We start from the raw sequence: 224,523 nt of genomic DNA, 5'->3' as shown, positions 1-224,523 counted from the left end.
AGAGCGAGCGCGGTTACCACGTCGAATTGTGGGAGCCTTCGGTGATGCCGCGCCATCCTCTGATGATCGCGTCCGGCAAGTTCGTCATGACGCCGATGGACGGCCGCCTGAGGCTTGCGGGCATCGTCGAGTTCGGCGGGCTGGACGCGCCGCCCTCGCGCGCTCCGTTCGATCTCCTGATGAAGAACGCACAGGCAGCGCTGCCTGGCCTGCGCTGGAAGGAAAAGACCGAGTGGATGGGCCACCGGCCGGCGCCGGCCGACTCCATTCCCGTCATCGGCGAGGTGCCGGGCACGAAGGGGATGTTCCTCGGTTTCGGCCACCACCACGTCGGCCTCACCGGCGGCCCGAAGACCGGGCGCATCGTCGCGCAGCTGGTTTCCGGCCGCACGCCGAATTTAGACCTTGCGCCCTACGCCCCTTCGCGTTTCCAATAGGAAAAAGAAACCACAAGACGACCGGGAACTTCACTTCAGCCACCACAATGATGGGAGAACGACAATGACCAGGACACTCAAGACGCTTCTCGCCGCCACGGCGATGACCGGAATGACCGCCAGTGCTGCGCTCGCCGAGAAGTGGGACATGCCGATGGCCTATCCGGCGACCAACTTCCACTCGGAAAACGCGGCCGAGTTCGCCAAGTGCGTCAGCGAGGGGACCGGCGGCGATCTGGAGATCGTCACCCACCCCAACGGCGCCCTGTTCGCCGGCAACGACATCAAGCGCGCGGTGCAGACCGGCCAGGCGCCGATCGGCGAGCGGCTCCTGTCCGCCCACGCCAACGAGAACCCGCTCTACGGGGTCGATTCCATCCCGTTCCTCGCAACTTCCTTCGCCGACTCCGAAAAGCTCTGGGAGGCGGCGAAGCCGAAGCTCGAAGAGGTGATGGACAGCCAGAACCTCGTCTACATCTACGCCGCGCCGTGGCCGCCGCAGGGCTTCTACTTCAAGAAGCCGGTCGAATCCGTCGCCGATATGAAGGGCATCAAGTTCCGCGCGTATAATGCCGCGACTGCCCGCATCGCCGAACTCGCCGGCATGGCGCCTGTGCAGATCGAGGCCGCCGAACTCAGCCAGGCGCTGGCGACCGGCGTGGCCGAGAGCTTCATCTCCTCGGGCTCCACGGGCGTGGACTCGAAAGTCTGGGAGAGCCTGACGCATTTCTACGACGTGCAGGCCTGGCTGCCGCGCAACGCCGTCTTCGCCAACAAGGACGCCTTCAACGCACTGAGCGACGAAGCCAAGAAGGTGGTCATGGACTGCGGCGCCGAGGCCGGCAAGCGCGGCGCGGCGAAGTCGGAGGAACTGACCGCCGGCTACCTGAAGACGCTGGCCGACAACGGCATGACCGTCGGCGCGCCGAGCGACCAGCTGAAGAGCGACCTCGCCAAGTTCGGCGAGACGATGACGCAGGAGTGGATGGACGCCGCGGGTCCCGCCGGCAAGGAAATCGTCGATTCCTACAAGGCGATGTGATCTGCGACGATCCTCGCGAAGCGGTCCGGCTCCGGCCGGACCGCCCCTCCATCGCCTTGCCGGGGACATTCGATGACATCGACCATCAGGCGCGTCCTCGACGCGATCTATGATTTTGCGGCCGTACTTGCCGCGATCTGCCTCGTGCTCATCCTGATCGTGATCGTGCTGCAGATGGCGTCGCGCTGGACCGGCATCTCCTTCCCCGGCTCCACCGCCTATGCCGGCTACCTGATGGCGGCCTCGTCATTCCTCGCCTTCGCCCACGCACTGAACCGCGGCGCGCATATCCGCGTCAGCCTGCTCCTCACGGCGCTCGGCGGACACCGCTTGTGGGGCGAACTCTGGGGCCTTCTGATCGGCACGGCCGCGAGCACCTATCTCGCCTGGTACGCGGTCAAGTCCGTCTACTGGTCCTACGCCTTCAACGACATCAGCCAGGGGCAGGACGCGACGCCGATCTGGATACCGCAGGTCCCCGCGGCGGCCGGCGCCGTGCTGCTTGCCGTCTGTTTCGCCGACAATCTCGCGACGCTCCTCCTCACGCGCAGGGACAACATCCGCTCCTCCGCCATCGACCAGCCGGCGGAATAGAAGATGGAACAGCTGCTCCCGATCGGGATCTTTCTCTTCGTCCTGTTCCTGCTGCTCGGCACCGGCGTGTGGATCGGTCTGGCGCTGCTCGGCGTCGCCTGGGTCGGCATGGAACTCTTCACCATGCGGCCCGCCGGCGACGCCATGATGACCGTCATCTGGCGCTCCGCCTCGTCGTGGACCCTGACGGCGCTGCCGCTGTTCATCTGGATGGGCGAGATCCTCTATCGCACGCGCCTGTCGGAGGACATGTTCAAGGGTCTGTCCCCATGGATGGCGCGGCTGCCGGGCGGGCTCCTGCATACCAACGTCGTTGGCTGTACCGTTTTCGCCGCCGTCTCCGGCTCGTCCGCCGCCACGCTGACGACCGTCGGCAAGATGTCCATCCCCGAGCTCAGGAAGCGCAACTACCCCGAAAACCTGGTGATTGGCACGCTGGCCGGCGCGGCGACGCTCGGCTTGATGATCCCGCCGTCGCTGACCTTGATCGTCTACGGCGTGACGATCAACGAATCCATCACGAAGCTCTTCATCGCGGGCATCGTGCCGGGTCTCGTGCTGGCGGCGATGTTCATGCTCTACGTCGTTGCGATCTCGCGCTTTTCCCCGAACTACCGTCCCGACCCCGAGCCGCCGATGTCGTTTTCCGAACGGGTTTCCAACTCGCGCTTCCTCATTCCCGTCCTGCTCCTGATCCTCGTCGTCATCGGTTCCATGTATCTCGGCTACGCCACCGCGACCGAGGCCGCGGCCATCGGCGTCATCGGCGCGCTGGTGCTTGCCGCCACGCAAGGGTCGCTCACCTGGGCGACGTTCACCGAAAGCCTGCTCGGCGCGACCCGCACCTCGGCGATGATCGCGCTGATCCTGTCGGGCGCCGCCTTCCTGTCGCTCTCCATGGGCTTCACAGGACTGCCGCGCGGACTGGCGGAGTGGATAGGTTCGATGGAACTCTCCCGGTTCGAACTCCTGATGATGCTGCTGGTCTTCTACATCGTCATCGGGTGCTTCCTCGACGGCATCTCTTCGGTCGTGCTCACCATCGCGGTCGTGGAACCGATGATCCGGCAGGCCGGCATCGACATCATCTGGTTCGGCATCTTCATCGTCGTTGTGGTCGAGATGGCGCAGATCACGCCGCCGATCGGGTTCAACCTCTTCGTGCTCCAGGGCATGACGAATCACGAGATGAACTACATCGCGCGCGCTGCGTTTCCGATGTTCCTCATCATGGTCGTGATGGTGTTCGTGCTGATCGCCTTTCCCGACCTCGCGACATGGCTGCCGGAAAACATGCGCCAGACCGCGGCGCACTGAGAGCACGGAGCAGGTGGACCTCGCGGCCTTCACCGGGCTTGACACGCCCTGGCTGATCCTCGTCGGCGCCATCGTGGTCGCCGCTGCTATCGTTCAGTTCGGGCTCGGGATGGGCTTCGGCCTGACCGCAGCGCCGCTGCTTGCCCTGATCGATCCCGAACTCGTGCCGGCTCCCACGCTCTTTCTCGGCATGCTTACGTCGTCATGGGGCGCCTGGGGCGAGCGGAAGGCGATCCGGTGGGAGGAGGTCGGTCTGGGTACGATCGGCCGCATCGCGGGCGTCCTTGCCGCAGCAGGGCTCCTCGCCGCGCTGGCCGACCAGCAAAGCTTCATGCTGGCTTTCGGCCTCATGATCGGGCTTGCCGTGTTTCTCTCGGCATTCGGCCGGCGCATCGCTTTCAGTAGAGCGTGGCTTTTGGCAATGTCCACGCTGTCGGGGATCATGGGGACGATCACCTCCGTCGGCGCGCCGCCGCTCGCCCTCATCTACCAGGACCGGCCCGCCGCCTCCGCGCGGCCGACGCTCGCGGCATTCTTCGCCATCGGATGCCTCGTCTCGCTCGCCGGTCTCTACGCCAGCGGTTATGCCGGCGTACGAGACGCCGTCCTCGCGGCCCTCATGCTGCCGCCGATGGTTCTCGGCCTCGCGATCGCGCGCGGCCTTCGCGGACGATTCGACCGGCGCTACCGGCCGGCCCTGCTCGTCGTCGCCGGCATGGCGGCGGCGATGCTTATCCTGCGGGGGCTTTCGTGACGGCGCTCGCGCGCATCGCGGCGCTTCCGGCGCGCTACGGCCGCTCCGTCCTCGTCGCGGGGCTGGTCGCGGGCGTCGCGCTTCCGGACCTCGCCTTGGCGATGAAGGGCTGGATCGCCGAGCTGATCGCCTGCCTGCTCTTCATCGCCGCCTTTCGCGTCGGCCCGCGCCAAGCCTTCGGGGCGCTCGCCGACATTCGAGCCTCCTTCGGCCTCACGCTGCTCTACCAGGTCGGCTTCCCGGTCGCCGCGATCCTCGCCTTCACCCTCCTCGGCTGGAGCGGTCCGCTCGCCACGGGTCTCGTGCTGATGATGGCCGCCTCCTCCATCTCCGGCAGTCCCAACCTGACCATACTCACCGGAAACGACCCGGCTCCGGCGCTTCGCCTGCTCGTCCTCGGCACGGCGCTGCTACCTCTCACCGTCATCCCCGTGTTCTGGCTGGCACCCGATCTCGGCGACGCCGGCGCGGTGATCGGTTCGGCCGCCCGGCTGCTCGTCATCATCGGTGCGGCGGCCGGGCTGGCCTTCCTCATACGAGGCTTCGTCCTGAAGCATCCCTCGCCCGCTGCGATCGGCGTCATCGACGGCCTGTCCGCGGTCGTCATGGCCATCGTCGTGGTGGGTCTGATGTCGGCCGTCGGACCGGCCCTGAGGGACGAGCCCGCGCGTTTTTTCACAGCGTTGGCCGCTGCTTTCGCCGGCAATTTCGGGCTGCAGCTCCTGATGGTTTTCGTGCTGCGGCGGAAGGTACCGGAAACGATCGTCGCGCCGCTGGCGATCGTGGCCGGCAACCGCAACATCGCCCTCTTCCTGACCGCCCTGCCCGTTTCCGTCACCGATCCGCTGCTGCTCTTCATCGGCTGCTACCAGGTTCCGATGTACCTGACGCCGATCCTGCTCGGCCGGTTCTACCGGCCGCGGCCCGTGCCCGTCGCGCGGTCCGACGGCCGTCCCTGACGCGGAAAGATCCCGCGAAAGCCATAAAAAACGGACGGTTGGTGGCAAGTTGGTCGGGAGTCCATCGGAAGTTAATGCTTTCCATGCCAGACCACCGGTACTAGACTTTGGGGTTCTCTCTGGGATGGAGCGGCGGATGGATCAGCTGCTGGGATCGGGAACGGAGGTCGGCGGGAAGCGCGCCGACGAACTCGCCGTACTCTATCGCCTGACCGACCGTCTCTACCGCGCACGCACGCAGGCAGACGTCTTCGACGCCGCGCTGGATGCCATCACCGATGCGCTCGGCTGCAGGCGCGCCTCGATCCTCCTGTTCGATGGCGACGGCGTCATGCGGTTTCAGGCATGGCGCGGCCTTTCGGAAGGCTATCGAAAGGCCGTCGACGGCCACACGCCGTGGCGTCCCGGAGACCGGGATCCGGATCCGATCTTCGTACCCGACATTCTTGCGACGGACGAGCCCGACTGGCTCAAGAAGACCATCGAGCAAGAAGGCATAAGGGGGCTGGGCTTCATCCCGCTGGTCTGTCAGGGCGAGGTCATCGGCAAGTTCATGACCTACTACGCTAGGCCACATGTTTTCGGCCACCGGGAAAGCGAGCTCGCCGTGACGATCGCCAGGCAGATCGGCTTCAGCCTGGAGCGCGCGCGGGCGGAGGAGGCGCGTCGCGCGGCCGAGGACGAGCGGAGGGTTTCGGAGGAACGCTTCCGCCTGATGTCGGAAGACGCGCCGGTGATGATCTGGACCAGCGGTCCGGACGGCCACTGCCAGGCCCTGAACCGGATGCTTCGCCATCAATGGAACGTCCGCGAGGAAGACATCGCCGGTTTCGACTGGTCGACAAAGATCCATCCGGAAGACGTCGCACGCATCGGCGCGGAGATGGGCCAGGCCATCGCGGAACGCAGGACGGTCTCCACCAAGGGACGCTATCGTTCCGCGAACGGCGAGTACCAGATCTGGACGACCGAGGCGCGGCCGCACTTCTCCGCCCGCGGCGAGTTCCTCGGTATGATCGGCGTCAATGTCGACGTGACCGAACGCGAGCGCGCCGAGCAGAAGCTGCGCGAGAGCGAGCAGCGCTTCCGCGATCTCGCCGACATCATGCCGCAGCTCGTGTGGACCTCGGACGCCGACGGCCACGTCGAATACTGGAACTCGCGCATCGCGCAGTATACGGCGTCGCACGTCGCACCGGACGGTCGGTATCGCTGGGAGCTGCTGGTCCATCCGGAGGACTACCCCCTCACCGGCAAGGAATGGGAAACGGCCTCGAAGCTGCGCCAGCCCTACCAGATCACCCATCGCCTGAAGATGCGCGACGGCAGCTATCGCTGGCATCTCAGCCGCGCCACCCCGTTGCGCGATGCCAACGGCAACGTCGAGCGCTGGATCGGGACCGCCACCGACGTGCATGACCTGTGGATCGCGGAGGACAGGCTGCGCGAGAGCGAGGAGCGGCGGCGGATCGCCACCGATGCGGCTGGCCTCGGCGTGTTCGAATGGAACGTCGAGGAAGACGTTTCGGTGTGGGCGAACAAACGCATGTTCGAGATATTCGGCCTTCCGGGTGACGGCGCCAATCCCGAGCGGAGCGGCTTCGTCGGACAGTTCCTCGATGCGGAGGACCGGCAGTCGTTCGAGAATGCCGTCGAGGAAGCGGCCTCCCCCGAGGGCGGTTTCAATCTCGTCTGCCAGATCCACCGCGCGGACGATGGGGAGAGGCGCTGGCTCGAGGTCGCAGGTCGGATGGAGTTCAACGCCTCCGGAAAGCCCTCGCGCCTGGTCGGCGTCATCGCCGACATCACCGATCGCAAGCGGGCCGAGAGGCATCGCAAGCTCCTGATCCACGAACTCAATCACCGCGTGAAGAATTCGCTCGCGGTTGTCCAGTCGCTCGCCAAGCAGACTTTCCGGCCGACGGATGGCGAGGACCCGCGCACCGCGATCTTCGACGGGCGGCTATCGGCACTGGCGCAGGCGCACAACCTGCTGACCATCGAGAATTGGGAGAAGGCCGACCTCGTCGATCTCGTGCGCCATTCGCTCGGTGCGCTGGTCGCCGAAGGACGGGCGGTCTGGAGCGGTCCGTCTGTAAAGCTCATGCCCAAGCAGACCGTGACGATGGCCATGGCGCTGCACGAACTCTACACGAACGCGCTGAAATACGGCGCGCTTTCCACCGGCGACGGGAAACTCGACATTACGTGGAGTGCGGATGCTAGCCATCTCAGCTTCACCTGGCAGGAGCGCAATGGACCGCCCGTCGCTCCGCCAACTCGGCGGGGATTCGGTTCGGTGATGATCGACCGGGCTCTGCGGTCCGAACTGGACGCCGAGGTTGCCATGGATTTCCGGCCGGACGGTCTCGTCTGCACCATCGAGGCACCCTTGCCGGTAGCGGAGGAAACCGATTGAGCCACGATCTCGCCGGGAAGCGGATCTTCGTCCTGGAGGACGAAGTCCTCATCGCCATGGAGGCGACGGAAGCGCTCGAGCGTCTCGGCGCGGTGGTGGTCGGTCCCGTCCATCGCCTGGAGAAGGGTCTCGAGATCGCCCGGACGGAGGCGATGGACGCGGCGGTCCTCGACGTCAATCTCGGCGGCAGCTACAGCTACCCGGTCGCCGAAATCCTGCGGCAGCGCGGGATACCGCTCGTCTTCGCGACCGGATACGGCGGCGCGCTCGAAGAGGTCGCCGATGCGTTGGTCATCGACAAGCCATACTCGCGCGAGCAACTGGGCGGCGCACTGGCGAAAGTCCTTTCCGGTGAGGGACCGGCGGAACCGCCAGCAGCGATGGAACCTCCCGGCGACATTTCGGTCTGAACGGCGCTCATCCGCCGTCCGCCCAAGCTCAACCGCTGACGATCTCGTGGAGAAACGGGATGAGGCCATGCCCGCCCACCTCCAGCGTCGCCACTGTCACCGGCAGCCGGAAACGCCGCCGTCCGGCGCTCCCCGGATTGAGATAGAGGACCCCGTCGACCGTCTCGACGCCCGGCTTGTGCGAGTGTCCGGAGATTACGGCGGCGATCCCCTCTTGCGCGGGATCGAGATCCAGCGCCTTTCGGTCGTGCCGGACGAAGATCGAATGCCCCTCGAACGTGATGCGTGCCGTCTCCGGCAACTCCGCCGCCCAGGCCTGCGTGTCGACGTTGCCCCTGATCGCGGTGACCGGAGCGATCCTTTCCAGTTCCGGGAGGATTGCGGGCGAACCGACATCGCCGGCGTGGAGGATGTGATCCACGCCCGCCAGTAGTTCCAGCGCTTGCGGACGCAACAGCCCATGCGTGTCGGAAATGATGCCGATCCTCATCCCTGGCTTCGGCGTCGGTCCGGATCAGTGCCCGGCGACCTTCCGGACGACGGGGAGTTCGCTGCCGTCGATCGTCCTGGCGATCTCCTTCGTCCACGCGCTCGCGGCCGGGATGCGGCTGCGGTCGATGCGGTAGGCAAACTTCTTCGCCACGTCGACGACCTCCGACAGGAGCCCGTCTTCCAGCGTGATCGGATCGAGGCCTAGCGCAAGGAATTTCTCGTTGCGCACGACCAGATCGTTCTCCGCTGCCTCCTTGCGCGGGTTGGGGAGGTTGGCCACCTCGGCGCCGGTGATCCTAGCGACCAGCGCCGCGAGGTCGCGCACGCGGTGCGTCTCGGTCATCTGGTTGAAGATCTCGACCCGGTCTCCCCGCTTCGGCGGATTGGCAAGCGCCAGCTCGATGCAGCGCACCGAATCCTGGATGTGGATGAAGGCGCGCGTCTGTCCGCCGGTGCCGTGGACCGTCAGCGGATAGCCGATCGCCGCCTGGATCAGGAAGCGGTTCAGCACCGTGCCGTAGTCGCCGTCATAGTCGAACCGGTTGACCAGTTGCGGATGCAGCCTCGTCTGGTCGGTGTGCGTGCCCCAGACGATGCCCTGGTGCAGGTCGGTGATCCGCACCCCGTCGTTCTTGGCGTAGAACTGGAACAGCAGCTGATCCAGGCACTTGGTCATGTGGTAGATCGAGCCCGGATTGGCGGGGTAGAGGATCTCCTGGCTGACCTGTTCGCCCGCCGTCGTCTCGATGCCGACCGGCAGGTAGCCCTCGGGAATGGCCGCGCCGACCGTCGAATAGCCGTAGACGCCCATCGTGCCGAGATGGACGAGATGCGCGTCGAGGCCGATCTCGACCATGGCGTTCAGGAGGTTGTGGGTGGCGTTGACGTTGTTGTTGACCGTGTAGTTCTTGTGCCGGTCGCTCTTCATCGAGTAGGGCGCGGCGCGCTGCTCGGCGAAATGCACGATAGCATCCGGCCTGTTGTCCGCCAGCCAGCGCTTCAGTACCTCGTAGTCGCGCGCCAGGTCGATCAGGTGGAAGTGGATGCGCCGCCCGGTCTCCTGCCGCCAGATGCGGGTACGCTCCTGGATGGAGTCCATCGGCGTCAGCGACTGCACGCCGAGTTCGGTGTCGATCCAGCGCCGGCTGAGATTGTCGAGGATATGGACGTCGTATCCCTTGCTCGACAGATGCAGGCAGGTCGGCCATCCGACGAAGCCATCCCCTCCGAGTACCGCTACCGTCGTCATGCGCTGGCTCCTTTCGCCGAAGGTTCTTCGCCCGTCCGCCTCGTCCGGTCGACGCGAATCGAAGATCCGCTCGTCCGCTGCTCCCTTCTACCGGAGAAATGCGACGGAATGGTCACATCGGTTCGCCGGCTTATGGCAGAGCATCGCAACAGCCGTCAGGCCGCGTCAACCTCGACTTCGAGGCCCGTGTCGCCGCGGCTTTCCATGTCGCGGAGCCAGGCAAGCCTTGCACTCGCCGGCCCGCTGCAACAAATAGGGTGACAGATACGCCACGCTCTCGATACGAGGGCCAGAGGAGTTCCGCCATGTCCAGCCAGATTTCCTCGGTGCTGGCCGAACCGGATTCCAGCGACAATCCCATGCCGACGCTGGAGTTCACCTATGCCGGCCTGCCCGAGCGCTTCTACGAGCGCACGCGGCCGACCCCGGTCGCGAAGCCGCGGCTGATCAAGCTTAACCTGGCGCTGGCGGAAAGGCTCGGGCTCAACGCGGATCGCCTGCGCGGCCCCGAAGGCCTGGACGTTCTATCCGGCAGCCGTATCCCCGACGACATGCAAGCGGTCGCGCAGGCCTATGCCGGGCACCAGTTCGGCAATTTCGTGCCGCAGCTCGGCGACGGCCGCGCGCTGCTGCTCGGCGAGGCAGTCGATGCGGACGGCGTGCGCCGCGACCTGCAGCTCAAGGGGTCGGGCCCGACCCGTTTTTCGCGCGGCGGAGACGGGCGAGCCGCTGTCGGCCCGGTGCTGCGCGAATACATCGTCAGCGAGGCCATGCATGCGCTCGGCATTCCCACCACCCGCAGCCTCGCGGCGGTTGCGACCGGCGAGCCGGTCTACCGCGAGCACCGCCTGCCGGGCGCCGTGCTGACGCGCGTCGCGGCGAGCCACATCCGCATCGGCACCTTCCAGTATTTCGCCGCGCGCGGCGACACCGACGGCATCCGCACGCTGGCCGACTATGCCATCAACCGCCATTATCCCGAAGCCGCCGGCGACCAGCCCTATCTGCGCCTGCTCGAATCCGTCATCGCCGCGCAGGCGCGACTGGTGGCTAGATGGATGCTGGTCGGCTTCATCCACGGCGTCATGAACACCGACAACATGACGATCTCGGGCGAGACCATCGACTACGGCCCCTGCGCGTTCATGGACGCGTTCGATCCGAACCAGGTCTTCAGCTCAATTGATCAGAAGGGCCGCTACGCCTTCGCCAACCAACCCAACATCGCGGTGTGGAACCTCGCCCGCTTCGCCGAGACGCTGCTGCCGCTGCTTCACGAGGACCTGGACGAGGCAGTGAAGATCGCGGAAGGCGCGCTGAAGACGTTCAGGCAGCACTACGAACCCATCTTCCACGGTGGTCTGCGCGAAAAACTTGGCCTGGCGACGGAGGAGGATGAGGACGTCCAGCTGATCAGCGACCTCTTCGCGCTGATGGCCAGCCAGAAGACCGACTTCACCCTCACCTTCCGCGGCCTCGGCGGCGAACTGGACGGAAGAGGCGACGGCGCGCGGGCACTGTTTTCCGATCCGGCCGCGTTCGACCAGTGGGCGGAGCGCTGGCATGCGCGCATCGCCCGCGAGCCGCAGCACGATGCCGGACGGCTGGAGCGGATGCGCGCTGCGAACCCCAAATACATCCCGCGCAACCACCGCATCGAGGAGGCGATCCGCGCGGCCGAGGACAGGGGCGATTTCGCGCCCTTCGAGGATCTGGTGGCCGTGCTCGCGAAACCCTTCGACGAGCAGCCGGACATGGCGCGCTACGCCGCGCCGCCGGAAGCGCACGAACAAGTGCTGCGCACCTTCTGCGGCACCTGAGGCGCCGGCTGGCGCCGATTGCCGCTTTGCGCGATGCTGCATCGGCTGTAGGTGTGGCTGCATGGCAGATCCGCGCACTGAACCCGCCGCCAGGCGCAGTTTCCTGATCGGCGGGCATGAAATTCCGGCCCGGCCGCTGGAGCCGGCGCTCTACATCGTCTCGACGCCGATCGGGAACCTCTCCGACATCACCGTGCGCGCGCTGGAGACGCTCGCGGCGGCCGACGTGATCGCCTGCGAGGACACCCGCGTCACCCGCGTGCTGCTCGATCGCTACGGCATCCGCCGCAAGCTCGCAGCCTATCACGAGCACAACGCGGCGAGCGCGGGGCCGCGCCTGCTCGCCGATCTCGCGGAGGGCAAAGCGGTCGCGCTGGTCTCCGATGCAGGCACGCCGCTCGTCTCCGATCCCGGCTACAGGCTGGTCGGGGAGGCCGTGGCCGCCGGCATCCGCGTCGTGCCCATCCCCGGCGCTTCGGCCGTGCTCGCGGCGCTGACGGCCAGCACCTTGCCATCGGACGCCTTCCTCTTCGCCGGCTTCCTGCCGGTGAAGGAAGGCCAGCGCCGCACCCGGCTGGAGGCGCTGAAGACGATGCCGGCCACGCTCGTCTTCTACGAATCCCCGCATCGCCTGCCCGAAAGCCTGGCCGCGATGCGCGATGCCCTCGGCGGGGACCGCGAGGCGGCCATCGCGCGCGAACTGACGAAGACCTTCGAGGAGTTCCGGCGCGGCAGCCTCTCCGAACTCGCGGCGCACTACGCCGAAGCGGGTTCGCCCAAGGGCGAGGTCGTGGTCTGCGTGGCGCCGCCCGGCGAGGAGGAAGCGGCCACGCCGGAAGACCTCGACCGCCTGCTCCTCTCGCTTGCTGCCGAACTGCCCGCCTCCAAGGCCGCGGGAGAGGCGGCGCGGATGACCGGCTCTCCCAAGCAGGACCTTTACCGCAGGCTGCTCGAACTCAAGGACCGCGGCGGTGACGGCTGACGCGCGCGCCAGGCGCTTCCTCGCCTACCGGAAAGGCCACTGGAGCGAGCGCGCCGCGGCCGTCGCCCTGATGGTGAAAGGCTACCGCATCGTCGCGCGCCGCCACCGCACGAAGCTCGGCGAGATCGACCTCATCGCCCGCAAGGGAGACCTCGTCGCCATCGTCGAGGTGAAGGCGCGGCGTACGTTGACGGAAGCGATGGAGGCGATCGGCAGTCAGTCCGAGCGCCGGATCGAGGCGGCGGCCGATCTGTGGCTCGCCCGCCAGCCCGACTACGCCCGTCTCTCCGTCCGCTTCGACATGGTGGCGGTGCTTCCCTGGCGCTGGCCGGTGCATGTCGAGAATGCCTTCCAAGGCCGCTGGTGAGGCTTGCCACCCGGCCTTTGCCGGCTCATTCTGTCGCCTGATGCGGCGAGGCAATTACCAGCGGAGTCATCGAAATGTGCCATCATTGCGTGATCGAAGGCGTCAAGAAGGACATGCTGTCGCGACGGGCCTTCTTCAGGGGAACGGTCGCCGCTGCGGGAGCCGCGGCACTCGGGGCCGCCGCCGCGCCGCAACCGCTCTTTGCCCAGCAGTCGATGCCGACGAAGGCCGAGGATCTGACCCACGAACTCTACGACAAGTTCCCGACCTATTTCGGTGCGCAGCAGCTCTTCTACGACCAGAAGTTCAACCATGCCCAACACACGTTCAACCTCTTCGAGCTCAGGCTGAACGAGCACACCGGAACACATATCGACGCGCCGCTCCACTTCACCGCCGACGGGAAGTCGGTCGCCGAACTGCCGGTCGAGGACCTAGTCGCGCCGCTGGTGGTCGTCGACATCCGCTCGAAGGCCTCCGAGAACGCCGACGCGCAACTGACGCCGGACGACCTGAAGGCATGGACCGACGCGAACGGCGACATCCCTGAAGGCGCGATCGTCGCCATGCTGTCGGGCTGGGGCGATCACGTCGCCACCGACAAGTTCCGCAACGTCGGCGACGACGGCAAGACCATGCATTTCCCCGGCTTCCACGTCGAGGCCGCGCAGGCCCTGATGGAGCAGTCGTCCGTCAAGGCGATCGCCGTCGATACGCTTTCGCTCGACTTCGGCATGTCGCCCGACTTTATCGTCCACAACACCTGGCTGCCGAGCGGCCGCTACGGCATAGAGGGGATCGCCAATCTCGACACGCTGCCGGCGTCCGGTGCGACGATCGTCGTCGGCGCGCCGAAAATCCGCGGCGGCACCGGCGGTCCCGCGCGCATCTTCGCGATGGTCTGAGGCGTTGCAGGTCTGGACAAGGGCCGCGATTTGACGCTTCCATCCTTCCGTTCGCGGTCGGGCCGCGTTCGGGAGGAGACCATGACGTTCGATTACGTGATCGCCGGCGGCGGGTCCGCCGGCGCGACTTTGGCGTCCCGGCTGTCGGAAGACCCCTCGGTCAGCGTCTGCCTGCTGGAAGCCGGGGGGGATGGCCGCGAGCTCCTCATCCGCGTTCCGGTCGGCATTGCCGCCATGCTGCCGGGACGGCCAAGAATCAACAACTGGGCCTTCCAGACCGAGCCGCAGCCGGGGCTTAACGGCCGCCGCGGCTACCAGCCGCGCGGACGTACGCTCGGCGGATCGAGCGCGATCAATGCGATGCTCTACGTCCGGGGACACCCTACCGATTATGACGACTGGGCCCAAGGCGGCTGCGCTGGCTGGTCGTGGAACGACGTGCTTCCCTATTTCCGCAAGGCGGAGGGCAATCAACGCGGCGGAGACCCCCTGCACGGCGCCGACGGTCCGTTGCAAGTCCGCGACCAGGCGAACCCGCGACCCCTGGCGCACGCCTTCATCGAGGCCTGCGCCCAGCACCAGATCCGCCGCAACGACGACTTCAACGGGCCGGAGCAGGAAGGCGCCGGCCTTTATCAGGTCACGCAGTTCCACGACTCCCGCCGCCGCGGAGAACGCTGTTCGGCGGCCGCGGCCTACCTGCACCCGGCCATGCAACGCAAGAACCTGACCGTGGTGACCGGCGCGCATGCGACTCGGATTTCCTTCGACGGCAGGCGTGCCACCGGCGTCCATTATCGCCGCGGCAGAACGGAGCATCTGGCCGAGGCAAGGCGCGAGGTGATCGTCTCGGCGGGCGCCTTCGGCTCGCCGCAACTTCTCATGCTCTCGGGGATAGGAGAGCCGGAGGAACTGCGCGCCCACGGCATCGACGTGCGTCATGCGCTTCCCGGCGTGGGCCGCAACCTCCAGGACCATCTCGATTTCATCCTGTCGTGGAAGACGAAGCACACCGACTGCTTCGGCATCGGCCCCCGGGGCGCGTGGAACCTTGTACGTCATGCCCTGCAATGGCGGCGCGACGGCACGGGAATGCTGTCGTCGCCGATCGCGGAGGCCGGCGCCTTCGTCAGGTCGTCGCCGCAAGCGGAGCGCCCCGACCTGCAGATGCACTTCTGCATCGGCATCGTCGACGACCACACCCGCAAGATCCATCTCGGCTTCGGCTATTCCTGCCACGTCTGCGTCCTGAGGCCGCATTCGCGCGGCACGGTCGGGCTGTCGAGCGCCGATCCGCAAGCGGCGCCGCGCATCGATCCCGCCTTCCTGTCTGACGAGCGCGACGCGGACCTGCTGCTTCGGGGCGCCCGGCTGATGCGCGACATCCTCGCCGCGCCGGCCTTCGCGGCGTACCGGCACAAGGAGATCTATACCGCCGGCATAGAGACCGATGCGGAACTCATGCAGCACATCCGAGCACGCGCCGATACGATCTACCACCCCGTCGGGACCTGCCGGATGGGCAGCGACGAGGGTGCGGTCGTCGATCCGGAACTGCGCGTGCGCGGGTTCGAAGGCCTGCGCGTCGTGGACGCCTCGATCATGCCGACGCTGATCGGCGGCAACACGAACGCGCCGACCATCATGATCGCCGAGAAGGCGGCCGACCTGATCCGCGCGGCCACTTGAGCGGCTTCGCGCTCAGCGTGCGGCTGCAAGTCTGGGATCGGCTGCGAACACTGCGATCGGCAGATCCATGCGCACGGCAGGCCAGTCGCAGAGCGCCTTCGCGCCATGAGCCGAGAGCGCCAGCCGCCAGGTGCTCTTCCGCAAGGGCTCGGGTCGCGCGAAGGCCCTGCAGGTGAGGATCGCGAGATTCGGCCGGCCATCGGGGTCGCGGACCGATGCATAGCGGATGATCTCCACGCCGGCCTCCCGCGCACGATCTGCCAGTGCCAGGCACGCGGAATAGTCGGTCAGGCGCGTCCATGCATCCGCATGTGTTAGGAAGGGCGAGCTCAGGAGATCGATGGATCGGGCGGTCGAGTGCGTTGCCTCGAACGCGGTAAACTCCAGGGGGTTCGCCGGCCAAGGCGTGGCGGGGCTCTCGGCGAAGAAGAGCAAGCGGTAAAAGGCGGTTTCCGCGACCGCCGTCTCGATCTGCTCCGCGGCGTAGTAGACGCCGGGTGAAAAGCCTTCGCGCCGGAAGCGTGAGTTTCCGGGATAACGTCCGTACCTGAAGGGCGTCGAAAGAAGGTAATGAAGCCCCGCACATTCAGGCGGGACCGGTGGCTTGGTGCGTTCGAGTTCGGTCTCGAGCACGGCCTGCTCGTCCAACGTGTCGGTGAGTTTCATGGTCGAGACGCGATGCTGGGCTTCCACCAGCCGCCAACAGGTCCCCTCCAGCGGGACGGCTTCAGAGAGGAGCGCGCCGGGCGTCCAGGTAGCCGAGGACATGCGTCAGCCCGTCTATGGTGCGGATGCGCTCGAGCGGAACGCCACCCAGCGCGTCGTTGCGATTGCGCATCCACGCGCGCGACACCCCGTCGTCGCCGCCGACGATCGCATCCAGAGACCGGTACAGCCGGACGAAGAGCAGCGCGAGTTCGTACGGCTTCCCGGCCAGCCGCGCAGTGCCCGCGTCCTGTTTCAGCCGCGACAGGGTGGCCTCGGAAACACCGATGATCGAGGCAAGATCGCGCCCGCTGACGCCAAGCTTCTCTGCCGCGCGCAAGGTCGCCTTCGCTACCACCGCTTCACGGTGAGGCGCTTCCCTTCTAGGATCTTCCAGAACCATCGATTTCTCCTGAAAGGAAATGTAGTACTGCTTTCAGCAGAAATCAACGCCTGTCGCTGCCTTGCTCTGACGATAGAAGAAGCGGCGCAGGGCGGTCGACACCGCTTTCCTCTCCCCGTCGAGCGAGGGAGAGGTGGCCGCGCGGCGGACGGAGTGGGGGGCGATCTATCTGACCGTCAATCCGATTTCCTGGCCCGCGGCGTCACCCGCATCGGCAGCCCGCCCTCCGGCTGCGTCGTGAGCTTCTGCACCGGCCAGGGCTTGGTTTCCGCCACCGTGTCGAAGCGGAAACGCGACAGGAGGACGCCGAGCGCGATCACCGCCTCCTGCATCGCGAAGCTGGCGCCGATGCAGATGCGCGGACCCGCGCCAAAGGGCAGGTACTGGAAGCGGTCGATCCTGTCGCGGTTTTCCGGCAGGAAGCGCTCCGGCATGAAGGCTTCCGGATTGTCCCACAGCTTGCGGTGCCGGTGCACGGTCCACGGCATCACCTGGATCTGCGCGCCCTTGCGGATGTGCAGGTCCTCGTAGGTCTCGTCCTCGATCGCCTCGCGGCTGATCGAAGCCGCCGGCGGATAGAGCCGCATCGCCTCCTCGAAGGCGGCGCGGGTCACAGGCATGGCGTCCAGCCACTTCACCGGGTCGGGCTCGCGCGCTAGGACCGCGTCGATCTCGGCCTCCACCCTGTCGCGCTCCCACGGAGCTTCGGCCAGGCAATAGAGCGTCCAGCCCAGCGCGCGCGCCGTTGTCTCGTGGCCGGCGCCGATGAAGGTGATGATGTTGTCGGCGATCTCCTCGCGCGACAGGCCCTGCGGGCCTTCGGCCTTGAGCAGCAGGGTCAGGAAATCGTTGGGCGTGCCCTCGGGATCGCGCTCCAGCTTCTCCTTGCGCATCCGCGCCGTGTCGGCCACGAGGCGACGGAAGAAGGCCATGGTGCGGGCGCCGCGGATTCGCGTGAAGCGCGGCAGCCAGTCCGGCGCTCCGAGGAGGTCGAGCGGGTCGACGCGGCCCATGGTCTCGAAGAGATGGTCGACTTGCTTGGCGAAGCTGCCCGGCTCGCCCGCGATCTCGCCGGAAAACAGCGTCTCGGCCAGGATGTCGTAGGTCAGCATCGTCATGTCGCGGGCAACGTCCACCGTGTCGGTCTCGCCCTCGTAGCGCTCTGCAAAGGCTTCCGTCCGGCGCAGCATGGGCGCGGCGAAGCCGTTGATGTGGCGCGGCGTGAAGACCGGCGCCATCGCCTTGCGCGACCGCTTCCACACGTCGCCTTCCGCCGTCAACAGCCCGTCGCGCAGAATCGGCCGCAGGATCTTCTGGCGCACGCGCGCCATCTTGTAGTTCTTCGCGTTGTCCACCAGCACGTGCCGGATCAGGCCCGGATCGTTGGCGATCACCAGTGGCCCGCCAACGCCGGTCGATATCGAGATCCATTTTTCGTTGTAGGAAGGCTCGCCCCACAGTTCGAGCGGGTTGCGGTAGACGATGCGCAGCATCTGCAGCAGCGACGGCGGCTTGGTGCGCGGCTTCGGCGCGGGCGGGACGAAGGGGGCTGGAACGGCGTCCATATGGCGGATCTCCTTGCCTGCGAATATAGGCGCGCGACCGGGGCGCACAAAGCCACGACCGTGCCAATTCGGCGAGGCTGTCCGGCATCTTCGAGAAAGCGCCACAAAGCCGGTGAAAGAAGGGCCGAAACGCCCGCGAAAATTGGAAAAACGACGCGGAAGTCCCTATATCTCATCCATGTTGGGGCGTTGATTCGCAGCCCCTTTCCCGCGCTGCCGCAGCGATCTCAAGACGACAGGTTTTCATGAGCGAAACGACCGTAGAACTTCCCGGCGCACAGGCCGAATACGGCGCGGATTCCATCAAGGTTCTCAAAGGCCTGGACGCCGTGCGCAAACGGCCGGGCATGTATATCGGCGACACCGACGACGGCTCGGGCCTGCACCACATGGTCTACGAGGTGGTCGACAACGCCATCGACGAGGCGCTGGCCGGCCATGCGACCAGGGTGACGGTGACGCTCAACGCGGACGGTTCCTGCACCGTGACCGACAACGGGCGCGGCATCCCGACCGACATGCACACCGAAGGCGTCTCGGCCGCCGAAGTCATCATGACGCAGCTCCACGCCGGCGGAAAGTTCGATCAGAATTCCTACAAGGTTTCCGGCGGCCTGCACGGCGTCGGCGTCTCGGTGGTCAACGCGCTGTCGGTGTGGCTGAAGATGAAGATCCGCCGCAAGGGCAAGATCCACGAGATGTCCTTCACCCACGGCGTCGCCGACGGGCCGCTGGCGGTGACCGGCGAAGCGGGCAGCGAGACCGGCACCGAGATCACATTCATGCCGTCCACGGACACGTTCACGATGGTGGAGTTCGACTTCGGCACGCTGGAACACCGCCTGCGCGAACTCGCCTTCCTGAACTCGGGCGTGAACATCGTCCTGACCGACAGGCGCCACGCCGACCACAAGGAGGTGCCCCTGTTCTACGAGGGCGGGCTTGAGGAGTTCGTCAAGTATCTCGACCGGGCGAAGAAGCCGCTCATTGCCGATCCGATCGCGATCCGCTCAGAGCGCGACGGCATCACGGTCGAGGTCGCCATGTGGTGGAACGACAGCTACCACGAGAACGTGCTGGCCTTCACCAACAACATCCCGCAGCGCGATGGCGGCACGCATCTGGCCGGCTTCCGCGGCGCGCTGACGCGCCAGGTCACCAGCTATGCAGAGCACTCCGGTGCGATCAAGAAGGAAAAGGTATCGCTCACCGGCGACGATTGCCGCGAAGGGCTGACGGCGGTCCTGTCGGTCAAGGTGCCGGACCCGAAATTCTCCTCCCAGACCAAGGACAAGCTTGTCTCGTCCGAGGTGCGGCCGGTCGTCGAGGGCCTCGTCAACGAGGCGCTTGGCACCTGGTTCGAGGAACATCCCGCCGAGGCGAAGGTGCTGATCGGCAAGGTGATCGAGGCGGCCGCGGCGCGCGAGGCGGCGCGCAAGGCGCGCGAGCTCACCCGCCGCAAGGGAGTGCTCGACATCACCTCGCTGCCCGGCAAGCTCGCCGACTGCCAGGAGCGCGATCCTGCCAAGTCCGAGATCTTCATCGTCGAGGGCGATTCGGCCGGCGGCTCGGCCAAGGGTGGGCGCTCGCGCCAGAACCAGGCGATCCTGCCGCTGCGCGGCAAGATCCTCAACGTCGAGCGCGCCCGCTTCGACCGCATGCTGGGCTCCGACATGATCGGCACGCTGATCACCGCGCTCGGCACCTCGATCGGCAAGGACGAATTCAACGCCGACAAGCTGCGCTACCACAAGATCATCATCATGACGGACGCCGACGTCGACGGCGCCCACATCCGCACCCTGCTCCTGACCTTCTTCTTCCGCCAGATGCCGGAGCTGATCGAGCGCGGGCACCTCTATATAGCCCAGCCGCCCCTCTACAAGGTCTCGCGCGGCAAGAGCTCGCAGTACATCAAAGACGAGCCGGCCTTCGAGGAATACCTGATCAATTCGGGCCTGGATGAAGCCTCGCTGGAGCTCGCCTCGGGGGAGGTCCGCGCCGGCCAGGACCTGCGCGCCTTGATCGACGACGCGCTCGCGGTGCGCTCGCTCGTCAATGGACTGCACACGCGCTACAGCCGCGAGGTCGTCGGGCAGGCGGCGATCGCCGGCGCACTGGACCCCGCGATCTTCCTCGACCTCGGACGCGCCAACGAAATGGCCGAGCGGATCGCCGCGCGGCTCGACGCCATCGCGGAGGAGACCGAGCGCGGCTGGACCGGCCGTACCTCCACCTCGAACGAGGGACAGGGCGGCTACGTGCTGGAACGCACCGTGCGCGGCGTGAAGGAGGCAGTCGTGCTCGACATGGGGCTGATCTCGTCAGCCGACGCGCGCGCGCTGCAGCGCTACGCGCCGCGTCTCGGCGAAATCTACGGCGAGTTGCCGACGCTGCGCCGCAGGGACAAGTCGGAGCTGATCACCGGGCCGCTGCACCTGCTCGAAGGCGTCTTCGCCACCGGCCGCAAGGGCCTGTCGATGCAGCGCTACAAGGGGCTCGGCGAAATGAACGCCGAGCAGCTCTGGGAGACGACGCTCGACCCGAACGTCCGCTCCCTGCTCCAGGTCAGAGTGGCGGACGCCACCGACGCCGACTCGCTCTTCTCGCGCCTGATGGGCGACGAAGTCGAGCCGCGCCGCGAGTTCATCCAGGAGAACGCGCTGAGCGTGGCGAACCTGGACATCTGATCCAGTTCGCCCGCTATTCCCCATCGAGGCGGGCGCGTTCCTCGTCCTTGCGCTGCGTCTGGATCGCGTCCGAGAAGGCGGCGGCCAGGATGCCGGTCGGCATCGCGATCAGGCCGATCCCCGTGATGGCAGTGAGGCCCGCCAGGATCCGCCCCAGGGGCGTGACCGGATAGACGTCTCCATATCCGACGGTGGTCAGCGTTGCGACCGACCACCACATGGCGCGCGGAATGCTGCCGAACTGCTCCGGCTGGGCGCTGCCCTCGATCAGGAAGAGCAGGGTCGAGGAGATCAACAGCAGGATACCGGCGATCGTCAGGCTCATCAGCAGTTCGTACTGCCGCGATTTCACCGCGTCGGTGATCGCGTGGATCGCCATCGAGAAGCGGCCGAGCCGCGCTAGCCGCAGGATGCGCAGCAGCCGGAACAGCCGCACCACGAAGGCCTCGCTGCCGATGAAGACGAAGAGGCCGGGCAACAGCGCGACGAGGTCGATCAGCGCCGGGACGGAGATCATGTAGCGCAGCCGCCCGAAGCGTCCCGCGTAGTCTGGCTTCTCCGACGCGACCCAGACCCGCAGGACGTATTCTACGAGGAAGACGAGCGTGAAGAAGGCCTCTATCGTCGCGATGGCGGTATTGCGGCGCTCGACCACCACCGGTTCGGTCTCCACCACCGCGAAGAAGACCGCGAGCAGGATCAGCCCCGCCAGCACCCTGTTGGCCGGCGAAAGCCCTTTGTGCGGCCATGCGGCGGGCTCGAGGTGCATGTAGACGCGGGCGCGCATGGAGGTCATCGAGAAGTTCCCCACCACTGCCGATGCCGCGACGGTCTCATCCATCGAGCGTCTTTCGGCGGCGACCATCGTGGCCGTTTATCCGTAGCGCGCGGCCGGCCGGCGGACAATCGCGCTCGCGGCCGGCCCCGGCTTTGGCATGCGTCGGTCAGGTCGCGAACCATACGGAACACGGGCGCCGATTACCCGTTGTTGGCCTGCAGCGAGGTCGGATGATGATCGCCACCATGTCCGTCATGATCCTGGGCGAAGAGGGCGTCGGCCTCGCCCTGCTGATCGCGGCGTCGCTCGCCGCGCCTTACTTCGGCCGCGTCTACGGACAGGAAAACTGACGCGCCTCAGTTTCGGTAGGCCGGCTCCTGCTCGTCGAGGATCGCCTTCAGTTCCGACAGGTGCCGAGACGCCGAGGCGACCGGATACTCGTCCATCTGCCGTGCCACCGTGCGGGCGACCTCGTCCGGCAGTACCCGCAGCGGCTTTCCGGTCCACAGCGCCTTGATGTAGGTCTCGCAGGAGCGCTCGAAGTAGTAGAGCCGGTCGAAGGTCTCGGCCACCGTCGCGCCGATCACCAGCACGCCGTGATTGCCCATCACCATCACCTTAACCTTCGGATCGGAAAACAGGCTGGCGCAGCGTTCGCCCTCTTCCTCGAAGGCCAGCCCGCCATAGTCCCCATCCACGACGATGCGCTCGAAGAACATCGCGGAGTTCTGATCGATCGGCGGCAGCGTCGAATCCGCCAGCGAGGCGAGCACGGTCGCATGCACGGAGTGGACGTGGATCGCGCAGCGCGCATGCGGCACGCGCCGGTGCACGGCGCCATGTAGGCCCCAGGCCGTCGGGTCTGGCGCGTCGGGACGGTCCATGGTTGCGGGATCGTTGGCGTCGATCAAGAGGAGGTCGCTCGCCTTGATGCGCGAGAAGTGCATCATGTTGGGGTTGATCAGGAACTTCGAGCCGTCCTCGTTCACCGCCAGCGAGAAATGGTTCGCCACGCCCTCATGCATGTTCAGCCGCGCGGTCCAGCGGAAGGCGGCGGCTAGGTCGACCCGCTCCTCGTAATGCGGCAGGTTCGGGCGGCGCTCGGCAAGGGCTGTGACTGACATGGCATCCTCCGTGGTCGGCCCATCCTGATGCGACGCGGCCGCTTGTGCAAGACGTCACTATGCGACGCTGTCCCGGCGTCCTGCCGGAAGGCGTCAGTCGGCGGGAAACCTCATGCCAGCGCCTCGGCCGCGCGCGACAGCGCGCCGGCGCCGTGCGGGATGCCGAGCGCGGTCATGCCGGCCTCGATCGCCCCCAGCGCGCCCAGTACCATGTGCGTGTTCACGTGCCCCATGTGGGCGATGCGCATGAAGCCGTCGGCGGCCGGATCGCCTTCCGGCGCCATGCCGAGCCCGATGCCCAGCGTCACGCCGGCGTTGGCCTTGGTCCATTCGCGCAGTTGCGTGGCGCGCGGAGACGCCATCTTCACGGTGGTGACGGCGTGCGAGCGGAAGGCCGGATCGGCGATGTTAAGCCCGATGCCGGCGGACGCGCCGTCGCCATCGCCCCAAGCCTCGAAGGCCGACCAGACGGCGCGGGCCAGGCGCTCGTGCCGGCGCCAGGCCGCCTCGATCCCCTCCTCGCGCACGAGCATGTCCAGCGCGGCGCGCAGGCCGTAGAGGTGATGCGTCGGGGCCGTGCCACCGAAGCGCTGGTAGAACTGCTTCGCCTCGATCCGCGGCGTCCAGTCCCAGTAAGGAGTGCGCCAGCGCGCGCCAGTGCTTGCCTGCCGCGCCTTTTCGTTCAGCCACACGAAACCGAGACCGGGCGGGGTCATCATCCCCTTCTGGCTGGCGGACACCATGACGTCGACTCCCCACGCGTCCATCTCGAACACGTCGCAGCCGAGCGAGGCGATGCAGTCGACGGCGAGCAGAGCGGGATGGCCGGCGCGGTCGATCGCCGCGCGCACCGCGGCGACGTCGTTTCGGACCGAAGTGGCGGTGTCGGCGTGGGTCATCAGCACGACCCTGATCCGCTCGTCCCGATCCTCGCCGAGTGCCCGCGCCACCTCGTCCGGATCGACGGGGCTCCGGCGCCCGAAATCCAGACGCCGCACGGTGACGCCGAGCGCCTCGGCCGATTGTGCCCACCCCTCGCCGAACCTGCCGGTCACCAGGGCGAGCGCATGGTCGCCGGTGCTGAACAGATTAGTGTTGGCCGCTTCCCACGCGCCATGCCCGTTGGCGATGTAGATGGCGACATGATGCTTCGTGCGCGCCAGCCGCTTCAGGTCCTCCTGGATGCCGGGAACCATATCGTGCAGTTCCCCGGTGTAGATGTCGGGCGACGCGCGGTGCATCGCGTTTAGCACCCGGTCCGGCACCACTGACGGCCCGGGAATGGCGAGATACTGGCGGCCTGTGAGGATCATTCTGCTTGTTTCCGGGTGGGTGGCATTGCGGAGCGGTACCGTCGCCGGAGGTACCGGGTCAAGCGCGCGGGAGTCGGCACGGAGACGCGGTGTCCCTGGAGGACCTATGCCGCGTCCTCGATCCATCCGTTGCGACGGCAATAGAGTATTTCCGCCCGTCCGCTAACAGGACTGTTCTTGAAGCCGGGAACATCGACGAGTCTCGACCCCACTTCGGCGAGATAGCCCTCGTAGGACGAGTTACGAAGCAAACTGATATAGAAGACGTATCTGGGGTCGGTCCTTCTCCCCGCCTTTCTTTCCAGATGGGTCTGATTGAGGATGCGATACGATCCCGTCAGCATCGTACGTGTCATGGCAGGTCCTCAGGCGGCCGACCTCCCCGCCTCCAGCCCGCCCATCTCGACGATGAACTCCACCACCGCGTCCAGCCCGCGCCCGCGCGACAGGTCGGTGAAGCCGAAGGGACGCGCACCGCGCATCCTTGCCGCGTCGCGTTCCATCACGTCGAGGTCGACGTTCACGTAGGGCGCGAGGTCGCTCTTGTTGATGACGAGGAAATCGGACCGTGTGATGCCCGGTCCGCCCTTCCTCGGGATCTCCTCGCCCTGGCAGACCGAGATGACGTAGAGCGTGATGTCGGCGAGGTCGGGCGAGAAGGTCGCCGCGAGATTGTCGCCGCCGGACTCGATGAAGACGATGTCGAGGTCGGGAAACTTCCGGTTCATCTCGGCGATCGCCTGGAGGTTGATCGAAGCATCCTCGCGGATGGCCGTGTGCGGGCAGCCGCCGGTCTCCACCCCCATGATACGCTCCTCCGGCAGCGCCTGGAGCCGCGCCAGCATCATGGCGTCCTCCTTGGTGTAGATGTCGTTGGTGACGACGGCGATGGAGAAATCCCCGCGCATCGCCTTGCAGAGCTTTTCCGTCAGAGTCGTCTTGCCGGAGCCGACGGGGCCGCCGATGCCGATGCGGAGGGGACCAGTGCCTTTGGTCATGATCTGAACAGCCTCGAATATTGCGTTTCATGTTTCATGGCGGCGATCTCGGCCATGAAAGTGCAGGAGCCGAGATCGTCGAGCGTTGATATCGCCGCGCGTGCCGCGGTCGCGACGAGGAGTGGCTCGAATCCGGCGAGCAACCGCGCCGCGTCGCTCTGCCCGATGATGCCGAGGCGGATCGCCGCCTGCAACTGGTTCGACGCGAAGGCCTGGAGGTAGGCCGCAAGCGCATTCTCCAGCGGCACCCCATGGCGGCCCGCCGTGGTGCCCACCGCGATAGGATAGGGGCAGTTTTCGGGCAGGGGCGTCGGCGACCGGCCGTCCGTATCGATGCCTTCATCGCGTCTCCCCGAGAGGGACAATGATTCCGGAGCGTCCCCACCCCCCTCCCTCCGTTGAGGAAGGTTCGAGCGTGGGGGTACCGCTGCGGGCGCAGTCCCCCATGCTTGCGCAGCCTGCGCGAAGGCGCCGCCCTGCAGCGTCGTTTCCATGTGGCGCTCGCGCGTCCCTGCCAGCGCCTGCGCGAGCGATGCGATGTCGCCGACATCCCCGCCGGCTCCGGCGCGGCGCCAGCTTTCGGCGAACAGCACGGCATCGTTCCAGGCCGAGCCGTGCGTCACCAGCGCCTCGATCCACGCCCCCAGCCCATCGGAACCCGCGACCTGACCGTCCTGCACCGCCCATTCCAGACCGTGGCTGTAGCTGAAGCAGCCGACCGGGAAGGCCGGCGACAGCCATGCCATCAGGCGAAGCAGCGCGTCGGCCATCAGCCCTTGCCCTCCTCGAGGTCCTCGTAGTCGCCCTCGGCCAGCATGTGGAACTCGCGCACGATCCGCAGCGTCGGCTTCAGGGCGAAGAAGATCGAACCGATCAGGAAGCACCACGTCGCGGGAATGGAGAGCGACTGCCAGAAGAACAGGATCGATCCGACGATGAAGAGCAGCGCCGCGATCACGTCGACGGAGGTATAGGCGATCTCGTAGGCCGCGTAGAGCTTGCGGTTGCGGTGGCTCCGGCTTCGGGTGCGGGGATCGAAGAAGCTCATTCCGGGCGGGTGTGCCTGGTTTCCTGGGGGTCTCGACGTCCGCGCGGCGGCGCGTCAGGCATGGTTGTGGCCGTAGTGCGGATCGCCCGGCAAGCGTCCGTGGCTGTCGCGCTCGCCATGGTCGTGGTCGTGATGGCCGTGCTCATGAGCGTGCCCGTGCGAATGGCCGGAATAGGCGCCGCGCACCGGCTGGAACGGCTCCAGGATATCCGTCACCGTCGCGCCAAGTCCTTCCAGCATCGCCCTGATGACGTGGTCGCGCAGGATGAGGATGCGGTCCGCCTCGATCTGCGCGGCAAGATGCCGGTTGCCGATGTGCCAGGCGAGTTCGGCGAGATGCACCGGGTTCTTGGCGCGGATCTCGTAGACCTCCTCCTCCGCCGCGATTATCTCGGCGCGCCGCCCGTCGTCGAGAACGAGCTGGTCGCCATTGTCGAGCGAGACGGGCTCGGCCAGGTCTACCAGCAGCTTGTCTCCATGCGCCAGTGGGATCACGCGGCGCCGCAGATGCCGCTCGTCATGGGCGAGCACGGCCACGTCGAAGGGCACGGGACGTTCCGCCTGCGCCTCAAGATCGGCAAGGCGCACCACCTGGCCGGCGCGCGGCAGTTTGGTGAAGTCGGCGTTAAGCGAGAGTTTCATGCGGCGGCGGTTTCCTTTTCCCGTTCGCGGGCGCGGGCCAGCGCCGGCCGGCCGAGCACCCGCTCGAAATATGCGTTCACCGCGTCGGACTCCACCGCAAACTTGCCGCCGCGCGCCCACTGGCCGCAATGGCCCAGGATGACGTCGGCGGCCGAGAATCGGTCACCCAGCGCGTAGGTCCGCCCGCCGAGCTTGGCCTCCAGCGCCTTCACCTCGTTGGCGAAGTCGTGCGCGGTGGCGGCACCCACGTCGGCGCGGCAGGGTTCCGGCAGGATGAACTTGTGGCGCAGCTTGTTCCACAGCGGCGCCTCGAATTCCGACTGCGCGAACTGCATCCATGCCTCCATCTCGGCCTCGCCCCGCAGGCCCGGCTCCGGGCCGAATCCCTTGTCGGCATGCTTCTTCGAAAGATAAGTGCAGATCGCGGCCGAATCCGTCAGCACGAAATCGCCGTCGACGAGGGCCGGCATCTTGCCGCTCGGATTGTAGCGCCGCATCGTCTCGGAATGCTGCTTGGCCTTGATGATCTCGTAAGGCTCGCCGAGTTCCTCCAGCATCCAAAGGACGCGGGTCAGGCGCGACCCCGGTGCTCCGACGGCTTGGTACATTCCGTGTCCTCCGCTCATAATGTCAATGGTTCTCCACCCTGTCGGCGTGGACGATCTCGATCGCGCGCGAGACCAGGTGCGGCGCGCTGGCATCGCGCCAGACCGCCAGGTGCGTCTGCTTCGAATGCGCCGTCAAATCCTCGCGCGTCTCCCACTTTTCCACAAAGACGAGCTTCTCCGGATCGGCAAGGCTCTGGTGCAGTTCGTAGGCGATGCAGCCCTTCTCCTTCAGCGTCTCGGCGATGCAGGCGACGGCTGGCGCGCGCAGCGCCTCCAGCGAGCCGGGCTTGATGGTGAGCGTGGCGACGACGTAGATCATGGGCTGTCCGATTTGCCTTGGCTGGAGAATAAGGGGTAGCGCCGCTCAGGGCGCATCCGGCAGGAAGCCGGGATCGAGGATCTGTTCGACCGTAAAGGGACAGGCGGCCGGAAAGGCGTCTTCGGACAGGCCGGTCTCGTCGGCTGCCTGCGGCACCGCGAAGGAGTATTCGTCTGCCAGTATTTCCTCGGGATAGCCACGCAAGCTGGGGCTGTCCCCGATGCGCCGAGCGATCCGCGCGCGCTGCTCGCGGATCGTCCCTTTCCAGCCGTTCGACTGTGCTTGCGGCTGGTAGCGCCATTTCAGGAGATGCACGAGCAAGACCTTAAGCCTGCTTTCGATCTCGTACCGCTCGCTCCGTCCCAAGCTCTCGATCTCCTCGGCAAGGTTCTCCCGGTCGAGCCCGTCGAACCGGCCGTCGCGCAAGAGCGCGGCCTGCTCTGCGCTCCACAGCGCGAAGTCCTCCTCATAGGCAGAGAGCCGCCCGATCCGTGTGATCCTGTTCATGCGGGGCATATTGCGCCGAAAGTGGGCGCGAGCCAATGGGCTCGCGGCTTCCGGGCGTAGAGTGTCAGAACAAAAAATACCTCTGCGCCATCGGCAGCACCGTCGCCGGCTCACAGGTCAGCAGCTCACCGTCCGCGCGCACCTCGTAGGTCTCGGGATCGACTTCGACGTGCGGCGTGGCGTCGTTGTGAATCATCGAGCGCTTGCCGATACCGCCGCGGGTATTTTCCACCGCCACCATCGCTTTTTCCACCCCGAGCTTTTCGCGCAAGCCAGCATCGAGCGCCGCCTTCGAGACGAAGGTGACGGAGGAATTCGTCACCGCCTTGCCGAAGGCGCCGAACATGGGGCGCATGTGGACGGGCTGCGGAGTCGGGATCGAGGCGTTCGGATCGCCCATGGGCGCGGCAGCGATTGTGCCGGCGATCAGCACCATGTCGGGCTTCACGCCGAAGAAGGCCGGGTTCCACAAAACCAGATCGGCGCGTTTTCCCACTTCGATCGAGCCGATCTCCTTCGAGATGCCGTGCGTGATGGCCGGGTTGATCGTGTATTTGGCGATGTAGCGCCGCACGCGGAAATTGTCGTTGTCGCCGCTCTCCTCCTTCAGCCGGCCGCGCTGGCGCTTCATCTTGTCGGCGGTCTGCCAGGTGCGGATGATCACCTCGCCGATACGACCCATCGCCTGGCTGTCCGACGAGATGATCGAGAAGGCGCCCATGTCATGCAGGATGTCCTCGGCCGCGATCGTCTCCTTGCGGATACGACTCTCGGCAAAGGCGATGTCCTCGGGGATCGACGGCGAAAGATGGTGGCACACCATCAGCATGTCGAGATGCTCGGCGATGGTGTTGACCGTGTAGGGCCGCGTCGGGTTGGTCGAGGATGGGATGACGTTCGGCAGCCCGCAGACCTTGATGATGTCGGGCGCATGCCCGCCGCCGGCGCCTTCCGTGTGGAAGGCGTGGATCGTGCGGTCCTTGAAGGCGGCGACGGTGTTTTCCACGAAGCCGCTCTCGTTGAGCGTATCGGTGTGGATCATCACCTGCACGTCGTATGCGTCGGCCACCGACAGGCAGCAGTCGATCGCCGCAGGCGTCGTGCCCCAATCCTCGTGCAGCTTGAGCGCGCAGGCGCCGCCGAGCACCATCTCCTCGAGCGCTGCGGGCAGCGAGGCGTTGCCCTTTGCCGACAGGCCGATGTTCATTGGGAATGCGTCGAAGGACTGGATCATGCGCCCGATGTGCCAGGGACCCGGCGTGCAGGTGGTGGCGAGCGTACCGTGCGCCGGCCCCGTGCCGCCGCCGAGCATGGTGGTCAGGCCCGACATCAAGGCCTCGTCGATCTGCTGCGGGCAGATGAAGTGGATGTGCGCGTCGAACCCGCCGGCCGTCAGGATCCTGCCTTCGCCGGCGATCGCTTCCGTGCCGGGGCCTACGATGATGGTCACGCCGGGTTGCGTGTCGGGGTTGCCCGCCTTGCCGATGGCCGCGATGCGGCCATCCTTCAGGCCGATGTCGGCCTTGTAGATGCCGGTATAGTCGACCACCAGCGCGTTGGTGATCACCGTGTCGACAGCCCCTTGCGCCCGCGTGTGCTGCGACTGGCCCATGCCGTCGCGGATCACCTTGCCGCCGCCGAACTTCACCTCCTCGCCGTAGACGGTGAAATCCTTCTCGACCTCGATGAAGAGTTCGGTATCCGCCAGACGCACCCTGTCGCCGACGGTCGGGCCGAACATCTGCGCGTAGGAGGAACGGGAAATCCGTGCTGGCATTGATCAGGCTCCGGCAGTTCTTATGTTGAAAGTTCCGCCGCATCCGCAAAAGGTCCCCGCCTTGCGAGGAACATTGCCTTCGATGCGGACGTTGAAGACGTTGCAAACCGACAGGAAACCGGAAGCGAAGCGGAGCACGGCATGCTGGACATCATGAATCGCGGGAACGCACTCGTTCACCTCGGGTTTGCGACGGCGCTGGTGGTCCTTGCCGCCTCCGACATGCGCGTGCAGGCGCAGGGCCTTGATGCGCCGGATGCGATCGAAAAGATCGTCGGCTCCGACGTGCACGAGGAGGAGCAGCAGGCGACGGCCGATGCCGACCGCGTCATCGCGGCGATCGAGAAGTCGGCCGAAAACACCGGCACAGTCCGCAAGGTCACCAACCTCGACCGCCTCGACATCGTCTTCCTGCCGGACGCGGCTGCGCTCGAAGGCGGCCCTCCGCCCGCCATCGACGAGAAACTGCAGGAATACGGCGACGAAGTCGCGGCGCTTCGCCAGGAGATGAGCGGCAACGCCATGCTGTTCCACGCGCTCGACTCCCGCAACATACTCCTCCAGGATGTGCTGGCGATCGAGTTCGACGACGCCAAGGGCGCCGTCATATTCGCGGCCGCCAAACCCACCGAGTAGACGGGAAGTGTCGGGACCTGCGATGCGGAGCATCTCCATTCAGAGCGGTCCCATGACCTTCTGCTGGAAGCCGTAGACCATCCGGTCTCCGCCCAGCGGTACCAGTTGCACATCGCGCTCCTGCCCGGGTTCGAAGCGCACCGCGGTGCCAGCCGCGATGTCGAGGCGCATGCCGAGCGCCTTGTCGCGGTCGAAGGCAAGGCCTTCGTTGGTCTCGAAGAAATGGTAGTGGCTGCCGACCTGGATTGGCCGGTCGCCGGTGTTGGCGACCTTCAGGGTGATCGCGGTCGCTCCGCGGTTCAGCTCGATGTCGCCGTCGGCGGTGATCAGTTCGCCCGGTATCATCCGTTTCCTCCCTCAGCCGAAAGCGAGCCAGGCGCCGGCGAGCACCGTCGCCGCCCCGCCGAAGCGCATCGCAAACCGGCCGGCATCGCCGCCGAACGCGCGGCCTACTCTGAACCCCGCCGCTATTCCCGCTCCGTGCAGCAGCGCGGTGGCCACCGCAAAACCGACGGCAAAGCTCGCCGCGCCGGCCGAGCCGAGTTCACCGCCATGCGCGGCGCCGTGGAAGAAGGCGAAGAAGCCGACCATCGCCATCGCGGCCATGGTCGGAACACGCAGCGCCATCGCTGCCAGCAGACCGATCGCGACCACCGATGCGAGGATCACCGGCTCCAACAAAGGCACCGAAAGCCCGCCGACCGCCGCGCCGAAGCCGGCCGCCATCGTGGCCACGAAGGCCGTCGGCACCAGCCAGAGCGCCCGCCCGCCGAGAAGTGCCGCCCACAGCCCGACCGCCAGCATCGCCAGGACGTGATCGGCGCCGGAGAGCGGATGCGAGAACCCGGCTGCGAACGAGCCGTGCCCGGCCGGTTCGAGATGCGCGAAGGCGGGCAGCGTACTTGCCGCAAGAAGGACGGCGGCGGCGGTATTTCTGATCATATCTTCCCTCTCACTTGTCCCGGTCCCGGTCCTACGCGGCCTTGCGGCCCGGCGGCGAACAGCCCTCCGCCTTCAGGACGCGCTTCGCCGAGGCCGGATATCGTTCGAGCATCTTCGCCGGCCGGATCGGCCGTGCCACGAGATTGCCGCCGCAGTTCGGGCAGGTGCCGCCGAGAACGTCCGCCGCGCAAGCCGCGCAGAACGTGCACTCGAAGGTGCAGATCATCGCATCGGCCGCGTCGGGCGGCAGGTCCCTGTCGCAGCATTCGCAGTTCGGTCTCAGTTCGAGCATGGCCAGTCTCCTACCTGATCGGCTCGTGCACGGTGACGAGCTTCGTCCCGTCCGGGAAGGTCGCCTCCACCTGCACGTCGTGGATCATCTCGGCGATGCCTTCCATCACCTGTTCTCGCGTGACCACGTGGGCGCCGGCCTCCATCAGGTCCGCCACCGAGCGGCCGTCGCGCGCGCCTTCCACGACGAAATCGGTGATGAGCGCGATCGCTTCGGGATGGTTCAGCTTCACCCCACGCTCCAGCCGCTTGCGGGCGACGATCGCGGCCATTGCGATCAGCAGCTTGTCCTTTTCCCTCGGCGTGAGGTTCATGCTCTCTTCCCTAGATTGACCATGTTTTGGGCAGCCCTGCCGTCCCGTTGAGCAGCCCGATCAATGGAACCAGCCGCTTTCTCAGATCGTATCCGTCGCGCGCGGAAAGCCTCGCAAGAAGCTTGCCAGAATCGCCGACCGACCAGAAGCTCGCGCCGCCATCGCCACCGACCACGTCTCGCGCCCCGGCGAGGAACCTTTCGGCGTCGTCGCCGAGATAGAGAACCGTGGCGATCGCCTTCCTACCGCCGGTGACGGCGGCTTTCTCAAGCGCGGCTGCCACCTCCGGCCCGATCGCGAGTTCTTCCGCATGCACCAGCCTTCCATCGCGCCGGATGCGCCAGCTGTCGCGGTAGAGCCCGCGACGCAATACCTCACCCATCCGCAGGCGCCCGAACAGCACCGCCTCCACGAACAGAGCGGAAGCGCCGACCGCGAGATCGGCGGAGATCGTGCGCGAAAAGGCCGATCCGTCGAAGAGGATGGTCTCCTGCGGCAGCCAGGAGAGCCGCGCGTCCGCGCCCGCCGTGAGAGAGACCGTCGCCTGGGCGGACCCGCCCGACGAGCGGTAGACCCTTTCGCAGGCCTGCGTCGTCACCACGGCCGCCGCGCCGTCGGCGACCTCCACGCTCCAGGAAATGCGGTCGCCGCCCGTCAACCCGCCGGCGGTGTTGATGAGGACAGCCTCGAGCGGATCGGCGGAAATCCGCGGCAACCTTATCTTCGCCGCACCTTCCTGGAAGAGACGGTCGATCCGCGACCGGCCCATCCGCCGCCGCACGGATAGCATCGCGCGGGCGTCGACCCGCTGTTGCCGCTGCGGAAGTATCTGGATCGTTTCGGTCATGCGCCCGCACAGTACCGGGATGCGACGGCTTGTCGAGCGGTGGACGGGCAGCACATTTCGACCCCGGCCGGGCAGCGATCGCTTGTGCCTACTTTCGCGGCATGCAGAGTAGGCGCAACGTGTCCAACGAATTTTGCCGTGTGGAGGGAAACATGAGCGATCAGCTCGAAGCCGAGATCATAGACAAGATCGCCAGTTATGCCGAACAGGGGAAGGGTTCCGTCACGCGCGCGACGAGGCTCGCGGACCTCGGTATCCATTCCCTGGAACTCACCGAGATCATCTTCGATTTCGAGGACAAGTACGGTATCGAGGTCGATATCAACACCTCGGACGCCTGGGAGACCATGGAGACGGTCGGGGACATCGCGGATGCGGTCCGCGCGCTCGTCCAGGCAAGAGGCTGATACCAGGGAATGTCCCAGAAAAAGATCGTCATCACGGGCATCGGCGGACTGTGCTCGCTTGGCACCGACGCGCCTTCCATCTGGAAATCCATGGTGGCCGGCGTGGTCGGCGTCGGCGAGATCCTCAACGCGCCTCTCCATGACGTGAAGACACGCATTGGCAGCGAGATACCCGTCCTTCCGCCGCACGACATCGATCCGAAGCGGCTGGTGACGATGGATCGCTTCAGCCTGCTCGCCGCCATTGCGGCGGCGGAAGCGGTTCGGGGCGCCCGGCTCGAGATATCGCCTGACAACGCCTCCCGCATCGGCGCCGTCATCGGCACCGGCATCTGCGGCTGGGAGGCCATCGAGGAAAACTATCGCGGCATCCTGCTCGAAGGCAAGCCACGCGCAGGGGTCTTCACCGTCCCGCGCGTCATGCCCGGCGCGCCCGCTGGACAGGTCTCGATGACGCTGGGGGCGCGCGGACCGGTCTACGGCGTCACGTCCGCCTGCTCCTCCTCCAACCACGCATTCGCGTCGGCCATGGACCAGCTCCGCCTCGGCCGTGCCGACGTCATGCTTGCAGGCGGAACCGAAGCTCCTCTGGTCTACGGCATCATCAAGGGATGGGAGGCATTGCGGGTCCTGGCAAAGGATCGGTGCCGTCCCTTCTCCCTCGACCGGAGCGGGCTGCTCCTTGGAGAAGGCGCGGGCGTCGTTGTTCTGGAGACGCTGGAGCATGCGACGGCGCGGGGCGCGCCCATCCTCGCCGAACTCGCCGGCGCCGGCATGTCGGCCGATGCGACCGACATCGTCGCCCCTACCGTCGAGGGGCCGACCGCCGCGATCCGCGCCTGCTTGGCGGACGCCGGTCTCTCCCCCGGCGACATCGACTATGTCAACGCGCACGGTACGGGCACCAAGGCCAACGACATCATCGAGACGAAAGCCCTGCAGGCCGTCTTCGGCGAACGCCTGCCCGGGGTGTCGGTCTCCTCGACCAAGTCCATGCATTCGCACTGCCTCGGCGCGTCGGGCGCGCTGGAGATGATCGCCTGCGTGATGGCGGTGCGCGAAGGCATCGTCCCGCCGACAATGGGCTTCAACGAGCCGGATCCGAACTGCGCCCTCGACGCTACCCCGAACGTCGCGCGCCACAGGCCGGTGCGGGCGGCGATCAGCAACGGCTTCGCCTTCGGCGGAACCAACGCCGTGATCGCCGTCAGGCCGTTCCACGGCTGAACGCGGCGCCACACTTCCGGTTCGGCTCTGATCGGCCGGATCGGCCCAGGAACCGGTCACCGCTCGAGATGTCCCTGCGCGACCCGACCCCGTTCGCGATCTTCCGCCGGGTGCGCTCGGTGCGGAACTTCTACGAGGCGGGCGCGATCGTCGGTCTCGACAAGCCGCCCAAGCCGCTGGACTGAATCGCCCGCTGCGCCAACTGCGCGTGAAAGGCCTAGGCTTCCCCCACGGCCGTAGGTTTCCTACCGCTCGAAGAGCTTGCGCAACGCGCTCTCCAGGCGCGAGCGCTCGCCGGCATCGATGGTGGCCGGCACGATGAAGCGGTTCATGAAAATCCGCGCGTCGTCGATGGTCGAGATGCTGCCGTGCCGCAGGAAGGAGAGCGTCGACAACAGGGCGTCGCTGTCGCAGCCTTCGGGCGCGTACTGCCAGTAGCTGCCGTTCTCTCCCTCGACCTGCGTCATGCCGCAGCGCTTCTCGGGCGGCGCATCCCGCCAGAACAGCGACAGGATGTCGGTCAACGCTGACGGATTGTTGGCGTAGTAGCTGTGCTTGAGCATGTCCTCGCCGATGGCGGTCATGTCGATGCTGTCCAGGCTGGCGACATTGAGGATCTGGCGACCGCCCTGTCCGGCTCGCGGTGAATCGCCATGCAGTTGCCGCGAGACCGCCAGCGCCCAGTCCTTGTTCGAGGCATACAGCGTGATGCGCTCGGCCGTCGTGCGGATCGTCTTCATCATCTCGGCGAAGAGGCCGGCATCGAGGTCCGGCGCCGTGAACAGCACCTGGTCGAACGCCGGAGCTTCGCCGTCGTGGCGTAGCGCGAAGAGTTCCAGTGCGTCGGTAAGCGCACGGTTACCCATCGAATGCGCGATCAGGTGGATCCGCTTCGCTCCCGATTTAGCGACGAGATCTTCGAGAAAGAGGCTCAGCCTCCGGCCGCTCAGGTTCACCACCGCCGTGTCGGCGATGTAGCTTACAACCGAGGCCCGCGACGGCCATGAGTAGAGGATCGGCAGCCCGTCGAAGTTCATGTCGTAGGCCATCTGCGCTGTCCGTTTCGCCGCCTCGTGGAAGGGGACGTTGAACCCGTGCACGAAGACGAATGCTTCCGCCACGCCCGTCTCGCGGACCTGGGCCTGCATATCGGCGAACACGGCCGAATCCGCCTTCGGCGTGACGGAGGAAAGCACCACGTGGCGCTCGGGGTCCTCGCGGAAGTCGAACGTCCATATCGACGGCGCCTCGATCTGGCCGGGCCGATGATGCTGGGGGATGCTCACCTCGGCCGTTCCCATCTCCAGCGTTCCCCTTCCGCCGCCGTAGAAGTCGTTGGGAAGCTCGCTGCCGGAGCGGGCGCGATCCGTCGCATAAAAGATCCTGACGGTCGAAAAGCCCTTTTCGGGATCGACGTCGAAGGCGCGGCTGGTCTCTTCCTCCAGCCGGCGGACCGTCTCGACATGCTCGGCTGCGACCTCTCGCGCACGCGCCGCCACCGCCGGGTCGCCGGAGCGGGCGGCCAGATCGTCCAGCTCGCCAAGCAGAGGCTCCACGCCGTCGGCCAGCCCGGCTGCGCGCGAGATGCGCAGTGCCTCCTCAAGCGTCCCGACCGCCATCGCGAACTCGCCCGCCGCCGCGAGATCGCCCGAAAGCCTCGTCAGGACCGGCACGCGTTCGGGAGAGAATTCCCCTTCGCTCGCGGCGATGGCGTCGGATAGCCGTCTTTCCGTGGCGGCAGCCCGCGCGTGGAGGCCCGCGTCGCGCTCGATCGCCGCCTTCTGTTCGAGGAGATCGACGACGATACGCGGATCGCTTTCGCCATCCAGCGCATCGGCGATGAGCCCGATGGCCTTCTCTTCGTCGCCCGCCGCGACGGCCTGTGCGATCGCGACGCCGAGCAGCGGATCGACGGCGGCGGCGGGACCGCTCCAGAACAGCGGAAATGCCAGCAGTGCCAGCAAGACCGCCGCGAACCTCGTTCGCGACATTCCGAAACGAACCCGATCAATCATGACAACCATCCCGCCGCGCCCGAAGCCACTCTTTGAGAAACCGTGACGCCGGTCATCATCATGGTCAAGCGCGACCTCCCTGTGACGGGCCGGTTGGACCATCCCGGCAAACCCCGCGGACGACTTTGTACGGGAATGTGGACCGGAATAGGGTGGCGGCCGCGCAGTGCCGCGCGGGGAGCATTCGCTTGGCCGCCCGAAGGGCTACCCGATCTCGGCTCCGAGCCCCGCCATCATGTCCAGGAACTCCGGGAAGCTCGTCGCGATCATGCTGCGGTCGTCGATCGAGACCGGCTTCTCGGCCGCCAGCCCCAGGATCAGGAAGCTCATGGCGATGCGGTGGTCGAGATGGGTCTCCACCATGCCGCCGCCGAGCCCCCTGCCGCCGGGCCGGCCGCGCACCAGCAGCGTGTCCCTGCCTTCCTCGCACTCTACGCCGTTCGCCTCGAGCCCGCGCGCCACCGCCGCCAGCCGGTCGCTTTCCTTGACGCGCAGTTCCTCCACGCCCTCCATCCGCGTCTCGCCCTCGGCGAACGACGCGGCGACCGCCAGAACGGGATACTCGTCAATCATGAAGGGCGCGCGTTCGGCCGGTACCGTGACGCCTCTCAGCTCGGACGACCGCACGCGCAGGTCAGCCACCTCCTCGCCGCCGGCATCGCGCCGGTCGAGAAGCTCGATCGAGGCGCCCATCTCCAGGAGCGTGTCGATCAGGCCCGTCCGGGTGCGGTTCATCAGCACGTTCTCGATCGTCACGTCGGAGCCCGGCACGATCAGCGCCGCCACCAGCGGGAAGGCAGCCGAGGACGGGTCGCCGGGCACCTGGATCGTCCGGCCCGACAGTGTCCCCTGCCCCTGCAGGCGGATGTGGCGCACGCCGCCGGCATCCGTCTCCACCTCGATCTCGGCTCCGAAGCCCTTCAGCATCCGCTCGGTGTGGTCGCGCGTCATCACAGGCTCGATCACCGTCGTCACGCCCGGCGTGTTCAGGCCGGCGAGCAGGACGGCCGACTTCACCTGCGCCGACGCCATCGGTACCCTGTAGCTTATCGGCGCTGCGATGCGCGGGCCTTCCAGCGTCAGCGGCATGCGGTCGCCGGGCGCGGCATCCAGCACCTGGACACCCATCAGGCGCAGCGGATCGAGCACACGGCCCATCGGACGCTTCGAAAGCGACGCGTCGCCGGTGAACGTCGTCTTCATGTGATAGGTCCCGACCAGCCCCATGGTGAGGCGCGAGCCGGTGCCGGCATTGCCGAAGTCGAGCGGACCTGGCGCTTCCAGGAGGCAGCCATTGCCGACGCCCTGGACGATCCACTCGTCGCCGGCCTTGTCCACCCGCGCCCCCATGGCCCGCATGGCGTCGCCCGTCCTCATGACGTCCTCGCCCTCGAGCAGGCCGGTGACCCTGGTCTCCCCTGCGGCAAGGGCGCCAAGCAGGATGGAGCGGTGCGAGATCGACTTGTCGCCCGGCACGCGCGCCGTCCCCGAAAGCGGTCGCCCGCGCCTCGCCGTCGCCGGCCGTGGAGTGGAATGTCGGCTCATTTCTTCTTGGCCTTCAGAACGCGCATGCAGCGACATCGAGGGAATTCCGGGAGCACCGGCGGCCGCCTGACTAGCATGGCTGGAAGGCACGGTCATCCCCGCCGTCCGGCCGCGCCGCGCAACACTTCGGAAGCCCGCAAACACGCACCCTGGAAAGCCCCGCAATTGGTCTTTGACAGATCAGCCATTCATGTTTAAGGGGACCGATCTTTTTTCAGACGGAACTCTCTGCAGCGCGCGGTCCATCTCGGACCGCCGACCCGGAAGCTTCCACTTCACACGAGGCAACGCCGTGGCGAAAACCGAACTTGGCACCAAGCGCATTTGTCCGGAAACGGGCCGCAAATTCTACGACCTGAACAAGGACCCGATCGTGTCGCCCTACACGGGCGTCAGCTATCCGCGCACCTATTTCGAGGCAGGTCCCGCGCCCGTCGAGGAAGAGGAGGAGCCGGAGACCCCCGAGGTCGACGCCGAGGAGGAAGGCGCCGAGGTCGTCTCCCTTGAGGAAGCCGACGAGGAGACCAAGAGCGGCAGCACCGACGTGCCCGACCTCGACGACGACGAGGATGACGTCGATCTCGGCGACGACGACGACGACACGTTCCTCGCCGACGACGAGGAAGAGGATGACGACGTCGCCGACATCATTGGGGTCGGCGGCGAGGACGACGACGAGGTCTGACCATTTATTCGGCGTTCGGCGGAAAACGGCCGAATGCGGACTTGATATTGCGTTCCGGCGGATATAGAAGCCGCCAGCATGCCGAGCGCCGGTCCCAACCGGCGCTGAACATCCCGCCGGCAACGGCGGTTCCGGCCAGAGGCCGGTGTGTGGGGCCATAGCTCAGTTGGGAGAGCGCTTGAATGGCATTCAAGAGGTCGTCGGTTCGATTCCGATTGGCTCCACCAGTTTTCTCCAAGCCGTTGATTTGGCTGGAAGGCCAATGATTTCATAGCCTTGGCGCTCGATACCGGTACACGGAAGTGGCACACGAGGGCTTATCCACCGTGCGCTTCAACGACGCCTGCGTCCGGCGGCTTGGAGAGATTTGGCCGCCTGACGAGCGGCTTATCCCGGGACCGACGCGCTCGTAGCGAGGTAGGTAGCGGGTGATGCTCGAAACGCTTCCCTGCAACGGTCAGAGCAGAACCATGGGCCTGCGTCCGTTCTGGAGAAAGCCGCGTAGGGCGCGAGCATCTTGCAAACCGGGTCAACCCACACCGGGTCAACTTCCTCGGAGAGGTCGAGCGTATGAAGGGTCACGGGCTCTGCCACCGACCTGAGCCCGACCGCTCCGAGTTTCCGAGATGAAATTCCAAGCGCTCCTGCGATCTCGGCGACCGGTTGGCTGGCGAGGACCTGTCCCGCAGCTGCCATTGCGGCAATCCGGGACGCGATATTCACGGTGGAACCGAAGATGTCTCCGTTCCTTTGCATCACGGAGCCGAGATGGATCCCAGTTCGCGTAAGGGGAATTTCAGGGACTGCCCGGCACGACGGAATAAGCCTCCCCAGCGCCACCAGGGCCTTGGTTGCATCCGGAAAGCTCAGCATCGCCTCATCGCCGATCCACTTGACGACTTCACCTTGTCCCTCGATGGCGGACCGGACAAGGTCAGCGAATTGATCGATGATTTTCAATGCTGCGGCATCGCCGAAGAGATCGGCAATAGCACTCGATCCGGCGAGGTCAACGAATGCGACCGCTGCGGACGATGACCCTTCAGTAGCGACCAGTTGCAAACGAGTTCTTCCCATTGTCAGCACGCAGAGCCACAGAGGCTTGCACAGGGGGATATTAGCGCAGAGCAGCCGAAGGCGTCATCAGGCTGGATAGGATGTCTGGATGCCCACGGCACACGACCATGCATAGTGACCGATGACGGGAAGGTATTTTCTCAATCGCCCGGCGTGCGCCGCGGTCATCCGATCGGCATGCTCGGCAAGGAGCGGGAAGCCGGCCGTGATGGCCGGCCGGAGATCGGTGTTGCGACAGGATATCATGCAGCTACGGAAACAAGGGCCCCGGCGCCGGGCGCCGGGGCCCTTCAGCCAGCTACTTCTGGATTTCGGTCCAGATCTTCGTATAGATTTCCTGCACTTCCGGGGCGCAGCGCAGCATGAACTTGCCCTGGCCGGCAAACTCCTCCGGCGTCACGATCTCGGGCGCCGTCTTCATCTCCTCCGGCATGAACTCCTCCGAGCCCATGATGCCGTTGGCGTACTTGGCGAAACCTGAGATCAGGGCGGCGTTCTCCGGCGCCATGATGAAGTTCAGGAACAGCTTCGCATTCTCGACGTTTTTGGCGTCCGCCAGGATCGCGGCATTGTCCATCCACAGCGGGTAGCCTTCCTTGGGATAGCCGTAGTGGATCGTATCCTTCTCCAGGCGCATGCGCATGGAGGCGCCGTTCCAGTTGACGGTCGCGGCGTAGTCGCCCTTGGCCATGGCTTCGATGTTGCCGTAGTTCATCGATATCCACTTGCCCTTGGCCTCGACCAGCTTGTCGCGAACCTTCTTGAGCACCTCCAAGTCGCCCGTGCAGGGCTCGCCGCCCATGTAGCGGATCGTCAGATGCATCACGTCGGCCATCTCCGGCACGACGTTGATCTTGCCTGCGAGTTCCGGCGGCGGATCGAGGAAGATCGCCGACGTGTTGATGTCGCCGCCATAAACGGCCGTATCGACCGACACGCCCGTCGAGCCCCACTGCCACGGAACGGTGTACTTGCGGCCCGGATCGAACTCGACGTCGACCCAGCGCGGATCGACGTTCTTGAAGTTCTCCATCTGGTTCGGATTGCTCTCGAGCAGCAGCCCTTCCTCCACCCAGATCTGCACGTAGGAGGCGGACGGGACGACGATGTCGTAGCCGTGGCCGCCCTGCCGGATCTTTCCCAGCGCCGTGTCGTTGGAATCGTAGTCCGTGACGGTGACCTTGACCTGGTAGGTGTCCTCGAACTTCTTGATCAGTTCGGGGGCGGTGTAGTTGCCCCAGTTGAAGATGTTGAGTTCGCCCTCGGCGCGCGCGAGCCCCGTGGTTGCCATGAGCGCGGCGGTGATCGCCGCTATCGTCAGTCTGTGTTTCATCTCAGCTTCCTTACCCTTCTGGATGTTATGTGCTTCGCCTGCTGATGAAGAAGAACACCGTCACGATCAGGATCGAGATCAGCAGGAAGACCGTGGAGATGGCATTCATCTCCGGGGTAACCAGCCGCCTCAACTGCCCGAGCATGTACGTCGGCAGCGTATCCTGTCCGCCGGATTTGACAAACTCCGTGATGACGACGTCGTCGAGGGAGATGACGAAGGCCAGCATGAGGCCGGCGATGATGCCGGGCCACAAGAGCGGCAGGGTGACGCGGGTGAACACCTTCCAGGGGGTCGCGTAGAGGTCGGCGGCCGCCGTCTCCAGCGTCAGGTCCATGCTCTCCAGCCGCGCGCGGATGGGGAGGTAGGCGAAGGGAATGCAGAAGGCAGTATGCGCCACGATGAGGTAGCCGAGGCCCGAATAGCCCGTCGCCACCTTGATCCGCGCGAAGACGATCAGCAGTGCGACGGCCGTCACGATCTCGGGGATCATCAGCGGCTGGTTGATGAACGCATACTTGAAGGTCAGGCCGCGATAAGGTCTCGTCCGGGTCGTGGCGAGCGCGGCCATGGTTGCGGCGATGGTGGCGACGACCGCCGCGACTGACGCGATCTGTACTGAACGGATCGACGCCTCGATGACGCGCTCGTTGTTCCATGCCGCCTCGAACCAGCGCAGCGAGAAGCCTTCCCATATGGCCACGGAGCGCCCGGCATTGAACGCGAAGACGACGAGCGTCACGATCGGCAGATAAAGCAGTGCGAAGCAGAGCACGGCCACCGTGGTGAAACCCGGCTGGTGCCTGATGGAAAAGTTGGACCGCCCGCTAGCCATGCCGCCGCTCCGACTGCGCTGCGTAGCGTACGTAGAACAGGAGCGCGACCATGACGATGACGGTGAGCGTCAGCGCCAGCGCGGCGCCCAGCGGCCAGTTGCGCCCGGCGCCGAACTGCAGTTCGATCAGGTTGCCCAGCATCATCTGCTTGCCTCCCCCCAACACGCGGGGCGTGACGTATGCGCCGAGCGAGGGGATGAAGACCAGGATGGAGCCGGCCACGATGCCGGGCTTGACCAGCGGCACGATGATGCGCGTGAGCACCCTGAAGCGGGTCGCGTAGAGGTCGTAGCCCGCTTCGACCAGCCGGAAATCGAGCTTCTCCATCGAGGCGTAGAGCGGCAGGACCATCAGCGGCAGGTAGACGTAGATCATGCCGATGGCGATCGCCCAGTCGGTATAGAGGATCTGGATTGGCGCCGAGATGATGCCGAGCCCGACGAGGGCCGTGTTGAGGATGCCTTCGTTGCGGATGACCTCCTGCACGGCGAAAGTGCGGATCAGGAGGTTGGTCCAGAACGGTATCGTGATGACGAACAGCCACAGCGCCTGCGTCCTCTGGGGCCGTGTGGCTATGAAATAGGCCGTCGGGAAGCCGAACGCGAGCGTGGCGATGGTCGTGAAGAGGGAAAGCCGCACCGAGCGCAGGAATATCTGCAGGTGCGCGTCGGCAATGCCGAGCGTTCCCTCGAAGATGTCGCGCTGCAGGAAGACGCTGATCCAGGCGTCGGTCGAGAACGCCCATTTCACGTCGCCATAGGGGCCCGGGGTCAGGAAGGAATAGACAACCACGACGAGCAGCGGCCCGATGCTCGCCATGAAGATGATCGCCAGCGCGGGCGCGGAGAGCAGCCAGCGCTTGCGAACGTCGTCATGTTCGGCCTTCCGGGCTGTCTCGGCGGCTTGCGACATCGGCTAGTCCCTCAGGACCTGGGCGGCGCCCGCCCCGATGACGATCGACACCGGATCGCCGATCCTGGCAGTCCCGCGGTCGTCCCTGGCGTTCTGCCGCCGCACGATGAACTCGCCGCCGCCGTCGAGTTCGACGTGGAAATGCGTGTCCGTGCCGAAATAGACGATGTTGGAGAGCCGCCCCGCCAGTTGCCCGCCTTCGACCGAAAGCCTGGCATGTTCCGGGCGCACCACGACGGTCACCCGTCCGGACGGCTGGAAGCCCTCGGCGACCGAGGCGTCGATCACCGCGCCGGAGGAGATCCTGACTCGCGCCCCGCCCGCGGCGCGTTCCTCGATCGATCCTTCGAGGAAGTTCGTCTCGCCGATGAAGTCGGCGACGAAACGCACCGCCGGGCGGTCGTAGATCTCTTCCGGGGAGCCGATCTGCAGGATGTTGCCGGCCGACATCACCGCGATGCGGTCCGACATGGTCAGCGCCTCCTCCTGGTCGTGGGTGACGAAGATGAATGTGATACCCGTCTCGTGCTGCAGGCGCTTCAGTTCGATCTGCATCTCCTTGCGCAGCTTGTAGTCGAGCGCCGACAGCGGCTCGTCGAGCAGCAGCACCTTGGGCTGCGGCGCGAGCGCGCGGGCGAGCGCGACGCGCTGCTGCTGCCCGCCCGAGATCTGCGCCGTCGAGCGGTTCCTCAGTTCCTCCATGCGCACAAGCTTCAGCATTTCGTCGACGCGGGCGTCGACCTCGTCCTTGGGCCGTCCGAGCATCTCAAGGCCGAAGGAGATGTTCTTCGCCACGGTCAGGTGGGGAAAGAGCGCGTAGCTCTGGAAGACGGTGTTGACGGGCCGCTTGTGCGGCGGCAGCGGCGCGATGTCCTGGCCGTGCAGCAGGATCTCGCCATCGGTGGGGAAGTCAAAGCCGGCGATCAGCCTCAGAAGCGTCGTCTTGCCGCAGCCCGACGGGCCCAGGAGCGTGAAAAACTCGTTCTCGCGGATCGCCACGTGGACGTCGTCGAGCGCGATCACCTTGTCCGGTCCGAAGCCGAAGACCTTGTTGACGCCCCTGACCTCGATGGCATTGCGTTCCGGTGTCTCCGGCAAGATCCAGCCCCGCTCCTGTCGTGCCCCGCATCTTCGCGCCGGGTTTTTTTGTTCCCGCTCGATGTCAGCACAAGGCGTCTGCCTTGGCAACCTGCTTGTTGAACGACCATTCAAAACCGGCAACGGGAAAGCAAGCAACCCGCGTGCCATTTGTCAGGCCTGGTAGGTGATCTTGCCCCCGCAGATGGTCGTGACCGGGCGAATCTCGTGCAGAGTCTCCGGCGCGGACGCCTCCACATCGCCCGAAAAGACAACGATATCGGCGAGATATCCGGGCTTCAGCCGCCCCTTCCGGTGCTCGGCGAACTGCGCGTAGGCGCCTTCTACCGTGTAGCCGGCAATCGCCTCGTGCAGCGAGAAAGCATGGTCGGGCAGGTCGTCTGCCCAGCGCTTGCGCATCACTGCCGCCTGGATGCCCGCGATCGGGTCGATCGGCGACACCGGCCAGTCGGAGGCGAAGACCACGTGCGCGCCGGTCTCCTTGATGGTGCGCCAGGCATAGGCGAGCCGCCAGCGGTCGCGGCCGATCTTGGAGACGGTCGGTTCGAGCGGCAGCCCCATGGAGCCCGGTGGGTGCGGAGGCTGCATGGAGGCGATGACGCCGAGCTTGGCAAACCGCGGAATATCGGCGTCCGTCGTCACTTCGATGTGCTCGATGCGGTGGCGGCTGTCGCGCGCGCCGTTGGCCTTTCTGGCCGTCTCATAGCCGTCGAGTACTGTCCGCACCGCGGCATCGCCGATCGCATGAACCGCGATCTGCAGGCCGCGCCGGTCGATCTCGGTCGCAAGTGCCGCAAACTCTGCGTCGGAAAAGTACGGCTCGCCGCGCCAGTTGCCGCCGTCTGCATAGGGCTCGATCATGTGGGCGGTGCCGGAATCGATGACGCCGTCCATGAAGACCTTGACCATGCCGGAGGATATCCACTCCGAGGCGTAGCGGTCGGCCATCGCCGAGGCCTTCTCCAGGTCCTCCAGCGTCATCGGCTTCTTGTAGTGGAACGGCACCTGCGCGCGGCAGAGCAACCCGCCATCCTTCTCGATCTCTGCCAGGATCTGCAGCTGGTAGAGGTTACCGTCCATGTTGTGGAACGAGGTGATGCCGTGCTCGGCGGCGTAGGCGAGGCCGCGGCGCATGATCTCCTTGTCGGCTTCCCATTCGGCCGGGCTCGGCCATCGCTCCGGCTCGCCGCCGGTCTGGACGCCGAGCCGCACGCGGTTCTCGCCGGCGAGGTGCACCACCGGGGTCATCGCCTCGGATTCGCGCAGTTCCCCGGTCGCCAGCCCGTTGGCGCCCATCACCACCTCGTTGCCGGGATTGACCACCTTGCCGTTCAGCAGCCCGGCCATCTCCAGCGCCCTGGTGTTGGCCCACATCGTGTGGTGGTCGGGTGCGACGAGCGCGACGGGACGGTCGGCGACAATACGGTCGAGATGATGCCGGGTCAGGGTCTCGCCGTTGCCGAGGATCGTGTAGTCGCAGGACTGGCCGAACAGCACCCTGTCGTCCGGGCGCGCGGCGGCATACGCGCGCAGCCTCTCGCCAAGCGCGTCGATCCCCTTCACGCCGAAGAGTTGGAGATGCACGAGTTCGGCCGCTCCCATGAACAGATGCACGTGGCTCTCGATGAAGCCCGGCAGCACGGAGCAGCCCCCGGCGTCGATCACGCGCGTCTGCGACCCCCTCCAGTCCTCGGCCTCGGCGGCAGGGCCGACGAAGGCGATCGTGCCGTCCTTCACCGCGACCGCCTCAGCCTGGGGCAAGGCGTCGTCCATGGTGAGCACGCGGGCATTTGTGACGATCAGGTCGGCTTCTTGCTTCACGATCGGCTCCGGCTTGGTGGTGACGCGGGTTCCGCGAGGCTGCGGCCGCCGCCCATTTCGCCGGTGTCTCGCCGCCCTTGTCAACGCGCCACCGCCGCGCACCGCCGGACGCCTGGCCGGACACATCGCCTCCGGGCCGCTGCTTGCGGTCGCCCCGCGGTCCGGATATTCCCGAGTGCTCTTTAGGACGGTGCAACGGATCACGGGAGAACCGGATGGCCAAGGTCGCGATGATCGTCGGGGGCGGATCGGGCATGGGAGCGGGCGCGGCGCGAAAGCTCGCCGAAGCCGGCTACGCCGTCGCGATCCTGTCGTCGTCCGGCAAGGGCGAGGCGCTGGCGGCCGAACTCGGCGGCCTCGGGTTCACCGGCTCCAACCGCGAGCCCGACGACCTGCGCCACTTCTTCGACGCGACCATGGAGCGCTTTGGCCGCATCGACGCGCTGGTCAACGGCGCCGGCCACGGCCCCAAGGGACCGGTGCTCGAAATCTCCGACGCCGACTGGCACCTCGGGATGGAGTTCTATCTCCTCAACGTCATCCGCATGACGCGCCTCGTCACGCCGGTGATGCAGGCCCAGAAATCCGGATCGATCGTCAACATCTCGACCTACGCGCTGTTCGAGCCGGAAGAGATGTTCCCCACCTCCGGCGTCTTCCGCGCCGGCCTCGCCGCCTTTACGAAACTCTTCGCCGACAAATACGCCGCCGACAACGTCCGCATGAACAACGTTCTCCCCGGCTTCATATCGTCCCTGCCCGAAAAGGAAGACCGCCGCGCCCGCATCCCCATGGGCCGCTACGGCACCGTGGAGGAGGTGGCGGAGCTGATCCTGTTCCTGGCCTCGGAAAAGTCGAGCTACATGACGGGGCAGAATCTGCGGATCGACGGGGGTATTACGCGGAGCGTGTGAGGGGGGCGACTGCTCCATCCAGTCGCAGCTTGCGCCGCCGGTTATCCGAGGATCGAAACCGGTGGATGTGAGCCGTTCATGCCATCACTCGGCGGCTCCGGATTCATCAAAATCATCCTCTTCCTTCGACAATTCGTTGAGACGATCCCGCAGATTCTTCAGGGCCTGGGCCGCTTCCGGATCCGGACTGCGGGCGGCCGATTGATCGACGTCGTAGGAATAGGGCATGTCGCGGAAGAGGAACGGCGCTTCCGCCAGGAGTTCGACGGCCCGTCGGGCGAAAAGCATCTCCAGCTCGGGGTCACCACCGATCGCGTCGAAAACCCAGGCAGCTTCGCCGCGAGCTTCCAGACCCGGAGCTCCCGTCGGATCGGTGACGATCAGGATCGCTGCCACGAGGGCGGGACGCGGAGGTGGAACACCCATCTTGTCGATTGCAGCGAGCAGCGCCGCGTCATGGACGGCCGCCTCCCCGATAACTGCACGGACCTCGGCTACCGTCGCCCTTTCCCGCAGTCCTTCGAGCTTCGCAGCCACCGCTCTGGCGGACTGGCTGATGTCGGGGGCCGACGGCAAGGGTGGGAAACCCTCGAGCTGCCGCAGCGCATCGTCGAGGAAGGCGTCCATCTCGGTCGCTTCGCGGGGTGACTGGATGAACAAGGCGATCGTCAGCGAAAGCAACGGGATGCTCAAAGGCACCCAAAGGGGTAGCGAGACGCCTCCGGCGATCTGTGCCAATCCAAGCCCTGCCACGAAAGAAAGGCCGGAAAGTGCCAGCATCACGCATACGAGAAGCATCGTCGCTAAAAAGACCTCTGGCCTGCCCAGGTCTGCAAGCCGACGTGGCCAGGAGGCGCTGCGGTAGAGGAAGCTCCAGAGGGCCAGGACCCCAGCACAGGCCACGACCGTCCAGCGGGGCTGCCGGGACAGGCCGGCCAGCAAGGGACCAAGATAAAGCCCCCCCGCCAGGATCATCATCAGACTGAGGCGGCTTGGCGCCAGGCGCCCCAGCTGCTTTCGGTTCAGCATTCCAGACCAGTGCCCCTCCGCTCCTGAAGACAGACTGATGGAAACCTGCATCGGCTGGCAAGGGTATTGTGCTCGGGCTGTCCATTCGCAAAGGCTGCAACCTGCACGCCCCACTCGGCGCCCGAGGCTCGGCACCACTTGCACATCCCCTGCCCCTTGCGCCCTCCCTCGAATCCCGCTTCAACCCCCGCCATGACCACTCCTTTCGTCATCGCCGTTGATGGACCCGCGGCCTCGGGCAAGGGCACGCTGTCGCGCCGGCTCGCCACGCAATACGGCCTTCGCCATCTCGACACAGGCCTCTCCTACCGCGCTGTCGCGCATGCTCTTCTGAGTGCCGACCTGTCGCTCGAAGACGAGGCGCAGGCGGTGGAAGCCGCACGCGAAGTGGATTTCGCCGGTTTGGATCCGCTGGTCCTGTCCACCCACGAGGTCGGCGAGGCCGCGTCGCGGGTCAGCGTTCATCCGGCGGTGCGGCGCGTCCTGGTCGAAAAGCAGCGCGATTTCGCTCGCGTGGCGCCGGGCGCGGTGCTCGACGGGCGCGACATCGGCACGGTGGTCTGCCCCGATGCCGACGTGAAGCTCTACGTGACGGCCAGCCCGCAGGTGCGCGCCGGCCGGCGGCATCGCGAGATCCTGCGCCTCGGCGGGCAGGCCGAATACGGCGCGATCCTGGCCGACATCGAGCGGCGCGACGCGCGCGACATGGGCCGGGCGGACTCGCCGCTCAGGCCCGCCGCCGACTCGCACTTGCTCGACACGTCCGGAATGAGTATAGAGGCGGCGTTTCTCGCGGCCTGCGCCATCGTAGACGAGGCTCTTGCCGCGAAGAACTGACTGGATGCAGCGGCGGCGCGAGAACCCTTCAGGCAGGCAAGGGTTGGCGAACCGCCATTTTGCATTTCAGCCATTGAACCGCCGCCCGCATTCGAGAATGCACCGGAACTGGCCGAAGATCGGCCGCTCGCTCGAAGGAGAGCGGAATGCCGGGCTGGCGCAACGCAACACGAACCACCGGTGCCGCCCCGACGCCACGAGAGCGAGGGGCATCCAGGAGAACGAATGTCACAAGCTACCGCCAATTCGGCAAATCCGTCCCTCGACGACTTCATGAGCATGCTCGATGAGTCCTTTTCCGAAAGCCATTCGGCCGAAGGCTCCGTCGTCAAGGGCATCATCACGGCCATCGAGAAGGACATGGCCATCATCGACGTCGGCCTGAAGGTCGAGGGCCGCGTGCCGCTGAAGGAATTCGGCGCCAAGGCCAAGGACGGCCAGATGAAAGTCGGCGACGAGGTCGAGGTCTATGTCGAGCGCATCGAAAACGCGCTGGGCGAAGCCATGCTGTCGCGCGAGAAGGCTCGCCGCGAGGAAAGCTGGGTCCGCCTCGAAGAGAAGTTCAACAAGGGCGAGCGCGTCGAAGGCATCATCTTCAACCAGGTCAAGGGCGGCTTCACGGTCGATCTCGACGGCGCCGTGGCCTTCCTGCCGCGCTCGCAGGTCGATATCCGCCCGATCCGCGACGTCTCCCCGCTGATGCACAACCCGCAGCCCTTCGAGATCCTCAAGATGGATCGCCGCCGCGGCAACATCGTGGTGTCGCGCCGCACCGTGCTCGAGGAGAGCCGCGCCGAGCAGCGTTCCGAGATCGTCCAGAACCTCGAAGAGGGTCAGGTGGTCGAGGGCGTGGTCAAGAACATCACCGACTACGGTGCGTTCGTCGACCTCGGCGGCATCGACGGCCTGCTGCACGTCACCGACATGGCCTGGCGCCGCGTCAACCATCCGACCGAAATCCTCAACATCGGCCAGACGGTCAAGGTGCAGATCATCCGCATCAACCAGGAAACCCACCGCATCTCGCTCGGCATGAAGCAGCTCGAGGCGGATCCGTGGTCCGACATCGGCACCAAGTTCCCGCTCGGCAAGAAGATCACCGGCACGGTCACCAACATCACCGACTACGGCGCCTTCGTGGAGCTGGAGCCGGGCATCGAGGGTCTCATCCACGTCTCCGAGATGTCGTGGACCAAGAAGAACGTGCACCCCGGCAAGATCCTGTCGACCACCCAGCAGGTCGACGTGGTCGTGCTCGAGGTGGACCCGCAGAAGCGCCGCATCTCGCTCGGCCTCAAGCAGACGCTTGAGAACCCGTGGGAGGCCTTCGCGCGCAGCCATCCGGTCGGATCGCCCGTCGAGGGCGAGGTCAAGAACAAGACCGAGTTCGGCCTGTTCATCGGCCTGGAAGGCGACGTGGACGGCATGGTGCACCTGTCCGACCTCGACTGGAACCGTCCGGGCGAGCAGGTGATCGAGGAGTACAATCGCGGCGACATGGTCAAGGCGCAGGTGCTCGATGTCGACATCGACAAGGAGCGCATCTCGCTGGGCATCAAGCAGCTCGGCCGCGACGCCGTCGGCGAAGCCGCGACCTCGGGCGATCTGCGCAAGGGTGCCATTGTCACCGCCGAGGTTCTGGCGGTCAAGGACGGCGGCCTGGACGTGCGTCTGGTCGACCACGACATGGACACCTTCATCCGCCGCGCGGACCTCTCCCGCGACCGCGACGAGCAGCGCCCCGAGCGCTTCTCCGTCGGCCAGAAGGTGGATGCCCGGGTCACCCAGTTCGACAAGAAGACCCGCCGCATCACCGTCTCCATCAAGGCGCTGGAAATCGCCGAGGAGAAGGAAGCCGTGGCGCAGTTCGGCTCGACCGACTCCGGCGCCTCGCTGGGCGACATCCTGGGTGCCGCGCTGAAGAAGCAGGGCAACTCGTAAGGCGCCCGCCAGCTTCCGAGCCGCGACAAATCAAAGCCCCGCCGGAGCGATCCGGCGGGGCTTTTCCGTTGCAGTGTCTGCGGGCGGCGGCGCCAGCGCGCTTTTTTTGCGAGGAACCCCCGACCCGCGCCCGCGTTTTCCTGCCAGACGGTCGCGAACCGTCATCCAATGAGGAAACAGGAGAACACCATGAATTGGGACCGTATCGAAGGAAACTGGGAGCAGTTCAAGGGCAAGGCGCAGCAGCAGTGGGGCAAGCTCACGAACGACGATCTCGACGTCGTCAAAGGCAAGCGCACCGAGCTTTCCGGCAAGATCCAGGAGCGCTATGGCAAGGGCAAGGACGAGGCTGAGCGCGACATCGACGACTGGCTCGCCCGCCACTAGTTCGCCAGAACGACCGATCCGAAATTGCGTCCCGGCCTCTATCGGCCGGGACTTTGCTTGTCTGTGGCCAGGGCCGGGTAGTACGGACCCGCGGTCTCAGCGCGCCAGGTCCGCCACGACCGCATCGAGCACGATCATCCCCGCCGGCGTCGCTCTGAGACGCGAATTGCCGACCGGCGCGACAAGGTCCTCGTCCTGGAGCACGGCAATCCGCTCGGATGCGAGCGGCCGGCCCGAAAGCTGCTCGTAGCGGGCGAGGTCTATGCCCTCGGCAAGACGCAGCCCCATCAGCAGGAACTCGTCGGCCTCTTCGCTGCGCGTCAGCGTCTCACCGTCGACAATGCCGTGGCCCTTGGCCTCGACTAGCGACAGCCAGCGTTCCGGCATCCGCTCGGCGATCGTGACGTTGCGCGTGCCGCCGCCGACAAACCGGCCGTGCGCGCCGGGGCCGACGCCGACATATTCGCCGTAGCGCCAGTAGGTGAGGTTGTGGCGGCTCTCCGCGCCCGGCCTGGCGTGGTTCGATATCTCGTAGGCCGGCAGCCCCCGCGCGGCGGTCACTTCCTGAGTCAGGGCGTAGAGGTCAGCGGCATGGTCCCCATCAGGGACCGCGAACTTGCCCGCCGCATGCAGCGCGTGGAACGGCGTGCCTTCCTCGATCGTCAGCTGGTAGAGCGACAGATGGTCGGCCGCGTACCCGATCGCGGTTTCCAGTTCCGCTCGCCATGCATCCGGGGTCTGGCCCGGCCGCGCATAGATCAGATCGAAGGACAGGCGCGGAAAGGTCTCGCGGGCGAGTTCGATCGCCGTCAGCGCCTCGTCCACGTCGTGCAGCCGGCCGAGGAACTTCAGGTCCGCGTCGTTCAGCGCCTGCACGCCGAGCGAGACGCGGTTGACGCCCGCCGCACGGTAGCCCCGGAAGCGACCGGCCTCGACGGAGGACGGGTTCGCTTCCAGCGTCACCTCGATCCCGTCCGGAACGGTCCAGTTGGAGGCGACCGCCTCCAGGATCGCGCCAACCGTGCCGGGCTGCATGAGCGACGGCGTACCGCCGCCCAGGAAGATACTGGTGACCGTGCGCGGACCGGTACGCTCCCGCATCGTGGCCAGTTCCGTCGCGAAGGCGCGCGCGAACCGCTCCTGGTCGACCGGCTGGTGGCGCACGTGCGAATTGAAGTCGCAATAGGGGCACTTGGCCGCGCAGAACGGCCAGTGCACGTAGATCCCGAAGCCCGGCGAGCGGTCGTCCGGCCTGTGCTCAGGCTTGCTCATGACACGCCGAGCTTCGCCCGTGCGAACTTCTGGAAGGCGCGGGCGCGGTGCGACAGCGCCTCCTCCTGCCCCGGCTTCCAGCCATGCTTCTCTTCGGCCGGCATTTCGCCGAAGGTGACGTCGAAACCCTCCGGCTGGAACACGGGATCGTAGCCGAATCCCTTGTCGCCGCGCGGAGGCCAGACGAGCCGCCCCTTCGCCTCGCCGCGGAAATACTCCGCGCTGCCGTCGGGCTGGCAAAGGCAGATCACGGCGACGAAGCGCCCGGTGCGCTGCGATGGATCGGTCGCGCCCCTTTCCCGGAGCAACTTCTCGGTCTTCTCCATCGCCAGCATGAAGTCGCGCGATCCGTCGGCTTGCGTCGCCCAGTCGGCGGTGTAGACGCCCGGCGCGCCGTCGAGCGCGTCGACGCAGAGGCCCGAATCGTCCGACAGCGCCGGCAGGCCGGTCGCTAGCGCCGCCGCGTGCGCCTTGATGTAGGCGTTCTCCTCGAACGTCGTCCCGGTCTCCTCCGGCTCCGGAAGCCCGTAGTCCTTCGCCGATTTTGCCTCGATGCCGAAGGGCGCCATCAGGTCGGCGAACTCCCTGAGCTTGCCGGCATTGTGGCTGGCGACCACAATCTTCTGCTTTTCGAGCGTGTTCATTCGATGCCCCAGATGCGCGGCTCGGCGAACTCCAGCGAGTTGCCGGACGGATCGCGGAAATAGATGGAACGGCCGCCTTGAGGCCATTCGAAGTCAGCCTCGATGGCGATGCCGCGCTCCTCCAGGAAAGTCTTCCAGCGGTCGATCTCGTCGCCCGGCGCGGCAAAGCACAGGTGCCCGTGGCCCCGCGTGCCGTGCGGCGGGACGGGCAGTCTCGCGTCCGCCGGAGGCGGAACCTGCGTGGCATCCGCATTGAACAGCAGCAACACGCCCTCGCCGCAGCGGAAGAAGACGTGACGCCCCTCGACCTTCACGAGCCTTTCGAGCCCGAGCACCTCGCTGTAGAACGCCTCGGCGGCGCCGAGGTCGGTCACGTAGAGCGCTGATTCGAGGATCGAGCGCGGCCGCATCGTTCAGCCGACCGCCATCTTCTGCAGGTCGACCAGACGCGTGATTCCCTTCTTGGCCAGCGCGAGGAGCTCGTTGAACTGCTCCTCCGAGAACGCCTCGCCCTCGGCGGTGCCCTGGATCTCCACGATCCCGCCCTTGCCGGTCATGACGAAGTTGGCGTCGGCCTCCGCCGCCGAATCCTCGGCATAGTCGAGGTCGAGCACGCAGGCCCCGCCATGGATGCCGCAGGAAATGGCCGCCACATGATCCTTCAGCACCTTGGAGACGGAGAGCATCTTGCGCGCTTCCATCCATTTCAGGCAATCGTGCAACGCCACGAAGCCGCCGGTGATCGACGCCGTCCGTGTCCCGCCGTCGGCCTGGATCACGTCGCAGTCGACCGTGATCTGCACCTCGCCGAGTGCCTGCATGTCGACGACGGCGCGCAGCGAGCGCCCGATAAGGCGCTGAATTTCCAGAGTTCGGCCGCCCTGCTTGCCGGCGGAAGCCTCGCGGCGCATGCGGTCGCCGGTCGCCCTCGGCAGCATCCCGTATTCGGCCGTCACCCAGCCCTTGCCGCTGTTGCGCATCCATGGCGGAACCTTCTCTTCGAGGCTCGCCGTGCAGAGCACATGCGTGTCGCCGAACTTGACGAGGCACGAGCCTTCCGCATGTTTGGACACCCCGCGCTCGAAGCTGACGGGACGCATTTCGCCGGGCTGGCGCTTCGAGGGACGCATGAGGATTTCCTGACCGATCGATGAAACGCGGCTTGTAACGCCATGCCAACGCCGACGCAAAGGAAAACCGGGACGCTTGCGAGTTGTGTTCCCGCCGGGGCGGATTATATCCTTACCCAAAAGGTTCGCCGCCGATGACGATACCCATCATGGATCCGACCCTGCAGTCGCTCGATACGCGATCGCGCGAGATCTTCCGCCTGATCGCCGATTCCTTCCTGCGCGACGGCGAGCCCGTCGGCTCGCGCAACCTGTCGCGTCTCCTGCCCTCGTCCCTGTCGCCGGCCACGGTGCGCAACGTGATGAGCGACCTCGAGCATCTCGGCCTCATCTATTCGCCGCACGTGTCGGCGGGGCGCCTGCCGACCCAGAAGGGCCTGCGCTTCTTCGTCGACGCTTTCATGGAGATCGGCGACCTTTCGGAGGACGAGCGCCGGGTCATCGACGCCCAGATCAAGGCCTCGGGCAACGGCGCCTCGCTGGAGCACATGCTGACCGAGGCAAGCCAGATGCTGTCGGGCATGTCGCGTGGCGCCGGGCTGGTGCTGTCGGGGAAGAGCGAGGCGGCGCTGAAGCACATCGAGTTCATTCAGCTCGAGCCGAACAAGGCGCTCGCCGTCCTGGTCTCGCAGTCCGGCGACGTGGAGAACCGCGTGGTCGACCTGCCGGAAGGCGTCACCACCTCGCAGCTCCACGAGGCCTCGAACTTCCTCAACGCCCACATCCGGGGACGCACGCTGGCCGAGGCGCGCGCAGAGATCGCGCGGCTTCGCGAAGAGACGCGCGCCGCGCTGGATTCGCTGTCGCAAGATCTCGTCGAGAAGGGCCTCGCCGTGTGGGCCGGCACGGAGAGCGGCACCTCGCCGGCGCGCCTCATCGTCCGTGGCCGCGCCAATCTCCTGGAAAATGTCACGGCCCAGGCCGACATCGAGCTGCTCAAACACCTCTTCGAGGACCTCGAGACCAAGGAAGGCCTGATCCAGCTCCTGGAACTGGCCGAGGAAGGCTCGGGCGTGCGCATTTTCATCGGCTCGGAGAACAAGCTCTTCTCGCTGTCCGGCTCCTCCCTCGTGGTCGCCCCCTACCGCGACAAGGATTCCCGCGTCATCGGGGCGCTGGGCGTCATCGGTCCCACCCGCCTCAACTATGCCCGCATCGTGCCGATGGTCGACTATACCGCCCAGATGATATCGCGCATGCTGCGGTAGTCCGGACGCACGCGCAGCCGCCCCCGCCCCTTGATTTTTGGGCACCGAGCCTCGATATCGGGGCCAACTTTTCAAGTTACTCGCAGGAATACGGGATCAAGCGATGAGCGACCATCCGAAAGACGAACGCGCGCCGGATCTGGACGCCGTGAAGAGCGGCTACGCGGAGCACGCCGCCGATCAGGCCGGACAGCCATCCGAAGGCGCGCCGGACAACGAGAACCAGGCCGATTTCGAAGCCTTCATGCGCCTTGCCAAGGAAAACGAGGATCTGAAGGACAAGGCGCTCCGCCTCGCCGCCGAAATGGAGAACCTTCGCCGCCGCACGGCGCGCGACGTGCACGACGCGCGCAACTACGCCATCGCGAACTTCGCCCGCGACATGCTGACCGTCTCCGACAATTTGCGTCGCGCGCTCGACGCGGTTCCCGTCGAGGCGAAGGAGAAGGGCGAGGCCGGGTTCGCCGCGTTGCTCGAAGGCGTCGAGATGACCGAGCGCAGCATGATCTCCGCACTGGAGCGCCACGGGGTCAAGAAGATCGCGCCAGAGGGCGAGAAGTTCGATCCGAACTTCCATCAGGCCATGTTCGAAGTGCCCAATCCCGACGTGCCCGCCAACACCGTCGTGCAGGTCGTGCAGACCGGCTACGTCATCGGCGAGCGCGTGCTGCGGCCGGCCATGGTCGGCGTAGCCAAGGGCGGCCCAAAGGCTGCAGCCCAGGCGCCCGAATCCGCGGGTGAGACCGCCGGGGCCGAGCAGGACGGCAAGGCCTGATCTTTGTGCTTTTCCCCGCCTTGAGCTATTGCTCGGCGGGGAGGCCTCGATGAACCCGCTCGTCTTCTTCGACTATGCCGGCGTCGCCGTCTTCGCCGCGACCGGCGCGCTGGCGGCCTCGCGCAAGCAGCTCGACATACTGGGGTTCATCTTCCTCGCCGCTGCCACCGGCATCGGCGGCGGAACCCTGCGCGACCTCGTGCTCGGCGTGCCGGTATTCTGGACCGTCAACCAGGACTACATCCTCGTCTGCGCGGCCGTCGCGGTCATCGTCTACTTCACCGCCCACCGTCTGGAATCCCGCTACAAGCTGCTCCTGTGGCTCGACGCCGTCGGGCTCGCCGCCTATTGCGTCTACGGAGCCTACAAGGGCCTCGTGGTCACCGGGTCGGCGACCGTCGCCGTCGTCACCGGCGTCATGACCGCGACCTTCGGCGGCATTCTGCGCGATCTGCTCGCCGCCGAGCCGTCGGTGCTCCTGCGCCCCGAAATCTACGTGACCGCCGCCCTCGTCGGCGCCGCCACCTTCACCGCGCTTGCGGTGTTCGGGGTGGCGATGCCGCTCGCCGCCGGCGTCGGCGCCTTGTCGGCGCTGGCCGTCCGCGGCGGCGCCATCCGCTTCGGCTGGACGATCCCGACCTACCGGAGCCGGCCGGGGAGAAAGCCGGAGGATGTTTTGTGAGGGGCGGACCTTCCTGATGTGGAAGTCCCCTAAACCAGCCCCCGCTGCCTCGCGATCTCGCGCAAGCTCTTCTGCGGCCTCGGCCCCACCTGCTGGATGACGATGCCGGCCGCCAGCGAGCCGAGCTTGCCGCAGTCGGCGAGGCTGCGGCCCGTGGTGTAGCCGAACAGGAATCCCGCAGCGTAGAGGTCGCCGGCGCCCGTCGTGTCGACCAGCTCCGAAATCTCGATCGCCTCCACCGTCACCGTCTCGTCGCCGCGCACCACGACCGAGCCATGCTCCGAGCGCGTCACGGCGGCGAGCTTGCAGTCCTTGCGAATGGCGTCGAGCGCTGAGTCGAACGATGCGGTCTGGTACAGCGACTTCAGCTCGCTCTCGTTGGCGAAGACGATGTCGACCGTGCCCGAGCGCATCAGGTCGAGGAATTCTTCGCGATAGCGGTCGACGCAGAAGGGGTCGGACAGCGTCATCGACACCTCGCGGCCGGCCGCGTGCGCCAGGTCGGCGGTGCGGCGGATCGCTTCCTTCGCCCGCGGCGGGTCCCACAGATAACCCTCGAAATAGGTCACCTTGGCGCCCTTCGCCTTCTCCTCCTCGACATCCTCGGGGCCGAGCTCCACGCAGGCGCCCAGATAGGTGTTCATCGAGCGCTCGCCGTCTTCGGTGACGAAGATCATCGAGCGCGCCGTGGGCGGAAAGCCCTTCAGCGGCTTCGTGTCGAAGGCCACGCCCTGCGCGCGGATGTCGTGCGCGTAGAGTTCGCCGAGCTGGTCGTCGCTGACCTTGCCGAAATAGGCCGCCCTGCCGCCGAGGCTGGCGATGCCGGCCGCCGTATTGCCCGCGCTGCCGCCCGAAGCCTCGATCGCCGGCCCCATCCTCGAATAGAGCAGTTCGGCGCGCTCGGCGTCGATCAGGTTCATCGCGCCCTTGATGATGGCGTTGTCGACGAGAAAGGCCTCGTCGCAGCGCGCGATGATGTCGACGATGGCGTTGCCGATGCAGAGGACGTCGAATTCCGGATTGGATGCCACGGTCTGTTTTCGCCTGGAAAGATGGAAGGAAGGGTTCGAAACCGTTTAGACCATCCGGCTGCCATTGCAATCCCCGCGCCGACCGGCGTTTTGTCAACGAGCGGTGCCGCGATGCGTCCCCGGAGCCTTGCTGGCACGCCGGAGCGCGCCTATGTCCGGACCCAAGGTTGAGGAACGCAATGATCTTCGAAGCAGCAGGCCGCGCGGCTGGCCACCTCTTCTCGCCGGAATTCCGGTCCGTGCTGTTCAAGTCGCTCGGGCTGACCTTCCTTGTGCTGGTCGCGCTGTGGTTCGGCCTGGCCCAGGGCTTCGAATACCTTGCCCTGCCCTGGCTCGACCAATTCGTCCCCGACCTGCCGGACTGGACCGGCTGGCTCGGCCTCTTCGCCGCGATCGTCGCCGGCATCGTGCTCGCGCTGGGCCTGGGGCTTTTGATCGCGCCGGTTTCGGCGCTGATCGCCGGCCTCTTCCTCGACGACGTGGCCGAGGTCGTCGAGCGGGTGGACTATCCCGCCGAGACGCCGGGCCGCGCCGTGCCGCCGGTCCAGGCGGCGTGGCTGGCGGTCAAGTTCTTCGCCGTCGTCATCCTCGGCAACCTCTTCGCGCTGCTCCTCCTTCTGGTGCCGGGGGTGAACCTCGTCGCCTTCTTCGTGGTCAACGGCTACCTGCTCGGCCGCGAGTTCTTCGAGTTCGCGGCCATGCGCTTCCGATCCGAGGCCGACGCCAAGGCGCTGCGGCGCCGCCACGCCGGCACGGTGTTTCTGGCCGGCCTCGTGATCGCGGCCTTCCTTGCCGTGCCGCTGCTCAATCTGCTCACGCCGCTCTTCGCCGCCGCCATGATGGTCCACCTGCACAAGATGATATCGGCTCGGTCGGCCGCGTCTGTGAAGGCACGCTGATCCGTCCGGAAACGCGTCGATCAGTTCGGCAACGCCATCCCGTCCTCATTCAGCGGCGCAAGGATTTCCGCGATCAGTTCCCGCAGCCAGCGATGCGCCGGCGTGGCGCTGGATCGCCGGTGCCAGACCATGGTGATCAGCGCGGGGTCGATAGGCATCGGGGGCTTGTAGACGTCGAGGCAGGCGCGCTTGGCCACATGCGTCGCGAGTTGTGTGGGAATCAGCGCGATCAGGTCCGATCCGCCGACAGCCCGATAGACGCCGGAGAAGACCGGCAAGGTCATGACCACCCGCCTTTCGCGTCCGACCCGCGCAAGGGCCGCGTCTCCCATCGCCTTCAGCTTGCCTTCGGGGGAAAACAACACGTGGCCGAGATCGCAGAAGAGGTCGACCGGAACCACGTCGCCCGGCGCAATCCCGGCGCGCGCAAGGCGCGGATGCCCGCTTCTCGCGATCACCGAGAAGGTGGACCAGAACACCGGCCGGTGGTCGACCCGGTCGGGAAACTCGGTACGGGGAATGAGCGCGATGTCCACCTCGTACTTTTCCAGTGTCTCGACATAGTCGTTGGGCACCAGATCGACGAGTTGTACCCGCATTCCCGGCGCCCGCGTCGAAATCCGCTCGGCCAGTGCCGGCATCAGCATCTCGGCGAAGAAATCGCTGCCCGACAGCTTGAAGCTGGCATTGCTCTCCGCGGGGACGAATTCGGCCGGTCCGCCGAGCAGCGCTTCCAGTTCGTCCAGGACGCGCCGCAGGGGGATCGCCAGCGATTTCGCGTAGTCGGTCGGCTCGAGCCCTTGCCCGCGGCGCAGGAAGAGATCGTCCCCCAGCGCATGGCGCAACCGGTTCAATGCCGCCGAGACGGCCGGCTGCGAGAGGCCCACGCGGGCACCCGCCTTGACGGTGGAGCCCTCGCGCAGGAGTGCGTCCAGGACGCGCAGCAGATTGAGATCAAACGCCGCCATATTCACTGGACGGATACCTTCGATACGATCAATCGATTTATCGCAGGCGCGAAACTACGGTATCTCCCCTCCCCACGAAAGCGCTTTCGTTTCTTCAACCTCATGCACAGGAGAGAGACGATGACCCCCTCGATACTGGGCGCCGGTGCCGTCGAATGGCAGGGCGTGTACTACATGACGTTGCTGGGTCCGGATCGGACCGGCGGACAGATGTCGGTGCTCGAAACCGTGTCGCCGCCGAATTCCGGGCCGCCGCGGCACGTTCATCACGATGCCGACGAGACCTTCGTCCTCCTCACGGGAGACGTCGAATTCTGGCTCGACGGCGAGACCTTCACGCGCGGACCAGGGCAGGCCGTGTTCGTGCCGCGCGGCAGGGAGCATACGTTCCGGGTCGTTGGCGGCGCTCCGTCCCGCAGCATCGTCATCCTGACGCCGGGCGGGTTCGAAGGATTCTTCCGCGAGATGGCGCTGGGCCGCTTCCGCATCCCGGAAGACATGCCGGCGGTGATGGAAAGCGCCGCGCGGTTCCAGCTCACCTTCACCGGTCCGCCGCTCGGCGTCCAGTGATCCGAAGGACCCGGACGGCGCGAAACTTCTCTATCCGAACCGTGCCGCGATTGCCGGCGTTCCTGAAACCTCAGGCCGCCGGCAGCCGGCGCCAGGCGTACTTGCCTTCCGCCAGATCGGGTCGCGCGGACGGCTGATAGTATTCCGGAAGACCGCCGGTCCGTCCCTGCTCCAGGCGCCGGATCGTCGTCGGATGCGACACTTCGAGTTCGTCGAAGCCGGTGCGCAGCATGTGCGGGATCTGGTCGATCAGCACCTGCCCGCTCGCGCGCACCGTCCCGGTATAGCCATGCCGGGTCTTCAGAAGCGCGGCCTTGGAGAAGCTGCGGCCGTCGTTGAAGGCGGGGAAGGACAGCGCCACCAACGGCAAGTCGGGTAACGCGTGCTCGATCTCCGACAGCATCTCGCCAGGCGCCAGCAGGACCCCAATGCGGTCGCGGTTTTCCGCGCGCGTCGTCTCGTCCAGCCCCTTCCACACGGCCAGCGGCAGGATCACGCCGCCATTGCCCGACAGCGCGTCCGCGTCCCCGGCATGACGCCAGGACTCCTCGCGAAAGCCTTCCGCCGTCCAGAGGCGCGGCGCGGCGGGGCTGATCTCTTCAGTCATCGTGAACCGTCCAATTCTTCAAAGCGACGACGCCGTCAGCGAATCGTCCAGGCCCGACAGGTGGATGCCGCACTCGATCTTCGACTGGCCGGCCCAGCGACCGCTACGCTCGTCCTCGCCGGGCTTCACCGGCTGGGTGCAGGGGAAGCAGCCGATCGAATGATAGCCGTAGGCGACGAGTGGGTTCTCACGCAGGGCATGTGCGCGCATGTAGTCGGCGAGATCCTTGGTCGTCCACTTCGCCAGCGGATTGATGCGGATGCGTTCGCCGACGGCCTCGAAGACCGGCAACGTGGCGCGCGTGGCGGCCTGGTAGCGTTTGCGGCCGGTGAACCAGGCCCGGAAGGGCGACACCGCACGCGCCATCGGCTCGACCTTTCGCAGGTCGCAGCAGGCGTCGGTGTCGCGCTGGTGCAGCGTGCCGTCGGGATCGCGCTCCGCCACGAGTTCCGCGCGCGGATGGACGATCTTGAGGTTCTTCAGCCCCAGGTCCGCCGCCAGCGCGTCGCGATACTGCAGCGTCTCGCCGAAATGCTTGTCGGTGTCGAGGAAGAGCACCGGCAGCGCGGGATCGATGCGTGCGATCATGTGCAGCAGCACCGCCGAATCCGCGCCGAAGGACGAGACGGCGGCGATGTCGCCCGCATCGAAACGCCCGATCGACAGGGCGATCAGGTCCTGCGGATCGAGATGGCCGTAGCGCTCCTCGAGTGCCGCGGCCTCGATCTCGGCCTCGGTCCGCGCATCAAGCGGCTTTAGCTTCGCCAGCATAGAGCGCCTCCTTGAACGGCCCGGCGCCGACGCGCCGGTAGGCGTCGATGAAACGCTCCGACGGCCCGCCGCGCAGCGATAGATAGGTTTCGACGATCGTCTCGATGGCGTCGGTCAGGTCCTCGGCCGCAAAGCCGCGCCCGACGATCTCGCCGATCGAGGTCTGCTCGTCCCCCGAGCCGCCGAGCGTGATCTGGTATAGTTCCGTGCCCTTCTTCTCGACGCCGAGGATGCCGATGTGGCCGACGTGGTGATGCCCGCAGGCATTGATGCAGCCGGAGATCTTGAGCTTCAGCTCGCCGATCTCGCGCTGCCGTTCCAGATCGGCGAAACGCCGTGAGATGTCCTGCGCGACCGGGATCGAGCGTGCATTGGCCAAGGCGCAGTAGTCCAGGCCCGGGCAGGCGATGATGTCGGTGATCAGGTTCGAGTTCGCGGTCGCGAGCCCGATCTCCACCAGCCTGTCGTGGACCGCCTTCAGGTCCGCGCGCGCGACATGCGGCAGGATCAGGTTCTGCTCGTGGCTGACCCGGATCTCGTCGAAGCCGTAGCGCTCGGCGATGTCGGCCACCGCATCCATCTGCGCGTCGGTCGCGTCGCCGGGCGCCTCGCCGATGCCCTTCAGCGAGATCGTCACGGCGGCATAGTCGGGATTCCGATGGGTGATGACGTTCTGGTCGAGCCATTCGGAGAAGGCGCGGCTGTCGAGCCGGGCGAGCTTCACCGCCTCGTCGCCCTCGGGATGGGACACCAGCGCCGGCGGCGCGAAATAGGCGTCGATGGCGCGGATGTCGGACTCGGGAAGCTTCAGTTCGGTGTCCCGAAGATGCGCGAATTCGGCCTCGACCTGGCGCGTCAACTCTTCCGTGCCGGTCTCGTGCACCAGGATCTTGATGCGCGCCTTGTATTTGTTGTCGCGCCGGCCGTTGAGATTGTAAACGCGCAGGATCGCCGTGCAGTAGGCGAGCAGGTCTTCTTCCGGCAGGAAATCGCGGATCTTCTTGGCAATCATGGGCGTACGCCCCTGCCCGCCGCCGACATAGACGGCAAAGCCAAGCTCACCCTGCGCGTTCTTCTTCACGTGCAGGCCGATGTCGTGCACCTGGATCGCGGCGCGGTCGCGCTCGGCACCGGTCACCGCGATCTTGAACTTGCGCGGCAGGTAGGAAAACTCGGGATGCACCGAGGACCATTGCCTGAGAATCTCGGCATAGGGGCGCGGATCGGCGACCTCGTCGGCGGCGGCGCCCGCGAAATGATCGGCCGTCACGTTGCGGATGCAGTTGCCCGACGTCTGGATGGCGTGCATCTCCACGCTCGCCAGGTCGTCCAGGATCGCCGGGATGTCGGCGAGCGACGGCCAGTTGTACTGGATGTTCTGGCGCGTGGTGAAATGGCCGTAGCCCTTGTCGTAGGTGCGCGCGATATGGGCGAGCATGCGCATCTGGCGCGAACTCAGCGTGCCGTAGGGGATGGCCACCCGCAACATGTAGGCGTGAAGTTGCAGGTAGACGCCGTTCATCAGCCGCAGCGGCTTGAACTGGTCCTCGGTGATCTCGCCCGCCAGCCGGCGCTCGACCTGGTCGCGGAACTCTGCGACACGGGCCTGCACGAAGGAATGGTCGAATTCGTCGTAACGGTACATTGAACGAACTTTCGGGTGCTCTGGGTACGGCCTCCTCAGGCCGTATGCGTCGTTTCTGGTTCGGCCTGCTTGCCGAGGTCGAGGCGGTTGGTCGGGCCGGCGGCGCGGATGCGTTCGCGCAGGCGAACCGGCACGATCCGCCCGTCGATCGCCTGCACGTCGATCAGGTCGACGTCGACCACCTCGTCGCGTTCGTACGAGGCCTTGCCGATGCCGCGCAGCCGCTCCTCGGCGAAGGCGTCGCGCGCCACGTCGGCGCCGCCGATCCGCTCGATCCAGCCCTTCTCGGCGCAGTACCAGACGGCCTCTCCGTCGATCAGCCGGTTGGCGGTCAGGACTTTCATGGCTTCGCCCTCTCTTCGTTCACGCCGCGACGCGCACAAGGCGATGCGCGGCGATCGGGGTGGAGTTTTCGAAGTTGGCGCCCGCAACCGCGTCGCCGATGATGGTCATCACCGGCCCATCCAGCTCCGTGCGCTCCTCGAGCGACGGCAGGTCGGCGAGCGTCCCGTGGAACAGCCGCCTGTGCGGCAGGCTGGCATTCTCGACCACGGCTACCGCCGTATCCGGCGACAGCCCAGCCTCGATCAGCCGCGACGCGACCTGGGCCGCGATCGAGCGGCCCATATAGACCGCCACGGTTGCGCCCGCGATCGCGAGCTTGCCCCAGTCCGGCAGGGTATCGCCCTTCAGGTCGTGCCCGGTCGTGAAGACCATGGAGGAGGCGACGCCCCGCAGGGTCAGCGGCAGCTCGAAATCGGCCGCCGCGGCGAAGGCCGCGGTCACGCCCGGCACCACCTCGTAGGAAATGCCGGCCTCGCGCAACGCGGCCATCTCTTCGCCGGCGCGCCCGAAGACCAGCGGATCGCCCGACTTCAGGCGCACCACGCGCTTGCCCTCGCGCCCGAGCGACACGATCAGTTCGTTGATCTCGGCCTGCGACTTCGAATGGCATCCCTTGCGCTTGCCCACCGCCAGGCGCTCGGCATCGCGGCGCCCCATGGCGACCACCGCCTCGGGCACGAGCGCGTCGAACAGGATCACGTCGGCCTGCATGAGCAGGCGTTGTGCGCGCAGCGTCAGCAGGTCCTCGGCGCCGGGTCCGGCGCCAATCAGGGCGACATGCCCGCGCGCTTCCGTGCGCCGCTGCATCAGTTGGGCCGCCGCCTCCCGCGCCTCGGAGATGTGTCCGACCTCCATGTGACGCGCCGGCGCGCCCTCGAAGAAGTCGGTCCAGAAGGCACGCCGCGCACTGCCCCGCGGCACCAGCCGCTCGACCCTGTAGCGCAGTCCGGCGGCTAGGCTCGCCAGCGGTCCAAGCGCCGGCGACAGCATCCGGTCGATCCTGGCACGGATCATCTGCGCCAGCACGGGCCCGGCGCCCTCGGTCCCGATCGCCACCGCCACCGGCGCGCGGTTCACCAGCGCGGGCGTGAAGAAGTCGCACATGTGCGGCCGGTCGACGGCATTGACGGGGATGCCCCGTGCCCGTGCATCCGCAACGATACTGGCATCGCGCTCCTCGTCGCCAGTGGCGGCGAAGACCAGGCATGCGCCGTCGAGCAGGTCGGCGCGATAGTCCTGCCCGATGAGCTCCGCGCTGTTCCGGGCGGCCCAGTCGCGCAGCGATGCGTCCGCTTCATGCGCGACGATGCGCAGCGTCGCGCTCGACTGCCCGATCAGGCGCGCCTTCGCCAGAGCTTCCTCGCCCGAGCCGACGATGACGACGCTCCGGTTCTTGACCCGCATGAAGACGGGGAAGGCGTTGAGTTTGGCGTTCGTGGTGACCATGGGACACCCTTCCTGAGATTTCGTGCAATTCTCCGCCTGGTCGCCACTTTTCTGAAGACACGGCGTCCTGCCGCCGAGACCCGCCTGCAATCGGTTTTCCGCCCGGACCCGGCGGAGCGCAAAATCATTCCGGTGGGGAGACGGCAGTACCGCCCTGGCGGGAACAGGCGTTCGAACGAGACGTTTCGCAGGAGAGCGGACGAGCGCCCCGCACGCACTTGATCCTGATCATGGCGGGCGGCACGAGGACAGCCTATCCGCGACAAGCAATGGAGTTTGGAATGTCAGCCATGAAGCTCGAGCACGATACCTGGGTCCTGGTCGCCGACGGCGAGAAGGCTCTCTTCCTCCGCAACGAGGGGGACGACGTTTATCCCCATCTGCAGGTCATCCGCGAGGAGCATCACGCCAATCCGCCGACGCGCGAGCAGGGTACGGACCGGCCGGGACGCCTCAACGACGCCTCCGGGGAACACCGCAGCGCCGTCGCCGACACGGACTGGCACCAGATCGAGAAGGAGCGCTTCGCCGACGAGATCGCCGAGCGGCTCTACAAGCTTGCGCACAAGGGTCGCTTCGAAAAGATCGTGCTGGTGGCGCAACCGCAGGTTCTCGGCGAGATGCGCAAGAAGCTGCACAAGGAAGTCGCGGATCGCGTCGTCGGCGAAGTGGCCAAGACGCTGACCAATCACACGGTGATCGAGATCGAGAAGAATTTGGCGGGGGACTAAGCGGAGGAGGAGCCGGTCCCCATTCACCGGCTCCTCTTCCGGCGTACACATCGACTACCGATCAAGGCGAGCCGTAGCTACGAGACCCCTCATGGTGAGCCTCCTGAGCTTGCCGAAGGGCGAACCACGCACAATCCCCTTTCAGCCAAGAAACTCCCGCAGCAGCCTGATCTCGCCGTCGCTCGCCAGAGTCGGCGCGTGGCCGCAGTCGGGAAACGTCACCAGCCGCGGCTTCGGGCCGCGCCGCGTCATCTCGTCGGCGATCACTTCCGGCAGCACGTCCGACGCCTTTCCGCGCAGCAGGAGCGTCTTCGCGATCACGGCGTCGTACTGCTCCCACACGTCGAGATCGCCCTTGTGCAGGGTGAACTGCGTCACGATCATCGGATCGTAGTGGACTGTCACCTTGCCGTCGTCGGTGCGGCGCGACGAGGTGTCGGCCATGCGGCGCCAGAAGGCGTCCGTGTTCTGACCGAACGGCGCGTAGTTCTTCCTGAGCCAGGCTTCGAGTTCCGCCACCGTGTCGTAGACCGGAGGATTGCCGACGTAGGACGCGATGCGTCCAGTGCCTTCCTCCGGAATGTCCGGCCCGATGTCGTTGATGACGAGATGGCTGATGCGGTCGCGCAACCGGTCGGCCGCCAGCGTCACGCCGATCAGACCGCCCATCGAAGTGCCCACCCAGCGCAGCCTGTCGACGCCATAGTGGTCGAGGATGGCCATCGCCGTGTCGCCGAATGTCCGGTACGAATAGTCGATGCCGCCAGGCCGAGACCAGCTCGACAGGCCGCGGCCCAGCGTGTCGGGGCAGATCACGAAATAGGTGTCGGAGAGCGCGGCGGCCGCCTCGTCGAAGTCGCGGCCCGTTCGCGCCAGCCCGTGCCACATCACCAGCGCCGGCCGGCCCGGATCGCCCCATTCGGTCACGTGCATCTCGTGGCCGGCCGCGGGAACATATGTCGAGCGCGGCAGCATCATCGGTGGCTTCCCTGTTTCATGAACGTTCCGGCGATCCCCGCAGGGAAGAAGTAGACCAGCAGGATGAAGAGCACGCCGAGCCAGAGAAGCCAGCGGTCGGGGTTGAGCAGGTCCGGCAGCAGCGGAATGCCCGACGTTGCCTCGGCGGCCACCTCCATCAGGTCCTTCAGGTAGAACTGCGCCAGGCTCATCACGACCACGCCGATGATGGCGCCGACCATCGTGCCCATTCCCCCGATCACGACCATCAGCAGGATGTCGATCATGATGCCGAAGGAGAGCGCCACGTCCGGCCCGACATATTTGAGCCACACGGCCCGCACGACGCCGGCAAGCGCGGCGATCACAGCCGCGATGCAGAAGATCGCGGTGCGGTAGGCCACGACCCGGTAGCCGATCGCCTCGGCCCGCATCTCGTTCTCGCGCACGGCCTCCAGCACGGTCCCCATGGGCGAGGCGACGATGCGCAGCATGACGAGGAACAGCGCGAGCGAGGACAGGAAAACGAAGTAGTAGGCGGCGATCTTGCCGTTCAGCGCCACGCCGAACAGCCGCAGCACCTTGCCGTCCGCGTCCTCGAAAAGCTTCATGGCCGGCGAGAAGAGTTTTGGCACCTGATATGTGAAACCGTCCTCGCCGCCGGTGAACTCCGAAAGCTGGCTGGCAAGCACCAGCATCACAGAGGCCGCCGCCAGCGTCACCATGGCGAAGAAGATCGCCTTAACCCGGAGCGACAAGAGCCCGATCAGCACGGCCAGCACGAAGGCCGCCGCCACGCCCGCCGCGCCGCCGACGATGATGGCGTCCCACCCCGGCCCCCAGGCCTTCAGAACCATCGCGGTGCCATAGGCGCCGAGCCCGAAGAACATGGTATGCGCGAAGGAGACGATGCCCGTGTAGCCGATGAGCAGATCGTAGCTCGCCACCAGAACGATAAAGATGCATATGCGGGCGGCGACTTCCTGAGCCCGCACGTCAGTGAACAGGAAGGGCGCGAAGGCGAGGCAGAGCCCGATCGCAAGCGCGATGGCGTAGACGGCGAGCCGTCCGGCGGGGATGCGGCGGGCGGGGGTCTCGGAGGTGGCAGCGAAGCTCATTGAAGATCTTCTCCTCTGCTGCAAGCGGAGACCTCGGCCCCCTCACCGTCTCGGGCTTCGCCCGAGCCACCTCTCCCCCACTGCGTGGGGCCGAGGAAACGCGGCGTCCGCAGTTGGCGCTTCCTCTCCCCCGGGCAGGGGGAGAGGTGGCTCGCGAAGCGAGACGGTGAGGGGGTGCTTGCCAGTGTATGTGACGCCATCCCCCTCATCCCTTCACCGCCGGCTTCAGCCCGTAGGGCCGCCACAACAGCACCACCATCATCAGGAGCATGTTCGATGCCAGCGACAGCTTGGGGAACAGGAAGGCCACGTAGTTGGTGAGCAGCCCGACCAGGATCGCGCCGAGCAGCGATCCCTCGATGGAGCCCAAGCCGCCGATGATCACCACGATGAAGACGAGGATCAGGAGTTCCTGCCCCAGTGCCGGGGTGATCAGGCTCTGGTAGCCGGCCCACATCGCTCCGCCCATGGCGGCGAGCGCGGAACCGGCCATGAACACGCCGATGAACAGCCGGTCGATGCGGAAGCCGAGCGATTCCACCATCTCGCGGTTTTCCACCCCCGCCCGGATCAGGAGGCCGATGCGGGTGCGGTTCAGCGCGTAGTAGAGCACGACGAAGACGGCGAGGCCGAGCAGCAGCGCGAAGATGCGGTAGGTCTCGATGGCGACGTCGCCGATGATGATCGACCCCGACAGGAAGGCCGGCCGCGCCACCGCGATCGGCACGCCGCCCCAGATCGCCAGGATCAACTGCTCGGCCACGATCAGCGCCCCCATGGTGATCAGGATCTGGCGCAGATGGTCCTTGTAGACCGGCTTCACGATCACCCGCTCGAAGAACCAGCCGGCCACCGCGCCGAAGGCGGTCGCGGCCCCGATCGCTGCCGCCAGCGCCAGCATGTTCAGGATCGCGCTGTCGGCGCTCAGCCACGACGCCATCGCCGCCAGCACGGTGGCCGCGATGAAGGCGCCGAAGGTCACGAAGGCCGAATGGCCGAAGTTCAGGACGTCCATCAGCCCGAAGACCAGCGACAGGCCCGACGCCATGAGGAAGATCATCATCCCCATCGCCAGCCCCGCCGCCGTCAGCGTCACCCATGTCGACGGCGATCCGATCATCGCGAAGGCGAGGATCGCGAGGAAGACCGGGATCAGATAGACGCCGCCGAAGCGATCGAAGGTTGCGTTCATCGGCGGGCTCCGAGATGGCAACGGTCCGGGCCTTGTAGAAGGCGCGAGGCGAACCAGCGCCGGCGCGAGGCACCCCCCTCTGCCCTTCCGGACATCTCCCCCTCAAGGGGGGAGATCAGCAACTTCGATCTCCGCGCTCGTTCTGCAAAATGGGAGATTGGCGAGGATCGCGATGCCGGCCAATCTCCCCCCTTGAGGGGGAGATGTCCGACAGGACAGAGGGGGGTACTGAAGCGCGCGATATCCGGAATCATCCCAAGGCCACCTACTGATGCTCGGCCAGCGAAAGGCTGAGCAGCCGCGTCTGCAGCGCCTCGTCCCCGGCCAGTTCCGCCATGTCGCCATGGTGCACGATGCGCCCGTCGTCGATCACCGCCACCCCGCGCCCCAGCGAGCGCGCGAACAGGAAGTTCTGCTCGACCAGCAGGATGGTCGTCTCCTGTGCGATCTCGCGGAAGGCGGCGATCATGTTGCGGATGATGGCTGGCGCCAGGCCCTTGGTCGGCTCGTCGATCAGGATCAGCTCTCGCCGCTCGATGATGGCGCGGGAGATCGCCAGCATCTGCTTCTGCCCGCCCGACAGCGCGAAGGCCTGCTTGGTCCAGAACTTCTCCATCGCCGGAAACAGCGCGAAGACGCGGCCAAGACGATCGTCATCGAACCGGCCACTCGTGGAAGCGAGCCGCATGTTCTCCTCCACCGTCAGGCCGCCGAAGATGCCCATGTTCTCGGGCACGTAGGCAATGCCGAGCCGCGCGATGTCGGGGGTCGGCATTGCCGTGATGTCGTGGTGGCGAAAGACGATCGCACCCTTCCTCGCCCGCCACAGGCCCATGACCGTGCGCAGCGTCGTGGTCTTGCCCGCGCCGTTGCGCCCCAGCAGCACGTGCACGCCGCCTTCCGGCACGTCCATCGAGATGCCGTGCAGGATGTGGTACTGCGCGATGTCGGTGTGGACATCGTCGAGCCTCAGGATCGCGCCGTTCATGCGGCTTCCTCCTCGTCGGCGCCGACGCCGAGATAGATCTCGCGCACCTGCGGCAGCGCCATGACCGCGTCCGGCTTGCCGTCGGCGACGAGTTCGCCGTTGTGCAGCACCACGATGCGGTCGGCGAGCGCGCGCACCACGTCCATCTTGTGCTCCACCAGCAGGATCGTCTTGGAGCTGTCCTTCTTGATCGAGGCGATCAGGTCGAGGATCACCGGCGCCTCATCGACCGACATGCCGGCGGTCGGCTCGTCGAACATGAAGACGTCGGGCTGCATGGCGATCAGCATCGCCACCTCCAGCTTGCGCTGGTCGCCGTGCGGCAGGGCCGAGGCGGGATAGCCGGCGACGTCGGCGAGCCGCGCGCTTTCGAGATAGGCCTGCGCCTCGTCGCGCAGTCCGGTCAGCGACGCCGCGCGGGTGAATATCCTCGGTCCGACGCCCCGCCGCGCCTGTACCGCGAGGCGGACGTTCTCCAGCACGGAGAGCTTCGGAAACAGGTTGGTGAGCTGGAAGGCGCGGCCGATGCCGGCCTTGGCGCGTGCCGACGGCGAGAGGCCCGAAATGTCGCGATCGCCCTTGAATACCTTGCCCTCGCTCGGCCGCAGCTGGCCGGAGACGAGGTTGAACCACGTCGTCTTGCCGGCCCCGTTCGGCCCGACGATCACCGTCAGCTCCCCCGCCCGGAAAGCGCACGTCACCCCGTTCACGGCGACATGCCCGCCGAAGCGGATCGTCAGGTTTTCTGTGCGCAGCGATGGGGTCATGGGATCGTCGGGCAAGGGATCTGCATTGTTCTGCGTTGAGGCACCCCCTCACCGTCACGCTGCGCGTGCCACCTCTCCCCCTTTCCGGGGGAGAGGAAGGGGCTGCATGGGCGCCGGCGTTCTTCCGGTTCCTCTCCCCCGGGCAGGGGGAGAGGTGGCACGCGCAGCGTGACGGTGAGGGGGTGATGCCTCCCGGCGCGAGGCGCCGGGAGGATCGGTGCCGCGCTATTCCTGGTTGTTACGCCCGATCGGAATGTCCATCTCCTCCGGCTTGATCTCGCGGACGAGTTCCGGGATGGCCCAGGCGACGTTGTCGTCGACCTTGATCTTGAAGTGGTACATGGACTGCAGCGCCTGATGATCCTCCGGACGGAAGGTCATGGTGCCCTTCGGCGTCTCCCAGCTCATGCCTTCCATGGTATTGATCAGCGTCTCGGTCTCCCAGTCGTCGGCGGTCTCCAGCGCCTTCACGATGGCGAGTGCCGCGGCCATGCCGCCGGCGGTGAAGAAGTCGGGCGGCGAGCCGAACTTCTCCTGGTGGGCCTTCACCAGCCAGTCGTTGATCTCGTTCTTCGGCGCCTCGTAGTAGTAGTAGATCGAGCCTTCCATGCCCGGCACCTTCTTGTAGGCGGCCATGGCGGGCAGGATGTTCCCACCGGTCGACAGTTCGATGCCGTAGCGGGCCGGGTCGGCGGAGACGAGCGGAGTCAATGCGTCGATACCCGCGACGTAGATATAGATGACCTTGCGGCCTTCCTTGTCCTTCAGAGCGTTGAAGAGACGCTCGATCGTCGCGGTAAAGTCGGTGGTCTGCTGCGGCACGTATTCTTCCGCCACCAGGTTCGCGCCCGTGCCTTCGAGCGCGCGCTTGAAGGAGGCGATGCCGTCGCGGCCGAAGGCGTAATCCTGCGCCAGCGTCGCCACGAAGAGCTTGTCGTCGGGGTTGAGCGCCAGCGCCTGTGCCTGCGTGTCCATCGAGGAGTTGCGCGAGGTCTTGAAGACGTAGCGGTTGGAGTCCGGACCCGTCAGCGAATCCGCCACCGCCGGCTCGACCAGCAGGATCTTCTCGTATTCCTGGGCGATCGGCAGCATGGCCGTGGTGACGCCCGAGGAGGTGCCGCCGACCGCGATCAGCGCCTCGTCGTCGCCATAGGCTTCGGCGAGCACGGAGCGGGCGACGTCGGGCTTGAACTGGGTATCCTTCTCGATCACCTCGATCTTGCGGCCCTTGATCTCCATCGTGCCCTTGGTGGCGTATTCGAGACCGAGGTTGAAGCCGTTGGTGGTCTGCTTGGAATAGGCCTCGAGCGGCGAGCCCGACAGGCCGTGCACCAGCGCGATCTTGACCGGATCCTCCTGCGTGTAGGCCGTCGACCAGCCGGCAGCGGCAAGCGCCGTCGCGACCGTCAGCGTTGCAATCATTCTTTTCATGTCGTCTCCTCCTTTGAGAGCCAGTAAATCTCTAGCGTACAGCCTTCAGCCGGACGCGCGGTCCGGCTGACGCGCGAGCGCGCGCTGTCCGGCCGGGTCCCGGAGTCCGGCGATGTTCGAACGGGGTTGCCGACAATTCCTCCGCGCGAAACGGCGCCGCGCAGGGGTTGCATCGCCGGTCGGCGGCGTCCTCGCGCCTTCCGCGGCCATGCGCGACGCGGTCGTGTGCGTGGCCTTGCGGCGACAGCTTCAAACGTCCCGCCCGCCATCCGGCCAGGTTCATGTCAGGCATTCCTCCCGCCGCACGCGTTTGTGTCGCGGATTCTGGTGTTGCGATCCCGCGTGCCTTGCTACTATCCGTTTGAGACACAACCTCCGCAATATCGTACAAATACGCATGGCAATTCAGGAGACTAAGCTGAGCGCCCTGGCGTTCGACTACGCGCCCGTCGGCATCGTGCTGACCGAGAACCGCATCATCCGCGAGTGCAACCTCACCTTCGCGCAGATCTTCGGCTACGAGCGCGAGGAACTGCTCGACCAGTCCTTCGCCTTCCTCTACCCGACCTACGAGGAGTTCCTGCGCATCCGCGACGTCGGCGTCGAGCCGCTGCGGCGCACCAACCAGTATTCCGACGAGCGCATCATGGCGCGCAAGGACCAGTCGCTGTTCTGGTGCCGCGTGCGCGGCCATTCCTTCACGCGCGACGAGCCGCTGGCGCGCGCCGTCTGGTCCTTCGCCGACCTCTCCGCCAGCCGCCCCATCGTGCAGCTGACCACCCGCGAGCGCCAGATCGTCATGCACCTGGGCGAAGGCCGCACCAGCAAGGAAATCGCCCGCCTGCTGACCATCTCGCCGCGCACCGTCGAAGCCCACCGCGCGCGGCTGCTGAAGAAGTACTGTGCGAGCAACGTCGCGGAGCTTCTGGCGTCGCTGTCAGGGATGCCGCATTGAGCGTGGTACTTACGGGGCGACTTCCTTCGACTGTGAGCGGGTCCGAAGGAGGAGCGAGAAAAGCCTCTCGCCCTCGAACCGTGTCGCGTTTCGCTCACTATCCCGTCCCGCGTCGCGAACGTGAGCCGAGTTCCCGTGCGAGTTCGACGAACGCTCTGTGAGCTGCCGAAGGATTGCGTCGTCCGGGGTAGTAAATGCAGAGTTCGTCTGGTGGCGGCATCCACTCCTCCAGAACGCAGATCAGCCGCCCTGACTTGATATCGTCCCGCACGCTGGCCTCCATGACGTAACCGAGTGCCACGCCGTCCCGCACGGTGCCGCGAGCCAGGCTCGCCTCATCCAGGGTAATGGGTCCTTTCACGTCGATCAGGAGCGGTTCCCCGTCCTTTTCGAAACGCCAGCGAAAGAGAGCGCCGTTCGGCAACCTGACCCGAACGCATTGATGATCGAGGAGGTCGATCGGCGAGGAAGGCGTTCCATGCCTTTCGAAATAGTCCGCCGAACCCACGACGACATTGCGCTGCGGCCTGCCCAATGAGATCGCGATCATGTCGCTCGGCACGAGGTCGGCCCGGCGCACGCCGATGTCGAAGCCCTCGGCGACGATGTCGACGAGCCTCCCTTCCGTGACCAGATCGATATGGACCTGGGGGTATCGCTTGAGGAATTCCAGAAGGAGGGGAGAAAAGATTTCCCGCGCTGCGGTGGCATAGGAATTGATGCGGAGCGTTCCTGCGGGGATCGACTGCTTCGAGCGTGCCGAATCCATTGCACGGTGAATGTCTTGCAAAGCAGGGCCGATGCTGTCGACGAACAAGCGACCGGTTTCCGAGAGCGATACGCTGCGCGTCGTGCGGTTGAACAAGCGGACGCCGAGATGGGTCTCCAGCTTTCCCACCGCATTGCTCACGGCTGTCGTGGACATTCCCAGTTCGAGCGCGGCGGCACGAAAGGATGCCTTCCGCGCGACGGCCGCGACAACTTCCAGATCCTGAAGGCCGGGCTTCGACATTGTCCCGATTTCCGCAATTCGGCATCCCTGTTTATCCCAATTATCGGTATATTGGAATGGGCCTATTTGTGCAGCACGCAATCCTCGACAGGAGATGACCATGCAACTGCCACAAACAATCGAGGCCTATTTCGCGGCGGACCGGAAGAACGATTGCGAGGCCGTCGTCGACTGCTTCGCACCAGACGCTACGGTACGTGACGAGGGCCGTTCTCATTCCGGACACCATGCCATCGGTAGCTGGTGGGAATACGCGAAGGCGAAGTATCGCCACGTCGCCGAGCCGATCGAGACGCTCACCGATGCGCGGGGAACCAGAGTGCGGGCCAGGGTAACCGGCGCGTTTCCGGGCAGTCCTGCGACCCTCACCTACGCATTCAGCCTCGCTGGCGAAAAGATCGCAGCCCTGGAGATCGGCGCATGAGCGACTTTCTCGATCTTGGCGGGCAGCGCGCGCTGATCACGTCCGGCACAAGAGGAGCCGGGGCGGCAACGGTCGACCTGTTCCGCAAGCTCGGCGCGCGCGTCTTGACGACAGCACTCTCCTTCCCGGCGGGTTCTGCGGCGGACGTCTCAGTGGTTGCCGACCTCGCAACCAGCGAGGGCTGCTCGACGGTCGCTGAGGCCGTCAGGCGCGAGTTGGGCGGTGTCGATATCGTCGTGCACATGCTTGGCGGCTCCTCGGCGCCCGCAGGAGGCTTTTCGGCGCTCAGCGACGGCGACTGGCACAAAGAGCTGAACCTCAATCTGTTTCCCGCGGTGCGGCTGGACCGCGAACTCGTACCGCAAATGGTCGCGCACGGACGTGGCGTGATCATCCACGTCTCGTCCATCCAGAGGCTGCTGCCTCTGCCGGAAGCGACGACCGCCTATGCGGCGGCAAAGGCGGCGCTGTCGACCTACAGCAAGAGCCTGTCGAAGGAAGTGTCGCCGAGAGGCGTTCGCGTCGTGCGCGTATCGCCCGGCTGGATCGATACCGAAGCTTCCATGGAACTCGCGCGCCGTGTCGCGAGCGACGCGGGCACCGACATCGAAGGCGGCAGGAAGATCATCATGGACTCTCTCGGCGGCATCCCCATCGGCCGTCCTTCCAGCCCGGCGGAGATTGCCAATCTCGTCGCCTTCCTCGCCTCCGGGCGCGCCGCTTCGATCACCGGCGCGGAGTATGTGATCGATGGTGGAACGGTGCCCACCGTCTAGGAAAATGCATCACGGTCGCGATGTCCGCGCCATCAAAGAGGAGATGAACATGAACACCAAGACGACAAACCTTTTCGCCGCGGCGGCCGCTGTTCTTGGCGCCGCCACGATGTCCGCCCATGCGGCCGACGACCTTCCCGAAAGCCAGCGGGTAAGAAACGTCGTGCTGGTTCATGGGGCGTTCGCTGACGGTTCCGGTTGGCGCGGCGTCTACGATGAACTGACCGCGCGAGGCTACCGCGTGTCGATCGTTCAAAACCCGCTGACCTCGCTGGCGGACGACGTAGCCGCAACCAGACGCGTCCTGGAACGACAGAACGGGCCGACCATTCTCGTCGGCCATTCCCGGGGGCGGCACCGTCATAACCGAGGCCGGCGACCACCCATGGTCGCCGGGCTCGTCTACGTGTCGGCGCTTTCTCCCGACGCGGGCGAGACAACCGCGCAGCAGTACGACGGATATCAGACCCCGCCGGAATTCGTCATCGACACCACCGGGGACGGCTTCGGCTTCATCGACCCGGACACGTTCAAGATCGGCTTTGCCAACGACACGAGCGATGCGGATGCCGCCTTCCTGCGGGATTCCCAGGTACCGATAAACATGTCCGCCTTCGGGTCGAAACTCGAGCATGCCGCATGGCGAACGAAGCCAAGCTGGGCAGTGATCGCTACCGACGATAGGGCCTTCGACCAGCGCATGCTGCATGCGATGGCCGAGCGCATCGGAGCGAAGGTTACAAAGGTGGCCGCAAGCCATGCCGTTTTCATGACCCAGCCGAAAGTCGTTGCGGAGGTCATCGAGGAGGCCGCCCAGCAGGCGTCGACGACTGCCCGATAGGTGCAGCACCCTCTGCTGCCGCTAAGCATCCGGCGCCTCTGGAAGGAACACCGCGGAATGTCAGCTTCCGGGCGCGGGAAGGCAAGACCGAAGCAGACACTGTGCGCGTTGCCGCCGAGGCTGACCGGTCACACGATAGGCGGGTCTCGCAGCACGTGTCTGCCCGAAGAGCACGACCCAAGAATCGTCGCCTCCCTCACACCCGTCCCGCAATCGCGATAACCTCCGGACTGTCGTCGGTTCTCGCCGACCGGTCCCAGTCGCCGTACCATGCCTGCGCCCGCAGTCCCGCCGCTTCGACGAAGCTCGCCACCTCGCCATGGTCCATGAACCGCAGGGTGCTCGTCGTGAGCGCCGTATCGCCCGGTCCGAAGACGAAGTGCGTCTCAAAGGTCACGAGCCGCCCATCCACGCCCGCGATGTCGTGGAACACCTCCACCGGCCCGATGCCGGGCACCTGCACCACTTCCCGCGTCTCGTCCGGAGTCCAGGTCTCCCAGTCGCGCACCGCCGCGTTGCGCATCTCGAAGGCGAGTTTTCCGCCGGGTGCCAGGTGTTCGCGCAGGTTTGCCAGCGCCGCCAGAACCGCGTCGTCGTCGAGGAAGACCTGGAACACGTGCCCGGTCATGATGATGAGGTCGAAAACCGGCCCCAGAGCCAGCGTGCCGGCCGTGCCTTCCACCCACCGCACCCTGTCGCCGCCCGGCCGCCTGCGCGCCACGTCCAGCATGGCGCCGGCCGGATCGGCGCCGGTGACCCTGTGTCCGCGTTCGGCCAAGGCCGTCGCAAGCCGCCCGGTGCCGCAGCCGACGTCGAGAATCGTTAGCGGACGGTCGCCCGCCAGGTCGAGATAGAAGGCGTCCGCCGCATCCGGCGGGTTCAGCGGGTCGTAGACGGCGGCGAGCCTCGGATCGGTGTAGCTCGCACAGGGCCGCCCCGCGACCGTGCCCGCCTCAGACATGCTGGCCGCCATTGATGTGGATCTCCGAGCCCGAGACGTAGGCCGCCTGCGGCGAGCACAGGAAGAAGATGATGTCGGCCACTTCCGCCGTGGTGCCGAGCCGTCTCAGAGGGATCGTCTCGACGATCCGGTCGGTGCCCGGCGACAGGATCGCCGTGTCGATCTCGCCCGGCGCGATCGCGTTGACGCGGATGCCGTGCGGTCCGAAGTCGGCCGCCATCTCGCGCGTCAGCGAGCCGAGCGCCGCCTTGGACGTCGCATAGGCCGTGCCCGCGAAAGGATGCACGCGCGTGCCGGCAATCGAGGTGACGTTGACGATCGAGCCCTGCGCGGCCTCCATCTCCTTGAACAGCCCGCGCGCCAGCATGATGGGGGCGAAGAAGTTGACCTGGAAGACGTCACGCCACACGTGCATGGGTGTGTCGAACGAGTTCATGCGTCCGCCATCCTTCAGCTTCGGCGAGATGCCGGCATTGTTGACCAGCGCGTGCAGCCTGCCGCCGGTGCTCTCCAGCCGGTGGCGCATGTCGGCCACGGCGGCGCCCACTTCCTCCGGATCGGACAGATCGACCTTGATGTGGTCCTCCGGGCCCTGCGGCCAGGGGCAGTCGTCGGAAAAGGCCTGCCGCGAGCAGGTGATCACGCGCCAGCCCTCGCGCGAAAAGCGCTTCACGGTCGCGTGCCCGATGCCGCGGCTGGCGCCGGTCAGGATCAGGGTCTTGCGAAGGTCCGTCTCGGACATGGCCAGGGTCTCCTCGCCAGCTATCTATCCGAGCCAGGTGCCGCTGGCGAGGGGAAGCGGCAAGACGCCTCACCGTCCTTGGCTGCGCCGCTCAGTTGCCGAGGATGACGTCCATGATCGAGCCGAGCGGCTTTTTCCGCGCATCGCCGACGTCGGCCGCCGGCACGGGATGGCCGATGGAGGCGGTGGTCGCCGGCTCCCGTTCAGCCGGCGCCGCCGTCGTGGCCGCCGCCGGCGCATCGTCCTCGGGTGATCCCGCCGGCAGGACCGGCCGCGGACCAGGCACGTCCGGGATCGGCTTGCGCCAGCCGGCGCCCGGCAGCGAGGCGACCTTCACGCCTTCGTGCGCGGCGACCATGAAGTCGTGCCAGGCGAGCGCGGGAAGCGAGCCGCCGGTGACGTTCTTCGTCGGCGAGCCGTCGTCGTTGCCGAACCAGACGCCGGTGGTCAGGTTCGCCGTGTAGCCGACGAACCAGGCGTCGCGTGAGTTCTGGCTGGTGCCGGTCTTGCCCGCCGCCGGCCAGCCGAAGGCCGCCTTGCGCGCGGTGCCCGAGCGGATCGTCTCGGCCATCATCGCGTTCATCATCGCCACGGCTTCCTGGCTGATGACGCGCGGCACCTTGCCGTGTCCGGCTTCATAAAGCACCTTGCCCGAGGCGTCGGTGACGCGGCGGATGAAATGCGGCTCGGGCCGGTATCCGCCGTTGGCGAAGGGCACGTAGGCGGCCGTCAGCTCCAGCGGGGTCACCTCGGATGTGCCGAGCGCGATCGAGGTGTTGGCCTCGAGCTTGGATTCGATGCCCATCCGGTGCGCCGCCTCCACCACCGCCTTCGGCCCCACCTCCATGGCGAGTTGCGCGGCTACCGAGTTCAGCGATTTCGACAGCGCCGCCGTCAGCGTCACCTCGCCATAGTATTTGCCGTTGTAGTTCTCCGGCGTCCACTTGCCGATCCTCACCGGCGCGTCGTTGCGGATACTTTCGGGTGTGCGGCCCTGCTCGAGTGCCGCGAGAAAGACGAAGGGCTTGAAGGCCGAGCCCGGCTGGCGCCTCGCCTCCGAGGCGCGGTCGAACTGGCTGTTGGCGTAATCGTAGCCGCCGATCATGGCGCGCACCGCGCCCGACCCGTCGATCGAAACCAACGCGCCCTGGCTGACATTGAGCGTCTTGCCGTTCTCGCGGATCAGCGCGCGGATCGATTTCTCGCCGAGCTTCTGCAGTGTCAGGTCGATCGTGGTCTCCACCACCACGTCCTTGCGCACGTCGCCGATCAGGCCCGGAAGCTCCTCCATGATCCGGTCGGCGACATAGTGCTCGGAGCCGGTCCAGTAGGCCGCGGCGCGGGTCGCGGGCGCACTCATCGCCGCCGTCATCTCGCCATTGCCGATCATGCCCTGCTCGGCCATGGCGGCGAGCACGATCTGCGAACGCTCCTCCGCGGCCTTCGGGTCGCGCGCCGGCGAAAGCCGCGATGGCGCCTTGAGCAATCCGGCGAGCAATGCCGCCTCCGACAGCGTCACCTGGCGCGCCGACTTGTTGAAATAGCGCCGCGAGGCCGCCTCCACGCCATAGGCGCCCGAACCGAAATAGACGCGGTTCAGGTACATCTCCAGGATCTGCGCCTTGGAATGCTTCTGCTCCAGCCAGAGCGCCAGCAGCACCTCCTGCACCTTGCGCTCGAGTGTGCGCTCGGCGCTCAGGAACAGGTTCTTGGCCAATTGCTGCGTCAGTGTCGAGCCGCCCTGCACGAGTCGGCCTTCCACGACGTTTGTCGCCATGGCGCGCGCGAAGCCGATCGGGTCGACGCCGAAATGCGAATAGAAGCGCCGGTCCTCGATGGCGATCACCGCCTGGGGGATGTAGGGCGACATCTCGTGCAGCCCAACCGCCTCGCCCCCGGTCATGCCGCGGTTGGCGAGCAGTTTGCCGTCGGCGGAGACGATGCGCACGTTGGGCGGCCTGTCGGGCACCGACCACGTCGTGGCGCTGGGCATGCGCGCGCCGTAGTAGGCCGTCAGCCCCGCGCCCGCGATGCCCGCCCAGATGCCGAGCACCAGCATCCAGTAGGCCATGCCGCGCACGAACCCGAAAACCCCGCCGCCGCGCCGCCGCCGCGCCTTCCCGCGGCCACCTGCGGACCTCGTCCCGCCGCCAGAACCCGAGCGGCCGCCCGAGCGCCCGGAGCCGGCCGTCTTGCCGCCCCGCGAGCCCTTGGCCTTTCCCTTGCCGCGCGCAGCGGGGACCACCCGGTCGCTCTCGCTGACCGATAGCTCTCCGCGCGCCTTCGAACCTTCGAAACTCGGCTCGATCCGCTCGCTCTTCCCGCGCTTCGCCATGGACCCCGCCCGTCGTGTGGCCTCGACCGGCCGTCGGGGTGGAGACTAAAGGCGGCGATTTAAGGGGGTGTTAAGCGACCCGCTCTCCCGCGAGGCCGCAACCGGCCCGGCGAAGCCGCAAGCCGACCGGCTCGCGTCCTTAGAGCCCTCACCGGGTACACAGTCTCCGTGGCCCACGGTAGGGCTGATAGGTACAGTCGGAGGCTCGGAAAGAGCGGTATTCGCGCTGGCAGGAGCGCACGTTGCAGGAAGCGGCCGGAGCCGTCCTTTGCGCACGCGGAGTAAATGCTCCGAAGGCTGCCTCCTGCGACGGAGCGACGCCGATCTCGCAGACCTTTCGACGGCCGGAGTAGGACCGGTAGGTACAATCGGAGGCCCTGAAGGACCGGTATTCCCTATCACAGGCGGCGATATTGCAGAGCCTCTGGCCAGGCGCCCGTTGCGGGAAAAGCGTCGAGAACAGTGTTCCTTCGGTTTGCTCGCCGGCGCCTCCGGCCGTCGCGCGGGGTTGCGGATTGCCCGCCGTACAGAATTCCCTCGGCCCCGAGCGGGGCTGGTAGGTGCAGTCCGATGCCCTGAAGGACCGATATCGCCGCTCGCACGCCCGAATGTCGCAGGCAGCGACCTCGCCCCGCTCTCCCTGGCCGATGGCGGACGTGACCAGTTCCCGGTCGACCTCGTTCGCGGGCGAGGCGAGCGACCCCGCCCGGCTCAGGAAGGCGGCGAAGATCTCGGCCGGGATCGATCCACCGGTGACGCGTTTCATGGGCGAACCGTCGTCGTTGCCGACCCAGACGCCGACCACCAGTTGTTCGTTGAAGCCGATGAACCAGGCGTCCCGATAGTTCTGGCTCGTGCCGGTCTTGCCGGCCGTTCCGGCATCGATGTCCGCTGCTCGTCCCGTCCCCTTCTCCACGGCAAGGCGCAGGAGCCCGAGGAGGGGTTGCCTGACGCGCGGATCCATCACCGCGCCGCCGCCCCGGCCGATCCGCAGCGGCTGCTGGCTGCCGTCCACGCGAAGCTCGGCGATTCCGGAAGGCTGGATGGGAACACGTCCGGCACGCACCGAAGCATAGGCGCCGGTCAGGTCCAGCAGCGTCACTTCCGACGTTCCGAGTGCCAGGCTCGGCGTTCCTGTGAGTTCGCCGTCCACCCCGAGTTCCCGTGCCGAACGGATGACATTCTCGATGCCGACCTCCTGCGCCAGGCGCACGGTCGCCGCATTGAGCGAGCGCGCGAATGCTTCTGCAATCGTCACCCGGCCTTTGAAGTCGCCGCCGAAATTCTCGGGCGCCCAATCGTCGATCTCGATGGGGGAATCGTTCACCACGTCGCGGGGGTCGTATCCCGCCTGAAGGGCAGCATGGTAGACGAAGAGCTTGAACGTCGAGCCCGGCTGCCGTTGCGCCGCTACGGCGCGGTTGAAGCCACCTGCCTCGTACTCCGCACCGCCGACCATCGCGACCACCGCGCCGTCGGGCCGCATGGCGACCAGAGCCGCCTGGGTTGGCCCACCATCGCCGGCGCTGTCTTGCAGTGCTTGCGAAACGACTTCCTCAGCGAGCGCCTGCATCTCCGGGTCCATCGTCGTGCGGACCGACACCGATCCCCCGAGCGTGCCGGCAATCTTCCGGGCCTCCTCGTCCACCCAGTCGGAGAACCACCCGCCGCGGCTTGCCTCCCGGTTCACGGGTTCGATGCCCGCGAGTTCTCCCAGGGCAGCGACGGTCTGGTCTTCCCTTATCGCTCCGGTCTCCTCCATCGCGCGCAGCACGACGCCCGCCCGCTCTTCAGCCTTTTCCCTGTCCGCTCGCGGATTGAGGCGGGACGGAGCGCGGATCATCCCGGCCAGCATCGCTGCCTCGGCGAGCGACACGTCCCCGATGTTCTTGCCGAAATACACCTGGGCGGCGGCCGGCATCCCGGTAGCTCCCGCTCCCATGTAGATGCTGTTGAGGTACCGGGTCAGGATTTCGTCCTTGTCCAGCCGCGACTCGAGCCACAACGCGACAACGGCCTCCTGTATCTTCCTCTTGTAGGTGCGGTCGTCGTCGAGATAGCGGATCTTGATGAGCTGCTGTGTGATCGTGCTGCCGCCCTGTCGTATTCTCCCGGCGAAGACGTTCTCGACGAGTGCTCGCGCGATCCCTACGGGATCGAAACCGGCATGGTCGTAGAACCGCCTATCCTCGATGCTCAGGACGGCATCGATGAGGTGTTGCGGGAAATCTTCCCGTTTCGCCGGCTCGGCCGAAAACGCGCCGTGAGGAATGATTGCGTTGCCGCGTGAATCCTCCAGAACGACCACCGTCGGCCGGGTGCCCTTGCTGATTTCTGCCCACGGCACATCCTTCACCGCCCAGGCCAGAACCGATATGCCCGCCAGCGTCGCAACGGCCAAGACCGAGCCGGTCGCAAGGAGCATAGGTTTCCGGCGTGATGGCCCGGTGCGGACAGGATCGGTCGGCGGTTCCCGGGATGGCGTTTCCGTGGATATTTCGGAACCTGCCGCGCGCTTTGGCAGCAGATTTCCGAGGTCGCGCGTGAGCGCCTTCACGAGATATCGGAAGGCAAGCCTGTATCGGCGAAGTGCGCGCCCCATGAAGCGGAATCCCTGTGGTACGGTGCTGCCCTTGGCAACGCCGCGACATGAGGCATTGTTCCAGCGTCAGGTACCATCGCGCTTCATTCACCCACTCTGCTCGCTTCATCGAACGGCGTGGCAGAGGATGCTCGACATCGGCGGGATCCGCCGGACGCCGGGAATCGGCATGCCGGAGATGTCAACCTGACATGACTCGCGATGCCGTCCCGGCCTCTCCCACGCTCCCCGCAAACACCACCTCCGGCTCCTTCAACCCGTGCGCCATGAGCATCTTGCGCACCTCGCACGACGCTCCTGCGATGATGAAGCGCACGCCCGAGTGTCTGGCCTTGCGCGCCGCGCCTTCGATGACGTTGAGCGCCGTGGTGTCGAGGAAAGGCACGGCCGAGCAGTCGAGGACGAAATTCTTGTGGCGGTCGGCGATGCGGTCGAGCACGGAGCCGACGGTCGCTGCCGTGCCGAAGAAGAAGGCGCCCGAGATTCGGTAGACCACCGTGTCGGGGTCGCTGGCGGCGTCCGGATCGTACGCCACCCGGCCGCCGTTGACGGTGTCGGCGACGTCCTCGCTGACCTGCGGCACGTGGACATCGGTCGAGACTGATTTCGCCATGCGGTCGATGAAGAGCAGCGAGCCCAGCACGAAGCCGACGACGATGCCCTCCGTCAGGTCGCGGAAGACCACGAGCAGCAGCGTGACGGCCAGCACCAGGGCGTCGCCGCGCGAGGTGCGGGCGATCGCCGCGAAGGCGTCCTTCTCGATCATGTTCCAGGCGACGAACGCGAGCACCCCGGCGAGCGCCGCGAGCGGGATGTAGGCCGCCAGTGGTGCCGCGACGAGCATGAAAGCCAGGATGAAGGTCGAATGCAGCATGCCCGAAACCGGGCCGCGCGCGCCGGCCCGCACATTGGTCGCCGTGCGCGCGATCGTGCCGGTCACGCAGATGCCGCCAAACAGCGCCGATCCAATGTTGGCGAAGCCCTGTGCCACCAGTTCGCAGTTGGAGCGGTGCCTTCGCCCCGTCATGCCGTCGGCCACCACCGCCGAAAGCAGCGATTCGATCGCCCCCAGCAGCGCGAAGGAAATCGCGTCGGGCAGCACGGCCTTCACCAGGTCGGGGTCGAAGTTCGGCAGCGCCGGCATGGGCAGGCTGCGCGGAATGCCGCCGAATCGCGAGCCGATCGTCTCCACCGGCAAGGCGAACGCCCAGGCCGCCACCGAGGCGGCCGCCACGGCCACCAGCATGCCCGGCCAGCCCGGCCGGAAGCGCTTCAGACCGCCGATGAGCACCATCGTCATCGCGGCGATCCCGATCGCGGCCGGGCTCGCCGTGCCCGCCGCCGCCCACAGGACTGCCAGCTTTTCCACCAGCGCGCCGGGCTCCGGCCCCGAGAGCGTCAGCCCGAACAGGTCGCGCAGCTGGCTGGCGAAGATGATGACGGCGATGCCTGCGGTGAAGCCGACCGTCACCGGATAGGGGATGTATTTTATGTAGGTGCCGAGCCTGAGATAGCCGATCGCCAGCAGGAAGACGCCCGACATCATGGTGGCGAGAAGCAGCCCCTCCACCCCGTGCCGCGCCACGGTCGCAGCCACCAGCACGATGAAGGCGCCGGCCGGGCCGCCGATCTGGAACCGGCTGCCGCCAAGCAGCGAGACGATGAAGCCGCCAACGATCGCCGTGTAGAGCCCCCGCTCCGGCCCGACCCCCGACGCGATGGCGATCGCCATCGAGAGCGGCAGGGCGACGATCGCGACGGTCAGCCCGGCAATCGCGTCGGCGCGCAGACCGGCCAGGCCGTAGCCCTCGCGGAAAACGGTGACGAGCTTGGGCGTGAAGAGCTCGGCGAAATCCGGGCGCGCCGGCGCCGGCGTGATGGACGGGTTCGAATGCACGTTCTGCCTTCCCTCGACGAAGGCGGCGGGATCGTCGGCCGGCCCCCATATCCTCAACGGATCACGGGGCCGGCGGGCCGGCGGTCGCCGTCGCGACACTTTCTTTCTTTCGGGGCCGGCGTGCGCGAAGGCGCCCGCCGCCCGTCAGCCGTCCGTGCTGGCCGGAGCCTTCAGGCGCACGCCGCGTCCACCGCGCTCGCTCGCCTGGCCTTCTCCGATCAGCTCGACGCCGGAATCGTTGATCGCCTGGACCACCTTCATCAGGGTGTCCACCACGCCCCTCACCACGCCCGCGCTGGCCTCCATCCTCTGGATGGTCGGCAGGGAGACGCCTGCCCGCTCCGCAAGCGTCTTCTGGTCGATGCCCGCAAGAGCGCGCGCCGCGCGCATTTGTGTCGCTGTGATCACCCGATCCTCGTTTCAGACGGCAGTATGATTGTTATTCATTCGATAGTGATGGTTCAAGTATCATTTTTGCCACGCTACGCGTCGAGCTCACCGTCCGCCGAGATAGGGTCCCAGCGAAACCAGGCCGACGGCCAGGATAGCCAGCAGGATGCCGGCGCCCTGGAGGAGGTTCACCTTCTCGCCGAAATAGGCGAAGGCGACGATGTTGACCGCCACGATCTGTATTACCGCCGAGAGCGACAAGGCGAGCCCCATGCCGAACTCGCGGATCAGCCGCAGCATGATCAGATTGCCGATGGTGTAGAGGGCGAGCGTGAGAGCGAGCTTCCCGGCGCCCGGCGCGAGCGTCCACGCCTTGGCCGCGCTCGCCGCCGAGATGAAGACCGCCGTCGACAGGGAGAGTTGCAGAAAACCCGAGACCGTCATGCCTCTGTTCCCCTGAATTGCCGTGGCGCGGATCGCTGTTGCAGCAGGAACCTTAGCCCGACGGCTCCCTCGCGAAGAGGTCCTCGTAGACCGGCAGATAGGACGCCCCGATCGCCGGCGCCGCCGGTCCGGCAAGACCGACGTCGACGGCAAGGAGTTCGCAGTCGCAGGGCCAGATGACCCGCATGCGCTCCCGCACCGCTGCGCACAGGCGCGTCAGCAGGGGCCGCGGCACCGGGCCGCCGAGCACCGCGTGGCGCATGCCGATCACCATGGCTGTGTTGGAGAAGGCCCAGGCCAGCGCCGCCGCCGCCTCCTCGAGCCAGGCTTCCGCGGCGGGCGAGGAAAACAGGCGATCGGTCCCGGCCGGCTCCTCGGAACCGCGAACGTGCTCGTCGCGGTCGCGCTTCCGCAGCGCCGCGAGCGAGGCGATGTCCTGCAGGCGGGTCGGTTCGCCATCGCGCCAGCCGGCAAGCGTGCGGCCGAGCTGCGGACCGGCGCCGCCGCTGCCGCCGCGCCAGGCGGTTCCGCCGACGATCACGCCCGAACTGATGACCTCGTCGATGTGGAGATAGAGGAAATCGCCCTTCCAGGGACTGCCGGGTCCCGCATGCTCCGCCCAGGCGGCGGCGCGGCCCGGGTTGTAGCCGCGGAACGGCAGGCCGGTCGCCTCCGACAGGCGCCGGGCGATTTCGTGCATGTTCCAGCCCTGCGGCACGCCCTCCGGCGCGCCGAGCATCCGCAGGTCGCCGGCGAAATCGTCGGGCACCGCCACGCCGGCGAACTTCATGAGCCCGCGCGCGGCATCGTCCAGCGTCCCCGCCATCTTCCTCCACCTGTCGGCGATGTCGGAAAACACCGTCTCCGCCGGATGGTCGTAGTGGATGGTCTCGATCGCGCTCGCCGATCCGGACATGTCCATCAGTACGATGTCGCAGTGCCGCCAGCCGATCGACACGCCGAGCGACCTGACGCTGTCGTAGACCAGATAGTAGGGCGTTGCGGGGAGTCCCGGCTGTCCGCGCTTGACCTCGCCGCGCCGGATCAGTCCGTCGTTCTCGAGATCGGCGAGGAAGCGCGACACCGTCTGCGCGCCCAGCCCGCAGAGCCGCGAGATTTCCGCGTTGGTGACGCCCGGCGTGGTGGCGACGATCATCAGGACGGCACGCTGGTTGGCGGTGCTGATCGACGAATGGTGCAGACCTCGAATGCCTTCGGCAAGCGGATGTGCGGTCTTGGGCGGGAACTCCGGTCTGTGCGGCATGGGGGTCTTGGGACTGCGTTGCCACGCATTGCTACGCCACGTCGGCGCACGGATCACTTGAAAATGACATCCCGGCACAAGTTTTCCGCCGAGTGTGCGGGAGCGGCCTCAGGTGCCTTCCTCCGGGATCTTCAGGAGGTGTCCGCACGCCTTGCAGAAGACGGCGTCTGGATCGTGCCGCTGGAGCGCGCAGCGCGGGCACGGATAAAACACTTTGTTCGGCCTGAAAATCGCCTGCGCGAGCCTGACGAACAGCGAGATGCCGACGATCATGGTGACGATCGCGGTGAGCTTTCCCCACACCCCCTGAAGCACGATGTCGCCGAAGCCGGTCGTGGTGACCGTCGCCACGGTGAAATAGAGGGCATCGACGTAGCCCTCGATGCCGGTGCCGTTTCGGAAGAAGAATGTATACACGAAGCCGGTCGCCACCAGCAGGAAGGTGGCTAGGTTGAGCATCGCCTGCAGGGCCTCGCGCCACTGGGCGTAGCCCCTCCTTTCCAGAGGCTGCCATAGGAAGCCGCTGCGCGACAGCGACCAGAGCCGCAGGATGCGCAGGAACCCGAGATTGGCGAGTTCGTAGGGGAAGAGCAGCGTCGCAAGGATGAACACGTCCACCCACACCGTCGGACGCCTGATCCAGCGCCCGATGTCGGTGGAGGCCAGCGCCCGCGCGACCGTGTCGCCCGCAAGGAACATGGCGATCGTGTAGTCGAGCCAGAGAAAGGAAGGCTGCTCGCGAAGCAGCGGCGACGCGATGAAGAAGGCGATGATGACCATATCGAGCAGCAGGACCGCGAGTTGGAATCGCAGCGCGGTCAGGTCGCTTCCGAAATAGAGCCGCCGAAGCGCAAGGCGCAACGTCCCGATCCGGGAGGAGGGGCGGGCGTCGGGGCGATCGGGTTCTGCCATACTGCCGGCTTAGGGCGGCGGCCGCCCGGCGTCCAGCCCGGCGGGTACCGCAAGCACCCGATGGCGGGCGGCACGCCGCGCGCTTAGGATGGCGCGAATCAACTGGTCACCGACCGCGGATCGGCCATGGATATCCAGCTCGCCTTCATTCTCGCGCTCACCTTCGTCATCCATCTCGTCGGCACGCTGGCCTATGCGTTCCGCATCGCCGGCATCCGCACCGGCCACATCGCCGTCGCGTTCTCGCTGTTCAACATCCTCGTGCTGGTGTCGCGGATCTCCAATTCCTTCCAGGCGCCCTTTCTCGCCAAGCGGGTCGAGACGGCGATCGTCGATCCCGGCCTGCATCACCTGGCGCTCGATTTCGCGCTGGTCATCGCCGCCGCCTCTGTGGCGACGCTCGCCGGCGGGCTGCTCATTCCGAGCTTCCAGCGCTATTCCACGGCCGCCGTCGGCGCCTTCCGGCGCACCCGTTCCGTTCCGCGCCTCATGGTCCGCGCCCTCACGCCGCGTGGCTTGGTGCTCCTTTCGCAATCCGTCGCCCTGCCCCGCTATGCAAACGTCCGGCAATTGCGGATCGGAGGCGCCGTCCCGGCGGGCATCGTGCTGCTCAATATCGCAGTCACGGCACTCTGGACGGTCGGCGCGCTCGCCGCCATCTACGCCGGTTCGCTCGAACCCCAGTATCGGGTGACTGCCAGCACGCTATCGGCCATCATCAACGGCGTGGCCACGATCATGATGTTCGTCGTGATCGACCCGTTCTTGGCCGGCCTCACCGACGACGTGGTCGCCGGCCGCGCCAGCGAGAAGGATTTCCGCCGCGCCGTCATCTGGATGGTCACGAGCCGATTCGCCGGCACGGTGCTCGCACAGGCACTGCTGTTGCCCTCTGCGCTGCTGATCGCCTGGGTGGCTCGGCTGATATGAGGCTGCCGCGGCCGCCCGATCGGGAGGCCGCGGCCAGGCGGCTCAATCGCCGCCGAACTCCGCCTTGAAGGTCTCGAAGTCGATCTGCAGGCCGTTGAGGATCGCGCTCCAGTGACGGGTCAGCCCGGCCTGGGCGACGGCCTCGGCGATCTCTTCGTCGGTGGCGCCGAGGTCGCGGGCAGTCTTGGTGTCGATCCACACGCAGTACCGGCACGGGATCTGCGCCGCCACGGCGATGTTGATCAGTGACTTCACCTTGGGATCGAGTGCGCCCTTTTCGACTTCCAGGCTCTTGGTGAGAGCCCATGCGCCCGCGATCCCCTGCCGGGGGTAGATCTTCATGAACGTTGGCACGACGCCGTAAGTCGCCTCGATGTCCTTGTAGGTGGCTTCCGCGGTCGCGACCTCCTGTGCGGCCGCTCCGCCTGCATCGAGTGCGAGGGAGGCGGCGAGCAGGGCGGCGCCCAGGTGAATGCTGTGTCTCATGGTATTGTCCTTTCCGTTGTGAAGGCATGGAGGATCGTTCCCGGACCGCCTTCAGGTCCGGGACGGGACGCGTCTTGTTCGATAGTGGACGGTCCGGTGATCCGGACGGCGGGGAGGATGCCGCCCGGTTTTTCCTGGTTGCAGTCTTGCGGGCAGGCGGTCCTAGTACTCTGGGAACCGGTGCCCCGCAGGGCGGTCTCGCCGCATTCCGATGTCGCGCAACAGGTGGCTGTTGAGGCTGTCGAGCGCCGCAATGGCGTCGATCTCGTGGCGATGTCGGCGGCGGGTCTCGAACCAGTCCCTCATGCGCGCCGGGAGGCTGCGGGCCGGTCTGTGGATGGTCATGTTTCTGTCCTTCGATGTGTCGTGCCCTGTCAGGCGGCCTCGGCCGGGAGGCAGGCCTCGCAGATCGCGCGGATGTGGGTGTGGTCGGTGCCGCAGCAGCCGCCGAGGATCCGCATCTGCGGGTGCCTGGCGGTGAGGCTTGAGTAGCGGCGGCCGAGATCGGGGATGTCGCCCTCGTCCAGTTCGGTGGACTCGTCGAGTTCGGCATGGCTCTTCGCCGACGCGTTCGCCCGGAGGCCCTGCACCCGCTCCAGCCATTGCTCGCCGGCTTGGAGCGCGGCTTCGAAATGGGACGGATGGGCGCAGTTGATCATGTAGTAGGCCGGCGCGCCGCCGGTGGCCTCGTCGGTGCGCTCCACCGCCTCGCGCAGGCTCGCGCCGTCCGCCAGCCGTCCGTCGGTCTCGACCGTGAAGGAGATGACGCTCGGCATGCCTGCCGCCTTGGCCGCCCGCGCGATGCCGATCGCCTCGTTCACCGCGTTCATGGTTATCGCCGAGATCATGTCGGCCGCCGTGTCGGCAAGGATACCGAGCTGGAACGCATGGTAGTCCTGTGCCTCGTCAGGGTCGACGCGGCCCGCCTTGTAGCCGTCGCCGCGCGGGCCGATCACCCCGTTGAGCACGACGGGCGTGGCGGGGGTCTCCCAGTTCCGGCGAAGTCCCTCGACGAACCGGACGCCCGCCTGGTTGATCCTCCGCAAGCCGTCGGCGTCATAGCCGAGTTCGCGGCCCCAGTCGGGGTTCGCGCGCCAGGTCGGCGTGTCGAGGATGAAACCGACGCCTCTCGCGCGGGCGAGCGACAGATAGTTCTCGTAGTACGCCGTCAGCTTTTCGCGGCCCCTGTCCGTCTCCAGGAGTACGAACGAGGCGAAGGCGGGCAGGTCGATCCCCTCCTTGAAGATCAGGGTCGTCTCCAGACCTCCGTCGGTCAGGAACATGCCGCCCTTCGTCTGCGGCAGGTTGTTGCGATACTTGCTCATGGTCACATCCTTTCGGTGTAGTTCACGATGATTGCCGGCACGACCGTTCAGCCCGTCGGCTATGGCTCAAGATGTGCCGGATGAGGCGTCCGGAGACTAGCAAACCTGCGGTCCTGTGCCGGAAGGAAAGGAACTATGTCTTGTTCTTCAATGACTTGGAGGAAGCTGTAGCGCCAACGATCGCGAACGTGTATGGGGGCGCCCAAGCAAAACCGCACCGTCGGTCAAGTAATTGTATGAGGAGTTTCACATGGGAAAGGGCGCCGACACGCGCGAGCGGATTCTCGAAATCGCAGAAGCATCCGTTCTCGCAAAGGGATTCGGGGCGACATCCATCGACGAAATCATCGCGGAAGCCGGAATCACCAAGAGCGGCTTCTTCTATCACTTCCGTGACAAGAACGAACTCGCCCGCGACATGCTGCGCCGCTACGTCGCCGAAGACAACCGTATCCTGGATGAGATCTTCGCCCGTGCCGCCGATCTATCCGACGATCCGCTTCAGGCATTCCTGATCGGGCTGAAGCTTTTCGCCGAAACGCTTGCCGATCTGCCAAATGGCCATCCCGGCTGCATCATCGCATCGGTCTGCTATCAGGAGAGGCTGTTCGACCGCGAGGTGGTCGAGATCAACCGGCAGGCGGTCGAAGGGCTGAACGACCGCTTTCGCCGCTATCTCGAAGCGGTTGCCAGCGTCTACGCGCCGCGCGAGCCCGTCGACCTCGACGCGCTTGCCGAGATGGTCACCTGTATCATCGACGGAGGCATCATCATGGCCAAGGTCATGAAGGACCCGCAGCGGCTGCCCAACCAGCTGCTTGCCTTCCGCTCCTTCGTGAAGCTGCTCTTCTCCGAACCTGCTACCGCTGCCCTGCATGTGCCCGCCCGCGCGGCCATTGCCGCGGAGTGAAACTGATCGCTGGCGTGAAGTCGCAGATACGTGGCGGACGTCGGCTGACTGCCCGGCTTCGGGCCTAGCGCGTTGACACGCGCCAGGCCGCGCAAGCCTCAGCAGACGGTGTGCTGACACGCGATGTGACAGGCTTGCTTCGCGAAAGGATCCGGTATCAGTTCGCAACCGAAGTGACAGAGATCACATTCGATGCTGGAGGCAGAGACATTCTGCCTTTGCGCAGTGGGTGAATAAGCTCTCATGACCGGTGCAACATCGGCTGAACCGGAGAGCTTAGCGTTGAGTGTCCTCTTCATTTGATACTCCCGTAAATCTGCGGGACAGGAAGTTTCGGAGCCCTGCGGAATGTTCCCGCGCCATTCCGCCTGGCAAGATTATCCGAGGAGTGCTTTCGGCCGCTCTCTCCACTGCGAGAGCTCGCCGATACTCACTGGAACCGTATCACTCACGTCCAGCGTGAACTGGAAGGTGTAGAGCGCTGAAGTGACATCCGCCTCACGGAAGAACCGGATAGCGATGTCGTAGCATTCGGAACCGGCGCGGCAGGAGGGGCTCCTCGTGACGAGGATGTCGTCCAGGATCAGCTTCAGTCCGGCGATCTCCGAAAGTATCTGAAACGTGCGGAATGCCGATGTCGCGGCGAAGTTCAGAGCCCGGTCCCGCCCTGCTATGCCGAGATTCCGATATTTGCGCGTGATGAGGTTGCGGAAATCGCTGAGGAAAGGCGGGAGATCGTCGGCCATCTGCGCAATGCGATCCGCAAGACCGGACCCTTCGCCTGCTGCTTTCGCTTCTTCTTCAAACCTCGCGAGGAACCTCGCGGTTGCATCCTCGACATCCCACTCCGCGATCGCGCGAGCCACGGGCACCAAGACCGGCACCGTCTCTCCCGACATCAGGCGAACCGAGCCACATATCTGCCCGGGAACTGCAAAAAGAGTAACTTTTGACGGTGATTTCTTCGCTTTTCCTTTATTGGCTCCGTCCTCGGTGGTTCGACCAATCACCTGGTTGATATATGCGGTGAAGATTCGAGCATAGCCTTCGGCTGCGTAAGCCCCGCTCGGCATCAGCGCATAAATCGGCGCACCATCTAGATTCAGGGTCCAAATGATGCGTTCGACGTCGAAAATGTTCTCGGGCTCCTGCAAGTGCTCTATCAACTCCACCGGAGAGGGTCCGGTGTTCGTCGACATATACTGTCGGATGGAGTCGCGGCGGGCTTCTGTGCCGAAGTCGTAGCCGATCTGTCCCAGCGCGTAGACTTTCTGTGGAGCCGATGCAGGTTTGCCTCCGCATCCGCAGTCCGAAGCACATTTGCCGCCGCATCCGCATCCGCAATCGGAGGTCGAAAGGACGGATTGCTTGAGACCGGCAGAATCTTGCCGGCCAACTTCATCGGGAGAGTGGTCGCTGGCGGCGCGCACCCCTCCCGGTCCTGCTTCGGTCCGCTCCAACTCTTCAGCTAATTCCGACATGACCATTCCTCCGCTCCCAGTTGCAAATCTGCTCTCCGAGCGCGCGCCGGTGTTTCGCGCCGCCAAACTCTGAAAAGGATTGATGCGCCCTGAAAGGCATCGATCGGGATCCGAAAGATATTCTCCGCAGCCGACCGCATTGGCGATCAGGCTTCGCCCGACTGCCACCGGGTTCGGGATATCGCCACGCTGAACTGTTTCGGCAAGCATTCGGGCCGCCAATCCCGCAACGATCGGGACCGCGAAGCTGGTCCCGCTGCGGCTAACCACGCCGCCGCCCGGGACGGCACCAACGATCTCAGATCCCGGTGCCAATATCCCGTGGTCGGTGTAAACTTCCGCGAAGTTGCTGAAGGACAACGGTTTTCCGTTTAGATCGCAAGCTCCGACTGCCAGCACGCCACTCATAGCCGCCGGAATATGTGCAAGCGATGCCCCATCGTTGCCCGCGGCTGCCACTACAAGCACGTTGTCCTCGAGACATCGTCCTATCGCCTCCACGAGGAAAGCATCTGCGGCTTCTGGCGTGCCGGGTTCGCCACCAGAGATGGCAACGATATGGGCACCCTGGTCGATTGCAGCGAGTATCGCGCGCGCAAGATCGCGTTGGGTGCAGGAAACGTCCATTTCGCCGGTGTCTCGGAAGATTGGCAGAATCAAACCGCGGCAGCATGGGACCAGTCCGTGGACAGGGCTTCCCGGCTGCCCGAACAAGATGCTGGCGATATGCGTGCCGTGGCAGCTGGCCGGTGAACCGGGAGCCGTCTTCGGCATGCCCCAAGGGATCTCGATCGTGGCGCCGTCAAAGCAAGGATGCGACACGTCTACGGGGCCGTCGAGAACGGCAACCTTGATACGCGGATCTCCCAGCGGATTGAAGTCGTATCTCATCTGCAACCTCAACGGGAAATCTTGCCCCGAATGCGAAGTATGTCAAGTTAAAGTTGCAGAAAGGCTCCTTCGTGCGTTTCGGTCGCGCTGCGAAACGAACGATAGAACACTGATGGAGCGGTCCTGTCGGCACACGGTAGGCGTGCGTCTCGTGAACGCGGCCACGTTGCTCGTGCGACCGCAACTCGCCCATTCCATTTGCCGCACGCCCCGCAAAACCCGTTTGGCGTTTTGCCCGCGGATGCTCTATACGCCCGCCCCATGACCCCACTGAAGAACATACGCAACTTCTCCATCGTCGCGCATATCGACCACGGCAAGTCGACGCTCGCCGACCGGCTGATCCAGATGACCGGATCTCTGGAGGAGCGCGAGATGAAGGAGCAGGTGCTCGACGCGATGGACATCGAGCGCGAGCGCGGCATCACCATCAAGGCCAACACCGTGCGGCTCGAATACAACGCCGCCGACGGCGAACACTATGTCCTGAACCTCATCGACACGCCCGGCCATGTCGACTTCGCCTACGAGGTGTCGCGTAGCTTGCGCGCCTGCGAGGGTTCGCTGCTCGTCGTCGACGCCTCCCAGGGCGTCGAGGCGCAGACGCTGGCCAACGTCTACCAGGCGCTCGACGCCGACCACGAGATCGTGGTGGTGCTGAACAAGGTCGACCTGCCCGCCGCCGAACCCGACCGCATCCGCGAGCAGGTCGAGGAGGTGATCGGGCTCGACGCCTCCGACGCCGTGCTGATCTCGGCCAAGACGGGGCTCGGCGTCGACCAGGTGCTCGAAGCCATCGTAAAGCGCCTGCCGCCGCCGAAGGAGGGCGACGCTCAAAAGCCGCTGAAGGCCATGCTGGTCGATAGTTGGTACGACGCCTATCTCGGCGTCATCGTTCTGGTGCGCGTCATCGACGGCGTGCTCAGGAAGGGCCAGCAGATCCGCATGATGGGCACCGACGCCCGCTACCCGGTCGACCGCGTCGGCGTCATCACGCCCAAGATGGTCATCACCGACGAGCTCGGCCCCGGCGAGATCGGCTTCATCACCGCCTCGATCAAGGAGGTGGCCGACACCCGCGTCGGCGACACCATCACCGAGGACAAGCGTCCGACGCCGGAGATGCTGCCGGGCTTCAAGCCGGCGCAGCCGGTGGTCTTCTGCGGCCTGTTCCCGGTGGACGCGGCCGATTTCGAGGCCCTGCGCGCCGCCATGGGCCGGCTGCGGCTCAACGATGCCTCCTTCTCCTTCGAAATGGAGACGTCCGCCGCGCTCGGCTTCGGCTTCCGCTGCGGCTTCCTCGGCCTGCTGCATCTCGAAATCATCCAGGAGCGGCTGGAGCGCGAGTTCGACCTCGACCTCATCGCCACCGCGCCCTCGGTCGTCTATCGCCTCGCCATGACCGACGGCACGGTCAAGGAGCTGCACAACCCCGCCGACATGCCCGACGTGGTCAAGATCGCCGCGATCGAGGAGCCGTGGATCCGCGCCACCATCATGACGCCGGACGACTATCTCGGCGCCATCCTCAAGCTTTGCCAGGAGCGGCGCGGCGTGCAGGCCGATCTCTCCTACGTGGGCAAGCGCGCCATGGCGACCTACGACCTGCCGCTCAACGAGGTCGTCTTCGACTTCTACGACCGGCTGAAGTCGATCTCCAAGGGCTACGCCTCCTTCGACTACCAGCTCACCGACTACAAGGAGGGCGACCTGGTCAAGATGTCGATCCTGGTCAACGACGAGCCGGTCGACGCGCTTTCCATGCTGGTCCACCGCCAGGCCGCCGAGAAGCGCGGCCGCGCCATGTGCGAGAAACTCAAGGAGCTGATCCCCAAGCACATGTTCAAGATCCCGATCCAGGCCGCCATCGGCGGCAAGGTGATTGCCCGCGAGACCATTTCCGCCCTGCGCAAGGACGTCACCGCCAAGTGCTACGGCGGCGACGTGACGCGCAAGCGCAAGCTTCTGGAGAAGCAGAAGGAGGGCAAGAAGCGCATGCGCCAGTTCGGCAAGGTCGAAATCCCCCAGGCCGCCTTCATCGAGGCGCTCAAGATGGGGGACGGCTGACGGCTGATACCACTCCCGCCTCGTGGTTCGACAGGCTCACCATGAGGCCGGAGGCTGCACCGCAGCCCCATTGCAAACCTCCTCATGGTGAGCCTGTCGAACCACGCACCACGAACCACGAACCATGAGCACCTCAGACTGCGGCGGTGAAGTGACTGCGATGCTCCTCTCGCCCTCATGGTGAGCTTCCTGAGCCGGCCGAAGGGCGAACCACGAGAGCGACGCACCGGACTCCCTCGACCCGCGTCCTCGCCATCGCCGCGTCCTCCCCCTCTTGATCCCGCCCGCGCGCGAGCGCAGAATCAGCCATGCTTCGCGCCGCCCTTCTCGCCCTTCCCGCCGTCCTTCTCGCCTCGCCGTCGCTGGCCGAGGAGCTGACGCTCTACCTCGCCAACCGCGCCCCGCACGCGGTGGCGGCCGAACTCTCCGCGCCCGGCGGCGACGGCGAGTGGCCGGGCGGCGGCAAGGTCTACCTTCTCGAAAAGGGCGAGCGTAAGTCGGTGCGCATCGAGTGCCGCGTCGGCGAGACCATCTGCTACGGCGCCTGGCGCTTCGGCGACGAGACGACCGCTTACGGCGTCGGCCCCGAACGCGACCTCGTCTGCGATCAGTGCTGCCTCACCTGTGCCCCCGTCTCCGCCGCCCACATCGACATCGGAGGGTAAGCCAGCGCTTATCCTCCATGTGCGGGGACGACCGATCGCGCCACAGCCGGTGCCCGATCCTCCCCTGCGGATGCGATGGAAGTCGGGGAACTATTGCGGTCGAGGATGCTTTCCTTTGCCACGCGCCAATGCGATATCCGGGCGTGGGGACGCACAGGAGAAACGCATCATGGGCATATTTGATTTCGTGAAGAGTGTCGGCAACAAGCTCGGCTTCGGCGATCATGATGAGGCCACCGACGCGGCGGTCTTGAAGAAGGAGCTCGATTCCTACAAGCTCGGCACCGAAAAGGTGCAGGTCGAGGTCAAGGGAGACACCGCGATCCTGAAAGGCGACGTCGCCGACCAGTCCGTCTTCGAAAAGGCCGTCATCGCCATCGGAAACACGCTTGGCGTTTCCAAGGTCCAGGCCGACGAGCTAAAGGTCGTGGCGCCGCAGGCGGCCGTTTCGCTCGACAGGAACGTCGACATGACCGAACTGGTCAAGGCATCGACGCCGGCCCGGCAACCCGTCTTCTACACCGTCCAGAAAGGCGACAATCTCTCGAAGATCGCCGAGCATGTCTACGGCAAGGGCAAGGCATCGAAATACACCGTCATCTTCGAAGCCAACAAGCCTATGCTGAAGCATCCGGACAAGATCTACCCGGGCCAGGTGCTGCGCATACCGGAGCTCGCCGAGGCCTGATCGCCGCCGGGCGAAATGTAGCCCCTGGTCATGGGGCGACGGTTCGGCAACGACGGGAAGCGGTTCGGCAATGGCCGGCCGAGCCGCTCACCCACGTGATCCCCGGACAAAGCCTGCCTCCCCTTCCCACAGGAAGAGCAGGGTTTCGCGATGCTGGCGCTGCCAATCTTCCCCCTTGTGGGGGTGAGACGCGGTCCGCAGGGGCGCCTCGTGGGATCCGGCCCTTCCTTCTCCCACAAGGGGAGAAGGAAAGCCGAGGTGCCGCCGCCTCCACGAACATTTCTGAAGCGGAAGATACGGGCGCGATGCCGAAGCTGCCGATCTCCCCCCTCGTGGGGGAGATGTCGGCGAAGCCGACAGAGGGGGGCGCCTCGCGGGATGCCGCCGCCGCGTCCCCCTCCCCCTTGCGGGGAGGGGCCAGGGGTGGGGGTGCCCCGGCAGCCCCGGTACCGTGGCTCGCGAAATGCCGCGGCTCTCTTCCTTCTCCCCTTGTGGGAAAAGGTGGCTCGGCGCGCAGCGCCGAGACGGATGAGGGGTGTCGGCCGGAGACCGATCCCACAATCCAGCCACCGAAAGGCAATCCGCGTCTCCCCTTCAACCACCCCGCTCCGTCCAGCACCCCTCATCCGACCTCCCCCACGAGGGGGGAGATCGGCAGCGTCGATATCGCCGCTTCTCCTGCAATAGTTAAAGTTGGCGACGATATACGCGACGGCTGATCTCCCCCCTCGTGGGGGAGATGTCCGCCCCTCGGCAAGAGCTCGGGAGGACAGAGGGGGGCGCGACGGAGCGCGATCTGGCCGGAGTTTTCCCTCCGACCCCGATCCTGCCCCTCTACGCCGCGGCGCGCGCCCCGGCCTTGTGCCTGCCGTCGATTTTCGCCCAGTCCGGCCGCTCGAACAGCCACTTGCCGCGGCCGCTCCACTGCACGGCGAGGAAGAGCACCACCGGCCCGGTGACGCCGGCTGCGGTGACGAGGAAGGCCATCACGCCGACGTCGGGCACGATGCCGGTCTTGACGAGCACCACGCGGGCGGTTGCCATCGGCAGGAAGAAGGCGAGGTAGACGACGATGGAATGTTCGCCCAGCCAGCGCAGTCCGTTCGCCCAGGGCACCCGCGCCAGAAGCGTGGCGATGGAGACGATCGCGAGCGCGCCGGCGAAGCCCAGCACCAGCGAGACCAGAGGCAGTTCCGAGATACCGCCGGTGGCACCCGTGTCGCCCACCTCGCCCTGTATGAGGAAGGCGAGCGCGGCGGGCGCCGGCGTGAAGACGAGAACGGCTTCCAGCACTGCCCAGACGGCGAGCCCGGCAAGGGCGGCGCCGGCATTGCGCCGCACCGCGCCGGCGAGCGCGAAGATCTGCGGGGCGAAGGCATATCCGGCGAAGAAATACACGTACCGCGCCGCGAACTCGTCGAAGATCACCGAGCCGGTGTGGACCGGCAGCGCCTCGAGCAGCGCCGCCCAGACGAAGACGAACCAGACCGGCAGGCTGCGCACCAGCCGGGTGAATAGGAAGAAGACGGGCAGGACGTAGATGAACCACAGCGTGCCGAAGGGCTGTACGAAGGCAAGGAGGTAGTCGACGAGGGGTGCCGTCGCGCCCCTTTCCAGGGCGATCCCCGGCGCCTTGAAGGCGAACTGGATGGTGAGCCACAGCACGTAGAAATAGGCGAAGTGGACCACCTTGCGGTCGAGGTAGCGCCGCCAGGGCTTGTCGATGGTGAGCGAAAGGAACAGGCCGGAGATGAGGAAGAAGTCGGGCATGCGGAACGGCCGCGCCCAGGCCACCACCTGGTGCATGAAGCCCTGCTCGCCGGCTGCGATCTCGACGCCCAGCGTCGCGTGCACCATCACCACGAGGATGATGCACAGGCCCTTGGCGATGTCGACCCAGTCGACCCGTTCGGTGTCTGCGCCTGCCGCCCTCGAGATGCCCGCCATTCCCGTCGTCTCCGATTGCCGAAGTCCGAGACTAGCGCAAGGCCGCCACCAAAGGCTTAACGGCCACGCGGGAACCGGCGTCCCGGCGGCGAAGAGGCTCAGGCCGGCGGCGTGCCGTTCTCGGCCAGCACCTCGCCCACCAGGTAGAGCGAGCCGCAGATCAGGATGCGCGGCGGCGTCTCGGTGTCCTCCCAGGTGTCGGCCAGCAGCATCAGCGCGTCGGCGACCGAGTTCACCGGCTCGGCCGAGAGCCCCGCCTCGGCCGCCCGCGCCGCCAGTTCCGCGTTCGGCACGCCGGCTTCGCTCGAGTTCACCGGCACCGTGAAGACGTGCCGCGCCATGCCGTCGAAGGCGCGGAAGTAGTTGGTCTGGTCCTTGGTCGAGATCATGCCGCAGATCAGGAACAGCGGACGCGGAAATCGCTCCTCCTGCTCGGCCAGTGCCTCCGCCACCGCCACCCCCGCCCCGGGGTTGTGGCCGCCGTCGACCCAGAGCTCGGAGCCATCCGGGGCGAGGTCGACCAGGCGGCCATACGCGAGGCGCTGCATGCGGCCGGGCCATTCGACGCTCGTCATTGCCCTTTCGGCCGCCGGATGCCCGATCGCGAAGCCCGCCGCCTTCACCGCCGCGATCGCCGCCGCGGCGTTGGCCAGCTGGTGCCGGCCGGGAAGCCTGGGCAGCGGTAGGTCCATCAGGCCGTCGTCGTCCTGGTAGATGAAGCGCCCGTTCTCCGAGAAGCCGAGGAAGTCCTGTCCGTAGGTCAGCACCGGACATTCGAGCCTGTCCGCCGTCTCGATCAGCACCTCGCGCACCAGGTCCGAATCCTGCTGGCCGATCACCACCGGAACTCCGGGCTTCATGATGCCGGCCTTCTCGGCGGCGATGAGTTCGACCCGGTCACCGAGATAGGCCTGGTGGTCGAGCGAGATCGGCATGATCACCGCCACCGCCGGCCGCTTCACGACATTGGTCGCGTCGAAGCGCCCGCCAAGCCCGACCTCGATCACCGCCGCATCGGCCGGATGCTCGGCGAAAAGCACGAACGAGACAGCCGTGAGGATTTCGAAGACGGTGATCGTCTCCCCGGCATTGGCAGCTGCCACGCGTGCGATCGCGTCAGCGAACACGTCGTCGGAGACGAAGCGCCCGCCGCCTTCCGCGCCGATCCGGTAGCGCTCGTTCCAGGCGACCAGATGCGGCGAGGTGTGGACGTGGGTGCGCAGACCCCCGGCCTCCAGCAGCGCGCGCGAAAAGGCGGCGGCCGAACCCTTGCCGTTGGTGCCGGCAATGTGGATGACGGGCGGCAGGCGGTCCTGCGGATTGCCGAGCCGCTCAAGAAGCCGCCTGATACGCCCCAGCGACAGGTCGAATCCCTTGGGATGCAGCGTCATCAAGCGCGCGATCTCGCGGTCGGCCCTGGTCGTCATCAAAACATGCCCCTGCGCCGCCGCGGGCGCGTCATCGGTCGTATCTGGCCGAAGTCTAAGCCGGCTGCTGCTCGCCGACCTCTTCCGGCTGCGGCTCGGGCGTTGCCGTTTGCGCCTCGGCAATCTCGGGCAGCGGCGTTGCGAGGAAGATCTTGAGCAGCCTAGAAATCGTGCCCTTCAGTTCCTGACGCGGCACGACCATGTCCACCATGCCGTGCTGCATGAGATACTCGGCCCTTTGGAAGCCGTCGGGGAGTTTTTCCCGGATCGTCTGCTCGATGACGCGCGGACCGGCGAAGCCGATCAACGCGCCCGGCTCGGCGATGTGAACGTCGCCCAGCATGGCGTAGGAAGCTGTGACGCCGCCGGTGGTCGGGTTGGTGAGCACCACGATATAGGGCAGCCCCGCTTCCTTCAGCCGGTCGACGGCCACGGTGGTGCGCGGCAACTGCATCAGCGACAGGATGCCTTCCTGCATGCGCGCGCCGCCGGAGGCCGCGAACAGGATCAGCGGCAGCCGGCGTTGCAGCGCCGTCTCGAAGGCCCGGATGATCGCCTCTCCGGCGGCCATCCCGAGCGAGCCGCCCATGAAGGCGAAGTCCTGCGCGGTGACCATGACCTCGAGCCCGTCGATCGTGCCGACGGCGTTGAGGATGGCATCCTCCATGCCGGTCTTGTTGCGGGCGTCGCGCAGACGGTCGGTGTAGCGCTTCTCGTCGCGGAACTTCAGTGGATCGACCGGCACCTTCGGATTGTCGAGGAGTTCGTACCTGCCCTCGTCGAAGAAGTGCCGCAGCCGGTCCTTGGTCGCAATGCGCATGTGATGACCGGACGCTGGGATCACCCACTGGTTCTCCTCCAGGTCCTTATGGAAGACCATCTCGCCGGTCTCCGGACACTTGATCCAGAGGTTCTCGGGCATCTCGCGGCGCCCGAGCATCGAGTTGATTTTCGGTCGGACGTAGTTGGTGATCCAGTTCATCGGGTCGGCTCCCTTCGCTTCCGCCGGGAAAATCGTTCTGAGCGTTAGATGGGACAGCTACCCGGCCGCAGCAAGGCGTGCCCGGCGTACGCCCTGCGCGAGGCCGCTGACCAGCGTGGCGACCGCCTCGGCCGGATCGGCCGTCTTCTCGCCTTTCGGGCCGAGCACGTTGGCCACCGCATTGACGATCGCGGTGCCGACCACCACCCCGTCCGCCGAGGCGCCGATGGCGCGGGCCTGCTCGGCGGTCTTCACGCCGAATCCGACGCAGACCGGCAGATCGGTGTGACCTTTGATGCGGCGGACCGCCTCGCCGACCTTGCCGGTGTCGGCAAGAGCCGAGCCGGTGATGCCGGTCATGGAGACGTAGTAGACGAAGCCCGACGTGTTCTCGAGCACCTTCGGCAGGCGCCTGTCGTCGGTGGTGGGCGTCGCGAGGCGGATGAAGTTGATTCCTGCCTTCACCGCGGGGATGCAGAGTTCCTCGTCCATCTCGGGCGGCAGGTCGACGACGATCAGCCCGTCGATGCCGGAGGCCTTGGCATCCGCCAGGAAACGGTCGACGCCGTAGATGTAGATCGGGTTGTAGTAGCCCATCAGGACGATCGGCGTCTCGTCGTCACCGTTGCGGAATTCGGCCGCCATACGAAGCGTCTTTGCAAGCGTCTGTCCCGCTTTCAGCGCGCGCAGGCCGGCCGCCTGGATCGCGGGGCCGTCGGCCATCGGATCGGAAAACGGCATGCCGAGCTCGATGACGTCGCTGCCGGCCTTCGGCAACGCCTTCATGATCGAAAGGGAGGTGTCGTAGTCGGGATCGCCGCCCATGAAATAGGTGACGAGAGCGGGGCGGCCTTCGGCCTTGAGCTTTGCCATGCGGCGGTCGATGCGGGTGTCGGTCATGCGGTTTGCTACTCGTTCCTCAAGGCTCGGTGGGCTTTTCCGCTCGCTGGTCGAGAACGCGAAGGATCTCGATCTCCTCTTCGGCGACCCGGTAGATAACCGAAAACGGCGTGCGTGGAATGGGAAATCGACGCACGCCGTTCGCGGCAGGATGGCCGATATATGGGTTGGAGAGGATGTTGGCCATAGTCCGGCGGTACTGCCGGCGCGCCCGATCGGCGCCTTCGCGGAAGACGGAATCGTAGTAGGTACGAAACCAGACAAGATCGCGCCGGGTACGAGAAAGGAAGCGAAGCTTCACCGCTCCTTCGGTGGAAGGAAGATATCGGGTTCGGGAGGAGGCAACTCACCCTCCGCGCCCCAACTGTCGATCCAGCGCTCCATCGCCTCCTGTGAGATGAACACGCCTTCGTCGGCTTCCCTCACGGCTTCTGCGAGTTCCCTGCGCAGCCATGCCTGCCGGTCGAGGAACTCACGAATGGCTTCTTCGGCGACTTCCGCTTCCGGCACTTCGCGCAGCCGTGCCTCGTTTTCCAGGCTCTGGCGAAGCTTGTCTTCCAGATGCAGCGAAAGCGGTTCTTCACCCATGACGGGCCTCCTTCATCACGGGTGATGATAGCATGTCCACCGCCAGGTTTCACCGGGAGAACAGCGCGGGCCGGCCCGGCCCCTCCCCTAGAGTTCCACTCCGAGTAGCTTGCCCACGGTGAAGATATCCTTGTCGCCGCGTCCGCACAGGTTCATCACGATGATCTGGTCCTTGTCCATCGTCGGCGCGCGCTTGATGACTTCAGCAAGCGCATGAGCGGGTTCGAGCGCGGGGATGATGCCTTCGAGCTTCGTCAAAAGCTGGAAGGCTTCCAGCGCCTCGGTATCCATGATCGGCACGTATTCGACGCGGCCGGTCTCCTTCAGCCAGGAATGCTCCGGGCCGATGCCGGGATAGTCGAGCCCGGCCGAGATCGAATGGCCGTCCTTGATCTGGCCGTCGGAATTCTGCAGCAGGTAGGTGCGGTTGCCGTGCAGCACGCCGGGCGAACCGGCTGTCAGCGAAGCGCAGTGCTCATCGCCCTGCAAGCCCTTGCCGCCGGCCTCGACGCCGACGATTTTCACGTCACTGTCGTCCAGGAAGGGATGGAACAGCCCAATGGCGTTCGAGCCGCCGCCGACGGCCGCCACCAGCATGTCAGGCAGCCGGCCTTCCGCAGCCAGCATCTGCTCCTTCGCCTCGCGGCCAATGACGGACTGGAACTCGCGCACCAGCTCCGGATAGGGGTGCGGGCCGGCGGCGGTGCCGATGATGTAATAGGTATCCTCGACATTGGTCACCCAGTCGCGCAGCGCCTCGTTCATGGCGTCCTTCAGCGTGCCGTGGCCGGACCTGACGGGCCGCACCTCGGCGCCGAGCAGCTTCATGCGGAAGACGTTCGGCGCCTGCCGTTCCACGTCCGTCGCACCCATGTAAACCACGCAGGGGAAACCGAAGCGGGCGGCCACCGTCGCGGAGGCGACGCCGTGCTGACCGGCACCGGTCTCGGCGATGATGCGCTTCTTGCCCATACGCCGGGCGAGCAGGATCTGGCCCAGACAGTTGTTGATCTTGTGCGAGCCCGTGTGGTTCAGCTCGTCGCGCTTGAAGTAGATCTTTGCTCCGCCCAGATGCTCGGTCAGCCGCTCGGCGAAATAGAGCGGCGACGGCCTTCCGGTGTAATGGGTGTTGAGGTCTTCCAGCTCCGCCTTGAAGGCCGGATCGTTGCGCGCCTCGTTCCAGTGTTTCTCCAGATCAAGGATCAGCGGCATCAGCGTCTCGGCGACGAAGCGGCCGCCGAAGATGCCGAACATGCCCTGCTCGTCGGGTCCGGTGCGGAAGGAATTCGGTGCGGCCGGCTGGTTCATCGCAAATCCTGAACTGGGGACAGTTTACTTTTCGCCCCTTGCGGGACCTCACCGAGGCATATGCCTTTCCGGGGCAGAAAGTAAACTGTCCCCCGCGCCTCTTCAGCCCCTCGCGGCCCGGACGGCGCGAAAGAAATCCTCGATCAATCCAACGTCCTTTACCCCCGGCGCGCTTTCGACGCCGGACGAAACGTCGATGCCAGGCGGCGCGACGAGCCGCAGCGCCTCGCCTATGTTGGCGGCATTCAGGCCTCCCGAAAGCATGTAGTCGATGGTCGGATCGAGGTCGGCCAGAACCGTCCAGTCGAACGGCACGCCGTTGCCGCCCGGCAGTTCGGCGCCCTTCGGCGGCTTGGCATCGAACAGGAACCTGTCGGCCACGCCGCGGTAAGGCTCGATCTTCTCCAGGTCGGCCGCTTCGGCGATGGAGAAGGCCTTCATGACCGGCAGGCCATACCGGGCCTTCACGTCGGCCACGCGCTCAGGGCTCTCCTTGCCGTGGAGCTGGAGCATGTCCGGCATCACCGCGTGGACGATCTCGTCGAGAAAAGCGTCGTCCGCATCGACGGTGACGGCGACCGCCAGGGCTTCCACCTTGCGGTCCGTCATGGGCGCCGCCGCCCCGCCGAGAGCTGCCGCGCGCAGACGCCCGGCATCGTCCGGCGCGATGTTGCGAGGGCTCTTCTCGAAGAAAATGAAGCCGAAATGGGTCGCGCCGCCAACGAGTGCGGCGCCCAGCGCTTCGGGCGTCTTCAGGCCGCAGATCTTGATGTCGAGGGGCATGGCAGGGGACATACCCCCGCGTACGGCAAAAGTCGAACGCTCAGGCGAGATGACGGTCGAATCCCCGCGCGATCAGGAATTCGTACGCCGCCATCACCTCGCCGGGAATATCCTGCGCGACCGCGAAGCCCTTCGCGGGATAGTCCAGAATGCGCTGGAGATCGCCGACCATCTCGTTGACGAAATTCTCCAGTGGAAAGGCGTGGGTCGGCTGGTCGCCGAAGGCGGTTCGCGGCGCCGTGACGAGCGCCTCGACCCCGGCCCACTGACGCGCGACAGCGGCTTTCACCCGGCGCTGCGTCTGCGGCTTGGTGACGAGCACGACGCGGCGGAGGTCGGGGCCGAGCAACGCCGCCGAGAAGCGGATGTTCTCGCCGATGTTGGAGGCTTCCGGCTCGATGAGGATCGCACTTTCGGGCACGCCGGCAGCGACGCAGATCTGCGCGAACGCCTCCGCCTCGCTGGTCTCGTAGAGATCCCGCGTCCAGTGGCCGGACCTGCCGGTCAGCACCAGCCGGGGAGCGATACCGTCGTGGAAGAGTTCGGCGCACCGGTCCGCCACACGCAGGTCGTAGCTGCCGAGGCCGACGATCGCGTCGGAGGGAGCGAGCGGATCGTCGATGCGGTGATAGGCGAAGAGAACTCGCGCGGCGGCGAGGACGCGGGCGTCCAACACCCTCACCCGAACCCGATCGCCTGCAGCGCCGAGCCGTTGCGTTTCAGCCAGGCCTTGGCCTCGTCAGTGCGGGGGCAGAGGTCGCGGCAGAGCTTCCAGAATTTCGGGCCGTGGTTCATTTCCCTGAGATGCGCGACTTCGTGGGCGACGAGGTAGTCGATGACCGCCGGGGGGGCCATCATGATGCGCCAGGAGAAGGAGAGGTTGCCATCGGAGGAGCACGAGCCCCAGCGGCTGGTGGTGTCCTTGTAGCGGATCGCCTTGGCCCGGCGGCCGACGACGGCCGCGTGCTTCACCACCAGGGGCTCGATGTCGCGCTTTGCCTCGCGCTTCAGGAAATCGGCGATGCGGCGCTGCAGGTGCGCCCGGTCGCCGTGGACGACGAGCGCCGGGGCGCCGTGCACCGTCTCGACGGCGACGCTGCCGCGCCGGCCGGGCTCGTGCACGATCAGATGCGGCACCCCGCGCACCGGCACCTTTGCGCCCGGCCGAAGCTGCGGCCGGTCCGGCAGCTTTTCCAGCCGCGCCTCCAGCCAGCCCTGGTGGCGGCGCAGGAACTGGTCGACCTCGCGGTCGGCCAATCCGGGCGGGACGGTGATGCGAAGCCCCTGCCCGCCCGCGTCGATCCTGAGCGTCAGCCGGCGGGCGCGCTGGTTTTCCACGATCCTCAGCGGCAGTTCGCGCCCGGCGACATGATGCGTCCGCTCGAGGGGAGCGACGGGCGGAGCGGAACGGACGGGTTTCCTGAGGAAGGCTGGAATCATGTGCGCCATGATAGTCGAAAGTCGAAAGCGGCGGGAGCAATCCGCCCGATGAAAAACGGCGCCGCGTGTTACGCAGCGCCGTTGTTTCCGTTGTTACGCCCTGGGGCGATCAGTCGTCGAGGAGGCCCGTGGAAGGCTTCGGCTCGCCGTCGTCGCGCCTGGCGTCGCGCTTGCGGTCGGCACGCTCGTTCATGAAGCGGTCGAACTCTTCCTGGTCCTTGGCGCGGCGCAGTTCGCGCAGGTAGCTGTCGAACTCCTCGCGCGCCTCGTCGAGCTTGCGGCGCTCTTCCTCGATGCGGGTGAGTTCGGCCTCGCGCCAATCGTCGAAGGCGACGTTGCCGGTGCGGCCATGGTGATGGCTGCGATGATGGCGGCCGCGCTTGCTGCGGCAGGAGGCGAAGAAGCCGTCCGTCGCCTGGTTCACGTCGCGCTTGAAACCGTCAAGCCGGTCGCCCCAGATGATGTAGGCAAGCATGGCGAGGCCGAGCGGCCAGAACACCATGAAACCGAGCACCATCAGCGCAATAGTCGCCGGCGTCCAGGCCGGACGGATCAGTGCACTCGTGTTCATCGTCTCCCGTTCCTTTCGTGTAGGGGGCAGCCAACCCGGCTGCATGGTATCGAAATGGTATCGGGATTTCGGCTATTCAAGAATCTCCATTGTAAAGTTGTGCAAAGCGTTGGTTGCGCAGCGCAAAATTCGCTTCGTCAGCCGTTGCGATAGACGTAGCTGTAGCCGTTGATGGCGGGCACGCCGCCGAGATGCGCGTAGAGCACCTTCGAGCCGGCCGGGAAGAAACCCTTGCGCACGAGGTCGATGAGGCCCTGCATGGATTTGCCCTCGTAGACCGGGTCCGTCATCATGCCTTCGAGCCGGGCGGCGAGCCGGATCGCCGCGTTGGTCTCGTCCGATGGGACGCCGTAGAGCGGGTAGGCGTAGTCTTCGTTGAGAACGAGATCGTCGTCGGCGATCGGCTTGCCGAGTTCGACGAGTTCCGCCGTGTTGCGGGCGATCTCCAGCACCTGCGCCCGCGTCTGTTGCGGCGTCGCCGAAGCGTCGATGCCGATGACGTTTTTCGCGCGGCCGTCGGCGGCGAAGCCGACCAGCATTCCGGCATGGGTGGAGCCGGTGACGGTGCAGACCACGACATAGTCGAATTTGAAGCCGAGGTCCTTCTCCTGAGCCCGCACCTCCTCGGCGAAGCCGACGTAGCCCAGCCCGCCGAGCCGGTGGACCGAGGCGCCGGCCGGGATGGGATAGGGTCTTCCGCCTTTGGCCTCGACGTCCTTCAACGCGCGTTCCCAGCTTTCGCGGATGCCGATGTCAAAACCCTCATCGACGAGTTCGATCTCGGCGCCCATGACGCGGCTCAGGAGGATGTTGCCGACGCGGTCGTAGACGGCGTCCTGGTGCGGCACCCAGCTTTCCTGGACCAGCCGGCACTTCATGCCGATCTTGGCCGCCGTCGCGGCGACCTGGCGCGTGTGGTTCGACTGGATGCCGCCGATCGTCACCAGCGTATCGGCGCCGGACGCGATGGCGTCGGGAACGATGTATTCGAGTTTTCTCAGTTTGTTGCCGCCGAAGGCCAGGCCGGAATTGCAGTCGTCGCGCTTGGCGAAGATCTCGACCTTGCCGCCGAGATGGCCGGTGAGCCGGTCGAGCTTCTCGATCGGCGTCGGGCCGAAGGTCAGCGGATAACGGGGGAATTTCTCGAGGTTCATGGGCGCGTTCTCCTGCGGTTCATTTGCGCGGGAGACTAGTCGAAGGCGGGTGGAATGTGCTTTCGAAGATGGGAGCAAGATTGCGCCATTCGGCCGGACGTCTGGAAATCAACGGATGAAACGTAAAAGTGATGGCACCGAAGCGGAAGAACCTTCCATCACGGTTGCGCTCGACCGGATCGACATGAAGATCCTGCGGCTGCTGCAGAAGGACGGGCGGCTGGCCAATGCGGAGCTGGCCAAGCGCGTCAACGTAAGCGCCGCCACCTGCCACCGCCGCACGCAACGGCTGTTCGAGAAGGGTTTCATCCGATCTGTGCGGGCCGAAATCGCGCCGGCGCGCGTCGAGCGCGGGGCCCTGGTGATCGTCGGCGTGGTGCTCGACCGCTCGACCAAGGAGAGTTTTGCCGCGTTCGAGGCGGCGGCGCGCAAGCTCTCCTTCGTGCTGGACTGCCACCTGGTGGCGGGCGACTTCGACTATTTCCTGAAAATCCGCCTGCGCGACATGTCGGAGTTCAACCGCCTGCACGGCGAGCAGCTGCTCGGCCTGCCGGGGGTCCGCCAGACGCGGACCTTCTTCGTCATCAAGGAAGTCGTCGACAACGCGCCGCTCGATTTCTGAGGCGAGGGTTTCGCCCGGCCGCGGCCCGGATCCCTGCGCGCAGGACGCGGACATGCCGGCGGAAAGGATTTCAGGCATGGGTCTTCCCGACCGCGCCTTTGCGAAGGCCGGCTTTTGAAAGGATGGGACGGTGGCGGCCGCTCGGTCGCTCTCTTTTTGTTTTTATGTGCGGCCTTGCGACCGCCACCCGGCATTCTGGTCCTGACCGCTCCTTCTCTCCGATCCCCGGACGGCAAGTCGGCCGTTCGCGGATCGTCAGCGCTGCCCGTGACGCGCACGAGGTCTTGGTGCCTCTGGAGCACCGGGGCTTCGGGACGGACCCCCGGACCGCCCGCCACGTGCGCGAACGATCGGAGTGCCGGTTCCTCCCCACGCAATCACCGTCATGACCGATGGCCCCGCGGAAGGAACTGCCGGCAAGAATAGCGCCGGCCAAAAGGGCGGGGATAAGAAAGGCGATCGCGGACGGGGGTTGGGAGCCGGAACAAGGGGTTGGGGGCCGATGAGGGGAGGATTTTTCCACGGGGGAGAGGCGGTTTGCCCATGGCGCGAGAGCACCAGTTTTCGAGACGTACCAAAGTGGGGGTACCCGGAAACTCCGCTACAAGACCCTACATGACCGATGCCTTCGAACACGGCATCACCTGGCTACTCGGAAAGCGCGCCGATCTCCTGATCGAAGCGAATTCATCAGGTGCCACTACGTTCTCCTTGGAGTGGGGCGGGTGCGGAACATCAACGGGCCAGTAGCCAAGTCCCTCGATGTTTCGGAATCTATTCCGCATATTGTACTTCCCGTACCCACTCTGGAGAAGTCGGAGGGCCTAGGCTATGACTAGGCCAGAACTTCTTAGTTTGGGGGGCGGAAGATATGGCATTGGCGGGGGTAAACTTGGATGCCCTCATCCCGCGCGAAGACCTTCAGGCTGAAAGCGCGCCGCTGGGTGGCAAGCCGACCGGCGAAGTCACAGTATCCAATTTGCGGGATGAGATTTTCTACTCCGGATTGCGAAAACCGGATTTTCAGCGTGAAACCGCGAATTGGAGTCCGCAGAAGATCGCGGACATGATCGCTTCATTCTTGGGCGGAGACCTGATCCCGGCAATCATCCTTTGGCGCTCTGGCCAGTACACATTTGTAATTGATGGGGCTCACCGTATCAGCGCGATGCTAGCGTGGATATTTGACGACTACGGCGACAAATCGCGATCCATCGAATATTTCGACAACTTCATTCCTGTCGAGCAAACTGACCTTGCTCGAAAGACAAGGGATCTAGTGAACCGAACCGTCGGGTCGTCCGCCTCGTTTCAAGACATGGCACGCAGCCGCAAGCACGTGCCAGAGGACAAACAGGTAATGCTCGCCAATTTCACGACCAACTCGTTTGTCGTGCAGTGGGTGCCCCAAGATGATGCAGAAGGTGCGGAGCGTTCCTTTTTTAAGATCAATCAGCAACCTACTCCGGTAGATGCCATCGAAAAGAAAATCCTAAAGGGTCGAATGATGGCCAATGCCATCGCGTCGCGAGCGATCAATAGGGGTGGGGTGGGGCACAAGTACTGGGCGCATTTCGCACCAGAAACGCAGACACAGATTGAGTCGCTAGGGAAAGAGATTCACGAGGCGCTATACGCGCCACCGCTGAAGGATGCCTCGATCCGAAGTTCGGATGTACCAGTAGCGGGGCGTGGCTATAGCTCGCTGCCGTTCGTTTTTGACTTTGTGAACCTGGTAAACGGCGTCTCCAAGGGCGACATGAAGGAAGCAGACGACAACGGCAACCAAACGCTTGCGTTCTTAGAAGCGATTCGCAAACGCCTTCGATTAATGACGACAGACTATGCAGGCTCACTCGGCCTACATCCGCTTGTTTACTTCTACACACGCGGAGGAGCATTCCAGCCCGTAGCATTTTTGGCCGTGGCGCAGGTTGTTCAGAAGCTACGGGATCGCGACCAATTCAACCGGTTTTGTGATGTGCGTGAAAGCCTTGAGCGGTCTGATGAATCACAAAGAAGCCTTTACTTTAATCGTGAAAAGCCAAGGTGCGGGGCCGCGAAGCCGTCCGGCAATCGAGGCCTTCTTAGAGAAGGCGCTGGAGGGTTTTTGGGCTGGAGAACCCGAAGATAAGGTGGTTCAATCCGTGGGGCAGGACGCCCGTTTTGGCTTCCTGCTTTCGCCACAACCAGTTCGCGGCGATGGCACGCGCCGAAGGACAACCTTTTCGCCTAGCGTAAAATCCGCTGCCTTCATGTCTGAACTTCATCAATCTGGCGTCCGATGCGGTATCTGTCGCGGCTTGGTGCACCGAAACTCCATTAGCGCCGATCACGTGATCCGGCGGGCCGACGGCGGTGACAATAGCTCAAGAAATGCGCAGCTTTCGCACCCGTATTGCAATTCGGCCTACAAGAACTAGCCGCTGGGAACTAGCCGCTGGTGGGCTTTCTTGGGAGAAGACAGTCGACAGCGCGATCGTAGCGGCTCCGATCATGTTTAGACGGATACGCATACGGCGCTGATCCTGACGGCCTTCCAAGGCGCCGCATCGCCGTGCGTATCGACGACAAACTCAGGAGCCTGAACATGAGCATCCCACGCCAGTCTTGCCCGCACGCCCGCCTGACCCCGAAGATCCTCGAGGTTCGGGACGTGCTCGATCTTTCCGCCCGCGTACCGAACCCGAAGAGAGCGAACCTGCCCCACGGAACAAACTAGAAGAACCTGCGTTGATGCTGCACGGTTCACCCAAAGTTTCCTCTCCCTGGGTTGCCGTTGGGCAGTTTGCTGGCCGGCCTTTTCGAAAGGCCGGCCTCTTTTCATGCAATCCGCCGCACCATTTCCTCCACCGCGCGGATCATGAGGTCGAGGTCTTCGGGCCGCGACAAGCGGTGATCGCCGTCCCGGATCAGGCTCAGCGTCACGTCGTCGGCGGGAAGGTGCTCGACCAGCTTCTGGGCGTGGGTATAGGGCACGTCCGGGTCCTTCATCCCCTGCAGGATCGTCACCGGGCAATGTGTCTCGATGACGCCGTCGAGGACGCGGTTCAGGCGTCCGTCCTCGATCAGCGCGCGGGTATAGACGTTCGGCTCGGGGCCGTAGTCCGAAGGCTCCTCGAACCAGCCCTGTTCCAGCAGCGCGCGCTTCTGGCCCGCCGTCAGCTTCGGCTCCATCAGCTCGATCGTGAAGTCTGGCGCCGGCGCGATCAGGACCATGCCGGCGATGCGCCGGTTTTCCGTCGAGCGACCGAGCTCCTGCACCATGCGCAGCGCGATCCAGGCCCCCATGGAAGATCCGACTAGGATCTGCGGACCGCTCGTGCACGCCTCGAAAACGGCGAGGCTCTGCTTCAGCCAGCGCGAGATGGTGCCCTCGCGGAATTCGCCGCCCGATTCGCCGTGGCCGGAATAGTCGTGGCGAAGGAAGGCATGTCCGGTCTCGTTCGCCCAGTCGGCCAGCCGCTCGGCCTTGGTGCCGAGCATGTCCGAACGATACCCCCCGAGCCAGACCAGCCCCGGTGCGTCCCCCCGCTGACGCCGCAGCGCGATGGAAACGCCGTCGACCTCGATGAACTCAGGCGGTTGTTTCTCCAAGGCGATCTCCTTTCGTGCGTCGATCCGCGCGCGGGCATGGGCGGCGAACATGGCGCCGAAGCGCCTTTCGGTAGGCGTGCGAAGCCGAATCCGTTGGTTTTGCGTGATTTCTTCGGCATGTCGTGCTATTGACAGAACTCCCGCACGACCGACATAGGCGGCGGGAACGCTCGAAGCAATTCATCCCGAACGACATCGGACAAGGAGACCACGACCATTCGCAGACCGCACAAAGCCGCAGCGCCCGTAAAGGAAGGGCCGCGCGCCAACAGCGAGATCCGGGCAGCCCGGGTTCAGCTCATCGATTCCGACGGTTCCAATCGCGGCGTCGTCGCCATCCAGGAAGCATTGCAGATCGCGGAGGACCTTGGGCTCGACCTCGTCGAGATTTCCCCCAACGCGGAGCCGCCCGTCTGCAAGATCACCGACCTCGGCAAACTGAAGTATCAGAGCCAGAAGAAGGCGGCCGAGGCGCGCAAGAACCAGAAGGTCATCGAGATCAAGGAGATCAAGATGCGCCCGAACATCGACACCCACGACTACGAGACCAAGATGAAGGCGGTGCGCCGCTTCTTCGACGAGGGCGACAAGGTCAAGCTGACGTTGCGCTTCCGCGGACGCGAGATGGCGCACATGGAACTCGGCATGCAGCTTCTGAACAAGGTGCGCGAGGAGACGGCCGAGATCGCCAAGGTGGAGGCCGAGCCGAGGCTCGAAGGCCGCCAGATGATGATGGTCCTCGCACCGCGCTAGAAGCCGGGAAGCTTCGCCGAACGAGAAGCGGGAGAACGCCCTCCGATGCATTCCCAGGATCTGCCAGGCGGGGCGGCGCAAGACGCCGTCTCGTCACGCCCCCCGCCGGGTCTTGCGAACTACCAGCGCTGGCGGCGCTACGTGCTCGCGGCGCTCGTCGCGGTCATCTTCGGGGCGCTGCTCTTCGGCCAGTCCCTTTTCCCGCCGGAGACGCCGGTTCACGAGACCGTCGAGATGATCGGCATCCTGCTCATCTTCCTCGGCATCGTGGGGCGGCTGTGGTCGACGCTCTACATCGGCAGCCGCAAGTCCGCGGAGCTGGTATCGGGCGGCCCCTATTCGGTCACCCGCAATCCGCTCTACGTGTTCTCGACGCTGGCGGCGGCGGGCGTCGGCGCGCAGATGGGCAGCATTTCGGCGCTCGTCCTCTTCGCGCTCCTTTGCGCGGGCGCCTTCCACATCGTCATCCTGCGCGAGGAGCGCTACCTCTCCCAGGTGCTGGGCGCGCCTTATGAGGCCTATTGCAGGCGGGTTCCCCGCTTCGTCCCCGACGTTTCTCTCTATGACGAAGGCGACACAGGACGCTTCGTGCCGAAGCTTCTGAAGACGACCCTGTTCGACGGGCTGGTCTTCCTGGTCGCCATGCCCGCGTTCGAACTGATCGACGCAGGGCAGATGTCGGGCGTGCTGCCGGTGCTCTTCCGGCTGCCGTAGGCTCTTCTCACGGAGTCCGCTGCCAGGTCGGCTCGACGCTGCCCGATGCAGGGAGCCCCAGCGGGATGACGTCTACCGACGAGGAGGGACGGACGGTGTCCCACGGCCGCGGCTCCTGCCGGGCACCGCATCAAATGTCGGCAATTCTCCGCATGCAACCGCTTGCATCACCTCGCCATCAGCGCGAACACGCCCCAGCCCAGATATTCCCGCGTATAAGTGGCGTAGCGTTCAGGTTCCGAGCGCAGTTGGGCTCGAACATCCCTTGCGAAATCGTCGTCGGGGTTCGCATCGAGCCACCGACGCATCGTGAGCCATTTGGCCGCCTCGTACCTGTCCCAGCTGTCCTGGTTTGCCAGAACCATTTCCACGACGTCATAGTCGAGGTCGCCGAAGGACGCGATGAGCTCGGAGAGCATCAGGAAGTCGGAGATCGAACCGGCACCGCATCCCTTGGCGACCTCTTCCGTCGGCGGCGACCGCAGCCAGTACGGCTCACCGATGAGGATAATCCCTCCGGTGCGGAGACTTCCCGCCAGAAGCTCGATGGTGCCGGCGACTCCCCCGCCGATCCACGTGGCACCGACGCAGGCTGCGACACCGACCTTTTCCTCGGCCACATGTCCGGCAGCGTCGCCGTGGATGAACGCGACGCGATCCGCGACCCCGAGTTCCTCGGCGCGCAGCTTCGCTTGCTCGGTGAACAACTGGCTCATGTCGATACCGGTGCCGCTGATTGCGTGATCGCGCGCCCATGTACACAGCATCTCGCCTGAACCGCTGCCGAGGTCCAGCACGCGGGTCTCTGGCTCCAGGCGCAATGCCGCGCCGAGAGTGGCGAGCTTTTCGGAGGTGAGCGGGTTGTGGATGCGGTGAGCGCTTTCGGTAACGTTGAAAATCCGGGGGATGTCCACAGCAGGTACGCCTTTCGTATGCAATTGAATTCGATCCGTGACCAATACTACGTCAAGTCCGTCCCTGGGCGGATATCAACCCGACCGGCGCGCACCTCACAAGCTGGCAACGGGCTTTGCCCCAGCGGCCATCGATCGACGCATCCGGTATTGCCGTCCGGCGGCAGTGCTGATATAGCCCCCGCGTTCAAGAAAGAGCCGCCCGGCAGGGCATGCCGTGGCGGTTTCTCATGCTTTCCGGACTTTGGTCGGTCCGGAGACAAAGGCAAGAGGCGCCGAGCCTCACACAAGGAGAAGCAAAATGCCCAAGATGAAGACCAAGTCTTCCGCGAAGAAGCGGTTCAAGATCACGGCGACCGGCAAGGTCCTGTCGGCCGCGGCCGGCAAGCGCCACGGCATGATCAAGCGTTCCAACAAGTTCATCCGCGACGCCCGCGGCACCATGGTCCTCCACGAGGCCGATGCCAAGAAGGTCGTGAAGAACTTCCTGCCCAACGGCGGCGGCCTCTGAGCCCCCCGTCCGGACACGAGCGCTAGTTTCAAGGAGATCATGACATGGCACGCGTCAAGAGGGGCGTAACGTCCCACGCCAAGCACAAGAAGGTTCTCGCCCAGGCCAAGGGATTCTACGGCCGCCGCAAGAACACCATCCGCATCGCCAAGCAGGCGGTGGAAAAGTCGCTGCAGTACGCCTACCGCGACCGCAAGAACCGCAAGCGCAACTTCCGCGCCCTGTGGATCCAGCGCATCAACGCCGCGGCGCGCGAGCACGGCCTGACCTATGCCCGCTTCATGGACGGGCTGAACAAGGCCGGCATCGAGATCGACCGCAAGGTCCTGTCCGACATGGCCATCCACGAGCCGCAGGCCTTCGCCGCGCTTGTCGCCAAGTCGAAGGACTCGCTGGTCTATCTGAAGGACGGCAATCCGAACGAGTTCGAAGCGGCCGTCGCGTAAGACAGGCGCTTCCCAGGCGTTCGAATTTCGGTTTGGGAACCCGCGCCGGCCATGCCAGCGCGGGTTTTCGCTTGATATCAAGCACCCACCGCTGAGGCCGCGAAGATTCGGTGATTTGACATGACGGAACTGACCACGCTGGAAAACACTCTCCTCGCGGACATCGCGGCGGCGGGCGACGAGGCGGCGATCGAGGCGGTGCGCATCGCGGCGCTCGGCAAGAAGGGCTCGGTGTCGGAGCGCCTCAAGATGCTGGGCTCCATGTCGCCGGAAGAGCGCCAGACCATGGGGCCGGCGATCAACGGACTGAAGAACCGCATCACCGAGGCGCTGGCCGCCCGCAAGGGCGAACTGCGCGACGCGGCGATCGAGGCGCGGCTCGCGTCGGAGAAAGTCGACGTGACGCTGCCGGTGCGCCAGGCTCCGGCCGAGCGCGGCCGCATCCACCCGATCAGCCAGGTGATCGACGAGATCGCCGCGATTTTCGGCGACCTCGGCTTCGCGATCGCGGAAGGTCCCGACATCGAGACCGACTACTACAACTTCACGGCGCTGAACTTCCCGGAAGGCCATCCGGCGCGCGAGATGCACGACACGTTCTTCTTCCAGCCGAACGAGAAGGGCGAGCGCAAGCTTCTGCGCACCCACACCTCGCCCGTGCAGATCCGCACCATGGAGACCCAGAAGCCGCCGATCCGCATCGTCATCCCGGGCAAGACCTACCGGCAGGATTCGGATGCGACGCACTCGCCGATGTTCCACCAGCTCGAAGGCCTGGTGATCGACAGGACGGCCAACGTCGCCAACATGAAGTGGGTGCTGGAGGAGTTCTGCAAGGCCTTCTTCGAGGTGCCGAAGGTGGACATGCGCTTCCGGCCGTCCTTCTTCCCGTTCACCGAGCCCTCCCTCGAGGTCGACATCCAGTGCGACCGTTCGCGGCCGGGCGAGGTGCGCTTCGGCGAGGGCAAGGATTGGATGGAGATCCTCGGCTGCGGCATGGTGCACCCCAACGTGCTCCGGATGTCGGGCCTTGACCCGGACGAGTACCAGGGTTTTGCCTGGGGCATGGGTATCGACCGCATCGCCATGCTGAAATACGGCATGCCGGATCTGCGCGCCTTCTTCGACGCGGATGTGAGGTGGCTCCAGCACTACGGCTTCCGCCCACTCGATCTGCCGACGCTGTTCGGGGGGTTGAGCAGCTGATGGTCTCGAACACGCATCTTTGGACGCCAGAGAAGTTAGCAAAGAAGACTCGCGCCGAGATCGAGGATCTGCGCGCGCGAGCGGTCCGTCTAGGCGCGGCTGACCTCGTTAGGATGTGCGATCTTGATCTTTCTTCCAGACCGCTAAAGGCAATCAGACCTGGTAAAAACTCCACTGCCAAAAAACTCCACAGGCAAGTTGTACTTGGTTATCATTTTGTCTGTTCGAAAGGTCGCGGGATATCTGAAGAAGCGGACGGCAGGTTCTGGAGCGGGTCTTGGGTGGTCGCGGAACAGAACGTGAAAGAGAGCATACGACGTGGCGCCTACCTGGCGCTTCATGAGACGAAAGCGGCTACCTCTTATCGCCAGGGGAAAGTTGTGGCCTATCGAAAGAGCCCTCGCGAGATGATCGACAAGGAGAACGACGGAATCGAGTTTCTCGTGGAAGAAACAGACCAACAACTCAGTTGGGTCGGGAGTGGTAGTGGCGAAAAAGGGTATTATTGGTCAGAGCCGCTTAAGGGTTCCGAATAACTATTTTGGCTGATTACCCGGAAAAGGATCGCCCGGTCGCGGCCTGGTGCGATCCGGAGCATCTTCATGTGCGGCTGGCCGACGGGAGACAAGTTTCGGTCCCCTTGTGGTGGTATCCACGCCTGCTCGGAGCCACGGCCGCGCAACGCAACACGGTCGAGTTCATGCTGGACGGGGTTCACTGGCCCGAGATCGACGAGAATATCTCCGTTGACGGGCTTCTGAACGGACGCAAGGCGCCCGGAGCGTCTCGGCCATCGGTGGCGGCGGAGTAGTCGACAGGCCCGCTCGGTACCGAGGCCGGATTCGCCGATAAGCCTCGACGTCATCGGCGCGTTCGGCCGGCGATCGGGCGGTTCTCGCGCATTGCGGTCAGGAAACGGCGGGCCACCTTTTCGAGGAAACGCGTGCTGAAGGACCCGACGGGGGTCAGACTTTCAAAGTCGTAGAGTTCGTCCGGACGAACGCGGTTGTAGTCGTCGAGGATGAGGTGGCTCGCCTTTTCGGTGCCGAGGCCGATCCTGCGCTGTTCGGTCTCCGGAACCACCTCGTAGAGCCGCTGCATCCCGGACTCAGAAGGCTTCGGAACCTGACTCGATATGGGGAAGAGGTAGAGCCAGCCGTTCACCTCTATCATCAGGCAAACGCGGCGAACCTTGCGCCCGCCTTCTTCTCCACGCTCGGCCTCATGGCCCCAAAGGTAGTTGTAGAGGTAGACCTCACCGCGCTTCATGCGCCGGAACTGGCGTCATCGAGAATCTGCTGGAAGCCTGCGGAGAGGTTGTCGATGTCTTCCTGGGGAGCGTCGGCCAGGGTGAAGGCGTTACGCTCGCGGTCGCCCGCGGCCATCCGCTCCAGCCGCTCGTATTCGGCCATGGGCATCATCATCACCTTGGCCTTGCCGCGCTTTGCCAGCGAGACTTTGCCCGACATGGCGGCATCAAGAACGTCGCCCGACCGGCGGCTCAGGTCCGAGAAGGTGAATGTCTTCACGAAGGGGTCCTTTCGCAGAGTATGCAGATCATACAGAAGATCTGGATTATATGAAAGTTCTACCGCCAGCCTTCGCCACAAAGCGCGGCGACCCGGTCGCAGAAAACGAAAGCCCCGTCAGCCTGACGGCTGACGGGGCTTGAAGGAACTCGGATCGAGGATTTGGCCTCGATCGGACCGGGTCGTCCGGCGATCAGGCGAGATTGCCGCCGATCCAGGCCGTCAGCGCGGTCTTGGGGGCGGCGCCGACCTTCATGTCGGCCACTTCGCCGCCCTTGAAGATCATCAGCGTGGGGATCGAGCGAATGCCGTACTGCGCGGCGATCTCGGGGTTCTCGTCGATGTTGACCTTGGCGACCTTCACCTTGCCGGCCATTTCGTTCGAAATCTCATCGAGCGACGGGGCGATCATCTTGCAGGGGCCGCACCATTCGGCCCAGAAATCGACGACCACCGGCTCGGCTGCGTCGAGCACTTCGGCCTGGAATGTATTCTTGTCGGCTTTGACGGTGGACATCTTCTTCTCCTTGGGAAACAGGAAGTCGAGGCGGATGTGGGTTCGGGCCGCTCCGCTTTCAAGCGTTCCTTGTCTCACGCCCCCGTGAGTCGGACAAGGGTCTGGTCCAGCAGCTCGGCGGGCAGCGTGAGCAGGTGCGGACCTTCGGTGAAGAGCAGCGCGGCCGTCACCCGCCGTCCCGGATAGAGCGGCATGAGCAGCGCGCGGTAGATCGCGAGTTGCGCGACATAGACGTCCGGAACCGCTTCCGGCGTGGCGGGCGGCGGGCGATTGGTCTTGTAATCGACGATAAGCACTTCCTCGCCGGTCACCGCGAGCCGGTCGATCTTGCCCGATACCGCGCGCAGGCGGCCGCCGACGTCGATCGTGCCCATCAGTCCGACCTCGGCGCGCGAGCCGGGCGCGAAGACCGGTGCGAATGCGTGATCGTCCAGCACGCGCTCGACCGACCGCCAGGCGGCGAGACGATCGTTCTCCTCCCAGGTCCTTCCGGCGCGCGAGAGATAGCGCAGAGCTGCCGCCTCGCGCTCGACCGGAGCCATTGCCGGAAGGGATTGCAGGAGCCGGTGAATCGCGGTGCCCCGCTCGATGGCGAAGGAGGGTGCTGCCGCTGGATCGAGCACCGGCGAGGCGGTCGAGGGTGCCAACTCCTCGTCGTCGAAGATCAGCACGGAGGCACCGGACGGTGCCAGGGGGCGGGGCAGAGCGCGGGCCTGCGGCAAGGGCTGCGAGAGAGCCGGGGGCATGAGGTCCGGTTCGGTCTCCGGCCTTGCCTCCTCCTCCGTGGACGCAACGGCGGTCTGTTCGGTGACGCGGTAGCGGCGCACCTGCAGTTCGGCCAGCGGGTGCCGGAACTGATCGACCGGCGCGTGCGCGAAGCCGTTGGCCACCAAGCTATGCCAGATGCCTGGATCCGGCTGGCGTACGCCGCGATAACCGCACACGATCAGCCGGTCCTCGGCGCGTGTCATGCCGACATAGAGGAGCCGTCGGTACTCCTCCTTCGCTTTCTCGCCAATCGCGTCGGAGATTTCGCGCGACGCCCTGTTGGCGATATCGGAGGAACTGCGCCAGACATAGCCGCTGCCGGGCCACAGCGCCTTCTTCGACTGGAACGGCAGGAGCCTTGGCAGATGGCTGTCGGAAAACGGCGCGCTGCCGGCATCGACGAGGAAGACAACCGGCGCCTCCAGCCCCTTCGAGGCATGGACGGTCATGATGCGGACCTCGTCGCGCGTCTGGTCCATCTCGCGCTTGATGTCCGGGCCGGCGTTTTCCAGCGTCGAGAGAAAGGTTTCGAGGTCGGCGGCGCCCGTCTTCTCGGCCGCGAGGCAGAAGTTCTGGAACTCGTCGAGGATCTCGCCGGCCTCGTGGCCGAGGCGCCCGATCAATTTCCGGCGCACGCCATCGCGGCCTAGGATGGCGGCGTAGAACTCGAAAACGGGCTTGGTGTCCGCCTCGGCGCGCCAGCGCTCGAGAATGGACACGACCTCGTCCCAGACCTCGCCGTCCGCCGCGCGGGCGCGTAACACGTCCCACAACGAGGTCTTCGAAGACCGGTTCGAGGCGAAGGCGAAAAGGTCGTCCTCTGTACGCCCGAACACCGGACTCTTCAGGAGGGCGGCCAGCGACAGGTCGTCGTGCGGCTGGAGCACGAACCGGCCGAGCGCGATCAGGTCCTGCACCGCGATGTGGGTGCCAAGGTTGAGCCGGTCGGCCCCGGCGACGGGGATTTGGCGGTTCTTCAGGCCGCGCGAGAGAGCATGGATGAAGCGGTCGCGCTTGCGCACCAGGACCAGCACGTCGCCCGGCTTGATGCGACGTCCCTTGCCGTCGATGCACTCGCCGTCGCGGAGCCAGCCATGGATGGTTCCCGCCACGATCTCGGCCAGCCGAACCGCCGGCGCGGAGGCGTGATCGATCGACTGGGTCCAGTCGTCGGGCTCCTCGACCTGCTCCGGTTCGATCTGGTCCCAGAGTTCGACCAACCCCGGTTCGCCGGCGCGGATCGCCTTGTGCTCCAGCGGCTCTGGATCGTGCGTCAAGCCCTGGCGCGCCTCTTCCGATGAAAATACGAGGTCGACGGCCGAAAGCACGTCCTCGGTGGAGCGGAAGGAATGCGTCAGCCGGACGCGCTCGAAACCGGCTTTGGCGGCGCCGACCCGTTGCGAGAACAGCCTTCCGTGCCGGTCGAATGCCTCCGGCTCTGCCCCCTGGAAGGAATAGATCGACTGCTTCTCGTCGCCGACGGCGAAGACCGTGCGATGGACGTTGCCGCGGGCGCCGGCGCCGGTGAAGAACTCGTCAGTCAGTCCGGCCACGACCCGCCATTGATCCGGGCTGGTGTCCTGTGCTTCATCGACGAGGATATGGTCTATGCCCTGATCGAGCTTGTACTGGATCCACGGGCCGACATCCTGGCGCGACAGGAGACGCACGGTGCGGGTGATCAGATCGTTGAAATCGAGGAAGCCGCGCGCGCTTTTCAGCCGTTCGTAGCGGGCGATGAGCCAGTCGGCGATGACGAGCGCGGAGCGGGTGGCATTGAGCATGCGGAAGGTCGAGAGCCGGTCGCAGACCGTCGACAGCGCCTGCGATATCCGCTCGTGCTCGGATGCGAACTCCGGAAAATACTCGCCCACCCCGCGCGCCATGACGTTCTTGTGGGACTTCGGCTCCCATTCGCCCGCGCGCCTGGCCTTGAGGAAGACGTCGCGCGCGGCGATCAGGCCCGCCACGAGATCGGGACTGGAGCAGGCGGAGGTGAGCTGCGCGGCGAAGTTCTGGGCGTTGACCTTTCCCGAAGCCCGCGCGCGCTCGTTGATCCGGCGGGCGAGATCGGCGGTGAAGAAGCCGTCGGGCCAGGCGGCGCGGGCGACCTCTTCCTCCGTCTCCCCGTCGGTGAACCCGAACTCTTCGAACAGGTCGGCGAAGCCCGAAGGGGCACCGCCGAGGGCGTCGATGAAGGCGCGCAGCGTGTCGCGTTTGCCGACGATCTCGGCCAGGAGCCCGTCGAGCCCGGCCTCTCCACCGGCCTGCAGCACGGAGGCGAAGGCGTCCGCGAGCGACCCGTCATCGCCTACGGAGGCGCCGGACAGGAGGTCGCGGCGGGCCTCCGCCACCAGCGCCTGCTCCATCTGGCTGTCGAGCATCTCGAAATGGCCGGCGATGTTGGCCTCCAGCGGGAAGCGGTGCAGCACCGCTTCGCAGAAGGCGTGGATGGTCTGGATCTTCAGGCCGCCCGGCGTTTCGAGCGCCCGCGCGAAGAGCTGCCGCGCCAGCGCGAGCTTCGCCCGATCCGACTGCCGTCCCTCGATCCTGCCGATCTCGTTCGCGAGCGTCTCCTCGTCCAGCGTGGCCCAGCGGCCGAGGTCGCGGAAGACGCGGGTCGCCATGTTGGCGGCGGCGGCCTTGGTGTAGGTGAGGCACAAGATGCGCGCCGGATCGGCGCCGTCGAGCAGCAGACGCACGACGCGCAGCGACAGCACGTGCGTCTTGCCCGAGCCGGCATGGGCGGAGACCCAGGCGGAGTTCAGCGGATCGGAGGCGCGTGCCTGGTTGCGCACCGTCTCGTCGGGAATGAAGTAGGTCTTCTTCATTCGCCGGCATCCCCCGCATCGGTGCCGTCTGCGCCCGCCGACCACTCGAGCACGCGCGCCAGGTGGTCGTAGTCGCCGCTGGTGTCTCCCTCGCGGAAAGGCAACGCGCGCGACAGGTAGCCGGTTTCGGGATTGCCGTAGTGCGCGATCAGCTTCTCCAGCCGCGCCCAGGCTTCGTCCGAGAGTTCGGAAGCGGAACGGATCGCGCTCTTGAACTTGAGGATCGATTCGGGAACCACCTCGCCATTGGCTTTCAGCCGAACGTAGAGGAGATCGGCGGGCTCGGCCTTGCCCGCGCCGGCGAAGGCGCCGTGCTTCAAGAGCGCGCCTTCGAGCGCCAGTTGCGGCGCAAGCAGCGTGTGCGCCTGCCCCTTGGAGGGAGACGTGCCCGTCTTGTAGTCGATGATGTCGGCGAGCCCCGACGGACGGCTATCGATGCGGTCAGCATAGCCCGAGAGCGTCACGCCCGTGGTGCCGATAGGCGTCGCCTGGGCACGATCCTCGGCGTGGCGACTCAGAAGCCCCGGGGCGCGGTCGCGCTCGAAGCCGATCAGATGCGGCGCCATGGCCATGAAGCGCGGCCACCAGACCGCCTCGACGTCAACGGGAAGCGCGATCTCGTCGAAGCAGGCGCGGCCGATGGCGACGAGGCGGTCCCGCGCGTCGTGGGCGTTCGGATCGACGCCGGACGCGGTGAAGCGATGCAGGATCTCGTGGAACAGCGTTCCGCGCTCGGCTGCGCCTGGATCGCGAACCAGCGGCTCCATCGGGTAGAGGCCGAGGATGCGTTTCGCGTAGATCGCAAAGGGGTCGCGCCGCAGCGTCTCGATCTCCGTGACCGAGAATTTCTTCGGCCGCGCGTCGAGCGGCGGTTTCGGATTGGGGCGCGGGGCGAAAGGCACGTCCTCGCCGTCGTCGAGCTGGCGCGCCCAGCCGATGTACCGCTCGCCGCGGCGCTTCAATGCCCCGGCTTCCTCCGCGCCGACGACCGTCAGGAGGCGCTGGAGCCAGCGCGAGGCGACGGCGGGCGCGTCCCCGGCGCGCGCGGCCCGGCTGAGCACCACGCGCTCGGTGCCCATCGCCATGACGAAATCGTGCGCGGCAAGGCCGATGCGGCGTTCGGGCGGCTCGAGGTCGATGCCGGTCTTCATCATGCGCGACATGAAGCGGTCGGCTTCGGCCTTGCGCGGCCATGTGCCCTCGTTGAGGCCGCCGATCACCAGAAGATCGGCGCTTTGCAGCCGCGCCTCCAGCGTTCCCCAGATCGAAACGCGCGGATCGCTGCCGGCCGATGGCTTGACGGTCTCCGCCGAGATCAACGCGCCGAGGATCGCCGGCCATTCGGCGGGGGCGACGGCGGTGTCGCCGCAGGCGGCAACCAGGTCGCGCAGGAAGGAGACGAGGCCCTCACCCGCGTCGCCCGGGTAGAGCCCGGCAAGGCTGCCGTCCTCGTCCCGCCCCATCGCCTCCAGCCCCGCTACCGTGGCGGCGGCGAGATCGGCCATCGACGCCTCGTCGCGGTCGCGCAGGGCGATCAGCGGCTGTAGCGCATCGGCGAGCGAGATGAGCAGCCTCGCGACCGAGCCAACATCGTCCGAGCCGAGACGGTCCCACCAGAAGGGCTTTCTCGGAGCGGTCTCGAAGCCGTCGTGGCGGTCGAGGAAATCGCTGGCTAGGGTGGCGATGTCGGGCCGTCCTGTGCCGCCGCGCAGCGCCACGAGTTCGGTCAGTTCGACGAGGCGGCGGATTTCGGCGCGCCGGTGGCCGATGCGAAACATCGGATGCTTCAGGAGGGCGAGCAGCGGCACCGGATCGCCGGGCGCGAAGACCGCGGTCAGCATCTGGATCAACAGCTGGCCTGGAAGCGTCCGCGAGAGCAGCGTGCCACCGGAATCGTCGGCGACGATGCCGAAGCGTGCGAGTTCGGCCGCGACGCGGCGGGCGAGTTCGCGGTCGCTGGTGACCAGCGCCACGTGGCTGTCCTCGCCCGTTATCGCCTCGCGGAGGGCAACAGCGACCGCAATCGCCTCTTCGCGCTCGTTCGCCGCCTCGATCAGCGCCACGCCCGACAGGGCACCGCTCGACAGCGCGCGCTCCACGACGTTGCGCGTTTCGAGCCAGCGCTCGGTCGTCTCGGCCGGACGCAGGGCCTCGCTGACGACGACGTTGCGTCCCGCGAGAGCCGGCGGCGGCGCGCCCAGTTCGACGACGTCGTCGCGCAGCAGCCCGATGGTGGCGAGAAGCTTCTTCAGGCCGTATTGCGGATGGCCGAAGGCCGAGCTCGGCTGGCTGCTTTCGCCGATCACCTTCCAGGCCTCGGCATCGAGCATGCGGTCGAGACCGGGCAGGATCACGGCGCCTTGCGGCAGGCGCGCGATCGACGCGAGAAGCCGCGCCGTCGCCGGGATCGAGCCGGTTGAGCCGGCGGCGATTACCGGGCCGGACGGCGGATTGCGCCGCATCCGTTCGGCTTCGGCGCGGATCATGGCGCCGCGGTGCGCGGCCGGGTTCGACCGGTCGAGTTCCTCCAGCATCTTCGGCCAGGCATCGGTGACGATCGACAGGAACTCGAGCGTGACCTGCCACCAGGCGGCAAGGTCGCGGCCGACCAGCGAGGCGAGGCCGGCCCATTCGACGCCCTCGGTCTCGATCTCATCCATCAGGGCGGCGAGATCGCGCGCGAGCCAGATCGAATCGGCGAAGGAGGCCGGAACCACGATGTCTTCCTCGAACATGGCGGCAACGTGTGACGGCAGGCGGCGTTTCCAGGCTTGTATCAGCGGTGCCAGGGCGAGCAGCCGCTCCATCGGCGCGATCGGCGGCGCAAGTTCGAGTTCGGCGGCCGAATTGCCTTCGAAAAGGACCGCATCCTCGTCGAAATCGCCGAGAGGGCGGATCACCGGGAGGATGGCCGAGCCACCCATGCGCGATGCGAAGATGGCGCGAAGTTCGCGCGCGGCGCGGCGCGTCGGAACGTAGATCGTCGCGTCGGCGAGCCTCAGCGGATCGCCATCGAAGACGAAGCCCGGCACGAGGTCGCCCGCAAGGAACGTGTCCACCAGCGTCGGCAGGAAGCGGACGCCGGGCGGGATCGAGTACACCCGAGGCGTCGTGATCGTGCTCATGAGGCCTCGGCCGGTGCTCTCGCGACCGCCGCCTCGGCGAGCGGGATCGCGTCCGGAGTGCCGACCGTGATCCAGTGTCCGCGCAGGCGATGGCCGAAGAGCCGGCCACTGGCGATCGCGGCGTCGAAATAGCGGTTGAGCGAGTGCGGCCCTGCGGGCGCGCCCTCGAAGATGCGGGGATGGACGATGGCGGCGCCGGCATAGATGAGGCCGGCCGGATCGCCGCGCGAGCGGGCAAGCCGTCCGTCGCCGTCGAGGAGGAAATCCGTTCCGCCGGAATGGCCCGTCGCATGGGCGAGGTCGGCCAAGAGCAGGAGGATGTCCATCGTCTCCTCATCCCATCGGCGCGCCAGGGCGGCGAGATTGGGTTCGTCCTCGTCCAGCCAGAACGTGTCGGCATTGAGGACGAAGAACGGCTCGTCCCCCAGGAGCGGCAGCGCCTTGACGATGCCGCCGGCCGAATCGAGCAGAAGATCGCTCTCGTCCGAGATCGTGACCGAAGGATGTGCGCGATCCGCAACATGGGCGGCGATCTGGCCGCCGAGATAATGCGTGTTGACGACAGCCCGCGCCACGCCGGCGCGGTCAAGCGCCTCGAGCCCCCAGTCCATCAGGGGCTTGCCGGCGATGCGCACGAGCGGCTTCGGGATCGTGTCGGTGATCGGCCGCATTCGTTTGCCCAGGCCCGCGGCGAGCACCATGGCGGTCCTGGGGACGGTCCGGTTCATGCGGCGGTTTCTTCCAGCAGTCCGTGATGCCTGTAGAACTGCGCCACCGGTGCCAGCGAGGGATGCGCCAGCGCGCGGCCAAGATAGGCCCTGATGCGCGGCAGGTGCTTCAGGTATTGCGGCTTGCCGTCGCGCCGGTCGAGCCGCACGAAGATGCCGAGGATCTTGGAATTGCGCTGCGCAGCCATGATGGCATAGGCCTCCTCGAAACCGCTGCGGTCGAACGGGCCAGCGGCGGTCCGCGCCTCCACATAGGCCTGCACGATCGCGCGTTCGAGTTCTGCCGGGATGGTGACCCGCGCATCCATGGCGAGCGACGCCACGTCGTAGGCCGCCGGGCCGATCATGGCGTCCTGGAAATCGACGAGGCCCAGTCGGTCGAGCCCCTGCCGCTCCTCGCGCCAGATCAGGTTGGGCGAGTGGTAGTCCCGCAGAACGAGGCTCGTCTCGGCATTTTCCAGCCGGTCGAAGACCGCATTCCAGGCGTCGAGGAATTCTCCGCGCACCGAAGCCTCCGGCGGCCTGCCGGTCGCATAGGGCATGTACCAGTCGGTGACCAGCTCGACCTCTATCATCATCGCGCCGCGATCATAGCGTGGGATTGCGTGCTTGGCGTCCGCGCTCGTGCATATCTCCTCCGACCACGGCTTAACATGGATGGCGGCAAGCAGGCGCGCCGCTTCCTCGTAGCGTTCGCGCACCGGCTCTCCCTCCGGCGACAGAAACGAACCCGAGCCGAGATGCTCGATCAGAAGCAGGCCGGAATCGATGTCGGCGGCGTAAACTTCCGGCGCGCAGAAACCCTCCGACCGCAGCGCTTCGTCTATGGCGACGAAAGGCAGGACGGATTCGGCGAGGTGGGCGATCTGGCTGTAGGGCTTGCCGTCGCGGATCGGCGGACCGTCCGGCTGCTTCGGCGCGTTCATGAGGATACGGACACCCTGTTCCGTCTCCACCGTCTCGTAGGCGCGGGTCGAAGCATCGCCGAGAAGGAAGCGGCGATGCCCCTGCCCCCAACCGGCATCGCGGAGGAAAGACCGGATCGCCAGCGAGCGTCGGAGGCGCGCCAGTGCCGCGGGCTCGCCGGAGACCGTGGCGCGGCGGCTTCCGCCCTCTTGTTCGATCCGGATGATCAGCGACGCTGCCGGCAGGCGATCGCCCGCCCTCTCCGGCCATTCGACAAGGATCGCGCCCGAGCCGGCAAGCTCGTCGATGCCGAGTTCGTCGATCTCGTCAGGGTCTGCCAGCCGGTAGAGGTCGAGGTGGTGGACGGGAATGCGCAGTTCGTAGCTCTGCACGAGGGTAAAGGTCGGGCTTGGCACCTCGAGGTCCGGGTCGCCCGCCATCGCCCTGATCAGCGCCCGCGCCAGCGTGGTCTTGCCGGCGCCGAGATCGCCTTCCAGCCGGATCAGGTCGCCGGGCCTGACGGCGAGCGATATGTCTTCGCCGAACAGCTGGGTGGCCGCCTCGTCGCCAAGCGCGATCTCCAGCGCGGACTTGTCCATGCAGTGCCTACTCAGCCGCCTTCGCCTCACGCGGCGCGAGGGGGAAGCGGCAGGTTACCGACGTCCCGCGCGATTTTCCCGTGTCGATCTCGACCGACCCGCCGTGCAGTTCCACAAAGCTCTTTACGATGGCGAGACCAAGGCCGGCGCCGCGGCGCCGGCCGCCATTGGTGCGCGGCTCGAAGCGCTTGAATGCGGTATCGAGGATCTCGGGCGGCATTCCCGGCCCGTCGTCGTGAACGAAGAACTCCACCCGATCGGCGACCCGCCGGCAGGAGAGCACGACCGTGCTGCCTTCGGGAGCGTAGTTGGCGGCATTGCTCAACAGGTTGAAGAGGATCTGGCGCAGGCGCTGCTCGTCGGCGAAAAACGCGTCGGGGGCATCCTTCAGGTCGACCCGAAGCGCGATGTGGTGTTCGCGCATCTTCTCGAAGGCCAGTTCAGCCGTCTCGTTGACCGTCTTGGCGATCGGCACCTCCCCGATCTCCAGTTCCATGATTCCGGCGTCGACCGTGGCGAGGTCGAGGATGTCGTTGACGATCGTCAGCAGCACCGAGGAGGAAGAGGCGATGTGGTCGAGATATTCCTGCTGCCGCTCGTTCAGGGGGCCGGTCTCGGGCAGTTCGAGCAGTTCGGTAAAGCCGATGATGTTGGTCAGCGGCGAGCGCAGTTCGTACGACACGTGCTGGACGAAGTCGTTCTTCAGCTGGTCGGCCTTCTGCAGCGCCTCGTTCTTTTCCTGCAGGGCGCGTTCGAAGTTCACGCTGTCGGTAACGTCGACGAAGGTCATCATCACCTGGCCGTTGGGCAACGGGATCACCGCGTAGCTCAGGATCGTGCCGTCGACGAGTTCGGCCTTGCCGTGCGTCTCGCGCCGCTCGTCGTCGAAGCCGGTCACGGCGGCGACGAAGTCCGGCCAGGGGCCGTCGACGCAGACCCGCTCGCATGCCTTGCGGATCACCGCGATGTGCGTGCTGACGCCGATCTCGGAATGCTCCAGCCGCCAGAGCGTGGCGAATGCGGGGTTGAAGAGCCGGACGCGCCCGTCGGGACCGAAGACCGCCACGCCTTCGGCGAGATTGTCGAGCGTCTCTCCCTGGACGCGCACGGCGGTGTTGTAGCGGCTCTCGAGATCGAACCGTTCGGTGAGGTTCTCGAATACCCAGGTGACGCCGCCGCGCGGGTTTGGATTGGCGACCACGCGGATCGTGCGCGCGTCGGGCAGATGCCACCAGTGTTCCTGTGAATCGACCGAACGGTAGGCGGACAGAAGGTTCTCTTTCCAGCGGCGCCATTCGGGCTGCTCGGCGAGCTTGCCGGCGCTGCGCAGCCGGTCGAGCACCAGCGTGTTGTCCGGCGCGCTCTCGAGGAACCCGGGCTCGAATTCCCACAGTTTCTGGAAGGCCTGGTTGAAGAAGCGCAGTTTCTCGTCCGCGTCGAAGATCGCCACCGCGGTCGTCAGTTGGTCGAGCGTCTCCGAATGGCTGCGCAACGTCCGCTCGTATTCGGCCCGCAATGCCTCGATGTCGCTTTTGTCGACGGCGATGCCGGCACCGCCCGCCTCGTTCATGACGTCCGTGACGGCAAAAAGCCTGCGATCGCCGTCGATCACCGTCGAAACCGTCTGGTGGAAGACGGGCTCGGTCAGGTGGTGCCGGGCCAAGGTCTCGCGGGCCTGCGTGCCGAGCAGTTCGCGCTTTTCGGCCACGGCCTGGCCGGCCGACTGCGCCTCGACTGCGGCCGCGTAGGCATGGTTGGCATGTTGAAGCCGGCCGGCGGCGTCGCGCAGCCAGAACGGCATGTCGAGGGCATCGAGAAGCTTGAGGATGATCTCGTGCTCGGACGCAAGCGCCGAATGTTCCGCCTTCAGGCGGGCATGTTCGCGCTGCTTCTCGGAAAGCGAGTGGAACCGCACGATGGCATGCGAGGCGGACTTGCGGCCATGCACCTCCAGCACTCCGCCGGCGACCGTCTCGGCGGCGAGATCGAAGGCGGCGCCCGTCGCGCGCAGGTTGGCTATGGCATTTTCCAGAGCGGCAGCCGAACGCGCGGTGAGCCAGCGGCCGAAGGCGAGGAAGGAGGCGCGCTCTTCCGGCACGCCCGGAGTGGACGGTAGCGAGCCCAGGATCTCGGGCCTGCGATGCTCGCTCCCCCAAACCACCGTGCGCTGATCCTTCATGCTGGCGAGCGCGTCCGAGCGCTGCACGGCGGCGTTGAGCTCGGCGATCCTTTCGCGGAGATCGAGGTTTTCCGCGGCGATCCTGCCGCGTTCCCTGATCAGCCAGATAGCCGAGAGCATAGCCGCGCCGAGCACGCCGGCGAAGGTGGCGAACTGGATGACTTCGAATGCGCCGAATTCGGTGGCGCGGTGCACGACCTGTCCCAGGCCGGGCTCCTGCGCGGACGCTCCACCCTGCCAGGCGACGGCGCAGGCGAGCGCGGGCAGAATGGCCGTTCCGCCAGCCAGCGCCCTGCCAAAGCCCGCCTTCGCGGCTCCCGTGACGTTCATCCGCGAACGAGGCCCGCCGATCCCCGAATCCTGCGGGCTAGATGATTGCATCCCCTTCTTCCTCTCCGCCGCTCGAGAGCCAGATCGCCTCGCCGCCCGCTTGTTCGCATCCCCGCCGCGGGCCGCAACTTTGGCGAATCACTTCACTGTACCCATGCGAGGAATCGCCGTGAAGAAGGTTGTCGAACAAAAAGAAAGCCGGGCGGGAAGGTCCCGCCCGGCAATCAACATGTTGTAGTGAAAGCGGGATTCGTCAGTATCTGTAGTGTTCCGGCTTGAACGGACCTTGCGACGTGACACCGATGTAGGACGCCTGCTCTGCCGACAGTTCCGTGAGCTTGGCGCCGAGCTTGTCGAGGTGCAGCCGCGCCACCTTCTCGTCGAGGTGCTTGGGCAGGACGTAGACCTTGTTCTCGTACTGGCCGGCCTTCGTCCAGAGCTCGATCTGGGCCAGCACCTGGTTGGTGAAGGACGCCGACATGACGAAGCTCGGGTGGCCGGTGGCGTTGCCGAGGTTGAGCAGCCGTCCTTCGGAAAGCAGCAGGATGCGGGTGCCTCCCGGGAACTCGATCATGTCGACCTGCGGCTTGATGTTGGTCCACTTGAGATTGCGCAACGCCGAAACCTGGATCTCGTTGTCGAAGTGGCCGATGTTGCCAACGATCGCCATGTCCTTCATCCGGCGCATGTGCTCGATCGTGATGACGTCCTTGTTGCCGGTCGTGGTGATGACGATGTCGGCCGTCGGCGCGACATCCTCCAGCGTCACCACCTCGAAGCCGTCCATGGCCGCCTGCAGCGCGCAGATCGGGTCGATCTCGGTGACCTTGACGCGGGCGCCGGCACCGCGCAGCGAGGCGGCCGAACCTTTGCCGACGTCGCCGTAGCCGCACACGACGGCGACCTTCCCGGCCATCATGACATCGGTGCCGCGGCGGATGCCGTCGACCAGGGATTCCTTGCAGCCGTACTTGTTGTCGAACTTCGACTTGGTCACGCTGTCGTTCACGTTGATGGCAGGGAAGGGAAGGAGCCCCTTCTTCTGAAGCTGGTAGAGCCGGTTGACACCCGTGGTGGTCTCTTCCGTCACGCCCTTGATGGCGTCGCGGTTCTTCGTGAAGAAGCCCGGCGTCTCGGCCATGCGCTTCTTGATCTGGGCGAAAAGGATTTCCTCCTCCTCGTTGCCGGGGTTGGACAGGACGTCCTCGCCCGCTTCGGCGCGGGCGCCTAGCAGGATGTACATGGTGGCGTCGCCGCCATCATCGAGGATCATGTTGGTGGTGCCGCCGTCGGTCCACTGGAAGATCCGGTCGGTATACTGCCAGTACTCGTCCAGAGTCTCGCCCTTGACCGCGAAGACCGGCGTGCCGCTGGCGGCGATCGCCGATGCGGCGTGGTCCTGGGTGGAGAAGATGTTGCAGGACGCCCAGCGGACGTCGGCGCCGAGCGCCTTCAGCGTCTCGATCAGGACCGCGGTCTGGATGGTCATATGAAGCGAGCCGGAAATGCGCGCGCCTTTCAGCGGTTTGGTCTCGCCAAACTCTTCGCGGCAGGCCATGAGGCCCGGCATCTCGGTTTCGGCGATGTCGATCTCCTTGCGGCCCCAGTCCGCAAGCGCGATGTCCTTGACGATGTAATCCTGGCTCTGTGCCATTGGGCGTCTCCAGTTGAACGAAAGCCGGGGCAGCGACAGATGTCGCCCCCCGATGTCGCGGGCTGACTAGCAGATCGAGAGGGCGGCGGCAACGGGATATAACGAAATCTTTATCCCTGCATACGACGTGGCAAACGTCAGACCTCTTCGCCGAAGCGGTTGGAAACAAGCGCCGCCAGCGCCTCGACGGCCCCCTCCGCCTCCGGTCCCGAGGCGCTCACCTTTATGAAGCTTCCCGGGCTGGCGGCGAGCATCATCAGCCCCATGATCGAGGTGCCGCCGACCGAGATGCCGTCCCGCTCGACGGTGATGACGGCCTCGAAGCCGCCGGCGACCTGAACGAAGCGCGCAGAGGCGCGCGCATGCAGGCCTCGCTGGTTGACGATCTCGATCTCGCGAACCACCAGATCGGTCTCCCCCACGTCCGGCTCCGCAATCATTTTCCGCTCAGCACCTGGCTCGCGACGTTGATGTACTTTCGCCCCGCCGTCTGAGCCCCTTCGAGCGCCGCGGCCATGCTGTCGCCGGCCCGCACGCTCGTGAGCTTGATGAGCATGGGAAGGTTCATTCCGGCGATCACCTCTATCCGTCCCGCTTCCATGACGGAAATCGCCAGGTTCGACGGCGTTCCGCCGAACATGTCGGTCAGGACGATGACCCCGGCGCCCGTGTCGGCACGCTCCACCGCCTCCACGATCTCGCGCCTGCGCTGCTCGATATCGTCATCCGCTCCGATTGCGATCGTCTCGAAGTTTTCCTGCGGCCCCACGACATGCTCCACCGCATGGCGAAATTCCTCGGCCAGCCGACCGTGCGTCACGAGCACGAGTCCGATCATGAATGAAAAGCTCCCGTCATGGCCCTCGATCAGGGGAACGTGTCTTCTTCGGGATCGGCCGGATGCCTCCCCGCTGGCAGGAGCGCTATCTTGTCGAGCAGCCTCACGTTGACAAGCCCAAATCGTCCCGCCGCTGAGCAAAAGGTCGCGATACCGCCTGCGTCACGGTGGCCTCCCTCCCGTTGCCGCGAAGTCCCAGGAAAGCCATAACCGCAGGCAAGGCGCCGACCACATTGCGTTGCGGCAGCCGGAGCCGGGGCAGCGGGATGCCACAAATTTCCTCAGATTCGCCCTGATGGAAACGCGGCGCCTCCTCGGCCGGAACGAGCCGGACGAGCGCATCCACGATCATCCGCGGCTCGTGGGGAACAGGCACCGGGCCCAGCCCCCTCGCCTCGGCAAGCCCGGCGATGGCGGCCGGAGCATGGGCGGCCAATCGGACGCCAACCACCGAGACGAGAACCTGGTCGTCGGCAACGAGACGCGCGAAATGCCCCTCGCTCGATGCTTGCGCGATAATGGCGAGCGCCAGGGTCGTCTTGCCGCTGCCGGAGGCTCCGAGGATGAGCAGACCCCGTTCGCCAGCGACCAGCCCGGTTGCGTGGATGTTCTGCAATGGTCAGCTTTCGGCCGGCAGCCTGACGACGAACCGTGCGCCCCGGATGTCGCCGGGCTTTGCTCCGACGATGTTTTCGGCCGTAAGCTGACCGCCATGCGCTTCCACGATCTGCCGGCTTATCGACAGGCCGAGGCCGGAGTTCTGGCCAAAAGCCTCGGTGGAGGGCCGATCCGTATAGAAGCGTTCGAAGATCCGCTCGATGTTCTCGACGCGAATGCCCGGACCGTTGTCCTCCACCGTGATGATGACGTGGCGATTGCTGCGCATGAGGCTGACGACGATCCGCCCGTCCTTGTCGGGCACGAACGAACGGGCGTTCTCGATCAGGTTGGTGATCACCTGCCCGATCCGCAGGTCGTGGCCGGAAACGTGGAAGCTCTTGGCGGCGTCCTTGGGCGCGCGGAACTCTATCGCCACCTTCTTGCGGTGCCTGCCCTGCTGGAGCGACAGGTCGACGAGGTCGCCGACCAGCTTCTTCACGTCAACCCGGGAGGCATCCTCGCGGGCCAGCTCCGCATCGAGGCGTGAGGCGTCCGAAATGTCGCTGATCAGCCGGTCAAGCCGGCGCACGTCGTGCTGGATGACGTCCAGCAGCCTCTTCCTCGTTTCGTCGTTCCGGGCGAGCGGCAGGGTCTCGACCGCGCTGCGCAACGAGGTGAGCGGGTTCTTCAGTTCGTGCGCGACATCGGCCGCGAAACTCTCGATCGCGTCGATGCGCGCGTACATCGCATTCGTCATGTCGCGGAGCGCGATCGACAGATTCCCGATCTCGTCCTGCCGGTCGGAAAAGTCGGGAATTTCCTCGCGGCTGCGCACGCCGCGCCTCACGCGCACGGCGGCGGCCGACAGGCGGCGCAGCGGATTGGCGATCGTGGAAGCCAGAAGCATGGACAGGATCGCCGTGACGAGTGCCGCCACGCCGAAGACGCGGAAAATCGCCCGGCGCTCGTCGGCGACGATCTTGTCGATGTCGCCACCCTGCGTCGACAGGAGCAGGACACCGAGGACGGCGCGGAACCGCTGAACGGGCACGGCGACCGACACGATCATCTCGCCCTGTTCGCTGATGCGCACAACGAAGCCTGGGCTGCCGATCAGCGCGTTCACCACCTCGGGATAGGCAGCGCCGCTTCCGCCGGGCTGCTCGCGGTAGACGGGCAAGTCCTTGCGCTCGAAGAAGCGGTAGATGAAGTCCTCGATACGGTCGATGAAATCCTGTTCCGCTTCTTCCAGGGGGGGAAGGTCGTAGCGGAGGATCTGTCCGCGCGAATAGAGATGCCGTGAATCCAGCAGAAGGTTGCCGTCGCGGTCGTAGATGCGGGCGCGGGTTCTGGTCGGCGAGATCAGGCGGCGAAGCACCGGCGCGACCCGTTCCGGATTGATGGGGAACTCGAGGCTGTCGAGCTGATCGGTTCCCGGCGCGATGCTCTGCCCGGCCTGAAGCTCCAGCAACTTCTCGGGGTCGACCGTGATGGTGTCCGTCTCCACCGTCGCGGACGCGGCAATCGCAGCCGCGATGATTTCGCCCTGCGTCATCAGGCTTTCCACGCGCGCCTCGATCAGGCCGTCGCGGAACTGGTTGAGATAGAGGATGCCGAGAACGAGCACCACGAGACCGGCGAGGTTGAGAAAGAGGATGCGCCGCGTCAGGCTCGAGAAGATGTGGTGGCCGAAGAACCGGCGGAACGGCACCATGATCCATCCCGCCAGGACCGGCGGTCGGCGCGCGCCGGCCTTGCTCGGCTGTGCTGATCTGACGTCGGCCACCATGGACTGCCGGACACCGTTCCCGACGCTCGGCTGGAGCGGATCGCGTCTAGGCCTCGCGGAAGCGATAGCCCACCCCATAGAGCGTTTCGATCATGTCGAATTCGTCATCGACGGACTTGAACTTCTTTCTCAGCCTCTTGATGTGGCTGTCAATGGTCCGGTCGTCGACGTAGACCTGCTCGTCATAGGCCGAATCCATGAGAGAATCGCGGCTCTTGACCACGCCCGGCCGCTGCGCCAGCGAATGGAGGATCAGGAACTCGGTCACCGTAAGCGTCACCGGTTCGCCCTTCCAGGTGCAGGTATGGCGCTCCTGGTCCATTACGAGCTGGCCCCTTTCGAGGGACTTGCTCTGCTGGGTCGGCGATTTGGCTGCCGCCTCCCGGGCGCTGGCGCGACGCAGCACCGCCTTCACGCGCTCGACCAGAAGGCGTTGCGAGAACGGCTTCCGGATAAAGTCGTCGGCGCCCATCTTGAGACCGAAGAGTTCGTCTATCTCGTCGTCCTTGGACGTCAGGAAGATCACCGGAAGGTCGCTCTTCTGGCGCAGTCGGCGCAGCAGTTCCATTCCGTCCATGCGCGGCATCTTGATGTCGAGCACGGCGAGGTTGGGCGGACGCGCGGCAAAGCCCTCCAGAGCGGAAGCCCCATCCGTGTAGGTTTCCACGCGGTAGCCTTCCGATTCCAGTGCGATCGAGACGGAGGTCAGGATATTCCGGTCGTCGTCGACGAGTGCGATCGTTGCCATATCAAGCGGTTCCCTCATGCGCCGGCGTCCCTTCCTGCTGACGGAAAGGGTTATAGGCGGACAAATTAGGTACAAAATGTGGCACAGATGACTTCCCGTGTCACACCCGGCTCCTTGAAAACCGGCCGGTCCGAGCCCCGGCAGGTCCGCCATCGACCGGGGTCTCTCTGCACCAAACGAGGAGGCGCGAATTGCGTTCACTTAGGGTTCGGTCCGGTTGCTTTAAACGATTTAGAAAATTTTTAAATCTTTAAATCGATTAAAGATTTGAAATAAAAAGGCTTTTCTGTTTGTGACCGAATGGGACGCCTGCGAATGAATCCCTCATCCCGCAAGTCGTCGATGGCACAAGCGTTCATTTCAAAGCCAGGGAGAAGGGAACAATGCAGGAGATCGGCGAGCGGAATCCCAAATGCGGGATCGAGGCTGCGGGCCTGACGGGTACCGGAAAGGTGCACTACAATCTCGGCGAGGCCGACCTCTACGAGGAGGCGATCCGCCGCGGCGAAGCGCGACTCACCGCGCATGGCGCCCTGGTTGCCCAGACCGGGCAGCACACCGGACGCTCCGCCAAGGACAAGTTCGTCGTGCGGGACGCCAACACCGATCCGAAGGTCTGGTGGGACAACAACAAGCCGATGTCGCCGCAGCACTTCGAGAACCTGCTGGCCGATTTCATCGAGCACGCGAAGGGCCGCGAACTCTTCGTCCAGGACCTGATCGGCGGCGCCGATGCCGACAACAGCCTGCCGTCGCGCATCATCACCGAATACGCCTGGCATTCGCTGTTCATCCGCAACCTGCTGATCCGCCCCGATCGCGCGGCACTGCCGGCCTTCGAGCCGAAGCTCACCATCATCGATCTGCCGTCCTTTCGAGCCGACGTCGGGCGCCACGGCGCGCGCACCGAGACCATCATCGCAGTCGACCTGACGCGCATGATCGTGCTCATCGGCGGCACCTCCTATGCCGGCGAGATGAAGAAGTCCGTCTTCACGGCGCTCAACTATCTGCTGCCCAAGACGGGCGTGATGCCCATGCACTGCTCGGCCAATGTCGGGCCGGCGGGTGACGCGGCGGTGTTCTTCGGTCTTTCGGGCACCGGCAAGACGACGCTTTCGGCCGACCCCGCGCGCACGCTGATCGGCGACGACGAGCATGGCTGGGGCGAGCACGGCATCTTCAACTTCGAGGGCGGCTGCTACGCCAAGACCATCCGGCTTTCGGCCGAGGCGGAGCCAGAGATCTTCGCCACCACGCAACGTTTCGGGACGGTGCTGGAAAACGTCGTGCTCGACGAGAACCGCGTGCCTGATTTCGACGACGGCTCGCTGACCGAGAACACGCGCTGCGCCTATCCGCTGCACTTCATCCCGAACGCCAGCGATACCGGGCTGTCGGGCCACCCGAAGAACATCATCATGCTGACGGCCGATGCGTTCGGCGTGCTGCCTCCCATCGCGAAGCTGACCCCCGCGCAGGCCATGTATCACTTCCTGTCCGGCTACACCGCCAAGGTGGCCGGGACGGAAAAGGGCGTGACCGAGCCGGAAGCGACCTTCTCGACCTGCTTCGGCGCCCCGTTCATGCCGCGCCACCCTTCCGAGTACGGCAATCTCCTGCGCGACCTGATCGCCCGCCATGGCGTCGACTGCTGGCTCGTCAACACCGGCTGGACCGGCGGCGCCTACGGCATCGGCCGGCGCATGCCGATCAAGGCGACCCGGGCGCTGCTGACGGCGGCGCTCGACGGTTCGCTGAACCGGGCAGAGTTCCGCACCGACCCGAACTTCGGCTTCGCGGTGCCGGTCGCCGTGCCGGGCATCGACACGTCGATCCTCGACCCGCGCTCCACCTGGCCGGACAAGGCGGCCTACGATGCGCAGGCGAAGCGGCTGGTCGGCATGTTCATTCAGAACTTCGGAAAATTCGAGGATCACGTCGACGCCACCGTCAGGAGCGCCGCGCCGAGCGTTCGGGAAGCGGCCGAGTAGGCGCTTCCGCGGAACCAGCGACACGATACGGACCCGGCTTCGGCCGGGTCTTTTCTTTTTTCGCGGGACGGGGCAAACCGGTGCCGTGGTGTTCGCATGCCCTATGACGTAGGGGCGTGGGATGCACCGGGAGAGCGCGATGGACAGGAAAAGCGAGGTTCTGCTCGACTTCGAGCATGTCGAGGCGGCGGAGATGGCGCGCCGCGCCATGGCTTTTCGGGCTCTGATGAGCCGCCGCCGCACGGTGCGCGACTTCTCGGACCGGCCGGTGGCGCGGGAGGTGATCGAGGATTGCGTGATGACGGCCGCGACGGCCCCTTCCGGCGCGAACCAGCAGCCGTGGACCTTCGTGTGCATTTCGGATCCGGCAACGAAGCGGCGCATCCGTGAGGCGGCCGAGGAGGAGGAGCGCGGCTTCTACGCCGGACGCGCGTCCGGCGAATGGCTGGAAGCGCTTGCGCCGCTCGGGACCGACGAGAACAAGCCGTTCCTAGAAACCGCGCCGTGGCTGATCGCGATCTTCGCGCAGCGCTACGGAACCACGGCGGACGGTCGGCGCATCAAGCACTACTACGTGCCGGAATCCGTCGGTATCGCCTCGGGCTTCCTCATCGCGGCCCTGCACGGTGCCGGGCTCGCGACGCTGACCCATACCCCGTCGCCGATGGGCTTCCTCAACGAGATCTGCGGCCGCCCCGACCATGAGAAGGCGGTGATTCTTCTCGTCGTCGGCTATCCGGCCGAGCGCGCGACCGTGCCCGACATTTCGCGCAAGCCGTCCGAACAGGTACTGGTCTGGCAGGAATGACCGGGACCGATCCGATCGTGATCGCGCCGGACGCGACGATCTTCGAGAGCGACATCGAAGAGAGCTTCATCCGCGCTTCCGGCCCGGGCGGCCAGAACGTCAACAAGGTGGCGACGGCGGTGCAACTGCGCTTCGACGCGGCGAACGCGCCGGGGCTCTCCGACCGCGTGCGCCAGAACGCGCTGAAGCTCGCCGGCCAGCGGGCGACGAAGGACGGCGAGATCCTGATCGAGGCGAGCCGGTTCCGCACGCAGGAGCGCAACCGCGAGGACGCGCGGCAGCGGCTGATTTCACTGCTGGCGCGCGCCGCCGAGCCGCCGCCACCGCCGCGGCGCAAGACGAAGCCTTCGAAAGGTTCGATCGAACGGAGGCTCAAGGCGAAGTCCGGCCGCTCCACGATCAAGAAAATGCGCGGCAAGATCGATCCGGACTGACATCCCGGGTCAGCGCGCGGGGACCGGTTTTTCAAGACAGGTAGTAAGCAGGATCAAGGACTTGCGGCCCGCCGCGCAGTATGCGCGAGAACGCGACGCGCGTCGAAATCCCTGCGTGGCCGGCGGCCGCCTCGTCTCCTGAACCTGTTGCCGTAATGTTACGTCGGATAACCATACGCGCCGATCACGAGATTTTCCCGATTGACACGAATCACTACCCCCCTTTACGTTTTCTTAACAAAAGACAAAGGCGGGTTTGGGGAACAGAGACGGATGGGTCTCAACAGACTGCTTTCAAGCGCGATCGCTTCGTTGACAGGCGCAGGCGCTGCACTTGTCCTCGCTGCAACCGGTACCGCACTGGCGGGGTCCATCGGTACGGGAGGGCTGACATCCCAGCCGATCGGTCATTACGAGTTCTGCAGGGCCAATCCCGCGGAATGTTCCATCGCCGGACCTGATGCCGGTCCGCTCGTCCTGAACAAGGCAGTCTGGACCCGGATTTCCAAGGTGAACGTCGAGGTCAATAGCGCCATCAAGCCGATGTCCGACAAGGACATCTTCGGCAAGGACGAAGTCTGGGCCTTTCCGACAAGCGGCATGGGGGATTGCGAGGACTACGTCCTCGAAAAGCGCCGACGGCTCTTCAGGGGGGGAATTCCGCTCTCCGATCTGCTCATCACCGTCGTCCGCAAGCGCGATGGCGAAGGTCACGCGGTCCTAACGGTCAGAACCGACAAGGGCGACTACATCCTCGACAACCTGTCGGACACGGTGAAGGCCTGGGAACAGACCGGATACCGGTATCTGAAGCGCCAGGCGAGCACGCATACCGGGCGATGGGTCAGCCTGCGCGACGACAACACCCTGATGGTGGGCTCGGTCCGCAACTGACCGCGCGATCCGCTCCGCAGCCGGGGGTCGTAGCGTGCCGCGCAGGTGCCTGCTTCCCGCGCGGACCGTGGGCCGACCGACGGCCAGCCACTGCAAAGCACCGCGTATCGTACCTCGCCCCTGATTACGCCGCGGCGCGCGCGGCGGCGGCTTCCGCCCCGACACGGTAGGAGATCGCTTCGGCGAGATGGATGCGCCCGACCGTTTCGAGGCCGTCCAGGTCGGCCAGCGTGCGCGCGACCTTCAAAATGCGATGATAGGCGCGGGCAGAGAACCCCAGTTTCTCACTGGCATCGCGCAGCAGCGCCAGGCCCGCGGCATCCGGCGCCGCGACGTCCTCGATCAGCGCGGGTCCACAATGCGCGTTCGTCGTGATGCCGGGCAGGCCGCGCGAGGCGAAGCGCTCCCGCTGGATGGTGCGCGCGGCAGCGACCCGAGCGGCGACGACCGCGCTGGTTTCGGCACGGGACGGACGAATGAGGTCGGCGGCAGAGACCGCGGGAACGTCGATTCTCAGATCGATGCGATCGAGGAGCGGCCCCGAAATCCGTGCCTGATAGTCGCTTTGGCAGCGCGGACCGCGGGCGCAGCGATATCCCGGTTCGCCCGCCATGCCGCACCGGCACGGGTTCATCGCCGCCACGAGCTGTATCCGCGACGGATAGGACACACGGGTGTTGGCGCGCGCGATGACGCATTCCCCCGTCTCCAGCGGCTGGCGCAGCGAATCCAGCACCGGCGCGGCGAACTCAGGCAGTTCGTCGAGGAAGAGCACGCCATGATGGGCAAGCGAGGCCTCGCCCGGTCGCACCCTCAAGCCGCCGCCGACCATGGCTGCCATTGACGCCGAATGATGCGGCGAGCGGAACGGCCGCCGGTCCGACAGCTTGCCGCCGGTGAGTTCGCCGGCGATCGAGGCGATCATGGACACCTCGAGCAGTTCCTCCGGCGACAGCGGCGGCAGGATCGACGGCAGGCGCTGCGCCAGCATCGACTTGCCCGATCCCGGCGGACCGCTCATCAGAAGATTATGACCCCCGGCCGCCGCCACTTCGAGCGCACGCTTGGCGCTCTCCTGCCCCTTGATGTCCGCGAGGTCCGGAAGGTTGGTGGCCGGCTCCCTGATCCTGGCCTCTGGCCGGGAAAGCACCTGCGTCCCGCGAAAGTGGTTGGCGACCGCGATCAGGCTGCGCGGCGCGAGGATCTCGACATCGGCCCCGGCCCAGGCGGCCTCCGGTCCCGACGCATGCGGGCAGATCAGGCCCTTGCCCATCGCGTTCGCGCCGATCGCCGCCGGCAGGGCGCCGGCGACGGCCGCGATGGTCCCGTCGAGCGACAGTTCGCCGAGAACGACGAAACCGCCGAGCGCGTCGCCGGGAATGGCGCCAAGCGCGGCCATGAGGCTGAGCGCGATCGGAAGATCGTAGTGGCTGCCCTCCTTCGGCAGGTCGGCCGGGGCGAGATTGACCGTCACCTTCTTCGGGGGCATCGACAGGCCGGAGGCGTGCAGCGCGGCCTGGACCCGCTCGCGGCTCTCGGCCACCGCTTTGTCCGGCAGGCCGACGATGTGCATGCCGATCTTGCCCGGCGCGACCATCACCTGCACGTCGACGGGCACGGCCTCTATGCCCTGGAAGGCGATGGTGCTGACGCGTGAAACCATCCTCGTCCCCTCTTCCGACCTTTTGCGCACGAAGGCAGGCAGGTACGCCATAAAGGAGTTGTTCCAGCTAAGCACAACCATTTCGTCGTGACAAGAACATTTGGAGAACAATTGGTCGATCGGCGCATGCGCAGGCACGCGCGCAGCCGTCGCGAAGTCTATCGGTTCGCTGTTGCGAGGACCCTCGAACGGGAACGGCCGGAACCAACGTCCGGGGCGCGCCGCCGGCGAGCCGCCCGAGGCCGCCAGGCGCGGTCGAGACTACGCCCGCTTCGATTCCACCGCGTCCCAGAACAGGGACGCGATGTCGGCGCCACCGAAGCGCTGGACCTCGCGCACGCCGGTCGGCGACGTGACGTTGATCTCGGTCAGATAGTCGCCGATCACGTCGATCCCGACGAGGATGAAGCCCCGTTCCCGAAGCGAAGGTCCGATGCGGGCGCAGATCTCGCGTTCGCGGTCGGTCAGTTCCGTCGCCTCGGCGCGGCCGCCGACATGCATGTTGGAGCGGGAATCGTGCTCGGCAGGCACGCGGTTGATGGCGCCGACGGGCTCGCCGTCGATCAGGATGATGCGCTTGTCGCCCTTTCGCACTTCCTTGAGGTATCGCTGCACGATGTAGGGTTCGCGGAACATCTGTCCGAACATCTCGAGCAGCGATGCGAGATTCCTGTCGGCCTCGGCAAGATGGAAGATGCCGGCGCCGCCATTGCCGTAGAGCGGTTTGACGATGATGTCGCCGAACTCCTTGCGAAAGGCCGCCACCTCGGCGGCATCCTTGGTGATCAACGTCTCCGGCATCAGATCGGGAAACTCGGTGACGAAGATCTTCTCCGGGCTATTGCGCACCCAGGCGGGATCGTTGACCACCAGGGTCTTCGGGTGGACGCGCTCCAACATGTGAGTCGTGGTGATGTAGTTCATGTCGAAGGGCGGGTCCTGGCGCAGCAGCACCACGTCGATTTCCGAAAGATCGAGGCGCACGGGCTCCCCGAGCGCATAGTGGTCCCCCTTGACATCCTTGACAGTCATCGGCTCGGCCCGGGCGAAGGCCTTGCCGCCGCGCATGGTCAGGCGGTCGGGGGTATAGTGGTAGAGTTCGTGGCCGCGCCGCTGCGCTTCCAGCGACAGCGCGAACGTGGTGTCGCCCGCGATCGTCAGCGTCGCGACGTGGTCCATCTGCACGGCTATCCTGAGCGGCATCTCGGTTCTCCGGAACTTCGAAAGGAAGATGGCATCTATCGAAAACGCACCGGGCTGCCAATCTCCGGCCGGCAGTTTCGAATGGACCAGCGGGCGTTCACGGCACTCGCGGTCGACCGTCGCCTCCTCATTCCATAGGCTACCTCCGGGCGTTGCCGAAGGGACACCCTTCCTAAACGCTTTTGCTCGATATTAGGTTGAGTAAGCCGGGGCTAAATCACCAGAACAACAATGAACGGACCCATGCGCAACACAGACAGGCCGGGGGAACAGGGAGACCTCGCCTACACAGATCCGTTGACGGGCCTGGGCAACAACCGCCGGTTCGTCACCAAGGTGAAACGCCTGATCGCCGAACGCGAGGACGATCCGGCTCCGTTTGCCATCGGCATCATCGATCTCGACGGCTTCAAGCCGATCAACGATCTTTTCGGCAGAGCGTCAGGCGACGAGATATTGCTGCAGGTCGCGCTCCGCCTGCATGCGGCGATGGACAGGCATTCAACGGTCACCCGCATCGGGGCGGACGAGTTCGCTTTCCTGCTTCCCATGACGTTCAGCGAGGCGGCGGCGGCTGAACAGGCACGCATGCTGATCGAGATTCTCTCCGCGCCCTATGATCTCGGCGAGCGCAGCGCCCGGCTCTCCGCATCGGTCGGATGCTCCCTTTTCTTCGTCGGAAACGAGAGCGCCGACGACCTGATCCGCAAGGCCGAAACCGCCCTCTACCACGCCAAGCGAAGCGGCCGCGGGCTGGTGGTCGTCTACACGCAGGACATGGAGGAAGCGGCAAAGCGCGTCACCCGCATCGAGCAGGCGCTGCGCCGCGCGGTCTCGGCCGGCGAAGTCGAGCCGCACTTCCAGCCGATCGTCGACCTCGCCTCGCGCCGCATCATCGGTTTCGAGGCGCTGGCGCGCTGGACGGACGGCGACCTCGGCTCCGTGTCGCCCGGCGTGTTCATTCCGATCGCCGAAGAGCGCGGCATCATCGGGCAGCTGTCGCAACTCCTCCTGCGCAAGGCGACGCTAGCGGCCCGCCAGTGGCCGGAGAGCGTCTTCCTTTCGTTCAATCTCTCTCCCTCCCAGCTGGTCGACCAGAACACCTGCAATCAGATCATGACCATTCTCTCGCGGTCCGGCCTCGATCCGCGCCGGCTCGAGATCGAGATCACCGAAACGGGCGTGATGTCGGACCCCGCCTCGGCGGAGAAGATCATGCAGGAACTCCGGTCGTACGGCATCCGCATCGCGCTCGACGATTTCGGCACCGGCCAGTCGAGTCTCGGACGGCTGCGCGAATTCCACTTCGACAAGATCAAGATCGATCAGGCCTTCGTCGCCTCCATCCTGACCGACCGCGCCTCCGAGCACATCGTCCGGGCGATCCTGGCGATGTGCGAGGGTCTCAACATGGACGTCGTGGCCGAAGGCATAGAGGACGAAGCCCAGGCCGCGCGCCTTCTCGAATTCGGCTGTCCCAGCGGGCAGGGCTACTATTTCGGCAGGCCGGTCGACGCGGAGACGGCATTGTTCGGCCTCGGAAACCGGATCGGGCAGCGCCAGGCGATCGTCTGACCGCAAGCTCCCTAAGTCGCCGACGAGAAATCTCGCTCCGACGCATTGCCTCCGGGCGCCGGTTTTCCCATACATGGCGGCTGGGGAAGGAGAGGGATGATGGACGGTTCCGCGCAGTATCCCGACCTCGAGGAGGCATCGGTGCTGATCACCGGCGGCGGCACGGGGATCGGCGCCTGCCTGACGACGGGTTTCATTCGCCAGGGTTCCCGCGTTGCCTTCATCGACATCGCCGACCGGGCGAGCCGCGATCTGTGCCGCCGGCTGGAGGAAGAGACCGGCCGCGAACCGCTGTTCCTGCATGCCGACCTGCGCGACGTCGACGCTCTGAAGGAAGCCGTCCGCAAGGCCGAGATCGAGAACGGCCCCGTCTCCGTCCTCGTCAACAATGCCGCGGTCGACAACAGACACACGATCGAAGAGGTGACGCCGGAGTTCTGGGATGAGAACCAGGCGATCAACCTCAGGCACCAGTTCTTCGCCGCCCAGGCCGTGGTGCCGGGAATGAAGGAGGCGCGACGCGGGTCGATCGTCAACTTCACCTCGACCGCTTTCATGATCAACGGCGGCGGATACCCCTCCTACACTGCGGCGAAGGCCGGGGTGGTCGGCCTGACCAAGGGGTTGGCGGGCGCGCTCGGTCCATTCGGAATTCGCGTGAACGCCATTGCGCCGGGATGGGTGCTGACGGAACGGCAGCGGGCGCTGTGGGTGACGGAAACAGGTCTGAAGGCGCATATCGACCGGCAGTGCCTCAAGGAGGAGATCCAGCCCGACGACATGGTGGGTCCCTGCCTGTTCCTGGCCTCCTCGGCATCGCGAATGATGACGGCGCAGACCATGATCGTCGACGCCGGCAGCGTCTGAACCCTCAGGTATCCGGCAACGGGAGGAACGGATGCAAGACGACGGCGTATCAATCCTGTGCGACATCCCCTGCGAACTCGGGGAGGGACCGTCCTACGATCCGCAGAGCGGCAAGCTCTTCTGGTTCGACATCGTCGGCAGGAAGCTTCTCGAGCGTCCGTTTCCGGATGGGCCGACCGCCGTGCACGACCTGCCCTTCATGGCGAGCGCCATCGCCTTCTCCGACGCGGGAACACAACTCTTGGTGGGTGAAACCGGCATCTACCGTCGCAACCCCAGAACCGGTGCGCTGACACTGCACACTCCGCTCGAGGCGGATAATCCGAAGACCCGTTCGAACGACGCGCGGGTGCACCCGAGCGGCGCCTTCTGGATCGGCACCATGGCAAAGGACGAGGGCGAGGCGGCCGGCGCGATCTACTGGTCCCGCGAGGGCGAGGTCCGCACGCTCTATCCGGGCATCTCGATCCCCAATTCGATCTGCTTTTCTCCCGACGGGCGCATCACCTACTTCGCCGACACGCCGCGCGGCATCCTCTACAGGGTCGAGTGCGACGCCGCGACCGGGATGCCGACGGGCGAGCCCCGGACGTTCCTAGACTGGCGCGGAAGGGAAGGCTTCATCGACGGTTCGGTCGTCGATGCCGAAGGCGTTCTATGGAACGCGCGCTGGGCAGCGGGCGCCGTCGATGCCTGGGGACCGTCCGGCGAGCACCTGCGCACCATCCGAGTTCCCGCCAGGCAGTCCACCTGTCCCGCCTTCGCCGGGCCCGACGCCTCGCGGATGATCGTCACCACCGCCGCGCGCGGTCGCGACAAGGCGAAGGAGCCCGACGCCGGCAAGACCTTCCTGCTGAACCTGCCCGTCAAGGGCCGGTTCGAGCCGCGCGTGACGATTTCCTGAACGACCGAGGCGGCCTTTAGGAACCACGCCGCTGCCATGTCGGAAACGCGCAAGCGGCTTCCGGCACCTCGTCCTCATATCTCGCGACAGGGGCGCGGCCACACGAAAACCCGGTCCGGCGCCCGGCGGAGCGGCGCGTGGCATCCAGACCCAACATGATCCTCGTCCACGAACCCGAGGCGGCTTGCAGGACGAGGCTGGCCGCGGAGGGATTTCCGCCCGAACGCATCGTGGAGATCAGTTCCTACCTCGCGCAGTCGACCGACATCGAACCGGAGTTCGACGCGATCGCGGCCGAGTGCGGGCGGCGCGGGATCGACTTCCTGCCGGTCGAACTGGACGACGCCGCGCAGGCGTTCGCCGGCCGGGACCCCGGCTCGACGCTCGTCTGGACGCTGACGGACGGCATCGCCTATTTCCGCGGCGGCGCGGCCCCCGCGTTGACGCGGCTGCACGCGCTGCCGACCTTCGGAGCGGACGACACGCTGTTTGCGCTGTGCCAGGACAAGTTCCGTTCGGGCGCCGTGCTCGCCGCCCTCGGACTACCCGTCCCCGCAGCGGGACTTGCCCGCGCGGGCGAATGGATCGTGCCGCCGCCGCAATCGTCTGCCGGATACTTCGTCAAGCCCAACCGGCTCGGCGCCAAGATCGGCATCTGGCCGGATTCGCATTGTGGGAGCGCGGATGAGGCGCTGACGCTCAGCCGGCGCATCTTCGAGCACTACCGCGACGATGCGATCGTCCAGCCCTACGTCGCGGGCCGCAACGTGCGCGCGAGTTTCCTCGCCGTCGATCCGGCCGCGGACAACCGGGCACTGGGCGTGGCGCTGGTCGATTCCGGCGCCGATTTCCAGACGATGTCGGACAGCCTGTCACTCTACGGGGAAACGGGAGAGGCGGCACAGGCCGCCGGAACCCGCAGCGAACCGTCGCTCGAGCCGCTCGCCCGCAGCCAGCCGCTGGCGGATGCCGCAATCCGCCGGATCGCCGGCGTGCTCATGGACGGGCTCGGGCTGCGCGACGTCTTCTCGGCGGATTTCCGCGTCGACGCGGACGACACCGTTCACCTGCTCGAATTCGAGGTCTGTCCGGGCCTGCCCTGCTTCGACTTCCGCGACTATTGCCGGCGGCAGTGGGGCCTCTTGCTCCCAGAAGCGATAGCCGAGGCCGCGGCGCGGCGCCTTTCCGATGCGCTGCCTCAGCCGACCTTGGCCATGCATACCGGTGTGTGACCGGAGCGGATGAAGCCGAGCTTCTGGGCCGCGGCCTTGGAGAGGTCCAGCACCCTGCCCTTCACGAACGGCCCGCGGTCGTTGATGCGGACGACGACGGACTTGCCGTTGGCGTTGTTCACCACTTTGATCTTCGTCCCGAAGGCCAGCGACCGGTGCGCGGCGGTCATGTCGGCCGGATTCATCCGTTCTCCCGACGCCGTTTTCGAGGTGAGGGCGTACCATGATGCACGGCCGCATTGGGCCGAGGCCATGGTTGTAGAGGCGGCGATCGCAACTGCACCGATGAAGAGGGCGGCGTGAAGCTTGCTTAGCATTCTCGGGGAGTACTCCGGCTGTTTGTCCGCCGAGCCGGTTAGTGGGAGTTGGTTCCATCCGATAGTTCGAAAATGCACCCAAGCGATAAATTCGAGTCTCTTCACGTAATGCTACGAAGTTTGTCGACGATATTCATTGCGCCTGGAACGCAGGCACGATCCCGCCACATTCTTCTGTCCGTCCGCCTGGATGTGTTGCCCGGACTGGATATGACCATGCGGACTTTCGCCATGATTTCGAATGTGGCCGCTCATACGGTGTCGCTCTGGCCGGAAGCGCCGATCACTTTTTCTCCCTTCTGGAATTCATATGATGAATCTGGAAAGTTGTATTGACATCCTTCCGGTGCGTCCCCTACGAAAGGTCCAGCGCGGGCCAAGGGAGGAAAGGCACGGGTGTCAGCACTGCTCGACGACGACCGGCTGTTCCCGCTCGACCCCGCAGCACGCGACCTCGCGCGCCAGCTCTACGAGAGCGTGCGCGATCTCCCGATCATCAGCCCGCACGGCCATACCGATCCCCGCTGGTATGCCGAAAACGCACCCTTCCCCGATCCGGCCGGGCTGATCGTCGTTCCCGACCACTACATTTTCCGCATGCTCGTCAGCCAGGGCATCGGGCTCGACCGGCTCGGCGTTCCGCGCGCGGACGGCAGCGTGGCGGAGGCGGACGGGCGCAAGATCTGGCGGCTGTTCGCCGAGAACTACCACGTGTTTCGCGGCACGCCGACGCGCCTGTGGCTCGACCACACCTTCGAAAGCCTGTTCGGGCTCGAGGTGCGCCTCAACGCGGGAACGGCAGACCTCTACTACGATCGCATCGCGGACTGCCTGTCGCGTGACGCGTATCGACCGCGAGCGCTTTACGAGCGATTCAACATCGAGGCGATCGCCACCACCGAAGGCGCGCTCGACCCGCTGCGATGGCACCGGCAGATCCGCGAGTCCGGCTGGAAGGGCCGCGTCGTCACGACGTACCGGCCCGACGCCGTCATAGACCCCGAGTTCGAGGGCTTCGCCGACAATCTGCGCCAGCTCGGCGCCCTCACCGACTGCGATACCGGTGCGTGGAACGGCTATCTCGAAGCCCACCGCAGGCGCCGCGCCTTCTTCCGGGAGGCGGGGGCGACGGCGACCGACCACGGCCATCCAACCGCCGACACGGCCAACCTTTCCGACGCCGAGGCCGCGGCGCTCTACACGCGGGTGGCGAGCGGCGGCGCCAGCCCCGACGATGCCGGGCTGTTCCGGGCCCAGATGCTGACCGAGATGGCCAGGATGAGCGTCGAGGACGGCATGGTCATGCAGATCCATGCCGGCTCCTGGCGCAACCATTCGGCGGCCGTCTTCGCCAGCCACGGGCGCGACAAGGGCTTCGACATCCCGCGCCGCACCTCCTATGTCGACGCGCTGAAGCCGATGCTCGACGCGGTCGGGATGGAGCCGAACCTCACCGTCATCCTCTTCACGCTCGACGAGACTGTCTATTCGCGGGAACTCGCGCCGCTCGCCGGGGTCTATCCGTGCCTGCGGCTCGGGCCGCCCTGGTGGTTCTTCGACAGTGTCGAGGGCATGAAGCGCTTCCGCGCCGCGACGACCGAGACGGCGGGCTTCTACAACACCGTCGGCTTCAACGACGACACGCGCGCCTTCCCGTCCATTCCCGCGCGCCACGACGTCGCGCGCCGGGTCGACTGCGCCTACCTCGCCGAACTGGTCCGGTCGGGACAGCTGGTCGAGGAAGAGGCCGCCGACCTCGCGCAGGAACTCGCATACCGGCTGGCCAGGAAGGCCTACCGGCTCTGAGGCCCAATCAGGAAAAAGGGAGGACACCATGTACCTGATGAGGAAACTGACCACCGCACTCGCCTTGTCGGCGGCATTGACGACCGCCGCCTTCGCTCAGGATATCGTTCTGAAATCGTCCGACACACACCCGGACGGCTATCCGACCGTGGAAGCGGTCAAGTACATGGGCGAACTGCTCAAAGAGCGCTCGAACGGCCGCATCGCCGTCGAGGTCTACCACTCGGCACAGCTCGGCGAGGAAAAGGACACGATCGAACAGACCCGAGCCGGCGTCATCGACCTGAACCGCGTCTCGATGGGACCGTTCAACGGCCTCGTTCCGGAAACCCGCGTCGTGTCGCTGCCCTACATCTTCCGCTCCACCGACCACATGCACAAGGTCATGGACGGAGACGTCGGCCAGGAGATCCTGGCAGGATTCGAGCCGCACGGTCTCGTCGGCCTCGCCTACTACGACGGCGGCGCCCGCTCCTTCTACAACTCGCAGAAGCCGATCACCTCGGTCGAGGACCTGAAGGGCATGAAGTTCCGCGTCATGCAGTCCGACATCTTCGTCGACATGGTCAACGCGCTCGGCGCCAACGCGGTGCCGCTGCCCTACGGCGAGGTCTATTCCTCGATCGAGACCGGCGTCATCGACGGCGCCGAGAACAACTTCCCGAGCTACGAGTCCGCCAAGCATTCGGAGGTCGCCAAGCATTATTCGCTCGACGAGCACCTGATCGTTCCGGAAGTGCTGGTCATGGCCAAGTCCTCCTGGGACAAGCTCTCGCCCGAGGACCAGGCGCTGGTGAAACAGGCCGCGAAGGATTCCGTGCAGAAGCAGCGCGAGCTGTGGGAAGCGCGCGAGGTCGAATCCCGCAAGATGGTCGAAGCGGCCGGTTCCACGATCACCACGCCGGACAAGCAGCCCTTCATCGACGCGATGGGTCCGGTCTACGAGAAGCACGTCACCGACGAGAAGCTCAAGAGCCTCGTCGAGCGGATCCGGGCGGTCCAGTAAAGCAGGCAGTCCGGGGGCGCGGCGCAAGCCGCGTCCCCGCACATCCGGGGCGCGCCGAACCATGCAGCAGACTCTTCCTTCGGGAACCTTGGGCCATGTCGCCCGCGTGCTTAGCCGCGTGAGCAACCTTGCTCTGTGGACCGCGGGGTTCGGCCTCGTGCTGATGACGGCCATGGTCGCTTGGCAGGTCTACTGCCGCTACATCCTCAACGACAGCCCGAGCTGGACCGAGCCGGGCGCGGTGATGCTGATGAGCTGGTTCATCTTCCTTGGCGCCGCAGTCGGCGTTCGCGAGAACAACCATCTCGGTTTCGACATCCTGCTCTACGTGCTGCCGCATGGCGGCAAGAAGGTGCTCAGGATGATCTCGGACGTGGTCATCCTCGCCTTCGGCGTCGGCATGGTCTTCTACGGCATGCAACTCGCGCTGCTCACCAGCGATGCCATCCTGCCCTCGCTCGGCATCTCCGGCGCCTTCGACTACTACCCGGTGGTGGGGGGCGGCATCCTGGTCTCGCTCTTTGCGCTGGAACGCATCGTGCTGCGGCTCTCCGGCGCGCCGGTCGACGAAGGGCTCGAGATCGCCACGCCCGAGGCGGAAGTCGAACTCCACGCCGCCAGCGACGCGCGCGACGCGAGGGCCTGACCGATGGAACTGTGGATCCTCTTCGGAACCTTCGTCTCGCTGATGCTGATCGGCACGCCGATCGCCTTCTGCCTCGGCGTCGCGAGCTTCGCCACGGTCGCCTACATGGGCTTGCCGCCGCTGGTCGTGTTCCAACGCCTGAATTCCGGCATGAGCGTCTTTTCGCTGCTTGCGATCCCCTTCTTCATCTATGCCGGCGACCTCATGGTGCGCGGCGGCATCGCAAGCCGCATCGTCGCCTTCGCCGGATCGCTGGTTGGCCACCTGCGCGGCGGGCTTGGCCAGGTCAACATCGCGGCCTCGACGCTGTTCGGCGGCATTTCCGGATCGGCGGTCGCGGAAGCGGCGGCCGTCGGCGGCCTGATGATCCCGCAGATGAAGGCGCGCGGATACGGCGTCGACTACGCGGTCAACGTCACATCGATGGCGGCGCTGATCGCCCTGCTCCTGCCGCCGTCGCACAACATGATCATCTATTCGATCTCGGCGGGCGGGAAGATCTCGATCGCCGATCTCTTCACCGCCGGCATCATTCCGGGCCTGATGCTGGCCGGAGCGCTGATGATCACCGCCTATTTCGTGGCACGCAGCCGCGGCTATCCGACCGAGGCCTTCCCCGGCTTCCAGGCGGTGGCGCACCTGGCGGCGGTGGCGGTGCCCGGACTGCTCCTGATCGGCATCATCTTCGGCGGCGTGCGGTCCGGCATCTTCACCGCCACGGAGAGCTCCTGCATCGCGGTTCTCTATGCACTGCTGGTCACCGTCTTCGTATACAGGCAGATGACCTGGGAAGCCTTCATCGATGCCACCATGGGCGCGGTGCGCACCACCGCCATGGTGCTCCTGATCATCGGGACGGCCGCGGCCTTCTCCTGGCTCATGGCCTATCTCAGGGTGCCGGCCTCGCTCGTCGCGGCGATGAACGCGGTGTCGGAAAACCCCTACATCATCCTCGTCCTGATGAACCTTCTGCTGCTCGGGCTCGGGACCTTCATGGACATGGGGCCGCTGATCATCATCGCGACGCCGATCTTCCTGCCGGTGGCGCAGGCCTACGGGGTGGATCCGGTGCATTTCGGGGTGATCATGATCCTGAACCTCGGGATCGGCCTCAACACGCCGCCGGTGGGCGCGGTGCAGTTCGTCGCCTGCGCGGTCGGCAAGATCAGCGTCTGGCGCGCCATGCGCTCGATCTGGCCGTTCTACGGCGCCGGTCTCATCGTGCTCGCGCTCGTCACCTACGTGCCGGCGCTGTCGCTCTGGCTGCCCGGCGTGTTCAAGTGAGGCAGCGATGAGCGAACCCGTCGTCCAGGACCCGAGACCGGAGCGGCGGCCCAAGCTCGCCGAGCGGCTGGTGGCGGAATTGCGCTCCCAGGTCGTGTCCGGCAGGCTCGTCGCCGGGCAGAAGCTGCCGACGGAGAGCCGCCTGACGGAAACGTTCGGGGTCAGCCGCACGGTCGTGCGCGAGGCGATCGCGGCCCTCGCGGCCGACGGGCTGGTGGAGCCGCGGCAAGGGGCCGGCGTGTTCGTGGTGGAACAGCCGACGAGCGCCTTCAGCGCCATCAGCGCCGAACTCGGCAACAAGATCAGCCACGCGCTCAACGTGCTCGAAGTGCGCATGGGCGTGGAGATCGAGTCCGCCGGTCTCGCCGCCCAGCGGCGCAACAGCGCACAGGAGGCGCGGATCTACGAGGCCTATACGGACTTCGACCGGCTGCTCGCCTCCCGGCAGGCGACCGGCAAGTCCGATTTCGCCATCCACCGCGCCATCGCGGCGGCGACCAACAACCCCTTCTACGTCGAGGTTCTCGACGCGCTCGGCAGCCGCACCATCCCTTGCGACGTGGCCTCGCCCTGGGGCACGGAGAGCGTGCTGACGGTCGAGTATCAGGTGGGTTTGCAGCGCGAGCACTGGAAGATCATCAAGGCGATCTCGGCTGGAGACGCGCAGGGCGCGCGCGATGCCATGCGCTCGCATCTGTCCGCCAGCCAGCAACGCTATCGCGACCGCCTGGCAGGGTTCGATCCCGCCGAGACGGCACCCGGCGAGACAGCCGGATAGTTTCGTTACACAGACAGTTTCAGCACGAGTGAGAGTATGGAAGAAAAGCTGCGCCACACCGAGTATTCATCCCGCTTCGCGATCGATCCGGCGGCCGCGGCCGCCATGGGGACGGACGAACTCCGGCACAATTTCCACATCGGCAATCTCTTCCAGCCCGGGCTGGTGTCGCTGACCTATGCGCACTACGACCGCCTGATCGTCGGCGGCGCCGTGCCGGAGGGCGGGCCGCTCGCGCTGGAGGCGGTCAAGCCGACCGGCACCAAAGCCTTTCTCGACCGGCGCGAACTGATCGTGGTCAACGTCGGCGGCGCGGGAACCGTGACCGTGGACGGGAAGGAGTTCGCGCTTTCGCCGCGCGACATGCTCTATGCCGGCATGGGGGCGAAGGAGGTCGTCTTCGCATCGAACGACGCTTCGGAGCCCGCGAAGTTCTATCTGTTGAGCGCGCCGGCGCACCAGACGCATCCGACGCGGCTGATCCAGATCGGCGACGCCAAACGCCTCGATCTCGGCAGCCGCGAGACCTCCAACGAGCGCTCGATCTTCCAGTTCGTTCATCCGGAAGGTGCAAAGACCTGCCAGCTCGTCGTCGGCATGACGCAGCTCGCCACCGGCTCGGTGTGGAACACGATGCCCTGTCACGTGCACGACCGGCGTTCGGAGGCCTATCTCTATTTCGACCTCGACGAGAAGGCGCGCGTCTTCCACTTCATGGGCGAGCCGGACGAGACGCGGCACCTCGTGATGCGCAACGAGGAGGCGATCCTGTCGCCTGGCTGGTCGATCCACTCGGGCGCCGGCACCTCCAACTACGCCTTCATCTGGGCCATGGCCGGCGACAATGTCGATTATACCGACGTCGACCCGGTCGCGATGGAAGACCTGCGGTGAAGAACCCCTTCGACCTGACCGGCCGCAGGGCCATGGTGACCGGCGCCAACACCGGTATCGGCCAGGGCATCGCGGTGTCGCTGGCGCAGGCCGGCGCGGAGGTGCTCGCCGTCGGCCGCTCGCCGATGGACGAGACTCGCGCCGCGATCGAGGGCGCGGGTGGGACGATGAGGGAGGTCCGCGCCGATCTCGGCGAGACCGGCTCTGTCGCCGCGATGTTCGACAAGGCATGGGACGAGTACGGGCCGATCGACATCCTCGTCAACAATGCCGGCATCATCCGCCGCGCCGACGCGGTGGACTTTGCCGAGGCCGACTGGGACGCGGTGATGGACGTCAACCTCAAGTCGGTCTTCCTGCTCTGCCGGGCCTTTGCGCGAAAAGTATTCGCGGACGAAAGGGCGGGCCGCATCGTCAACGTCGCCTCGCTGCTCTCCTTCCAGGGCGGCATCCGCGTCGCCTCCTACACGGCCTCGAAGAGCGGCCTTGCCGGCCTGACGCGGCTCCTCGCCAACGAATGGGCGGCCAAGGGCATCAACGTCAACGCCATCGCGCCGGGCTACATCGAGACCAACAACACCGAGGCGCTGCGCAACGACCCGGTGCGGCGCGAGGATATCCTGAAACGGATCCCGGCGGGTCGTTGGGGCCAGCCCTCCGACATCGGCGGCACGGCGGTGTTTCTGGCGAGCGATGCCGCGACCTACGTGCACGGCGCGGTCATACCGGTCGACGGCGGCTGGCTGGCGCGCTGAGGAGGAAATGCAATGGCCGAGAACCCGCTCTTCGTCCGCCCGACCGACGGCGACTGGATTCCGACCGACCCTGGCGTCAGGCGGCGCATCCTCGCCCACAACGAGGACCTGATGGTCGTCGAGTTTTCCTTCGAGAAGGACGCGGTCGGCAAGCTGCATTCGCATCCGCACGTGCAGGCCTCCTATGTCGCGGAAGGCTCGTTCGAGGTGACGATCTCGGGGACGACCGAGATCCTGTCGGCGGGCCAGAGTTTCATCGTGCCGTCGAACGCGGTCCACGGCGTGCGGGCGCTGGAGCCCGGTCTTCTGGTGGATTCCTTCACCCCGGCACGGCAGGATTTCCTGAACGCCTGACGGAGAACGCGCGTGCAAGGCCGGCATTGACGGATTGCGCCGGTGGCGTCCATCATCCGCGCAGGCCTCACCCGTCCCGGTCGTTCGGCCGCTGGCACCAATTCGGATATCGGTACATGCAGGAAGCGGAAATCGGATTGATCGGGCTCGGCGTGATGGGCTCGAACCTGGCGCTCAACATCGCCGAGAACGGGTACCGGATCGCGGTCTGGAACCGTACCGGGAGCAAGACGCAGGATTTTGCCGCAGGCGCGGGCGATCTGGCCGACCGCATCGTGCCCTGCGAGACGCTGGAGGAACTCGTCGCCTCGATCCGCCGGCCGCGGCCGATCATCATCATGGTGCAGGCCGGCGCGCCGGTGGACGAGCAGATCGCGGCGCTGCGGCCTCTGCTCTCGGCCGACGACATCATGATCGACGCCGGCAACGCCAATTTCCGCGACACCATGCGGCGGTTCCGCGAACTGGACGGCTCGGGGCTGACCTTCATCGGCATGGGTGTCTCGGGCGGCGAGGAAGGCGCGCGGCACGGTCCCTCGATCATGGTCGGCGGGGCGCAGTCCTCGTGGCTGAGGGTGCGCGACGTGCTCACGGCGATCTCGGCGAAGTACAAGGACGAGCCTTGCGTCGCCTGGCTCGGATCGGACGGCGCCGGGCATTTCGTCAAGACGATCCACAACGGCATCGAATATGCCGACATGCAGATGATCGCCGAGATCTACGGCATCCTGCGCGATGGCGTCGGCCTCGGCAGCGTCGAAATGGCCCGGCTCTTCGAGACATGGAACGAGGGCAAGCTGGACTCCTACCTGATCGAGATCACCGCAAAAGTGCTTGCCGCGACCGATCCGGCCACCGGCGCGCCGGTGGTCGACGTGATCCTCGACCGGGCGGGGCAAAAAGGCACGGGTCGCTGGTCGGTCATCGAGGCGCAGATGATGGGCGTGCCGGCCACGGCCATCGAGGCGGCGGTGGCAGCGCGCAGCCTCTCGGCGCTGAAGGCCGAGCGCGAGGCGGCGGAAGCCATCTATCAAGACGGGCCGGTGCGGTTCGGCAAGGAGCAGGCGCGGGAGGTTGTCGATGATCTCGAGGCCGCACTCTTCGCCGGCAAGATAGCCGCCTACGCGCAGGGCTTCGCCGTGATGGAAGCGGCCTCCAAGGAGTTCGCATGGGGCCTGCCGATGGCCACCATCGCTCGGATCTGGCGGGCCGGCTGCATCATCCGCTCGCAGTTCCTCGACACGATCGCCGAGGCCTTCGAGGACGGGCCGGTGACCAACCTCCTGACAGCGCCGCGCTTCGTGGACCTGATGAAGGAGGCGGTACCGGCATTGCGGCGCACCGTGGCGCGCTGCGCCGAGGCCGGCATCCCCGCGCCTGCACTCTCTTCCGCGCTCGCCTATTTCGACACATATCGCCAGGCGCGCGGCTCGGCCAACCTCGTGCAGGCGCAGCGCGACTTCTTCGGCGCGCACGGCTTCGAGAGGATCGACGCCGAGGGCCATCACCATGGGCCGTGGGGCGGCGGCGGCTGACGCTCCGCCGGATTGCAGGAAAAGGGAGGAACGGATGGCTCGCTGGACGCCCGCGGACAACCGCTACGAGACGATGAAATACAACCGCTGCGGCCGCTCGGGGCTGAAGCTGCCGGCGCTGTCGCTGGGGCTGTGGCACAATTTCGGCGGCGACACGCCGCACGAGACCAAGCGCGCCATCTGCCGCAAGGCCTTCGACCTCGGTATCACCCATTTCGACCTCGCCAACAATTACGGCCCGCCGCCCGGCTCGGCCGAGACCGCATTCGGGGAGATCCTGCGCACGGATTTCGCCGGATACCGCGACGAACTGGTCGTCTCGACCAAGGCCGGCTACGGCATGTGGCCAGGCCCCTACGGCGAATGGGGCAGCCGCAAGTACCTCCTCTCCTCGCTCGACCAGAGCCTGAGGCGGCTCGGGCTCGACTACGTCGATATCTTCTATTCGCACCGCTTCGACCCCGACACGCCGCTGGAGGAGACCATGGGCGCGCTCGACCAGGCCGTGCGGTCCGGCAAGGCGCTCTATGTCGGCATCTCCTCCTATAATTCGCAGCGTACGCGCGAGGCCGTCGCGATCCTGAAGGATCTCGGCACGCCCTGCCTCATCCACCAGCCGAGCTATTCCATGATCAACCGCTGGGTCGAGGAGGACGGGCTCCTCGACACGCTGGAAGACCTCGGCATCGGCTCGATCGTCTTCTCGCCGCTGGCGCAGGGCATGCTGACGTCGAAATACCTGAAGGGCATCCCCCAGGACAGCCGCGCCGCGCAGGGCAAATCGCTGCGCCAGGCCTTCCTCAACGAGCGCACGCTGGAGAACATCCGCGCCCTGAACGACATCGCCGGGCGGCGCGGACAGACGCTGGCCCAGATGGCGATCGCCTGGGTAGTGCGCGCCCAGCGCTCGGGAGCCCGGGTGACAACCGCCCTGATCGGCGCCAGCCGGCCCGAACAGGTGGAAGACAGCGTCGGGGCGTTGAAGAACCAGGATTTCTCCGAGGCGGAACTGGCCGAGATCGACCGGTACGCACGCGAGGGCGACATCAACCTTTGGGCGGCCTCGGCGGAGCGCAAGGGTCCGTCGCGCTAGCGGCCGGGGCGAGGCGGAGCAGGCAGGGCTGGGGAGAAGCCCCCGCCGCGTCCGGCAAAGCGCCGCCCTTGTACCCCTGCCTACCATTCCGCGGGCGGATTCTGTAACGATACAGGTGCGACCCGCCACGCGGGTGCCATGAAACGAAAATGCCGGAGGAGGAACCAGCCCCATGATCCGTAACCCGATCCTGCCGGGTTTCAACCCGGACCCCTCCATCTGCCGCGTCGGAGGCGACTACTACGTCGCCACCTCGACCTTCGAATGGTATCCGGGCGTGCAGATCCACCATTCGACGGACCTGGTGAACTGGCGGCTGGTGAAGCGTCCGCTGGATCGGGCGAGCCAGCTCGACATGCGCGGCAATCCCGATTCCGGCGGTATCTGGGCGCCGTGCCTGAGCCACGCCGACGGGCTGTTCTGGCTGGTCTATACCGACGTGAAGCGGCTCGAGGGCAACTTCAAGGACGCGCACAACTACATCGTCACCGCGCCGTCGAACGAGGGGCCGTGGTCGGACCCTGTCTACGTCAATTCGAGCGGCTTCGACCCGACCCTGTTCCACGACGACGACGGGCGGAAGTGGTTCCTCAACATGCAGTGGAACCACGTTTCGACCGGCGTCGGCGGCAATCCCAAGCATCCGTCCTTCGACGGGATCCTGATGCAGGAGTACGACGCCAAAGCCGGGAAGCTGGTCGGGCCGGTGAAGAACATCTTCGCCGGAAGCGCGCACGGGCTGGTCGAGGGGCCGCATCTCTACAAGAGGGACGGCTGGTACTATCTCACGACGGCCGAGGGCGGCACGGGATACGGGCATGCCGTCACCATGGCGCGTTCCCGGTCGATCGATGGCCCGTACGAACTGCACCCGGACATCCACGTCATCACCTCGAAGGACGCGCCCGATGCGCCGTTGCAGCGCGCCGGGCACGGACAGATCGTCGAGACGCCGGAGGGCGGGGTCTATCACACGCACCTGTGCTCGCGTCCCCTGCGCGGCATCCGGCGCTCGCCGCTCGGGCGCGAGACCGCGATCCAGAAATGCGTGTGGGGCGACGATGGCTGGCTGAGGCTCGCCGATGGCGGTCCGGTTCCGAGCGTTGAGGTGGAGGCGCCGGCGGGCGCGGGGGAACCGGCCGCACCCGAAGAGGTGCGCCACGACTTCGACGGTCCCGACCTGCAGCTCGACTTCCAGTGGCTGCGCACGCCGGTCCCGCAACGCATCTTCTCGTTGACGGACAATCCCGGGAGCCTTCGCCTCTTCGGGCGCGAATCCATCGGGAGCTGGTTCGAACAGGCGCTGGTGGCGCGCCGGCAGGAGCATTTCGACTTCGACGCGGAGACCATCGTCTCTTTCGCGCCCGAGACCTACCAGCAGGCGGCAGGGCTGGTGCACTACTACAACCGGCACAAGTTTCATTTCCTCGCCGTGACTTGGCAGCCCGGACAGGGACGCGTGCTGCAGATCATGTCCTGCCTCGGCGACTGGGAGAACGGGCGGCTCAGCTTCGGTCTGGACCAGCCGCTTCCGATCGGCGAGGAAGGCGAGATCGGGCTCGCGGCGGAGGTGCGCGGGGCGGAGCTGCGGTTCCGCTGGCGCATCGGCGACGGCGCGTGGCAGACTGTCGGCCCGGTGCTCGACGCCAGCCTCATCTCGGACGAGGCGGGTCGCGGCGAGCATGGTTCCTTCACCGGCGCCTTCGTCGGCATGGCCGCATTCGACACGAGCGGCCGGGGCAAGGCTGCCGACTTCGACCATTTTGTCTACAGACCTTGCTGATCGCGGCGTCATCGGCGAGAGGACTGCACATCCCGTGAGCAGTGCCAACCACTGTGCAGTTCGTTGGCCGCAACGCGATTGACAGGCCTCTACCCCTGTGCTGCGTTCAAGGCTCGGGAGGCTCAATCGAGCCGGAATTTCGGAGTGGAACATGAAAAAGACGACGATCCTAGCGGCCGCCCTCGCCTCGATGGCTTTCAATGCCGCGCAGGCGCAGAACACCGAAGTCGCCATCGGGATGAGCGGCTGGACGGGCTTTGCGCCGCTGACGCTCGCCAAGGAGGCCGGCATCTTCGAAAAGAACGGCCTTTCCGTCGAGATCAAGAAGATCCCGCAGAAGGACCGCCACCTCGCCATCGCCTCGGGGGACATCCAGTGCGCTGCGACCACGGTGGAAACCTTCATGATCTGGAACGCCGCCGGCGTGCCGATCAAGCAGCTCTTCCAGCTCGACATGTCGCACGGCGCCGATGGCATGGCGGTTCGAAACGACATCGCCTCCATTGCCGACCTGAAGGGCAAGACGGTGGCGGCGTCCGCACCGGGTACCTCGCCCTATTTCGTGCTGGCCTGGATGCTCAACGAGAACGGCCTGTCGCTCGACGACGTCACGGTCGTGAACCTCGAGCCATCGGCGGCCGCACAGGCCTTCGTCGCCGGGCAGAACGACGCCGCCATGACCTACGAACCCTATCTGTCGACGGTCCGCGACAATCCGGACGCCGGAAAGATCATCGCCACCACGCTCGACTATCCGATCGTCATGGACACGTTCGGCTGCACGCCGGAGTTCATCGCGGAGAACCCGGAGGCAGTAAAGGCGCTGGCCGCCAGCTACTACGACGCGCTCGACATGATCGAGAGCGATCAGGCCAAGGCCTACGAGATCATGGGCGCCGACGTGAAGCAGAGCGGCGAGGATTTCGGCAAGTCGGCAGGCTATCTCGAATGGCAGGACCGGGAGGCCAACAAAGCCTTCATGTCGGGCGGCATCGAGGAGTTCTATGCCAAGGCGGGTCCGCTCCTGAAGAAGATCGGCTCGGTCAAGGAAATCCCGGCGACCGAGACGCTCATCGACACGAGCTGGATGGAATAGGCGCTTCCGCCAGGACCACAGCAACAACGCAGCCCAAGGACCTCATCCGCCTCGCCGGATGAGGTCCAGCCGCATGCAGACCTGCCGGCAGGACGGATGACGCAGCAGCCGACATTCTCACGCACGAGCGCCGACGCGGCGGCCAGTACGGTCCGCGCACGGCGGGCGGCACGCCCCGTTTACCTGCGTCCGTTGCGGCCGGTCGCGACGCCCGCGCGCATCGGGCTCGGCATCGCCTTCTTCGTGCTCTTCGTCGCGGGCTGGTCGCTCGCCACCTTCGGCGGCTTCGTCTCGCCGATCTTTCTCGCCAGCCCGGCGCGCATGGTGCGCGAAGGCTGGAGCCTGATGACGGAGTACAATTTCTCCTACGACATCGGCATGACCGTCTGGCGCGTCTGCGGCGGCTTCGTGCTGGCGGCCGTCATCGCCGTGCCGCTCGGCATCGCCATGGGCGCGTGGAAGGCGGTAGAGGCCTTCTTCGAACCTTTCGTCTCCTTCGCCCGCTACCTTCCGGCATCCGCCTTCATCCCGCTGCTGATCCTGTGGGCCGGGATCGGCGAGACGCAGAAGCTGCTGGTCATCTTCATCGGCGCTGTGTTCCAGATCATCCTGATGGTCGCCGTCACCGTCGGCCAGACGCGGCGCGACCTCGTGGAGGCAGCTTATACGCTCGGCGCCTCCGACGGAGGCATCGTGCGGCGCGTGCTCATCCCGGCCTCGGCGCCGCAGATCGCCGAGATCCTCCGCCTCGTGCTCGGCTGGGCCTGGACCTACGTGATCGTGGCGGAACTGATCGGCTCCTCGTCGGGCATCGGCCACATGATCGTCGACAGCCAGGCGCTGCTGAACACGGGGCAGATCATCTTCGGGATCATCGTCATCGGAGTCATCGGGCTGGTCTCGGATTTCCTGTTCAAGGAGGCGAACCGACGCCTCTTCCCCTGGAGCCTGGCATGACCGCCGTCGCCATCGATGCGGTATCCCGGACATTTCCGGGCGTGCGCGGCGGGAAGCCGACGGTGGCGCTGACGCCGATCACGACGACGATTGCGGAAAACGACTTCGTCACGATCCTCGGGCCATCCGGCTGCGGGAAGTCGACCTTGCTCAGGATCGTCGCCGGGCTGGACGAGCCCTCGTCGGGGACCGTCTCGGTGCGCGGGCGCGCGGTCACCGGTCCGGGCGCAGACCGTGGCATGGTGTTCCAGTCGTATACGCTGTTTCCCTGGCTGACGGTGGAGGAGAACATCGAGTTCGGCCTGCGCGAGAAGGGCATGGCCAAGGCGCGGCGCACCGAGATCGTCGCGTTCTATGTGGCAAAGGTCGGCCTGAAGGGTTTCGAGCGGCACTGGCCGAAGCAGCTTTCGGGCGGCATGCAGCAGCGCGTGGCAATTGCCAGGGCGCTCGCCAACGACCCGGCGATCCTCCTGCTCGACGAGCCGTTCGGGGCGCTCGACAACCAGACGCGCGGGCTGATGCAGGAACTGCTGCTGCAGATCTGGGAGGCCGACCGCAAGACGGTGCTGTTCGTCACCCACGACATCGAGGAAGCGATCTTCCTCGGCAGCCGCTGCCTGGTGATGACGGCTAGGCCAGGCCGCGTGAAGGCGGACGTGCCGATCGATCTTCCCCATCCGCGCCACTACAGGATGAAAGCTGAGCCGGATTTCCTCGATCTCAAGATGCGGCTGACGGAAGAGATCCGCGAGGAAGCCAAGAAGGCGGCGTAGACCTCCCGCGAGCCAGCGAGGTCTATTTCGCACAATGCGACGCTTCGCATCAATTCGTGAGTTCCGGCAATCGCACCGCCGGAACAAGCGCGCCATCCGTTCGTTCGACTGGAACGCGGCTCCGAGCCGTCGACGATTTCCAGTCAAACCAACGAGGAGAAAATCCCATGGGACTTTTCACCAAAGACATCAAGACGATGGATGACCTGTTCGTGCACCAGCTGCAGGACACCTACTATGCCGAAAAGCAGATTCTCAAGGCGCTGCCGAAGATGATCGAGAAGGCGACCAGCAGCGAGTTGAAGAGCGGCTTCAAGCAGCATCTCGCCGAGACCGAGGTCCACGTCGAACGTCTCGAGCGTGTGTTCAAGATGCACGGCAAGGAGCCCAAGGCGGTGGATTGTCCGGCGATCGACGGCATCATCAAGGAGACCAACGAGGTCGCCGGCGAGGTCGAGGACAAGGACGTTCTCGACGCAGCACTGATCGCTGCCGCACAGGCGGTGGAGCACTACGAAATCACGCGCTACGGGACGATGATCGCCTGGGCGCGCCAGTTGGGCCGCAATGATTGCGCTTCGGTTCTCCAGCAGACGCTGGCCGAGGAAAAGAAGACGGACGAGAAGCTCACGAACCTCGCCGAAATGCGCATCAACCTCAAGGCTGCAGAATAGCAGCCAGGCTAGCCGCTCCCAGAGCGGTGAAGGGTGCGAGCGAAGCTGGCCGCAAGCGGCTCCGCTCGCACCTTCCTCTAGCGGGCCCTGCCCGCACTTTTTTTCATTCCTCCCGGATCACGCACTGCCGATCAGGACGCCAGCCGCGAACACCAGCGCGCCGCCGAGCACCACCTGGAACGTCGCACGCAGGAACGGCGTGTCCATATACCGGTTCTGGATGAAGGCGATCGCCCAGAGTTCCAGAAAGACCACCACGATCGCGACCGTCGTCGCCGTCCAGAACTGCGGGATGAGATAGGGAAGCGCGTGGCCCAGTCCCCCGACCGCCGTCATGATGCCGGAGGCCAGACCGCGCTTGACGGGCGAACCCCTCCCCGAGAGCTTGCCGTCGTCATGGGCGGCTTCCGTAAACCCCATCGAGATGCCCGCGCCCACCGATGCAGAGAGGCCGACCAGGAAGGTCTGCCACGTGTCGCCCGTCGCGAAGGCGGCGGCAAAGATCGGCGCAAGCGTGGAGACCGAACCGTCCATCAGCCCGGCGAGGCCCGGCTGGACATAAGTGAGGATGAACTGCCGCCTCTCCGACTTCAGTTCCTGAGTTCGCGTATCCTCGGGCAGGTGCTCCCGCTCCAGGCGCTGCGCCGTCTTCCCGTGGCGGCCCTCGGCGGCGGCCAGATCGCCCAGCAGCTTGCGCGTCGACGCATCCGATGTGCGGCTGGCGGCCTCGCGATAGAACCGCTCGGCCTGCCGTTCCATCTCCTCGCCCTGCGCAAGCACCTTCTCCAGCCCCAGCGGACGGACCAGCCAATCGGGCTTGCGCTCGTAAAAGCCGCGCACGTGCTCCCTGCGGATCAGGGGGATGCGTTCGCCGAATCGGGCCCGGTGTAGGTCGATGAGGGCGGAACGGTGCTGTTCCTCTTCCTCGGCCATGCCATCGAACACCTTCGCCGATTGCGGGAACTCGTCGCGCAGGCCGTCGGCATAGGCCCGGTAGATGCGCCCGTCGTCCTCCTCCGACGAGATCGCCAGCGCCAGCACCTCCTGCTCCGAGAGGGAATCGAAGGAGCGGCGGCCGAAGCCGAAAACGCGCGAAAGCATGACTTGGCGCCTCTTATCTTAGAATGCTTCTAAACTAGGAGACCGAGGCGGGCGGGTCAATGCGAGAGGGAGGACCTCTCCGCGGATTCGCGGCGCAGGAGTGCCAGTGCGTCGCGGTACTTGGCGCCATCCTTGCCCGCATTCCGCGACGCCGCGAGATTGTCCTCAAGATCAGCGACCTTGACAGGACGGGCGAGCGGGTTCGCCGCGGCGCGCCGGGCAAAGTCGAGATAGTCCTCGCCCATGCGTCGGGTCATGGCATCCACTGCATCCACGACGGCTTCGGAGAAGCCGTGCGACAGTAGCCGCTGCGTGGTCCAGTCGGGATTCTTCTCGATGACATCGTGCAGCCAGGCGACGATCTTCTCGTCAACGCTGTCGACAGCGGCGGCAACCCGTCGGCAGTGCTCCAACTTCGGTTCGCCGTTCTTGCCCGTCTGGGCCATATGGGCGGTCGCGGCCACTTCCATCGCACGCTCCAGGTCCCCCGGTTGCGACGGGTCCGGAACGGCGACTTCGAGTAGATCGAGCTGGCCGGCCTGCTCCCGGTCTTCGTCGTACTGGGAGGCGCCGGCGAGCGGCGGCAGCCAATGTTCCCGGCGCCGGGTCCAGAGTTCATAGGTGGGTTCCAGCCCTGTCGGAGCATCATCGAGCGAACCGACGTTGATCTCAGCTTCCTCAGGCCTGAGGGAGAAAAGGCGCGATCCGCAAAGGGGGCAAAACCTGCGCCCGGCATGGCTGGCGATCTCGCCGGCGACGGAGAAGGCGGCACGCGGCCACACCGCGAAGGTGACGAAGGCCGAGCCGCTGGTCTTGCGGCAGTCGGCGCAGTGGCACAGGCCGACCCGCAGCGGCGCGCCGCGGACGCTGAAGCGGACCGCGCCGCACAGGCACCCGCCGGTGCGCTTCTCCGAACTTTCCAGCCCCTGCATCCTCAGAGCCCCAGTTTTTCCTTCAGCGCGTCGATGCGCTTGGAGGCTTCCGCCTTGCTGAGGCCCTCGTCGTAAGCATTGTCGACGTGGGCCTGCTCGGACAAGGTCTTGAGGTAGGATCGCTGCGCGCCGGTCATCGGCTCGTCGCCGCTGACCCAGTCGTCGGGCTCCTTGCGCGTGTTGGAATCGTCCGCCGATTTCGGATTGGTGTGGTCGGTCATCGCAGGTCTCCTCGTTGCGGGAGAAATGCGGACGAACCATGCTGGTTCCGGCAGCAGTTGGACGGATGGAGCCTCCGGGCGGCGGCGCGGGGCGCGCCGCTCAGTAGTCCTTCTCGTAGAACAGACCGATGCTGGAATCGCCGTCGGAGCCGACCGAGCCGCGCGCCTTGAGGTCCTCGGTGATGTCGAGATTGATCGTGCCGCGCGTGCTACCCTGGGCTCCCGCCTCGACGCCGAGATAGACGTTCTCCTCGATGTAGCGGCCGGCGCGAACGGCGGTCTCGCCCTTCGAATTTGTGACGATGTCGAGATCGTCGAGCCCCGTCGCGTTGCGCAGGCTTCCGAGCAGCGAGGTGTTGGAGCCGCCGGCAAGCTCGGCCGCCGCGGCGGCGAGCTGGGCGATCTGAATGGCGGAGAGTTCGCCGATGCTCCGGTTGAAGATCAGCCGCGCCAGCACCTCGTCCTGCGGCAGTCCGGGTTGCGAGGAGAACTCGATCTGCGGATCGGAGACCCTGCCGCGAACGGTGATGAAGACGGTGATGTCGTCGCTCTCGGTGCGGGCGACGAAGTCGATGAAGGGGTCGAGGTCGCCGACAAGGCTTACGCGCCCCTCGTCGAAGGTGATGCGCTGGCCGAGGATCGACAGGCGGCCGCGAATGAGATTGAAGGCGCCGACGGGCTGCACGCCGGTGATGGGACCGGTGATGCGCACCTGGCCGCCGAGTTCGGCGTCGAGGCCGCGGCCGCGCACGAAGATCTGGTTGGGTGCGCGTATCGTGACGTCGAGCCGCGCCACGCTGGGTCGCGCCGTGGGCACCGGCGTCCCGTCATTGGCGCGCGCGCGCTTCAGGGTGACCGCCACGTCCGGCGGGGGATTGACGTGGACGACGTCGATCGAGGTTGGACCGCCGCCGAGACTGCCCGCGATGGTGATCTCCGCACGTTCGATCAGGATGTCGCCTGATATCAGCGGGTCTCGCGTGAGCGAGCCGGTTACCGACAGCGTGCCGTCGACGGTCGCCACGACCAGTTCGCCGTCGGTGTAGCGGAAGTCCTGCAGCCGGATCGACAGGTTCGCGGGGAACCCGTCGGCGATCGAGACCGTGCCGCTGGCGCTGACCGTGCCACCGCCCGCGGCCGAAGCCGACAGGGTGTTGATGGTGATCGTCTGCGCCGACGCGGACGCTGACAGCGTGATGCCGGTGAAGCGGATGTTCGTTTCGGGGTCGACCAGCGACGCGCCGGATGTCGAGATCGAGCCGGCGACGACCGGGTTGGAGATACTGCCGGAGAGATTGATGTCGGCGACGAGCGTGCCCGAGACCTGGGTTCCGCGATCGGCGAGGAAGCGGTTGGTGAGCGACAGCGGGACACGTCCATTGACCGATACGTTCAGGCCGGGGCCGGAAATCGGCACGCGCCCGCTGGCGGTGAAGGAGAGGTCCTGCGGTCCGGAGACGGTGGAGCTGTTCAGCACCACGGCGCCCGCGCCATACTGGCCCGAGGCGGTGAAGCCGAGCGCGCCGATGCCGAACTCGGCCAGCGGCGCGGCGGTGATGCCCTGGCCCGAGAGGTCGAAGGCAACGCGCGGATCGGCGAGCACACCCTGCACGTTCGCGGTGCCCGTGACGATGCCGCCGAGGTTCTGGCCCGGCGCGACCGCGTTCAGGACGGAGAGCGGGAAGCTCTGGAGGGTCACGTCCAGCGCGAGCGAACCGTCGCCGAGCGGAACGGCGCCAACCGCCCTGGCGCGGAAGCCTTCGGGGCTGTTGATGGAGGCATCGACGTTCAGCCGGTCGCCGCTCGTGGTGCCGGTCGCATCCACGTCGAGCGTCGACAGCCCCGCCTGGCGCAGCGCCGCCGCAGCGAGATCGTTGCCCCTTATCTCGAAGGCGACGTTCGGCCGGTCGCGGGGACCAGTGACGTCGGCCGTGCCGGAGATCGTGCCGCCGAGTCCCAGATCGGGGCGGACCGCGTTCGCGATGGCGAGCGGTACATTGCTGATCGACAGGTCGAGGTCGATGGTTTCGGAAACGGTGCCGGAAGCGCTGATGTTGCCGCCGCCGACCGCGACCGACAGGGCATCGAGCGCGATGTCCTGCCCCTCGATGCGCAGGCTGGCGGGTTCGGACAGCCGTGCCGAAAGATTCTGCCAGGCGAGCTGCGCGTCGGCGAGAGTCAGGCGGAAGCCTTGGCCCTCCGGTGCCAGTGCGCCGCTTGCGGAAATGTCGGCGCCGTTGGCGAGCCGCGCGTCGGCGGAGAACTGCGTCGCCTCCCCTTCCCGGCTCGCGGTGGCCTGAAGCGAATCGATCTCCACGCCGCCGGCGATGACGTCGCCTGCCGATACGTTGCCGGCAACGGCCGGAACGCCGAAGAGATCTTCGACCTCGACGTCTGCGGTGGCGTTGCCGACGCGGACCGCGTCGTAGACCAGACCATCGACCCGAGCATTGACGGAGGCCGACTGGCTGCCGTCCTGGATGGAAAGGGAAATGTCGGCGTTTACCGCACCCCGAGCCTCGGCGAGCGCGAGCGCCGCTGCCGTCGAGATGTTGGGCGCGTCGAGCTTGAGGTCGCCGGTGAGGAGGCCGGCTTCGGACTGCGTCAGATCGCCGGTCAGCACCGCGCCGCCCGCCTCGAAGCGAAGGCCCTCCAGCCGCCGCTCGCCATTCGCGACGGCGATCTGCGAGGCGAGGTCGATGCGCGTGCCATCGAGGAAGGCGTTGCCGGAGAGCTGCCCTTCGAGGTTCTCGCCGCGCAGTGTTCCCTCGAAGCCGACGTTCGCATCCGCGAGCGAACGGCCGGCCAGGCTGCCGGATGGCACGCGGGCGTCGAGATCGAGGTTGATCACGCCTTCGCTTCCCTTCGCCGTGCCCGTGGCGGTCAGCCGGCCGGATGCGCGCTCGTCGATCCGCGCAAGGTCGGAGACGGCGACGTCGAAGCGGAAGTCGGCGGCACCGGTGGCGAAGGTGCCGTCGGCGGTGAGTTCCACCTGTTCGTTGGCGATGCGGAATCCGTCGGCGACGAGCCCCTGCTCGCCGCGCGCGACGCGTCCCGAGATGGTGGTGGTACCGGAGAGAAGGTTGTCGGCGGCGGGCTGCGCGATGCGCAGGTCGGTCGCCTGGCCGTCGAGGGTCAGATCGAAGGCGCCGGACAGCGGCTTGAGTTCGCCCGTCGCGGTCAGGTTCGCGCCGCCGCCGAGTTCGCGCCCGGCGAGTTCGGAGAACGGCGCGATGCTCGACGCCTCGACGCCGATCCTGCCGTCGAACACGTAGTCGGTGATCTGCCCGGCAGCGGTGAGGGCGAGCGACTTGCCGTCGATCAGGAAGTTTTCCAGGCGGATCGGCGAACCGGCATTCCAGCCGCCGTTGATCGCCAGTTCGATGCGGTCGCCGAGCGCTTCGGCGATGTCCTTGCGCTCCGCGTCGATGCCATTCGCCGCGCCGCCGACGTCAAAGGTGATGCTGCGCGTCTGCGGATCGTTGAGGTTTTGCACCTGCCCGCCCAGATCGAGCGCGACACTGTCGATCGAAAACGAGTCCGAATCGAGCCGCGAGACCGAGACGTCTCCCGACCACTCCCCGCCGGCAGCCTCGCCGAAAGCCAGATTGACCGTGGCTCGCTGGAGCGTCGTCGTTCCCCCGGGCACCGGAAGAACGACCGGTTCGGAGCCGTCCGCGCCGACATTGGCCCGAAGGGTCAGCGACCGGAGGAACCCGTCCGAGCCGGTCTCAGCCGATGCCTGCAATTTAAGTGCCGCGCTGTCGAGTTCGAGCTCCTCGATGGCGACGCCACCGCCGTCCCTGACCGTGCCGTTGACCGTCAGTTCGACATTCTCTCCGAAGAAGGCTCGGTAGGCCGGCGCGACGAGGCGCGCGATCGGACCCTGGATGTCGGCGGCGAAGCTCAAGCCTTGCGAACCGCGATCGAGTTGCGTCGTCCCCGTCAACACGCGCTCGCCGTCGGCATCGAGGGTCAGTTGCAGGTCCAGGTCGCCGACCGGGCCTGAGCCCGTCAGGGAGAGCGCCACGGGCGGGCGGCCCTCGATGTTCAACAGGTTGGCAACGATGCCGTCCGCCGGTTCGTCGAGTGCTAGGTCGACGTTCAGGACCTCCGTCTCGTTGGCATAGCTCGCCGTGAGGACCAGAGTGCCTCCGGGACCGTCGAGCCTCTGGGTGTTGAGCGTGGTTTCCAGCGCTCCGTTCTGGAGGCTGAAGCTACCGGTGGCGGCGAGCGACGATTCGAGCCCGAAGACGGGCTGGCCGAAATGCAGGCGCTCGATCTCGAGGTTCTCAAGGATGATGGCAAGCGGCAGTTCGGGAAGCTGGAACGGCTGTGCTTCGGGCTGCGGCAGCCCGCCCTCGGCGGGCACCGGCAGGCGGACGAAATCGATCAGGTCGGCGCGCAACGTCTCGATCTCGAGCCTGCCGCGCAGAAGCGCCGTCCTGTTCCAGTCGATGCCGGCATTCTCGATGCGCAGCCACACGCCCTCGCTGTCGGCCACCGTGATCTCGCGGATGGTCGCTTCGGACGACAGGATGCCCTGGATGCCGCTGATCCGGATCTGGCGGTTTTCCGCCGAGAGCTGGTTCTCGACGAAATCGGTGAAGTAGGAGCGTTCTTCTTCCGGCGTATCCTGCGCGAGCGCCGGCAGGGCGAGAAAGAATGCCAGCAGGGTTATGATGAAACGGGTCAAAACGCCTGTCCTATTCCGACATAGAAGGCGACGTCGGGGTCGCCCGGACGCGGGTCGAGCGGCACGGCGACGTCCAGCCTGATCGGCCCCAGGCCGGTAAGATAGCGCACGCCGGCACCGGCGCCGACACGCACCGCCTCGTCGAATTCGGGGAAGGAATCCGCGCCGACATAGCCGGCGTCCACGAAGCCCACAACGCCGATGCTTTCGGTGACTCTCGCCCTCAACTCCGCCGAGCCCTCGATCAGTGAACGCCCGCCGACGATCTGTCCGCCGGGCACCTCCACGCCGATGTTGCGATAGGCGTAGCCGCGCACCGACCCTCCTCCGCCGGCGAAGAAGAGGCGATCCGGCGCGGTCTCGCTGATCGGCGAGCCGACGAGGCTGCCGACCTTTATCCTGCCGGCCGCGACGAACCGGTTGTCCTCGCCGAAACCGTAATAGGCGCGACCCTCTGCCGTGAGGACAGCGGCCGCGTTGCCGTAGTTGAATTCGTAGAAGGGCTCGGCGGTGACTTCGGCGTAATAGCCTTCCGTCGCGTCAGCCTCGTTGTCGCGGCTGTCGTAGACCAGGCCGCCGAGAACCCCGACGCTGGTGAACTCGCGCTCGCCGTAGACCTGGTCCTCGAATTTGGCGTAGCGGCCGGTGGCAAAAAGGCGCGCCGACAGTTCCTCAGTGAAGAGATGCGTGAACCCGGCCTGAACCGTGACGCCGGTGCGCGTGTAGGGTTCCAGCACCTCGCGGTCGCCGAACACGGAGGTGACGAAGTCGGTGTCGGGGGTGAAGATGCCGGGGCGGGTGAAGGTGCTGCCCACCCGATAGGTGAACTCCTCGGGATCGACCCCGTTTATTCCCGCGACTTTGGCCTCGAGGCGCAAGCGCTCGGCACGGCCGAAGAGGTTCCGGTGCAGCCAGTAGGTTTCCAAGCCAAGCCCGTCGACGGTCGAATAGGTGCCGCCGACGCCGATGCGGCGCAGCGCGCGCTCCTGCACGATAACGCTCATCGGCAGCAGCCCGTCCTCGCCGATCGCTTCGCCCTCCACGATGCGCAGAGAACGGAACACGTCGAGACGCGCGAGGCGAGCACGGGCGCGCTCGACATCGTCGGGATCGAACTCTTGGCCGGTGGTGAGGTTTGCCATGTAAGCGACGAAGCCGGGGTCCATCCTCTCGGTGCCCTCGACCGACGTCGGACCGTAGACGGCGCGGCGTCCCGGCTCGACCCTGAGCAGCGCGTCGACGGTGTCGCTGTCATGCGCGGCCACCACGCGCCGTTCGGCGATCGCGGCCTTGGCATGGCCCTGCTGGCGCCAGGCCTCGACGGCAAGGCGCTCTGCTTTCAGGATAACGCCCGAATTGGCGGGCTCGCCGGCGAGAAAGCCCTCGTCTTCCGGCTGATCCACTTCGTCGCGTCGATTGGTCGCCGGCGGTGCACGGTTCTCGATGCGCGCTTCGTCGAACAGGAAGAGCGGTCCCGGAATGACGAGAACGGTAACGGCGGCCGGGTCGGGCAGTATGGTATCCGGCGGCAGGTCGGCCGCTTGCCGTCCGTCGATGGTGATGGAGATGGAGCCACCGTAGCGGCCCTGCTCGTAGAGTGCCGCGAGCAGGCGGCGATAGTCGTCGCGCGCCTTGGCGATCAGGCCGGCTTCGCCGGAGGCCGGCTCGTCGCGATCCCCCCAGAGGTTGGACGCAGCCTTGAGTTCGCTCTCGACCTCGCCGCCGGGAACGACGAACTCCACGGTGTAGGGCTGGGGTTCGCCGATGACGTCGGCCTGCTCCTCCTGGTCGCGCTCGAAGAATTTCTCGCCGAACAGTTCGAATGCGCGCGCCGGTTCAGCAGCGGTGATCGACAGAGCCGCGACGAGCAACAGGGTCCAAGACGCGGGCCTCCGCGAATTCCGGCAATCATTCAACGCGCTGGATCACTCTCGATTGCGGTGGACCCCTCCCGAGCGGCCCGACCGTCCCACACAAACACGACACCTATCATGTCTTCAAGGCGTTACGAATATTTAAGCGTGACGGAAACCCCTTCGAAAGACACGGAATCGTGTAATCGCCGCGGCGGAGAAGTCGGCGGAATGTGCCTGGAACCTTCGCGTTCGACACGCGTTTTATTAATCGGCCTAAAAAATCGATAGACGTCGCGGAAATCGCGATCCGCCTTCGTCGCACCCCTTGAATGCCGGTTGACCTTTGGTAAAGCAAAACCGAAGGGGCGTGGCTGCCGGTAAGAGTCCGGCGCATCGATAAGGGGTCAAGAAACGTGACAATCTCGAAGGAAAGGATGCGGGCAGCCGTATCCGCAAGCATACTTCTGTCGGCGGTCCTCACCGTGGCCTCTCCCACCACGGCCTGGGCGGAGGACTGGGTGAACGGCTCCTACGGCAGCATGCCGCCGCCCACCGTCACCCCGAATGGCGGCTATGAAGCGAACGGAGTGCCGCTGTTCGTCTGCCGTGCCGCCGTGAATGGCGGCGTGCATCCGGGCAAGATCCGGAACGGGTTCAACGGCTGCAACATCGGCTATGGCGGGCGCGAGGAAACGGTGGCGTCCTACCAGGTTTTCACCGGCCACGGCCGCTGGACCACAGCCCAGTCCGGCGCGATCCCGCAGGGCATGATCAACGCAGGGTGGGAAGCCAACGGGCAGCCACTCGGCGTTTGCCGGGCGCAATGGAGCGGCGGCGTTCACCCCGGCAAGATCCGCAACGGTTTCAGCGGCTGCAACATCGGTTACGGCGGACGTGAAATCACCGTGAACGTCTACGAAGTCATGACCTACTGAGCGCAGAAGCCCGGCAAGGGGAATTGGCGCGGCCGACGTGACCGCGCCACCAATGCCGCCAAGGCCGGACCTCGGGAGCGATCCGTGCCCAGCTCGGCGATCTTCCGATGCTGGCCGGCGAGGATGCCGGCCGGCACCAGATGCGCCGTCGTTGCCTGGCTCGTGTTGGCGAAGCCGCTGATGACGCCGGTATCGCCCTTCATCATCGCCTCGACCCCCTTGCGGGCGACCATGGCAGGATCTTCCTGCTTCGGGTCCGCTCTGTGGTCGTCGTTTTCGCCACGAATCTTCGATCCGGGCGGGATGTTCCCTGCGCCCGGGCAGCGATCGTCAGCCGGAACCTTCGCGTCGCTGGCCGATTGATCTTTCGAAGTGGAGCAAATCGTGCCGAATCTCGAGGGAATGCGCATCCTGATCGCGGAGGACGAATACCTCCTCGCCGACGATCTGACCCGGTATTTCGAAGCTTCCGGCGCCAAGGTGCTGGGGCCGGCGCCGACGGTGGAACGGGCGCGGAAGCTCCTCCCGATGGCGCAGGCCGCGATCCTCGATGTCAATCTCAACGGCGAATACGTCTTCCCGCTGGCGGACGAACTGGCACAGCGCGGCGTTCCCTTCGTGTTCTTTACCGCGCACGACGAGGTCGCGCTGCCCGAGCGGTTCCGCTTCGTCTCCAGCCTGACCAAACCGTCGGGATGGAGCCAGGTGATCGACGCGCTCATGAACCAGATACGACACGGTCCGGGAGGCGAACGCGCCTCGCTTATCCCGTCCCACGACGACGTCGCCGCACTTCTGCCGAAGCTTCGCCTGAGCGCGAGACTGATGCTTCTGGACCCGAGCGCCGCCGACCGGCTGGTCGAGCAGACGCTGGAACAGGCGGTGACGGAAATCGGGGTGAGACCCGCCGGAATTTCCACGGCGAGCTGGCTCAACGCGCTCATGGAAAAGACGCTCGTCAGCCGCGGACGCGACCTGCTCCACTGATGCGATCAGCCACCGGTTCCGGTGGCCTAGCGTCGTGCTGGAAGGCTACTGCCGATACCGGCGCCCACCAGGATGCCGATGACGATCCCCAGAACAATGTTTTCGAACAGCGAGACGCCGAGCACCGCGCCGGCCGCCAAGCCGCCGGCGATGCCCAGAAGCGTGTGCAAATACCTGGTTCCAGGCATGGCGTTCTCCTCGTTTGGAGATTCAATCCAGATATGGCGAGGAGGTTCCGACAGCCCCCAACCAGTCTGGCGATTCATTTGCCCGGCGCGGGCTTTCCCGCTAATACCCCGCCGGACCTATCACAATCCGGGATCTGAACCATGACGAGTGACCTCGCCGCCACCGCCGCAGAACAGGCGCGTCTGCTTTCGGCGGCGCTTCCCTACATGCAGCGCTACGAGAACAAGACCGTCGTGGTGAAATACGGCGGCCATGCCATGGGCGACGTCGAACTTGGCCGGGCGTTTGCCCGCGACATCGCGCTGCTCAAGCAGTCCGGCGTCAACCCGATCGTCGTCCACGGAGGCGGTCCGCAGATCGGGGCCATGCTTTCCAAGATGGGTATCGAATCGAAATTCGAGGGCGGCCTGCGGGTGACGGACCGCAAGACGGTCGAGATCGTCGAGATGGTGCTGGCGGGATCGATCAACAAGGAGATCGTGGCGCTGATCAACGCCGAGGGCGAATGGGCGATCGGGCTCTGCGGCAAGGACGGAAACATGGTCTTCGCGGAGAAGGCCAGGAAGACCGTCGTCGATCCGGATTCCAACATCGAGCGGGTGCTCGATCTCGGCTACGTCGGCGAGCCGGTCGAGGTCGACCGTACGCTCCTCGACCTTCTCGCCCGCTCCGAGATGATCCCGGTGCTCGCGCCGGTCGCGCCGGGACGCGACGGGGCGACCTACAACATCAACGCCGACACCTTCGCCGGCGCCATCGCCGGCGCGCTCGGCGCCTCGCGCCTGCTCTTCCTGACGGACGTGCCGGGCGTGCTGGACAAGGACAAGAAGCTGATCGACCAGCTGACGGTCGCGGAAGCGAAGGCGCTGATCGCAGACGGGACCATCTCCGGCGGCATGATCCCGAAGGTCGAGACCTGCATCGAGGCGATCGAGCGCGGCGTCCAGGGCGTCGTCGTCCTCAACGGCAAGACGCCGCACGCCGTGCTGCTGGAGCTTTTCACCGAGCATGGCGCGGGAACGCTGATCGTTCCCTGATGACGCCGCCGCGATCGCCCTAGAAAAGGCGATCGCGGTGGGCGGTGCGGATTGCGAGAGCCAGCAGTCCGTCAGGCCTTGGCTTCGGTCCGGACGCCGACCACTTCACGCGCAAGATGGTCGCCGAGCCTCAGCGCGAGGGCCACGATCGTGGTCGTTGGCGTGCACTGGCCGGACGTGGTGAAGACGGAGGAGCCTCCCACGAAGAGGTTGGCCATGCCGTGCACCCGGCAATCGCTATCGACGACGCTGGTCTTGACGTCCGTTCCCATGCGCGTTCCGCCCATGTGATGGTTGCCCGCCAGTTCCATGTCGTCCGGATAGTCCTCGCCATTCAGGACCCAATCGCTGATCTGCACCCGCCCGAGGTCCTTGCGCGCAAAGTCCTCGCCGAACATGCGCATCGCCTCGAGCATGGTATGACGGTCGAGTTCGTCCTTCTTCCAGTGGAGCTCTATGCGTGGAACGCCGTAGGCATCCCGTTCCGTCGTGGAGAGCGCGACGCGGTTGTGGCGGCGGGGCGCCTGCTCCCAGTCGAGATGGACCCGGGCGCTGCACTGGAGCTTGGCGCCGAGCAGGTTCGAGACCCACTCCGCGGTCTGCGGCGCATGGCACGCGAGGTCCGCGATCATGCGCTTGGCGCCGCTGAACGGCATGGTCTCGACCTGGACGTGGAAGTTGAGCACTTCGCGCTCGGCCATCGCCTGCGGCGACGGGATGAAGAAGGCATGACCTTCGTGATCCGGCGTCAGAGCGGCCGTGTCGGTGAGGAAGGCATTGCCGGTCCAGTACATCGGGTGCTCCATCCAGTAGCGCCCGAGCGCGTCTGCATGGGGCACGACGCCGCCGTTCGAGCGCTCGTTGGACCACAGCAGCAGGCGCGAGTTCTCGAGCCCTCCGGTCGCCACCACGAAGAACGGTGCCGCGATCTCGCCGGCGGCAGCGCCGTTCGAAATCAGCTTCGCCGCGGTGATGCGCGTCCCGTCGCCGACCAGTTCACCCGCCGCCGTGTTCAGCAAGAGAGCGATATGCTCGCTGGCGGCGATGGCCTCGCGGTACTTTTCGCCGAACCTGACGGCTTCGCTCTTCTGCACTTCGAAGCGGTAGAACCGATCCGTCGTCTGCCTGTCGGGCGGAAAGTCGTGCAGGCCAAGCACGTCGAAGGTTTCCGGAAGGAACGGCTCGATGTCGCCGCGTCGGATCGGCCAGCCAGTGTCGGGGACGTAGGATTTCGCGGTGAAATCGTGCGCGTCGAGCACCCGGCACCATCCGGCCCAGTGGTTCGAACAGCCGCCGAGAAACCGCAACCTCGTGATATCGAGGTCGAAATAGGGATCGCCGATGGTAACGCCGCGATAGACGTCCTGCGAATCCTCCGTCCACTCCTCTGCGCCGCCTTCAAGCAGCACCGACGGTATTCCCGCCGCCGCGAGCTTGTTGGCAATGGTGATGCCAGCGGGGCCGGCACCGACGATGCAGACCTGCGGCGTGAAGCCGGAGGCCGCGAATTGTGCCGCGTCCTGGAAGATCATGCCCGGTCTCCTTCCACGTCCGTGCGCTTCAGGATCCATCCGTCGACCTCGACCAGGTCCTGGTGGGCGGTCGGACGGATGACGCGGAACAGGACCGCGAGTGCGGGCAGCGCCAGCAGGGCGCCAAGCAAGGTGCGGCGGCGGATGCCGGTCTTGTCGCTGGGCTTCATGTTGCTTCTCCAGTTTCGATGCTTGGACGCGCGGTTCTCAATCCGGCACGCCTGCCCGATCCGAAGCCAGAACTATGCCATCGCCACCCAAAGAAGGGTTTTGGCGTACCGCAACGTGAGGAGAGGGTTTAGGAAGTGTTAAACCGGTCCGCCGGTTCGAGGCCGGATGTCGGCCGGTCAGCCGATGAGAAGGAGCAGCAGGATACCGCCGACGATCATGACGCAGCCGGCGACTTCCAACGGCGTGATGCGCTCCCGGAAGAAGAACACCGAGGAGGCGAAGGTGAAAATCATCTCGACCTGTGCCAGCGCCTTCACGACCGCCGCCTGTTCCAGCGTCATGGCCATGAACCAGCCGAAGGATGCGCAGGCCCCTGCGGCGCCCACCAGCAGCGAGGGTTTCCAGGCGCTGCGGATGCGGACGATCTCGGCGCGGTCTCGAAGGATCATCCAGAACCCCATGAGCAGGGTCTGGAACACGATGACGAAGGCCAGCGTCACTGCCGCCTGCATCATGAAGTTCGGGCCGCCCAGCGACAGGGACGCGGCCCGGTAGGCAACGGCCGAAATCCCGAACAGCGTGCCGGAGGCGAGGCCGATCAGCGCGTTGCGGCTGACGAGCGACGTGAAGAGCGCCCGCCAGCTCAGCGTCGTGTGCGCGACGGATATCAGCATGACGCCGAAGACGCTGACCGCGATCGCCGCCAGAACACCTGCCGTTACCCTCTCACCAAGGAACATCAGCCCGAAGAGCGCGGCCTGCGCGGGCTCCGTGCGCGAATAGGCGGTACCGACGGCGAAGTTGCGGAATGAAAAGAGGTGGACGAGCAGGAAGGTCGCGGCGATCTGGCCGAGACCGCCGATGGCCGCCCAGGCGAGGAAGGTAGTGTTGATGTCCGGAAATCCGTAGCCAGCGAAGCGGTTGAGCCCCAGAACGAAAAACAGGGCGAACGGGACTCCGAATCCGAAACGGACGAACGTCGCACCCGTGGTGCCCATCACGCCTTTCAGGTGCTTCTGCATCGCCGAGCGAAGGTTCTGCAGGAACGCGGCCGCGAGGGTGATCGGTATCCAGAGTTCCATGATTTTCGGCCGAGCGGTTGCAGCGGGGTGGAGCCGTGGAACGGCTCAGGATGACCGCTACGTCATCCGAAACACCGCTGCAACGGACAGGTCTGCCGCCACGCTTGGCTCAGGCCTCCACGGATTGCGGCCGGTGGCCGTGCGCGGGGCCCTGGACCGGCACCGGCTTGACGAAAAACACCAGGGCCACAATCAGCGCAAAGGCGGCGCACTCATAATAGAGCGCATTGCCGAGACTTTCGACGAAGGCGGGATGACTGCCGGCGCCGGCAGAGAGGTTGCCGGCCAGGGTGGAGAAGAAGATCTGTCCCGCTATGGCAATCCCCAGCGCCGAACCGATCTGCTGGAAGGACTGCATCGCTCCCGAGCCGGAACCCGCGTCGCGCGGCGGCACTTGCGCCAGAACGGTCTGGAAGAGCGACGAGATCGCGATGCCCATACCGAGACCGGAAATGAAGAGCGGCGGCAAGAACTGCCAGTGGTCCACCTCGTCCGCCACTCCGCCGACGACCAGACGCAGCATGAACATCCCCACGACCAGAAGTCCCGCTCCACCGCCGATGCGCGCGCGAGGCCATCGACCGCGCGCACGCCCCGACACGATCGACGCCACGAGGACACCCAGCGGGAACGGGACGGTCGTCAGGCCCGATTCGAGCGGGCTGAAATCAAAGCCGGTCTGGAGGAACACCGCCAAGACCATGAAGAAGCCCGCAACGCCCGAAAAAAAGACCGTCACCATCGCGATGCCAAGCAGGTAGCTGTTGTTGGTCAGCAGGCTCGCAGGCAGAAGCTGGCTTTTTCCATTGCGTGCCCGCGAGCGTTCGAAGGCAACGAAGATCAAAGCGGCCACGGCGGAAGACGCGACCATGGCGAATGTCCAGGACGGCCAGCCGAGGCTGTGGCCCTCGATCAGCGGGAAGACCAGAAGGAACACGCACAGCGCCGCGAGCGCCACACCGCCGAGATCGTGCTTCAGATCGTGGTTCGCCGCCATCGGGGGAAGCAGCCGCCAGGCCGCTGCGACGGTAACGATCCCGATGGGGATGTTGACGAGGAAGATCGGCCGCCAGTCGAGGCCGTAGATGTCCGCGTTGATGAGGAGACCGCCGGTGAGCGGTCCGGCCACGGAGGCAAGCCCCGCCGAAAGACCGAACAGCGAGAAGGCGAAGCCGCGCTCCTGCGGCGGGAAGATGACCTGCGTGATCGCCAGGACCTGCGGCATCATCATCGCGCCCGACAGGCCCTGGAGCACGCGGGCGACGATCAAGGTCGGCATGTCGGGCGCCAGTCCGCACAAGGCCGAAAAGAGCGTGAAGCAGAACACGCCGGCGATGAAGACGCGTTTGCGGCCGATCGTGTCGCCCAGCCGCCCGAAGGGAAGAAGTCCGAGCGCGAAGGCCAGCACGTAGGCGGCGACGACCCACTCGATCTGACTGCTCGTGGCGTGGAGGTTCTCCTGCAGCCGCGGAAGCGCCACGTTCACGATCGTGACGTCGATCAGGTTCATGAAGCCCGCGAGCAGCAGGATGAAGAGCGAGATCCAGCGTCGCGGATCAATCTCCGGCTCCGCGTATGGAGCGCGATCGGAACGGGACATGTCGGGGCAGCCTCGTCTAGGGGTTCTGGAAGCAGCGGAGGAGTTCCGCGCAGATGGCGTCGAAATGCTCAAGCGACGGATCGGACTGGCGTCGCGAACCCGTCAGCGTGCCGATGACGATCGATGCGGCGGCCTGCGGGTCCAGATCGCCGCGGAAGCTGCCGTTGTCGCGACCGGCTTTCAGGAAATCCGCGATCTGGGCATGCCAATATGCCCGCATTGGCTCAAGTTCCGCCCGCACCTCGGGATCGCGGCGGGCACGCTCGCCCAGTTCCGCCATCACGGTGAACAGGTCGATGTTCGATTCCAGATTTTCGCGGAAATCCGCGAACTCCTGGCGCAGGCGATCCACCGGCGACAGGCCCTGGCGCGGACGGCGCTGATGCTGCCGCACGAAGTCGGTGCGCAACGATTCCGCCACCAGCCGGACCAGGTCCTGCTTCGTCGGTATGTGGTAGTGCAGGGTCGCGATGTTGATGCCGACACGGTCGGCTATGTCGCGCGTGCGCAAACCCTCGAAGCCGCGCTCCGCGATGAGGGACCGCGCGGCGTCCGCGATGTCCTGCTTCCTGTTGTCCTGACGCGGGGTCTCTTCGGGCGCTTCGAGCATTCTCAATCAATTGATTGATTGATCCCCAAATGTCAAGCGTCTCCGGCGCCGGATGCTCGGGCTCGTCCGTGAAAATCAGCTATGCTGCAGACGAAACTTGCGGTTCCGGGAGCACGATCCTGTCCCGGCCCGCGCGCTTTGCCTTATAAAGACGATGGTCGGCAATCCGGAGGGCCTGTGCGACCGTGACGTCGTGACAAAGTTCGGCGCCGCCGATGCTGACGCTGACCTCCAGGGTCGAACCGCCGGGTGCCGCCATCCGCGTCGCTGCAACCTCGCGGCGTATTGCCTCGGCGGTGGAGAACGCAGCCGACGTGTCGAAAGCAGGAAGATAGACAGCGAATTCCTCGCCGCCGATCCGTCCCGAGATGCTCTCGGCGCCGGCCTTGCACTTGATGGCCCTGGCGATCTCGACCAGGGCGGCGTCGCCCGCCGCGTGGCCATGCGTGTCGTTGATGGACTTGAAGTGGTCGGCGTCGATGATCAGCAGCACACCGGAGCCACGCCGCGCGCTCGCCGACTCGACGGCTTTCAGGAAGTTCTCGCGGTTGAGCAGACCGGTCATGGCGTCGCGGCTGGCGCGCTCGGCCAGCTGGGCATGCGCCTCGGCCAGTTCGGCATGGGCCCGGGCGAGTTCGTCGCGGGAACGCGCCACCTCCTCGTGGGCGACTTCTATCCTGTGGTGCTGCAGGAAGCCGCGGGCACTGGCCGGCCACGCGATCAGCAAGGGGCAGAGGGTGCTGATCATCAGCGCGGAACGGTCGAAGGCCATTCCCTGTGTCTTCAGCACGACAGCCGCCAGGATCAGCGATGCGACCGCCGAAACAAAGGCAACCAGTCCTGATTTGACGACGATCGAGCGCATTCAACTTCCCCAACGGAAGTACCCTCGCATCGGGACGTTAAAATGACGATACCGGCGATCCTTAAGAAATCGTTGCGGCGCACCCGAAGCGCCGACGGAGCTGTGGCGCCCGTTCATTCCCGGACAAAACATGCGATACATGCCGCATGACGAATCAACCCGATCCGGCGCGTTTCGAAGGCATCACCGACTGGGTGTTCGACCTCGACAACACGCTCTACCCTCACCACTCGAATCTCTTCTCGCAGATCGACGTGAAGATGACGGCCTACGTGTCGGAACTCCTGCAACTGCCCCGCGACGAAGCCCGAGCCTTGCAGAAGGAACTCTATCTCCAGTACGGAACCACTCTGAACGGGCTTATGGAGCGTCACGGGATCGATCCCGACGACTTCCTCCAGAAGGTGCACGACATCGACTATTCCTGGGTCGCACCGCATCCGGAACTCGGCGAGGAGATCAGGAAGCTGCCGGGGCGCAAGTTCATCTTCACCAACGGCGACCGCAACCATGCCGAACGCACCGCGCGCCAGCTCGGCATCCTCGATCATTTCGACGACATCTTCGACATCGTCGCGGCCGGGCTGGTGCCGAAGCCGGCGCGCGAAACCTATGACAAGTTCTCCGCCCTGCACCGGGTTGCCGGCCCGCAGGCCGCCATGTTCGAGGACCTCGCCCGCAATCTCGCGGTCCCCAAGGCGCTCGGCATGACCACGGTTCTGATCGTTCCAAAGAACTTCGAGCCGACGTTCTCGGAAATCTGGGAGCGCAATCCCGACGACGCGGACGACGTGGATTACGTCACCGACGATCTGGCCGAATTCCTGCGAACGATCAACCGGCGGAACGCTTAAGCCGGGCGGACCGGGCGGGCGAAGGTCCGGCTACGGAATCTCGTAGAAGCGCCGGATGCAGTCCCAGGCTTCGTCCGCCGTATCGGCATAGTCGATGATGTGCTGGTCGCCGGGCGATATTGTGCCCTGCTCGGCCAGGAAGTCGAGGTCGATCGCGCGCTCCCAGAACGACCTGCCGAAGAGGATGACCGGCACCCGCTCCATCCGCCCGGTCTGGATCAGCGTCAGCGTCTCGAAGAACTCGTCCATGGTCCCGAAACCGCCGGGGAAGATCGCGACCGCCTTGGCGCGCATGATGAAATGCATCTTACGGATCGCGAAATAGTGGAAGTTGAAGCAGAGTTCGGGCGTGACGTAGGGGTTCGGCGCCTGCTCGTGCGGCAACACAATGTTGAGCCCGATCGAGGGAGCCCCGACATCCGCCGCCCCGCGGTTTCCCGCCTCCATGACGCCGGGGCCGCCTCCCGTCACGATCACGAACTCGCGATAGCGCGAGGTCGCCGAGTGCTCCGAGCACAGCCGGGCGAACTGGCGCGCCTCCTCGTAGTACCTGCTGTTGGCCTCGAGGTTCTTCTGCTGAACCTCGTTCTTGGCCGCCCAGGCCTCGCCGCCGGGTTCGGGAATACGCGCGCCGCCGAACAGGATCACCGTCGAGCGGATGCCGCGTTCGGCGAGAATCATCTCCGGCTTCATCAATTCGAGCTGAAGCCTGACGGGACGCAGGTCCCGTTGCGTGAGAAAGTCGGCATCGTCCCACGCCAGCCGGTAGGCGGGCGATTGCGTCTGCGGCGTGTGCGGAACGCTGCGGGCGCGTTGCAGATCCTCGTCCGAATGGGGAAGCGGCGTCCAGCCGCCTTCTTTCCGTTCATTCATGGGTATTGTCCGGCCCCTTTTCGTTGCGCCTGTCCCGGGCGCGTCGCGATTGACCCTTCATGAGGCTTCAAATAGGTTCCGCGCGACTTTCCGACAGCCTATGGCCTTGCCTCTTAACAGCACGTGTAACGGAGCCGCCCGCATGCCCACTCAGGACCTCGCCGCACTCGAAAGGACGATCGAGAAGGCATTCGAGGAGCGCGACGGCGTCAACACGAGCACCCGCGGAGAGGTTCGCGAAGCCGTAGAGACCGCGCTGACCCTGCTCGATCACGGAGAAGCGCGCGTGGCGGAACGGCGCGAAAACGGCGACTGGCACGTGAACCAGTGGCTGAAGAAGGCGGTCATGCTCTCCTTCCGGCTGAATCCGATGGAGGTCATCAAGGGCGGTCCCGGCGATGCGGTCTGGTGGGACAAGGTTGCTTCGAAGTTCGACGGCTGGAGCGCGAACGAATTCGAGAAAGCCGGTTTCCGAGCGGTTCCCAACTGCGTGGTGCGGCGCTCGGCCTATATTGCGCCAAACGTGATCCTGATGCCGTCCTTCGTCAATCTCGGCGCCTATGTGGACACCGGCACCATGGTGGACACCTGGGCGACAGTCGGATCCTGTGCGCAGATCGGCAAGAACGTGCACCTGTCGGGCGGCGTCGGCATCGGCGGGGTGCTGGAGCCCATTCAGGCCGGACCGACCATCATCGAGGACAATTGCTTCATCGGCGCCCGCTCCGAAGTGGTCGAGGGGTGCATCGTGCGCGAAGGCTCGGTGCTCGGGATGGGCGTCTTCATCGGCAAGTCGACCAAGATCGTCGATCGAGAGACAGGCGAGATATCGTACGGCGAGGTTCCACCCTATTCGGTGGTCGTGGCCGGCACCATGCCCGGCAAGGCGCTGCCCAACGGCGAGCCCGGTCCGAGCCTATACTGCGCCGTGATCGTCAAGCGCGTCGACGAGAAGACGCGCTCGAAGACCTCGATCAACGAGTTGCTGAGGGACTGATATTGCTCATAGCTCGAAGCCCACTCGGCTCGTTCGACGCTTTCCATCGCGACGGGGGGACGGCTTCGCTTGCCTGACGCATCCAAGATCAGCTGGTTCTTCTTCGGTTTCCAGGGCCGGATCGACCGACAGGCCTTCGCGCTCGGAGGCCTGCTCCTGTACGTCGCGCGGCTCTATCCGGTCTACCGCATCATTGCGACCACCGATGAAGCGGCACAGTCGTTCTGGGGCGGAATCTTCCTGATCGTTATCGGCGTCGCCCTCGTCTCGCACGTGGCGATGTGCGCCAAGCGCCTGCACGACATCAACCGGTCCGGCTGGCTGGCGCTCCTGTTCGTCGTCGGCGACATCCTGATGTTCCTGGTGCTGTGCTTCCTGCCCGGCACAAAGGGACCGAACCGGTTCGGCAGCCAGACCAACGCCCCCCGGTAGCCGGCATGCCCTACCGGACGCTTTCGCCAGCCCTGATCATCGAGACCGCCGAAATTCTCGACCGACGCGTGGAGGAGCGTTTCGCGGCCTCGGGCATCAGCAGGGTCGCGCGCGAACTGGTATCGCTGTCGCGCGACGTCGCGAAAGGTGCGCGCGATCTGGAAGGGCCGATCTGGTGGCTGAGAGCGCTGATCGCGGCGGCGATCGTCGCCGGCGCGTCGATGTTCGCCTTCGTCGGCACCATCGTGCCGCTCGACCGCATGTCGAGCGACGCGCTGGAATCGGTGCAGGGCTTCGAGGCCTCGCTGAACACGCTGCTCCTGATCGGTATCGGGCTGTTCTCGCTGATCACGCTCGAGGAGAGGATCAAACGCAAACGCGTGTTCCGGCAGCTGCACGGCATCCGTTCGCTGATCCACGTGATCGACATGCACCAGCTGACGAAGGACCCCGCAGCGCTTTCGGAGAGCTTCAAGCGGACCCGGAGTTCGCCCGATCGTTCGCTCGGTCCAGCGGAACTGACGCGGTATCTGGATTACTGCTCCGAGATGCTCTCCATCACCGGCAAGCTCGCCGCCCTCTACGCGCAATCCGTCAACGACACGGTGGTCCTCGAAGCGGTCAACGACATCGAGGAACTCGGCTCCAATCTCTCGCGCAAGATCTGGCAGAAGATCATGCTGATCGATCATTCAGCGCATCGCCCGGAGCGGCGGCGCTAGGCGGCAATGTCGCTCGCGGGCGGCGTCCCCGCGCGGCCCCTGCGCATCCGCCCTCCCGATCCGACGGCCCGGGTGCGCGTTTGCGCACGGTGACAGGGCAGCCGCTTTGGACTATCGCTGCCACGATGAACCCGACCACTGATCCCGCTGCGGTGCTGACCACGCTGATCCGCTGTCCCTCGGTGACGCCGGCCGAGGGTGGAGCGCTGGCGGCGCTGGAGACATTCCTGGCGCCCCTCGGATTCCACGTCGATCGGCCGGTCTTTTCCGAACCCGGCACGCCGGACATCGAGAATCTCTATGCCCGGATTTCCGGCAACGGGCCACACCTGATGTTTGCTGGACATACAGACGTCGTGCCGGTCGGGGACGAAGCCTCCTGGAGGCACCCGCCGTTCGGCGCGGAGGTTTCAAACGGCTTCATATACGGCCGTGGCGCGGTCGACATGAAGGGCGGCATCGCCTGTTTCGTTGCCGCCGTCGCCCGCTACATCGAACGCAACGGGCTCCCGAAAGGCTCCGTGTCGCTGCTGATCACCGGCGACGAGGAAGGCCCGGCGGTCAACGGGACCGCCAAGCTGCTGGACTGGGCCGCGAAGATGGGCGAGACGTGGGACGCCGCCGTCGTCGGGGAGCCGACGAATCCCGGCGCTCTGGGCGACATGATCAAGATCGGCAGGCGGGGCTCCGTCTCCGGAACGATCGTGGTGACCGGCAAGCAGGGACATGCCGCCTACCCGCATCTGGCCGACAATCCCGTGCGCGGGATCGTGACGCTGGTGGAAGCGCTGATGCATCCGGCATTCGACGCGGGTACGGCCGACTTCCAGCCGACGAACCTGGAGGTGACGTCGATCGACGTCGGCAATGCCGCGACGAACGTCATCCCGGCGAAGGCGACGGCGTCCTTCAACGTCCGCTTCAACGACACGTGGACCGCCGAGACGATCCAGGCCGAGATCCACAACCGGCTCGACCGAGCCTCCACCCGCGCCATCCTGCGCCCCGATCGGGAAGAGCCGATCCGGTTCGAGATCGAATGGCGCGACCGCCCCAGCCAGGTCTTCCTAACTTGCGACGAGACGCTGATTGGCGTGCTGTCGAAGTCAGTGGAGGCCGTCACCGGTCGGATGCCGGAACTCTCGACCTCCGGCGGAACCTCGGATGCCCGCTTCATCAAGGACTACTGTCCGGTGGTCGAGTTCGGGCTGGTGGGCCAGACCATGCACATGGTGGACGAATGCGTGTCCATAGAGGATCTGGAGATGCTCACCCGAATCTACGAACGCTTTCTCGCCGACTGGTTCGAGACGGCCTGAGATCAGCCTCCATGCCTTCCGTCGACGAGATCATCACCTCCCTGTCCGGAGCCTGGCGCATGATGAATGGCCGGACCGAAGGCCTGCGCATGCTCGACCTCTCGGCGGACGGATTCTGGACGTCGTTCTTCGCCATCGTCATCGCCCTCCCCGCCTTGTTCCTGGGCTGGGTTTCCGTCGCCAACGACATCGTCGCCTTCGATCCTGAAGGCGCGGGACGTCTCTCGCTGATCCTGCGCCTCGCGCTCGTCGATCTCGCGGCATGGCTCCTCCCGCTCGTCGGCCTGGCACTGATCGCGCGCCATGTCGGGATCGGGGATCGCTACGTCCACTACGTGGTTGCGAGCAACTGGGCGACGGCCATCATCGTGTGGATCATGCTGCCGCCGGCATTGCTGCATCTCTTCCTGCCGGACGAGGTCGACGGTGTCTCGCTTCTGTCTCTCCTGCTCTTTCTGGCGACGATGTTTCTGTCCTGGCGCCTGACGAACGTCGCCATCGGCAAGGGACCGGCTGTGGCGACGGGGGTGTTCGCGGCGATGGTCGCGGCATCGCTTTTCGTCCTGTTCGGCATGCAGGACCTGATCGGACTGGATCGGCCCTCCGGCTGATTCAGAGTTCCGGATAGTCGACGCGGACGAGGTAGAGCCCGTGCGGCGGCGCGACCGGTCCACAGGCCTTGCGGTCCATCGCGTCGAGCGCCCGCTTCACGTCGGCGGCGGTCGAGGCGCCCTCCCCGACCCGCTTCAGCGTCCCGACCATGGAGCGCACCTGGTTGTGCAGGAAGGACCGCGCCGAGGCGCGAATCTCGATCAGTTCGCCGCTGCTGGTAACATCCAGCCGGTCGAGCGTGCGTATCGGGCTCCGCGCCTGGCACTGGACCGAGCGGAATGTGGTGAAATCGTGCCGACCCACCAGCACTTGCGCCGCCTCGTGCATGGCGGCGTCGTCGAGCGGACGGGGAACCCACCAGGCCTTGTTCCGCTCCAGCGCCAGCGGCGCGCGCCGGTTGACGATGCGGTAGAGATAGTGCCTCTCGACGGCCCAGAAGCGCGAATCGAAGTCCGGCAAGGCCTTGTCCGCGATCAGGATGGAGACCCGCTCGCCGGCAAGCTGCAGATGCGCGTTGACCGCGTCGCGCACCGTGTCGGCCGGCCAGTCCTTCTCAAGATCGAAATGGGCGACTTGCGCCGTGGCATGGACGCCGGCATCGGTCCGCCCCGCGCCGCGCAAGGTGATCTCCTCGCGGCAGAAGGCAAAGACGGCCTGCTCGATGGCTGCCTGGACGGAATGCTGGCCGGCCTGGCGCTGCCAGCCCGAATAGGGCGTGCCGTCGTACTCGATGTCGAGCCGGTAGCGCGGCATCAGAGCGCACCGAAGGCGCGGGGATAGACGAGGCGTCCGTCGGCGGGCGCATCGGGTTCGAAGGCGATGGCCTGCAGGGCATCGCACTGATACGCGCTCTCGAAACACGCCGCCCGGTCGTGCGCATAGCCGAATCGGCCGTAATAGGTCGGATCGCCCAGCACGACGCTCAGCGTCTCGTGCTCCGCCATCAGGCGGAGATGGCCTTCCCGCACGAGTTCCGTCCCGATCCCTTCCCGCTGGTGATCGGGATCCACCGCGACCGGGGCGAGCGCCACCGCTGGTAAGTCGCGCCCCTCGCGCACGACCCGGAGTCGGGAAAACAGGACGTGGCCGCGCACGTCGCCGTCCCGTTCGGCCACGAGTTCCAGCACGACGTCGCCGTCGGCGACGAGGCGTTCGACGAGATCGGCCTCGTCGGCCTGCCCGAAGGCACGCTCTTCCACAGCGCGGATCGCGGCGCGATCCTTCGGTTCCGCCGGGCGGATGATGAAGGCGCTCACGACAGCCGGTCTCCGGGGACCAGTTTTACCCCGCGCAGGAACTGCGCTGCCTCCATGGCCTTCGCGCCGGCGCGCTGCACTTCAAGGAGCCTGACCGCGCCCGTTCCGCAGGCAACGGCCAGACTATCGTCCAGCACCTCGCCGGGTGCGCCGCTGCCGGCGACCATGGTGGTGCGCAAGAGCTTCAGCCGTTCGGATCTGCCCGCGGCGTCCAGTTCGCACCAGGCGCCGGGAAAGGGCGACAGCCCGCGGACGTGGTCGTGCACCTCCCGGGCCGGCCGGTTCCAGTCGACGCGCGTCTCCGCCTTGTCGATCTTGCGGGCATAGGTGACGCCTTCCTCCGCCTGAGGCGTCAGCGTCAGGTTTCCCGCTTCGAGGGCGGCGAGCGCCTGCACCATGAGCGACGCGCCTTCGGCCATCATCATGTCGTGCAGTTCGCCGGCCGTCATGTCGATGCCGATCGGGACCGTTCGCGACAGCGCCACCGGGCCGGTGTCGAGGCCTTCCTCCATCTTCATGATCATCATCGCCGTCTCGCGGTCTCCCGCCATGATCGCCCTTTGGATGGGCGCTGCGCCGCGCCAACGCGGGAGGGCCGACGCATGACCATTGTAGCAGCCCAGCCGGGTGCCTTCGAGGACCGGCCTGGGCAAGAGCAGTCCGTATGCGACCACAACCGCGACGTCCGCGCCAAGGGCCCGGAAGGCATGCTGCTCGTCAGCAGATCTGAGCGAGGCCGGCGTCCTGACCTCCAGCCCGAGGTCTTCCGCCGCGCGATGGACGGGCGACTTCGTCAGTTCCAGCCCGCGGCGCCCGGCGGCCCGCGGCGGCTGGGTATAGACGGCCGCGACCTCGTGCCCCGCCTGCGCGATGGCGCGCAAGGTAGGCACCGAAAATTCGGGCGTGCCCATGAAGACGATGCGGAGAGGCATGGCCGTGCTGCGAAATCCCGTCAGGCGAGTTTGCGAGGACGCGGTCCCGCGCGCTCATTCCCCCGCTTCAAACGGGTTTACGACAGCGAGGTCAAGCCCGTCGAAATCGCGGACGTTGCGAGTGGCCAGCGTCGCGCCATGAACCAGGCAGATCGCCGCGATCATGGCGTCGCCGATGCTGATCGGCCGATCCATGCGATCCCGGGATGCCCGAATCCGTCCGGCCAGTACCGGCGCGTCACCATCGAATGCAAGAACACGGTCCGAAAACGCGCGCAATGTCCGCTGCAGGATCTCGCGATAGCGGGTCGAACCGGTCTTCACCCAGAAAAGCTCGGCGCCGTATGCTTGCTCCATGACCACCGGTCCGCATAGCCGCATCTCCCGTGCAGCCACCGAGGTGGACCAGCTTTCCACATTTCGGTCCGGCTTCGGCTTCTGCAACTCCGACAGAACGTTCGTGTCGAGCAGGATCATTCGTCGAATTCCGGAAGAGGTCTCCCGAAATCGTTCTTTCGCGCCGCCTCGATCTCTTCCATGATCCTGGCAAATTCCTCCGCCTCGTCCTCGCTTCCTTCCTGGAGCAGGGACCTCAGTTCGCTCCATGCAGAAACCGGCCGCTCCTGCTCGGCAGCGCTGTCAGCCAGCGATTTCTGCAGCAGATCGATCGCCGTGGCCGAAAGACTTCGCCCGTCGCGCCGGGCGGCACGCTCGATCGCCAGCTTCATCGGCTCGGGAACATTTCGGATCAAAAGGTCGCCCATCGGCACCTCCAAGGTTTGATATCAATGATATCAGACCACGGAATGCCGAGCAAACGACCCCAATCGGCAGCAGTCCTACCCCACCAGCCGGTTCGGCGCCTTGTCCCGGGCGAGCTTCCTGAACTTCTTGACCACCATGTCGCGCTTCAGCCGAGAGATGTGGTCGATGAAAAGCACGCCATTGAGATGATCGACCTCATGCTGCAGGCAGGTGGCCAGCAGCCCTTCCGCGTCGATCTCGCGCCGTTCGCCTTCGGCATCGATAAACCCGACACGGATCGCGGCGGGGCGTTCGACCTCGGCGTAATAATCCGGGATGGAAAGGCAGCCCTCCTCGTGCACGTTGCGCTCGTCGGACGAGGACAAAATCTCCGGATTGATGAAGATCTGCGGCGCGCGCGGCTCGTCCTCGTGCGACAGATCGATGACCAGCATCCGGAGCGGCAGCCCGACCTGGATCGCGGCAAGTCCGATGCCGGGTGCATCGTACATAGTGTCCAGCATGTCGCCGGCGAGTTTCCTCACCTCGGTATCGACGCGCTCCACCGGCTTCGACACCTGGCGCAGGACGGGATCGGGAAGGATGACGAGAGGCTTGACCGGCATGGCTGTCACGTAATTCGTGGGCGACAGGCCGTCAACCGCGCAGATTGGCCGCGTTCCTGTTTTGATCTTCTGGGTGCGAGTCGAATCGCGTAGACTCCCGCGATGAACGATCTCCTCTCCGTCCTTTCGCAGCCGGTCGGCCAGCTCGGCGCCACGACCGTCACGCTCGGCCATGTCCTCGTGGCGGCGGGTGGCCTGCTCCTTGTCCTGATCGTCGCGCTGGCCACGGCGCTGTGGCGCTCGGCCAGGGCGCAGGCGCGGGCGGCGGATGATGCCGCGGCGGCGGCGCGCGCGGCGGAGGCCCGGATGGCCGAGATCACGCGCGCGCAGTCGGAGATGCAGGGGCGCATGGCGACGATCGCCGAGGTGTTCGGCTCGCGGCAGAACGAGCTCAACAAGGCGATTTCCGAGCGCCTCGACGCGATGACGGGGCGCATCGGCCACACGATGAGCGAGCAGACCAAATCGACGCACGAGAGCCTGACGAAGCTGCAGGAGCGGCTCGCCATCATCGACACGGCGCAGAACAACATCCAGTCGCTGGCGGGCCAGGTGGTGCAGCTGCAGCAGATCCTCTCCAACAAACAGACGCGCGGCGCCTTCGGGCAATCGCGCATGGAAGCGATCGTGGCCGACGGGCTGCCGCACGGCGCCTACGAGTTCCAGGCGACGCTGTCTAACGGCAACCGGCCGGACTGCCTGGTGCGCATGCCGAACGGTTCTCCCTCGCTGGTGATCGACGCCAAGTTCCCGCTGGAGGCGTGGAACGCGATCCGCGCGGCGGCCGAATCCGACATGCCGGACGCACAGAAGGCGGCGGCTCAGGCCTTCCGCCGCGATATCGAGGTGCACATCAAGGCGATCTCCGAAAAATACCTGATCAACGGGGAGACGCAGGAGACGGCCTTCATGTTCGTGCCGTCGGAATCGATCTTCGCCGAGATCCACGAGAATTTCGAGGCGGTGGTCCAGCGGGCGCACCGCGCGCGCATCGTCATCGTCTCGCCGTCGCTTCTGATGCTCTCCATCCAGGTGATCCAGGCCGTGCTGAAGGACGCCCGCATGCGCGAGCAGGCGCACCTGATCCAGGGCGAGGTGATCCGGCTGATGGAGGACGTCAGCCGCCTCGACGAACGCGTGCGCAAGCTGCAGGGCCATTTCGCGCTGACCCAGAGGGACATCGACCAGATCCTGACCTCGACCGAGAAGGTAACGAAACGCGGCCAGAAGATCGAGGCGCTCGAGTTCGGGCAGGTCCAGGCGCCGGAGCGCGACCCCGCGACGGTGGAAAGGGCCGAGGCCACGAGCGGCCTGCTCGGCGCGCGCCCGGGAAGCCTCAGGCTGCGCGTGGTGGAGGACGAGGAGTGACCTGTCAGGCTACCTTTATCTGGCCGTCGCGGCCGTGCCGTTCCCGGTCGAACAGGATCACCCGGTTGCGGCCGGCACGCTTGGCTTCGTAGAGCGCCACGTCCGCCTTGGCCGCGGCCGACGACAGCGTGTCGTCGTCGTCGGCGACGTGCGCGCCGATGCTGGTGGTGATCCGGACGCCTGCCCCGTCGGAGAGACTGACGGCCCGCGAGCGCACCGCGTCGAGAATCCTGCGGCCGGTGGCTGCGATGGTTTCGGGCGAACAGCCGCGGACGAGCACGACGAACTCGTCGCCGCCCCAGCGGGCGCAGATTTCGTCCTCGCCGCCGGCCGCGGAGATGCGCCGCGCCACTTCGATGATCACCTCGTCGCCGGCCTGGTGCCCGCGCGTGTCGTTGATCGACTTGAAGAGGTCCACGTCCAGGAGGAGAATGCCGACCGCGCCGCCGGCCGCCCGCGCGCGCCGGTGCTCGTCGGCGAAGGCGTCGGCGAAGCCGCGGCGGTTGGCTATCCCCGTCATCGGATCGAGATAGGCCATGCGCTCGAGCTGCTCGGTGCGCTGGCGAACCGTGTCTTCCAGCTTGTTGGTGTTGTCGCGCACGGCCGAGGCCATGCGGTTCAAGGCGTGGGTCAGGCGGCCGATCTCATCGCGATGGCCGGCCTTGATCGCGGGCGGGAAATCGCCGCTCTCGATGCGCTCCAGCGACGTTTCGGCAAGGGCGAGACGATCGAGCACGCTGCGCTTGAACAGGAAGGTGATCAGCCCAGCGGCGGCCAGCATCAAGAGGGCGATGAGACCCCCGATCGGCGCGAACATGTGCTTGCCGACGATCGCGTCGACATCCATCAGTGTCACATTGAACCAGTCGAGCCTGTCGAGATAGCCGACGCCGACCAGTACCTTCTTTCCGCCGACCATCAGGAAGCCCGACGCAGCCTGCGTCCTGCCGTCGAGAAGGTTCGCCATCATGTCGCCGAGCTTCGCCTTGCTCTGCGTGTCGTCGAGCATGTTGAACACCGTCTTGCGGTCGGCGGCCTGCTTGGTCAGGCTGGCGAAGTCGATGCGGCTCTCCTCCCGGGTCGCCTGGACCGCGCCGCTCGCATCCACGAAGATGCTCTCGACCCCCGGCTGGTCGGTGGTGACGATCTCGTCGATGAAACTCGTCAGGTTTATGCCTGTCCCCAGCACGGCGAGCGGCTTGCCATCCGCGGAGACGACGCAGTTGATCCAGACGTTCGTGACCTTGAGCGCCCGGTCGTTGTTCACGTTGAGCCGGCAGCCCGGTCCCATCGCGAGGGTCTGGTAGAACCACGCATCCTTGTCGTTGCCCGGCAACAGGCGATAGCGCAGCTGCGCCCGGTCGAACCTGGAGATCGCGTCGTTGTAGTAGTAATCGCCGGAACCGGCCATCGCGAGGAAGTAGCTTCCGTCGCGGAAGGACGTACGGAAATGCTCCAGTTCGTCAATGCCGCGCGCCGTCCTGGCGGGCGAGGTCTCGTCCTTGGCCCATGCGATGATGGCCGGCGATCGCGCGAGCGTCTCGGCGAGTGCCACCTCGCGCGCCAGCGGCCCCAACCCGCGATACCGGTCGTAGAGGATCTGCCGCTCGGCGAACAGTGTGGAGAGCTTCTCGGTCGTCGATCCGACGATCCAGGAGAACGCGGCGAGGCCGGGTATGCCGACGGCGACGAATGCACCGAGCGTAAGGACGAGCACTCGAACGCGCAGGCTCTGCGCGAATGCTCCCCTCATTCGGCTCAGCGAATTACCGGATGCGGCCATCGGCGACGTGACGCCCTCTCGAACGTGGAGACGGCATTGGCGCCGCCGCTCTTTCCGCCACGTTAGCCGGTGGTGGTATATGAGGGGTTAAGCGATGAAGGCCGCGCGCGGGAAATGCACTGTTCACCGCAAGGCACTCGCAGCCTCGGCGCAAGGCGACTATCTCAGGTTCGAAACGGAGCGCAACTCATGGAACTCGGTCTCTACACGTTCGCCGATGTCGGCATCGATCCGGTATCCGGCGAGACGGCGGGCGCGGAACAGCGTCTCAAGAACCTGCTCGAGGAGATCGAACTCGCCGACCAGCTCGGGCTCGACGTCTTCGCGCTCGGCGAACACCATCGCCCGGACTACGCCGTCTCCTCGCCCGCGACAGTGCTCGCGGCGGCCGCGGCGCGGACAAAGGACATTCGGCTTTCGAGCGCGGTCACCGTCCTTTCCTCCGAGGATCCCGTCCGCGTCTTCCAGCAATATGCGACGATCGACCTCATCTCGCATGGCCGTGCCGAGATCATGGCCGGCCGCGGCTCCTTCATCGAATCCTTCCCGCTGTTCGGCTATGAACTGGAAGACTACGACACCCTCTTCGCCGAGAAACTCGAGCTCCTGATCAAGCTGCGCGAAGGCGAGAAGATCACCTGGCCCGGCGGCAAGCACACGCCCAGGATCGAAGCGCGCGGCGTCTATCCGCGCCCCGTCCAGGACCCGCTGCCGCTTTGGATCGCGATCGGCGGAACCCCGCAGTCGGCGGCGCGTGCGGGCATGTACGGGCTGCCGCTGGCGCTTGCGATCATCGGCGGCGAACCGGCACGCTTCGCGCCCTTCTTCGACATCTACCGCAAGGCGGCGCGGCAGTTCGGCCACGACCCGGACAAGCTCGCGACCAGCATCAACGTGCACGGCTTCGTGGGCGAGACCACGCAGGAGGCGGCGGACACCTTCTACCCGCCCGTCACGGAAGTCATGAACCGCATCGGGCGCGAGCGCGGCTGGGGTCCGAGCGGCCGGCGCGAGTTCGACGCCTCGATCAGACCGAAGGGCGCGCTCTTCGTCGGCAGCCCGGCGGAAGTCACCGACAAGATCCTCGCCAACCACGAGATCTTCGGCAACACGCGCTTCCTGATCCAGATGGCCATCGGCGTCATGCCGCATGCGAAGCTGATGAAGGCGATCGAGCTGTTCGGAACCCGGGTGGCGCCGGAGGTCAGAAAGGCGGTCGGCGAGCGGAAGGCGGCGGCCGAGTAGCATCGGCGCCGGTTCATTCGCCATTGTTTTGCGCTAGACAGGCGACATGTCGAAACGAATCGCCGGCCCCGAGATCGAACGCCTGATCCAGCTGCTTGCCAAGGTGCCGGGGCTCGGGCCGCGCTCGGCCCGCCGCGCGGCGCTGCATCTCATCAAGAAGAAAGAGCAGCTGATGGAGCCGCTTGCGGTCGCCATGGGCGAGGCTGTCGAGAAGGTTCGCATCTGCTCGACCTGCGGCAACGTCGACACGAGCGATCCCTGCACGATGTGCACCGACCCGCGCCGCGACGACACGACCATCATCGTGGTCGAGGACGTCTCGGATCTCTGGGCGCTGGAACGGGCCGGCGCTATGAACGCGCGCTACCACGTGCTCGGCGGCACGCTCTCGCCGCTCGACGGCATCGGTCCGGACGACCTCAACATTCGAGGCCTCGTCAACCGGATAGCGGCGGGGGGCGTGAGCGAGTTGATCCTTGCCGTCAATGCCACCGTCGAAGGCCAGACGACCGCGCACTACATCACCGACCAGCTCGAGGGCATGGGCGTGAAGGTGACGCGGCTCGCGCACGGCGTGCCGGTCGGCGGCGAACTGGATTATCTGGACGAAGGGACGCTGTCGGCAGCGCTCAGGTCGCGGACGGCGTTCTAGCTTCCCAAGACAGGAGGAGATCATGCGACGACCCGGTCTTTGGCAATTGCTCGCGCTGGCTCTTGCCCTGTCGATCTGCCTGCACACGCCGTCTTCGGCCGCCTCACTAAACCAACAGTTCCGCGCCTGGCTCGACGCCGACCTGTGGCCATCCGCGAAGGCGAGCGGCGTTTCGCGAAAGACCTTCGATGCGGCTTTCGCCGGCATAACGCCCAACCTCGATCTGCCGGACCTCGTCCTTCCCGGTGAGCTGCCCGCCACGCCCAAGACCCAGCACCAGGCGGAATTCCGTTCGCCCGGCAATTATTTCGCCGAGAACACGGTGCGCGGCGTCACGGCAGGCGGGCGCAACCGCGCCGCGCAATACGGCGAGGCGCTCTCGGCGATCAAACGGAGCACCGGTGTGCCGGCCGGGATCGTGCTCGCCATCTGGGGGCGGGAGTCCGGCTTCGGCAACGCGAAGATCCCGCACGACGCCTTCGAAGTGCTCGGTACGAAGGCATTCCTGGCGACTCGCAAGGAGATGTTTCGCGAGGAGGTGCTGGCGGCGCTGGTCATGGCCGAGCGCGGGCAGATTTCGCCGCGGGCGATGAAGTCGTCATGGGCCGGCGCGCTCGGCCAGCCGCAGTTCATGCCGACATCCTATCTAAAATACGCGGCCGACGGCGATGGCGACGGGCGCGCCGACATCTGGAACTCGGAGGCCGACACGCTCGCGTCCATCGCCAGCTACCTGAAGGCACACGGCTGGGTGGCCGGCCGCGACTGGGGCTTCGAGGTGACCGTTCCTTCCAATGTTTCTTGCGCACTCGAAGGGCCGGATCGCGGGCGGAAGATCTCCGAGTGGGCCGCGATGGGGATCGAGCGCGTGAGCGGCAGGCCCTTCCCGGAGCACGAAATGCGCGGCGAGGGATACCTGATGATGCCGGCCGGCCGTCACGGTCCGGCTTTTCTCGTTACGCCAAACTTCTACGTGCTGAAGGACTACAACGAAAGTGATGTCTACGCTCTCTTCGTCGGCCACGCCGCCGACCGCATCGTCTATGGCGACAAGGGCTTTTCCGGCTCATGGGACAAGGTCGGCGGGCTCGATCGATCGGACGTCGCCGCCCTTCAGCGCGGACTCGAGAGTCTCGGCCATGATGTCGGCGGCGCCGACGGTCTCGCGGGTTTCAAGACCCGCCGGTCGATCGGCGACTGGCAGGCGCAGAACGGCCTGAAGCAGACCTGCTTCCCCGACGCTTCCCTCGTGAAGCGCCTTCGGTGAGGCATCGTCCCTGCCGCCCCTCAAGCGGATGGGTGGATTCTGGCCTCATGCGGCCTGTTTTTCCAGCGTGGATTTCATTGCGAACTCGGCCGGCGGCATATTGCCGAGGGCCGAGTGCGGTTGGCGACGGTTGTTGTCCTGCTTCCATGCGGTGATGGCGCTACGCGCTTCGGGCGGCGTCGAGAACAGCGTGTCGTTGAGGCATCGGTCCCGGAAGCGGCCGTTCAGGCTCTCGACGAAGACGTTGTCCGGCAGGTTGTTTTCGGTGCCAAGGTTGGATTGGGCGTCAGGTCGGATGCGCTGCGAGCGCGGATCCGTATTTGTCGTGATGTCCGCTGGCTCCCTATCGTGACCAACGATGGAGGGAGCCGTGTGCATTATCGGGATGGACATACACCAGCCGCCGAGGTCGTGTCGTTGCTTGACGGCGAGATCGTAATGCTCTGGCGCGTCCCGATCGCGCGACAAACTGGAGGCGTTCGACAGGAAGGAACTCACCTTCAAAGGCCGCCTTGAATTCGTCCATCGATCCGTCAACGGAGGAGATCGCCGCGGCCAGTTCGGGGCTGGCTTCGCCTGTCAACGAATGCGCCGGACACGTCACAGCAGGTACCATGACGCAGACCGAGCCAGTCCATCCTAAGCCCGCTTTGGGTCCGGATGAAGGATGGCAGGACGCGCCGGCAGCGGTCTGCGCAAGAATCATGAAACGTTTCATTTACATCCCGGAATGACGGTGCTACGCTTCTGCTGCAATTCACAAGCAGGAGGCTCGGCAGCGCTCTTTATCGGCGATCCCGTCCAGATCCGAAGAAAAACGCTCGGATCACCGGCCCCGAGGCAGTACGTGACGCAGTGCTTCTCCAGATAGATCCGGAAAGGTCTGAGCAATGAAATGGGATGGCATGGACAGGTTGACTCCTACTCGCAGGAGCGTGTTGCTGGGGCTCGGCGGAACGGTCGCGGTGTCGGCACTGATGCCCGTGGACTGGGCGTCCGCACAGCAGAAGGGCGGTACGCTTCGCGTGACGATAGGTGGTACCCCGCCTGACTTCGACGTCCACCAGTCCGGCACTTACCTCACACAGCATATCTGCGCGCCATGCTACTCGACGCTGATGCGGATCGATCCGAGCGACACGACCAAGCTCGTCCCCGATCTCGCCGAAGGCTATGAAGTCTCCGAAGACGGGCTCACCGTTACGTACAAGATCAAGTCGGGCGTGAAGTTTCACGACGGCGGCGATCTTGTGATCGACGACGTCGTATTCAGCATCAACCGCATCCGGAATCCCCCCACGGGGATCAATAGCCCGCGCAAGAACACCTTCTCCAATATCGCGGAGGTCGAGGCCGCCGATGCCAACACGTTGAAGGTGACGCTGAAGCAGCCGCAGGCGGACTTCCCGTTCCTGGTAAGCAACCCGTTCAATGCCATCTACCCGAAGCGCATCGCGGAGCCGCTCGATGCGGAGGGGGTAGGCATGAAGCGGCAGATCGTCGGCACCGGCGCGTTCAAGCTGGCCCGCGCGGTTGACGGTCAGCTCTATGAACTCGTGCGCAACGAGGACTACTTCGGCGGCGCGCCCGCCCTCGACGGAATCCAGTTCTTCCCGATACCGGGCGAAATCGAGCGTAGCGTCGCCATCCGCGGCGAACGCGTCGATGCCTGTTTCCTCTTCTCCAGCCAGGCGGTCATCAGCGACCTGAAGAAGGCAGAGGGGCTGGTCGTGGGCGATGCGCTCACGCCGACCTTCGTCAACCTGATATCAAACGTGCTCAAGAAGCCGTTCGATGACCCGAGGGTCCGCGAGGCGCTGTCGCTCGCGATCGACCGCACGGCGTTCATCAACACGGTCGGTCCGTTGTCCGGCGCGAACTTCCACAGCCTCGGCCTGTTGCCGCCAGGCAGCCCCTATGCGTTGACCGAAGAAGAGGTGAAGCAGTTTTCCGGCTACGACACCATCCCGGGACTCGGCGGCGACATCGAGGCGAACAGGGCCCGCGCACGCGAACTCCTGAAGGAGGCGGGGGTAGAGCCCGGCTACCAACTCAAGCTGCCGACGCGCGGCGACCTTCCCGTCTTCCGCGACTCCTCGATCAATGTTGCCGCGCAGCTCAACACGATCGGCTTCGATGCATCCGTGGAGATCATGGACGTGGGTGCCTTCGTTGCCCGCGAGCTCGCCGGCGAGTTCGAAGTCCTTGTCCATTCCATCGCGGTTGCCGGTGCGCTGCCCGACATCATCCTCGGCGACGCATATACGAGCTTCGGTTACCGCAACTACGGGAAGTGGAAGGACGATTCCATCGACGCCCTGTTCCGCGCCCAGTCGGGCGAAGCCGATCCGGAGAAGCGTAAGGAGTTGATCCGGCAGCAGCAGCTCGCCTTCCTCGGGACGTACTATCACATCAACATGGCCTGGGTCGGCTTCGGGTTCGCCCATAGCGACCGGCTGAAGGGTTGGACGCCGTCCAACGATGGCTTCAGCAACATGCAGATGGATAAGGTCTGGCTTGAAAGCTAGGCGGAGCCAGCCCCGTTCGATGCTCAGATACGGACTCTTTCGGCTTCTCTCAGGATTGGTGACCCTGCTCCTGGTTGCAGCGATCGTCTTCGTCATCGTCCGGATCATTCCGGGCGATGCGGCGATCATCCTCTCCGGGGGCGACTCCGTCGCGGGGAGCGCGGAAGATCTCGAACTGGTGCGCGAACGGCTGGGCTTGAACCTGCCGATCCCGGTGCAATTCTTCATCTGGCTCGGCGATGTCGCCGCGTATGACCTCGGAACGTCCCTGCGCACGGGCAATCCCGTGCTGCAGGACATCGCACAACGGTTCCCGTTCACGCTTCAGATCGTTCTCATGGCCATGGTCATCGCGGTCGTCCTGGGCGTGCCGGCCGGCGTGATGGCGGCGCGCTATGTCGGTTCGTGGGGCGACCGGCTGCTGCAGACGATATGCGTGCTCGCACTGGCAGCCCCGTCCTTCTGGGTGGGCATCCTGATCATCCTCGCGCTGGTCACGGTCTTCAACTGGAGCGCACCGCTGTTCTGGGAGCCGTTCTGGTCGGACCCGGCCGCCAGCATCGCGCAGACGATCTGGCCGGCGCTTGCGGTCGGCCTGCGTCAGGTGAGCCTGATCGCCCGCATGACGCGTTCGATCATGCTCGATGTGCTGAACGAGGACTACATTCGCACGGCGCGCTCAAAGGGTCTGTCTGAAGCCAACGTCATCTTCCGCCACGGGCTTCGAAACGGCCTGCTGCCGCTCGTGACCCTGATCGGCTTCGAATTCGCCGCCCTGTTCGGCGCGCTGATAGTGACCGAGACGGTGTTCAATGTGCCCGGCCTCGGCCAGTATGTCGTCACGTCGATAGCCAACCGCGACTATCCGGCACTCCAGGCGATCGTCCTGATTCTGGCCAGCATCGTGGTGGTGGGCAATATCCTCGTCGACTTCACCTATGGCTGGCTCGACCCGCGCGTTCGGCTCGCAGGCAGGTCGAAATGAGCGGCATGACGATGCAGCCCGCAGCACAGTCCGCGTCCACGACCCGCCTCGCGGCCGAGCGGGGAACCCTGGAAAAGGTGCGCACCTTGATGCGACGCCACCCGCTGGGGACCTTCGGTGCCGTGGTGCTGGCGATCATGACGTTCGGCGGGGTCTTCGCGCCCTGGCTTGCGCCCTACGATCCCACGGTCGGCGATTCTACAGCGCTCTATCACCCGCCGAGCGCCAAATATCTGCTCGGTACCGATGCTTTCGGGCGCGACACGCTCTCCCGCCTGCTCTACGGCGCACGTACCTCGCTCATCATCGGTTTCGGCTCCAGCATGCTCGGAGTTGTGCTCGGCACCGCCGTGGGCATCCTGGGAGGCTATTTCGGGGGCTGGTTCGACGCTGTCAGCCAGCGCATCATGGATGCACTGCTGGCATTCCCGCTCCTGCTCCTGGCGCTGGCCATCAGCGCCGTGCTCGGACCCTCGACGATCAACGTAATCATCGCGCTGGGCATTCCCATCATCCCGCGCACCGCGCGCATTGCGAGAGCCGGCACGCTGTCGCTCAGGCACACGACCTTCATCGAGGCAGCACGCGCCACGGGATGCACCGACTCGCGCATCATCTTCCGTCACATCCTGCCGAACATACTGGGCTCCCTGCTCGTCATCGCGACGGCCTATCTGGGCCTGGTGATCGTCCAGGAGGCGGCACTGGATTACCTCGGCGCCGGAATCCAGGAGCCACAATCGTCGTGGGGGCTTATGATGTCGGGGTCGGCGACCACCCTGGCACTCGTGGCGCCGTGGGTCGTCATCTTCCCCGGCCTCGCTATACTCCTCACGGTTCTCGCCTCGAACCTTCTGGGCGACGCGGTGCGCGACGAATTCGATCCGAAGATGTCGCGCAACCTCTGAGCACCGCAGCCCCGAATGCAACGGAGAGCCCATGCCAATCGCGTCTGAACGCAATTCCAGTCTCGAGACACACGCCGCGCAACAGGCGCGGGGCGCACTGGGCGCCTTGTCCGTCGTGGAGTTCGGAGAAGGCACCGCTGCCGCCTACACCGCCAAGCTTCTTGCCGATTTCGGGGCGGACGTGGTCAAGGTCGAGAGGCCGCAAGGGGACCCGACGCGCAGCCGTGGACCGTTCCCGGACGGCAAGGCCGATCCGGATGCAAGCGGCCTCTTCCTGTATCTCAATTCGAACAAGCGCGGCGTCGTACTCGACGTGGAGACAGGCGCGGGCGCCGAAGCGCTGGACCGGCTTCTCACGTCAGCCGACATCTTCGTCACCGACGTCGCGCCGAGCGTTCTGCGAGCGGCAGGCTGCGATCCCGAGGTGTTGCGCGGGCGCCATCCGCGTCTGATCGTGGCCACGCTTTCGCCTTTCGGACGCGGCGGTCCCTGGAGCGACTGGATGGGCGACGAGCTGATCGCCTATGCCGCGAGCGGCATGGCCTATGGTACGCCCGGCATTCCGGACGCGGCCGACGACCTCTACGCCGAGCCGCCCCTGCACCCCTCCTGTTTTGCAAGCGAGACGATCGCCGGGGCCTCCGCAGCCGTCGCCGTGATGACCGCAGTCATGGGCCGGCGACGCACCGGCGAGGGCTGCCATCTCGACCTCAGCTTCCAGGCTGCCTCGGCGGCGGTGCAGATCAGGGATCTCATGCCGGCCTCGTACGGCGGCGCGATCTACAACAGGCTTCTCAATCCGACCTCCATTGGGCGCATGCCGAACTTCTACCTTCCGTGCCAGGACGGCTACGTCACGATCGCCGCACCGATGGACATACACTGGAACCGCCTTGCAGAGGCGATGGGCAATCCCGCTTGGGCGCTTAGCGCCGATTTCGCTACCGAGCCGGCAAGGGCCAGGAACTGGATCGAGTTGAGGGAAAGGCTGGCCGCGTGGGCAATGGGCTGCACGCGCAATCAGCTGCAGAGCATCGGGGAGCGGTACGGGCTCATGATGTTTCCGTTCCACTCGATCCGCCAGATGGCCGCGTCCGATCATGCCCGAGACAGGGCGAGCCTGGTCGATCTGGCAGTCGGAAATAGGCCGGCGCAGATGCCGGGCGCACCTTTCAAGATGGCGGCGACACCGTGGAGCCTACGTCGCCCGGCGCCACGGTTTTCCCCTGAAGACGATGCAGGCGTTGCGCCGATCGGGGAAGTCGCATGAGCACCTCCCCCAAGCCACTGCCGCTCGAAGGCATTCGCGTGCTCGATTTCGGGCAGTTTGTGGCGATTCCCTTCTGCACGCTCTGGCTCGCTCAGCTGGGTGCGGAGATCATTTCGGTGGAGTCGAGCTCACGTCTCACGGCACGCGGCGCACCGCCGTTCGAGGAGGGGCAGGAAGGCAACCGCAACGCCAGCGGCTACTTCAACAGCCTCTACGCCACCAAGAAGAGCCTCACGCTGGACCTCGCGACAAAGGAGGGGAAGCGGATCGTCCACGAGCTCGTCGCGGTGTGCGATGTCGTCGTCGAGAACTTCGCCACGGGAGTGATCGAAAAGCTCGGCTTCGGCTACGACGTACTGGCGCGCATCAATCCGGGGATCGTTATGATCTCCAACGGCGCATTCGGCAGAACGGGACCGATGAAGGATGGGCGCGGCCTGCATTCGACCGTCAACCTGTTTAGCGGCGTTGCGGATGTCACAGGCTATGTCGATAGCGGGCCGCGGATCATGGGCAGCGTGCTGCCCGACCCGCTTAGCGGAACCTACGCCGCCTTTGCCATACTGGCCGCTCTGGAACATCGCTCACACACGGGACTCGGCCAGTATGTCGACGTAGCCATGTACGAGGCGATGCTCACGCTGATACCCGAAGCTGTCATCGACCTCACGATGAACGGCGTGGAGCCGCGCCGCGTCGGAAACCGCGACAGGCAAAAGGCCCCGCACGGCATCTATCCGGCCGCCGGCGAGGATCGTTGGCTGGCGCTGAGCATCGCTGACGATCAGTCATGGCAGGCGTTCTGCCACAGCGTAGGACGCACCGACCTCGCTTCCGATTCACGCTTCGCCAATGCGCCGGCGCGTCTGGAGAATGTCGAGGCGCTGGATGCCGAAGTCGCGTCCTGCACGTCGGTACACGATCTCTACGCGATGGTGGCCCAGCTGCAGGCTGCGGGCGTGATGGCAGGCCCTGTGCTCCGCTCTGACGAGCTCCTGGACAATCCCCAGCTCGATGCGCGGGGCATGGTCGTCAGCATCGACCACCCCGTGGCGAACCGCCACCGCCACCTCGGTCTTCCGTGGACCATGGACAGCCTGGGTACGCGGTCAACCCGTGCGCCGCTGCTAGGCGAGCATAGCCGGGAAATCATCATCGGACTGCTCGGGCGAACCGAGGCCGAATACGAGCAGTTGGAACGCGATCGAATACTCACATGACTTCCGTTGCGCGCTGCGAGGCAAACAGGCCCGCCAGCGGCGGTTCGGAATTGACGGGGACTACATGGCCTATCGATACATCATCACGGAACAGGACGAGCACGGCATCGTAACGGTGACTTTGAACGATCCCGAGGCCAAGAACGCCGTCAGCCCGGAAATGAACGAGGAGATCGTCGCGGAGGTCGAGCGGATCGACCGCGACCCATCCGCGCGCGTGATGATCCTCACCGGCTCGGGGCGCATCTTCTGTTCAGGCGGCAACATCAAGAAAATGATCGAGAAGGGCAAGGTTCTCGAAGCCGAAGCGCCCTCGCCGCGCGACCAGCTGTCGCCCATCGATGTGGGCATCCGCAAGGTGGTCCACAGCCTTCGTCGCCTTTCGAAGCCGGCGATCGCCGCCGTGAATGGTCCCGCCGTCGGCTCCGGCATCGGCCTCGCCGCCGGGTGCGATATCCGGATCGCCTCCTCGGAGGCCAAGTTCGGCTGGGTCTTCGTGCGCCGAGGTATCGTCCCCGACGATATGAGCCTCGCCCTCGTGCAGCAGCTGATCGGCTACGCCAATGCTTTTGAATGGGGCGTTACCGGGCGCACGATCGACGCGGCCCGAGCCAAGGAGATCGGCTTCGTGGGCCACGTCGTCGCGCCGGAACAACTGATGGCGACGAGCCGCGCGCTGGCGCTGGAGATCAGCCAGAACTGCCCGCCGCTGACGGTGCAGACGTTCAAGCTGGTGCTGGGAGAATCGATCGGGCAGTCGCTGGAGGATTCGGCGCGCCTGGTTGCCAAGGCGCAGGAGTTCGTTAGCGCCACCGAGGATCACCACGAGGCTCTCAGAGCGTATGGCGAGAGACGTGCGCCGGTGTGGAAGGGACGTTGACGATGACCCGGCAGACCCTGCAGCCAGAATACTTCCCCTATCTGGATTATCGGCGCTTCGCGTTCTCGCTGGGCGTGATCGCCGACAGCGGCATCTGGATGTCGGGGTGCACGGCGGTGCGCCACGAGGCCGACACCAACAAGATGGTGGTGGACGGAGGCCTGATCGAGCAGGCGGAAATCGTGTTCGACAAGATAAGGCTGTGCCTGGACCCGGCCCGAAAAGGGCTCGGCGACATCACACGCGTCGTGCGCTACATCCGTTCCGACGTGCTTGCGGATGTTCCCGCTCTCGATGCGCTACAGCGCAGCTTGCTCGGCCCGTCGGTCGTTTCGACGGACATAGTCGTCAAGCGGCTGCTGCGCGAGCACGCGCTCCTCGAGGTTGAAGCCTTCGTACCGGGAATGCATGGCTTTCAGCACTTGCCGTCCGTGCTCGGCGCGACGGGCGAAGATGCGGAACGGGCGCTCGGCGTCGCGTTGCGAGACGGCCCCACCGTGTTGCGCCAGACTCAGTTCGTGGCGCCTGGCGACAAGGCACGGGCGCTGACTTTGCCGGAGGGCCACGCCGCCATCATATGCCCCTGCCTTCCGAACGGCGGCGAAGGCGTTCAGATCGAGACGACGATTGCACGGCCAGGTCCGTCAAACGTGGTCTTCCTTTCCGTTACCGGCGATCCCGCGCTTGATGGCATAGGCGCTCAATGCAGGGACGCGTACGAGCGCCTCGGGCGGATGCTCGATGCGGCCGACAGCAGCTTCGAGGACGTCCTCAAGACGACGGAATTCATTACGCCGGAGGCACTTACCTCCTACCGGGACACGGCACAGGTCCGTCGGGACATTTTCTCCGAGCCGTTTCCCGCTGCGACCGGCGTGGTCTGCGAAGGCCTTACGCGGCCGGGTTCGCTGATCGTCGTCGAAGCGGCGGCGCAGGTTGGTCCGGGAGCTGCCGGATGAGCGAGGACCTCGACGAGCGCCTGCTTGCTCACGTCGGCAGAGAGCAGACGTTCACCGCGCCGGAGCCGTTGGGAGAGGCGGCGGTGCGCTACTTCGCGCTGGCGACCGCAGACGCCAATCCGCTTTATGGCGACACCGAGCGCGCCGGTCGCAGCCGGCACCGAGGCATGATCGCGCCGCCCACGCTGATCTGCGAGACCAACCAGATTCTCGGAGGCGAGCCGGGTCGCGGCTCCGACGGCGTCGAGTGGGATCTCCCGCTCGAGGGACGCCGGTTCATGCGCAGCGGCAACACCTACGAGTTCGTCCAGCCGGCGAGGCCAGGAGATCGCGTCTCCGTGACGTGGAGGATCGTGGACATCGTTGCCCGTCGGACGAGCAGCGGAGAATCCGCCGTCTTTGTGACGTCGCGTGCCGACTACACCAACCAGAAAGGCGAGACGCTGGCCACCGACGTTGAAGCCAACGTGTATCTGAAGTGAGCACCTCGAACACAATGCACTTCGAGGACGTCCGCGTCGGCGATGCGATAGCGCCGATCGAGTTCCATTTCAGCCTGACGTCTCTTGTCCGATACGCGGCTGCAACCTGGGACTTCCATCCCTACCACTACGACACGGAGTTCGTCCGGCGCTTCGGCATGCCGGCGCCAGTGGCGGACGGTCAAATGCTCGGCGCCCTCATGGCCCGCATGATGATGTCGTGGGGCGGCGACGACGCCTATCTGCGGCGCCTCGGCTATCGCCAGCGCCAGCCGGTGTTTGCCGGCGAGACGGTGGTGTTCGAAGGCCGCGTTGTGTCGATGTCCGCTCAGTCGGGCGCAGGTCTCGTGGACGCGGTGCTCACAGCGAGAAAGACAGACGGCATTGTCGTGATCTCCGACGCCGCCGCAACAATCGAACTGGCTTCGGCCTCACTATCACAGCAAGACATTCGAGGCGCTCCATGAAGGCAGTCATTGTCCGCGAGCACGGCGAGCCAAGCGGTCTGTCCTACGAGACGATGGACGATCCGGTGCCAACGGGGCGGCATGTGCTTGTAAAGGTGCACGCCTGCGGAGTCTGCCGTCGCGATCTCCTTGTGCGCCGCGCGCCGCCGACGCGCGAGTTGCACAGCCCGCTGGTGCTGGGCCACGAGATCGCCGGCGAGGTCGTGGGCCTCGGACCGCGTGCCCGCGGTTTCCAGATCGGCGACCGGGTCGTGTCCACGCAGCGCGAATATGTCTGCGGTCATTGCACCAAGTGCCGTACCGACCGCGAGACCCTTTGCGCGGATCTGCGCTTCCTCGGCAATCAGGCAATGGGCGGTTATGCCGAGCTCGTCCTGGTCAACGACGACAATCTCTGCCAGCTGCCCGAAGGCGTCGACTATGTCGCCGCCTCCATCGTGGGCTGCCCCGTCGGGACGGCCTACAACGCAGTCTGCGATACCGGTCTGGTACGGATCGGCGAGCGAGTGCTGGTTACCGGCATGGGCGGCGTCGGCACGCATGCTGTCCAGATCGCGAAAGCGGTCGGTGCCTTCGTGATCGCAACGACCCGTGACGGGCGGAAGGCAGCCATGCTCAAGGAGCTCGGCGCCGATGCCGTGGTGGTGGCGCCCGACGGCGAGTTCGCGAAGTCGGTCCGCGAAGCCAGCGGCGCTGGTGGTGTCGATGTGGTCATCGACACGGTCGGCGGCCCTGCCTTCCAGCAGGCGCTGCGGGCCGTCGTTCTGGGCGGACGCATCGTCCTCGTCGGCGACGTCACCGGCAAGCCGGTCGAGGTAAAGATGACCAGCATCTACCGGAGGGGGCTGGAAATCCGCAGCGCAGTCAGCACGTCGCGCAGGCAACTGCAGATGGCGCTGCGCATGGTCGCAGCCGGCCAGATCCGCCCGCTGGTCGCCAAGACGCTTCCGCTCTCCGAGGCCGCCGAAGCCCATCGGATTTCGGAATCCGACGAGTTGCTGGGCCGCGTCGTGCTCATTCCGTGAGGGAGGACCACCACATGGGCGGGACGGACGACGCGGATCGCGAACTACTGATTGCGGAGAAAGGGCACATCAGGCTGCTCACGATGAACCGCCCGCAGCGCAGCAACGCCATGACATACGCCATGCGCGAGCAACTCATCGACGCATTTCTGGACGCCGATGCGGACCCGGAGGTCCGGGTCATCGTGATCACGGGCATGGGCGACCGCGCATTCTGCTCGGGAAGCGACCTCAACGAAGCCCCGCGAAACGACCGCGGCCTTGGACCGATGAGCACCTCCGAAAGGCTGGTCTACGAGGTGGTGTCGGAGGTCGGAAAGCCGGTCATCGCGGCACTCAACGGGTCGGCGGTCGCCGGAGGATTGGAACTCGCGCTGGCGTGCGACATCCTGCTGGCGGTCGACACGGCCCGGCTTGGGTTTCCGGAGGCGAAGGTCGGCATGGGTGCGCTTTTCGGCAGCGTGGTCCTGCCCCGCACCATTCCCCCCTCGATCGCCTATGAGCTGCTGTTCACCGGCCGCCTGTGCACCGCGAAGGAAGCGGAGCGATGGGGGCTCGTGGGTCGCCTTGTGCCTCCGGGCGCAGTGCTTTCCGCCGCGTTGGAGCTTGCGGAGACAATCGCGGCGAATGCGCCGCTGAGCACGCGCCGCATCAAGGAAATGGCCCGCAAGAGCTTCGGTCTCCCTTTGTCGGCCGCGCTACGCCTCAACGTCGGGCCCAACCCCTATGCATCGGAAGATCGCATCGAAGGTGCGAAGGCCTATCTGGAGAAGCGAAAGCCCGTCTGGAAAGGCCGCTGAATGGCTGTTCAAAAAGGCACGGGCGATGCCACTGGGGTCACCGCCGCGCGGCCGGTTCCGCGGCGCCGGCCAGCCTGCCGCGATTTCGTGAAACGTTTCATTGACAACCATCCCGCGTCGTAGTACCAGCCAACTCATGCCCAGTTTGAACATTGCACCGTCTTCTCAGGGGCCGCTGCGCGGCATCACGGTCGTCGAACTCGGGCACAGCGTTGCCGCCCCCTATGCGGGTCAGGTTTTGGCCGATCTCGGTGCGCGGGTGATCAAGGTCGAGAACCCGCAGGCCGGTGACTATGCGCGCGGCTGGGGTCCTCCCTATTGGGGCGGCGCAGCAACCATCTTCACGGCGCTGAACCGCGGCAAGGAAAGCGTGACGGTCGATTTCAGCGTTGCCGAAGAGGCGGCCCGACTGCGCAAGCTGATCGTCGACGAGGCCGACGCAGTGATTCAGAACCTGCGCCCGAACCTGCTGAGCAAGTTTGGTCTCGGCGCGGAAGATCTGATGTCTTTGAAACCTTCGCTCATCTGGTGTGACATCGGAGCGTTCGGCTCGGTCGGCCCGATGAAGGAGAAACCGGGCTACGATCCCCTTGTCCAGGCTTCGGCGGGCATCATGAGCATCACCGGTGAGGCTGACCGTCCCCCGGTTCGCGTCGGCGTATCGATCGTCGACATGGGCACGGCGCTGTGGGCGGTCATCGGCTTGCTCGCGGCGCTGGTGGGCAGGCGCGGCGATGGCGCGGGTCGCAATATCGGTACGTCGCTCTACGAAACCGGCGTTGCGTGGATGACCGTTCCGCTTGCCGGATATCTCGCCACGGGCGAATTGCGCAAGCCGCAGGGCTCCGGGTCCGCAGAGATCGTCCCCTACCAGGTCTTCGCGACCGCCACGGGCGCTGTGATGATTGCGGCGGGAAACGACCGCCTGTTTGCAAAGCTCGTGGCTGCGCTGGGTATTGCGGATCTCGCGGACAACGCCGAACTGCGCACCAATGCCGGGCGCGTGAAGCACAGGGATCTGGTGATCAACACCATCATGGCGGTATTGGCGGATCGCCCGCTGGAAGACGTCTGCGCCGCACTTGATCACGCGGGGGTGCCGAACTCGCCGCTGCTTGACGTCGCGGGCGTTGCAGACAGCGAGCAGACCAAGGCTCTCGGCATGTTGACGCCGTGTGCCGAGGACACGCTGCCGCTGGTTGGCACCCCGATCACCTTCGACGGCGTGCGCTACCGCTCCGACTCGAAAGCACCCGGCCTGGGTCAGCACAATCCCGATCACTGGCCGGCAGGCATTTCTGCGCCGGCCGACTAGCGACACACAGAAGTCAGACCGATTGCCCGATGAACGCACCTGCCAACGCCGCCGCAAGCACGGGTTCCGACTATCCGGAGATACGTGATTCCGTACGGCGCATCTGCGAGAAGTTCCCCGGGGACTACTGGCGTGATCTCGACGAGCGTGGAGCCTATCCGGAAGCCTTCGTGCAGGCTCTCACGGAGGCGGGCTTCCTGTCGGTGCTGATTCCGGAGGAATTCGGCGGCTCGGGTCTGCCGCTCGGCGCGGCAGCGGCGATCCTTCAGGAGATCAATGCAAACGGCTGCTCGGCAAACTGTGCGCATGCGCAGATGTACATCATGGGCACACTGCTGCGGCATGGCAGCGAGGAGCAGCGGCGCGCTGTGCTGCCCGGTATCGCTGCCGGCGAACTTCGCCTGCAGGCGTTCGGCATCAGCGAGCCGACGACGGGTTCTGACACCACTCAGTTGCGGACCATGGCCGTTCGCGAGGAAGATTCCTATGTGATCCGCGGGCAAAAGGTGTGGACTTCGCGGGCACTCTTTTCGGACTACATCCTGCTGCTTGCCCGCACCACGCCGCTCGATCAGGTCACGAAACGTACCGAGGGCTTGTCGGTGTTCCTTATCGACATGCGTGCCGCGATCGGCAAGGGAATGGAGATCCGTCCCATCAAGACGATGGTCAACCACAACACCACCGAGATCTTCTTCGACGATCTGCGTATCCCGGCAGCCAGCCTGGTCGGCGAGGAGGGCAAGGGTTTTCGCTATATCCTCGACAGCATGAATGCCGAACGCATACTCATCGCGTCCGAGTGCATCGGCGACGGGCGCTGGCTGTTGGGAAAGGGCGTTTCCTACGCCAATGAAAGAAAGGTCTTTGGCCGCCCGATTGGTCAGAATCAGGGCATCCAGTTCCCGCTTGCGAGGGTTCACGTCAGCCTGGAAGCTGCCGCGCTGATGGTCGAGCGTGCAATGGCGCTGTTCGAGGCGGGACAGCCCTGCGGCGCGGAAGCCAATATGGCCGTCCTGCTCGCGTCGGAAGCGACATGGAACGCGGCCGACACGACATTCCAGACATTCGGTGGCTTCGCCTTCGCCCGCGACTACGATGTCGAGAGAAAGTGGCGCGAAGCGCGCCTGTACAGGACAGCGCCGGTATCGACCAATCTGATCCTCAGTCATGTAGCGCAGCATGCGCTGGGCCTGCCGAGATCGTATTGACAAGGGGGCTGCGACGGAACGCCAGCCGGTATCGCCGCGCAAGGGAGACGACATGAAGGAGAATGCGTCCACCTACGGTGCCGATGCGCTTCGTGCCTGCTGCGCGCGGCTGCTCGAAGCGGCGGGGCTCCCATCGGACCGTGCCGGTGTCGTCGCTGACGTCTTCGTCGAGGGCGAACTTCTGGGCTACCGCACACATGGGTTGAAGCGCATGTCCAGCAATCTTGAGTGGCTACAGAGCGGCGAGACCAGCCGCGACGGCGAGATCCAGATCGTGAGCGCCGGAAATGCGGTAGAGCACTGGGATGCCGGCTTCCTGCCCGGTCCGTGGGTTGTCAGGTCGGCAGTGGAGCGCGCCAGCGACATGGCGCGCAGCCACGGCACCGGCACCATCGCCATATCGCGCTCGCAGCACATCGCGTGCCTGGCGGCGTATCTGATGAAGGCTACGGCGAAGGGCCAACTGGTCATCATCATGGCGAGCACGCCGTCGGAAAGCACTGTCGCCCCCCATGGCGGCACCAGCCGCGTCTTCTCCTGCAACCCGCTTGCTGCCGGCATCCCCACAGCCGGCGATCCGATCCTCATCGATACGAGTGCGTCGATGTCGGCCATGGGCCCGCTCTATCGCGCCCACGAGGCCGGCAGGCAGATGGACGTCGCCGGGATCGTCCTGCCGGACGGGACGGCCAGCGCAGACCCGGCAAGCTATTTCGACGAAGATGGCGCCATACTGCCGGCGGGCGGGCTTGAGCAGGGCTATAAGGGCTACGCGCTCGCAATCCTCATCGAGGCGCTTTCCGCGGCATTGACTGGCTACGGTCGCGCCACCCCCGCCTCGGCCAAGGATGGCGAGGCCAATTCTGTCTTCGTGCAGGTCATCGATCCGGCACATTTCGGCGGCGCGGAGGGGTTCGGCAGGCAGATGAGCTGGCTGGGCGGAGCCTGCCGTGCGAGCAGTGTCGCCAATGGCAAGGATGCGGTGCGCATGCCCGGGGACCGCGCGCTCGCCGTGCGTCAGCAGCAGATACGCGAAGGGGTTTCGGTGGCGCCCGCCATCCTTGCCGAGTTGCGTCGCTGGGGCGCGCTGCTGGGCGTGGAGGCGATCTGATGTTTGCCGGCTCCGACATCCTCGAGATCGGGTTTCCAAAGCCGAAAGTCATGCTGGCGCGCCTCAAACGCCCAGAAGTTCTCAACGCCGTCAACACGGCGCTGGGCCACGACATTCTGCGGCTGTTCGACGAGGCGTCGGGCGGCGGAGACGACATCCGATGCATCGTCCTCACGGGGAGCGGCGACCGTGCCTTCTGCGTCGGCGGCGACCTGAAGGAGCGGGCGACCATGGACGACGGCGCCTGGCAGGCCCAGCATATCGTCTTCGAGAAGATGATACGCGCTTTGCTCGAATGTCCCGTCCCGGTCATCGCCGCCGTGAACGGCCACGCCTATGGCGGCGGGTGCGAGATCGCCGCTGCGTGCGACGTGATCTATGCCTCGCAAGATGCCCGTTTCGCGCTGACGGAGGTCACGCTCGGCATCATACCAGGCTGTGGCGGCACGCAGACGCTGTCCCGCGCGGTAGGCCAGAAGCGCGCCAACGAACTGATCATGACAGGATCGCCCTTCAGCGCTCAGGAGGCGCTTGCCTGGGGTCTCGTGAACCGGGTCTTGCCCGCCGGTGAACTGCTCGACGCAGCGCTTGAAACCGCCGCGCGCATCGCCGGCAACGCGCCTCTCGCTGTGCAGCGTGCAAAACAGGCGATCCGGCGTGGGGTCGAGATGTCCTTTCCGGACGGGATGGGTTTCGAGATCGAGGCCTACAATCGCCTCGTCCATACGAAGGATCGGTATGAGGGCGTGCGTGCCTTCAACGAGCGCCGACTACCGGATTTCAAGGGCGAATAGGTGTGGCAATGACCAGGATTTCGCTGAGGGATGTCGGGCCGAGGGACGGGTTGCAGGCGGCTTCCGCCTTCCTCCCGACCGAGAAGAAAATCGAATGGTTCCGCCTTGCTGCCGCTGCGGGCGTTCCCGACATCGAGGTGACGTCGTTCTCCTCGCCCCGGTTGCTCCCACAGTTCGCCGACGCACCGGAGGTGCTTCCCGCTGCCATGGCCATGGGCGGCTTCGGGGTGTCGGCCCTCATCCCGAACCGGAAGGGCGCCGAAAGAGGGTTTGCGCTCAAGGCGCCAAAGCTCAACTATGTGGTCTCCGCGAGCAATGCGCACAGCCTCTCAAACGTCGGGCGATCCACGGCAGATGCCGTAGGCGAGTTCGGCGAGATCGTCCGCCTGCGTGACCACCTTGGGGTAACGACCGAGCTGAGCGTGGGGATCGCGACATCGTTCGGCTGTTCGATAGCCGGCAGGGTTCCCGAAAGCGATGTGTTGCGCATCGCCGAGGAACTTCTCTCTCTCGGCGCTCAGGAGATCTCTCTTGCTGACACCGTCGGCTACGCCAATCCGAGGCAGGTGGCGAGGCTGGTGAAGGCCGTCATGGGCCTCGCCGGAGACGTGCCGCTGCTGTGCCATTTCCACGACACGCGGGGCCTCGGCCTGGCCAATGCCGCTGCCGCGATCGACCAGGGCGTCACGCGTCTCGATGCTTCGCTCGGAGGACTTGGCGGGTGTCCCTTTGCGCCCGGCGCGACTGGCAACATCAACCTCGAGGACACCGTCTTCCTCGTCCACGAGATGGGGTTCGAGACGGGCATCGACCTCGAGGCGCTGATCGACGTGCGCCGCAGTGTTCAGAGCTGGCTTCCGGGCGAATCCTTCACCGGAGCCGTCGCGAAGGCGGGGTTGCCGCTGCGCAAGGCTGCCTGACTGCTGGCTGGCTTGTACCCGGGCAGAGACCTGAAAGGCGCTCCCGCTTGGCGCCGATTGCTGGAGGCATGAAGAATGACCGCGTCCACTGCGTTCTACTGGAATGAACACTGCTTCTGGCATTCCGGCGGCAACTACGCCTTCATCCTGCCGGTGCAGGGCAACGTCCAGCCCGTCGTAAACGGCGGCCTTCCCGAGACGCCGGAGAGCAAGCGGCGGTTTCTCAACCTGCTCCTGCGGACGGGTCTGGCCGATGAACTCGCGATGGTCACGGGACGGACGGCGACAGAAGAGGAACTGCGGCGTGTCCATCCCGCCGACTATCTCGCGAAATTCAAGGCGCTGAGCGACGCCAGCGGCGGAGAACTGGGAGTGCGCACGCCGTTCAGCCAGGGCGGCTACGAGATGACCGCGCTCTCCGCTGGAATGGCGACGCAGGCTCTGCGGGACGTGCTCAAGGGGACGTACCGCAACGCCTATGCGCTGTGCCGCCCGCCGGGGCACCATTGCCTGCCCTCGGAGCCGATGGGCTACTGTCTGCTTGCCAACGTCGCGATCGCCATCGAGACGGCGCTGGCGGAGAAGACGGCGTCGCGTATCGCAGTGGTCGACTGGGACGTGCACCACGGCAACGGCACCGAGCACATCTTCTACGAGCGCAGCGACGTTCTCACCATCTCGCTGCACCAGGAGAACAACTATCCGGCAAACAGCGGCGCAGCGGAATCACGTGGCGCGCGGGCGGGCGAGGGCTACAACATCAACGTGCCGTTGCTCCCCGGCAGCGGCCACGACGCATACATCCACGCGATGGAGCGCATCGTGCTCCCCGCTCTTGAGCGCTTCAAACCCGACGCGATCGTCGTGGCCTGCGGCTTCGACGCCTCCGGAGTGGACCCCCTGTCGCGCATGATCGCGACGTCCGATACCTTCCGGCGGATGACTGCCATGGTTCTGGATGCGGCTGAAGAGCTTTGCGGCGGCAAGGCCGTTTTCGCGCACGAGGGAGGCTACTCGGAGGTCCATGTACCATTCTGCGGCCATGCTGTCGTGCAGACGCTTGCCGGCTCCTCCATCGACGCCGGCGATCCGCTGCTGTCGCGCCTGACACACCAGCAGCCGAACGAAGGGTTCCGCCGGTATCAGCGCAAGCTTATCGACGACATGGGCGGTTTCTTCGGACTTTAAGCTGAATCGGCTTTGCCGCTCGAGGGGACGTCGCGTCTATTGGACAATCAGCTTGAGTTTTGATTTTTTCACGCCTTGGTGTATTTGGCGCACATAGTTCACTTGGCGCCGCGATGATCATGATGGCTGAAAACCAACCTGCCCACTCTGCGGCCAGATGGCATTTCCACCCGATCATCAGCCCGCGCGCGCATCAGGAAGTCGTCACGCAGATCACCTACGCCATCCTCTCTGGCGCCTTCCAGCCCGAGGAGCGGCTGCCCAATATCGATGTGCTCGCGAAGCTGATGAACGTCAGCAAACCGGTGGTTGGCGAAGCACTCAAGGTACTCTCGTCCGCCAACATAGTCCGCACCCAGCGCGGCATAAACGGCGGCCTGACGGTCGGCTCCAACCGTATCCCCGACGACATCCTGGCAGTGACGGCGCCATTGCAGCATTTGGGCGTCCGCGATGTCGTCGAGGCGCGCAAACCGATCGAGATCCAGCTCTGCCTGCTCGCGGCGCAGCGCGCGACAGCCGAGGACTTCGCGGCAATGCAGGCATGCATCGACGGATTGCTGGAAAACCGCAACGGCGATCTCGCGCTGCGCCTGCGCTTCGACCAGCTGTTCCATTACGCGATAGGCCGGGCCGCGCGCAGTGCCGCGCTTGCGCTCTACCAGCACCAGGTCCTCGAGCACCTGTTCATCAGCATGCGGCAGTATTTCGCCGACATTGAGGACGTCGACGACGTGGCGCGTATGCACACCCTGACGATGGAGGCAATCCGTCGTCGCGACACCGCCGAGATCGTCCGTGTCGTGGAGGCGCATCTTGCACCGCTGGAAGAGTCCGTCGGCTCGGATATGCCCGACGACTCGTGAGCATCGAGTCGCGTCCGGCACGGGTGTACGCGCCGCGTTGTTGATAATAAGATAAAAGATTTGACATTTTGTCTTTTCGATGAACCTATGCGACCGGACTGATGTTTCCGCATGCATCGAGGAGAGCAGCATGTCATCCGCAGACCCCGCAGCGCTCCCGAATTCCCCGCACGCGCGCGACAAGGCCTACGCGCTGCACCCCTACACAAACGCCCGCGCCCACGAGCGACGGGGCCCGACGGTCATCGAAAGCGGTAAGGGCATCTACGTCCGCGACGACCAGGGCAACGAATACATCGAAGGCCTGGCGGGGCTTTGGAGCGTTGCTGTCGGGTTCGGCGAGGAGCGGCTGGTCGAGGCGGCGGCGGCCCAGATGCGGCGGCTTCCCTACTATCACTCCTTCTCACACAAGGCTAACAACCCGGCGATCGATCTGGCCGAGAAGGTCGCAAGCCTCGCGCCCGCCGGACTGAACCGCGTGTTCTTCGCAAATTCAGGGTCGGAAGCGAACGACACGGTCGTCAAGCTGCTCTGGTATTTCAACAATGCCCGAGGACGGCCGCAGAAGAAGAAGATCATATCGCGCATCCGCGGCTATCACGGCATCACCGTCGCGTCGGGCAGCATGACCGGCCTGCCCTGGAACCACCGCGACTTCGACCTCCCCCTCCCCAATTTTCTGCACACCGCCTGCCCGCATCACTATCGCCATGCATGGGAAGGCGAGAGCGAGGAGGAATTCGCCAGCCGGCTGGCCGGCCAGCTCGAGCAGCTCATACTGGCGGAAGGGCCTGCGACGATCGCAGCCTTCATTGGCGAGCCTGTGATGGGCGCCGGTGGAGTCCTGGTGCCGCCGCGCACCTATTGGCAGAAGGTGCAGGCCGTATGCCGCAAGTACGACGTCCTGATCATCGCGGACGAAGTGATCACCGGTTTCGGACGAACGGGCCGGATGTTCGGTTGCGAGCTCTTCGATATCAAGCCCGACATGCTGGTCCTGTCCAAGCAGATCACCTCGTCGTACCTGCCGCTATCGGCGATCGTGATCAGCGACGAGCTCTATGCAGGCATCGCCGACAACAGCGACAGGCTGGGCAACTTCGGACACGGGTTCACCACCAGCGGCCACCCCGTCGCCACTGCCGTAGCGCTCGAGAACATTCGCATCATCGAGGAAGACGGGCTGGTGGCGAACGCGGCTGCCATGGGCGAGCGCTTGCAGGCGGGCCTTGGCGAACTGCGCGACCACCCGATGGTCGGCGAGGTCAGGGGAGTCGGCCTCATCGCCGCTGTCGAGTTGGTCGCAGATCCCGCGACCAAGCGCGCGTTCGATCCGCTCGGCAAGGTAGGGGCTGCATTCTTCGAGCGCGGCCATGGCCATGGGCTGATCGTGCGCGCCGTGCAGGACAGCATCGCCCTGTGCCCGCCACTGATCATCAACGCAGAGCAGGTCGATGAGGTGCTCAAGCGCTTCAGGCTTACGCTCGACGACACCTACACGTGGTCCCGCGAGAATTTCGCCTGAGCGATCGGACAAAGACAGAGAGAACATCATGACGCAACCAGCCTCATACGAGGGCCGCCTGTTCATCGGCGGAGCATGGACCAAGGGCAGTCGCGACAGGCGCATCCCCGTGATGAACCCTTCCGACGGAAGTGTGCTCGGCCAGGTCGAGGACGCAGGTGTGGATGATGCGCGCGCCGCAGTCGATGCGGCTTCGGGCGCAGCCGCCGCTTGGGCCGCCACACCGCCACGCAAGCGCGCCGAAATCCTGCGCCGGGCATTCGAGCTGATCGTCCGCGACGTGGAACCGCTGGCGCGCCTTATCTCGCTGGAGAACGGCAAGGCTTTGCGCGATGCCCGCGGCGAGGTCACCTATGCCGCGGAGTTCTTCCGCTGGTTCTCCGAGGAAGCGGTGCGGATCGACGGGCACTTGTCGACGGCGCCGTCCGGGTCAAATCGGATACTGGTGACGTATCAGCCGATCGGCGTTTCGCTGCTCATCACACCCTGGAACTTCCCGGCGGCAATGGCCACGCGCAAGATCGCCCCCGCACTGGCGGCCGGCTGCACCTGCGTGCTGAAGCCCGCGACCGAGACACCGCTTACCGCCTATGCGATCGCGACGCTTCTCCATGAAGCAGGCGTGCCAGATGGCGTGGTGAACGTCATCACCTCCTCGACGACCTCGCAGGTCGTCGATTCGATGCTGGAAGACGACAGGGTGCGCAAACTGTCTTTCACCGGTTCGACCGAGGTCGGCCGCATCCTTCTGCGCAAGGCCGCAGACCGCGTCGTGCACTCGTCTATGGAGCTCGGCGGCAACGCACCCTTCCTGGTTTTCGACGATGCCGACCTGGACCGCGCGGTCGAGGGCGCTTTACTTGCGAAGATGCGCAACGGCGGACAGGCATGCACGGCCGCGAACCGCTTCTTCGCGCAGCGGGGCGTGGCAGACGAATTCGCACGGCGACTTGCTGCTCGGATGGCGGCGCTCAAGGTCGGCCCCGGTGAGGACGAGGCTACAGAATGCGGGCCGCTCGTCAACGGTGCCGCGGTGTCGAAGATCGTCGAGCTGATGGACGATGCGGTGTCACGCGGCGCAAAGGTCCTGTGCGGCGCAATGCCCAACCCTCGGGGCGGATGCTTCTTTCCCCCGACGGTTCTGTTCGACGTCCCGCAAGATGCGGCAATGGCCTCCGAGGAGATTTTCGGCCCGGTGGCCGCGATCTCCGTTTTCGACACGGAAGACGAGGCGGTGCAACTCGCCAACGCCACGGAGTACGGACTGGTGGCGTATGTCTATACGAGCGACCTCTCGCGTGGCCTGCGCGTATGCGAGCGGCTGGAAGCTGGGATGCTCGGCCTCAATCGCGGCCTGGTGTCCGACCCGGCGGCACCTTTCGGAGGGGTTAAGCAGAGTGGCCTCGGCCGCGAGGGCGCGCATCACGGAATGCTCGAGTTCCTTGAGGCCAAGTATATAGCCACGGACTGGTGATCAGCTCGCGGACCATGCTCTGGAGGATCGTCGCGGCTTCGGTCCGATCGAGCGCGTGGAGATGAACGTGCTGGGCAGAAGCACGCGCTGCGGCTCCGGGTTTCCCTTCTTGAGCATGCGGTCCAGAAGCATCATGGCCGCCACGCGTCCCGTTTCGCCATGGTCCCAGTATTGAACGCTGATCGGCGGCACGTGGAGCTCCGAGAGTTCCGAGGGACCTGTTCCCACGATGGATACATCCTCCGGCACCGAGAGCTTGAGGGTCTGCACCGCGCGCAACACGCCCGGCAGCATGCTGAGGCCGCCCGCGATGATGGCGGTCGGCCGGTTCTTGCCGGAAAGCATCGTCGAAGCGAGCTGGAAGCCCGCAGTGGCAAGATAGCTTCCCGTTCGCACCATCGCGGGATCGACCGCGACTTTGTTCCGCTTGTAAGCCGCCATGTAACCCTTCACGCGTTGGGCTGCCGGAAAAGTGTCCTCCGGGCCCGTCAGCAGCGCGATTTTGCGATGCCCTAAATTCAGCAGGTGCTCGACCGCGATCTCGACGCCGTGCGCGTGGTCCACCATGACCGCATCCGCCCAGTCCGGCTTGTCCCGATCGACGAGGACGATCGGAATGCCAAGGCCGCGCAGCATTGCCTCATAGTCCTGGCTAAGGCGCGTGTAGGGGCTGAGGATAATCCCGTCGACCTGCCGGTTCTGCAGTCGCTTGAGCAGCGCCCGCTCACGCTCCTCTTCGCCATCCGAGATCGAGAGCAGCAACGAGTAGCCGGCGGCGTCGAGCGCGGTCTGCGAGGCGCGCACGAATTCCGCGAGAGGCGCGATTGAAATCTCGCGGACGATGCAGCCGACGATGAGGCTGGATTTGCGCCGCATGCTCTGCGCGGCGGCACTGGGGACGAAGTTGAGTTCCTCGATTGCCTGCATCACCTTGCGATGAACGGCATTGCCGACCGTGAGGCTCCCGTTCAGCACCCGCGAAACCGTACCCAAGGAAACGCCAGCGACCCGAGCCACGTCCTTGATCGTCGACTTGCGGGCCGGCAGAACCACGGGAGGCTGTGTCCGCCCGGCGTCCTTTTCCTGCTTTCTGGGGGCTGGCCGTTGGCTCTTGGGCTTCATGGCAGGCTCTGGTGGCGGTGCTTTGCACAGATCGCGGCCGCGGCGCCACCAGGCCGCGTGCAATGGATTCTACCGTGTAGATGTGCTGGGGAGAAGCCTCGATCGCCTTGCTGATGCGATGCGACGGCAGCGGCGCACAAAAAGTCCTCCAGGCCTCTTGCGACATGACCGTGGAAACGTTTCAATGGAGTCGATCGCGTGAGCCGCCACCGCCGTATTTAAGGCATCGGCCGATGGCAGCAGCGACACGAGCGACGACGGAATTCATCAAGGAAGGCGAGCACACATGCTGATCCGGCTTCTCACTGGAGATGACTGGGAAACCCTGAAGAAGATCCGGATTGAGGCCATGGAGGCGGCGCCCGGCGCGTTCGCAGAAGTTCCCGCCGACTGGGAGAACATGAACGAACGGCAGGTCCGCGCACGCATGTCGAAGATCGACTTCTTCGTCGCATTCGACGACGCCGGCGAGGCCGTGGGTTTCATGGGTCTCGTGCGGCAGCCTACAAGCAAGATGGCGCACCGGGCGACGCTGATAATGGTCTATCTGCGAGAGTCGGCAAGAGGGTCTGGCGTCTCAAAGGCACTTCATGAAGCCGTGATGAAGCACGCCCGGGCCATCGGCGTGCGGCAGATCGAGCTGGCCGTAAGTGTCGAAAACCCGGTGGCGCAGGAATTCTACAAGCGGCGCGGATACACTCAGATCGGCCAAATTCCTGGCGGATTTCTTCACGAAGGTCGTGAGGTCGACGAGATACTCATGGCGATACGCACACAGGTCGAGCCTTCGGAAGGGTGAAAGACAAAAGCCTTGATATTTTCCTTTTGTGATCGCTCCAGTTTTCGATATGGTCGGACGCGCGCGGCCGGTTCCGGCTCATACAGAGGACAGCGGTTTGCAGCCTGACAGTCTCCATCCGAAGCTTCTCGAAGTCTCCGGCCTGAGCGTCACCTTCGGCCGCGGCGCCAACGTCGTCCATGCGGTCAACGGCGTGGATTTCGATATCCGGGCGGGCGAGACCGTATGCGTGGTGGGCGAGTCGGGAAGCGGCAAGAGCGCAATCGCGCTCAGCCTCATGCGCCTGCTCCGCGAACCTATCGGCCGAATATCGTCCGGCAGCATCCGCTACAACGGGCTCGATCTCGCCACTTTGCCGGAACGCGCGATGCGGAAGATTCGCGCGAAGGAGATCGCCATGATCTTCCAGGAGCCCATGAGCGCGCTCAACCCCGTCTTCACGATCGGCGAGCAGATCGCGGAGACCCTCCGGCTGCATGAACGCATGAACGCGAAAGATGCGCGCGACCGCTCGATCGAGATCCTGCGCCTCGTCCAGATGCCTTCGCCGGAGAAGCGGGCAGGCGAATATCCGCATCAGTTGTCGGGTGGCATGCGCCAGCGGGCGATGATCGCAATCGCAATATCGTGCAATCCCAAGCTGCTTATCGCGGACGAGCCCACAACCGCGCTGGATGTCACCGTTCAGGCGCAGATTCTCGACCTGCTCGGCGAACTCAAGTCGCGACTGTCGATGGCGGTGCTGCTCATCACGCACGACATCGGCGTGGTGGCCGAGACCGCGCAACGGGTGATCGTCACCTACTGCTCGCGGATCGTCGAGGAGGCGCCGGTCGCCGAACTCTTCAGCAATCCGCGCCATCCCTATACCCAGGGACTGATGCGCTCGGTTCCGCGTATTGACCGTGAAACGGATGATCGCCCCAGGCTGACACAGATACCGGGAACGGTGCCGGTGCTGCGCGGCAGCGTGCCGCCAGGCTGCCTGTTCGCAACGCGCTGCGCGTCGGCGAAACCGTCGCATTTCGAGATCACGCCCGAACTGAGGGAAGTCGCGCCCGGGCACAAGGTGAGTTGCTTGCTTTATGACTGACAACGCATCCCTCCCGCTGCTTCGCGCAGACGACGTCAAGACATACTTCGCGGTCGGCGGAGGCCAGCGCGTGCACGCCGTCGATGGCGTGAGCTTCGATGTGCTCGACGGCGAGACACTCGGCCTCGTGGGCGAGTCGGGCTGCGGCAAGTCGACGGTCGGCCGCTCCGTACTCAACCTCGTCGAGGTAACATCGGGTTCCGTATTTTTCCAGGGGACCGACCTCACCAGGCTGAAGCGCCCTGACATGCGGCGGATGCGCAAGAACATGCAGATGATCTTTCAGGATCCCTATTCTTCGCTCGACCCGCGCATGAGCGTCGGCTCGCTGCTCGCCGAGGCGATGACCATACATGGCCTGGCCAGGTCGTCGCGAGATGCGGCGGAGAAGGGGGCAGACCTGCTCGAGCGTGTTGGCCTTTCGGGCGACCATCTCAAGCGCTATCCACACGAGTTCTCAGGCGGCCAGCGCCAGCGCATCGGCATCGCACGCGCGCTCGCTGTCAAACCTAAGCTCATCGTCTGCGACGAGGCCGTGTCGGCGCTCGACGTGTCTGTGCAGGCGCAGATCATCAACCTGCTTCAGGACCTGCAGGCGGAGCACGGACTCGCCTATCTCTTCATTGCCCATGACGTGTCGGTCGTGGAGCATATCTCCCGACGCATCGCGGTGATGTATCTCGGCAGGATCATGGAACTGGCCCCTGCGAGGGAACTTTGCACGAAGCCTGCCCATCCCTATACCCAGGCACTGCTCTCGGCTGTTCCTACCCCGGACCCGGCGCGCAGGAACAAGACGCGCATCCTCCTGAAGGGCGATGTCCCCTCCCCCATCAGCCTGCCATCCGGCTGCCGCTTTCACACGCGCTGCCCCGCGCGGGTCGCGTCGTGTGCGGTAAACGAGCAGAAGCTGGTGGAACTCTCGCCGGGACATTGGGTGGCCTGCCAGGAGCGTACGGGTGTGGTGGCCGCCGAACGGGCAACGATTCCCGCCTGATGCAGCAATTTCGCGAGAGAGATGGGCGGGGCTTCGAGCGCATGTATTCGATGGCTGCTGCATATCGCGGAGGTCATGATTGAATGGCTCGATATGACGCACGGATCATCGGAGCTTTCGAGCATCCGATACGGTTCGCTCCCGACAAGTCCATCGTTCAGCTTCACGCCGAGTGTGCGATTGGCGCCGCCACCGATGCGGGCATCGACCTTTCCGAAGTCGATGGCTATTTCTGCGCCGCCGATGCGCCCGGCCTCGGCGCGCTGTCCGTGATGGACTACCTCAACCTGACGCCCCGCTATGCTGATGCTACGGAGCTTGGCGGGGCGTCGTACGTCGCGCATGTGGGGCGCGCGGCGCGCGCCATCGATGCTGGGATGTGCAACGTTGCCCTCATTACGCTGGCAGGCAAGCCCCGCAGCGCCAACCGATCCTCCAGCGCCGCCGCGCTTGCCATCACAGGCGACCGTCCCGAGCGCGATTTCGAAGTGCCGTTCGGTCCGACCACACCTGCGAGCTACGCGCTGTGCGCGGCGCGGCACATGCACGAGTACGGCACCACGAGCGAACAACTCGCCTGGATCAAGGTCGCGGCGTCGCGGCACGCCGCGCATAATCCGAACGCCTGGTTGAAGGATGCGGTGACGGTCGATGACGTGATGGCATCGCCCATGATCGCCTCGCCGTTGCACCGTCTGGATTGCTGCGTCGTAACCGACGGTGGCGGGGCGCTCATCCTCGCTCGGCCCGAGGTCGCCCGGACACTACGCAGGCCCTCGATCAGAGTGCTGGGCTGTGGCGAAGGCATCAAGCACCAGGGCGCCGGCGAACTGGACCTCACGTACACCGCTGCGGTCCGTTCCGGACCGGTTGCGTTCGCCGAGTCAGGCCTCGAGCACCGTCAAATCCAGTATGCCTCGATCTACGACAGCTTCACCATCACGGTGCTGCTGGCGCTGGAAGACCTCGGCTTCTGCAAGAAGGGGCAAGGCGGCAGCTTCGTCGCGGGCGGCAACCTCATTTCGGGCGTCGGCGCGCTTCCGTTCAACACCGACGGCGGCGGTCTTTGCAACAACCACCCCGCAAACCGCGGCGGTATGACCAAGGTCATCGAGGCCGTCAGGCAGCTCAGGGGTGAGACGCACCCCGCCGTACAGGTGCCCGATTGCACGTTCGCGCTTTGCCACGGAACGGGCGGCGCGCTGGGTACCCGGCATGGCTGCGCCACGCTGATCCTGTCCAGGGAGGACTGACGTGGCCAACCCGCGCACCTATCCCGCTCCCGAGATTTCCCCTGAGGCGAAAGGCTTCTGGGACGCGGCCAACGACGAACGGCTGGTCCTGGCGACATGCCTCCGCTGCGGCAGAGCGCACCATTTCCCACGAGCCGTCTGCCCGCATTGTCATGCCACGACCCTGGAGTTCCGTGCGATCGACCCTCGCGGCGAGATCTATTCCTTCAGCGTCGTCGGCGCCGGAGACGACCGTTACGCCATTGCATACGTCACCGTTGCGGGAGGCGTGAAGATGATGACCAACATCGTCGACTGCGACTTCGACGCTTTGTCGATCGGCAA

223 protein-coding genes, 1 tRNA gene and 1 pseudogene (2 of these 225 running past the window's edge) are annotated in these 224,523 nt (G+C 65.8%); 109 read left to right on the top strand and 116 right to left on the bottom strand.

Annotation, left to right across the window (positions count from 1 at the left end; genetic code table 11):
- The 8 genes from ABGN05_RS19280 to ABGN05_RS19245 form a co-directional block, all read left to right on the top strand.
- Positions 1-437 carry the end of an NAD(P)/FAD-dependent oxidoreductase gene (locus ABGN05_RS19280; RefSeq protein WP_367955664.1) on the top strand. Its footprint begins 838 nt before the window's first position, so the window shows 437 of its 1,275 coding nt (coding positions 839-1,275); its start codon lies off the left edge, out of view; its stop codon occupies positions 435-437.
- A 64-nt stretch (positions 438-501) separates the two neighbouring features.
- On the top strand, positions 502-1,479 hold the full coding sequence (locus tag ABGN05_RS19275) for a TRAP transporter substrate-binding protein (RefSeq protein WP_367955663.1): 978 nt from the start codon (positions 502-504) through the stop codon (positions 1,477-1,479).
- A gap of 72 nt (positions 1,480-1,551) precedes the next feature.
- A complete protein-coding gene (locus ABGN05_RS19270; protein WP_367955662.1) occupies positions 1,552-2,073 on the top strand; it encodes a TRAP transporter small permease in 522 nt (173 codons plus the stop codon).
- 3 nt (positions 2,074-2,076) lie between these two features.
- Positions 2,077-3,390: a TRAP transporter large permease gene (locus tag ABGN05_RS19265; RefSeq protein WP_367955661.1), complete on the top strand. Its 1,314-nt coding sequence runs from the start codon at positions 2,077-2,079 to the stop codon at positions 3,388-3,390.
- A gap of 13 nt (positions 3,391-3,403) precedes the next feature.
- A complete protein-coding gene (locus ABGN05_RS19260) occupies positions 3,404-4,144 on the top strand; it encodes a TSUP family transporter (protein WP_367955660.1) in 741 nt (246 codons plus the stop codon).
- Entirely contained in the window at positions 4,141-5,103 is a 963-nt protein-coding gene (locus ABGN05_RS19255; RefSeq protein WP_367955659.1) for a hypothetical protein, read from the top strand. The genes ABGN05_RS19260 and ABGN05_RS19255 overlap by 4 nt, the downstream gene beginning before the upstream one ends.
- 136 nt (positions 5,104-5,239) lie before the next feature.
- Positions 5,240-7,522 (top strand): PAS domain S-box protein, encoded by a 2,283-nt coding sequence (locus ABGN05_RS19250; RefSeq protein ID WP_367955658.1) that lies wholly within the window; start codon positions 5,240-5,242, stop codon positions 7,520-7,522.
- Positions 7,519-7,932: a response regulator gene (locus ABGN05_RS19245; protein WP_367955657.1), complete on the top strand. Its 414-nt coding sequence runs from the start codon at positions 7,519-7,521 to the stop codon at positions 7,930-7,932. The genes ABGN05_RS19250 and ABGN05_RS19245 overlap by 4 nt, the downstream gene beginning before the upstream one ends.
- A gap of 28 nt (positions 7,933-7,960) precedes the next feature.
- Here ABGN05_RS19245 and ABGN05_RS19240 read toward each other — a convergent pair whose 3' ends face one another.
- Together ABGN05_RS19240 and ABGN05_RS19235 are read right to left on the bottom strand one after the other, a co-directional pair.
- Positions 7,961-8,422, bottom strand: a complete 462-nt coding sequence (locus tag ABGN05_RS19240) for a metallophosphoesterase family protein (RefSeq protein ID WP_367955656.1) — start codon at positions 8,420-8,422, stop codon at positions 7,961-7,963.
- 24 nt (positions 8,423-8,446) lie between these two features.
- A complete protein-coding gene (locus ABGN05_RS19235) occupies positions 8,447-9,673 on the bottom strand; it encodes an NAD-dependent epimerase/dehydratase family protein (protein ID WP_367955655.1) in 1,227 nt (408 codons plus the stop codon).
- A 359-nt stretch (positions 9,674-10,032) separates the two neighbouring features.
- On the opposite strand from ABGN05_RS19235, the gene ABGN05_RS19230 reads away from it, so the two are divergent.
- The 5 genes from ABGN05_RS19230 to ABGN05_RS19210 all read left to right on the top strand — a co-directional run bounded on the left by ABGN05_RS19230 (position 10,033) and on the right by ABGN05_RS19210 (position 15,436).
- Entirely contained in the window at positions 10,033-11,493 is a 1,461-nt protein-coding gene (locus ABGN05_RS19230) for a protein adenylyltransferase SelO family protein (protein WP_367955891.1), read from the top strand.
- Between the two features lie 61 nt (positions 11,494-11,554).
- Positions 11,555-12,475, top strand: a complete 921-nt coding sequence (gene rsmI, locus ABGN05_RS19225) for a 16S rRNA (cytidine(1402)-2'-O)-methyltransferase (RefSeq protein ID WP_367955654.1) — start codon at positions 11,555-11,557, stop codon at positions 12,473-12,475.
- A complete protein-coding gene (locus ABGN05_RS19220) occupies positions 12,465-12,842 on the top strand; it encodes a YraN family protein (protein ID WP_367955653.1) in 378 nt (125 codons plus the stop codon). The genes rsmI and ABGN05_RS19220 overlap by 11 nt, the downstream gene beginning before the upstream one ends.
- 74 nt (positions 12,843-12,916) lie before the next feature.
- Positions 12,917-13,747 (top strand): cyclase family protein, encoded by an 831-nt coding sequence (locus tag ABGN05_RS19215; RefSeq protein ID WP_367955652.1) that lies wholly within the window; start codon positions 12,917-12,919, stop codon positions 13,745-13,747.
- Positions 13,748-13,828: 81 nt separating this feature from the next.
- Positions 13,829-15,436 (top strand): GMC family oxidoreductase, encoded by a 1,608-nt coding sequence (locus ABGN05_RS19210; RefSeq protein WP_367955651.1) that lies wholly within the window; start codon positions 13,829-13,831, stop codon positions 15,434-15,436.
- A 12-nt stretch (positions 15,437-15,448) separates the two neighbouring features.
- Here the strand turns inward: ABGN05_RS19210 and ABGN05_RS19205 are convergent, their stop codons facing one another.
- From ABGN05_RS19205 to ABGN05_RS19195, 3 genes are all read right to left on the bottom strand, one after another.
- A complete protein-coding gene (locus ABGN05_RS19205; protein ID WP_367955650.1) occupies positions 15,449-16,204 on the bottom strand; it encodes an RES family NAD+ phosphorylase in 756 nt (251 codons plus the stop codon).
- Entirely contained in the window at positions 16,164-16,544 is a 381-nt protein-coding gene (locus ABGN05_RS19200; RefSeq protein ID WP_367955649.1) for an antitoxin Xre/MbcA/ParS toxin-binding domain-containing protein, read from the bottom strand. Before ABGN05_RS19200 ends, ABGN05_RS19205 begins: the two co-directional genes overlap by 41 nt.
- 176 nt (positions 16,545-16,720) lie before the next feature.
- Entirely contained in the window at positions 16,721-18,109 is a 1,389-nt protein-coding gene (locus tag ABGN05_RS19195; protein WP_367955648.1) for a cytochrome P450, read from the bottom strand.
- A gap of 245 nt (positions 18,110-18,354) precedes the next feature.
- On the opposite strand from ABGN05_RS19195, the gene gyrB reads away from it, so the two are divergent.
- Complete coding sequence (gene gyrB, locus ABGN05_RS19190) at positions 18,355-20,799, top strand: DNA topoisomerase (ATP-hydrolyzing) subunit B (RefSeq protein WP_367955647.1); 2,445 nt, start codon at positions 18,355-18,357, stop codon at positions 20,797-20,799.
- 13 nt (positions 20,800-20,812) lie between these two features.
- Here the strand turns inward: gyrB and ABGN05_RS19185 are convergent, their stop codons facing one another.
- From ABGN05_RS19185 to ureC, 12 genes are all read right to left on the bottom strand, one after another.
- Positions 20,813-21,640: a potassium channel family protein gene (locus ABGN05_RS19185; protein WP_367955646.1), complete on the bottom strand. Its 828-nt coding sequence runs from the start codon at positions 21,638-21,640 to the stop codon at positions 20,813-20,815.
- Positions 21,641-21,933: 293 nt separating this feature from the next.
- On the bottom strand, positions 21,934-22,701 hold the full coding sequence (locus ABGN05_RS19180) for a class II aldolase and adducin N-terminal domain-containing protein (RefSeq protein ID WP_367955645.1): 768 nt from the start codon (positions 22,699-22,701) through the stop codon (positions 21,934-21,936).
- Between the two features lie 110 nt (positions 22,702-22,811).
- Positions 22,812-24,014, bottom strand: a complete 1,203-nt coding sequence (locus ABGN05_RS19175; RefSeq protein ID WP_367955644.1) for a pyridoxal-phosphate-dependent aminotransferase family protein — start codon at positions 24,012-24,014, stop codon at positions 22,812-22,814.
- A 104-nt stretch (positions 24,015-24,118) separates the two neighbouring features.
- Complete coding sequence (locus ABGN05_RS19170) at positions 24,119-24,370, bottom strand: hypothetical protein (protein ID WP_367955643.1); 252 nt, start codon at positions 24,368-24,370, stop codon at positions 24,119-24,121.
- A gap of 9 nt (positions 24,371-24,379) precedes the next feature.
- Positions 24,380-25,012 (bottom strand): urease accessory protein UreG, encoded by a 633-nt coding sequence (gene ureG / locus ABGN05_RS19165; RefSeq protein WP_367955642.1) that lies wholly within the window; start codon positions 25,010-25,012, stop codon positions 24,380-24,382.
- Complete coding sequence (locus ABGN05_RS19160) at positions 25,009-25,782, bottom strand: urease accessory protein UreF (RefSeq protein WP_367955641.1); 774 nt, start codon at positions 25,780-25,782, stop codon at positions 25,009-25,011. The genes ureG and ABGN05_RS19160 overlap by 4 nt, the downstream gene beginning before the upstream one ends.
- Complete coding sequence (locus tag ABGN05_RS19155) at positions 25,782-26,060, bottom strand: YrhK family protein (protein ID WP_367955640.1); 279 nt, start codon at positions 26,058-26,060, stop codon at positions 25,782-25,784. Before ABGN05_RS19155 ends, ABGN05_RS19160 begins: the two co-directional genes overlap by 1 nt.
- Positions 26,061-26,114: 54 nt before the next feature.
- The gene (ureE, locus tag ABGN05_RS19150; protein WP_367955639.1) at positions 26,115-26,702 is read right to left on the bottom strand and encodes an urease accessory protein UreE; all 588 of its coding nucleotides are present in this window, start codon (positions 26,700-26,702) and stop codon (positions 26,115-26,117) included.
- The gene (locus tag ABGN05_RS19145) at positions 26,699-27,310 is read right to left on the bottom strand and encodes a glutathione S-transferase family protein (protein ID WP_367955638.1); all 612 of its coding nucleotides are present in this window, start codon (positions 27,308-27,310) and stop codon (positions 26,699-26,701) included. Before ABGN05_RS19145 ends, ureE begins: the two co-directional genes overlap by 4 nt.
- 22 nt (positions 27,311-27,332) lie before the next feature.
- Positions 27,333-27,629: a putative quinol monooxygenase gene (locus ABGN05_RS19140; protein WP_367955637.1), complete on the bottom strand. Its 297-nt coding sequence runs from the start codon at positions 27,627-27,629 to the stop codon at positions 27,333-27,335.
- 45 nt (positions 27,630-27,674) lie between these two features.
- Positions 27,675-28,136, bottom strand: coding sequence for a DUF29 domain-containing protein (locus ABGN05_RS19135; protein WP_367955636.1), 462 nt, complete (start codon positions 28,134-28,136; stop codon positions 27,675-27,677).
- 64 nt (positions 28,137-28,200) lie between these two features.
- A complete protein-coding gene (gene ureC / locus ABGN05_RS19130) occupies positions 28,201-29,913 on the bottom strand; it encodes an urease subunit alpha (protein WP_367955635.1) in 1,713 nt (570 codons plus the stop codon).
- Positions 29,914-30,054: 141 nt separating this feature from the next.
- Here ureC and ABGN05_RS19125 point away from each other — a divergent pair, with 141 nt between their 5' ends.
- Positions 30,055-30,549, top strand: a complete 495-nt coding sequence (locus tag ABGN05_RS19125; RefSeq protein WP_367955634.1) for a hypothetical protein — start codon at positions 30,055-30,057, stop codon at positions 30,547-30,549.
- Between the two features lie 39 nt (positions 30,550-30,588).
- Here the strand turns inward: ABGN05_RS19125 and ABGN05_RS19120 are convergent, their stop codons facing one another.
- The 5 genes from ABGN05_RS19120 to ABGN05_RS19100 are packed head-to-tail and all read right to left on the bottom strand — an operon-like array spanning position 30,589 to position 32,943.
- Positions 30,589-30,894: an urease subunit beta gene (locus ABGN05_RS19120; RefSeq protein WP_367955633.1), complete on the bottom strand. Its 306-nt coding sequence runs from the start codon at positions 30,892-30,894 to the stop codon at positions 30,589-30,591.
- A 12-nt stretch (positions 30,895-30,906) separates the two neighbouring features.
- On the bottom strand, positions 30,907-31,491 hold the full coding sequence (locus ABGN05_RS19115) for a HupE/UreJ family protein (RefSeq protein WP_367955632.1): 585 nt from the start codon (positions 31,489-31,491) through the stop codon (positions 30,907-30,909).
- Between the two features lie 31 nt (positions 31,492-31,522).
- A complete protein-coding gene (locus ABGN05_RS19110; protein ID WP_367955631.1) occupies positions 31,523-31,783 on the bottom strand; it encodes a DUF1272 domain-containing protein in 261 nt (86 codons plus the stop codon).
- Positions 31,784-31,793: 10 nt separating this feature from the next.
- The gene (locus ABGN05_RS19105) at positions 31,794-32,096 is read right to left on the bottom strand and encodes an urease subunit gamma (protein ID WP_367955630.1); all 303 of its coding nucleotides are present in this window, start codon (positions 32,094-32,096) and stop codon (positions 31,794-31,796) included.
- Positions 32,097-32,106: 10 nt separating this feature from the next.
- Complete coding sequence (locus tag ABGN05_RS19100) at positions 32,107-32,943, bottom strand: urease accessory protein UreD (protein ID WP_367955629.1); 837 nt, start codon at positions 32,941-32,943, stop codon at positions 32,107-32,109.
- Between the two features lie 152 nt (positions 32,944-33,095).
- Here ABGN05_RS19100 and ABGN05_RS19095 point away from each other — a divergent pair, with 152 nt between their 5' ends.
- Together ABGN05_RS19095 and ABGN05_RS19090 are read left to right on the top strand one after the other, a co-directional pair.
- A complete protein-coding gene (locus tag ABGN05_RS19095; protein WP_367955628.1) occupies positions 33,096-33,350 on the top strand; it encodes an acyl carrier protein in 255 nt (84 codons plus the stop codon).
- Positions 33,351-33,359: 9 nt separating this feature from the next.
- On the top strand, positions 33,360-34,577 hold the full coding sequence (locus ABGN05_RS19090) for a beta-ketoacyl-[acyl-carrier-protein] synthase family protein (RefSeq protein ID WP_367955627.1): 1,218 nt from the start codon (positions 33,360-33,362) through the stop codon (positions 34,575-34,577).
- 245 nt (positions 34,578-34,822) lie between these two features.
- Here ABGN05_RS19090 and ABGN05_RS19085 read toward each other — a convergent pair whose 3' ends face one another.
- Positions 34,823-36,592: an alpha/beta hydrolase gene (locus tag ABGN05_RS19085; RefSeq protein ID WP_367955626.1), complete on the bottom strand. Its 1,770-nt coding sequence runs from the start codon at positions 36,590-36,592 to the stop codon at positions 34,823-34,825.
- A 204-nt stretch (positions 36,593-36,796) separates the two neighbouring features.
- Entirely contained in the window at positions 36,797-38,137 is a 1,341-nt protein-coding gene (gene aroA / locus ABGN05_RS19080; protein WP_367955625.1) for a 3-phosphoshikimate 1-carboxyvinyltransferase, read from the bottom strand.
- 292 nt (positions 38,138-38,429) lie between these two features.
- On the opposite strand from aroA, the gene ABGN05_RS19075 reads away from it, so the two are divergent.
- Both ABGN05_RS19075 and ABGN05_RS19070 read left to right on the top strand, forming a co-directional pair.
- Entirely contained in the window at positions 38,430-38,822 is a 393-nt protein-coding gene (locus ABGN05_RS19075; protein WP_367955624.1) for a TIGR02300 family protein, read from the top strand.
- A gap of 151 nt (positions 38,823-38,973) precedes the next feature.
- Positions 38,974-39,049 (top strand) — tRNA-Ala (locus ABGN05_RS19070).
- Between the two features lie 160 nt (positions 39,050-39,209).
- Here the strand turns inward: ABGN05_RS19070 and ABGN05_RS19065 are convergent.
- From ABGN05_RS19065 to ABGN05_RS19040, 6 genes are all read right to left on the bottom strand, one after another.
- Positions 39,210-39,884 (bottom strand): adenylate/guanylate cyclase domain-containing protein, encoded by a 675-nt coding sequence (locus tag ABGN05_RS19065; protein WP_367955623.1) that lies wholly within the window; start codon positions 39,882-39,884, stop codon positions 39,210-39,212.
- 313 nt (positions 39,885-40,197) lie between these two features.
- Positions 40,198-41,232: an ABC transporter substrate-binding protein gene (locus ABGN05_RS19060; RefSeq protein ID WP_367955622.1), complete on the bottom strand. Its 1,035-nt coding sequence runs from the start codon at positions 41,230-41,232 to the stop codon at positions 40,198-40,200.
- Between the two features lie 25 nt (positions 41,233-41,257).
- Positions 41,258-42,067: an ABC transporter permease gene (locus ABGN05_RS19055; protein ID WP_367955621.1), complete on the bottom strand. Its 810-nt coding sequence runs from the start codon at positions 42,065-42,067 to the stop codon at positions 41,258-41,260.
- On the bottom strand, positions 42,060-42,980 hold the full coding sequence (locus ABGN05_RS19050) for an ABC transporter permease (protein WP_367955620.1): 921 nt from the start codon (positions 42,978-42,980) through the stop codon (positions 42,060-42,062). The genes ABGN05_RS19055 and ABGN05_RS19050 overlap by 8 nt, the downstream gene beginning before the upstream one ends.
- Before the next feature lie 3 nt (positions 42,981-42,983).
- Positions 42,984-44,078, bottom strand: a complete 1,095-nt coding sequence (locus ABGN05_RS19045; RefSeq protein WP_367955619.1) for an ABC transporter ATP-binding protein — start codon at positions 44,076-44,078, stop codon at positions 42,984-42,986.
- A gap of 153 nt (positions 44,079-44,231) precedes the next feature.
- Positions 44,232-45,851: an amidohydrolase gene (locus ABGN05_RS19040; RefSeq protein ID WP_367955890.1), complete on the bottom strand. Its 1,620-nt coding sequence runs from the start codon at positions 45,849-45,851 to the stop codon at positions 44,232-44,234.
- Between the two features lie 263 nt (positions 45,852-46,114).
- Between ABGN05_RS19040 and ABGN05_RS19035 the strand changes: the two genes are divergently transcribed.
- Positions 46,115-46,813 carry an SDR family oxidoreductase gene (locus ABGN05_RS19035; protein ID WP_367955618.1) on the top strand — a complete coding sequence of 233 codons (699 nt, stop codon included), beginning with the start codon at positions 46,115-46,117 and terminating at the stop codon, positions 46,811-46,813.
- An 84-nt stretch (positions 46,814-46,897) separates the two neighbouring features.
- Here ABGN05_RS19035 and ABGN05_RS19030 read toward each other — a convergent pair whose 3' ends face one another.
- Positions 46,898-47,980 (bottom strand): hypothetical protein, encoded by a 1,083-nt coding sequence (locus ABGN05_RS19030; RefSeq protein WP_367955617.1) that lies wholly within the window; start codon positions 47,978-47,980, stop codon positions 46,898-46,900.
- A 54-nt stretch (positions 47,981-48,034) separates the two neighbouring features.
- Between ABGN05_RS19030 and cmk the strand changes: the two genes are divergently transcribed.
- From cmk to ABGN05_RS19015, 3 genes are all read left to right on the top strand, one after another.
- Entirely contained in the window at positions 48,035-48,679 is a 645-nt protein-coding gene (cmk, locus tag ABGN05_RS19025) for a (d)CMP kinase (protein WP_367955616.1), read from the top strand.
- A 225-nt stretch (positions 48,680-48,904) separates the two neighbouring features.
- Positions 48,905-50,620, top strand: a complete 1,716-nt coding sequence (rpsA, locus tag ABGN05_RS19020; RefSeq protein ID WP_367955615.1) for a 30S ribosomal protein S1 — start codon at positions 48,905-48,907, stop codon at positions 50,618-50,620.
- Between the two features lie 189 nt (positions 50,621-50,809).
- Positions 50,810-51,007, top strand: a complete 198-nt coding sequence (locus tag ABGN05_RS19015) for a CsbD family protein (protein ID WP_367955614.1) — start codon at positions 50,810-50,812, stop codon at positions 51,005-51,007.
- 96 nt (positions 51,008-51,103) lie between these two features.
- Here ABGN05_RS19015 and hemW read toward each other — a convergent pair whose 3' ends face one another.
- Genes hemW through rph form a run of 4 tightly spaced genes read right to left on the bottom strand, consistent with a single transcriptional unit; the run spans position 51,104 to position 54,053 of the window.
- Complete coding sequence (hemW, locus tag ABGN05_RS19010) at positions 51,104-52,279, bottom strand: radical SAM family heme chaperone HemW (RefSeq protein ID WP_367955613.1); 1,176 nt, start codon at positions 52,277-52,279, stop codon at positions 51,104-51,106.
- A complete protein-coding gene (rdgB, locus tag ABGN05_RS19005; RefSeq protein ID WP_367955612.1) occupies positions 52,276-52,923 on the bottom strand; it encodes an RdgB/HAM1 family non-canonical purine NTP pyrophosphatase in 648 nt (215 codons plus the stop codon). The genes hemW and rdgB overlap by 4 nt, the downstream gene beginning before the upstream one ends.
- The gene (locus tag ABGN05_RS19000; protein ID WP_367955611.1) at positions 52,920-53,333 is read right to left on the bottom strand and encodes a VOC family protein; all 414 of its coding nucleotides are present in this window, start codon (positions 53,331-53,333) and stop codon (positions 52,920-52,922) included. Before ABGN05_RS19000 ends, rdgB begins: the two co-directional genes overlap by 4 nt.
- Before the next feature lie 3 nt (positions 53,334-53,336).
- Positions 53,337-54,053: a ribonuclease PH gene (gene rph, locus ABGN05_RS18995; RefSeq protein ID WP_367955610.1), complete on the bottom strand. Its 717-nt coding sequence runs from the start codon at positions 54,051-54,053 to the stop codon at positions 53,337-53,339.
- A gap of 134 nt (positions 54,054-54,187) precedes the next feature.
- Here rph and hrcA point away from each other — a divergent pair, with 134 nt between their 5' ends.
- The 3 genes from hrcA (at position 54,188) to ABGN05_RS18980 (ending at position 56,718) form a co-directional block, all read left to right on the top strand.
- Positions 54,188-55,261: a heat-inducible transcriptional repressor HrcA gene (gene hrcA / locus ABGN05_RS18990; RefSeq protein WP_367955609.1), complete on the top strand. Its 1,074-nt coding sequence runs from the start codon at positions 54,188-54,190 to the stop codon at positions 55,259-55,261.
- A gap of 103 nt (positions 55,262-55,364) precedes the next feature.
- The gene (grpE, locus tag ABGN05_RS18985; protein WP_367955608.1) at positions 55,365-56,036 is read left to right on the top strand and encodes a nucleotide exchange factor GrpE; all 672 of its coding nucleotides are present in this window, start codon (positions 55,365-55,367) and stop codon (positions 56,034-56,036) included.
- A 49-nt stretch (positions 56,037-56,085) separates the two neighbouring features.
- Positions 56,086-56,718, top strand: a complete 633-nt coding sequence (locus ABGN05_RS18980) for a trimeric intracellular cation channel family protein (protein ID WP_367955607.1) — start codon at positions 56,086-56,088, stop codon at positions 56,716-56,718.
- A gap of 29 nt (positions 56,719-56,747) precedes the next feature.
- On the opposite strand, the gene ABGN05_RS18975 is transcribed toward ABGN05_RS18980, so the two are convergent.
- Positions 56,748-57,749: an adenosine kinase gene (locus ABGN05_RS18975; protein ID WP_367955606.1), complete on the bottom strand. Its 1,002-nt coding sequence runs from the start codon at positions 57,747-57,749 to the stop codon at positions 56,748-56,750.
- Positions 57,750-57,928: 179 nt separating this feature from the next.
- Between ABGN05_RS18975 and ABGN05_RS18970 the strand changes: the two genes are divergently transcribed.
- Positions 57,929-58,648: a sulfate transporter family protein gene (locus tag ABGN05_RS18970; protein WP_367955605.1), complete on the top strand. Its 720-nt coding sequence runs from the start codon at positions 57,929-57,931 to the stop codon at positions 58,646-58,648.
- 20 nt (positions 58,649-58,668) lie between these two features.
- Here the strand turns inward: ABGN05_RS18970 and ABGN05_RS18965 are convergent, their stop codons facing one another.
- Positions 58,669-59,616, bottom strand: a complete 948-nt coding sequence (locus ABGN05_RS18965; RefSeq protein WP_367955604.1) for a LysR family transcriptional regulator — start codon at positions 59,614-59,616, stop codon at positions 58,669-58,671.
- Positions 59,617-59,736: 120 nt separating this feature from the next.
- On the opposite strand from ABGN05_RS18965, the gene ABGN05_RS18960 reads away from it, so the two are divergent.
- The gene (locus ABGN05_RS18960; protein ID WP_367955603.1) at positions 59,737-60,186 is read left to right on the top strand and encodes a cupin domain-containing protein; all 450 of its coding nucleotides are present in this window, start codon (positions 59,737-59,739) and stop codon (positions 60,184-60,186) included.
- Positions 60,187-60,256: 70 nt separating this feature from the next.
- On the opposite strand, the gene ABGN05_RS18955 is transcribed toward ABGN05_RS18960, so the two are convergent.
- The 5 genes from ABGN05_RS18955 to cysG are packed head-to-tail and all read right to left on the bottom strand — an operon-like array spanning position 60,257 to position 65,000.
- Positions 60,257-60,793, bottom strand: coding sequence for a DUF934 domain-containing protein (locus tag ABGN05_RS18955; protein ID WP_367955602.1), 537 nt, complete (start codon positions 60,791-60,793; stop codon positions 60,257-60,259).
- An 18-nt stretch (positions 60,794-60,811) separates the two neighbouring features.
- Positions 60,812-61,564, bottom strand: coding sequence for a phosphoadenylyl-sulfate reductase (locus ABGN05_RS18950; RefSeq protein ID WP_367955601.1), 753 nt, complete (start codon positions 61,562-61,564; stop codon positions 60,812-60,814).
- Positions 61,539-63,209 carry a nitrite/sulfite reductase gene (locus tag ABGN05_RS18945; protein WP_367955600.1) on the bottom strand — a complete coding sequence of 557 codons (1,671 nt, stop codon included), beginning with the start codon at positions 63,207-63,209 and terminating at the stop codon, positions 61,539-61,541. The genes ABGN05_RS18950 and ABGN05_RS18945 overlap by 26 nt, the downstream gene beginning before the upstream one ends.
- 35 nt (positions 63,210-63,244) lie before the next feature.
- Positions 63,245-63,553, bottom strand: a complete 309-nt coding sequence (locus tag ABGN05_RS18940) for a DUF2849 domain-containing protein (RefSeq protein ID WP_367955599.1) — start codon at positions 63,551-63,553, stop codon at positions 63,245-63,247.
- A gap of 19 nt (positions 63,554-63,572) precedes the next feature.
- Positions 63,573-65,000: a siroheme synthase CysG gene (cysG, locus tag ABGN05_RS18935; RefSeq protein WP_367955598.1), complete on the bottom strand. Its 1,428-nt coding sequence runs from the start codon at positions 64,998-65,000 to the stop codon at positions 63,573-63,575.
- 281 nt (positions 65,001-65,281) lie between these two features.
- On the opposite strand from cysG, the gene ABGN05_RS18930 reads away from it, so the two are divergent.
- Positions 65,282-65,731 (top strand): baeRF12 domain-containing protein, encoded by a 450-nt coding sequence (locus tag ABGN05_RS18930; protein WP_367955597.1) that lies wholly within the window; start codon positions 65,282-65,284, stop codon positions 65,729-65,731.
- Positions 65,732-65,872: 141 nt separating this feature from the next.
- On the opposite strand, the gene ABGN05_RS18925 is transcribed toward ABGN05_RS18930, so the two are convergent.
- The 6 genes from ABGN05_RS18925 to ABGN05_RS18900 all read right to left on the bottom strand — a co-directional run bounded on the left by ABGN05_RS18925 (position 65,873) and on the right by ABGN05_RS18900 (position 72,184).
- On the bottom strand, positions 65,873-66,709 hold the full coding sequence (locus ABGN05_RS18925; RefSeq protein WP_367955596.1) for an alpha/beta fold hydrolase: 837 nt from the start codon (positions 66,707-66,709) through the stop codon (positions 65,873-65,875).
- Positions 66,706-67,806 carry a branched-chain amino acid ABC transporter permease gene (locus tag ABGN05_RS18920; protein ID WP_367955595.1) on the bottom strand — a complete coding sequence of 367 codons (1,101 nt, stop codon included), beginning with the start codon at positions 67,804-67,806 and terminating at the stop codon, positions 66,706-66,708. The genes ABGN05_RS18925 and ABGN05_RS18920 overlap by 4 nt, the downstream gene beginning before the upstream one ends.
- A 205-nt stretch (positions 67,807-68,011) precedes the next feature.
- A complete protein-coding gene (locus tag ABGN05_RS18915; RefSeq protein WP_367955594.1) occupies positions 68,012-68,998 on the bottom strand; it encodes a branched-chain amino acid ABC transporter permease in 987 nt (328 codons plus the stop codon).
- 265 nt (positions 68,999-69,263) lie between these two features.
- Positions 69,264-69,986, bottom strand: a complete 723-nt coding sequence (locus tag ABGN05_RS18910) for an ABC transporter ATP-binding protein (protein WP_367955593.1) — start codon at positions 69,984-69,986, stop codon at positions 69,264-69,266.
- A complete protein-coding gene (locus ABGN05_RS18905) occupies positions 69,983-70,753 on the bottom strand; it encodes an ABC transporter ATP-binding protein (RefSeq protein ID WP_367955592.1) in 771 nt (256 codons plus the stop codon). Before ABGN05_RS18905 ends, ABGN05_RS18910 begins: the two co-directional genes overlap by 4 nt.
- A 225-nt stretch (positions 70,754-70,978) precedes the next feature.
- Entirely contained in the window at positions 70,979-72,184 is a 1,206-nt protein-coding gene (locus ABGN05_RS18900) for a substrate-binding domain-containing protein (protein ID WP_367955591.1), read from the bottom strand.
- A 397-nt stretch (positions 72,185-72,581) separates the two neighbouring features.
- On the opposite strand from ABGN05_RS18900, the gene ABGN05_RS18895 reads away from it, so the two are divergent.
- On the top strand, positions 72,582-73,139 hold the full coding sequence (locus ABGN05_RS18895; protein ID WP_367955590.1) for a LuxR C-terminal-related transcriptional regulator: 558 nt from the start codon (positions 72,582-72,584) through the stop codon (positions 73,137-73,139).
- 97 nt (positions 73,140-73,236) lie between these two features.
- Here the strand turns inward: ABGN05_RS18895 and ABGN05_RS18890 are convergent, their stop codons facing one another.
- Positions 73,237-74,151: a LysR family transcriptional regulator gene (locus ABGN05_RS18890; RefSeq protein WP_367955889.1), complete on the bottom strand. Its 915-nt coding sequence runs from the start codon at positions 74,149-74,151 to the stop codon at positions 73,237-73,239.
- Between the two features lie 100 nt (positions 74,152-74,251).
- On the opposite strand from ABGN05_RS18890, the gene ABGN05_RS18885 reads away from it, so the two are divergent.
- The 3 genes from ABGN05_RS18885 to ABGN05_RS18875 are packed head-to-tail and all read left to right on the top strand — an operon-like array spanning position 74,252 to position 76,192.
- Positions 74,252-74,575, top strand: a complete 324-nt coding sequence (locus ABGN05_RS18885) for a nuclear transport factor 2 family protein (protein WP_367955589.1) — start codon at positions 74,252-74,254, stop codon at positions 74,573-74,575.
- Positions 74,572-75,351: an SDR family oxidoreductase gene (locus tag ABGN05_RS18880; RefSeq protein WP_367955588.1), complete on the top strand. Its 780-nt coding sequence runs from the start codon at positions 74,572-74,574 to the stop codon at positions 75,349-75,351. The genes ABGN05_RS18885 and ABGN05_RS18880 overlap by 4 nt, the downstream gene beginning before the upstream one ends.
- Before the next feature lie 49 nt (positions 75,352-75,400).
- Positions 75,401-76,192, top strand: coding sequence for an alpha/beta fold hydrolase (locus tag ABGN05_RS18875; protein ID WP_367955587.1), 792 nt, complete (start codon positions 75,401-75,403; stop codon positions 76,190-76,192).
- A 196-nt stretch (positions 76,193-76,388) separates the two neighbouring features.
- On the opposite strand, the gene ABGN05_RS18870 is transcribed toward ABGN05_RS18875, so the two are convergent.
- From ABGN05_RS18870 to ABGN05_RS18830, 9 genes are all read right to left on the bottom strand, one after another.
- Positions 76,389-77,165 carry a class I SAM-dependent methyltransferase gene (locus ABGN05_RS18870; protein WP_367955586.1) on the bottom strand — a complete coding sequence of 259 codons (777 nt, stop codon included), beginning with the start codon at positions 77,163-77,165 and terminating at the stop codon, positions 76,389-76,391.
- A complete protein-coding gene (locus tag ABGN05_RS18865) occupies positions 77,146-77,895 on the bottom strand; it encodes an SDR family NAD(P)-dependent oxidoreductase (protein WP_367955585.1) in 750 nt (249 codons plus the stop codon). Before ABGN05_RS18865 ends, ABGN05_RS18870 begins: the two co-directional genes overlap by 20 nt.
- 91 nt (positions 77,896-77,986) lie before the next feature.
- On the bottom strand, positions 77,987-80,230 hold the full coding sequence (locus tag ABGN05_RS18860) for a transglycosylase domain-containing protein (RefSeq protein WP_367955584.1): 2,244 nt from the start codon (positions 80,228-80,230) through the stop codon (positions 77,987-77,989).
- A gap of 148 nt (positions 80,231-80,378) precedes the next feature.
- A complete protein-coding gene (locus ABGN05_RS18855; protein WP_367955583.1) occupies positions 80,379-82,655 on the bottom strand; it encodes a PBP1A family penicillin-binding protein in 2,277 nt (758 codons plus the stop codon).
- A gap of 358 nt (positions 82,656-83,013) precedes the next feature.
- Entirely contained in the window at positions 83,014-84,729 is a 1,716-nt protein-coding gene (locus ABGN05_RS18850) for a SulP family inorganic anion transporter (protein ID WP_367955888.1), read from the bottom strand.
- Between the two features lie 144 nt (positions 84,730-84,873).
- On the bottom strand, positions 84,874-85,137 hold the full coding sequence (locus ABGN05_RS18845) for a helix-turn-helix domain-containing protein (RefSeq protein WP_367955582.1): 264 nt from the start codon (positions 85,135-85,137) through the stop codon (positions 84,874-84,876).
- Positions 85,138-85,224: 87 nt separating this feature from the next.
- A complete protein-coding gene (locus tag ABGN05_RS18840; protein WP_367955581.1) occupies positions 85,225-85,563 on the bottom strand; it encodes a hypothetical protein in 339 nt (112 codons plus the stop codon).
- 52 nt (positions 85,564-85,615) lie between these two features.
- Positions 85,616-86,827 carry an ROK family transcriptional regulator gene (locus tag ABGN05_RS18835; protein ID WP_367955580.1) on the bottom strand — a complete coding sequence of 404 codons (1,212 nt, stop codon included), beginning with the start codon at positions 86,825-86,827 and terminating at the stop codon, positions 85,616-85,618.
- Between the two features lie 108 nt (positions 86,828-86,935).
- Positions 86,936-87,739, bottom strand: coding sequence for a potassium channel family protein (locus ABGN05_RS18830; protein ID WP_367955579.1), 804 nt, complete (start codon positions 87,737-87,739; stop codon positions 86,936-86,938).
- Between the two features lie 126 nt (positions 87,740-87,865).
- Here ABGN05_RS18830 and ABGN05_RS18825 point away from each other — a divergent pair, with 126 nt between their 5' ends.
- Positions 87,866-88,669, top strand: a complete 804-nt coding sequence (locus ABGN05_RS18825) for a lipid II flippase Amj family protein (RefSeq protein WP_367955578.1) — start codon at positions 87,866-87,868, stop codon at positions 88,667-88,669.
- 42 nt (positions 88,670-88,711) lie between these two features.
- Here the strand turns inward: ABGN05_RS18825 and ABGN05_RS18820 are convergent, their stop codons facing one another.
- The 3 genes from ABGN05_RS18820 to ABGN05_RS18810 form a co-directional block, all read right to left on the bottom strand.
- Positions 88,712-89,155, bottom strand: a complete 444-nt coding sequence (locus ABGN05_RS18820; protein ID WP_367955577.1) for a carboxymuconolactone decarboxylase family protein — start codon at positions 89,153-89,155, stop codon at positions 88,712-88,714.
- 162 nt (positions 89,156-89,317) lie between these two features.
- The gene (locus tag ABGN05_RS18815; protein ID WP_367955576.1) at positions 89,318-89,500 is read right to left on the bottom strand and encodes a hypothetical protein; all 183 of its coding nucleotides are present in this window, start codon (positions 89,498-89,500) and stop codon (positions 89,318-89,320) included.
- Positions 89,501-89,529: 29 nt separating this feature from the next.
- Positions 89,530-90,480: a homocysteine S-methyltransferase family protein gene (locus ABGN05_RS18810; protein ID WP_367955575.1), complete on the bottom strand. Its 951-nt coding sequence runs from the start codon at positions 90,478-90,480 to the stop codon at positions 89,530-89,532.
- A gap of 250 nt (positions 90,481-90,730) precedes the next feature.
- On the opposite strand from ABGN05_RS18810, the gene ABGN05_RS18805 reads away from it, so the two are divergent.
- Complete coding sequence (locus ABGN05_RS18805; protein ID WP_367955574.1) at positions 90,731-91,390, top strand: TetR/AcrR family transcriptional regulator; 660 nt, start codon at positions 90,731-90,733, stop codon at positions 91,388-91,390.
- A 377-nt stretch (positions 91,391-91,767) separates the two neighbouring features.
- Here the strand turns inward: ABGN05_RS18805 and ABGN05_RS18800 are convergent, their stop codons facing one another.
- Positions 91,768-93,762, bottom strand: a complete 1,995-nt coding sequence (locus tag ABGN05_RS18800; RefSeq protein ID WP_367955573.1) for a PatA/PatG family cyanobactin maturation protease — start codon at positions 93,760-93,762, stop codon at positions 91,768-91,770.
- A 261-nt stretch (positions 93,763-94,023) separates the two neighbouring features.
- Here ABGN05_RS18800 and lepA point away from each other — a divergent pair, with 261 nt between their 5' ends.
- The 3 genes from lepA (at position 94,024) to lysM (ending at position 97,182) form a co-directional block, all read left to right on the top strand.
- Positions 94,024-95,829 carry a translation elongation factor 4 gene (lepA, locus tag ABGN05_RS18795; RefSeq protein WP_367955572.1) on the top strand — a complete coding sequence of 602 codons (1,806 nt, stop codon included), beginning with the start codon at positions 94,024-94,026 and terminating at the stop codon, positions 95,827-95,829.
- Between the two features lie 308 nt (positions 95,830-96,137).
- Positions 96,138-96,494: a hypothetical protein gene (locus ABGN05_RS18790; RefSeq protein ID WP_367955571.1), complete on the top strand. Its 357-nt coding sequence runs from the start codon at positions 96,138-96,140 to the stop codon at positions 96,492-96,494.
- Between the two features lie 169 nt (positions 96,495-96,663).
- Positions 96,664-97,182: a peptidoglycan-binding protein LysM gene (lysM, locus tag ABGN05_RS18785; RefSeq protein WP_367955570.1), complete on the top strand. Its 519-nt coding sequence runs from the start codon at positions 96,664-96,666 to the stop codon at positions 97,180-97,182.
- Positions 97,183-98,016: 834 nt separating this feature from the next.
- Here lysM and ABGN05_RS18780 read toward each other — a convergent pair.
- From ABGN05_RS18780 to ABGN05_RS18725, 12 genes are all read right to left on the bottom strand, one after another.
- Positions 98,017-99,129 carry an acyltransferase family protein gene (locus ABGN05_RS18780; protein WP_367955569.1) on the bottom strand — a complete coding sequence of 371 codons (1,113 nt, stop codon included), beginning with the start codon at positions 99,127-99,129 and terminating at the stop codon, positions 98,017-98,019.
- A gap of 98 nt (positions 99,130-99,227) precedes the next feature.
- Entirely contained in the window at positions 99,228-100,559 is a 1,332-nt protein-coding gene (locus ABGN05_RS18775; protein WP_367955568.1) for a bifunctional folylpolyglutamate synthase/dihydrofolate synthase, read from the bottom strand.
- A 52-nt stretch (positions 100,560-100,611) separates the two neighbouring features.
- The gene (accD, locus tag ABGN05_RS18770; protein ID WP_367955567.1) at positions 100,612-101,538 is read right to left on the bottom strand and encodes an acetyl-CoA carboxylase, carboxyltransferase subunit beta; all 927 of its coding nucleotides are present in this window, start codon (positions 101,536-101,538) and stop codon (positions 100,612-100,614) included.
- Between the two features lie 57 nt (positions 101,539-101,595).
- Positions 101,596-102,438 (bottom strand): tryptophan synthase subunit alpha, encoded by an 843-nt coding sequence (gene trpA, locus ABGN05_RS18765; protein WP_367955566.1) that lies wholly within the window; start codon positions 102,436-102,438, stop codon positions 101,596-101,598.
- A gap of 19 nt (positions 102,439-102,457) precedes the next feature.
- A complete protein-coding gene (locus tag ABGN05_RS18760; RefSeq protein ID WP_367955565.1) occupies positions 102,458-102,739 on the bottom strand; it encodes a type II toxin-antitoxin system RelE/ParE family toxin in 282 nt (93 codons plus the stop codon).
- A complete protein-coding gene (locus tag ABGN05_RS18755; RefSeq protein ID WP_367955564.1) occupies positions 102,736-103,026 on the bottom strand; it encodes a hypothetical protein in 291 nt (96 codons plus the stop codon). Before ABGN05_RS18755 ends, ABGN05_RS18760 begins: the two co-directional genes overlap by 4 nt.
- Positions 103,027-103,113: 87 nt before the next feature.
- Positions 103,114-104,334 (bottom strand): tryptophan synthase subunit beta, encoded by a 1,221-nt coding sequence (trpB, locus tag ABGN05_RS18750; RefSeq protein WP_367955563.1) that lies wholly within the window; start codon positions 104,332-104,334, stop codon positions 103,114-103,116.
- A 102-nt stretch (positions 104,335-104,436) separates the two neighbouring features.
- Complete coding sequence (locus tag ABGN05_RS18745; RefSeq protein WP_367955562.1) at positions 104,437-105,117, bottom strand: phosphoribosylanthranilate isomerase; 681 nt, start codon at positions 105,115-105,117, stop codon at positions 104,437-104,439.
- Between the two features lie 40 nt (positions 105,118-105,157).
- Positions 105,158-105,790: a YdcF family protein gene (locus ABGN05_RS18740; RefSeq protein WP_367955561.1), complete on the bottom strand. Its 633-nt coding sequence runs from the start codon at positions 105,788-105,790 to the stop codon at positions 105,158-105,160.
- A gap of 5 nt (positions 105,791-105,795) precedes the next feature.
- Positions 105,796-106,557 (bottom strand): M48 family metallopeptidase, encoded by a 762-nt coding sequence (locus tag ABGN05_RS18735; RefSeq protein ID WP_367955887.1) that lies wholly within the window; start codon positions 106,555-106,557, stop codon positions 105,796-105,798.
- Between the two features lie 109 nt (positions 106,558-106,666).
- Positions 106,667-107,128 (bottom strand): DUF2852 domain-containing protein, encoded by a 462-nt coding sequence (locus ABGN05_RS18730; protein ID WP_367955560.1) that lies wholly within the window; start codon positions 107,126-107,128, stop codon positions 106,667-106,669.
- 137 nt (positions 107,129-107,265) lie between these two features.
- Positions 107,266-108,282: a 1-aminocyclopropane-1-carboxylate deaminase gene (locus ABGN05_RS18725; RefSeq protein ID WP_367955559.1), complete on the bottom strand. Its 1,017-nt coding sequence runs from the start codon at positions 108,280-108,282 to the stop codon at positions 107,266-107,268.
- A gap of 115 nt (positions 108,283-108,397) precedes the next feature.
- Between ABGN05_RS18725 and ABGN05_RS18720 the strand changes: the two genes are divergently transcribed.
- The 3 genes from ABGN05_RS18720 (at position 108,398) to ABGN05_RS18710 (ending at position 111,327) form a co-directional block, all read left to right on the top strand.
- Positions 108,398-108,904 (top strand): Lrp/AsnC family transcriptional regulator, encoded by a 507-nt coding sequence (locus ABGN05_RS18720; RefSeq protein ID WP_367955558.1) that lies wholly within the window; start codon positions 108,398-108,400, stop codon positions 108,902-108,904.
- A gap of 892 nt (positions 108,905-109,796) precedes the next feature.
- Positions 109,797-111,038, top strand: a complete 1,242-nt coding sequence (locus tag ABGN05_RS18715) for a GmrSD restriction endonuclease domain-containing protein (RefSeq protein ID WP_367955557.1) — start codon at positions 109,797-109,799, stop codon at positions 111,036-111,038.
- Between the two features lie 121 nt (positions 111,039-111,159).
- The gene (locus tag ABGN05_RS18710) at positions 111,160-111,327 is read left to right on the top strand and encodes an HNH endonuclease (RefSeq protein ID WP_367955886.1); all 168 of its coding nucleotides are present in this window, start codon (positions 111,160-111,162) and stop codon (positions 111,325-111,327) included.
- Between the two features lie 400 nt (positions 111,328-111,727).
- On the opposite strand, the gene ABGN05_RS18705 is transcribed toward ABGN05_RS18710, so the two are convergent.
- Positions 111,728-112,501, bottom strand: coding sequence for an alpha/beta hydrolase (locus tag ABGN05_RS18705; protein WP_367955556.1), 774 nt, complete (start codon positions 112,499-112,501; stop codon positions 111,728-111,730).
- Between the two features lie 216 nt (positions 112,502-112,717).
- On the opposite strand from ABGN05_RS18705, the gene infC reads away from it, so the two are divergent.
- Entirely contained in the window at positions 112,718-113,254 is a 537-nt protein-coding gene (gene infC, locus ABGN05_RS18700; protein ID WP_367955885.1) for a translation initiation factor IF-3, read from the top strand.
- Positions 113,255-113,299: 45 nt separating this feature from the next.
- Positions 113,300-113,968 (top strand): methyltransferase family protein, encoded by a 669-nt coding sequence (locus ABGN05_RS18695; protein WP_367955555.1) that lies wholly within the window; start codon positions 113,300-113,302, stop codon positions 113,966-113,968.
- A gap of 167 nt (positions 113,969-114,135) precedes the next feature.
- On the opposite strand, the gene ABGN05_RS18690 is transcribed toward ABGN05_RS18695, so the two are convergent.
- Entirely contained in the window at positions 114,136-114,927 is a 792-nt protein-coding gene (locus ABGN05_RS18690) for an SAM-dependent methyltransferase (RefSeq protein WP_367955554.1), read from the bottom strand.
- A gap of 256 nt (positions 114,928-115,183) precedes the next feature.
- Between ABGN05_RS18690 and rpmI the strand changes: the two genes are divergently transcribed.
- From rpmI to ABGN05_RS18665, 5 genes are all read left to right on the top strand, one after another.
- Positions 115,184-115,393 (top strand): 50S ribosomal protein L35, encoded by a 210-nt coding sequence (gene rpmI, locus ABGN05_RS18685; RefSeq protein ID WP_367955553.1) that lies wholly within the window; start codon positions 115,184-115,186, stop codon positions 115,391-115,393.
- A gap of 44 nt (positions 115,394-115,437) precedes the next feature.
- Positions 115,438-115,839 carry a 50S ribosomal protein L20 gene (gene rplT / locus ABGN05_RS18680; protein ID WP_367955552.1) on the top strand — a complete coding sequence of 134 codons (402 nt, stop codon included), beginning with the start codon at positions 115,438-115,440 and terminating at the stop codon, positions 115,837-115,839.
- A gap of 120 nt (positions 115,840-115,959) precedes the next feature.
- On the top strand, positions 115,960-117,045 hold the full coding sequence (gene pheS, locus ABGN05_RS18675; RefSeq protein WP_367955551.1) for a phenylalanine--tRNA ligase subunit alpha: 1,086 nt from the start codon (positions 115,960-115,962) through the stop codon (positions 117,043-117,045).
- Entirely contained in the window at positions 117,045-117,581 is a 537-nt protein-coding gene (locus ABGN05_RS18670; RefSeq protein WP_367955550.1) for a hypothetical protein, read from the top strand. The genes pheS and ABGN05_RS18670 overlap by 1 nt, the downstream gene beginning before the upstream one ends.
- A 5-nt stretch (positions 117,582-117,586) precedes the next feature.
- Positions 117,587-117,856: a DUF2442 domain-containing protein gene (locus tag ABGN05_RS18665; protein ID WP_367955549.1), complete on the top strand. Its 270-nt coding sequence runs from the start codon at positions 117,587-117,589 to the stop codon at positions 117,854-117,856.
- 50 nt (positions 117,857-117,906) lie between these two features.
- On the opposite strand, the gene ABGN05_RS18660 is transcribed toward ABGN05_RS18665, so the two are convergent.
- From ABGN05_RS18660 to ABGN05_RS18595, 14 genes are all read right to left on the bottom strand, one after another.
- A complete protein-coding gene (locus tag ABGN05_RS18660) occupies positions 117,907-118,314 on the bottom strand; it encodes a hypothetical protein (RefSeq protein WP_367955548.1) in 408 nt (135 codons plus the stop codon).
- Positions 118,311-118,574 (bottom strand): type II toxin-antitoxin system prevent-host-death family antitoxin, encoded by a 264-nt coding sequence (locus ABGN05_RS18655; RefSeq protein ID WP_367955547.1) that lies wholly within the window; start codon positions 118,572-118,574, stop codon positions 118,311-118,313. Before ABGN05_RS18655 ends, ABGN05_RS18660 begins: the two co-directional genes overlap by 4 nt.
- Before the next feature lie 193 nt (positions 118,575-118,767).
- A complete protein-coding gene (gene trxA, locus ABGN05_RS18650; protein ID WP_367955546.1) occupies positions 118,768-119,091 on the bottom strand; it encodes a thioredoxin in 324 nt (107 codons plus the stop codon).
- A 74-nt stretch (positions 119,092-119,165) separates the two neighbouring features.
- Positions 119,166-122,690, bottom strand: coding sequence for a double-strand break repair helicase AddA (gene addA / locus ABGN05_RS18645; protein ID WP_367955545.1), 3,525 nt, complete (start codon positions 122,688-122,690; stop codon positions 119,166-119,168).
- A complete protein-coding gene (gene addB / locus ABGN05_RS18640) occupies positions 122,687-125,815 on the bottom strand; it encodes a double-strand break repair protein AddB (RefSeq protein WP_367955544.1) in 3,129 nt (1,042 codons plus the stop codon). The genes addA and addB overlap by 4 nt, the downstream gene beginning before the upstream one ends.
- Positions 125,812-126,543, bottom strand: coding sequence for a nucleotidyltransferase family protein (locus ABGN05_RS18635; protein WP_367955543.1), 732 nt, complete (start codon positions 126,541-126,543; stop codon positions 125,812-125,814). The genes addB and ABGN05_RS18635 overlap by 4 nt, the downstream gene beginning before the upstream one ends.
- Complete coding sequence (gene tsaE / locus ABGN05_RS18630; protein ID WP_367955542.1) at positions 126,540-128,048, bottom strand: tRNA (adenosine(37)-N6)-threonylcarbamoyltransferase complex ATPase subunit type 1 TsaE; 1,509 nt, start codon at positions 128,046-128,048, stop codon at positions 126,540-126,542. The genes ABGN05_RS18635 and tsaE overlap by 4 nt, the downstream gene beginning before the upstream one ends.
- A 7-nt stretch (positions 128,049-128,055) precedes the next feature.
- Positions 128,056-130,608: a sensor histidine kinase gene (locus ABGN05_RS18625; RefSeq protein ID WP_367955541.1), complete on the bottom strand. Its 2,553-nt coding sequence runs from the start codon at positions 130,606-130,608 to the stop codon at positions 128,056-128,058.
- 202 nt (positions 130,609-130,810) lie between these two features.
- Positions 130,811-132,211 carry an adenosylhomocysteinase gene (ahcY, locus tag ABGN05_RS18620; protein WP_367955540.1) on the bottom strand — a complete coding sequence of 467 codons (1,401 nt, stop codon included), beginning with the start codon at positions 132,209-132,211 and terminating at the stop codon, positions 130,811-130,813.
- Between the two features lie 137 nt (positions 132,212-132,348).
- Positions 132,349-132,651 carry an HPr family phosphocarrier protein gene (locus ABGN05_RS18615; protein ID WP_373695949.1) on the bottom strand — a complete coding sequence of 101 codons (303 nt, stop codon included), beginning with the start codon at positions 132,649-132,651 and terminating at the stop codon, positions 132,349-132,351.
- Complete coding sequence (locus tag ABGN05_RS18610; protein ID WP_367955538.1) at positions 132,648-133,049, bottom strand: PTS sugar transporter subunit IIA; 402 nt, start codon at positions 133,047-133,049, stop codon at positions 132,648-132,650. Before ABGN05_RS18610 ends, ABGN05_RS18615 begins: the two co-directional genes overlap by 4 nt.
- Positions 133,050-133,152: 103 nt before the next feature.
- The gene (locus ABGN05_RS18605) at positions 133,153-133,665 is read right to left on the bottom strand and encodes an HPr kinase/phosphorylase (protein ID WP_367955537.1); all 513 of its coding nucleotides are present in this window, start codon (positions 133,663-133,665) and stop codon (positions 133,153-133,155) included.
- Positions 133,666-133,668: 3 nt separating this feature from the next.
- The gene (locus ABGN05_RS18600; protein ID WP_373695948.1) at positions 133,669-135,363 is read right to left on the bottom strand and encodes a sensor histidine kinase; all 1,695 of its coding nucleotides are present in this window, start codon (positions 135,361-135,363) and stop codon (positions 133,669-133,671) included.
- Positions 135,364-135,484: 121 nt separating this feature from the next.
- Positions 135,485-136,186, bottom strand: coding sequence for a response regulator transcription factor (locus ABGN05_RS18595; RefSeq protein WP_367955535.1), 702 nt, complete (start codon positions 136,184-136,186; stop codon positions 135,485-135,487).
- A gap of 383 nt (positions 136,187-136,569) precedes the next feature.
- On the opposite strand from ABGN05_RS18595, the gene ABGN05_RS18590 reads away from it, so the two are divergent.
- From ABGN05_RS18590 to ABGN05_RS18575, 4 genes are all read left to right on the top strand, one after another.
- The gene (locus tag ABGN05_RS18590) at positions 136,570-138,180 is read left to right on the top strand and encodes a phosphoenolpyruvate carboxykinase (protein WP_367955534.1); all 1,611 of its coding nucleotides are present in this window, start codon (positions 136,570-136,572) and stop codon (positions 138,178-138,180) included.
- Between the two features lie 139 nt (positions 138,181-138,319).
- Complete coding sequence (locus ABGN05_RS18585; protein ID WP_367955533.1) at positions 138,320-138,988, top strand: nitroreductase family protein; 669 nt, start codon at positions 138,320-138,322, stop codon at positions 138,986-138,988.
- Positions 138,985-139,422 (top strand): alternative ribosome rescue aminoacyl-tRNA hydrolase ArfB, encoded by a 438-nt coding sequence (arfB, locus tag ABGN05_RS18580; protein ID WP_367955532.1) that lies wholly within the window; start codon positions 138,985-138,987, stop codon positions 139,420-139,422. Before ABGN05_RS18585 ends, arfB begins: the two co-directional genes overlap by 4 nt.
- A gap of 273 nt (positions 139,423-139,695) precedes the next feature.
- Positions 139,696-140,316, top strand: a complete 621-nt coding sequence (locus ABGN05_RS18575) for a transglutaminase-like cysteine peptidase (RefSeq protein WP_367955531.1) — start codon at positions 139,696-139,698, stop codon at positions 140,314-140,316.
- Between the two features lie 124 nt (positions 140,317-140,440).
- Here ABGN05_RS18575 and ABGN05_RS18570 read toward each other — a convergent pair whose 3' ends face one another.
- Together ABGN05_RS18570 and gshB are read right to left on the bottom strand one after the other, a co-directional pair.
- Positions 140,441-141,979, bottom strand: a complete 1,539-nt coding sequence (locus tag ABGN05_RS18570; protein WP_367955530.1) for a YifB family Mg chelatase-like AAA ATPase — start codon at positions 141,977-141,979, stop codon at positions 140,441-140,443.
- A gap of 261 nt (positions 141,980-142,240) precedes the next feature.
- Positions 142,241-143,182 (bottom strand): glutathione synthase, encoded by a 942-nt coding sequence (gene gshB / locus ABGN05_RS18565; protein WP_367955529.1) that lies wholly within the window; start codon positions 143,180-143,182, stop codon positions 142,241-142,243.
- 243 nt (positions 143,183-143,425) lie between these two features.
- Here gshB and ABGN05_RS18560 point away from each other — a divergent pair, with 243 nt between their 5' ends.
- The 4 genes from ABGN05_RS18560 (at position 143,426) to ABGN05_RS18545 (ending at position 147,760) form a co-directional block, all read left to right on the top strand.
- On the top strand, positions 143,426-144,757 hold the full coding sequence (locus ABGN05_RS18560) for a putative bifunctional diguanylate cyclase/phosphodiesterase (RefSeq protein ID WP_367955528.1): 1,332 nt from the start codon (positions 143,426-143,428) through the stop codon (positions 144,755-144,757).
- Between the two features lie 99 nt (positions 144,758-144,856).
- The gene (locus ABGN05_RS18555; RefSeq protein WP_367955884.1) at positions 144,857-145,624 is read left to right on the top strand and encodes an SDR family NAD(P)-dependent oxidoreductase; all 768 of its coding nucleotides are present in this window, start codon (positions 144,857-144,859) and stop codon (positions 145,622-145,624) included.
- Between the two features lie 31 nt (positions 145,625-145,655).
- Positions 145,656-146,528, top strand: coding sequence for an SMP-30/gluconolactonase/LRE family protein (locus ABGN05_RS18550; protein WP_367955527.1), 873 nt, complete (start codon positions 145,656-145,658; stop codon positions 146,526-146,528).
- A 155-nt stretch (positions 146,529-146,683) separates the two neighbouring features.
- Positions 146,684-147,760, top strand: coding sequence for a D-alanine--D-alanine ligase family protein (locus ABGN05_RS18545; RefSeq protein ID WP_373695959.1), 1,077 nt, complete (start codon positions 146,684-146,686; stop codon positions 147,758-147,760).
- Here ABGN05_RS18545 and ABGN05_RS18540 read toward each other — a convergent pair.
- Positions 147,727-148,077, bottom strand: coding sequence for a septal ring lytic transglycosylase RlpA family protein (locus tag ABGN05_RS18540; RefSeq protein WP_367955525.1), 351 nt, complete (start codon positions 148,075-148,077; stop codon positions 147,727-147,729). The two genes, ABGN05_RS18545 and ABGN05_RS18540, sit on opposite strands and share 34 nt — an antisense overlap.
- A 396-nt stretch (positions 148,078-148,473) precedes the next feature.
- Here ABGN05_RS18540 and uxaC point away from each other — a divergent pair, with 396 nt between their 5' ends.
- The 15 genes from uxaC (at position 148,474) to ABGN05_RS18465 (ending at position 163,511) form a co-directional block, all read left to right on the top strand.
- Positions 148,474-149,883, top strand: coding sequence for a glucuronate isomerase (uxaC, locus tag ABGN05_RS18535; protein WP_367955524.1), 1,410 nt, complete (start codon positions 148,474-148,476; stop codon positions 149,881-149,883).
- 28 nt (positions 149,884-149,911) lie between these two features.
- Positions 149,912-150,889 (top strand): TRAP transporter substrate-binding protein, encoded by a 978-nt coding sequence (locus ABGN05_RS18530; RefSeq protein WP_367955523.1) that lies wholly within the window; start codon positions 149,912-149,914, stop codon positions 150,887-150,889.
- A gap of 61 nt (positions 150,890-150,950) precedes the next feature.
- Positions 150,951-151,535 (top strand): TRAP transporter small permease, encoded by a 585-nt coding sequence (locus ABGN05_RS18525; protein ID WP_373695947.1) that lies wholly within the window; start codon positions 150,951-150,953, stop codon positions 151,533-151,535.
- Positions 151,536-151,538: 3 nt separating this feature from the next.
- Positions 151,539-152,819 carry a TRAP transporter large permease gene (locus ABGN05_RS18520; RefSeq protein ID WP_367955522.1) on the top strand — a complete coding sequence of 427 codons (1,281 nt, stop codon included), beginning with the start codon at positions 151,539-151,541 and terminating at the stop codon, positions 152,817-152,819.
- 7 nt (positions 152,820-152,826) lie between these two features.
- Positions 152,827-153,597, top strand: a complete 771-nt coding sequence (locus ABGN05_RS18515) for a FadR/GntR family transcriptional regulator (protein ID WP_367955521.1) — start codon at positions 152,827-152,829, stop codon at positions 153,595-153,597.
- A gap of 36 nt (positions 153,598-153,633) precedes the next feature.
- On the top strand, positions 153,634-154,491 hold the full coding sequence (gene kduI, locus ABGN05_RS18510; RefSeq protein ID WP_367955520.1) for a 5-dehydro-4-deoxy-D-glucuronate isomerase: 858 nt from the start codon (positions 153,634-153,636) through the stop codon (positions 154,489-154,491).
- A 32-nt stretch (positions 154,492-154,523) separates the two neighbouring features.
- Complete coding sequence (gene kduD, locus ABGN05_RS18505) at positions 154,524-155,246, top strand: 2-dehydro-3-deoxy-D-gluconate 5-dehydrogenase KduD (protein ID WP_373695958.1); 723 nt, start codon at positions 154,524-154,526, stop codon at positions 155,244-155,246.
- 12 nt (positions 155,247-155,258) lie between these two features.
- Entirely contained in the window at positions 155,259-155,600 is a 342-nt protein-coding gene (locus ABGN05_RS18500; RefSeq protein ID WP_367955518.1) for a cupin domain-containing protein, read from the top strand.
- 116 nt (positions 155,601-155,716) lie between these two features.
- The gene (gnd, locus tag ABGN05_RS18495) at positions 155,717-157,135 is read left to right on the top strand and encodes an NADP-dependent phosphogluconate dehydrogenase (protein ID WP_367955517.1); all 1,419 of its coding nucleotides are present in this window, start codon (positions 155,717-155,719) and stop codon (positions 157,133-157,135) included.
- Positions 157,136-157,169: 34 nt separating this feature from the next.
- Positions 157,170-158,228, top strand: coding sequence for an L-glyceraldehyde 3-phosphate reductase (gene mgrA, locus ABGN05_RS18490; protein WP_367955516.1), 1,059 nt, complete (start codon positions 157,170-157,172; stop codon positions 158,226-158,228).
- Positions 158,229-158,400: 172 nt separating this feature from the next.
- Positions 158,401-160,011 (top strand): glycoside hydrolase family 43 protein, encoded by a 1,611-nt coding sequence (locus ABGN05_RS18485; protein WP_367955515.1) that lies wholly within the window; start codon positions 158,401-158,403, stop codon positions 160,009-160,011.
- A 190-nt stretch (positions 160,012-160,201) separates the two neighbouring features.
- Positions 160,202-161,107 carry an ABC transporter substrate-binding protein gene (locus ABGN05_RS18480; protein ID WP_373695957.1) on the top strand — a complete coding sequence of 302 codons (906 nt, stop codon included), beginning with the start codon at positions 160,202-160,204 and terminating at the stop codon, positions 161,105-161,107.
- A 183-nt stretch (positions 161,108-161,290) separates the two neighbouring features.
- Positions 161,291-162,064: an ABC transporter permease gene (locus ABGN05_RS18475; protein ID WP_367955882.1), complete on the top strand. Its 774-nt coding sequence runs from the start codon at positions 161,291-161,293 to the stop codon at positions 162,062-162,064.
- Positions 162,061-162,837, top strand: coding sequence for an ABC transporter ATP-binding protein (locus tag ABGN05_RS18470; protein WP_367955513.1), 777 nt, complete (start codon positions 162,061-162,063; stop codon positions 162,835-162,837). The genes ABGN05_RS18475 and ABGN05_RS18470 overlap by 4 nt, the downstream gene beginning before the upstream one ends.
- Positions 162,838-163,004: 167 nt before the next feature.
- On the top strand, positions 163,005-163,511 hold the full coding sequence (locus ABGN05_RS18465) for a YciE/YciF ferroxidase family protein (protein ID WP_367955512.1): 507 nt from the start codon (positions 163,005-163,007) through the stop codon (positions 163,509-163,511).
- A 117-nt stretch (positions 163,512-163,628) separates the two neighbouring features.
- Here ABGN05_RS18465 and mbfA read toward each other — a convergent pair whose 3' ends face one another.
- The 5 genes and pseudogenes from mbfA to ABGN05_RS18440 form a co-directional block, all read right to left on the bottom strand.
- The gene (gene mbfA, locus ABGN05_RS18460; protein ID WP_367955511.1) at positions 163,629-164,612 is read right to left on the bottom strand and encodes an iron exporter MbfA; all 984 of its coding nucleotides are present in this window, start codon (positions 164,610-164,612) and stop codon (positions 163,629-163,631) included.
- Positions 164,613-165,154: 542 nt separating this feature from the next.
- A pseudogene (locus ABGN05_RS18455) lies at positions 165,155-165,544 on the bottom strand (GFA family protein); the annotation flags it as partial.
- A 2-nt stretch (positions 165,545-165,546) separates the two neighbouring features.
- On the bottom strand, positions 165,547-165,765 hold the full coding sequence (locus ABGN05_RS18450) for a DUF3072 domain-containing protein (protein ID WP_367955510.1): 219 nt from the start codon (positions 165,763-165,765) through the stop codon (positions 165,547-165,549).
- A 100-nt stretch (positions 165,766-165,865) separates the two neighbouring features.
- Positions 165,866-170,461 (bottom strand): translocation/assembly module TamB domain-containing protein, encoded by a 4,596-nt coding sequence (locus tag ABGN05_RS18445; RefSeq protein ID WP_367955509.1) that lies wholly within the window; start codon positions 170,459-170,461, stop codon positions 165,866-165,868.
- Positions 170,458-172,335: an autotransporter assembly complex protein TamA gene (locus ABGN05_RS18440; protein ID WP_444876174.1), complete on the bottom strand. Its 1,878-nt coding sequence runs from the start codon at positions 172,333-172,335 to the stop codon at positions 170,458-170,460. The genes ABGN05_RS18445 and ABGN05_RS18440 overlap by 4 nt, the downstream gene beginning before the upstream one ends.
- A gap of 500 nt (positions 172,336-172,835) precedes the next feature.
- Between ABGN05_RS18440 and ABGN05_RS18435 the strand changes: the two genes are divergently transcribed.
- Entirely contained in the window at positions 172,836-173,252 is a 417-nt protein-coding gene (locus ABGN05_RS18435; protein ID WP_367955507.1) for a DUF3421 domain-containing protein, read from the top strand.
- Here ABGN05_RS18435 and ABGN05_RS18430 read toward each other — a convergent pair.
- The gene (locus ABGN05_RS18430) at positions 173,246-173,485 is read right to left on the bottom strand and encodes a hypothetical protein (protein WP_367955506.1); all 240 of its coding nucleotides are present in this window, start codon (positions 173,483-173,485) and stop codon (positions 173,246-173,248) included. The genes ABGN05_RS18435 and ABGN05_RS18430 overlap by 7 nt on opposite strands.
- Before the next feature lie 151 nt (positions 173,486-173,636).
- On the opposite strand from ABGN05_RS18430, the gene ABGN05_RS18425 reads away from it, so the two are divergent.
- Entirely contained in the window at positions 173,637-174,239 is a 603-nt protein-coding gene (locus tag ABGN05_RS18425; protein WP_367955505.1) for a response regulator, read from the top strand.
- Between the two features lie 26 nt (positions 174,240-174,265).
- Here the strand turns inward: ABGN05_RS18425 and ABGN05_RS18420 are convergent, their stop codons facing one another.
- Positions 174,266-174,427, bottom strand: a complete 162-nt coding sequence (locus ABGN05_RS18420) for a hypothetical protein (RefSeq protein WP_367955504.1) — start codon at positions 174,425-174,427, stop codon at positions 174,266-174,268.
- A 141-nt stretch (positions 174,428-174,568) separates the two neighbouring features.
- Here ABGN05_RS18420 and argB point away from each other — a divergent pair, with 141 nt between their 5' ends.
- A complete protein-coding gene (gene argB, locus ABGN05_RS18415) occupies positions 174,569-175,465 on the top strand; it encodes an acetylglutamate kinase (RefSeq protein WP_367955503.1) in 897 nt (298 codons plus the stop codon).
- Positions 175,466-175,536: 71 nt separating this feature from the next.
- Here the strand turns inward: argB and ABGN05_RS18410 are convergent, their stop codons facing one another.
- From ABGN05_RS18410 to ABGN05_RS18385, 6 genes are all read right to left on the bottom strand, one after another.
- Positions 175,537-176,997 (bottom strand): GMC oxidoreductase, encoded by a 1,461-nt coding sequence (locus tag ABGN05_RS18410; protein ID WP_367955502.1) that lies wholly within the window; start codon positions 176,995-176,997, stop codon positions 175,537-175,539.
- Positions 176,994-177,167, bottom strand: coding sequence for a hypothetical protein (locus ABGN05_RS18405; RefSeq protein ID WP_367955501.1), 174 nt, complete (start codon positions 177,165-177,167; stop codon positions 176,994-176,996). The genes ABGN05_RS18410 and ABGN05_RS18405 overlap by 4 nt, the downstream gene beginning before the upstream one ends.
- Before the next feature lie 177 nt (positions 177,168-177,344).
- Entirely contained in the window at positions 177,345-178,250 is a 906-nt protein-coding gene (locus tag ABGN05_RS18400) for an EamA family transporter (protein ID WP_367955500.1), read from the bottom strand.
- A gap of 109 nt (positions 178,251-178,359) precedes the next feature.
- Entirely contained in the window at positions 178,360-179,850 is a 1,491-nt protein-coding gene (locus ABGN05_RS18395) for an MFS transporter (RefSeq protein ID WP_367955499.1), read from the bottom strand.
- Positions 179,851-179,866: 16 nt separating this feature from the next.
- Positions 179,867-180,460, bottom strand: coding sequence for a TetR/AcrR family transcriptional regulator (locus tag ABGN05_RS18390; RefSeq protein ID WP_367955498.1), 594 nt, complete (start codon positions 180,458-180,460; stop codon positions 179,867-179,869).
- 79 nt (positions 180,461-180,539) lie between these two features.
- On the bottom strand, positions 180,540-181,325 hold the full coding sequence (locus tag ABGN05_RS18385; RefSeq protein ID WP_367955497.1) for a GGDEF domain-containing protein: 786 nt from the start codon (positions 181,323-181,325) through the stop codon (positions 180,540-180,542).
- Between the two features lie 146 nt (positions 181,326-181,471).
- Between ABGN05_RS18385 and ABGN05_RS18380 the strand changes: the two genes are divergently transcribed.
- Positions 181,472-182,179, top strand: coding sequence for a pyrimidine 5'-nucleotidase (locus ABGN05_RS18380; RefSeq protein WP_367955496.1), 708 nt, complete (start codon positions 181,472-181,474; stop codon positions 182,177-182,179).
- 30 nt (positions 182,180-182,209) lie between these two features.
- On the opposite strand, the gene ABGN05_RS18375 is transcribed toward ABGN05_RS18380, so the two are convergent.
- Positions 182,210-183,052 (bottom strand): LOG family protein, encoded by an 843-nt coding sequence (locus ABGN05_RS18375; protein WP_367955495.1) that lies wholly within the window; start codon positions 183,050-183,052, stop codon positions 182,210-182,212.
- Between the two features lie 142 nt (positions 183,053-183,194).
- Between ABGN05_RS18375 and dapD the strand changes: the two genes are divergently transcribed.
- The 5 genes from dapD to ABGN05_RS18350 all read left to right on the top strand — a co-directional run bounded on the left by dapD (position 183,195) and on the right by ABGN05_RS18350 (position 187,133).
- Complete coding sequence (gene dapD / locus ABGN05_RS18370; RefSeq protein WP_367955494.1) at positions 183,195-184,049, top strand: 2,3,4,5-tetrahydropyridine-2,6-dicarboxylate N-succinyltransferase; 855 nt, start codon at positions 183,195-183,197, stop codon at positions 184,047-184,049.
- A gap of 69 nt (positions 184,050-184,118) precedes the next feature.
- Complete coding sequence (locus tag ABGN05_RS18365) at positions 184,119-184,481, top strand: DUF805 domain-containing protein (protein ID WP_367955493.1); 363 nt, start codon at positions 184,119-184,121, stop codon at positions 184,479-184,481.
- A 5-nt stretch (positions 184,482-184,486) separates the two neighbouring features.
- Positions 184,487-185,203, top strand: a complete 717-nt coding sequence (locus ABGN05_RS18360) for a hypothetical protein (RefSeq protein ID WP_367955492.1) — start codon at positions 184,487-184,489, stop codon at positions 185,201-185,203.
- Between the two features lie 125 nt (positions 185,204-185,328).
- A complete protein-coding gene (gene dapE / locus ABGN05_RS18355) occupies positions 185,329-186,522 on the top strand; it encodes a succinyl-diaminopimelate desuccinylase (protein ID WP_367955491.1) in 1,194 nt (397 codons plus the stop codon).
- Positions 186,523-186,533: 11 nt separating this feature from the next.
- Positions 186,534-187,133, top strand: coding sequence for a transporter (locus ABGN05_RS18350; RefSeq protein ID WP_367955490.1), 600 nt, complete (start codon positions 186,534-186,536; stop codon positions 187,131-187,133).
- Position 187,134: 1 nt separating this feature from the next.
- On the opposite strand, the gene truA is transcribed toward ABGN05_RS18350, so the two are convergent.
- The 6 genes from truA to def all read right to left on the bottom strand — a co-directional run bounded on the left by truA (position 187,135) and on the right by def (position 190,692).
- On the bottom strand, positions 187,135-187,887 hold the full coding sequence (gene truA / locus ABGN05_RS18345) for a tRNA pseudouridine(38-40) synthase TruA (protein ID WP_367955489.1): 753 nt from the start codon (positions 187,885-187,887) through the stop codon (positions 187,135-187,137).
- Positions 187,887-188,390 carry a GNAT family N-acetyltransferase gene (locus ABGN05_RS18340; RefSeq protein WP_367955488.1) on the bottom strand — a complete coding sequence of 168 codons (504 nt, stop codon included), beginning with the start codon at positions 188,388-188,390 and terminating at the stop codon, positions 187,887-187,889. The genes truA and ABGN05_RS18340 overlap by 1 nt, the downstream gene beginning before the upstream one ends.
- Positions 188,387-189,322 (bottom strand): methionyl-tRNA formyltransferase, encoded by a 936-nt coding sequence (gene fmt, locus ABGN05_RS18335; RefSeq protein ID WP_367955487.1) that lies wholly within the window; start codon positions 189,320-189,322, stop codon positions 188,387-188,389. Before fmt ends, ABGN05_RS18340 begins: the two co-directional genes overlap by 4 nt.
- Before the next feature lie 54 nt (positions 189,323-189,376).
- On the bottom strand, positions 189,377-189,799 hold the full coding sequence (locus ABGN05_RS18330) for a type II toxin-antitoxin system VapC family toxin (protein ID WP_367955486.1): 423 nt from the start codon (positions 189,797-189,799) through the stop codon (positions 189,377-189,379).
- The gene (locus tag ABGN05_RS18325; RefSeq protein ID WP_367955485.1) at positions 189,796-190,086 is read right to left on the bottom strand and encodes a plasmid stabilization protein; all 291 of its coding nucleotides are present in this window, start codon (positions 190,084-190,086) and stop codon (positions 189,796-189,798) included. The genes ABGN05_RS18330 and ABGN05_RS18325 overlap by 4 nt, the downstream gene beginning before the upstream one ends.
- Positions 190,087-190,161: 75 nt before the next feature.
- On the bottom strand, positions 190,162-190,692 hold the full coding sequence (def, locus tag ABGN05_RS18320; protein ID WP_367955484.1) for a peptide deformylase: 531 nt from the start codon (positions 190,690-190,692) through the stop codon (positions 190,162-190,164).
- Positions 190,693-190,794: 102 nt separating this feature from the next.
- Here def and ABGN05_RS18315 point away from each other — a divergent pair, with 102 nt between their 5' ends.
- A complete protein-coding gene (locus ABGN05_RS18315; protein ID WP_367955483.1) occupies positions 190,795-192,060 on the top strand; it encodes a DNA recombination protein RmuC in 1,266 nt (421 codons plus the stop codon).
- A 4-nt stretch (positions 192,061-192,064) separates the two neighbouring features.
- On the opposite strand, the gene ABGN05_RS18310 is transcribed toward ABGN05_RS18315, so the two are convergent.
- Entirely contained in the window at positions 192,065-193,813 is a 1,749-nt protein-coding gene (locus tag ABGN05_RS18310; protein WP_367955482.1) for a diguanylate cyclase, read from the bottom strand.
- Between the two features lie 219 nt (positions 193,814-194,032).
- On the opposite strand from ABGN05_RS18310, the gene ABGN05_RS18305 reads away from it, so the two are divergent.
- Genes ABGN05_RS18305 through ABGN05_RS18295 form a run of 3 tightly spaced genes read left to right on the top strand, consistent with a single transcriptional unit; the run spans position 194,033 to position 197,007 of the window.
- Entirely contained in the window at positions 194,033-195,088 is a 1,056-nt protein-coding gene (locus tag ABGN05_RS18305; protein WP_367955481.1) for an LLM class flavin-dependent oxidoreductase, read from the top strand.
- A 46-nt stretch (positions 195,089-195,134) separates the two neighbouring features.
- On the top strand, positions 195,135-195,740 hold the full coding sequence (recR, locus tag ABGN05_RS18300; RefSeq protein ID WP_367955480.1) for a recombination mediator RecR: 606 nt from the start codon (positions 195,135-195,137) through the stop codon (positions 195,738-195,740).
- A gap of 22 nt (positions 195,741-195,762) precedes the next feature.
- On the top strand, positions 195,763-197,007 hold the full coding sequence (locus tag ABGN05_RS18295; protein ID WP_367955479.1) for a lytic murein transglycosylase: 1,245 nt from the start codon (positions 195,763-195,765) through the stop codon (positions 197,005-197,007).
- A gap of 45 nt (positions 197,008-197,052) precedes the next feature.
- On the opposite strand, the gene ABGN05_RS18290 is transcribed toward ABGN05_RS18295, so the two are convergent.
- Entirely contained in the window at positions 197,053-197,505 is a 453-nt protein-coding gene (locus ABGN05_RS18290; protein ID WP_367955478.1) for an integrase core domain-containing protein, read from the bottom strand.
- 407 nt (positions 197,506-197,912) lie between these two features.
- Between ABGN05_RS18290 and ABGN05_RS18285 the strand changes: the two genes are divergently transcribed.
- The 20 genes from ABGN05_RS18285 to ABGN05_RS18190 all read left to right on the top strand — a co-directional run bounded on the left by ABGN05_RS18285 (position 197,913) and on the right by ABGN05_RS18190 (position 218,935).
- The gene (locus ABGN05_RS18285; protein WP_367955477.1) at positions 197,913-199,535 is read left to right on the top strand and encodes an ABC transporter substrate-binding protein; all 1,623 of its coding nucleotides are present in this window, start codon (positions 197,913-197,915) and stop codon (positions 199,533-199,535) included.
- Between the two features lie 19 nt (positions 199,536-199,554).
- Positions 199,555-200,520 (top strand): ABC transporter permease, encoded by a 966-nt coding sequence (locus ABGN05_RS18280; RefSeq protein ID WP_367955476.1) that lies wholly within the window; start codon positions 199,555-199,557, stop codon positions 200,518-200,520.
- Positions 200,517-201,428, top strand: coding sequence for an ABC transporter permease (locus ABGN05_RS18275; protein WP_367955475.1), 912 nt, complete (start codon positions 200,517-200,519; stop codon positions 201,426-201,428). The genes ABGN05_RS18280 and ABGN05_RS18275 overlap by 4 nt, the downstream gene beginning before the upstream one ends.
- Before the next feature lie 31 nt (positions 201,429-201,459).
- Positions 201,460-202,698 (top strand): CaiB/BaiF CoA transferase family protein, encoded by a 1,239-nt coding sequence (locus ABGN05_RS18270; RefSeq protein ID WP_367955474.1) that lies wholly within the window; start codon positions 201,460-201,462, stop codon positions 202,696-202,698.
- Positions 202,695-203,918, top strand: a complete 1,224-nt coding sequence (locus ABGN05_RS18265; RefSeq protein WP_367955473.1) for a CaiB/BaiF CoA transferase family protein — start codon at positions 202,695-202,697, stop codon at positions 203,916-203,918. Before ABGN05_RS18270 ends, ABGN05_RS18265 begins: the two co-directional genes overlap by 4 nt.
- A gap of 64 nt (positions 203,919-203,982) precedes the next feature.
- Positions 203,983-204,798, top strand: a complete 816-nt coding sequence (locus ABGN05_RS18260) for an enoyl-CoA hydratase/isomerase family protein (RefSeq protein ID WP_367955472.1) — start codon at positions 203,983-203,985, stop codon at positions 204,796-204,798.
- 2 nt (positions 204,799-204,800) lie between these two features.
- The gene (locus ABGN05_RS18255) at positions 204,801-205,757 is read left to right on the top strand and encodes a Rid family hydrolase (protein ID WP_367955471.1); all 957 of its coding nucleotides are present in this window, start codon (positions 204,801-204,803) and stop codon (positions 205,755-205,757) included.
- On the top strand, positions 205,754-206,239 hold the full coding sequence (locus tag ABGN05_RS18250; protein ID WP_367955470.1) for an FAS1-like dehydratase domain-containing protein: 486 nt from the start codon (positions 205,754-205,756) through the stop codon (positions 206,237-206,239). Before ABGN05_RS18255 ends, ABGN05_RS18250 begins: the two co-directional genes overlap by 4 nt.
- Positions 206,236-206,706, top strand: coding sequence for a MaoC family dehydratase (locus ABGN05_RS18245; protein WP_367955469.1), 471 nt, complete (start codon positions 206,236-206,238; stop codon positions 206,704-206,706). The genes ABGN05_RS18250 and ABGN05_RS18245 overlap by 4 nt, the downstream gene beginning before the upstream one ends.
- A complete protein-coding gene (locus tag ABGN05_RS18240) occupies positions 206,703-207,731 on the top strand; it encodes an alcohol dehydrogenase catalytic domain-containing protein (RefSeq protein ID WP_367955468.1) in 1,029 nt (342 codons plus the stop codon). The genes ABGN05_RS18245 and ABGN05_RS18240 overlap by 4 nt, the downstream gene beginning before the upstream one ends.
- A 14-nt stretch (positions 207,732-207,745) precedes the next feature.
- Positions 207,746-208,531 (top strand): enoyl-CoA hydratase/isomerase family protein, encoded by a 786-nt coding sequence (locus ABGN05_RS18235; RefSeq protein ID WP_367955467.1) that lies wholly within the window; start codon positions 207,746-207,748, stop codon positions 208,529-208,531.
- Between the two features lie 136 nt (positions 208,532-208,667).
- Entirely contained in the window at positions 208,668-209,846 is a 1,179-nt protein-coding gene (locus ABGN05_RS18230; protein ID WP_367955466.1) for a CaiB/BaiF CoA transferase family protein, read from the top strand.
- Between the two features lie 29 nt (positions 209,847-209,875).
- Positions 209,876-211,057, top strand: coding sequence for an acyl-CoA dehydrogenase family protein (locus tag ABGN05_RS18225; protein WP_367955465.1), 1,182 nt, complete (start codon positions 209,876-209,878; stop codon positions 211,055-211,057).
- Between the two features lie 52 nt (positions 211,058-211,109).
- Entirely contained in the window at positions 211,110-212,168 is a 1,059-nt protein-coding gene (locus tag ABGN05_RS18220) for an Ldh family oxidoreductase (RefSeq protein WP_367955464.1), read from the top strand.
- Positions 212,168-212,962, top strand: coding sequence for an enoyl-CoA hydratase/isomerase family protein (locus tag ABGN05_RS18215; RefSeq protein ID WP_367955463.1), 795 nt, complete (start codon positions 212,168-212,170; stop codon positions 212,960-212,962). The genes ABGN05_RS18220 and ABGN05_RS18215 overlap by 1 nt, the downstream gene beginning before the upstream one ends.
- An 8-nt stretch (positions 212,963-212,970) precedes the next feature.
- Positions 212,971-213,882: a hydroxymethylglutaryl-CoA lyase gene (locus ABGN05_RS18210; RefSeq protein ID WP_367955462.1), complete on the top strand. Its 912-nt coding sequence runs from the start codon at positions 212,971-212,973 to the stop codon at positions 213,880-213,882.
- A gap of 75 nt (positions 213,883-213,957) precedes the next feature.
- Complete coding sequence (locus tag ABGN05_RS18205) at positions 213,958-215,070, top strand: histone deacetylase-like amidohydrolase (RefSeq protein WP_367955461.1); 1,113 nt, start codon at positions 213,958-213,960, stop codon at positions 215,068-215,070.
- Between the two features lie 113 nt (positions 215,071-215,183).
- Positions 215,184-215,936, top strand: a complete 753-nt coding sequence (locus ABGN05_RS18200) for a FadR/GntR family transcriptional regulator (protein WP_367955460.1) — start codon at positions 215,184-215,186, stop codon at positions 215,934-215,936.
- Positions 215,937-216,066: 130 nt separating this feature from the next.
- Positions 216,067-217,461, top strand: coding sequence for an aspartate aminotransferase family protein (locus ABGN05_RS18195; protein WP_367955459.1), 1,395 nt, complete (start codon positions 216,067-216,069; stop codon positions 217,459-217,461).
- A gap of 28 nt (positions 217,462-217,489) precedes the next feature.
- On the top strand, positions 217,490-218,935 hold the full coding sequence (locus tag ABGN05_RS18190; protein WP_367955458.1) for an NAD-dependent succinate-semialdehyde dehydrogenase: 1,446 nt from the start codon (positions 217,490-217,492) through the stop codon (positions 218,933-218,935).
- Here ABGN05_RS18190 and ABGN05_RS18185 read toward each other — a convergent pair whose 3' ends face one another.
- Entirely contained in the window at positions 218,936-220,120 is a 1,185-nt protein-coding gene (locus ABGN05_RS18185) for a LacI family DNA-binding transcriptional regulator (RefSeq protein ID WP_367955457.1), read from the bottom strand.
- 223 nt (positions 220,121-220,343) lie between these two features.
- Here ABGN05_RS18185 and ABGN05_RS18180 point away from each other — a divergent pair, with 223 nt between their 5' ends.
- The 5 genes from ABGN05_RS18180 to ABGN05_RS18160 form a co-directional block, all read left to right on the top strand.
- Positions 220,344-220,856, top strand: coding sequence for a GNAT family N-acetyltransferase (locus ABGN05_RS18180; protein WP_367955456.1), 513 nt, complete (start codon positions 220,344-220,346; stop codon positions 220,854-220,856).
- Between the two features lie 97 nt (positions 220,857-220,953).
- Positions 220,954-221,949 carry an ABC transporter ATP-binding protein gene (locus ABGN05_RS18175; RefSeq protein WP_367955455.1) on the top strand — a complete coding sequence of 332 codons (996 nt, stop codon included), beginning with the start codon at positions 220,954-220,956 and terminating at the stop codon, positions 221,947-221,949.
- The gene (locus ABGN05_RS18170) at positions 221,942-222,946 is read left to right on the top strand and encodes an ABC transporter ATP-binding protein (protein ID WP_367955454.1); all 1,005 of its coding nucleotides are present in this window, start codon (positions 221,942-221,944) and stop codon (positions 222,944-222,946) included. The genes ABGN05_RS18175 and ABGN05_RS18170 overlap by 8 nt, the downstream gene beginning before the upstream one ends.
- An 83-nt stretch (positions 222,947-223,029) precedes the next feature.
- A complete protein-coding gene (locus tag ABGN05_RS18165; RefSeq protein WP_367955453.1) occupies positions 223,030-224,199 on the top strand; it encodes a thiolase family protein in 1,170 nt (389 codons plus the stop codon).
- Position 224,200: 1 nt separating this feature from the next.
- On the top strand, positions 224,201-224,523 hold the 5' portion of the coding sequence (locus tag ABGN05_RS18160; protein WP_367955452.1) for a Zn-ribbon domain-containing OB-fold protein. The gene runs 67 nt beyond the window's last position; only the first 323 of its 390 coding nucleotides appear in the window; its start codon is at positions 224,201-224,203; its stop codon lies beyond the right edge, outside the window.

It is taken from the genome of Aquibium pacificum (assembly GCF_040839445.1).
Taxonomy (GTDB): domain Bacteria; phylum Pseudomonadota; class Alphaproteobacteria; order Rhizobiales; family Rhizobiaceae; genus Aquibium; species Aquibium pacificus.
The sequence above is the reverse complement of the archived record's forward strand: the minus strand, read 5'-3'. Positions and strand labels throughout refer to the sequence as shown.

Coding starts and splice junctions, on each gene's coding strand:
- ABGN05_RS19275 (WP_367955663.1), top strand. CDS start 502: ATGACCAGGACACTCAAGACGCTTCTCGCCGCCACGGCGATGACCGGA.
- ABGN05_RS19270 (WP_367955662.1), top strand. CDS start 1,552: ATGACATCGACCATCAGGCGCGTCCTCGACGCGATCTATGATTTTGCG.
- ABGN05_RS19265 (WP_367955661.1), top strand. CDS start 2,077: ATGGAACAGCTGCTCCCGATCGGGATCTTTCTCTTCGTCCTGTTCCTG.
- ABGN05_RS19250 (WP_367955658.1), top strand. CDS start 5,240: ATGGATCAGCTGCTGGGATCGGGAACGGAGGTCGGCGGGAAGCGCGCC.
- ABGN05_RS19240 (WP_367955656.1), bottom strand. CDS start 8,422: ATGAGGATCGGCATCATTTCCGACACGCATGGGCTGTTGCGTCCGCAA.
- ABGN05_RS19235 (WP_367955655.1), bottom strand. CDS start 9,673: ATGACGACGGTAGCGGTACTCGGAGGGGATGGCTTCGTCGGATGGCCG.
- ABGN05_RS19230 (WP_367955891.1), top strand. CDS start 10,033: ATGCCGACGCTGGAGTTCACCTATGCCGGCCTGCCCGAGCGCTTCTAC.
- rsmI (WP_367955654.1), top strand. CDS start 11,555: ATGGCAGATCCGCGCACTGAACCCGCCGCCAGGCGCAGTTTCCTGATC.
- ABGN05_RS19215 (WP_367955652.1), top strand. CDS start 12,917: ATGTGCCATCATTGCGTGATCGAAGGCGTCAAGAAGGACATGCTGTCG.
- ABGN05_RS19210 (WP_367955651.1), top strand. CDS start 13,829: ATGACGTTCGATTACGTGATCGCCGGCGGCGGGTCCGCCGGCGCGACT.
- ABGN05_RS19205 (WP_367955650.1), bottom strand. CDS start 16,204: ATGTCCTCGGCTACCTGGACGCCCGGCGCGCTCCTCTCTGAAGCCGTC.
- ABGN05_RS19200 (WP_367955649.1), bottom strand. CDS start 16,544: ATGGTTCTGGAAGATCCTAGAAGGGAAGCGCCTCACCGTGAAGCGGTG.
- ABGN05_RS19195 (WP_367955648.1), bottom strand. CDS start 18,109: ATGGACGCCGTTCCAGCCCCCTTCGTCCCGCCCGCGCCGAAGCCGCGC.
- gyrB (WP_367955647.1), top strand. CDS start 18,355: ATGAGCGAAACGACCGTAGAACTTCCCGGCGCACAGGCCGAATACGGC.
- ABGN05_RS19185 (WP_367955646.1), bottom strand. CDS start 21,640: ATGGATGAGACCGTCGCGGCATCGGCAGTGGTGGGGAACTTCTCGATG.
- ABGN05_RS19180 (WP_367955645.1), bottom strand. CDS start 22,701: ATGTCAGTCACAGCCCTTGCCGAGCGCCGCCCGAACCTGCCGCATTAC.
- ABGN05_RS19175 (WP_367955644.1), bottom strand. CDS start 24,014: ATGATCCTCACAGGCCGCCAGTATCTCGCCATTCCCGGGCCGTCAGTG.
- ABGN05_RS19170 (WP_367955643.1), bottom strand. CDS start 24,370: ATGACACGTACGATGCTGACGGGATCGTATCGCATCCTCAATCAGACC.
- ureG (WP_367955642.1), bottom strand. CDS start 25,012: ATGACCAAAGGCACTGGTCCCCTCCGCATCGGCATCGGCGGCCCCGTC.
- ABGN05_RS19160 (WP_367955641.1), bottom strand. CDS start 25,782: ATGGCCGACGCGCTGCTTCGCCTGATGGCATGGCTGTCGCCGGCCTTC.
- ABGN05_RS19155 (WP_367955640.1), bottom strand. CDS start 26,060: ATGAGCTTCTTCGATCCCCGCACCCGAAGCCGGAGCCACCGCAACCGC.
- ureE (WP_367955639.1), bottom strand. CDS start 26,702: ATGAAACTCTCGCTTAACGCCGACTTCACCAAACTGCCGCGCGCCGGC.
- ABGN05_RS19145 (WP_367955638.1), bottom strand. CDS start 27,310: ATGTACCAAGCCGTCGGAGCACCGGGGTCGCGCCTGACCCGCGTCCTT.
- ABGN05_RS19140 (WP_367955637.1), bottom strand. CDS start 27,629: ATGATCTACGTCGTCGCCACGCTCACCATCAAGCCCGGCTCGCTGGAG.
- ABGN05_RS19135 (WP_367955636.1), bottom strand. CDS start 28,136: ATGAACAGGATCACACGGATCGGGCGGCTCTCTGCCTATGAGGAGGAC.
- ureC (WP_367955635.1), bottom strand. CDS start 29,913: ATGCCAGCACGGATTTCCCGTTCCTCCTACGCGCAGATGTTCGGCCCG.
- ABGN05_RS19125 (WP_367955634.1), top strand. CDS start 30,055: ATGCTGGACATCATGAATCGCGGGAACGCACTCGTTCACCTCGGGTTT.
- ABGN05_RS19120 (WP_367955633.1), bottom strand. CDS start 30,894: ATGATACCGGGCGAACTGATCACCGCCGACGGCGACATCGAGCTGAAC.
- ABGN05_RS19115 (WP_367955632.1), bottom strand. CDS start 31,491: ATGATCAGAAATACCGCCGCCGCCGTCCTTCTTGCGGCAAGTACGCTG.
- ABGN05_RS19110 (WP_367955631.1), bottom strand. CDS start 31,783: ATGCTCGAACTGAGACCGAACTGCGAATGCTGCGACAGGGACCTGCCG.
- ABGN05_RS19105 (WP_367955630.1), bottom strand. CDS start 32,096: ATGAACCTCACGCCGAGGGAAAAGGACAAGCTGCTGATCGCAATGGCC.
- ABGN05_RS19100 (WP_367955629.1), bottom strand. CDS start 32,943: ATGACCGAAACGATCCAGATACTTCCGCAGCGGCAACAGCGGGTCGAC.
- ABGN05_RS19095 (WP_367955628.1), top strand. CDS start 33,096: ATGAGCGATCAGCTCGAAGCCGAGATCATAGACAAGATCGCCAGTTAT.
- ABGN05_RS19090 (WP_367955627.1), top strand. CDS start 33,360: ATGTCCCAGAAAAAGATCGTCATCACGGGCATCGGCGGACTGTGCTCG.
- ABGN05_RS19085 (WP_367955626.1), bottom strand. CDS start 36,592: ATGATTGATCGGGTTCGTTTCGGAATGTCGCGAACGAGGTTCGCGGCG.
- aroA (WP_367955625.1), bottom strand. CDS start 38,137: ATGAGCCGACATTCCACTCCACGGCCGGCGACGGCGAGGCGCGGGCGA.
- ABGN05_RS19060 (WP_367955622.1), bottom strand. CDS start 41,232: ATGAAACACAGACTGACGATAGCGGCGATCACCGCCGCGCTCATGGCA.
- ABGN05_RS19055 (WP_367955621.1), bottom strand. CDS start 42,067: ATGGCTAGCGGGCGGTCCAACTTTTCCATCAGGCACCAGCCGGGTTTC.
- ABGN05_RS19050 (WP_367955620.1), bottom strand. CDS start 42,980: ATGTCGCAAGCCGCCGAGACAGCCCGGAAGGCCGAACATGACGACGTT.
- ABGN05_RS19040 (WP_367955890.1), bottom strand. CDS start 45,851: ATGGACGACGCCTTGCCCCAGGCTGAGGCGGTCGCGGTGAAGGACGGC.
- ABGN05_RS19035 (WP_367955618.1), top strand. CDS start 46,115: ATGGCCAAGGTCGCGATGATCGTCGGGGGCGGATCGGGCATGGGAGCG.
- cmk (WP_367955616.1), top strand. CDS start 48,035: ATGACCACTCCTTTCGTCATCGCCGTTGATGGACCCGCGGCCTCGGGC.
- rpsA (WP_367955615.1), top strand. CDS start 48,905: ATGTCACAAGCTACCGCCAATTCGGCAAATCCGTCCCTCGACGACTTC.
- ABGN05_RS19015 (WP_367955614.1), top strand. CDS start 50,810: ATGAATTGGGACCGTATCGAAGGAAACTGGGAGCAGTTCAAGGGCAAG.
- hemW (WP_367955613.1), bottom strand. CDS start 52,279: ATGAGCAAGCCTGAGCACAGGCCGGACGACCGCTCGCCGGGCTTCGGG.
- rdgB (WP_367955612.1), bottom strand. CDS start 52,923: ATGAACACGCTCGAAAAGCAGAAGATTGTGGTCGCCAGCCACAATGCC.
- ABGN05_RS19000 (WP_367955611.1), bottom strand. CDS start 53,333: ATGCGGCCGCGCTCGATCCTCGAATCAGCGCTCTACGTGACCGACCTC.
- rph (WP_367955610.1), bottom strand. CDS start 54,053: ATGCGTCCCTCGAAGCGCCAGCCCGGCGAAATGCGTCCCGTCAGCTTC.
- hrcA (WP_367955609.1), top strand. CDS start 54,188: ATGACGATACCCATCATGGATCCGACCCTGCAGTCGCTCGATACGCGA.
- grpE (WP_367955608.1), top strand. CDS start 55,365: ATGAGCGACCATCCGAAAGACGAACGCGCGCCGGATCTGGACGCCGTG.
- ABGN05_RS18980 (WP_367955607.1), top strand. CDS start 56,086: ATGAACCCGCTCGTCTTCTTCGACTATGCCGGCGTCGCCGTCTTCGCC.
- ABGN05_RS18970 (WP_367955605.1), top strand. CDS start 57,929: ATGATCTTCGAAGCAGCAGGCCGCGCGGCTGGCCACCTCTTCTCGCCG.
- ABGN05_RS18965 (WP_367955604.1), bottom strand. CDS start 59,616: ATGGCGGCGTTTGATCTCAATCTGCTGCGCGTCCTGGACGCACTCCTG.
- ABGN05_RS18960 (WP_367955603.1), top strand. CDS start 59,737: ATGACCCCCTCGATACTGGGCGCCGGTGCCGTCGAATGGCAGGGCGTG.
- ABGN05_RS18955 (WP_367955602.1), bottom strand. CDS start 60,793: ATGACTGAAGAGATCAGCCCCGCCGCGCCGCGCCTCTGGACGGCGGAA.
- ABGN05_RS18950 (WP_367955601.1), bottom strand. CDS start 61,564: ATGCTGGCGAAGCTAAAGCCGCTTGATGCGCGGACCGAGGCCGAGATC.
- ABGN05_RS18945 (WP_367955600.1), bottom strand. CDS start 63,209: ATGTACCGTTACGACGAATTCGACCATTCCTTCGTGCAGGCCCGTGTC.
- ABGN05_RS18940 (WP_367955599.1), bottom strand. CDS start 63,553: ATGAAAGTCCTGACCGCCAACCGGCTGATCGACGGAGAGGCCGTCTGG.
- cysG (WP_367955598.1), bottom strand. CDS start 65,000: ATGGTCACCACGAACGCCAAACTCAACGCCTTCCCCGTCTTCATGCGG.
- ABGN05_RS18930 (WP_367955597.1), top strand. CDS start 65,282: ATGTCAGCCATGAAGCTCGAGCACGATACCTGGGTCCTGGTCGCCGAC.
- ABGN05_RS18925 (WP_367955596.1), bottom strand. CDS start 66,709: ATGATGCTGCCGCGCTCGACATATGTTCCCGCGGCCGGCCACGAGATG.
- ABGN05_RS18920 (WP_367955595.1), bottom strand. CDS start 67,806: ATGAGCTTCGCTGCCACCTCCGAGACCCCCGCCCGCCGCATCCCCGCC.
- ABGN05_RS18915 (WP_367955594.1), bottom strand. CDS start 68,998: ATGAACGCAACCTTCGATCGCTTCGGCGGCGTCTATCTGATCCCGGTC.
- ABGN05_RS18910 (WP_367955593.1), bottom strand. CDS start 69,986: ATGAACGGCGCGATCCTGAGGCTCGACGATGTCCACACCGACATCGCG.
- ABGN05_RS18905 (WP_367955592.1), bottom strand. CDS start 70,753: ATGACCCCATCGCTGCGCACAGAAAACCTGACGATCCGCTTCGGCGGG.
- ABGN05_RS18900 (WP_367955591.1), bottom strand. CDS start 72,184: ATGAAAAGAATGATTGCAACGCTGACGGTCGCGACGGCGCTTGCCGCT.
- ABGN05_RS18895 (WP_367955590.1), top strand. CDS start 72,582: ATGGCAATTCAGGAGACTAAGCTGAGCGCCCTGGCGTTCGACTACGCG.
- ABGN05_RS18890 (WP_367955889.1), bottom strand. CDS start 74,151: ATGTCGAAGCCCGGCCTTCAGGATCTGGAAGTTGTCGCGGCCGTCGCG.
- ABGN05_RS18885 (WP_367955589.1), top strand. CDS start 74,252: ATGCAACTGCCACAAACAATCGAGGCCTATTTCGCGGCGGACCGGAAG.
- ABGN05_RS18880 (WP_367955588.1), top strand. CDS start 74,572: ATGAGCGACTTTCTCGATCTTGGCGGGCAGCGCGCGCTGATCACGTCC.
- ABGN05_RS18875 (WP_367955587.1), top strand. CDS start 75,401: ATGAACACCAAGACGACAAACCTTTTCGCCGCGGCGGCCGCTGTTCTT.
- ABGN05_RS18870 (WP_367955586.1), bottom strand. CDS start 77,165: ATGGCGGCCAGCATGTCTGAGGCGGGCACGGTCGCGGGGCGGCCCTGT.
- ABGN05_RS18865 (WP_367955585.1), bottom strand. CDS start 77,895: ATGTCCGAGACGGACCTTCGCAAGACCCTGATCCTGACCGGCGCCAGC.
- ABGN05_RS18860 (WP_367955584.1), bottom strand. CDS start 80,230: ATGGCGAAGCGCGGGAAGAGCGAGCGGATCGAGCCGAGTTTCGAAGGT.
- ABGN05_RS18855 (WP_367955583.1), bottom strand. CDS start 82,655: ATGCTCCTTGCGACCGGCTCGGTCTTGGCCGTTGCGACGCTGGCGGGC.
- ABGN05_RS18840 (WP_367955581.1), bottom strand. CDS start 85,563: ATGACGGTCTCGGGTTTTCTGCAACTCTCCCTGTCGACGGCGGTCTTC.
- ABGN05_RS18835 (WP_367955580.1), bottom strand. CDS start 86,827: ATGCCGCACAGACCGGAGTTCCCGCCCAAGACCGCACATCCGCTTGCC.
- ABGN05_RS18830 (WP_367955579.1), bottom strand. CDS start 87,739: ATGGCAGAACCCGATCGCCCCGACGCCCGCCCCTCCTCCCGGATCGGG.
- ABGN05_RS18825 (WP_367955578.1), top strand. CDS start 87,866: ATGGATATCCAGCTCGCCTTCATTCTCGCGCTCACCTTCGTCATCCAT.
- ABGN05_RS18820 (WP_367955577.1), bottom strand. CDS start 89,155: ATGAGACACAGCATTCACCTGGGCGCCGCCCTGCTCGCCGCCTCCCTC.
- ABGN05_RS18815 (WP_367955576.1), bottom strand. CDS start 89,500: ATGACCATCCACAGACCGGCCCGCAGCCTCCCGGCGCGCATGAGGGAC.
- ABGN05_RS18810 (WP_367955575.1), bottom strand. CDS start 90,480: ATGAGCAAGTATCGCAACAACCTGCCGCAGACGAAGGGCGGCATGTTC.
- ABGN05_RS18805 (WP_367955574.1), top strand. CDS start 90,731: ATGGGAAAGGGCGCCGACACGCGCGAGCGGATTCTCGAAATCGCAGAA.
- ABGN05_RS18800 (WP_367955573.1), bottom strand. CDS start 93,762: ATGAGATACGACTTCAATCCGCTGGGAGATCCGCGTATCAAGGTTGCC.
- lepA (WP_367955572.1), top strand. CDS start 94,024: ATGACCCCACTGAAGAACATACGCAACTTCTCCATCGTCGCGCATATC.
- ABGN05_RS18790 (WP_367955571.1), top strand. CDS start 96,138: ATGCTTCGCGCCGCCCTTCTCGCCCTTCCCGCCGTCCTTCTCGCCTCG.
- lysM (WP_367955570.1), top strand. CDS start 96,664: ATGGGCATATTTGATTTCGTGAAGAGTGTCGGCAACAAGCTCGGCTTC.
- ABGN05_RS18780 (WP_367955569.1), bottom strand. CDS start 99,129: ATGGCGGGCATCTCGAGGGCGGCAGGCGCAGACACCGAACGGGTCGAC.
- accD (WP_367955567.1), bottom strand. CDS start 101,538: ATGAACTGGATCACCAACTACGTCCGACCGAAAATCAACTCGATGCTC.
- trpA (WP_367955566.1), bottom strand. CDS start 102,438: ATGACCGACACCCGCATCGACCGCCGCATGGCAAAGCTCAAGGCCGAA.
- ABGN05_RS18755 (WP_367955564.1), bottom strand. CDS start 103,026: ATGGGTGAAGAACCGCTTTCGCTGCATCTGGAAGACAAGCTTCGCCAG.
- trpB (WP_367955563.1), bottom strand. CDS start 104,334: ATGAACCAGCCGGCCGCACCGAATTCCTTCCGCACCGGACCCGACGAG.
- ABGN05_RS18745 (WP_367955562.1), bottom strand. CDS start 105,117: ATGCCCCTCGACATCAAGATCTGCGGCCTGAAGACGCCCGAAGCGCTG.
- ABGN05_RS18735 (WP_367955887.1), bottom strand. CDS start 106,557: ATGATTCCAGCCTTCCTCAGGAAACCCGTCCGTTCCGCTCCGCCCGTC.
- ABGN05_RS18730 (WP_367955560.1), bottom strand. CDS start 107,128: ATGAACACGAGTGCACTGATCCGTCCGGCCTGGACGCCGGCGACTATT.
- ABGN05_RS18725 (WP_367955559.1), bottom strand. CDS start 108,282: ATGAACCTCGAGAAATTCCCCCGTTATCCGCTGACCTTCGGCCCGACG.
- ABGN05_RS18720 (WP_367955558.1), top strand. CDS start 108,398: ATGAAACGTAAAAGTGATGGCACCGAAGCGGAAGAACCTTCCATCACG.
- ABGN05_RS18710 (WP_367955886.1), top strand. CDS start 111,160: ATGTCTGAACTTCATCAATCTGGCGTCCGATGCGGTATCTGTCGCGGC.
- ABGN05_RS18695 (WP_367955555.1), top strand. CDS start 113,300: ATGCATTCCCAGGATCTGCCAGGCGGGGCGGCGCAAGACGCCGTCTCG.
- rpmI (WP_367955553.1), top strand. CDS start 115,184: ATGCCCAAGATGAAGACCAAGTCTTCCGCGAAGAAGCGGTTCAAGATC.
- rplT (WP_367955552.1), top strand. CDS start 115,438: ATGGCACGCGTCAAGAGGGGCGTAACGTCCCACGCCAAGCACAAGAAG.
- pheS (WP_367955551.1), top strand. CDS start 115,960: ATGACGGAACTGACCACGCTGGAAAACACTCTCCTCGCGGACATCGCG.
- ABGN05_RS18670 (WP_367955550.1), top strand. CDS start 117,045: ATGGTCTCGAACACGCATCTTTGGACGCCAGAGAAGTTAGCAAAGAAG.
- ABGN05_RS18660 (WP_367955548.1), bottom strand. CDS start 118,314: ATGAAGCGCGGTGAGGTCTACCTCTACAACTACCTTTGGGGCCATGAG.
- trxA (WP_367955546.1), bottom strand. CDS start 119,091: ATGTCCACCGTCAAAGCCGACAAGAATACATTCCAGGCCGAAGTGCTC.
- addA (WP_367955545.1), bottom strand. CDS start 122,690: ATGAAGAAGACCTACTTCATTCCCGACGAGACGGTGCGCAACCAGGCA.
- addB (WP_367955544.1), bottom strand. CDS start 125,815: ATGAGCACGATCACGACGCCTCGGGTGTACTCGATCCCGCCCGGCGTC.
- ABGN05_RS18635 (WP_367955543.1), bottom strand. CDS start 126,543: ATGAACCGGACCGTCCCCAGGACCGCCATGGTGCTCGCCGCGGGCCTG.
- tsaE (WP_367955542.1), bottom strand. CDS start 128,048: ATGGACAAGTCCGCGCTGGAGATCGCGCTTGGCGACGAGGCGGCCACC.
- ABGN05_RS18625 (WP_367955541.1), bottom strand. CDS start 130,608: ATGCAATCATCTAGCCCGCAGGATTCGGGGATCGGCGGGCCTCGTTCG.
- ahcY (WP_367955540.1), bottom strand. CDS start 132,211: ATGGCACAGAGCCAGGATTACATCGTCAAGGACATCGCGCTTGCGGAC.
- ABGN05_RS18615 (WP_373695949.1), bottom strand. CDS start 132,651: ATGATTGCGGAGCCGGACGTGGGGGAGACCGATCTGGTGGTTCGCGAG.
- ABGN05_RS18610 (WP_367955538.1), bottom strand. CDS start 133,049: ATGATCGGACTCGTGCTCGTGACGCACGGTCGGCTGGCCGAGGAATTT.
- ABGN05_RS18600 (WP_373695948.1), bottom strand. CDS start 135,363: ATGGTGCCGTTCCGCCGGTTCTTCGGCCACCACATCTTCTCGAGCCTG.
- ABGN05_RS18595 (WP_367955535.1), bottom strand. CDS start 136,186: ATGGCAACGATCGCACTCGTCGACGACGACCGGAATATCCTGACCTCC.
- ABGN05_RS18590 (WP_367955534.1), top strand. CDS start 136,570: ATGCAGGAGATCGGCGAGCGGAATCCCAAATGCGGGATCGAGGCTGCG.
- ABGN05_RS18585 (WP_367955533.1), top strand. CDS start 138,320: ATGGACAGGAAAAGCGAGGTTCTGCTCGACTTCGAGCATGTCGAGGCG.
- arfB (WP_367955532.1), top strand. CDS start 138,985: ATGACCGGGACCGATCCGATCGTGATCGCGCCGGACGCGACGATCTTC.
- ABGN05_RS18575 (WP_367955531.1), top strand. CDS start 139,696: ATGGGTCTCAACAGACTGCTTTCAAGCGCGATCGCTTCGTTGACAGGC.
- ABGN05_RS18570 (WP_367955530.1), bottom strand. CDS start 141,979: ATGGTTTCACGCGTCAGCACCATCGCCTTCCAGGGCATAGAGGCCGTG.
- gshB (WP_367955529.1), bottom strand. CDS start 143,182: ATGCCGCTCAGGATAGCCGTGCAGATGGACCACGTCGCGACGCTGACG.
- ABGN05_RS18560 (WP_367955528.1), top strand. CDS start 143,426: ATGCGCAACACAGACAGGCCGGGGGAACAGGGAGACCTCGCCTACACA.
- ABGN05_RS18555 (WP_367955884.1), top strand. CDS start 144,857: ATGGACGGTTCCGCGCAGTATCCCGACCTCGAGGAGGCATCGGTGCTG.
- ABGN05_RS18550 (WP_367955527.1), top strand. CDS start 145,656: ATGCAAGACGACGGCGTATCAATCCTGTGCGACATCCCCTGCGAACTC.
- ABGN05_RS18545 (WP_373695959.1), top strand. CDS start 146,684: ATGATCCTCGTCCACGAACCCGAGGCGGCTTGCAGGACGAGGCTGGCC.
- ABGN05_RS18540 (WP_367955525.1), bottom strand. CDS start 148,077: ATGCTAAGCAAGCTTCACGCCGCCCTCTTCATCGGTGCAGTTGCGATC.
- ABGN05_RS18530 (WP_367955523.1), top strand. CDS start 149,912: ATGTACCTGATGAGGAAACTGACCACCGCACTCGCCTTGTCGGCGGCA.
- ABGN05_RS18525 (WP_373695947.1), top strand. CDS start 150,951: ATGCAGCAGACTCTTCCTTCGGGAACCTTGGGCCATGTCGCCCGCGTG.
- ABGN05_RS18520 (WP_367955522.1), top strand. CDS start 151,539: ATGGAACTGTGGATCCTCTTCGGAACCTTCGTCTCGCTGATGCTGATC.
- ABGN05_RS18515 (WP_367955521.1), top strand. CDS start 152,827: ATGAGCGAACCCGTCGTCCAGGACCCGAGACCGGAGCGGCGGCCCAAG.
- kduI (WP_367955520.1), top strand. CDS start 153,634: ATGGAAGAAAAGCTGCGCCACACCGAGTATTCATCCCGCTTCGCGATC.
- kduD (WP_373695958.1), top strand. CDS start 154,524: ATGGTGACCGGCGCCAACACCGGTATCGGCCAGGGCATCGCGGTGTCG.
- ABGN05_RS18500 (WP_367955518.1), top strand. CDS start 155,259: ATGGCCGAGAACCCGCTCTTCGTCCGCCCGACCGACGGCGACTGGATT.
- gnd (WP_367955517.1), top strand. CDS start 155,717: ATGCAGGAAGCGGAAATCGGATTGATCGGGCTCGGCGTGATGGGCTCG.
- mgrA (WP_367955516.1), top strand. CDS start 157,170: ATGGCTCGCTGGACGCCCGCGGACAACCGCTACGAGACGATGAAATAC.
- ABGN05_RS18485 (WP_367955515.1), top strand. CDS start 158,401: ATGATCCGTAACCCGATCCTGCCGGGTTTCAACCCGGACCCCTCCATC.
- ABGN05_RS18480 (WP_373695957.1), top strand. CDS start 160,202: ATGGCTTTCAATGCCGCGCAGGCGCAGAACACCGAAGTCGCCATCGGG.
- ABGN05_RS18470 (WP_367955513.1), top strand. CDS start 162,061: ATGACCGCCGTCGCCATCGATGCGGTATCCCGGACATTTCCGGGCGTG.
- ABGN05_RS18465 (WP_367955512.1), top strand. CDS start 163,005: ATGGGACTTTTCACCAAAGACATCAAGACGATGGATGACCTGTTCGTG.
- mbfA (WP_367955511.1), bottom strand. CDS start 164,612: ATGCTTTCGCGCGTTTTCGGCTTCGGCCGCCGCTCCTTCGATTCCCTC.
- ABGN05_RS18450 (WP_367955510.1), bottom strand. CDS start 165,765: ATGACCGACCACACCAATCCGAAATCGGCGGACGATTCCAACACGCGC.
- ABGN05_RS18430 (WP_367955506.1), bottom strand. CDS start 173,485: ATGGTCGCCCGCAAGGGGGTCGAGGCGATGATGAAGGGCGATACCGGC.
- ABGN05_RS18420 (WP_367955504.1), bottom strand. CDS start 174,427: ATGCCTGGAACCAGGTATTTGCACACGCTTCTGGGCATCGCCGGCGGC.
- argB (WP_367955503.1), top strand. CDS start 174,569: ATGACGAGTGACCTCGCCGCCACCGCCGCAGAACAGGCGCGTCTGCTT.
- ABGN05_RS18410 (WP_367955502.1), bottom strand. CDS start 176,997: ATGATCTTCCAGGACGCGGCACAATTCGCGGCCTCCGGCTTCACGCCG.
- ABGN05_RS18405 (WP_367955501.1), bottom strand. CDS start 177,167: ATGAAGCCCAGCGACAAGACCGGCATCCGCCGCCGCACCTTGCTTGGC.
- ABGN05_RS18400 (WP_367955500.1), bottom strand. CDS start 178,250: ATGGAACTCTGGATACCGATCACCCTCGCGGCCGCGTTCCTGCAGAAC.
- ABGN05_RS18395 (WP_367955499.1), bottom strand. CDS start 179,850: ATGTCCCGTTCCGATCGCGCTCCATACGCGGAGCCGGAGATTGATCCG.
- ABGN05_RS18390 (WP_367955498.1), bottom strand. CDS start 180,460: ATGCTCGAAGCGCCCGAAGAGACCCCGCGTCAGGACAACAGGAAGCAG.
- ABGN05_RS18385 (WP_367955497.1), bottom strand. CDS start 181,325: ATGCGCTCGATCGTCGTCAAATCAGGACTGGTTGCCTTTGTTTCGGCG.
- ABGN05_RS18380 (WP_367955496.1), top strand. CDS start 181,472: ATGACGAATCAACCCGATCCGGCGCGTTTCGAAGGCATCACCGACTGG.
- ABGN05_RS18375 (WP_367955495.1), bottom strand. CDS start 183,052: ATGAATGAACGGAAAGAAGGCGGCTGGACGCCGCTTCCCCATTCGGAC.
- dapD (WP_367955494.1), top strand. CDS start 183,195: ATGCCCACTCAGGACCTCGCCGCACTCGAAAGGACGATCGAGAAGGCA.
- ABGN05_RS18360 (WP_367955492.1), top strand. CDS start 184,487: ATGCCCTACCGGACGCTTTCGCCAGCCCTGATCATCGAGACCGCCGAA.
- dapE (WP_367955491.1), top strand. CDS start 185,329: ATGAACCCGACCACTGATCCCGCTGCGGTGCTGACCACGCTGATCCGC.
- ABGN05_RS18350 (WP_367955490.1), top strand. CDS start 186,534: ATGCCTTCCGTCGACGAGATCATCACCTCCCTGTCCGGAGCCTGGCGC.
- truA (WP_367955489.1), bottom strand. CDS start 187,887: ATGCCGCGCTACCGGCTCGACATCGAGTACGACGGCACGCCCTATTCG.
- fmt (WP_367955487.1), bottom strand. CDS start 189,322: ATGCCTCTCCGCATCGTCTTCATGGGCACGCCCGAATTTTCGGTGCCT.
- ABGN05_RS18330 (WP_367955486.1), bottom strand. CDS start 189,799: ATGATCCTGCTCGACACGAACGTTCTGTCGGAGTTGCAGAAGCCGAAG.
- ABGN05_RS18325 (WP_367955485.1), bottom strand. CDS start 190,086: ATGGGCGACCTTTTGATCCGAAATGTTCCCGAGCCGATGAAGCTGGCG.
- def (WP_367955484.1), bottom strand. CDS start 190,692: ATGCCGGTCAAGCCTCTCGTCATCCTTCCCGATCCCGTCCTGCGCCAG.
- ABGN05_RS18315 (WP_367955483.1), top strand. CDS start 190,795: ATGAACGATCTCCTCTCCGTCCTTTCGCAGCCGGTCGGCCAGCTCGGC.
- ABGN05_RS18310 (WP_367955482.1), bottom strand. CDS start 193,813: ATGAGGGGAGCATTCGCGCAGAGCCTGCGCGTTCGAGTGCTCGTCCTT.
- ABGN05_RS18305 (WP_367955481.1), top strand. CDS start 194,033: ATGGAACTCGGTCTCTACACGTTCGCCGATGTCGGCATCGATCCGGTA.
- recR (WP_367955480.1), top strand. CDS start 195,135: ATGTCGAAACGAATCGCCGGCCCCGAGATCGAACGCCTGATCCAGCTG.
- ABGN05_RS18295 (WP_367955479.1), top strand. CDS start 195,763: ATGCGACGACCCGGTCTTTGGCAATTGCTCGCGCTGGCTCTTGCCCTG.
- ABGN05_RS18285 (WP_367955477.1), top strand. CDS start 197,913: ATGGACAGGTTGACTCCTACTCGCAGGAGCGTGTTGCTGGGGCTCGGC.
- ABGN05_RS18280 (WP_367955476.1), top strand. CDS start 199,555: ATGCTCAGATACGGACTCTTTCGGCTTCTCTCAGGATTGGTGACCCTG.
- ABGN05_RS18275 (WP_367955475.1), top strand. CDS start 200,517: ATGAGCGGCATGACGATGCAGCCCGCAGCACAGTCCGCGTCCACGACC.
- ABGN05_RS18270 (WP_367955474.1), top strand. CDS start 201,460: ATGCCAATCGCGTCTGAACGCAATTCCAGTCTCGAGACACACGCCGCG.
- ABGN05_RS18265 (WP_367955473.1), top strand. CDS start 202,695: ATGAGCACCTCCCCCAAGCCACTGCCGCTCGAAGGCATTCGCGTGCTC.
- ABGN05_RS18260 (WP_367955472.1), top strand. CDS start 203,983: ATGGCCTATCGATACATCATCACGGAACAGGACGAGCACGGCATCGTA.
- ABGN05_RS18255 (WP_367955471.1), top strand. CDS start 204,801: ATGACCCGGCAGACCCTGCAGCCAGAATACTTCCCCTATCTGGATTAT.
- ABGN05_RS18250 (WP_367955470.1), top strand. CDS start 205,754: ATGAGCGAGGACCTCGACGAGCGCCTGCTTGCTCACGTCGGCAGAGAG.
- ABGN05_RS18240 (WP_367955468.1), top strand. CDS start 206,703: ATGAAGGCAGTCATTGTCCGCGAGCACGGCGAGCCAAGCGGTCTGTCC.
- ABGN05_RS18235 (WP_367955467.1), top strand. CDS start 207,746: ATGGGCGGGACGGACGACGCGGATCGCGAACTACTGATTGCGGAGAAA.
- ABGN05_RS18230 (WP_367955466.1), top strand. CDS start 208,668: ATGCCCAGTTTGAACATTGCACCGTCTTCTCAGGGGCCGCTGCGCGGC.
- ABGN05_RS18225 (WP_367955465.1), top strand. CDS start 209,876: ATGAACGCACCTGCCAACGCCGCCGCAAGCACGGGTTCCGACTATCCG.
- ABGN05_RS18220 (WP_367955464.1), top strand. CDS start 211,110: ATGAAGGAGAATGCGTCCACCTACGGTGCCGATGCGCTTCGTGCCTGC.
- ABGN05_RS18215 (WP_367955463.1), top strand. CDS start 212,168: ATGTTTGCCGGCTCCGACATCCTCGAGATCGGGTTTCCAAAGCCGAAA.
- ABGN05_RS18210 (WP_367955462.1), top strand. CDS start 212,971: ATGACCAGGATTTCGCTGAGGGATGTCGGGCCGAGGGACGGGTTGCAG.
- ABGN05_RS18205 (WP_367955461.1), top strand. CDS start 213,958: ATGACCGCGTCCACTGCGTTCTACTGGAATGAACACTGCTTCTGGCAT.
- ABGN05_RS18200 (WP_367955460.1), top strand. CDS start 215,184: ATGATCATGATGGCTGAAAACCAACCTGCCCACTCTGCGGCCAGATGG.
- ABGN05_RS18195 (WP_367955459.1), top strand. CDS start 216,067: ATGTCATCCGCAGACCCCGCAGCGCTCCCGAATTCCCCGCACGCGCGC.
- ABGN05_RS18190 (WP_367955458.1), top strand. CDS start 217,490: ATGACGCAACCAGCCTCATACGAGGGCCGCCTGTTCATCGGCGGAGCA.
- ABGN05_RS18180 (WP_367955456.1), top strand. CDS start 220,344: ATGCTGATCCGGCTTCTCACTGGAGATGACTGGGAAACCCTGAAGAAG.
- ABGN05_RS18170 (WP_367955454.1), top strand. CDS start 221,942: ATGACTGACAACGCATCCCTCCCGCTGCTTCGCGCAGACGACGTCAAG.
- ABGN05_RS18165 (WP_367955453.1), top strand. CDS start 223,030: ATGGCTCGATATGACGCACGGATCATCGGAGCTTTCGAGCATCCGATA.